Origin of the sequence: Rhizobium sp. B230/85 (genome assembly GCF_019355735.1) — a bacterium.
Lineage (GTDB): Bacteria > Pseudomonadota > Alphaproteobacteria > Rhizobiales > Rhizobiaceae > Rhizobium > Rhizobium rhododendri.
Window position 1 is genome coordinate 1893243 of sequence record NZ_CP072156.1, and the last position, 222221, is coordinate 2115463.

Here is a 222221-nt window from a genome sequence, read left to right on the forward strand (position 1 = left end):
TCGCACAGGCGATCAAGGACGAGCCGCGATTTCAGGAGGAGGCCGAGAAGGAGCCGGTGGTCGCCCGCCTGCTTGACATCGCGCAGAAGCTGGAGGGTCTCTATCGCCACGCCTCGACCCATGCCGCCGGTATCGTCATTGGCGACCGGCCGCTGTCGAAGCTGGTGCCGATGTACCGCGATCCGCGCTCCGACATGCCGGTCACCCAGTTCAACATGAAGTGGGTCGAACAGGCTGGCCTCGTCAAGTTCGACTTTCTCGGCCTCAAGACCCTGACGGTGCTGAAGACGGCAGTCGATTTTGTGAAGCTACGCGGCATCTCGGTCGACCTCGCCACCATTCCGCTTGATGACGCGGTGACCTACGAGAAGCTGGCGCGCGGCGAAACGGTCGGTATCTTCCAGGTGGAAAGCCAGGGGATGCGCAAGGCGCTGCTCGGCATGCGGCCGGACTGCATCGAGGACATCATCGCGCTTGTGGCGCTTTATCGTCCCGGCCCGATGGAAAATATCCCGACCTACAATGCCCGCAAGCACGGCGAGGAGGAGATCGAGTCGATCCACCCGATGATCGATCACCTTGTCAAGGAAACGCAGGGCGTCATCGTCTACCAGGAACAGGTGATGCAGATCGCCCAGGTCCTGTCAGGCTATTCGCTTGGCGAGGCGGATCTTTTGCGCCGCGCCATGGGCAAGAAGATCAAGGCGGAGATGGACCAGCAGCGCGTTCGCTTCGTCGAAGGTTCGATGAAGAACGGCGTCTCGAAGGTGCAGTCCGACAACATCTTCGAACTCTTGGCCAAATTCGCCAATTACGGCTTCAACAAGTCGCATGCCGCCGCCTACGCCATCGTCTCCTACCAGACGGCCTATATGAAGGCCCATTACCCGGTTGAGTTCCTAGCCGCGTCGATGACGCTGGACATGGCCAACACTGAAAAGGTCAACGATTTCCGTCAGGATGCCAAGCGCCTCGGCATCGAGGTCGTGGCGCCGTCGGTGCAGACCTCGTTCCGCCATTTCCAGACCGGGGACAGGACGATCTTCTATTCGCTGGCTGCCATCAAGGGCGTTGGCGATGCCGCCGTCGAGCACATCGTCGAGGTGCGTGGCGACAAGCCCTTTGCCAGTATTGAAGATTTCTGCCTGCGTATCGACCCGAAACAGGTCAATCGCCGCGTTCTGGAAAGCCTGCTGTATGCCGGCGCCTTCGATTGCTTCGGCATCGACCGGGCCCAGCTTCTGGCAGGCATGGAACGGCTGATCGGCTATGCCCAGCTCGCGCAGGAAAACCGCCGCAGCGGCCAGCATGACATGTTCGGCTCGAGCTCCGCCTCCGGGCCTGAAAAGATTTCCTTCCCGGCCTTCACGCCGTGGCTTGCGTCTGAACGGCTGCTGAAGGAGTTCCAGGTGCTCGGCTTCTACCTCACCGCCCATCCGCTCGATGCCTACAGCGGGGTCCTCGACAAATTACGAGTGCAGAGCTTTGCCGACTTCTCTGCCGGCATCAAGCACGGCGCCGGCAATGCGCGGCTGGCCGGCACCGTCATCGCCAAGCAGGAGCGCAAGACGCGCACCGGCAACAAGATGGGTATCTACACATTCTCGGACGCCACCGGCCAGTTCGAGGCTGTCATGTTTTCCGAACTGCTGGCCCAGTACCGCGAAATCCTTGAGGTGGGCAAATCCTTCGTGCTGACCGCCGCCGCCGAGGAGAGGCCGGAAGGTATCAGCCTGCGGCTGAATTCCGTGCAATCGCTGGAGGAAAAATCGTTGCAGATGCAGAAGGCCATGCGCGTCTTCGTGCGTGATTCAGGCCCGCTGAAGATGGTGGCCGCCCATCTGAACGCCAGGGGCGACGGCCTGGTATCCTTCATCGTCATCAAGGAAGACGGCAAGCGCGAGGTCGAAGTCGCACTGCCCAACAAATACCGCATATCTCCCGAAATCGCGGCCGCCATGCGAAGTGCACCGGGGGTCATCGACGTCGAGCTGGTTTGACAGGGTTACCCCTTCGTTGCCAGACCGCCACGCCGCGTGATGGTGATGAAATCGGTGCCGTCGCCGGTCTCCGGGCCGACGCCGGTGTCCGATATGGTCAGCGACGACCCCGTTGTCAGAAGGCCCTCGATCTTTTGCCTGACGTCGTCGGGGATGGAGATTCGGTCGAGGGCCCGGTCGGCGGCATCCAAGGCCTCCGATTGTCGCTCACTGGTAATGCCGAAGCGCTTTTTCGTATCCTTGGACAGGTCGCCCTCCAGCGTCATGCCATACCACTGCGCCTGGCCAATGGCGCGTTCCACGTCGTGGGCGGTAAAGAAATGCGTTCCGAGCGCTTCCTGTGGCTCCGCAATGGTGGCCGCTGCCTCGAGCACCGGCTTGAAGCCCTGTCGTACCATGATCGCACCGTTCGGTGGCTCGCCCTTGCCGGCTGCGGCATAGACGGCCTTCATCAGTTCCGGTCCGATCAGCCCACCTGTCGCGGGTAGGCCATGGGCACTGCGAAAATCGCGGATGGCCCGGACGGTGGCAGGACCGAGATAGCCGTCAGGAAGGCCTGCATCGAAACCGAGGGTGGATAGAAGCTGCTGCAGGTCGAGGACGTTTTCACGCAAGCCCCGCCGGGTGATCAGGATGCTCAGCGGCGCCTCGTTGCGCGGGGCAGTGAGCGCCGGTGGCGGAGGCAGCGCGGCGGTGTCGTTCATGGCCACTTCCACCGGCTCGGCGCGCAACAGAAAGCCTGACGTCGTCGGACGCAGAGACAGCTCGGAAAACATCGGGCCGCTGACCGTCGGGGCCAACGGATGAAACAGCGTCGCATGCTCGATCGGCTGGGGGACGACGGCGGCGTCATTGATGACCACGTGCACGCCGGGCTGCGTCATCGCGTAGAGCTTCTTGGCGAAGGCTTTTGGCATGCGCACGCAGCCGTGAGAGGCAGGATAGTTCGGCACAGAGCTGGATTCGTGAAGGGCGATGCCCGACCATGTCAGTCTTTGCATGAACGGCATCGGCGAATTCGAATAGATGTTGGAGCGGTGGTAGACCTCCTTTTCCAGCACCGAAAAGATGCCCGATGGCGTCGAATGTCCGGATTTTCCGGTCGACACTTTCGAGGTCGCGACCACGGTGTCGCCGTCATAGACCGATAACTGCTGCCGGTTCGTCGACACGACGATCTGAAGCACCCGAGCATCGGCCGCCTCGGCCGGATGGGTCAGTGCGGTGGCCGAAAGCAGGCCGATACCAAGAACCAGACGCGTAAACATGATGTCCACCAAAAACGCAATACTCGTGACTATGACCATAGCAAGGGAAGTTTAAGGAAGACTTGAGACCTCATCGAGTACAATTTTAGATTGTGTCGAGCGGTGATACCACTTTCATAATGGTTTAATAATAAACCTCTTGGCAACAACTCAAGAGATTGGTATTGCATCGAAAAAGCGGTATAGGTTGCTGTATGTTTCTGTCATGCGATGCACTTATACGTCTGCATGAATGACAGGTTATCGTAAATACTAATGAACCTTAAGGTAGATTAAGTGTCGTCTGCCGCCGTATATTCGGAAGGTGTCTCGGTATTAACCCGCAGTGACTTAGCCAGTTTGGAATATCTATGTCTGATAGTGATGTCGAAATGAAAATGCCGCACCAAGAGACTGCGTCGCGGATAGAAACTGTTGCTGTTATAATACCCTATTATAATGGTTCGAAATATATTCGTAGGTCGGCCGAGAGTGTGTTGGCGCAGACCGTTCCTGCGACGGAATTTGTAGTCGTCGATGACGGATCTTCACCAGAAGAAGCGGCGTTGCTTGACGAAATAGCCCAGTCCATGGGCTTTCGTGTCTTGAGAAAAGAGAATGGCGGCCAAGGGACTGCAAGAAATTACGGTGTTGCACATACGTCTTCGAGGTTCATCTGCTTTCTTGATCAGGATGACTTCTACCTGAAAACGCATATAGCAACGCTCCTCGACGCAGTTCCTCTTGACGATCCGCATTTTGGTTGGGTTTATGGCGACCTGATGGAGGCGGATGGCGAGGGCAATATCGTGCGCTCGGACATGGTCAAGCAGCATGCGTTGCACCCTAAGCGGTTCATCAATGACCTGCTTGCGAACGACATGTTCGTACTGCCGTCAGCGTCGTTGATCGAGCGCACAGCTTTCGAGGCAGTCGGCGGCTTTGATCCGCAATTTACCGGCTACGAAGATGACGACCTTTTCCTGCGTATCTTCCGTCGCGGGTACACGAATTACTTTGTCGATAAAGCCGTCACCGTCTGGTGCATCAACAGTGAGAGCACGTCGTACAGCATCAAGATGAGCCGAAGCCGGCTTCGTTATGTGAAAAAGCTCTGCTCGCAGTTTCCCGATGATGTCGACAAGAGGCGCAACTATGTGAGGGACCTCATCGCGCCGCGTTTTACGCATATGATAATTTCGGATGCCTTTACGGCCGTGGCATTTTCCAAGACGCCGCAACAGAAAAAGATGGCGGCTTACAAGGACGAACTGGTCGAAATCATGAATGGTTATGTAGAAACCATATTCGGATGTACGAAACTGAGTATCAAAAATCGTATTGCGATATGGGTGCAGTCAAAGATCATCAATCTGAAGTCGAAAAATCTTTCGTTGGCGGCGTTGTATCTTTTCCGGACGTCTAGACGGGCGAGAAATTTCATTCGTTGAAAATTGAGTGTGTCTACATCAGGCCTATCTCTATTCGCCACCAAGGCTCCCGACAATGTCTTTCGTGACCTCGACGATAAGGGATCTTAGCCAGCGGTGAGCCGGGTCTTGGCGATAGCGCACGTGCCAGGCCATTTCGACGGGAAATGTGCCGAGGTCCACGGGCGCAGGCAGGACCCGCAATCGCGGGTCCGCAGCAAGGTGGTGGCAAATGAGGCCGGGCAGGGTGGCGCAGTAGTCCGTCACGGCGATCATCTCCGGCACGGCCAGAAAGTGCGTGACGGACACGGCGACCTCGCGGTTCAAGCCCTTCTGTCCAAGCGCCTGGAAAAGACCGGCCCGCAGCCGTCCAGGCGGGATGACGTTGACATGCTTGAGGGTCTCGTACTGTTCCCTTGAGATACCGTCGCGGATGTCAGGATGTCCGGCTCTCACTACACAGGCCAGCCCATCGTCCATCAGGTGCTGGACGACCAGATTATCCGGCGGATCCACGATCCGGCCCATCACCATGTCCGTCGCACCGGATACCGCGCCGGCTTCCGTGGCATCGTTGTTGAACGGTATGAGACGCAGCCTGATGCCGGGTGCGCGTTCGCGTAGTTTCGAAACGATCGAGGGCATCAGGACAAATTCGACATAGCTGTTCGGTGCGATAGTGAAGAGCCGCTCGGCGTGCTGCGGATCGAAATCCTGCTGCCCGACGATTGCCTCGTCGATCTTGGCGAGAGCGTCGATGATGACAGGCGCTAGCTCTTCTGCCATCTGGGTCGGCCTCATGCCGTAGCGCTCCCGGATAAACAGCGGGTCGCGCAGTGTCTCGCGCAGTCGGTTAAGGGCGTTCGACAGGGCTGGCTGGGTTATGCCCAACCGCTCGGCTGCACGGGTGACATTGCGCTCCTCCATCATGACGATGAAGACCGGTAGCAGATTGAGATCATATTTCATCCAGTCATAATCGTTCATGAATATCTGAAATACAAATAATAAATTTCATAAATTCCTTGCCGGGGCGCATAGTCGCCTCATCGGAAACGACGGCGCCGCCACAAGCGGCTCGTCGAACCCGGAAGGAGGGCGTGGCGTGGTGCCGGGCCCGATTTCAAAACCCTCGATGGGATCTGTAAAATGAAAATTCTGATGGTTCTGACCTCGCATGACGAACTTGGCAACACCGGCCGCAAGACCGGTTTCTGGCTGGAGGAGTTCGCCGCTCCCTATTATGCATTCCTTGAAGCGGGTGCTGATATCACCGTCGCTTCGCCGGCTGGCGGCCAGCCGCCTCTCGATCCGAAAAGCGACGAGGAGGGCTCCCAGACGGAGCAGACCCGCCGTTTCCATAACGACCAGAAGGCCCAGGCGGTTCTCGCCTCTACCGTTAAGCTTGACTCCGTGTCGCACGAAGACTTTGACGGCGTCTTTTATCCCGGCGGCCATGGCCCCCTGTGGGATCTTGCGGAAGACAAGACCTCGATCGCGCTGATTGAAAACACTTACCGGGCCGGCAAGCCCGTCGCCCTCGTCTGCCACGCACCGGGTGTGCTGCGCCATGTGAAGGCTGCCGACGGAACACCGCTGGTGAGCGGCAAGAAGGTCACGGGCTTCAAGAACTCGGAAGAAGATGGCGTCGGCCTCACGGATGTCGTGCCTTTCCTGGTCGAGGATATGCTGAAGCAGAACGGCGGCGTCTATTCCAGCGGCGATGACTGGGCGTCCTACACGATCAAGGACGGTCTCCTGATCACCGGCCAGAATCCAGGCTCTTCCGTTGAGACGGCAGGCATCCTTGTCGCGGCACTGACTGCCGCCAAGGATGCGTAAGCGCGGTTAACAGCGTTTCCTGCAGATATTCTTCGACCAGTGGCCTGGCCTTAAAGCCCGGCCATTTTTATGGGGCAAGGAAGTCGCGGCAGTTGTGTCGTCTCCGAATTCGGCACTGCGGACCACTTCAGTCGCCTTCACTTTTCGCGTGCCGGTTCGATTTCCCATTGAGGTTGGAGACGTGAACTGCTGGTATGCCATTCATTAGTCCAGAGTTTTCGCTTTCCGATGATCACCGGAGCGGCTTATGTCGATTTCAGATGCGATCTATCGTCCCTTCTAAACCTTGATCCGGCCGCTCGATATCCCTTATCGGCCATTACCCACCAAAGGCCCCATCGCAGTTCTGCTCCACCTGATTAAGATGTTCCGCGGCGTGCTGATTGCCATGGCGCTGTGTTCGATGGTGGTCGAGGCGATCAACCTGACGATCATCTGGGGGCTCTCTGTGATTGTCGATGGCATCACTACACAGGGCGTCGCGAGCTTTGTTGATAGCCGGTCGGGGCTGCTGGTGCTGCTCGCCTTGATGATCTTCCCGGTCATGCCGATATTTTTCTACGTCACCAATATCCTGAATTCCCATACCGTCGGCATCAGCCTCCCCATCGCCATCCAGTGGCAGGGGCACATGGCGGTGGAGCGGCAGGACCTTGCTTTCTTCCACGACCTGTTTGCAGGCCAGGTCGCGTCGCGGCTCAACCAGGTTGCCTATGCCGTCCAGCAACAGATGCTGATCACCTTCCAGACCGCGCCGCGCTTCGTGTTGCAGATCTTCGGCTCCGTATTCCTGCTGCTGGCATTGTCGTGGCAACTGGCGCTTCCCGTCATTGTCTGGATTGCGCTGAACGTTGCCTTCACCATCAAGGTCGTCCCCGATTTCACGGAGCGTGCACGTCGCTCCGCCAAGCAGAACAGCCTTATCTCCGGTGCGCTGACCGACCTCTACAGCAATATCCAGATGGTCAAGCAGTTTGCCGCCGAAGACAGCGAGGCGGGCACGCTGAGGAAGATCATGTCCGAGGCGGTGCGTACGCTCCATCATGAGCAACGCATCTACCGGACGACCGAACTGGTCGTCATCAGTTTCAATATGCTGCTCTGGCTAGTGATGCTGGGGATCGGGTTTGTCGGCCTCTACGACCGCTTTGTCACCGTCGGCGATTTCGTGGCGACGGTCTATATCCTGCAGCGTCTGTCGGCGGGATCCTTCACCTTCCTGCAGATGGGCCAGCAAATCTTCAAGGCGCTCGGCACCATCAAGGACGCGATGCCTGTGATGACGACGCCGCCGACGATCACGGATATGCCCGGTGCGAAGAACCTCTCCGTGTCGCATGGGGAGATCCGCTTCGAGGGCGTCGGCTTCTCCTATGCATCCGGCAAGGCCATCATCACCGATCTCTCGCTCACGATAAGACCCGGCGAAAAGATCGGACTTGTCGGCTTCTCCGGCGCCGGCAAGACGACGTTGGTGAACCTGCTGCTTCGATTTTATGATATCACTGCCGGCACGATCCGCATCGATGGACAGGATATCCGGGAGGTCACCCAGGCGAGCCTGCGCAAGGGGATCGGCGTCATTGCCCAGGATGTAGCGCTCCTCCACCGCTCGGTTGCCGACAATATCCGCTACGGACGCCCCGACGCAGATCAAGCGGAGATCGAGGCAGCAGCACAGGCTGCACGGGCCAACGATTTCATTTCCGAGCTTGCCGATGGTGAGGGGCGCAAGGGATTGGATGCCTTTGTCGGAGATCGCGGCATCAAGCTCTCCGGCGGCCAGCGACAGCGGATTGCGATTGCACGCGTCATTCTGAAGGATGCGCCTATCCTGGTGCTCGACGAGGCGACCTCCGCCCTGGACAGCGAGTCGGAGGCGGCCATCGAGGAAAGGCTGAGCGCAGTGATGGAAGGGAAAACGGTGATTGCCATAGCCCACAGGCTCTCGACAATTGCAAGAATGGACAGGATCGTGGTGCTCGATCAGGGAAGGATCGTCGAGGAGGGCACGCCGGACGCGCTGATCGAACAGGACGGTCTGTTTGCTCGTCTGTGGAAACGCCAGACAGGTGGCTTTATGCCGGAGGAGATCGGCTAGAGAATCTCAGGCATTTCCAGACGCAACCAGCCTCGTAGTTTTGCTGGCGGCTCTGGTAAGCATCACTGAACGGGGCAGCCAGTCAGTCCTTCACGACCGCTCCCGCCTGCCGGCACCGAACGTGTACCCCGTTTCCACCGATGCATCCCCGAACTTGGCTCTGAGCTTGTCCATTGCTGCCTCGGCTGCGGCCCGCCGGGCGGCGGGTTCGTCCACAAGATCTGGCGGATCGGCGCGGCCGGCGTCGCAGAGGTCGCCAACGCCGATGCCGAGAAGGCGGAATTTCGTGCCGTCGGTCTCGGCCTCCAGCAGCCTGAGCCCGGTCCGGAAAATCCGGTCGGCCAGTTGTGTCGGGTCTTCGAGCTTGCGGTTGCGGGTGCGGCTCTTGAAATCCGCCGTCTTCAGCTTCAGCACCACGGTATGGCCGGCGATGTCGCCCTTCTTCAGGCGTCTCGACACTTTTTCGGAGAGGTTGCGCAGAACAGGCACTAGGTCGTCATATCGGGAGATATCTTCGAAAAAGGTCGTCTCTGCAGACACGCTCTTGGCGGGGTCGTTAAGATGCACCTCGCGATCGTCTATGCCGCGCGCCAGCCGGAACAGCCGCTGCCCCATGACGCCGTAGCGGCGCATCAAGGCTCCTTCGTCCATTGCCTGCAGCTGGCCGATGGTGCGGATGCCGTCGCCCTCCAGCGTCGCGGCAAATGCCTTGCCGACGCCCCAGATGGTGGTGACGGGACGTGGCGCCAGGAACTCGACTGCCTCCTGTCGGCCAATGACCGAAAAGCCGCGTGGTTTGTTGAGGTCGGAGGCGACCTTGGCGAGGAATTTGCAATAGGACAGCCCGACCGACACCGTGATGCCGATCTCGGACTGCACCCGCCTGGCAAACTTCGCCAGGATACGGGCAGGGCGATCCTGGTGCAGAAGCTGCGTGCCGGCAAGTTCGAGAAAGGCCTCATCGATGGAAAGCGGCTGCACCAGAGGCGTCAGTTCCTCCATCATCGCCCTGACCTCGCGCCCGACCCGGACATATTTCTCCATGTCCGGGCGAATGACGACCGCGTTGGGACAGGCCTCGAGCGCTTTGTACATCGGCATGGCCGAACGAACGCCGTGAATGCGGGCGACGTAGCAGCAGGTCGAGACGACGCCGCGCTTGCCGCCGCCGATGATCACAGGCTTGTCTGCAAGCTCCGGATTGTCGCGCTTTTCGACCGACGCGTAGAAGGCGTCGCAGTCGATATGCGCGAGCGTCAGGTCGTTGAGTTCGCGGTGGTAGACAAGCCTTGGACTGCCGCACGCACCGCAACGCTTCACGACCGCCGGCTGTTCGCTCAGGCAATCGCGGCAGAAGCCGGGCGTGGTATCAGGCAAGTTGGTCATGATGAGAACAAATGTTGAACATCATCACTCTATGCATTATGGTCTAGCCACTCAAGGATGAAAATCGGCGCAAGAGGTGGAGCATGTATAAGTGCCTGCAGTCCAGGACCTCAAAGCCCGATATGCGCCCGGATCAACATGTCCGCCGCAGACCAGTCCTCGACGCTGACGATCCCGGGCGAGGGCACTGGAAGGAACGGCCGGAAATCGGCATTGGCCATGAGGTTGACCAGCAGGCAATCCGGCACGGCCTGTCCGACGGAGAGCAGATTTCTCTCGATGTCGTCCAGAAACACAACCGGCTGCGGCCTGTCGCCATGCAACTGCGCGAGCACCGGCCCCTTTGGCTGCTCGGTAGCGATCATCGGGAAGTGAAGCCCGAACCTGTCGAGCACGGCGCGGCGGGTTTGCTGGTGGCGCGGCGGCATGGCCGTCAGGAAGACGATATCGGCATCTCCGGCAAGGCCGGTGAGCGTTTCGACGACGCGCTCGGCCGGCGTCTGCCACTGGTCCTGCGTCAGGAAGAAATCCTCGAGGAAGGCCGAAACGGTTTCGTCGTCCGGCACCGTCCCATCCTGGTTCGAGACGACGTTGCCGTGAATACGGAAGGAGCGCGCCAGAAGGTCGTGATCCCTGGCGCGCAAAAAGCGGGTGAACGGCGTCAGAAACTCGAGAACAACCTCGTCGATGTCGCAAACCACGAGAGGTCTGTCCCGAAGCGGCACATGTCCTATGTCAGTTGTCTCGTCCAAGATCAGTATTCCCCCGAGCCGAGGCCTGGAGCTGAGAAGTGTGCGGAAGCCGCCATGACCGCCTCTGGCGCAGTGCCTGTCGCCGCACAGAAGGCCATAAGCGATGGCTCGTGGTTCATCAGGAAATCCAAGAGACCGCCGAGAAAGCTTGGCTCGTTGACAGCATTGCGCAACTGGGCGGCCTCCATTCCGGTCAGTGCCAGGAAGCGGCCGAACATATCCGGCTCGTTCGCCAGCCATCCGAGTACAGCGATAGCGATTTCCTGCGGATCTGCGTCAGATCCTTTCGGCTTCTTGAAGTTGCTTTGCATTTCGCGGGGCAAATTACCTTTTTCTCAACCAAATGCCGCTAGCGTCACCCTAACGGATTTATCGAATCGGCTGCCGCGCGACCTTATATTTTCGCTGAGTGGATTCAAGGCCGGTGGCGAGGACACTGTATTATGCCCAAGCAAGTGATGATTGTCGAAGACAATGAGCTGAACATGAAGCTCTTTCGCGATCTCATCGAGGCGTGCGGTTACTCGACGATCCAGACCCGCAACGGCATGGAGGCGCTCGAACTCGCCCGCAAGCACCGTCCCGACCTGATCCTGATGGACATTCAGCTGCCAGAGGTTTCCGGGCTGGAAGTGACGAAATGGCTGAAGGAAGACGACGAGCTGCACGTCATTCCCGTGATTGCCGTCACTGCTTTCGCGATGAAGGGCGACGAGGAGCGTATCCGCCAGGGCGGCTGCGAAGCCTATGTCTCCAAGCCGATTTCCGTGCCGAAATTCATTGAAACAATAAAGACCTATCTGGGCGACGCCTGAGCGTTGAAAAAGACCATATGACCGCGCGAATTCTGGTTGTTGACGATATTCCGGCGAATGTGAAGCTTCTCGAAGCCAGGCTTCTGGCCGAGTATTTCGAAGTGCTGACCGCCGATAATGGCAGGGATGCGCTGGCCATCTGCGACACCACCCAGGTGGATCTCATTCTGCTCGATATCATGATGCCTGGCATGGATGGCTTTGAGGTCTGTGAGCGGCTGAAGGCAGATCCGAAGGTTGCCCATATCCCTGTTGTCATGGTGACGGCGCTCGACCAGCCGGCAGACCGTGTTCGCGGCCTCAAGGCCGGTGCCGACGACTTCCTGACAAAGCCGGTCAATGACCTCCAGCTGATTTCACGCGTCAAGAGCCTGCTGAGATTGAAGACCCTAAGTGACGAGCTGCGCTCGCGTGCCGAGACCGCACGCACGCTCGGCTTCGAGGATGGCAGGATCGGCGAGGGCAAGGGCGAGGAGATTGCGCAGGTCCTGCTGGTCGACGGCCGCGCCAATTCGCAGGAGCGCATCGTGCGCGCCTTGAAGCCGATTGCCAATGTCGTGGCCATGTCCGACGCCCAGGCAGCCTTGTTCGAAGCAGCGGAAAGCTCCTTCGAGCTGGTGATCGTCAACTCCAATTTCGACGACTATGATCCGCTGCGCCTTTGCTCGCAGTTGCGCTCGCTGGAGCGGACGCGATTTCTTCCGGTCCTGCTGATCACCGATCAGGGTGCCGACGAGATGATCGTCCGGGCACTCGAGCTCGGTGTCAACGATTACATCGTGCGTCCGGTGGATACCAACGAGCTCGTGGCGCGCTGCCTGACGCAGATCAAGCGCAAGCGCTACAATGATCGTCTGCGCGCCAGCGTCCAGGAGACCATCGAGCTTGCAGTCACTGACGCGCTGACCGGGCTGCACAACCGACGTTATCTCGACAACCACCTGGCCATTCTCTTCAAGCGATCCGTCCAGCGCGCCAGGCCGCTTTCGATCCTCATCAGTGATATCGACCGCTTCAAGGCCGTCAATGACCTCTACGGTCACGATGCCGGCGATCAGGTCCTGCGGGAATTTGCCGCCCGCGTACGCTCCACCGTCCGCGGCGCCGATCTCGCCTGCCGTTTCGGCGGTGAGGAATTCGTGGTCGTCATGCCGGATACATCGGCACCGGTCGCAGCCGCTATTGCGGAACGACTGCGTTCAGCCGTCGAAAGTACACCATTCACCCTGCGCGGCACCGGCCAGACCATCGCCATCACGGCTTCCTTCGGGATCTCATCCCGCGAGACATCGCTCGATGGGCCAGATGAACTATTGAAGCAAGCCGACCGCGCCCTCTATGAGGCGAAAAACGGTGGACGAAACCGCGTGGTCGCTGCGGCCGCCTAGGCCTGCAGCGCGTCCGGCGGTGCGAGAGGAAGTCACTGCAAGCTGTTTTGTGCGGCCATTACAAAAGTTTAATATCTGAAAAGTAGCGCTTCCGGGATTGGTTCGCAGAAGATTGATAAGTAATTATGCGTCATTTTATTTCCAAAATTGCGAGATTTCGCAATTTCAGTCAATAAGAATTTAAGATATATTGAGTTTACGACAGTAGTGCAGGATGATTTATGTCGTAATGCTGACATGCATCCATATCCATGCTGATGTCTTCGGACACAGATTTTGCAAGCAACGCCTGCTCAGTATAAAAAGATTGAGTCGTAACTGAAGGTATACTGACGTTTTGCAGTATTTTTGAGTTTAAGCCAAAAAGCGTCGCATCCCAAGCTAGTTTCAACCGCACCCTATTTAACCATAGAGTCAGTCTGACCTCTTTTGACACTGAAGACTTCTTGATTTTAACCGACTTTTAAGCGAGTTTGCCGAGGTCGAACATCGTCCAGCCGGACGGAAATACCCCATGATGCTCAGGTCCGCCGCATCACCTGGTTCGTGGGGTCGGTCGGTCGGATGCATGCCCTGCGGTTCCTCGTACCGCTTTGCATCCGTCCGACCCCTAGTGAGCGCCGCTCTTTCCCGCCGGAAGAGCGGCGTTTTCTATAATGACAGGCCACGCGAACCGCTACCGCCGATCGGAGTTCGATACATCATATTAGTGATGTATGATTTATCATGCCGCGATTTTGCGTGCAATATCGGCCAGGAAATCGGTAGATATTAAACAAACGATCGGCAGACATTAAAAAAGGCGCAACCCCTGCAGGTGCGCCTTTTAAAACCTGAAAACCATAATGATCTTACTTGATCTTGGTTTCCTTGAACTCGACGTGCTTCTTGGCAATCGGGTCGTACTTCGTCTTGTTCATCTTGTCGGTCATCGTGCGGCTGTTCTTGGTGGTGACGTAGAAGAAGCCGGTGTCGGCCGTCGACAGAAGCTTGATCTTGATTGTTGTTGCCTTGGCCATGGTCGTCCTGCCTTTAAGAAAAATGATGCCGTGGACGGCCGGTTGCGGTCCACGGCAAATTATGGCGCGAAATTACAAATCGCGCCCGAAAAGTCAACCCCTCTTCCCCAGGAAGAGCAGTCTGGCCCCGGAAAGCAACACATAAAGCCCGAAGAAACCAGCAATCGCCCAGGCAAATCCATCGGTTCCTGCTGCGTCAATAGCTGTGCCGATCGCCTGCGGGCCGGCGACCGTGCCGATTGCATAGCAAAACACGAACGCCGCATTTGCAGCGGCAAGATCGGGCCCTGTCAGCTGGGATCCGAGGTGGCTGAGGCCTACCGTATAGAGCCCGGAGACGCATCCTCCGAAGAAAAGAAGCAGGCCTGCGGTTATCATCCAGTTGCCTACCACCCATGGCAGCGCGAGCGCGCCCACCAGGCCCATGCAGGCCATGATGACCAGCAGCGGGCGCTTGTCCGTCAGTTTGTCCGATAGCAGTCCGAGCGGGATCTGGAAGACGACGTTGCCTATACCCATCATCGTCAGCAGCAAGGCGGCATGCGATTCGGTAAAGCCGGAGCGCGTCGCATAGATCGGAAACAGCGACAGGCCTCCTGCCTCGACTGCGCCAAACACGAACACCGCGGCGGTAGCCGTCGGCACCAGGAAGACATAGCGCATGAAATGCATCTCGGGCTTTTCTTCCAGCACCGGGCTTTCGTTGCGGGCAATGAAGATCGGGATGGCGGCAACGAGAATGGCGACCGCGCCGATCAGGAAGGGCAAAATACCCTCGCTGCCGACCATGGAGAAAATCAGCGGTCCCGCAGCAAATCCCAAAGAAAGAACCGTGGCGTAGAGCCCGAGCACGAAGCCGCGCCTTGCCGGGGGCGAGGCGGCGTTGATCCAGAATTCCGAAAGGATGAACAACGTGGTCGTCGCGCCGTGGAAGACCAGCCGCAGCGGGAACCACATCCAGAAGGCCGTCGCATAGTAGAAGCCGACAGCGCTGACGGCCGAGAGAAATACCGCCCACATCATTGTCGAGGCAACGCCGAAGCGGTGCGCCAGCCGTGTGGTGATGGGCGCGGCGATCATTGCCGCGATCCCTGCCATCGCTGTGTTGAGGCCGATCAGCGACGACGAGATACCGCGCTTTTCAAGGATGATGCTGAAAAGGGGCAGGCCGAGACCGATGGCAATGCCAACGGCCGAAATCGACGAGATCGCGGCGAAAAGCGAGGGCCAGTGAATTTCTTCGACATGGCCGACCTTGCCGTTCGTCGGTTCAGTCATGGTTGATCCTTAGCATGGAGCGAACGAAACGTCCGCGTCGCAGAATTGAGAAAGGCATCTTGCCGGCTAATCCAGAGCGCCACATTCCGGGGCGTCCGGTCGATCGCAGCGGCCGGAGCATGCCCGACAATGCCGGCAATGTTCAGACAAGAATTAGCCTCCATGTCAACCCATGGCCGGTGATGATGTCAGGTCCCGTGGGGAAAACACTGCCGTTTCGGCTTGTCTCGGCGTCCTGCAGCCTTACCCGGTGCCGCTGCCTTCATCGAATTCGTCCGGGCGGTCTTCGTGTCCACCGAAGCCGTGCATGCGCAGAGCCCATTGCAGCCCGATCACGCCACCCTTGATCGGCTGGATGACGGCAAGCGCCGTCAGCACGGTGATCGGCGCCCAGATGGAAAGCGTCGCCCACATCGGCAGATGGTGCATCGTGTCCGATATCATGTAGCCGCCGACGACAACGTGGCCGAGCACGAGGATGACGAGATAAGGTGGCAGGTCGTCGGAGCGGTGGTGAAACATCTCCTCGCCGCAGACAGCGCAGTTGTCCACCGGTTTCAGAAACGCCCGGAAAAGCTTTCCACGGCCGCAGTTGGGGCAACGGCTGCAGGCGCCCCGCAGGATAGCCTGGCCGAGCGGGCGCTCGGTTTTTTCAGGTCCGCCATAGCGAATGACGGGTGTCGAACCGCTTGCTGTCATTACTCCTCCTCCGGCCGCCCTCCAGCAGCTATTTCCGTCCGCGCGGTGGCCTCGTCCCCGGCTTCTTGCGCACCGGCGTGCCGCCACGTCCAGACTTGTGGAACGAACGCATGCCACGCGGCAGTTCGCGTCCCTCGCTCAGCATCTCGAAGCGCAGCGCGCCTGCCAGCGGAACCGCTTCCACAAGCTTCACCTTGACGCTGTCGCCAAGCCGGTAGCCGAGCCCGGTCCGGTCGCCGACCAGTGCCTGGTGCGCCTCGTCATAGATGTAATAGTCGTTGCCGAGCGTCGAGATCGGAATGAAACCATCGGCGCCGAATTCCGGCAGCCCGATGAAAAGGCCCGACTTGGTAACACCGCCGACGCGGCCGTCGAACTCTTCGCCCACCCTGTTGCTGAGGTGATGGGCAATCAGGCGGTCGACGGTCTCGCGCTCGGCCGCCATGGCGCGCCGCTCGAAGGTCGAGATTTCCGCTGCGATGTCGTCGAGACCGGCTTCCTGCTCCGGCGTGATGCCGCCTTCGCCAAACCCGAGCGAACCTACCAGCGCACGGTGGACGATAAGGTCGGCGTAGCGGCGGATCGGCGAGGTGAAGTGGGCGTACTTCATCAGGTTGAGGCCGAAATGGCCGATATTCTCCGGGCTATAGATCGCCTGGCTCTGGGAGCGCAGCACCATCTCGCTGACCATCGTCTGGTGCGGCGTGCCTTCTGCCTTGGCAAGGATACCGTTAAAATTGTTGGCCCGCATGTTGCCGCCCTTGGCGAGCGGAATGTCGAGCGTCGCCAGAAATGTTCTCAGGATCTCCTGCTTGGCAAGCGACGGGCCGTCATGGATGCGGAACACCAGCGGCTGCCGCTGCTTTTCCAGCGTCTCGGCAGCTGCGACGTTCGCCTGGATCATCATCTCTTCGATCAGTTTGTGCGCATCCAGCCGTGGTGGAACGACCACGCGGTCGACTGTCCCGTCCGGCTTCAGCTGGATCTTGCGTTCGGGCATGTCGAGTTCCAGCGGCTGCCTGCGGTCGCGGCCGCGTTTCATCACCCCATAGGCATGGTAGAGCGGCTTCAGGATCGGTTCCAGCAGCGGTCCTGTCTGATCGTCAGGTGTTCCGTCGATCGCTGCCTGCGCCTGCTGGTAGGAGAGCTTGGCGGCACTCTTCATCATGATGCGGTGGAAGGTGTGGCCGATCTTGCGACCCTCGCGCGAAAACACCATGCGCACGGCAATCGCCGGCCTGTCGACGCCTTCCTTCAGCGAGCAAAGATCGTTGGAGATCCGCTCCGGCAGCATCGGCACCACCCGGTCGGGGAAATAGACCGAGTTGCCGCGCTTCTGCGCCTCGCGGTCGAGCATGGAATTCGGCCTGACATACCAGGAGACGTCGGCGATTGCGACGTTGACGATGACGCCTTCGACATTGTCGGGAGAAGGGTCCAGCTCGGCATATACGGCGTCGTCGTGGTCCTTGGCGTCGGCCGGATCGATGGTGATCAATGGCACGTTGCGCCAGTCTTCGCGGCTTTTCATCGTCGCTGGCTTGGCATCGTCAGCCTCCGCCAGCACCGGCAGCGGGAATATGTAGGGGATGCCGTGAGCATGGATGGCAATCATCGAGATTGCTTTTTCCGAGCCGACGGAGCCAAGCACCGACAGGACCTTGGCGCGCGGCAGGCCAAAGCGGCCGAGACGCGCAACTTCGATCTCGACAAGGTCGCCATCCTTCGCGGTGCCGATATCCTCGGGATCGATGACCATTTCCTCGCCGCGCCGCTCCACCGGCATCAGCCGTCCGCCACCACCGGGCATCTCTCGGAAAACGCCAAGTGCAGCACTGCGGCGGCGGTCTAGAACCTTGATGATCCGTGCCGTATAGGCCGGTCCGCCGCGGTCTCCGGCCGGAAAGATCTTGGCCAGAACCCGGTCGCCCATGCCGGCCACGGGTGCCTTGCCCTTGCCGTTGCGGCCGGCGGGCGAAGACGTCTGGCGGATGGCAACGGCAGGCGCGACGCCGGCATCTTCCGGCCATTCGGCCGGGCGGCCGATCAGCTCGCCGTCCTTGTCGCGGGTGGTGATGTCGAGCACGGTCACGGGGGGAAGGGCACCGGGCCGCATCAGCGACTTGCGGTTCTTCTGCACCATGCCGTCTTCTTCGAGGTCGCGCAGCAGGTTTTTAAGCTCGACGCGCTGCTCGCCCTTCAGCCCGAAGGCTTTGGCCAGTTCGCGCTTGGAGGCTTGCTGTGGATGGTCGGCAATGAAGCGCAGAATGACTTCGCGCGGCGGCAACACACCCTGGACGATAGTGTCCCTGGCTGGCGCCGTAACATCACCCTTGACCGCGCCAGCCTTGGCGGCGCGCACGGGCTTGCCGAGACGACGTTCGACTGGCGACGGTCTGCTGCGCGGTTCTCTGCTCACTCTGCTGCCTTCTTCACTGTCTTCTTGGCGGCTAGCTTGGCCTTGGCCTTGGCTGCCGGCTTGGCGGCGGTCTTGGTCGTCTTTGCCGATGCGGCAGCGGTCTTCGTCTTCGCTGCTGCCTTCGCCTTCGGTGCGGCCTTGGCCTTGGCGGCAGCCTTCGGCTTGGCAGGCTTGCCGGCCTTTTCGACGATCAGGGCAAGCGCTTCCTCGACACTGACGCTCTGCGGATCCTTGCCCTTCGGCAACGTCGCATTGACCTTGCCCCAATTGACATAGGGCCCATACTTGCCGTCGCGCACGGTGATCTTGCCGCCACCGTCCGGATGGTCGCCAAGGTCCTTCAGCGCTGCCGGCGTGCCGCGACCGCTTGGGCCTTTGGCCTGCTTGTCGGCGAGCACCGTGACGGCGCGGTTGAGACCGACGGTGAATACGTCCTCGATGGTCTCGAGGTTGGCGTAGGAGCCGTCGTGCAGCAGGAACGGCCCGTAGCGGCCGAGACCGGACGAGATCATCTTGCCGCTTTCGGGATGCTTGCCGATATCTCGCGGCAGCGCGATCAGTGCCATCGCCTTCTCATAATCGATATCCTCGGGCTTCCAACCCTTCGGCAGCGACGAGCGCTTGGCTTCCTTGCCTTCGCCGCGTTGGATATAAGGACCGAAGCGACCGGAGCGCAGTGTCAGCTCTTCCTCGGTCACGGGATCCTTGCCGAGCGCCTTCGGCTCGCTGAGGCCGGTCGATTCCGCATCCGTGCCGCCTTCAGACGAGAGCTGGCGGGTGAAATTACAGTCCGGGTAGTTCGAGCAGCCGACGAAGGCGCCATACTTGCCGAGCTTCAGCGACAGGTTGCCGGTGCCGCAGACCTGGCAGATGCGCGGATCGCTGCCGTCTTCGCGGGTCGGGAACACCAGCGGCGCCAGCGCCTCGTTCAGCGCGTCGAGGACGTTGGTGACGCGCAGTTCCTTGGTGTCGTTGATCTGCGCGAAGAAGGCCGTCCAGAATTCGCGCAGCACGTCCTTCCAGTTCAGTTCGCCGGCGGAAATCCGGTCGAGCTTCTCTTCGAGATCGGCGGTGAAGTCGTATTCTACATAGCGGGTGAAGAAGTTTTCGAGGAAGGCGGTGACCAGCCGGCCCTTGGCCTGCGGCACCAGCTTGCGCTTGTCGATCGTCACATAGTCGCGGTCGCGCAAGGTCGCCAGCGTCGCCGCATAGGTGGACGGGCGGCCTATGCCGAGCTCTTCCATCTTCTTGATGAGGGTCGCTTCCGAATAGCGCGGTGGCGGTTCCGTGAAATGCTGCGTCGAGTTGATCTTCTGCTTGGCGAGGTTTTCGCGGGCATTGATCTCCGGCAGGCGGCCGTCTTCTTCGCCGTCGTCGCTCTGCTCGCCGTCTTCCTTCTGGTCGGTATAGGCGGCGATGAAGCCATCGAAGCGGATAACGGAGCCTACGGCACGCAGGCCGGCCTTGTCGCCGCCATTGGTCGCCAGGATCTCCACGGTCGTCCGCTCGATCTCGGCAGACGCCATCTGGCTGGCAATCGCCCGCTTCCAGATCAGGTCGTAGAGACGCAGCTGGTCGGCATCGAGCGCGCTGCGCAAGTGATCGGGAATGCGTTCGAAGTCGGTAGGACGCACGGCCTCGTGCGCTTCCTGGGCGTTCTTCGCCTTGCTCGAATAGAAACGAGCCTTTTCCGGCAGGTAGCGATTGCCGAACTGGCTGCCGATGGCGCTGCGCGCCGCATCGATAGCCTCCGGCGCCATCTGCACGCCATCGGTACGCATATAAGTAATGAGACCCACGGTCTCGCCGCCGATGTCGATGCCCTCATAAAGCCGCTGCGCGACCTGCATGGTGCGCGACGCGGAAAATCCGAGCTTGGACGAAGCGGCCTGCTGCAGCGTCGAGGTGGTGAACGGTGGCGACGGGTTGCGCTTGACTGGCTTCGCCTCGACGGTGTCGACGACATAGCTGGCGCCTTCGAGCAATGTCTTGAGATTGCCGGCCTGTTCGCCATTGGCAATCGAGCGGGCCTGCAGACGCTTGCCGTCGGCAACCGTCAGACGGGCTTCGAATTCATCGCCGCGAGGCGTTTTCAACAGCGCCGAGAGGTTCCAGTATTCTTCGGAGACAAAGCGCTCGATCTCGGATTCGCGGTCGCAGACAAGCCGCAGGGACACTGATTGGACGCGGCCGGCCGAGCGGGCGCCCGGCAGCTTGCGCCACAGCACCGGCGACAGGTTGAAGCCGACGAGATAGTCGAGAGCCCGGCGCGCCAGATAGGCGTCGACCAGCGGTCCGTCGATATCGCGCGGATTGGCCATGGCGTCGAGAACGGATTTCTTGGTGATGGCGTTGAAGACGACGCGCTGCACCTTCTTGGTGCCGATCACCTTCTTCTTGTTGAGAAGGTCGAGCACGTGCCAGGAGATCGCTTCACCTTCGCGATCAGGGTCGGTCGCGAGGATCAGGCCATCGGCCGTCTTCATGGCGTCCGTGATATCCTTCATGCGCTTGGCCGAGGCAGCATCGACTTCCCAGAGCATCTCGAAGTCCTGGTCGGGCAGAACTGAACCATCCTTGGCGGGCAGATCGCGCACGTGACCGAAAGACGCCAGGACCTTGTAGTTGGGTCCCAGATATTTGTTGATCGTCTTGGCCTTGGCAGGCGATTCTACCACTACAACATTCATGATCATTCTCTAATTAGGAGGTCGCGCTGAGGAGAAACAGGCGGGTGTCCGGGCAATCTTCACTTCCCGGCCCCTCGACATGGACAGTGAAATCGCTGCGGTCAAGAGGGACGGTGCATTTTTGCCGCCTGCAACGTGACGCAACTTTTACGAGATATTAAACGTATTGCAATTATAGATAAATGCTTTATCGTCTTTGTTATGCAGAGATAACGACAGTCCATGCAGTGATACACCCTTGCAACGGGAAGACGAAATGACGTCCAAACCTGTGAAAAATAAGGGAGGGCAGACCTCCATGGAAAGCTTTGCATTCATCCGCCAGATGTTGGGCGAGTTGCGGCAGGTGGCAGAAAGGGAACGTGCCGATCTTCTGTGCTACCTTCTGGAGATGGCCTACGTCGAGGCCGGCGACCTCCAGGCCGGCCATCGACCCCTCGCATCAATCCACCATGGCGAGCGACACTAGCCCGCCGGGGTGTCGATGCAACCGTCCGGCGAGATCGAGTTCGATCAGGACGAGATAGACCGACGCCGCCGCCAGCACCGTGTGGCGGATGATGTCGTCGATCTCGACCGGTGTCGGCCCGAGCGAATCGACGATGCGGGCGCGGTCGTTGTCATCGGGCGGCAGCAGCATCGGCTTGCCGGGATCCTCGCCAGGCTCCTCCGCCATCGGAGTCGCGAACAGGTCGATCTCCGACAGCGGCGCCAGCGCCTCGATGATATCGCCGGGGCTGGTGGCGATCATTGCGCCATCCTTCAGCAAGCCGTTCGTTCCCTGGCAGCGCGGATCGAGCGGCGAGCCGGGCACGGCAAACACCAGCCGCCCGAATTCCCCGGCTAGCCGCGCCGTGATCAGCGAGCCGGAGCGCGTTGCGGCCTCGACGACTACCAGACCCAGCGCGGCCCCAGCGATCAGTCGATTGCGACGGGGGAAGTCGCGGGCCCTCGGCTCCCAGCCGAATGGCATCTCGCTCAGCGCCATGCCATCGCCGTTCCAGATTTCATTGAGCAATCCGACGTTTTCGGGCGGGTAGGGCTGGTCCAGTCCTCCGGCCAGTGCCGCGATGGTGCCGGTCTCGATGCTGGCCCGATGGGCTGCCGTATCGATGCCGCGCGCTAGCCCCGAGATCACCGCATATCCGGCACGACCGCAGTCCCGCGCGATCATCGCAGCGAACTTGGCGCCGCTGATCGAGGCGTTGCGCGAGCCGACGACACCGACCGCGGGCTTCGTGCCGGTGGCAAGATTGCCCTTGGCCGCCAGCAATGGCGGAGCACCGTCGATCTGCCGCAGCGCCGGAGGATAGTCGGGTTCGCCGATGCCGATGAAGCGCGCTCCGAAGCGCTCGGCAATTTCCAGTTCGCGCAGGGCATCGCTTTCGCTGCAGATGCGGATAGCCCGCGTTGCGCCGCCGCGCTGCGACAATTCCGGCAGCATCGCGAGCGCGGTTTCAGCCGAGCCGAAGTGGTTGATGAGGTCGCGGAAGGTGGCAGGCCCGACATTGTCGGAGCGGATCAGCCTGAGCCAGGCAATCCGTTGTTTTTCCGTCAGCGCAATCCCAGACCGTCTTGCGCTGTCCGTGGCCATGAACCTACCCCTTGGATCCGATCTTGCTTTCCGTCCCTGCAGTCAGCCTGGCGATGTTGGCCTTGTGTTTCCACCAGCAGATGAGGCTCATCAGCGTCATCGCCGCAGCAATCTTGTCGGGTCCCACTATCCACAGCGCAACCGGAATAACAAGTGTTGCAACCAGTGCGGACAGCGACGAGTACCGGCTGAGGAAGGCGCAAGTGAGCCAGACGACCGCAAACAGCAGCACCATAACCGGCGCCAGCGCCAGCAGGATGCCGATATAGGTTGCCACACCCTTGCCGCCCCTGAAGCCGATCCAGACCGGAAAGATATGGCCGATGAACGCAGCAAAGCCCGCAAGCAGGCCGGCCTCTGCGCCAAAAAGCCGCGTGCAGACAAATGCGGCGAGGGTGCCTTTGAGGGCATCGAGCAGCATCGTTGCGACTGCGAGCTTTTTGCTGCCGGTGCGCAGCACATTGGTTGCCCCGATGCTGCCGGAGCCGATTGACCTCACATCGCCGAGCCCGGCCATGCGGGTCAACACCAGTCCAAAGGGGATGGAGCCCAGCAGATAGCCGATAGCAAGGGCTGCCAGCGCTAGCGGCACGGTGATCTGCCAGTTCATGATGTCGTTCAAATCGTCCCCCTATAGTCCGGCTTTTGCGTCCGTTTTCAGTTCAGCGAATAGACCAATGCGCCCCCCACATAGGTCGCTACCGCCCGGCCGCTGAACCGGGCATCCTCGAACGGTGTATTCTTCGAGCGCGACAGAAGCATGTCCTTGGCGACAAGCCAAGGCTCGTCGATATCGATCAGCGTGATATCGGCTTTCGCGCCCGGCTGGAGCGTGCCGGCATCGAGCCCGAAGATCTGGGCCGGTCGCGTCGACAGGGCATCGATCAGCCGCATCAGGCTGACCTGGCCGCTGTGGTGGAGGCGCAGGGCCGCGGCCAGCATGGTTTCCAGCCCGATGGCGCCGTCGGCCGCTTCAGCGAAAGGCAGCCGCTTGGTGTCGACATCCTGCGGATCGTGCGAGGAGACGATGATGTCGATCGTGCCATCGGCGAGCGCTTCGATCATCGCCATCCGGTCGTCTTCGGGTCTCAGCGGCGGATAGAGCTTGAAGAAGGTACGGTATTCGCCGATGTCGTTCTCGTTCAGCGCCAGATTGTTGATCGAGATGCCGCAGGTGACCTTGGCGCCGCGTTTCCGGGCGTTCCTGATCGCCTCGGCCGACTCAGGCACCGAAATCATCGCGGCGTGGTAGTTGCTGCGGGTCAGTGCCGCGATCCGGAGGTCGCGCTCGAGCGGGATGAGCTCTGCTTCCTTCGGAATACCCGATAGGCCGAGCCAGCTGGCAAACAGGCCTTCGTTCATGACGCCCTCTACGCCGAGATGTTCGTCGCGCGGCACGGAAGCAATGACGGCGCCGAACTCGCGGCCGTAGGTCATAACCCGGCGCAGCACCTGTGCGTCGTGGATGCTAGCATGGCCATCGGTAAAGGCCACGGCGCCGGCTTCTCGCAACAGGCCGATCTCGGTCATTTCAGTGCCGGCCAGCCCCTTGGTAAGGGCAGCGGCGGGATAGACATTCACGACCGCCTTGTCGCGCGCCGTTTTCTTGACGAATTCGACCAGCGCGATGTCGTCGATGACAGGGTCGGTGTCCGGCATCATGATGAAGGAGGTGATGCCGCCGGCTGCTGCAGCGCGGCTGGCCGAGGCGATCGTCTCGCGGTACTCGCTGCCGGGTTCGCCGACATGCACGCGGGCATCCACAAGGCCGGGCACCGCTATCAGCCCGGCGCAATCGCGCACGGTGGCGCCGGCTGGAAACGGCAGGCCATCGGCTTGCCTGCCGGATGCAACGATGACGCCGTTCTCGACGATAACGGTGCCGGTCTCGTCGAGTTGGCGCGAGGGGTCGATGATGCGGACGTTGGTGAGGACGATGGTGTTCATGCGCGCGGCCCCTGGTTCTGCGAGACAAGCAGCGTTTCCATCACGGCCATCCTCACGGCGACCCCCATTTCCACCTGTTCGGCGATGACGCTCTGCGGGCCGTCGGCCACTTCGGAGGCGATTTCGACGCCACGGTTCATCGGCCCCGGATGCATCACGAGCGCATCCTCCTTGGCGGCTTTCAGCGTCTCGGCATCGAGCCCGTAGAAATGGAAATATTCGCGCACCGAAGGCACGAAGGCGCCGGACATGCGCTCGCGCTGCAAGCGCAGCATCATCACCACGTCTGCATCCTTCAAGCCTTCCTTCATCGAGTGGCAGATTTCCACGCCCATCTCGGCCATCCCGGTCGGCAGCAGCGTCGCCGGCGCCACGACGCGCACCCGCGCGCCCATGGCATTGAGCAGGAGAATATTGGAGCGGGCGACGCGCGAATGCAGCACGTCGCCGCAGATGGCAACGATGATGCGCGACAGCTTGCCCTTGGCGCGGCGGATGGTCAGCGCGTCCAGCAGAGCCTGGGTCGGATGCTCGTGCTGGCCATCGCCAGCATTGACGACGGCACAAGATACCTTTTGCGCCAGCAGCGCTGCCGCCCCGGCGCTGGAGTGGCGGATGATCAGGACATCAGGGCGCATCGCATTCAGCGTCATCGCCGTGTCGATCAGCGTCTCGCCCTTCTTCACCGACGAATTGCCCACCGACATGTTCATCACGTCGGCGCCGAGCCGCTTGCCGGCGAGTTCGAACGACGCCTGCGTCCGCGTCGAGGCTTCAAAGAAAAGGTTGATCTGCGTCAGCCCGCGCAGCGTCGACGTCTTCTTCTCGCGCTGCCGGCTGATCTTCACCGCCTCGTCCGCCTTGTCGAGTAGATAGGTGATATCCTGCTCGGTGAGACCTTTGATGCCGATAAGGTGGCGGTGGGGGAAAAAGACCATGCGGGCGCCCTCGGATGTCGTCAGGGGCTCTATAATGAGCGCGCGGCGAGGGGGCAAGGCGGTTCGAAACGTTCAGGCCGGGCGAGGGGGCTTCGGCAACATGTTTATGGTGTTGGCTCGAACACTTTGAGCAACGGTGGATGCCCTACACAAGCGCCATCAAAATGCTGTCGCGGTAGACATTCCCGAGTTTCCAGTCCCGGCGACGGCGGCCCTCTATGACGAACCCCATCCGCTTGTAAAGGCCGATCGCAGCGTCGTTGTCATGCAGTACCGAAAGCTCGATTCGTTCTAGCTCTCTTTCTCGTGCCTTAGCCAGAGCCAGCGCAATCAGCCGCGTCCCCAGACCCAAGCCGCGGTATCCGGGAACAATTCCGATCCCGAGGCTGCCGATATGGGCATGCAGAGGGCCATCGCGCGGAGAGATGTCGCACCAACCGATCACCCTGCCATCAACGGTGGCGACCGCCTGCGGAGCTTGCCGTATGCGCATTGACTCCCACCACGATGCGTACCGATCGATGGGTGGGGCGTTCAACCGTGACAGCCAGAGACCTTCCTCCGCCACGACGGCTAGGCATCCGTGGCACGCTTCCATATCCTCATCGACGGCGCCTCGAACGTCAAGAAACATGGCGCACTCTCCCTCCTAAGTCAGATTTTCCAGATGCGGCGCTGGCGGACCAAAGCCGCGAACAGCAACTTTAGGTTCGCCAGGACGCGAAATTTAGAAGCTCGCCCTATAGGTCAACATTTTAGCCCCACTGTGTACATCGCCATGAATCTTTTCCATGGACGTTTCCACCATAGGTGACTTCGGCTAGAAGCGAATCATGACCCAAGCGCCCCGGAACGAAGACCCGTTGACCGATCTGAACCAGCCGAGCCTTTGGTCCGGCATCAATGCCTATCGTTCCGATCCGCTGATCGTCGACCTGACGGCCAATCTGCCGCGCAGCATTCGCGAAGATCTCGAGCAGATGGGGCGTTTCGTGACGTCGCATGAGGCGCAGGAACTGGCCCGGATGGCAAACCAGGGCGTGCCGCAGTTGAAGACCCATGGTCCGCGCGGCGAGCGGCTGGATATCGTCGAGTTCCATCCGGCCTGGCATGCGCTGATGCGCCGCTCGATGTCGGCGGGGCTGCATTCGTCGATCTGGGATCCGCAGGCGGATGTCGAGGCCAAGGACCAGGCGCACAAGGTACGAGCCGCGCGCTTTTACCTGACGGCGCAGCTCGAATGCGGCCATCTCTGCCCGCTGACAATGACCAGCGCCTCGGTGGCGGCGATGATGGCAGCCCCTGCGGTCCAGAAGGACTGGGCGCCAAAAATCCTGTCGCGGAAATATGATTCCACCAACAAGCCGGCCATGCAGAAATCCGCCGTCACCATCGGCATGGGCATGACGGAAAAGCAGGGCGGCACGGATGTGCGCGCCAATGTCACGTCGGCCGAGCGGGTGGGCGAGGGCATCTATCGGCTCTCCGGCCACAAATGGTTCCTGTCGGCGCCGATGAGCGACGCCTTCGTCATGCTCGCCCAGACAGGCGACGGGCTTGGCTGCTTCCTGGTGCCACGGCTGCTCGAGGACGGCTCGGCCAACGGGCTGCATTTCCAGCGCCTGAAGGACAAGATCGGCAACCGCTCGAATGCGTCCGCCGAAGTTGAATTCACCGACACGTTCGGCTTCCTGCTCGGCACTCCCGATGGCGGCGTCCGGACGATTCTCGACATGGTGACCCTGACGCGGCTCGATTGTGCGCTGGCGTCGTCGGGCATCATGCGCGCGTCGCTCGCCGAAGCGGTGCACCACGCGCGCGGTCGCAGCGTGTTCGGCAAGCCGCTGGTGAGCCAACCGATCATGACACGCGTGCTCGCAGACATGGCGCTCGACGTCGCCGGTGCGACTGCCCTTTCGTTCCGTCTGGCCGAAGCCTTCGACAAGGCCCGCGACAGCGCCGACGACGCAGCCTACGCCCGGGTGATGACCCCGGTTGCCAAATACTGGTGCTGCAAGATCGCCCCGGCGCTGATCTACGAGGCGATGGAATGCATCGGCGGCAGCGGCTATATCGAGGAACGCCCCATTGCCCGCCACTACCGCGAGGCGCCGGTCAACGCCATCTGGGAAGGCTCCGGCAATGTCATGGCGCTCGATCTTCTGCGCGTCCTCAACCGTGGTCGAGACCTGTTCGAAACGGTATTCGCCGGACTTGCCCGCGATCTCGGTCCGGCCGGCAAGAAGACCATCGCCGTGCTGCGTGCCGCCATGGCGCTCTGCGAGCGCGACGAGGGCGCTGCCCGGCTGCTGATCGAGCAGCTCGCCTTGGCTACCGCCGCCGCCGAACTCTACCGGCTCGGTGCCGGCAAAGTCGCCGATGCCTTCATCGAAACGCGTCTGGCCGGCGGCTGGCGCTCGACCTACGGCATGCTCGACAGCCGTTTCGACGCCAGCTACATCGTCGATCTGCTCTATCCACCCGCGACCTGACGGAGAGTTCGGCTCGCATCGAAACGCAAGGGGGACGTGTGGTTACGCTTCGCAGCTTTCGTCCCTCCGATATCGACAGCCTTTACGCCATCTCGCTCGCGACAGGCCATGCCGGCGGCGATGCCTGGCACCTCTACATCGATGGTCGGTTGATGGGGCATATCTACGTCGGCCCCTATGCGAAATTCAGTCCGGAAACCATGCTCGTCGCCGAGGACGAGGAGGGTGTCGGTGGCTATATCCTCGGCGTGTTCGACACGGCGGCCTTCGAGGACAGGCTTGAAGAGGACTGGTGGCCTGGTCTTCGCGCGATCTATCCGGAGCCGAGCGGCCCATCGTCGCAATGGAACGCCGACGAGCGCCGCTGCTTCATGATCCACCACCTCCGCCATACGCCCGAAAGCCTCATCCAACCCTATCCGGCGCATGTGCACATGAACCTTCTCCCACGCCTGCAGCAGCAGGGAATTGGCACAGCGCTTCTTGACCGCTGGATCACGATGGCCCGACAGGCCGGCGTCAGCGGCATCCACTTGGGAACCAACACTGCCAACCACGGTGCCTCGCGCTTCTGGCCGAAGCGCGGCTTTGCGCAATTGTCCCCGCCCGTAGCGCCGCTCTCCGAAACCACTGTGTGGTTCGGGCGTAGGCTTTGATTGCACGAAAATTAGTGTGTGACGACTTTCAGGCCGAGATGGTCCCGCATGGGATCGAAATCGCGATCGTGATGCAGAAGGCTATGGCCCTCTTCTATGCAGAACGTGCCTATGATGAGATCGATTGACTTGCGGATGGTGATGCCCTTTTCGCGCAACAGCCTTTAGTTCATCCAACGCTTTACTATGGCGGTGTTCCTTGGTGCAGCGCTATCCACAACCTTTGAAAAGCCCTGCGTTGTCGGCGAAATGACCGGCTGATAGTCACTGGCGATGACCACAGACAAAAACGATATGGCAGATTCGGTCCTTCTTCTGGAGAAGAACTCCGTTGCGCTTCTCTCCGAGCCGGTAAAGCCGCTGCGCAACCGCCTTGCAACCGAACACAATATCCTCGAATCCGCCAAGGCACTTCTTGCTGAACACGGCTTCCAGGCGTTCGGCATCAATGCCGTGGCCCGTCGCGCCGGCTGCGACAAGCAACTGATCTACCGCTATTATGGCGGGCTCGACGGTCTGGTCGAGGCCATCGGCGCCGATCTCGGTAGCTGGGTGAGGGACCGTATCCCAGACGATAGCGGTGGCATGTTCATGCTGACCTACGGCGACCTGATGGAGCGGCTGGCGCTGCTTTTCCTGGATGCACTGCGCGCCGATCCGCTGATGCGTCGCATCGTCGCCTGGGAGGTGTCGGAACAGACGGAACAGGTACGAAAACTGTCCGAGGCACGCTCCAAGGCGCTGGCCGCCTGGATCGACCGGATGCGCGGGTCGCTTGTGCCTCCCAAAGGTGTCGATGCGGTTGCCGTCAACGCCATCATTCTCGCGGCTATCCAGCATCTGGTACTCTCGGCCGCCATCGGCGGCCAATGTGCGGGATTGTCGCTGAGAAGCGAGAAGGATTGGGACAAGGCAGCGACCGGCCTGAAGCGCATCGTCCGTGCCGTCTACGGCTGAGGCAAGTTCTCCACAGGCCGTTAACCTTAACGAATGGTTTACGTTGCGGGAGGCCGGCTGACGGCACAAGGTGGCGAGATCATCAATTGTTAACCAGTGTGGCCATGACAGCAAAACCGGCTAAAGCCGCTCTATTCCTGATTTCAATGATGTTTTTCGCCGTCCTGGCTCTCAATATTGCAGTGCCTGCGGTGATTTTGGGCTCATTGGCGCTGGTGAGCGAGCTGGTCCTTTGCAGCGGAGATGGCGTCGCATATCGGGGAGAGGCCGCATGAAATGGTTTCTGCTGTTCTGGGGCGGGCCGATCTTCTTCCTCGGCAGCTGGTACTGGCTGTCCTACTACGACATCAGTTTCGGCATATTCATGTACACCCGCGAGGTTCACGACCTGACATTTCAGGTCTACGGTAAAGTCCTCGGGCTACCCCCGGAATCGATCCCACCGCTGGTGCTGCGCGCTATCATCGTCGATAGTCTCGTGGTCTTCGCGCTGATCGGCTTTCGCAAGCGCAAGCTGATTGCAGCCTGGTGGCAGGCGCGTCAGGCCTCGAGATCCGGCGATCGATTGCGGGACAGCGAAGACAGCCTGTCGAGCGCGCCCTGAAGAATAAAGCTGGCCGCTGCGGAATCGATGCGCTCGGCACGTTTTGCCCTTGAAACATCCATGGCGATCAGCTGACGTTCTGCCGCGACAGTCGACAGGCGCTCGTCCCAGAAGACGAAGGGCAGGGCGGTTTTGTCCGACATGGCCCGCACGAAAGACCGGGTCGCCTGGACCCGCGGCCCCTCCGAGCCGTCCATGTTGACCGGCAGGCCGATGATGAACGCCGCTACTTTTTCCTTCTCCGCGAACGCCAGCAGTGCTGCAGCATCGGGCGTAAACTTCACCCGCCGCAGCACCGGACGTGGCGTCGCCAGTCGTCGCCCGATATCCGACATCGACAGCCCAATGGTCTTCGTGCCGAGGTCGAGGCCTGCAATCGCCTGATTCGGCAGCAGGGTTTCCGCCAGTTCTTCGATGGTGAGGACTGTCATCGGGATATTGTCTCGTCAAAAGAAATTGAGCGGCGGATCACTGTCATTTTTTGCCTTTTGGGCTATGTCGCTAGTGTCCTTAGCATCAAGGTTCGAATTTGCATCCCTCAATTCACGGAGTTATCCCATGAAAGTCACCTGGCTCGGCCATGCCGCATTCCGCATCGAGACTTCCAAGGCAACGATCCTGATCGACCCGTTCCTGAGCTATAACCAGTCCTTCTCCGCAGCCGGCCTGACGGTTGCCGACGTGTCCAAGGGTGTCACCCATATCCTGTTGACACACGGCCACGCCGACCACGTGGGCGACACGGCAGCGATTGCCAAGGAGACCGGCGCGATCGTTCTCGCCAATGCCGATCTCGCAGCCTGGCTCGGCGGCAAAGGCGTCGAGAAGATCGAATCCGGCAACACCGGCGGCACGATCCACTTCGACGGCTTCACCGTCACCTTCACCAACGCCCTGCATTCGTCGGCCCAGCAAACGGAAGACGGCGTTTCGCACGCGCTCGGCAATCCGAACGGCCTCGTCCTGCATTTCGATGACGCGCCGACCCTCTACCACATGGGCGATACCGATATCTTCGGCGACATGGCGCTGATCAACGAATTGCACCAGCCTGAAATCGGCCTGGTGCCGATCGGCGACCGCTACACCATGGGCGGTGCTGTGGCTGCGCTTGCCTGCCAGCGCTTCTTCAACTTCAAGTCGGTGATCCCCTGCCACTACGGCACCTTCCCGATCATCGATGCGACGGCCGAAAAGTTCGTCACCGCCATGGAAGGCGCAGCCGCCAAGGTCGTCGTGCCGAAGGTCGGTGAGGCAATTTCGTTCTAAGGCGTTTAGTCGAGGATAAAGCTGCAAGACATGCCGGCACCTAGATATGCCGGCATGTCGGAATATTCATTCGTGATCGCGACCGTTAAGCCAGCGTTGGCTCGACGCGTCTGCTGGACGGGCCGGTTTGAGATGCCGAGACCGTGCCAGTACCCTGTGCCCACTGGCCCAATGCTTCGACCCGCCGCGTGAGGCGTGGATAATGCGAAAAGATATGCAGGAAGAATCCGGCCACGGATGGCACCATCCGCTCCTGCGCCTCAAACGCTGCCGTATTCAACTGGGCGTTCAAACGGGCGCTGCCGCATGCCAGCATCTGCAATGCGGTCCGGGATGCTTGAATATTATTCGCGACGACCAGGCCGACGCGGTCGCACGTCAACTCGCGTGCACGCGAATATGCCGCGCCGAGAAATGGCACGATATGAGCTGGCAGATGAAGCAGCATAGGAATTGTGTTGAGATGGCCGGCTGCGTGATGACCGAGTTCATGGCCGATCACGAAACGAACCTGCTCGTCATTGTCCGCATCGATGAGCTGCGACGTTAGCCAGATATATTTGGTCCGCCCGACGAGCGTAAGCGCCATGGCATTCATGACACCGCTGGAATTATAGACGAAGGCCGTTGGCGCTTCCATCCCGAGTTGCCTGGCACCGTCTTCGACCATCTTTTGAAGTTGTGGAAATTGCTGCTGGCTGACCATTACGTAATGGCCAATCATGTAGGCGCGCAGCAAGGCCCGGGCGACAAAGCTGACGAACCATAAAATGCCGATGTAGAACACGAAAATCAAAGCCATTCCGATATTCTTCGATGCCGCTATTAGCAGGGCTGCTGCCAACAGGAACCAGATCAGGCTGCCGATGAGCAGCATCAGCGAACCATAAAACTTCTCTTTGGGATGGCGGATTTTAGAAATTTCAAACGTCATGAGTTTTTCTCCCCACAGTGCACTATGGGAAAAAACCGTAGATTGCAGATATTGGGAAGCGATAATAAAATCTGCAAAGGCCAAAAGGTCTATGTTGTTAACACTCTTTTAATTTCCGCCACTCGTCCGGTTGATGCCGCCTTGGCAGTTGCACCCGACGGACATGGCCTTTATAGCGTGGGAAACACATCCCAGCCGGAGAATTTCATGTCCGTCGATCTTGCCATCGTCAAGCGCGTTGCGCGCCTTGCCCGCATCGCCGTTACCGAGGACGAAGCCAACCGCATGGTCGGCGAGCTCAACGGTATACTCGGTTTTGTCGAGCAGCTCTCCGAGGTTGATGTGACGGGTATCGTGCCGATGACCTCGGTCACGCCGATGGCCATGAAGAAGCGCGAAGACGCCGTAACTGACGGCAGCAAGGCTGATGACGTCGTCGCCAATGCGCCGCTCACCGACCGCAATTTCTTCCTCGTTCCGAAGGTCGTCGAATAGGCATTCGAGCCGTTCCGATCCATCCGACCGCAGCCTTTCCAGACCTGAAGTGAACCGATCATGAGCGAACTGACCAGCCTGACCATTGCCGAAGCCCGCGATAAGCTGCGTGGCAAGGAGATCACCGCGACCGAGCTTGCGACCGCCTACGTTGCGGCCATCGACGCGGCCAATGGCGCGCTGAATGCCTATATCAAGGTGACGCCCGACAAGGCTCTGGAGATGGCCAAGGCCTCGGACGCTCGTATCGCCGCTGGTTCGGCCGGTGCGCTCGAAGGCATTCCGCTCGGTATCAAGGACCTGTTCGGCACGGAAGGCGTCCACACCCAGGCCTGCAGCCACATCCTCGACGGTTTCGAGCCTCGCTACGAATCGACCGTCACCCAGAACCTCTGGAACGACGGCGCCGTCATGCTCGGCAAATTGAACATGGACGAATTCGCCATGGGCTCGTCGAACGAAAGCTCCTATTACGGCCCGGTCATCAACCCCTGGCGCGCCACGGGCTCGGACCAGCAGCTGGTTCCCGGCGGTTCCTCCGGCGGGTCTGCTGCAGCGGTTGCGGCCCATCTCTGCGCCGGCGCCACAGCCACAGACACCGGCGGGTCGATCCGCCAGCCAGCCGCCTTCACGGGCACCGTCGGCATCAAGCCGACCTATGGCCGCTGCTCGCGCTGGGGCATCGTCGCCTTCGCCTCGTCGCTCGACCAGGCCGGCCCGATTGCCCGGGACGTGCGCGATGCCGCCATCCTCCTGAAGTCGATGGCATCTGTCGACGCCAAGGACACCACATCGGTCGATCTTCCCGTCCCCGACTATGAGGCAGCGCTCGGCCAGTCGCTGAAGGGCATGAAGATCGGCATTCCACGCGAATACCGAGTCGAGGGTATGCCCGGCGAAATCGAGACCCTTTGGCAGAAGGGCATTGCCTGGCTGAAGGATGCCGGCGCCGAGATCGTCGATATCTCGCTGCCGCACACCAAATATGCGCTGCCGGCCTACTATATCGTCGCTCCGGCTGAAGCCTCGTCGAACCTTGCCCGCTATGACGGCGTACGCTACGGCCTGCGCATCGACGGCAAGGACATCCTCGACATGTACGAGAAGACCCGCGCTGCGGGCTTCGGCACCGAGGTCAAGCGCCGCATCATGATCGGCACCTATGTGTTGTCGGCCGGCTATTACGATGCCTATTACCTGCAGGCGCAAAAAGTCCGTACGCTGATCAAGCGCGACTTCGAACTTGCCTTCCATGCCGGTGTCGATGCCATCCTCACGCCAGCCACGCCGTCCTCCGCCTTCGGCATTGCCGACGAGGAACTGGCCGCTGACCCGGTCAAGATGTACCTCAACGACATCTTCACGGTGACCGTCAACATGGCTGGCCTGCCAGGCATCGCCGTCCCCGCCGGTCTTGACGCGAAGGGCCTGCCGCTTGGACTGCAGCTCATCGGCAAGCCGTTCGACGAGGAAACTCTGTTCAAGACCGCTCATGTCATCGAGCAGGCAGCCGGCAAGTTCACGCCTGCCAAGTGGTGGTAAGAGCCTGAATTGGGGTTCGCGGTCGGAGATCGCGGGCTCGATGTAACATTCGTCCGCAATGGATGAATTGAAACCCCGTCGGTATGGTGCGCTCAGCACGTGCCGGAGCTTATGGACGCCCTCGAGCATCCTGGCAAAGTGCCTTCATGTACACGCGCGCTACGACCCGTTTGACTTCCTCGGAGATCGTTATGGGCGTCGATCAATAGCCAGGAAATATTCAAACCATGGATTGGGTCCCTATATTATTCATTACGTTCAAAGTTCTGGCGCTAGGAACGGGCATGTTCTTCGCCATTAAGTGGCATCACGACCAACGGACCTCGTCCAAGCCGACCGATATGATCAAAGTCGCGCTGGAGGTCGGTTGCTATCTGCTGATGGTGGTGATCGTCTTCGCGCTGGTCTACGTCCTGTTGGGCTATCTCGATTTACTTCCTGCCGGTTTGGGTTCTGATTGAGCGGACGTAGAAGCCCGGAACCAAAGTCATCAATCCGGGCCTTGCCTCGTTGGCGGCACCAAAGGCTCTCCCGCTCAATAAGGTCTCGCTGACCAGCGGTTGTGTACAGCCACGGAAACCGTGACTGTCTCTTAGCCAGCTTCGCTGAGCATCTGGCAAAAGCTGTCATCAAATGTTTTACTGGGTCAGTAACGCGTGGGGTGCTCATGATTCACATTCGCAATGCCCATGAAGGCGAGACGGAGATCCTGACCAACATCGGGCTTCGCGCCTGGCAGAAGGCCATGGCGGCGATTGGGGACAGCGACGTCATGATGGACGGCGCGAGGGACTCCTTCTCGAATTTTACCCGCGACTCCTGGCTGACGATCACCGTTGTCGAAAATCACGGGGTTGCCTGCGGCTGGGCGGCGCGTGAAAAGCTGGACGAGAACATCACGGATTTCTGGATCGACCCTGACGAACTCAGGCAGGGACTGGGTTCGGCCCTGCTGGCGCAGATCGAGAGCGATATTGCTGCCCAGGGCTTCGACACCGCAGCGCTGCAGACCCACTCCGGCAATGCCGAGGCTATCGGCTTCTTCAAGGCGCATGGTTATACCGTCCACTGGCTGTCCGTCGTCTATTCGCCCTCCCTCGACCGGGATCTGCCGACCGTCGGCCTGTCTAAATCGCTGCTTCCGCCGGACGACGACCTTTACGGCAGCAGCTTCTGAAAGGGGTCGAGGTCTCCGCTTCCTATGAGGGCCAGCGTCCGGTCGTCGGGGATCCCGTCGAAGAAGCGATCGAGTGCCCGCTGGAAAAGCGAATCGCGCCCGCTGACAGCTGCAAAGAGCGTCATGCTCGATCGGAATTTCAGATCGTCGGGAGAACCGAGGATGGCGTGGGCAGAGCGCCCGCCGTTTGCCGTACCTCCGGCAGAGAGCATTACCTGCGCGCAGGCCGTCAGCCGCTTCCCGAGCAGCGGGTGGGAGATATAAGCCAAGGCTTCCTCCTTGGAGCGGATCGCATATCGCTGCGCCATCGAAGATGTACCAAGCCCGGCGATCTGCGGAAAGACGAACCACATCCAGTGCGAGCGCTTAGCGCCGGCCAGGAGTTCCGCCAGCGCCTGTTCGTATATGCTAGCCTGCGCCTCGACAAACCTGTCGAGGTCATGGGGGTCGGTCGAAGCGGCCATCGTCATTCTCCTGCGTGCGCGTCATCTATATTTTGGGCGCGCCGCCATTCCGGCAAGGCAATGGCCGGCGACGGGGCGCCGGCGTCGATCAATTGCCGTCTGCAGCACCCGAAAGCCTTGCACGCCAAAGCCATTTCCTTTACCTCACAGACAAGAAATCCAGCCTTTGAAGAGCATCCCATGACCCTTGTCGACGTCCGCACGCCCGATCCGAAACGCTTCATTCCCGGCGCCACAGGCGACTGGGAAGTGGTCATCGGCATGGAGGTGCATGCGCAGGTTCTCTCCAAGTCGAAGTTGTTCTCCGGCGCCTCCACCGAGTTCGGCAAACCGGCCAATTCCAACGTCTCGCTGGTCGATGCCGCCATGCCCGGGATGCTCCCCGTGATCAACGAGGAATGCGTCAAGCAGGCGGTGCGCACCGGCCTCGGCCTGAAGGCGCAGATCAACAAGCGCTCGCTGTTCGACCGCAAGAACTATTTCTATCCCGACCTGCCGCAGGGCTACCAGATCTCGCAGTTCAAGGACCCGATCGTCGGCGAAGGCCAGATCGTCATCTCGCTCGGCCCTGATCGCCAGGGCCAGTTCGAGGACATCGAGATCGGTATCGAGCGCCTTCACCTCGAGCAGGACGCCGGCAAGTCGATGCACGACCAGCACGCCACCATGTCCTATGTCGACCTCAACCGCTCCGGCGTGGCGCTGATGGAGATCGTCTCCAAGCCCGACATGCGCTCGTCCGACGAAGCCAAGGCCTACATGACCAAGCTGCGCTCGATCGTACGCTATCTCGGTACCTGCGACGGCAACATGGACGAGGGCTCGATGCGCGCCGACGTGAACGTTTCCGTGCGCAAGCCCGGCGGCGATTTCGGCACGCGCTGCGAGATCAAGAACGTCAACTCCATCCGCTTCATCGGCCAGGCCATCGAATACGAAGCCCGCCGCCAGATCGCCATTCTGGAAGATGGCGGCTCCATCGACCAGGAAACCCGGCTGTTCGATCCGGCCAAGGGTGAGACCCGCTCGATGCGCTCCAAGGAAGACGCGCACGACTACCGCTATTTCCCCGATCCGGACCTTTTGCCTCTGGAATTCGACGATGCCTTCATCGCCGAACTCGCCAAGGATCTGCCGGAGTTGCCGGATGCCAAGAAGGAGCGCTTCGTGCGCGAACTCGGCCTCTCCGTCTACGACGCGTCGGTGTTGGTCTCCGAGAAGGCGATTGCCGATTATTACGAGGCACTGGCCGCCGGCCGCGATGGCAAGATGGCCGCAAACTGGGTCATCAACGACTTGTTGGGCGCCTTGAACAGAACCGGTAAAAGCATTGAAGAGACTCCGGTTTCCGCAATCCAGCTCGGCGGTATTCTCGACCTGATCAAGTCCGAGGCCATCTCCGGCAAGATTGCCAAGGATGTCTTCGAGATCGTCCTTACCGAGGGTGGCAATCCGGCCGAGATCGTCGAGAGCCGCGGCATGCGCCAGGTGACGGATACCGGCGCCATCGAAAAGGCGGTCGATGAGATCATCGCTGCCAACCCGGATCAGGTCGCCAAAGTGCTGGCCAAGCCGACACTCGCCGGCTGGTTCGTCGGCCAGGTGATGAAGTCGACCGGCGGCAAGGCAAACCCGCAGGCCGTGCAGGCTCTGGTCAAGGCCAAGCTCGGCATCGTTGAGGAGTAGGGATGTACTTCGTGCGCACCGCCAGCGCCCGCGACCTCGACAAAGTCCGCGCGCTGCTGAACGAGACCTGGCATGCGACCTACGACAATCTCTACGGCGCAGCCAAGGTCGAGGAGATCCATGCGTCGTGGCATTCGGCTGCAGCGCTGAAAACGCGCCTGGAGAAGAAGGATTCGGAGTTTGTCGTCGCCGATGACGGCAAGGAGCTCGGCGGCATGGGTTACGCGGCCCTGTCCGAGGAGACGGCCAAGGTCGCCGTGTTGCACATGCTCTACGTCCGGCCGTCGGCGCAGCGGCAGGGTATCGGTCGCGATCTCTTCGCGGAGCTCGAGACCTGTTTTCCAGATGCCGACCGGATGCGTGTCGAGGTGGAGCCGGAAAATGCACCGGCCATTGCTTTCTACCAGAGCCTCGGCTTCGATGAAGTCGGTCGGAACAAGAATGATGGGCCGAAGCAATCCGGCTTGCCGACACTGGTGTTCGAGCGCGCGCTGACGAACCACTGATCGACAGAATGTCTCTCCGCTTTCCATCGCGTTGCTGGCTGACCCGGCATCATTTCATCCGGCGCAAGCTCGCCCCCCTCTGTCACTTCGTGACATCTCCCCCACAAGGGGGGAGATTGGCTGGAGATGCATCGCCTGTCCCAAAGGCAGTGAAGTTTCTTTTCCCTTTGGTCAGGCGACCCGGCGGTTGCGGCTGATCTCCCCCTCGTGGGGGAGATGTCGGCGTAGCCGACAGAGGGGGGGTACTCGCTGCAGTCTCGGCGAGATGAATACGATGCAGACGGTGCCATGAACCAGCCACCAGATGGCCAGCCACGAAGGTAGAACTCCATGACCAGCCTGACCATCCGCGAAGCCCGCGAGGCAGACCTGCCCGCCCTGATCGCGCTGTTTGCGGCCGACCCGCTCGGCGGCCATGGCGACACGCTGGATGCGGAAGCGTTCCCCGCTTATCTCGAAGCCTTCCGCACAATCGCAGCCTCGCCCGACCAGACCCTTTATGTCGCGGCGCGCAACGGCGAAGTCGTCGGCGCCTTCCAGACCATGTTCACCACCTCGCTCACGGGCCGGGGCGGGTCGGCAATGATCATCGAGGCGGTGCAGACGCGCGACGACATGCGCGGGCAGGGGATCGGTGCCGCGATGATCGACCACTGTATCGCGGACGCAAAGCGTCGTGGCGCAAGACTGGTGCAACTGACATCCAACGCGACCCGCAAGGATGCCCATCGCTTCTACGAGCGGCTGGGCTTCAAGCCGAGCCATCTGGGCTTCAAGATGGCGCTGAAATGACAGCCGGAGCGGCTGGAATCGCTGGACAATAACTTCTTCCGGCGGCATAAGCTTTGGATCGAATTCTGCTCCCGCCCGCGCCGTTTCGCCGGGCCTCGAGGAAAAGACAATGATGAAATTCCTGCTGCTGACCTTCACTTGGTGGAACGGTGCGACTGTCGGCACCCGGCTGGCGATCTGGCGCTTCGGCAAGCGCGTCGGCGAGGATGAGGCCGGCAACGTCTACTATGAAGGCGGCATGTCGTCCTACGGCCTGCGTAAGCGCTACGTCGTCTACAACGGCTATGCCGAAGCCTCGGCCATCCCGCCGGGCTGGCACGGCTGGATGCACCATCGCACAGACGTTCCGCCCTCGGAGGAGACCTATGTCCCCAAGGAATGGCAGAAGGCTCACAAGCAGAACCTGACGGGCACGCCGCAGGCCTATCGTCCGCCGGGTTCGCTTGCCGTTGCCGGCGAGCGCCCGCGCGTCACCGGCGATTACGATGCGTGGACGCCCGGCAACTGATCGGATCGTCCAACCCGCGCTTTGGCCACATTTGGCGTTTACGCGCTGTAAACCGGCTGCTCATCGCATGAGCTCTGCCGACCGATACCACGCTGGAGACTGGCGGATATGACGTTTTTCACGCGAGGCGCTTCTTTGCGTGCGGCGACCGCAGCGATGTTTGCCCTTGGCGCCATTGCAGTATCCGCCCCGGCCGAAGCCGCCCGTATCTCCAATCCTGTCGCAGTGTTTTCAGGCCTCGACAAGATCACAGGCCGCATCACCACATTCGACGTATACCTGAACGAAACCGTCCAATTCGGCGCCCTTCAGGTGACGCCAAAAGCCTGCTATTCGCGCGACGATGCCGAGCAGCAAAAGGTCGACGGCTTCGTCGAGGTCGACGAAATCACGCTCGACCGCCGCATCCGCCGCATCTTCACCGGCTGGATGTTCGCCGACAGCCCCGGCCTCAACGCCGTCGAACACCCGATCTACGACGTCTGGCTGAAAGAGTGCAAACAAAAGTCCGACGTCCCGCCACCGGATGCTGCGAAGACGAATTAGGGTGTGGTGTGGGTTTTTGGACAGTGTTGTTCCGCGCAGTTCGACCTATCTCCGCTCGCCTCAAGTGCACTTCCAACTACAGCCAGCCTCATTCCTGTGCTTGTCACAGGAATCCAGCCACGGCGCGTCTGCGCCGTGAGAGGAGGCTGCGTCGTGGAAGTAGTCTTTGGCCCAAGGACTTGGGCGGCTGGATTCCTGTGACAAGCACAGGAATGAGGGAGGCCGGGGATCGCGCTTTCCATCCCATTCATAGGACGGAAAAGTAAACCGCGCTGAAGTCCTCTACCAACGGCGTCTTCAGAATTTCAGATTGCGGCTTTCCATCGCCGCCTTCAACAGCACCGCATACTCGTCCTTTGGCACATCGATGGCGCCGAAGTTCTTGAGGTGCTCGGTCGTGAACTGGGTGTCCAGCAGCGTGAACCGCTTTTCCCGCAGGCGCTCCACGAGATGCACCAGGCAGATCTTCGAGGCATCCGTTCTGCGCGAAAACATGCTTTCGCCAAAAAACGCCGAGCCGAGCGAGACGCCGTACAGGCCGCCGACGAGCTGGTTGCCTTCCCAGGCTTCGACCGAATGGGTGTGGCCGACGCGGTGGAGGGCAGAGTAGAGGCTGCGGATGGTGGAGTTGATCCAGGTGGATGGCCGGCCGGTCGTGGCCTCGCCGCAGGCTGATATGACGGCGTCGAAATCGTAATCGAAGCGGATGTCGAAGGGGGATTTGCGGACCGTCTTGGCGAGACTTTTGGAGATGTGGAACCCGTCGAGCGGCAGGATACCACGCATCTCAGGCTCGACCCAGAAAATCTCCGGATCGTCTGCCGATTCGGCCATCGGAAAAAGGCCGATGGAATAGGCCCGCAGAAGGATCTCGGGGGTAAGCCCTTGCGATCTTCTGCGGGAGCCTACCATTGCTTACTCTACCGGCTTTTCAAGGTAGTGCTCCAGCCAGTGGATATCGTAATCGCCATTGGCGATATCCTGGTTGGAGACAAGATCCTGGAATAGCGGCAGGGTGGTTTTGATGCCGTCGACGACGAATTCGTCGAGTGCACGACGAAGCCGCATCATGCATTCGACGCGGGTGCGGCCGTGAACGATCAGCTTGCCGATCAGGCTGTCGTAGTAGGGCGGGATCTTGTAGCCCTGATACACCCCAGAATCGATGCGCACGCCAAGACCGCCCGGTGCATGGAAATGCGTGATCGTGCCGGGCGAGGGCACGAAGGTGCGCGCATCCTCGGCGTTGATACGGCATTCGATGGCGTGGCCCTGGAAATGCACTTCGTCCTGCGTCACCGAAAGACCGCCGCCGGAGGCGACGCGGATCTGCTCGTGGACGAGGTCGATGCCGGTGATTGCTTCCGTTACGGGATGCTCGACCTGCAGGCGGGTGTTCATTTCGATGAAATAGAACTCGCCATTTTCATAGAGAAACTCGATGGTGCCGGCGCCGCGATATTTCAGCTTCTTCATGGCATCGGCGCAGATCTGGCCGATCTTCATCCGCTGCTCGACATTGAGCGCCGGCGAATTGGCTTCTTCCCAGACCTTCTGGTGACGGCGCTGCAGCGAGCAGTCGCGCTCGCCGAGGTGGATGGCGTTGCCTTCGCCGTCGCCGAACACCTGGACTTCGATATGGCGCGGCGTCGTCAGATATTTTTCCATGTAGACGGCGTCGTTGCCAAAGGCAGCAAGCGATTCCGAGCGCGCCGTCGACCAGGCCTCGAGCACATCGTCCGGCGAGTGCGCCAGCTTCATGCCGCGTCCGCCGCCGCCGGCCGTCGCCTTGATCAGCACGGGATAGCCGATTTCGGCAGCCGTCTTGATGGCTTCGGCTTCGGTCTTCACTTCGCCGTCGGAGCCCGGCACGACCGGAATGCCGAGTTCGACAGCCGTCAGCTTGGCGGTGATCTTGTCGCCCATCAGCCGGATATGTTCGGCCGTCGGGCCGATGAAGGTGATGCCGTGGGCCTCGAGTATATCGGCGAACTTGGCGTTCTCGGACAGGAAACCGTAGCCGGGATGCACGGCATCTGCGCCGGTGATCTCGCAGGCAGCAACGATCTGGTGAATGTTGAGATAGCTATCGCGTGCCTGCGGGGGGCCGATGCAGACGCTCTCGTCAGCAAGCCGCACATGCATCGCATCGGCATCGGCCGTCGAGTGAACGGCCACGCACGGAATGCCGAGCTCCTTGCAGGCGCGCAGCACGCGAAGGGCGATCTCGCCGCGATTGGCTATGAGGATCTTGGAAATCATGGGCATGGGCCTACTACTCGATGATGACGAGAGCTTCGCCATATTCGACCGGCCGCCCGTCTTCGATGAGGATTTCTGTCACCTTGCCGGACTTCGGCGCAGGGATCTGGTTCATCGTCTTCATGGCTTCGATGATCAGCAGCGTCTGGCCTTCCTTGACCATGGCGCCGACTTCGATGAAGGCGCGGGCGCCGGGAGCGGACGCCATGTAGACCGTACCGACCATCGGCGCCAGAACGACGTTGTCGGGGTTGCGCGCAGGGGCTGCCGGAGCGGCGGCAACGGCTGCGGCAGGTGCTGCCATCTGCTGCTGCGGCGCTGTCATCATCGGCGCCTGGACATACTGCGTCGTGCCGGCGCGGGAAACGCGGATGCGCAGATCGTCCTGTTCGACCTCGATCTCCGTCAGATCGGTCTCGTTGAGGATGTTTGCGAGATTGCGGATCAGTGCCTCGTCGATACCCGGTTTGTTGTCAGCCATGGAATTTGCCCTGTGTCATTCTTGTTATTGCGTCAATTTGGTTTGGCGCGATGCGCCTCTGTCGTCTGCTAGGCGGGCCGCCGCCGCGCACCGCTTCCTTCGTGAGCCGCTTCCCGTAGCATCGGGATCCCGCTGTCGCCAGCGTCTGGCTCAGGCACGACTGACGCTGGGAGCGCCGGGCCGTTGAGGAGAAGAATGGTGTGCGTCATCATCGGTTCCGTCAAAGTCCAGGGCAACCTATAGACTCCCGAGCCTCCGGAGGAAAGCCCCCAAGGCACGGGACGCACGCGCTGCTGCGGCAGCCAGCCCTTGTCCACATCTAACAGGGGGCGATTGCGGCAATATGATGGGGGATGGGTATGTAGACCAGCCGATCAGCAGCTGGTCTTGCCGCAGGCCCGCACGCTGGCGACCTTTTCCTTCAGTGCATCGAGGCCGATGGCGCCGGAGACAGCCTCGTTGCCTATGACATAGGCCGGCGTGCCGGTAACGCCGAGGTCCGTCGCCAGCTGGTATGTGGCCTTGACGCTGTCGGTGTTCGGGTTGGCGGCCATCTCCTTGCGCAGCGCATCTTCCTTGATGCCCAGCGTGCCGGCGACCTCGATGGCGCTGTCCTCGGTGGCGCGACCTTCGCTGGAGAGCAGCGTATGGCTGAATTCGGCATATTTTGCCGGTGCTAGGCGACGGAAAGCATCGGAAACGCGCGAGGCTGCCACTGAATCCGGCCCGAGAATCGGGAATTCCTTGAGGACATAGCGGATATTCTTGTCGGCCTTCAGAAGCGCGTCGGTGTCGGCAAGCGCGTGGCGGCAATAGCCGCAATTATAGTCGAAGAACTCGACGATGGTGACATCGCCCTTATCATTGCCGATGTTGACATCGGACTTGCTGTTGAAGATTTCGTCCTTGTTGTCCGAAATCGCCTTGTTCGACTGGCTGAGGCGCTGCTCTTCCTGCTTCTTTTCGAGCGCCGCCTGCACATCCAGCATCACTTCGGGATGGCTGACGAGGTATTCCTTGATGAAGTCGCCCATCTCCTTCTTCTGCGCCTCGTCCATCGCCAGCGCTGGCTGGGAGAAGGCAAGCGACGAGAACAGGGCAACCGCCGAAAGGCTCATCAGGGTTTTCGAAAGCAGGGCCATAAAATCCTCGTCATCTGGTAACTGGGCAGGGTGTCCGGGTTCAGCTATCACCGCGTGGTTAACATCTGCCGACACAAAGCGGCAAGGTAAGGTGCTGCGGTAAAAGGTCAAACAGCTAATTTCATCAGTGCCGCACAATCGCGCCATTGTGAACACGCAAGCTTTGCGGCAATTGTCTGGCCACGCAAACAGTCGAGAAGGTGCCGAATTTGTTTTCCCTATCCAAGCGCAGCGACGTCGAGCCGTTTCACGCCATGGACGTCCTGGCCGAGGCGACGCGGCGTCGTCAGGCCGGCCATCCCGTCATTTCCATGGCTGTCGGCCAGCCATCGCACCCGACGCCAAAGGCAGCATTGGAGGCGGCCCGCAGCGCCCTGGAGCATGGCCGCATCGGTTACACCGATGCACTCGGCATGGCTGCCCTGAAGCAGGCGATATCCGGCCACTACAAGTCGCGCCACGGTCTTTCCATCGACCCCGCGCGCATCGCCATCACCACGGGCTCGTCGGCCGGCTTCAATCTGGCCTTCCTCGCGCTGTTCGACCCCGGCGATTGCGTGGCCATCGCACGCCCCGGCTATCCCGCCTACCGCAATATCCTGTCTGCCCTCGGGCTTCAGGTGATCGAGGTGCCGGTCAGCGCCGAGACAGCGTTCACGCTGACGCCCGAGAGCCTCGAGGCGGCGGCGGTCGAAAGCGGCAAGCGGCTGAAGGGCGTGCTGCTTGCCAGCCCCGCCAACCCGACAGGCACCGTCACCAGCCGGGAAGGGCTGGCGGTGCTCGCAGCCTATTGCGCTGACAACGCCATCGCCCTCATCTCGGACGAGATCTACCACGGCCTGACATTCGTCGGAGAAGAGACCAGCGCACTTGAAATCACCAATGACGCCATCGTCATCAACTCGTTCTCGAAATATTACTGCATGACCGGCTGGCGCATCGGCTGGATGGTGCTGCCGGAGCGCCTGGTGCGGCCGATCGAGCGTGTCGCCCAGAGCCTCTACATCTCGGCCCCGGAACTGTCGCAGATCGCCGCCACTGCCGCTCTCGGTGCCTCCGCCGAACTCGATGTCTACAAGGCAAGCTACGCCAGAAACCGCGACCTGCTCGCCCGCCGCCTGCCGGAGATCGGCTTTTCCATAGCCTCGCCCATGGACGGCGCCTTCTACGCCTATGTCGATGTCAGCCGCTTCACCAACGACAGCATGGGCTTTGCGCGCAAGATGCTCGCCGAGATCAACGTCGCCGCCACCCCCGGCCTGGATTTCGATCCGCTGGAAGGTTTCCGAGCGCTGCGGTTTTCCTATGCAGGCTCGAATGCCGAGATCGAGGAAGCCGTCGAGCGGCTCGCAGATTGGTTGAGATAGGCCTAGTTTTCAGAGGGTTGGCAGCATCCGCGGAATCAATCAAGCAAGCCGTTGATTCGAAGTATGAGGCAAGAACCATGTCAGCCCCGGCGTGATCTCCCCCTTGTGGGGGAGATGTCGGCTCGGCCGACAGAGGGGGTTGGATACCAACACCTCCAAATTTGCCGCGCCACCCCCCTCTGTCACCTCCGGTGACATCTCCCCCACAAGGGGGGAGATCCGGCTGCAGTGCCCCAGATCGATCCTGTGTATTCGCCATGCGCATTTGCTCAAGCGATGAAAACCATAGTGATAAAGTAAAAACAAACGGCTGGGGTCGCGCGGGCCAACACATGTGGCCAAGCTGCCGAACCGTGCGTTGAAAGGTGCTATTTATCTCGGAACTTGCGAGGCAGCTTTCTAATTTCCTGGGAGAAAGTTTGTCGGGCCTGCGTTACTCGTGTGTCAGCAAATGTCAGCATGAAAACTCACGGTGAAGGAGTGAAAGTTGGAGGCTTTAAACGGGGGCAGAGCCGGGAAGATATGGCTTGAGGGAAATACGGTCCTACGTCCGGCTGGACCATGGACCCCGACGGTTCACAGGTTCTTGCGGCATCTGCAATCGAAAGGCTTCTTGAGGGCACCAACGCCTATAGTAATCAACGACACTTACGAGGTCGTGAGCTACGTCGAGGGGCGCGTATGCGAGCATCTCGGTGATCCGGATGTCGGCTCAGAGCAGATGTTGGCCTCGGCAGGACAGCTTCTCCGGTACTTCCATTCCGCATCAGAGGGGTTCCTTGAAACTGATCGCGCGGTGCAGACGTGGTTTCTGCAGGCACAAGAGCCGGAGGAGATCGTGTGTCACGGTGACTTCGCGCCCTACAACGTGACAGCCATCGACGGAATTGCGACAGGAATCATAGATTTTGATACTGCACATCCGGGACCCGCTCTATGGGACTTGGCGTATGCAGTTTACCGGTGGGCGCCACTGTCCGATCCATCCAATCACGGCGTGGTATTTGAACTCGAAGAACAGTTTCAGCGAGCGACAATTTTCTGCGATGCTTATGGCGCGACACATGAACAAAGAGTTCAGCTTCCGGAAGTCATATGCAGACGCCTGACGGCGCTGGTAAACTTCATTCGTGCAAGCGCTGAGGCAGGCGACGGGACATTTGTGCAGAACGTTGAAGCCGGACATGCAGACTTATATCTGCGCGATATTGTTCACATCCAGAGGCGGGTGGATCAATTGATATTAGCCCTTACCCGTTAAGCGCGCTGGCAAGTTGGCGGAAGCAGAAGTACTGCGTCTGCAGCTAATTCGGTTCAAACCCCAACCAAACACACCATAAAAAAATCCGGCTGCATTGCTGCAGCCGGATTTTATTCATTGGCCTCCGAAAATCTTTCAGAAGAAGCCGCGGCGTTGCCACCAGCCGGCTTTTTTCGGCTTGCCGTCGCCGTCGGTTGCCTTGTCCGTGGCCTGGGTCGATTTGACCGCAGGCTCGGAGGAGGCGAGGTTGGACTGGCGGTTGGCGCGGGCCGGCTTCTCAGCTTCTGTCGCCGGGGATTCTGCAGGCTGGGCGTTGGAAGCTGTGGCAACCGGAGCCTCTGGCTCGATAGCCACAGGCTGAGACAGCACAGGTTCGGCGGCAACTGCAGGCTCGGCACCGGCTTCAGTTGCAGGTGCCTCGGCAGCTTCGGCCTTCGGTTTGCGACGGCTGCGGCCCTTCGGCTTGACCTGTTCCTCGGTCGCAACTTCGGCGTCGATCGCGGCAGGCTGCTCGAGAGCAGGGGCTTCGGTCGGCGCGCTGGTTGCGGCGGTCTCGTCGCCTTCGTCGGCAGACGTTGCTTCTTCGCTGTCCGTACCTTCGCCGTCGGCGATCAGGTTGCCGTTCTCGTCGCGATTGCGGCGACCGCCACGCTTGCCACGACGGCGACGCTTGCGCTTGCCCTGCTCGTCGCTCGACAGTGCCGAGACTTCGCCTTCACCCTCGACTGCGGCCTTGCCGTCTTCGCTGTCGTCCTCATCTTCGCCATCTGCGTCGTCGCTGTCGTCGCCGACAATGTCATTGCCGTCGGCATCCTGCATGACCTGGCCGTCGGCTCCGCCGTTCTTGCCCCGACGTCTGCGGCGACGCTTGCGCTTGCGGTTCGGGTCGCCCTCGGAGCGGGCCACGGCCTGTTCGACAGGAGCTGCCTTTTCCTCGATCTCTTCTTCTTCGTCCTCGTCGATCTCGACGGGAACGTCGTCGTCCTCGTCTTCCTCGATGGCAGCGAAGTTGAAAAGGGTTTCGATCTTTACCGGGTTTTCGACGGCTTCGCCGCGATCGATGGCAAAGTGCTGCGCACCGACGCTCGGGTCGCTGTCGATGATGATCGACACGCCGAAGCGGTTTTCATAATCGATGATCGTCGCCCGCTTGTGGTTGAGCAGGTAGAGCGCCGTTTCCGGCGTGCAGCGCACGGTGATGTCGTGCGTCGTGTTCTTCAGCAGGTATTCCTCGATGCCGCGCAGCACATGCAGGGCAACCGACGACTGCGAACGCACCAATCCGGTGCCGCCGCAATGCGAGCAGACCTGCGTGGTCGATTCCAGCACGGAAGCGCGGATACGCTGGCGCGACATTTCGAGAAGGCCGAAATGCGAGATGCGACCGACCTGGATGCGGGCGCGGTCGTCCTTCAGGCATTCCTTCAGCTTCTTCTCGACAGCGCGGTTGTTGCGCTTTTCTTCCATGTCGATGAAGTCGATGACGATCAGGCCGGCAAGGTCGCGCAGGCGCAGCTGGCGGGCGACTTCCTCGGCCGCTTCCAGGTTTGTCTGCAGCGCCGTTTCTTCGATCGAGTGCTCGCGGGTAGAGCGGCCCGAGTTTACGTCGATAGCGACCAGCGCTTCTGTCTGGTTGAGGATCAGGTAGCCGCCGGACTTCAGCGTCACCTGTGGCTGCAACATGCGGTCAAGCTGCGCCTCTATGCCGGAGCGCGAGAAGATCGGGTGGATATCACGGTAAGGCTGAACCACCTTGGCGTGGCTCGGCATCAGCATCTTCATGAAGTCTTTGGCTTCACGATAGCCTTCTTCGCCGGCGACGATGACTTCCGAAATGTCCTTGTTGTAGAGATCGCGGATCGAGCGCTTGATCAACGAGCCTTCTTCATAGACTAGCGTCGGCGCAGTGGAGGCGAGGGTGAGCGTCCGGACGTTCTCCCAAAGGCGCATCAGGTATTCGAAGTCGCGCTTGACTTCGACCTTGGTACGGTTGGCACCAGCCGTGCGCAGGATGACGCCCATGCCCAAAGGCACTTCGAGCATCCGGGCGATTTCCTTCAAGCGCTTGCGATCCTGCGGGTTGGTGATCTTGCGCGAGATGCCGCCACCGCGCGCGGTGTTTGGCATGAGCACCGAATAACGGCCGGCGAGCGACAGATAGGTGGTGAGTGCTGCACCCTTGTTGCCACGTTCTTCCTTGGCCACCTGCACCAGCAGGATCTGCCGACGCTTGATGACTTCCTGGATGCGGTACTGCTTGCGCGGACGGCGCGCGGCACGCTCGGGAACCTCTTCCATGGCGTCTTCGGCGCCAACGGATTCGATGATCTCTTCTTCGTGGTCGTCATCGTCGTCGTCGTCGTTGTTACGACGGCTGGACGGACGAACGTCTTCCGAAACCTCGTCGGTTTCGACCATGGCAGCCATAGAGCCGGACGAACCTTCGTCGCTGCCGTCGGATGCCGGCGCTTCGACGTCGGATGGCGTCGCATCTTCGGCGACGACCTTCTTGGCGCGGCTGCGGCGTGGCTTTGCCACCTTCTTCACAGGCGTTTCGGCTTCAGCTTCTGCAGCTGGCGCTTCAGCGCTTGCAGGCTCGGCATCGGCAACCGGCTTGGCGGAAACCTCGACAGGTGCCGGCTCGGCAGCAGCGGCGCCGGCTTCTGCAGCGACGGGCTCCTGTGCAACCACGGCATCTTCGGCAACGGGAGCGACAGGCTCCGGCGCAGCGACGATGCCGACATCCGGCTGCTCCTGCTCGGCCAGATCGAAGGCGGTCTCGACGTGTTCGACGTCGTTGTCGCGGCGATGCTCTTCAGCCTCGGCGCGCAGCAGCGCCTGACGGTCGGCAAGCGGGATCTGGTAGTAATCGGGGTGGATTTCGGCAAAGGCCAGGAAGCCGTGCCGGTTACCGCCGTAATCGACGAATGCAGCCTGCAGGGACGGCTCGACGCGGGTGACTTTGGCCAGGTAGATGTTGCCGCGAATTTGCTTCTTGTGCTCTGACTCGAAGTCGAATTCTTCTATGCGGTTCCCTCGAACCACGACAACGCGCGTCTCTTCCTCGTGAGACGCGTCGATAAGCATTTTGTCTGCCATGAAAGCTGTGCTCCTCGGCGCAGCCCCTGGGGATATGACCGGACTGTCGTTAAGACAGGCTGGATGCACTCCGCCACTGCGGCGCCGGATAATGATAGTCGCGATGGGTCTCTGCGATTGCGCAACAGCCAGACAACAGCCGGGAGAACCCGGGGCCTGTACACTTTAGAAAAAAGCTGCTGCGACAACATCCGTAACCAAGCGAGATCGACAATGCCCTAGACCCAGTTGGGTCCGATGAATTTGCCCTTCTTGAAGGGCGTTTGGTGGCTTTTCCACCGATGAAATTCCTGCACGAAGCCGGAAATTCGGGATCCAGTATCAGGATGGAAGCACTCAGACGGCGGACGATGGCCGGTTGTGGCGCCATAGATTTGGGCGGCTGCCTTTGCGGCGACTCTATCCCGTCAACACTTCTACCCTATTGTTCGTTGTATGATCTAACCGTCACAATAGCAAGGACAAAGCCAAGTGTGCCATAATAATGATGGATTCCTCGGATGAACCCATAGCTGGCGATCATTGTACGATTCGGAGCCCGGTTTGACGCTGGACGAGAGCTGCAATCAGCTGTTTTCGGCGTCTTCTCCCGCGTGGTTCATAGTGCTGCCGGATGGGCGTGTCGATCGATTTAAGGAACTGAAGCATGGCGGGGTGTATCTGGTGAGCGCAAGGCAAGGCGGCAGAATTCTGGCGGCGCTCGGCGTCATGCTGCTAACGACGATGGCGACTGTTCACGCCGCTCCGGCTACTGTGCCATCAGCTGCATCGCCGGTCACCGCTGCCTCCGCCGATCCCATCCTCGCCTATGGTGCCCGCATTGCCGGCGACGACGCCCGCACACGCGTCGTCATCGAACTCGACCGCGAGCCGTCCGTCGCCGTGCATTACCTCGCCGATCCGCCACGTGTCGTTGTCGACCTGCCTGCCACCGCTTTCGGTTTTCCGGCCAAGGATCTCGATGCCCGCGGGCTTTTCAAGGATATTCGATACGGGACGATGGACAAGGACAGTGCCCGCATCGTTCTGACCGCCATCAAGCCGGTCAAGCTGGTGGTCGCGCGGGTGCAGTCGAACGAAACCGGCAGGGGATACCGTCTGGTGCTCGACGCTGAGATGGTACCGCCGGAACAGTACGCCGAACTCGTGCGCAAGCAGACATGGACCGACGAGGATACCGCCGCCGATGTCGGCCCGGTGGTCCCCGTCGAAAACGTCAAGCCGAACGATTTCCTGATTGCGGTGGATGCCGGCCACGGTGGCATCGATGCCGGCGCCATGGCGAGCGACGGCCTGACACCCGAAAAGCAGATCACGCTCGCCTTCGCCAAGGCGCTGACAGAAAAGTTGAACGCCCAACCCGGCATCAAGGCCTTCCTCACCCGTGACAGCGATTCCTATCTCTCGCTGTCGCAGCGCGTGACGATCGCCCGACAGAACCACGCCGCCCTGTTCATATCGCTGCACGCCGACACGTTGAAGCAGAAGGATATCCGTGGCTCGACGGTCTACACCATATCAGACAAGGCGTCGGATCGGCTGGCCGCAGACGTCGCGGACCGTGAAAATTCTTCCGACAAGCTGGCTGGCAGCGAGGTCAAGGCGCCGCCGCCGGGCGTGGCCGACATCCTGACTGACCTTACCCGACGCGAGACGCAGGCCTTCTCCGTATCGCTCGCGCAGGATGTCCTGAATTCCTTCAAGGGCCAGATCGCGATGATCAACAATCCCCACCGGTATGCCGGCTTCCAGGTGCTGACGGCGCCCGACGTGCCCTCCATCCTGGTCGAACTCGGCTTCCTGTCCAACAAGGAAGACGAAAAGCTGCTGCTCGACGAAGAGTGGAGGGGCAAGCTGGTGGACCGGCTGACCGAGGCAGTTCGGCAATACAGGGCAGTGACGGTCGCAAACGGCGGTTGACTGGGATATAGTGGCTTGTCTGCCACAGGCCGGCCAGAAGGTCCGCCGCCGACTGGAGAATGAGGCGACAGAGCCCTATTTCGCTCACATTGCCGCCGTCGAACGGAACTATGGTGGAGGAGGCGGAGCAAAGGGCTTTTGTCGCCTCTGATCTCTTGCTAATAGGCTTCGCGCGTGCAAGACGCCCGGGTATGCGGATATTTTGCCCGTGCGCCGAATTTTTCTACACACACTGGTAGCGACGATATGGTCAGACTTATTGGATATTTCTTTGGCTTGGCCTGCATCGTCTTCGTCGGCGCTGCTGCGGCTGCCGCCGTCTATCTGGGCGTCGTCTCCAAGGATCTGCCGAATTACGAAGTGCTGGCCAACTACGCGCCGCCGGTGACCACCCGCATCCATGCCGGCAACGGCGCGCTGATGGCCGAATATGCCCGCGAACGCCGGCTCTTCCTGCCCATTCAGGCTATTCCCGATCGCGTCAAAGCCGCCTTCCTCTCCGCGGAAGACAAGAATTTTTACAACCACGCTGGCGTCGACATCACCGGTCTCGGCCGCGCCGTACTCGTCAACCTGCAGAATTTCGGTTCCGGTCGTCGTCCGGTGGGCGCCTCGACGATCACCCAGCAGGTGGCCAAGAACTTCCTGCTGTCGGCCGACCAGACCTTCGACCGCAAGCTGAAGGAAGCGATCCTGTCCTTCCGTATCGAGCAGGCCTACAGCAAGGACAAGATCCTCGAACTCTATCTCAACGAGATCTACTTCGGCCTCAACGCCTATGGCATCGCCTCTGCGTCGCTGACCTATTTCGACAAGCCGGTAACGGACCTGACGATTGCCGAGACTGCCTATATGGCGTCGCTCCCGAAAGGTCCTGCCAACTACAATCCTTTCCGTCATGCCGACGCCGCCATCGCCCGCCGCAACTGGGTCATCGACCGCATGGTCGAGAATGGCTATGTCAGCCAGGCCGACGGCGAGGATGCCAAGAAGCAGCCGCTGGGCGTCGTGACCCGCAGATCCGGCGGCACGGTCGTCGCGGCCGACTTCTTCTCCGAAGAAGTGCGCCGGCAGATCATCGATAAGTATGGCGACAAGCAGCTCTATGAAGGCGGTCTTTCAGTCCGCACCTCGCTCGATCCGCAGTTGCAGATCGAGGCACGCAAGGCGCTGCAGGACGGTCTGGTCGGTTATGACGAGCGTCGCGGTTATCACGGTCCGCTGAAGCAGATCTCGACAGCGACAGACTGGGGCATCGAGCTCTCCAAAATCCCAGCCTTGTCGGATGTTCCCGAATGGAAGATTGCCGTCGTGTTGGCGGTCTCGAGCGATGGTGTCGATATCGGCCTGCAGCCGGACGTCGATCCATCCGGCAAGCTGTCGACAGAGCGCAAGCGCGCCTCGATTGCAGCCGCCGATATGCGCTGGGCTTATCGTTCCGCCGAAGCCAATGGCAAGACGGCGAAAACACCGGCCGGCGTCCTGTCGCCCGGCGACGTCATCTATGTCGAGAAGCTGGCTGATTCTGCCGGCTACCGCCTCCGTCAGCCGCCGAAGGTACAGGGCGGCCTGGTGGCGATGGACCCGCATACCGGTCGCGTTCTCGCTATGGTCGGCGGCTTCTCCTACGGTCAGTCGCAGTTCAACCGCGCCACCCAGGCCATGCGCCAGCCCGGCTCGTCCTTCAAGCCGTTCGTCTACGCTGCTGCCATGGACAACGGCTATACACCGGCCTCGGTCGCGCTCGACGATCCTATTGAAATCCAGCTGTCGAACGGTACGGTCTGGCGGCCGGAAAACTACGAAGGCGAGGGCGGCGGCGCCCACACGCTCCGCTTCGGCATCGAGCACTCGCGCAACCTGATGACAGTGCGGCTGGCAAACGACATGGGCATGAACCTCGTTGCCGAATATGCCGAACGGTTCGGCATCTACGACAAGATGGCGCCTGTGCTCGCCATGTCGCTCGGCGCTGGCGAAACGACTGTGCTGCGCATGGTCTCGGCCTATTCGGTCATTGCCAACGGCGGCAAGCAGATCAAGCCGACGCTGATCGACCGTATCCAGGATCGCTACGGCAAGACCATCTTCAAGCATGAGGAGCGCGTCTGCGACGGCTGCAATGCCACGGACTGGCAGAACCAGCAGGAGCCGACCGTTGTCGATAACCGCGAACAGGTTCTCGACCCGATGACCGCCTATCAGGTGACGTCGATGCTGCAGGGCGTCATCATCCGCGGCACCGCTGCCGGAAAGATCAAGCTCAACACCGAAGTTGCCGGGAAGACTGGGACGACCAACGACCAGAAGGATGCCTGGTTCGTCGGCTACACCCCGAACCTCGTGGCTGGTCTGTATGTCGGTTACGACACACCGACCGATCTCGGTCGCGGCGTGCAGGGCGCCTCTCTGGCGGCCCCGATCTTCAACGACTTCATGCAGGCTGCCACCAAGGGCGAGCCGCCGGAGAAATTCGTCGTGCCAACCGGCATGACCATGGCATCCGTCGATCGCAAGACCGGCATGGCCGCCCAGCCCGGCGATCCCGATTCGATCGTCGAGGCATTCAAGCCCGGCACCGGACCTGCGACCTCCTACACCGTGATCGGTGCCGGAAATGCCGGTGGCGAGGTGCAGCTGGCGCCGGAAGAGATCCTGAAGACATCACCGCAGGCCAACCAGGCCGTGACATCAGGCAGTGGCGGACTTTATTAGGCGGAAATTGCTGGATTAAGCGGAAATGGCTGGCGAGGCCGGCTCCGATATACCGCCACTACGACTTGGCGGCTGCCGGCGTCTCGAACAGACCGGTCGGAAAACCGTCGAGACTGACCTGGTTCTTTTCGCGCCAGTAGTCCTCGATCCCATCCACGCCTTTGGCCTTTGCCCAGGCGTCCATCTGGGTGCGCTCTTCCCGGTATTCAAACAGTGGAACGCCATAGCCGCAGGATGTCTGGACGATATCGAAATCGAGCCACACCATCTGGCGTGCCCCAAGCGGCGCCTTGTTTTCGTATTTTTCCTGCAGAAGCTCGGCAAATTTGTCGCTATCGCGGTGAATGACGCGTCCCTTGCCGTAGAGCCTGAGGATGAGCGGCGGTCCCTCGACGGAACAGAACATCATCGTCAGCCGGTCGTTTATCCTCAGGTGGGCGGCAGTCTCGTTGCCGCTGCCGCTGCGATCGAGATACATCGCAGCATTGTTGCCGAGAATGCGGAACAGGTCTGTGCTGCGCGGCGACATGTTGACGTGGCCCGTTGGAGCGGCCGTCGCCGTGAAAAACATGTGCTGCGCTTCAATGAAGCGATGGTGATGGGGTTCTAGCGTTTCGAAAAATTTGGCCATGCCGAACTTTAGAGTTCTAATTCCAGCATGCCAAGACGATGTTTTGCGAAGAATTCATGACCAGGGCCGGTTTGACGACCGAGGTCTGGCACAGTCTATGAAATCGCCTTGATCTCGAGTTCGCCATCTCCAATGACGACGACGTCGCCGACAGCCTTGCCGAGCAGAAGGCGCGCGACAGGAGAGACGAAGGATATCGATCCGGCCTTTGGGTCCGCCTCGTCCTCGCCAACGATTCGGTATGTCTGAACCCGGCCATCGTCACGGCTGAAAGTGACGGTATTGCCAAAACCGACGGTATCGGCGTTTTCGGGGGCAGGGATCACCTGTGCCGTCCGAAGCCTGGCCGCAAGATAGCGCGTATCGCGCAGCGGGTTCGCAGTCTGCCGACGCCGTTCGTTGACCTCGTCGATCTTGCTTGCCACCTCATAAGCGGTGCGCGCCTGCTGCATCTGCAGTTCGAGCGCCTTGAGGCCCGCTTCAGTCACAAGGTTCGGGTGTGTGGAAATCGGACGATCCGGCAAAAGGGTCTCGGACGCCGTCTCGAAACTCTCTTCCTTGGTGAAGGCAACGGCCAATCTCTAACTCCATTTCAGACTTTGCGAGCACAACGCTATACGCGGAAGACAACGACCTCCACGATACGCTGTTCCACGCAAAGGCGCCAATCTTCGTGCAAGGCGGCGTCAGGCGGTGGCGGGTTCCGTGTATATTGCCGGTTTCAGGCCGATGGCGATAGCCTCGTCGACGGCGAGTGCCGCCATGGCAAGGGCAGCCTCCCGCGTTCTCGCTGCTGCGATAAAGCGACCATTATGGCAGAAGCTGGCACCTTCGACACCGGACGCCGCCTCCAGTTCGCCATTGGTGAGTCCCGCCCATGCGGCGGGCAGGTCGGCTCTCAGTTCGAAACCTTCTGCAGCGCGGCGAATGCCGGTCACGCACCAGTCCTTGTCGCGCGGGTGAACCACGAACAGCAGCTGATCGGCCCCGGCCTTGACGATAGCCGGGCGGAACGGCATGCCCATGGGCAGTTCGAGAATACGTCCATCCCCGGCATTGACGATAGCCTTGTGGACCAATGCCTCCGCACGCAATTTTGCGGCGCTGCGGGCAATCCGTGCCTCGACGAAGCTGCGGGCGATTGCCAGAGCGGCGTGAAAACAACGATCGTCGGCTTCAGGGTCTGTCTCGTCGAACACCGGTTTCAACGTTTCCAGCAGCGCCGGCAGAGTCAGCCCGGCCAGCGGCCCCGTTGGACTAAGAGCGCCATTGTCCATGAGGTCGATCGGCAGGACGAAGCTGCTGTCGAAGGAAGCATGGATAGGGTCGATGTCCGCGTCTGCAATAGCCGACGCGGCGAGGTAGTCGCGACCGTAATGCTTCCAGACCAGCCCGAACGAGCTATACGGCTGCCCATCGTCGCGCAGGGGCGCGCCGCGCTGGTGGTGATCGAAGATCTGCTGGTCCGCGTCATAGCTGCCGCCGACATCGTAAATGATCCGATCCGGATTCGGCTTGATCCACTCTGGTGACCGGCTGCGGACGATTCGCGCGGCGGGGTACAATTTGGTGAGGATGACGCTCGACAGAAGCTCGTCGGCATGAAAGCCACCGGAATGGGTGACGAGAAAATCTGGATTCATGCCGTATGTGCCCCGTGCCTGGCGGAATGCCAGCCTGTTGAACGCACCAGATAACCAATGCCGCCGGCGATCTCAACCCCGTGAAATTGCGAATAGGGCGCGATCGGTTGCGAGGAACGGCATCGCCTCCGATCCCGGGGAGCGGCTTCGACTTGACGACATCGACATATCCGTTATTCTGGATATATGGAAAATGACAATGCGATTCTGGCTTTTGCAGCCTTGGCCCAGTCGACGCGGCTCGCGACATTCCGCCTGCTCGTAAGCCACGAGCCGCACGGAGTGCCTGCTGGCGAACTGGCGCGGATGCTGGACATCCCGCAGAACACCATGTCGGCGCATTTGGCGACGCTGTCTCGCGCAGGCCTGGTGAGGAGCGAGCGCCGCAGCCGATCGATCATTTACCGCGCGGATCTGGAAGGCTTCGAGCGCCTGACCCTTTTCATGATCAAGGACTGCTGCGGCGGAGATCCCGCCCTTTGCGCGCCCCTGGTGTCCAGACTGATTCCGCGCTGTGGACAGGAAAACCCGACATGAGCGACGTTATAGTGAAGCTGCTCGATGCAATAGAGTTTTCGCTGCCGGCTGCAAAACGATCCATTCCTTCCCGTGAAATCGCCCGATGATGTCAAATTTCGAGCGCTACCTCACTGTTTGGGTTTTCCTATGCATCATCGTTGGCATCGCCCTCGGCCATCTGATGCCCGGCATCTTCCATGCCGTCGGCGCGGCTGAGATTGCAAAGGTTAATATCCCCGTCGCCATCCTCATCTGGCTGATGATTATTCCCATGCTTCCCAAGATCGACTTCGGCTCGCTGTCCAAGGTCGGCAGGTACTGGCGTGGGATCGGGGTCACCCTGTTCATCAACTGGGCTGTGAAGCCGTTTTCGATGGCGCTGCTGGGATGGCTTTTCATCGGCTGGCTTTTCCGCCCGTTTTTGCCTGCAACCCAGATCGATTCCTACATCGCAGGCCTCATCATACTGGCGGCTGCCCCATGCACTGCAATGGTCTTCGTCTGGTCCAATCTGACCAAGGGCGAACCTCACTTCACGCTGTCTCAGGTCGCTCTCAACGATGCCATCATGATCGTCGCCTTCGCGCCTATCGTCGGACTGCTCCTCGGATTATCGGCGATTACGGTACCGTGGGACACGCTGATGATATCGGTGGCGCTCTATATCCTCATCCCTGTTGCAATCGCCCAGATACTGCGCCGCAGTTTCCTTTCCAGCGGCCGGACGGCTGTCTTTGAAACCTTGATGGCGAAGCTCCAGCCGCTGTCGCTGGTCGCTCTTCTGGCGACGCTCGTGTTGCTCTTCGGCTTTCAGGGCGAGCAGATCATCGCCCAGCCTACGATCATAGCCCTGCTGGCGGTGCCGATCCTGATCCAGGTCTATTTCAATTCCGGCCTGGCTTATATCCTGAACCGCATCTCGGGAGAGCAGCATTGCGTGGCCGGCCCGTCGGCGCTGATCGGCGCCAGCAATTTCTTCGAACTTGCGGTGGCCGCTGCGATCAGCCTGTTCGGGTTCCAGTCGGGCGCGGCGCTTGCCACCGTCGTCGGCGTGCTGATCGAAGTGCCCGTGATGTTGTCCGTCGTCTGGATCGTGAACCACTCGAAGGCCTGGTACGAGCGCGGCCCTTCGGTCTCCCGCAACACCTCCACAGAGGAGCCATGACCATGGATGTCACTATCTATCATAATCCTGCCTGCGGGACCTCCCGCAATACTCTGGCGCTGATCAGGAACGCGGGTATCGAACCGACGGTGATCGAGTACCTGCAGACGCCTCCCTCGCGGACTGAACTCGTGGGGCTGCTGACCGGCGCAGGCCTGTCGCCGCGCGACGCACTGAGGGAAAAGGGCACGCCTTACGATGAACGCGGCCTCGGCAATCTGTCGCTGACGGACGAGCAGATCATCGACGCCATGTTGCAGCACCCGATCCTGATCAACCGTCCATTCGTTGTCACGCCGCTCGGAACGCGCCTCTGCCGCCCCTCGGAAGCGGTGCTGGATATCCTTCCCCATAGGCAGGTCGGCGCCTTTTCGAAGGAAGATGGTCAGCAGGTCATAGACGAAAAGGGCAATCGTCTTGTCTGAATTGCCCGCCGCAGATCTGCGCCACATCCGGATGCCCGACCTCGATGCGCTGCGGACAGACATCTCGCATCACAAGCCCCGTATTCTGTTTCTCTATGGCTCGCTTCGTGAGGTTTCCTATAGTCGGCTCCTCGCGGACGAGGCCCGTCGCCTGCTCGAGCATTTCGATTGCGAAGTCCGTATGTTCGATCCGCGCGGTCTGCCGCTTCCCGATGCGGAGCCGGCCGACCACCCGAAGGTCGTAGAACTCCGCGAACTTTCCGAATGGTCCGAGGGCCAGGTCTGGGTAAGCCCGGAGCGCCACGGCGCGATGACCGGCATCATGAAGGCTCAGATCGACTGGATCCCGATGTCCATCGGTTCGGTTCGCCCGACGCAGGGCAAGACGCTCGCCGTCATGGAAGTCTCCGGTGGCAGCCAGTCGTTCAACGCTGTCAACCAGATGCCAATCCTCGGCAGGTGGATGCGGATGATCACCATTCCGAACCAGTCCTCCGTACCGCAAGCGTTCCAGCAGTTCGACGCCGATGGCAGGATGAAGCCGTCTCCGCTTTACGATCGCGTGGTCGATGTCTGCGAGGAACTGGTCAAATTCACGCTGCTGACACGCGACGCGTCTTCCTACCTGACGGACCGCTACAGCGAGAGGCGCGAGGATGCCGGTCGACTGGAGGCGCGGACCACGTTGAAGTCGATATGAAGCGCTTCGACCTGCCGGTGGCTGCCATTCTCGGCCTGGGGGTCACGCAGATTGTCGGCTACGGCACGCTCTATTACTCGTTCGGCATTCTGGCGCCTGACATGGCAAGGGATCTCGGCGCCTCGGTGGAATGGATGTTTGGTGCCCTGTCGGCAGCGCTGCTGATCGGCGGGTTCGTCGCACCCTGGCTCGGACGATGGATAGACCGCTTCGGAGCAGGCAGGATCATGGCGATCGGTTCGTTGATAGCAGCCCTGGCGCTCGCCGCCTGCGCTCTGGCTCCCAACCGTTTCGCCTTCGCGGTGATACTGGTGTTCATCGAGGCGGCCGCTAATTTCGTCCAGTACGGAGCGGCCTTCGCGCTGCTGGTGCAGATCAACCCCAAAGTTGCACAGCGGAGCATTACTACCCTGACGCTGATCGCCGGCTTTGCCTCGACGATCTTCTGGCCCATCACCACGGCCCTGCATGCCCATCTGCCGTGGCGGGAGGTCTACGTCGTCTTTTCGCTTCTCAATCTGGCCATCTGCCTGCCGATCCACGCATGGCTTGCACTGTCTACTGCCAAGGTGCGCCGAAACGGCGCCGCCACCGCGCCAGCCCCTGTCGAAGGCGCACTCGCCGAGGGGCAGAGATTCCTCGGTTTCGCGCTGATGGTCGTTGGCTTTGCATTTCTGTCGCTGGTGAGCTCGGCCATTCTTGTGCATATGGTGCCGCTCATGGCGTCGCTGGGGCTCGGAACCATGGCCGCTCTCGTCGGCACCGTGTTCGGTCCGGCGCAGGTCGCCAGCCGCGTGATCAACATGGTCTTCGGTCGCAACCTTCATCCTTTGCGACTGGCGGCGTTGTCCGGGCTTCTCGTCTCTGTCGCCATCGTGGTGCTCGATGCGACTGCGCCTTCGACATCAGGCGCAATCGCATTTGCTGTGCTGTTTGGTTTCGGCAATGGCATATTCAGCATCGCGGCTGGGACGCTGCCGCTGTACCTGTTTGGCAGCGAAGGTTATGGCAGGCTGCAGGGAAAACTTATGTCCGCACGGCTGATTGTCGGAGCGACGGCGCCGTTCGCCTTTGCCGTATCGCTGGCATCTGCAGGGGCGGCGATCTCGCTCGGTGTTGTCGCAGCCTTTGGTGCCATTGCCACCTTCAGCTTTCTCCGGATCGGCCGGATTGCCGCAACGCCACATCGCGTTTCCGGAAAAATCGGGTGATCGTGCGCGAGCAGGTCGAACCATGAGATCGCCAAAGAGCGCTCCGGATGCAGATACCTTTCGACGGGGAAAGCAAAGTCGGCTAGAGTTCGCGAAGCACGAACTGCGTGGCGGACGCAAACTTCACGGACTATTGCGATGACGGTGACTGGTATTCTTCTGATCGTGGTGATGCTGGTCGCCGCTGTTCTCGTGTGGCTGAAGCGCGGCAAGGGCGCACAGCGCTCTGCCGTGTTCGAAACCTCGGGCCTTTCCTATTTCAAGGTATTGCTCCGGCAGCGCGGCGTCGACTTATCGCGGATCCCGGATGCGGCGCTCGCCGACATCATTCGTGCCAAGATCGCCGCAGCCAAGACCCAGGCGACCGTCGCCGGCATGACCGACGCGACGCGGTCCCGCAAGAACTGGCGGATCAATCTGGTCAAGTCGCTGGAAGCGGAAGCCACCCTGATGGTCTCGCTGATGGCGTCGGGAGCCGAGGTCGATCCTACGTCCGATGCCGCGATTGCGCTGACACGGCACGGTGTATTCAAGCCAAGAAAGCCAACCGGCCTCACCGGCATGACGCCCGAGCAGTTCCTCGACGCCACGAGACGCGGTACGCTTTACTCGGAGCTGGGCGAGCGCCGCGCCAAGCGCGAGACATCCTGAGGCGCCTCATATCGTCGAGCGTCCGGTGTGACGTCTGCCGCTGCCGACGCATACATCTCAAAAAAATCGAAAGTTACTCACGACTATGACGGCTGCCTTTTTTGCGGACTATGCGAAGGACCTGAAAGTCCTGCTCGACGAGATCGACACCGCGCCGGAGAACTTCCGCTCGTTCGATCTGCATATCGATCTCGCTCACAGGGGCCTGTTGTTCGTCTACGAGACGCGCCGCAAAATGGGGCAGACCGACAGCATCTATTACGCCCGGATGGCGAAGACCGGTGCAAGCAAACAGATATCGCAAAAGACCGCTAACGACGCAGTCAGCGGCTTCTTTCGCCACGGACAATTCCTCGCTCTGACCGGAGAATTTGCCGGTGCCGATGGCGCCGAGGGCACGACTGTCGAGGGTGATCACCCCACCTGCGCCATCGCCTTCACCTATCGCCGTACCGGCATGGAAAAAGCCATGTCGATGCGTCTGATCTTCCTCGGTTTCTCCACCGACGACGGGGCGATGGCCTATGCGACGACGGTAGCGGATACGCCGACGCTCGCCGTCTCCCGCCCGTTCCGGTCTGCTCGCGTCTGGGAATGGAAGTAGGCGCCGTCGTCCGAAGCGCCTCCGATCTCTTTTACCAGGGCACAGTCTGCCCGTCGAAATAGAAGCCGGCATTAGGGCCGGTCGCATCCTGGCTTGCCAGCCAGACGATCCCGGCCGCAGCCTGCTCCACCGTGCGATAGCCGGAGTGCCCGTTGAAATCCGTCGCGGTGTAGCCGGGATCGACTGCGTTGACATGGATGCCGCTGGCCAAAAGTTCCTTAGCGAAGGCCACGGTGACCGCGTTGAGCGCCGACTTCGAGCTGTTGTAGCCCATCGGATTGACGGCATAAAAGGGATGGGCCGGATTGGAAACCCAGCCGATCGAGCCAAGACCGCTGCTGACCATGACGATGTTGGCGCCTCCCGCCGCTGTCAGCAAGGGTATGAAGGCTTGCGTCACCCTGATCGCACCGAACACATTGGTCTCGTAGACGTCGCGGATTGCAGCGAGGGGCTGTTGGCTCGGAGGCACCGGCGGGCCACCCGAAATGCCGGCATTGTTGATCAGCACGTCGAGCTTGCGATCGGCTGCAGAGACCGTGGCGACAGCGGCAGCCACGCTCTCGTCGCTGGTAACGTCGATGGAGAGCAGCCTGACGTCATGACCCTCCGCCTGCAATTGCCGGACAGCCATCCCGCCGCGCTCAGCGTCCCTGCTGCCAAGCCAGATCCGGTAGCCGAGACGGCCGAGTTGGCGTGCCGTCTCGAAGCCTATGCTCTTGTTGGCGCCGGTGATGAGAACTGTTTTTCCACTCATGGTTCGTTTCTCCTATAACCGAGGCCCGGCCTATCGCCTGGTTCGGCATTTCTAAATACTGCGCTGTCCCGAAGCAGCTTCGGCCACCGCAACGGCATCGAACTGCGGCTCGAAAGCCTTTGGCGAATTTATAGTTTCGTTCTGTGGTGTTTGATAATCCGCCCTAATCCGGATAAGCTGATCGCCATGGCGAACAGTAGCGAACAACTATTCCTTGACGATCTTTCCATCTTTCTCGCGGTTTGCGAGACCGGCGGTTTCCGGGCTGCGGCAAAGCGGCTGGCGATGTCGCCGTCAAGCGTCAGTGAGAAGATCGCCCAGCTCGAGGCTCGCTTGGGTGTGCCTCTGCTGATCCGCACAACCCGAAGCGTGATGCCGACAGAGGCCGGGCGCGGGCTTGCCGCACGGATCACGCCGCTTTTGAGCGAGACACGTGCAGCGCTCAACGATGCAGCCAGTACGCATGGGCAAGTGAGAGGGCTGCTCAGGCTGAATGTCACCGGCGCCGTCATGGTCGATATCCTGCCGCCGCTGATCGACCGGTTTCTCGATCTGAATCCGCATGTGAGGGTCGAGATGGTGGTGGAGGACAGGCTCGTTGACGCGACGGCAGCTGGCTGCGATGCCGGCATTCGCTATGGTGAGCATCTGGCGCAGGATATGATCGCGGTGCCGATTGGCCCGCGCATCCAACGGCTCGCAGCAGCAGCCTCGCCTGACTATCTCGAGGCACGCGGCAATCCCCGGCATCCCCGCGATCTGCTCGATCACGACTGCATCCGCCTCAGGTTTTCCAGCGGGGCGCTCGTCGAGTGGGAGTTCCAGAAGGGCGAGGAAACCGTCACCGTCGATCCGCCGGGTCGGTTGATCGTCGGGGTCGAGGCTGCCGCAACCGCGATCGACTGGGCCTGCCGTGGCCGTGGTTTTATTGCGACATTCGAGAATTTCATCGATCCCTACCTCAGGTCCGGCGCTCTGGTGCCGGTGCTGCCTGAATGGTGGATGCCGTTCGAGGGGCCATGGCTCTATTTTTCCAGCCGTTTCATGCCCGCTCCCTTGCGCGCCTTCGTCGATCTAGTCGCTGCGGAACGGGCATCGCCCAGTGTTGGAGGGTTGGTGCCTCCTGGAGCCTGAAACGCATAAGTCCCGATGACGCAAGCATAACCTCTGTATCGCACGCACAATCCGAGTTGCGGAGATCGCCTCTATCGGTTCTAGTGCGGCACCTAATCCGTTCACGCGTCACGAGGTCGTCGTCATGAAGTCTCCGTTCCAGCTTGCCGCCTGTGCCGAAATGCTCTGGCGCGACCGGCCGATCGAGTGGCGGGCGAGCCGGCTGAAGGAGCTCGGCTTTGGCGTCGGTCTCTGGAACTGGCCGGAGCACGATATTGGCAAGCTGGAGGCGACGGGCGCCACCTTTACCATCATGAATGGTTACCTCGAGGGACGCCTGACCGATGACGAAGGTGCCGCCCAACTGCTGAAGACGGCGCGAGAAACGGCCAGGGTCGGCAAGCGGCTGGGCGTCCAGCGTCTTAATCTGCATGGAACGGGGCTGGGCGAGGGTGGCCTGCCGATCCGTCCTGTCGAGGTCGTCACCGGCGCCATGTGGCTGAAGGCCCGCGCCACGCTATGCCGTGTCGTCGAATTGGCTGAGGAGGAAGACGTCACCTTCAGCCTGGAAAACCTCAACCTGCTCGTCGATCACCCCGGGGTGCCCTTCGGCCGGGCAGAGGATACGTTGGCGCTTGTGGCCAGCGTCGACCATCCGCGCCTGACACTCAATCTCGACCTGTATCACGCCCAGATCGGTGAAGGTAACCTGATAGAACTTTGTCGCAAGTGCCTTCCATGGATAGGTGAAATACAGGTTGCCGATGTTCCCGGACGTCTGGAGCCTGGAACTGGCGAGGTCAACTGGAAGGGCGTCGCGCGGGCGCTGAAGGCGATGGGCTATACCGGGCCGGTCGCCATGGAAGCCTATGCATCCGGCGATCCCGAGGAAGCACTCGTGGCGTTTCGAGAGGCCTTCACCGTCTGAACCGGCGGTCTCGTACGCCGCTGTTCCAAGGCGCCTTGCCAGCCTTGTGCGGTAACCGCCGACTGCGGGCTTTACATCCGCGGCATGCCTAACTATGTCACGGGCAACATCAATCGAACCGAGAAGCGAGACCATGCGCGCCGAAATCGAGAATATTGTCGACGAAATCAAGCAGGCCATAAGCCTGCTGAGGAGGCATCTTTGACTGGGATCAGGCCGTAAGGCGACTGGACTGGTTGAATAACAAGGCAGAGGATCCAAACCTCTGGAACGATGCATCCGAGGCACAAAAGCTGATGCGCGAGCGTCAGAATCTCGAAGACAGCATCAATGGCGTCCGGCTGCTGGAACGTCAGGTCGATGACAACATCGAGATGATTGCGCTCGGCGATGAAGAGGGCGATGCCGATATCGTCAGGGAAGCCGAGGAAGGCCTGAAGGTCCTGCGCACCGAAGCGGCTCGCCGCCAGGTCGAGGCGATGCTGTCCGGCGAGGCCGACAGCAACGACACCTTCCTCGAAGTCCATTCGGGCGCCGGAGGTACCGAAAGCCAGGACTGGGCCAACATGCTCCTGCGCATGTACACCCGCTGGGCCGAACGTCAGCGCTTCAAGGTCGAATTGCTGGAAGTCCATGACGGTGAAGAAGCCGGCATCAAGTCGGCGACGCTGCTGATCAAGGGCCACAACGCCTATGGCTGGCTGAAGACCGAGTCGGGCGTCCATCGCCTGGTGCGCATTTCGCCCTACGACAGCAACGCCCGTCGGCACACCTCGTTTTCGTCGATCTGGGTCTATCCCGTCGTCGACGATTCGATCCAGATCGACATCAACGAAGGCGATTGCCGCATCGACACCTACCGCTCGTCCGGTGCCGGCGGTCAGCACGTCAACACGACGGATTCCGCCGTGCGCATCACGCACATCCCGTCCGGCATCGTGGTGCAGTGCCAGCAGGAGCGCTCGCAGCACAAGAACCGGGCGACAGCCTGGGAAATGTTGCGCGCACGCCTTTACGAAGCCGAGTTGAAGAAGCGCGAGGATGCCGCCAATGCTGAAGCGGCATCGAAATCGGATATCGGCTGGGGTCACCAGATCCGTTCCTACGTGCTGCAGCCCTACCAGCAGGTGAAAGACCTGCGCACCGGCGTTGTCAGTACCGCGCCGGACGACGTGCTCGACGGCGAGATCAGTCCGTTCATGGAAGCCGCTCTGGCGCACCGCATCAGCGGCGCAGCAGATGCCGCAGTGGACGATATTGACTGATCGTCGCTGCCGCTTCTGCCAAACAAAGACCCCCTCGCGGCTGCCTGCCTCGAGGGGGTCTTCTTTTATGGCCAGCGCTTACTCCGGCGCCTTCTCGACGACGATTTCCCCGAGTTCGTCGAGCATGACATTCCAGACATCCGCGTCGGCATCGGCATCAGCCTTGATATAGAGCGTGGCAAACAGGCCGGGTTCGCGGATGATGCCCCCGGAGTTTTCGGGCCGGATATCCGTAACGATGGCCTTCAGCGCGGTAATTTCCGGCAGTTCCGTCGTGGAGACGATCTGCGGCCCATCGTCGGTCGTGGCGACCTGCTGCAGGTAGACCTTCGATGTGCGATCTGCCTGGCGCACGGCATAGAGCTTGTAAAACCCGTGGCGCGATGGTGGCGTGATTGCGGTGGACGCATCGGTGCTTGGCAAAGTCGCGGCTGGTGCCGGCTGCACCGTGCTGGTATCCTGCCAAAAGCCTGTCGTCGTCGAGGCAATGATGCTGGCTGGCAGTACGCCGTCGTCGGCCCGCGCCTCGGAAGTCGAAACGACGCTTGCCAGCAGTGCGGCCAACAGTGGGGCGTGGAGTGCGTTTCTCAAGAGTTAGCTGCCATCAGATGTCGTCAGGGGAGTGGGCCGGTTAATCGGAAAATTGCTCGGCGAGGATACGGTCGGACCACGAGCGGTCGGGGTCGGAAAGGATGCGGGCGGTGGTGTCCTGGGTCTGGGCGATGCGGACGCTCAACACCGATTTGACCTCCGTGTTGTCGGCCACCGCATTGACGGGGCGCTTGACCGGCTCGAGGACGGTAATGTCCACCGTCACCTTGTTGGGCAGCAGCGCCCCGCGCCAGCGACGCGGACGGAAGGCGCTGACCGGCGTGATGGCGAGCAACGGCGCTTCCAGCGGCAGGATCGGGCCGTGGGCGGAGAGGTTGTAGGCGGTGGAGCCGGCCGGTGTGGTGACCATCAGGCCGTCGCAGATCAGTTCTTCCAGCCGCACATGGCCGTCGATCTCGACGCGCAGCTTGGCCGCCTGATAGGACTGACGGAACAGCGAGACCTCGTTGATAGCGAGCGCCACCGATTCGCTGCCGTCGGCATTGACTGTACGCATCTCCAGCGGATGGAAAGCATTCTCAACCGCTGCATCGATGCGTTCGTCGAGGTTCTCGACACGGTAGTCGTTCATCAGAAAGCCGACGGAGCCGCGGTTCATTCCGTAGACGCGTTTGCCGGAGTTCATTGTGTTGTGCAGCATCTGCAGCATGAAGCCATCGCCGCCGAGCGCTACCATGACATCGGCGTCCTCCTGGGGCGCCTGGCCATAGATGGCGATCAATTCTTCGCGCGCCGCCAGCGCCTCCGGTGAAGTCGAGGCCAGAAAGCAGAGGGACTGAAATGAGCGCGGCATGCAATATCCTTCGACAATCTCCGTCTACGTAAAGGATAACACCCCTGTGCGACAAGCCGTATTCGCCCACCGGCGATATCGCGGCATAGTCGAATAGCGGGCACGGCTCCGGATACAATCTTCCGGCGAGGCTGCTGGAACAGGCTCGCCATGTCGCAGCCAAGCCGTTACAGACGAACGGGCAATTGTCCTTTCAGAGACCAAAGTGCCGATGTTTTCCCTCAGGCAGCCGAGTTCGTACGAGCAATCCATCAAGAAGAGCCGGTTTCGCGCGCTCTCCGCCGCGATAGCCGATGAGGACGAGGCGAGGGCACAGCTGTCTGCTCTTGCCGATGCCGGCGCGAACCACAATTGCTGGGCCTGGCGCATCGGCCAGACCTATCGTTTCAATGACGATGGCGAGCCGGGCGGCACCGCCGGCAAGCCCATCCTGCAGGCGATAGACGGCCAGTCGTTCGACCGTGTGCTGGTCGTCGTCTCCCGCTGGTTCGGCGGCGTGCTGCTCGGAACAGGCGGGCTGATGCGCGCCTATGGCGGCACGGCCGCAGCCTGCCTCAGGGCCGCCGATCGGGTCGAGATGGTGCCAATGGTGGCTGCAACCGCATCTATCGGATTTTCCGATCTGGCTCTGGCCAAGGCGCGGCTTCTATCAATCGCCGGCCTCTCCGTCGTCGCCGAAATGTTTACTGAAGACGGTGCAGTGCTTTCCCTCAGTATTCCGGAAGGTCAGGCAGATCGGGCCGCAGCCCTCGTCGCCGACATTACGAACGGCCGCGTCCTGCTCGATTTCGGCTCTGCGGGCAATCCGGACGCTCTAGCGGGACCGGCGCCGTAGCCACGGATAGCTTGGCCATCGAGAACCTATCTGCGGCAACCGCGCCTGAACGCGCTGAAACGCATGGGCGGCGGCTTCCGTTTGCCGTCCTTATTGACTATCAGTCTGCCATCAATTGTGAGGAGTTCCCCCGTGCCGACCACTGACGATCTGCGCATTCTCGAGATCACCCCCCTGAGCCCGCCGTCCCGTGTCGTTGCGGACGTGCCATGTTCGCCTCATGCGGCCGAGACGGTCTCGGCTGCCCGCGCCGCCGTGCACCGTATCCTCACCGGCGAGGACGACCGGCTGGTGGTGGTCGTCGGCCCGTGTTCGATCCACGATCCCGTTGCCGCGCTTGATTATGCACGGCGCCTGGTCGAGGAGCGCAAGCGGCATCAGGGCGAACTCGAAATCGTCATGCGCGTCTATTTCGAAAAGCCGCGCACCACGGTAGGCTGGAAGGGCTTGATCAACGATCCCCGTCTCGACGGTAGCTTCAAGATCGAGGAGGGCCTGCGGCTTGCCCGCCAGCTGCTGGTGGATATCAACGACCTCGGCCTGCCCGCCGGCTGCGAGCTTCTCGATACCATCACGCCGCAATATATCGCCGACCTCGTCAGCTGGGGTGCTATTGGCGCGCGCACCACGGAGAGCCAGGTGCACCGCGAGCTCGCCTCCGGCATGTCCTGCCCGATCGGCTTCAAGAACGGCACCACCGGCGACATCAGGATTGCGCTGGACGCGGTGACCGCCGCCTCGCAGCCGCACCATTTTCCGGCCGTCACCAAGGATGGCCGCGCCGCCATCGCCTCGACATCCGGCAACGAGGATTGCCACCTTATCCTGCGCGGCGGCAAGGCGCCGAATTTCGACGCCGAAAGCGTTGCCGCAGCCGCAGCCGAATCGCTGAAGGCCGGCCTGCCGCCGCGCATCATGATTGATGCCAGCCACGCCAACAGCGGCAAGAACCCCGACAACCAGCCTCACGTCATCGACGCCATCGCCAGCCAGGTTGCAGCCGACGACCGGCGGATCATCGGCACGATGCTGGAAAGCAATCTCGTCGGCGGACGCCAGGAACTGGTGCCTGGAGGCAAGCTGACCTATGGCCAGAGCATCACCGACGGCTGCATAGACTGGGAAACTACTGTCTCGGTGCTGGACGTGCTGGCAAAATCGGTGATCGCCCGGCGGGGCTAGGGGCGCAGGGTTGACGCGCTTCATGAAAAAGGCGTTCAAGGCGAACGAATGCCTCAGCTAGAAGACTTTTTCCGGAAGGCTATTTCGTAGCCGCGCGTCGCGCCGGCATCGCTGGCGATCTTCTCAACCTTCCTGGCAGCGGCCTTCTCCTTGGCGGCTGCCTTTTCCATCATCTGGCCAAGGCCGGCCAGGGACTTCTTTTTCGGCGGTTCGTCGGTCATTTCCTACCTCGCTGTTGCACCCGATAGTGCTGCCAGTTCGGCAGGCGGCAGGCAATGGAAAAAAGCCATTACCGGAGCGCACAGTCGTGGGTGTCAATCCGGGAGCTTTTCCGGCTGATCGACTGCGGCATCGGCAGACGCTGCATTGTCGTTTGTCGAAACCGCACGTTCGAGCTCGGCCGCGCGCAGCCTGGCAGCACTCTGCAGAAGCTGCGCAAACGCTCCCGGTGGCACACCATCGGCCTTTAGGACCTGACCGATCAAAGGATCTGCCGCTGCTTCATGGATCGTCATATCTTCGCCCATAGTCGCGCTCCTGGTTAATATGAACTGAATCGTACCGTCCATCGGTGTCGAGATTGAGTCTGGAATTCGGGTCATCGATGCATTTAATTGAGATAACGTGCCTGGCTCAGCCAATTGAACCGCAAGTTTTTTCGAACGCCGAAGGTGCACCCAACGCCTTGGGGATGAGCCGGAACTGATCAAACACGAACGGTCGTCAACTATGATCGAAGGTCTTAGGCCAGACCCCGAACCTCACTGGCTGCTCTGCGCGGGTGCAGGTTGTGACACCGCACCGCTGGTGCCGGCACCGCCGTTGGGCGCGGGGTTGGTGTGGGAAACCTCCCGGGTCATCGCGAAGGCAGCCAGACCGACAACGAAGACCACTGCCACCGCCAGACCCCAGAATGACAGGCTTTTTCCACGTCCAGACATTGCCCGCTCCCGGCCCTGGTACGCCGTTTCGGGCACGGCAGCGGCATCGTTGTCGTTATCTACCGGCTTGGACATGACGATCGTTCCCCCAAATATTTGCCTGACAACCCGTCAAGCGCGCGCTTGTTCCGCGCAGCAGCGCCTTTGAGGAGGGATCCGTGGCCGATTGTTATTCCTGCTGGCCGTCAGGCGTTCAGGTCGAGCTGAACGGCAGCTTCCGCCACTGCCGACTTTGTCTTCTGCTTGCGCCCCAAACGCGATTTTGTCGACTTCGCAGATGTGTCGCCGCCAGCATCTTCCAGGTCAGGAATGAGCATTGCGTCGTCGGTTGGCACGAAAGCGCCGTTTCCGGCTTCGTCGGCGGCAAGGGCTGGCTTCAGCGCACGCGCCTGACGGTCTGGGGAAGGGGCGGCTGTCTGGGGGGCAAATCGAATCATCAACATGGTACTCCGCAATGTTCTCTTTATGTTCACATGCGGGAAAGCCCGAGTCAATGGACACACTCAAGATCGCGCCGATCGCGCCAAGATCGTGCCAAGATCGCGGTTGTCCGCCCGCGTCCGGCGCGATAGGTATCCACCCCCAAACTTAGGAGGGCCGTACCGGAATGGACGACAAAGTGGTAAAATTCAAACCGAAGCGCCCGGAAAAAGCGCCACGCAGACTGTCCCGCTGGCAGCGGAAGATCGTCATCACTGTCTTCATCTGCGCCGTTTTCGGCATCATCTATCTGAAGAACTGGCTGATGGGGCAGGCGTAAGGGCTGGGCAACCCCAAGACCCGACCACATGCTGTCGCACGCGGAGAAGTCGGATCTACGGAACATATCAAGAAAAAGTGGTGCCCCCGACAAGGTTCGAACTCGTGACCCCCTGATTACAAATCAGGTGCTCTACCAACTGAGCTACAAGGGCGGCAGAGGGGCAAATAGCAGATTCTCAGCGCCTGTAAAGTCAAAATCATTGCCGCCATTGATGTTTTCGCATCTGTCCCCAATCCCCCGCACTATTCACAGGGGATAGCGAACATGGACGCGGTGGATTACAGCGGAGCCAGTCTTGTCGAGGATGACAATGTCACGGTGATCAACAATCTCAAACATGGAGGGCATCCAGCTGACGAGCGAACCGGACGAGATCTAATACCTCCATGCCAAGATCAAACGGCTGGTGTTGCGCACCGAGTTTTTGAAGAAGGCCTAAGCGTCGCATTACTTTAATGGCCGGTCGCAGCGATGCGACCGTTTTCACCTCGCCTCAGCGAGTATCCCAGCGGTCAGGGCTGGCGTACGAGTTTCAGCGGCTTGCCACCATCCTCAAGCGATTTGTCGAAACTCCCGTCCGCCTTCATGTCGAAGGAGATCGACGTGCCGTCGTCGCTCATCAGTACCAGGCCGAAGCCCTCCAGCGCCCAGAGCGTCAGCTTCATATCCTTGAACTCTGCAGCGCAGTCACCGTTCGGTGACACCTTGGTTGTGCCGTCGCCGTCCTTGTCGCCCGTCAGCTTGAGCGCGCAGATAGGCTGTGTTCCCTCCGGTTTCTGGATAGCCCAGTTGCCGGCGATGCTTTCGATTGTCGGGACATGATCGATGGTACCCAGCGCGGGCAGCAGCCACATCGGTTCGCCGTCCTCGGTTTCCCAGGGTGATCCCTCGTCCTGGATGAAGTTGACCAGCGTCTTGTGGGCGGCATCGACGATCGACAGCGTGCCGTCCTCGGAAAGCGTCCATGCCGTCGCCTTGGAAAGTGCCGGTGCCGCCGTTGCGCAGGCTTCGGCGCCGGCAAGCGCGTAGCCGCCGGCAGCAGGCGTGGTAGCGAATGTCAGCAGGCATCCCTTGCTGCCGTTCTGCGGCGCTGCCAGCCAGTTGCCGGCCTGGGCCTTCAACTGGTCGGCATCCGCAGCCTCGACTGCGCTGGCAAATGTCAGCAGTGAAGCGGCACAGACCGCCAGGGCAAGGATAGGGCGCACGGCATTCTCCATCGGCTGCAGACCGTCGGGCCTGCCGATCAGGGTTTCAGGTAGGACCGCGCCGCATAGAGCGCGATGGCGGCGGCATTGGAGACGTTGAGCGACTTGATGGCGCCCGGCATGTCGAGGCGTGCGAGCACATTGACTGTCTCGCGCGTCTTCTGCCGCAGGCCCTTACCCTCGGCGCCCAACACCAGCGCAACCTTGTCGCCGGAGAACGTGCCCTCGAGCGGTGCCGGCCCGTCCGAATCAAGGCCTATCGTCGTGAAGCCGAGTTTGTGCAGTTCGCCAAGCGTGTCGGAAAGGTTCGTCACCTGGATATAGGGAATAAGCTCGAGCGCACCGGATGCGGATTTGGCAAGGACGCCCGATTCGGTCGGGCTGTGGCGCATTGTGGTGATGACGGCACCGGCGGCGAAGGCAACGGCGGAGCGCATGACGGCGCCGACATTGTGCGGATCGGTGACCTGATCCAGCACCAGCAGCAGCGGACTGTCTGTCAGCGCCGAGAGCTTACGCACAGGCAGCGGCCGGGTTTCCAGCATGACGCCCTGATGGATGGCATCCGGGCCGAGGATCTTGTCGAGGTCCTGCGGCGTGATCATCTCGACGGGGTAGGGCAACTGGTCGACGGGGCCGATATCGAGGCGCACCAGCGCGTTCTGGGTAACCGAAAGCTTCAGCAACTTGCGTTCGGGATTGTCGAGTGCAGCGCGCACGGTGTGCAGCCCGTAGAGCTGGACGAGATCGGGGGCGATCGGCGCAGGCTTCCAGTCGTCGCCGCCGGCGCGTTTGCGCTTCTGCGGCTGGGGCGTTGGAATTTCACCGCGTTCACGCTTGGCATCGCGATGGGCGCGGCGCAGCGTGGCGTAATGGGTATCCTTTTGCGAATGATCGCCGGACGTGGTTTCTGGGCCGGTAGGGCCGGGGGCTTTATCTTTGCTCATGCGGCTTTATACCCAGCGCTGCGATAAGCGCATAGTCCTTCTTTCATGTCTTGCTTTGATCGCGGGCCTTTCCGTTGGAGAGGAAATAATTTCGTCATTTTTGCACATTCCTCGTGTTGACAGACCGGAGCCGGGCGGTCATATACGCGGCGCAGTCACGGCGGCAACGTCGGGTCTGACAGACTTGGTCGCCAAGATCCGGATGGAATCTGGAGGGATGCCCGAGTGGTTAAAGGGGACGGACTGTAAATCCGTTGGCTCAGCCTACGTTGGTTCAAATCCAACTCCCTCCACCATTCCGTCATTGGATCTTGCACCCGCGGGTATAGCTCAGTGGTAGAGCAGCAGCCTTCCAAGCTGAATATGCGGGTTCGATTCCCGCTACCCGCTCCAGGGCCTTGGAAATCTAAATCACAATTCCCATCTAACGAGTTGAACCGACAAGCGCTTATCGCCCTGTCCGGAACATCCGCTGCATTCCGTCAAACGCACTGCTGTGTAGCTGGCGGCGCGCGACAATCGCCGGTCGCGGGCGAAAATCCGGCTGTGCAATTAAGTCTTGCGCTCCCGCATCGAAAGCCTTAAACGGCGGCACTAAACCGGTTCGCCGGGGTCACCAATCCTACGTTCATCAGGAAGCATTCAAATGGCAAAGAGTAAGTTTGAGCGCAACAAGCCGCACGTTAACATCGGCACGATTGGCCACGTTGACCACGGCAAGACGTCTCTGACGGCAGCGATCACCAAGTATTTCGGCGAATACAAGCGTTACGACCAGATCGACGCTGCCCCGGAAGAAAAGGCCCGCGGCATCACGATCTCGACGGCTCACGTCGAATACGAAACGCCTGCCCGTCACTATGCACACGTCGACTGCCCCGGCCACGCCGACTACGTCAAGAACATGATCACCGGTGCTGCCCAGATGGACGGCGCGATCCTGGTTTGCTCGGCTGCCGACGGCCCGATGCCCCAGACCCGCGAGCACATCCTGCTTGCCCGTCAGGTTGGCGTTCCCGCCATCGTCGTGTTCCTGAACAAGGTCGACCAGGTCGACGACGAAGAGCTGCTCGAACTCGTTGAGCTCGAAGTGCGCGAACTTCTGTCGTCCTATGACTTCCCGGGCGACGATATCCCGATCATCAAGGGTTCGGCTCTGGCCGCTCTCGAAGATTCGGACAAGAAGATCGGCGAAGACGCCATCCGCGCGCTGATGGAAGCCGTCGACTCCTACATCCCGACGCCTGAGCGTCCGATCAACCTGCCGTTCCTGCTGCCGATCGAAGACGTGTTCTCGATCTCCGGCCGTGGTACGGTTGTTACCGGTCGCGTCGAGCGCGGCATCGTCAAGGTCGGCGAAGAAGTCGAAATCGTTGGCATCCGTGCAACGACCAAGACGACGGTTACCGGCGTTGAAATGTTCCGCAAGCTGCTCGATCAGGGCCAGGCTGGCGACAACATCGGCGCGCTGATCCGCGGCGTCACCCGTGACGGCGTCGAGCGTGGCCAGATTCTCTGCAAGCCAGGTTCGGTCAAGCCACACAAGAAGTTCATGGCTGAAGCCTACATCCTGACGAAGGAAGAAGGCGGTCGTCATACTCCGTTCTTCACCAACTATCGTCCGCAGTTCTACTTCCGCACGACGGACGTGACCGGCATCGTCTCCCTGCCGGAAGGCACGGAAATGGTCATGCCTGGCGACAACGTCACCGTTGCTGTCGAACTGATCGTGCCGATCGCCATGGAAGAAAAGCTGCGCTTCGCTATCCGCGAAGGCGGCCGTACCGTCGGCGCCGGCATCGTAGCCTCGATCGTCGAGTAATAACGACCGGTCTATCGAATTGAACAAGGCCTCGCTGGCGACAGCGGGGCCTTTTCACGTCTGGAGTTTGCTGGACGTTCATGAGGAAGCCAGAGACGGTTACTGGCAGTCGATCCGGGTGACGATGCCGCCGTCCAGCGCGAATATCGCGTCCTGGGGCACATCCAGGCCCAGCGCATCCGCCTGCTCCAGGTCAGCGTAGATTCCCCGGATGACGCGTCCGGCGACGCCGTGCGAGACGATGATCTTGTTCGCGGCCGGGTGGCGTTTGACTTCCGCAAGCGCCTCCAGCAGGCGTTCCGCAAAGCCCGCGAAGCGCTCTCCGTCGGGCGAGTGGAAGAACCATTCGAAACGGCTGAGCCCGTCGAGGGCACCTGGCCATTCCATCTCGATTTCGTATGTTGTCAGTCCGTCCCAGCAGCCCATGCCGATTTCCATCAGGCGCGGATCGAATACGATCTCGTCACCAAAGCCGGCGGCGCCTGCGATGATGGCGGCCGTGTCTGCGGCGCGCCCGAGCGGGCTTGAGAAGATGGCCGTGCTGTCGGGATCGATAAGACCCCGAAGCGTCGCGCCGACACGCTCGGCCTGCTGTCTGCCGGCGCGGTGAGGCCGGAATCGACCTGGCCTGCCAGCGGCCTGCAGCATTGAATTCGGTCTGGCCGTGTCTGACGAGATAAATCATTAGAGGTTATTGGCGAGGTAGTCCGGCCGCTGTCAAGGGCGACATTGGAGCGAAGGCGCGAAGCTCATCATGCCGCTCAACAGCGCGAATGCGAATCGCATGCGCCGCCGACTTGTCCTGCCACGAAGCAGGGGGCTCAATCCTGATCGCACTCAGCTCTGTATGCGGCTGCTATCGCTTGCATCTCGTACCGCGCGTCTGAAAAATATCCGGCAAGTTTCTCGCTTCCACAGGAGGCGTAGCTGGCGTCGCTCCTTGACGTCCCACGGCAAGGCGTCGTGGTGACGGAAAAATCCAAAATCGGACTTGCCAATTTATGCCGCGCGCCGTAAAGGGAGCGCCATGCTTCCGAAGGGCATCCGGCGATATGCTGGCAGTGCCCGGAAAAAGCCTCTAGGGGTATAGCTCAGTTGGTAGAGCGGCGGTCTCCAAAACCGCAGGTCGTAGGTTCGAGCCCTGCTGCCCCTGCCATATTTTCCAAAATCATATCGACCCTTAATAGTGTCTGGCAAATTCCGGACCAGCATCGGCACATTACCCTGACATCTCGATCTCGACACTGCCGCCAGCATCCGGCGGCGCAAATATTCCGTGGGCATCTTGATCGCTATTCGATCGATCCACATCTGCTCGTCAGTATCCGCGTCAGGCATTGACCGCGACGGTCCACGCCCAATCTGCATTTCCATCGATGCGTAGGGGGTGAGGCTGTATTCTCATCTTGGAGCCAAGACCGCCGCTGTGGCGCATCCGTGTCATCAACTCATAACCGTCAGGAAAATTGGATTGAAAACGGACTATGCCTTGCCAACTGCCGGTTCCCGTATTCGGGTCATAGATCTCGAAACCGGCGGCAACGGCCCCAATGATGTCTGCGAGATCGGCTGGCAGGATGTAAGGCTCGGGGCGGATGGTCTCTGGCATGTTGGAGAAGAGCGCGGCGGCCTGATGGTCAATCCCGGCCGCCCGATCTCAGCCGCGACGATGGCAATCCATCATATCATCGACGAGGACGTCTCGGACGCGCCATTGTGGAGGGATGTCGCCGGGCGTGTGCTGAGGCCGGAGGGCGGCGTGCTGGCCTTGGCGGCCCACCGTGCGTCTTTCGAGCAGCGCTACTGCACACCGCGCCATAGCGGCGGCGCAGCATGGATATGCACCTGGAAATGCGCTCTCCGCGTCTGGCCCCACCTCGCGAGCTTCTCGAACCAGATGCTGCGCTACCAGAGGATGCCGGAGGGCCTTGTCCGCGAGCTCGGCCTGCCAGCCCATCGGGCGACACCCGATGCCTATGTTACCGCTCACCATTTGCGCGACCTGTTGAACGCAGCCCCGCTTGAGCAGCTTCTTGCCTGGAGCGTGGAGCCAGGGCTTTTGCCTCGGGTTCGCTCAGGACCCGACCGCGGCAAGGGCTGGGACCGTCTGAGCCCGGAAGCGCTGCGGGAATTTGCCAAAGACCGCGATGTCGATATCCGCTTCAGCGCCGAAACCGAATTGCGCCGCAGGGAAGGGACAGGTCCTCTGCCTATTGTTCCTCCAATAGGGCAGGGAAGGCTGTTTTGACGTACGGAGACGGTGATGATTCAAGGAGCGGAACCGCCGCAAATGGGCTGGACAAGCTTTCTTCGGGCGCATGCATCTTTTTCGCGGGAATTGCGTTGTTAGGCTTTAGATTAAACCGAAAGGCAACGACCATGGATCCGATTACCAAAACCGCCGGCGCCAAAGACAAGCTGGAGTCGCATTTGGCCGAGATGGAAGCCCGGGCGATGGATGGCGGCCCAGCGCTGCTCGATGCTCCCCGCATCGACCGCCAGGCTCGCCTGCAGGCGCTCAGGGACGAGGTTGCCGATCTGCAGGAGACGGTGGCCGGCATAAAGGCGAGGGTGGCCCGCACGCGGCAGCAAGCGGTATCCGTGGTCAAGTCGGGAGCGGAATGGGCGGATGCCAGCGCGCATGCTCAGGTCGGTTCCTACCCTTGGGCAAAGCTGGCTGGCGCCTCGGTCGCCACATTTGTCGGCACCAGGATTTTGCGCATGCTTCCCCTCGGCGGCATTCTCTCGATTGCAGCACCACTGATCATCTCCCAGATCAAGGCAAGGAACGCCAAGCGCTAAAATTAATTGCAGCGATTTCCCGCACTGCGATCCCGTTTGAAATCGTAGTGCGGGCGCGCCTCGGGCTAGGGGCTTTCACCTACAGTGGTCGCCCATGCAGACATAAAACGTTAATTATTACTCTTTGACGTTGACATCCCCGGTGGTTACGCCTATCTAGACTTCATCGATCTTTTGCTTGCTGAACTTTGGTTGCCGCGCGATTAGCACCGCGCCTGACGAACTTCCCTTTCAAAATACATCGTTATCACCGCCTGCAGTGCTTCTGGCATTGCGGTATTCTAAAAATGCTTTGAAAAGGGTTCATCATCATGACCACAGGCACAGTAAAATGGTTCAATTCCACTAAGGGCTTCGGCTTCATCCAGCCTGACAACGGCGGCGACGATGCTTTCGTCCATATCTCCGCTGTAGAGCGTGCTGGTATGCGCGAAATCGTTGAAGGCCAGAAGGTCAGCTACGACCTCGAGCGCGACAACAAGTCGGGCAAGATGTCTGCTTGCAACCTCCAGGCTGCATAATTTAAAGCTTTCTTCTTCGCCTTGACCACGGATGTACTGGCACTGCGACGAAAGAAATCTCTTTAAGGCCGGGTTTTCCCGGCCTTTTTCACGTTTTTCTAATATTGCGATAGGACCCCGTCATGGCAAATGAAACATCGAAATCCCGCGAAGAAGCCGAAATCGCGTTCGCAGGGACGCAGACCCATTTCTATGCGCGCGGCCAAGCCGCTGAAGAACTCGACGCCATGGTCGCCGACCGCGAATCCAAGACCGCGCGCTTGCGCGAAGCCCGTCTCGCCAAGGATCGCCGCGATATGATTGCCGCGACCGCAGCAAGGCTTCAGAAGCGCTCTGCGAAAGCCTGAGCTCCCCAGTATAGCAATCTGCCGTCAACGTTATCTGGAGGCTGCGAAACCGTCGCAGCCTTTTTGCGTGAGACGGAATGCGTTGCGAGCGCGGCAGTTTCGCTGTGACGATAGTTGCCGCGATCCCGTCAGCTGCAACACTCAATCGCTGACAAAAGCTTCACTCAGCATTTCATTGAAATCTGTTCTACCGCTCTGAAAATCGGTGTGATCACAAGCAAACGCCGATATCTGAATTGACAGATACCGGCGCCGATAAGGCTGACTGATTGTAGTCGGTCGGCGGCTCCGACTAGCGGGTGGCGCCCCAGATAAACGCCAATGCCGCGACGATCGAGACCGCCGTCAATGGATTGTCAGTGACTGTGGTCTTCACATCGTCAAGGATACGGTTGAAGCTGAAACCGGTTGCAACGCTGCTTGGTTCGTCCTTCCAGTCGCGGACCCTTTCGGCCTCGCGCGAATCCGCCCGTCCCTGAGGGATCCCGCTGATGGACTGCGAGACCGGGTCGGACGCCGGAAACGTGTCTTCAAGTCCCTGTTCGAGAGAATCCTTGCCGAGCACGCGCTGGACATTCTGCTCCTTGAGCAGGGACGCGACGGCTGGCGAGATAGGATCGTTCGGCATGATATTCCTCCTGGATTGTAAAAACTCCCGCACTTATTGCAGGAGCTGAGCAAAGCTCTTTTCGTCTGGTACCTTGCCGTCTGGCGTCAGGTCATTGACAGCCTTGGGGAGATCCTGTGACAGGCGGCTCAGCAGTTCCTGCTCGCTCAATCCCGTCTTTTCAGTCAGTTCCTTGATGACATCCGGTCCGAGCGCCTGCGACAGCTGCTGGTTATCGATCGGCGCGTTATCGCCGGGCGATACCCATGAGTTTGCAGCATCGCCGTGACCGTTCTGCTGGAATTGCTCCAGCAATCCGCCAAGCCCACCGCTGAGGATGCCGCCCGCAGATCCACCGCCGAGCAAGCCTCCAAGGCCGCCTTGCGTCAGACTGCCGAGCAAGCCACCGAGCCCGCCGGCCTGATCCTCGCTTTGTTGCGTGCCGGGCTGCTGGGGCGAGGGAGCCTGTCCGCTCTTGGTGAGGTTGCGCAGCACCTCCGCAATCTGGTCACGATGCTGATATCCTGCGACAGCGAGGACACCGAGGAGTGCTTTCATGGGGCCAAGGTTCATCATTCATCTCCCAATATTGATCGTAGTGAAGAATGCCGGCGACGTCGGATTGTTCCGCCTGCCAGCTGCGCCGTCGCCGCAATCTCTAGTGCGGCAACGGGCATCTCGGTTGTATCCCTGAGAGGAGCGGTCAGAACATTTCATTGCGCACGCCTTTACACGCAGTTCGCGTCCTGCCGTCGCTGCTCTAAAGCCTGTCCTCCCGGACCCAGACACTGACGTTTCCGCCGTGCGTCGGAAACTGGCCCTTTCCGTCCTCGCCGACTTCTATCCTGTCGTCTCGGTGGCCAAGGAAATCCACGAACACGCCGCCGGCATGACCGGTGCCGAGCTCCACAGTCTTTTCGCCGGCCTCGCCATTCGAGAGGACCACCACGCAGCCCGGCGCATCGGCGGTACCGTGGCGCACAAAGCCGATGCAGTTGGGATCGTCGAACAGGTCGGTCTGGCCACCGTTGGCAAAGCGCTTCCTGGCTTCCACCAGTCGCGGCAGGCATTCGATCGCCGGCATGTCGACAGACCGCTCATCGCCGTCCTTGTCATCCGTGTAGCTCGCGCCGTAGAGATCCGGATAGAAGACGCATGGTGTTCCCTGCTCACGAAGCAGGATGAGCGCGTAGGCGAGCGGCTTGAACCACGGCTCGACGGCCGCCTCGAGTGATTGCAGCGGCTGTGTATCGTGGTTGTCGACAAGAGTGACGGCGTGCTGGGGAAGGGCCGACACCAGCGATCCATCGAAGATCGTTCGCATGTCGAAATCGCCGCCCTGCTTCGACGCTTCGTGGAAGCGGTGGTGGAGTGCCACGTCGAACACCTGCAGTTGGTGATCGACTAGCTCGAGATAGCTCTTCAGGACTTCCATGTCCGGGTGCCAGTATTCGGCGACGACGAAGAGGTCGCGGCCGGCCGTCTCCCTCATGTGCCCGACCCAGTCCCGGAAGAACCAGGCCGGAATGTGCTTCGCCGCATCCAGGCGGAACCCGTCGAGCGGTAGCTGCTCGGAGACCCAGCGGCCCCAGTATTTCAGCTCCTCGTAGACGGCGTTGTTGCGAAATTCGACATTGGCACCCATCAGGTAGTCGAAGTTGCCATTTTCTTCGTCGACCTGATCGTTCCATTCGCCGTCGCCATAGTCGTTGACGAGCCGGAAGATGCCTTTTTCGTCGGGCTCCTCGATGACATCGACGCCGCTGAAGCACTTCATATCCCAGATGAACTTGGAGTGCTCTCCATTGCGGCCGGGGAAGGTGAACCGCGTGTAGGCCAGAGCCTGGAATGCCTCGTCGTCGATCTGCGTCCTGTCTTCCGCATTGACGCGGCGTACCTTGACGCTTTCCTTTTCGTCGGCGCCCATCTTGTGGTTCAGGACGACGTCGAGAATGACGCCGACACCTTTGGCTTTCAGGCTGGCAGCTGCATGTTCGAGGGCTGCCCGGTCACCGTATTTTGTGGCGACGGTGCCTTTTTGCTCGAACTCTCCGAGATCGAACAGATCGTAGGTATCGTACCCGACGGAATATCCGCCGGCGGAGCCCTTGTAGGCTGGCGGCAACCAGACGTCGGTAATGCCGATATTGGCAAGACTTTCGGCCTTTTCAGCCACCTCGTTCCAGAGCCGGCCTCCATCCGGATAATACCAGTGAAAGAACTGCATCAAGGTGCGACCGGCCATGTCTATTTATTCCTCATGAATCGACGTGCCCATAACGGTCGGTCTTCAGATCTGTTCCGCGTCCTGCCGATACAACACGCATGCCCCGTGCGGGATGCGCCCTCAGCGAGGAACCGTCTCGACATTCTTGCGATCACCGGTCAGTGACAGCGCCAACGCGGTGCAGACGGCACCCGACAGCAGGTAGGCGCCGATTGCCCATATGCCGACATGGGTCGCCAGCGCGAGCACGATCAGGGGCGCAAATGCAGCGCCCAGGAGCCAGGCTATATCGGAGGTGAATGCCGAGGCCGTGTAGCGAAACTGCGGTGCAAATCGGGTCGCAACGGCGCCAGACGATTGGCCGAAGGAAATGCCAAGCACGAAGAAACCGATGAGCAGGAAGACATTCTGGCCGGCCTGCCCGAGTGTCAGCAGGAAGGGTGCTGCAAAGGCAAATATCGCGATTAGCAGCGCTCCCAGCAGCAGCTCGCGCGGCCGGCCGATCCGGTCGGCCAGCAAGCCGGAGAGAATGATGCCGACGACGGCAAACACCGATGCGCCGACCTGCCAGAGCAGCATATCGGCAGCACCGCGCCTGTCGGTGGCCACGCTCCAGCTCAGCGGAAAGATGGTGACGAGGTAGATGGTCGCAAAAGCCGCGAGTGGCACGAAAGATCCGATCAGGATCTCGCGTCCTTGCGTGCGGATCGTCTCCAGAACCAGACGCGGCTGCAATTCGCGTTCCAGCAGCGCCTGCTCGAAGGCCGGCGTCGCAACTATGCGAAGACGCGCAAACAAGGCGACGACGTTGATGGCGAAGGCGACAAACAGCGGATAGCGCCATCCCCATGACAGGAAGTCATCGTCAGACAGGTTACCGACGAAATAGGCGAAGAGGACGGCGGCAAGAGCAAAGCCGATGGGCGCGCCGAGTTGCGGGATCATAGCGTACCATCCCCGCTGGTCTGCCGGTGCGTTCAATGCGGAGAGCGAAGCCAGGCCGTCCCATGCTCCGCCGAGTGCGATCCCCTGGATAATGCGGAACGCCGCAAGCATGACGATGACCGGCATGCCGATCTCATCGTAGCTTGGCAGGAAGGCAACAGCTGCCGTCGATCCGCCAAGCAGGAATAGAGCAATGGTGAGCTTGGTGCCGCGACCATAGTTCCTGTCCACCCACATGAAGATGAGCGATCCGAACGGGCGGGCGATGAAGGCGAGCGAAAAGACGGCGAACGAGCAGAGGATCCTGTTCGTCTCGCCGTCGATGAAGGGGAACATCAGGCGGGGAAATACCAGAACCGAGGCGATGCCGTAGACAAAGAAGTCGAAGAACTCCGACGTTCGCCCGATGATGACGCCGATGGAGACATTTGCCGGAGCGCTCGTCTCGCCGCGATGGAGGTCGCGGGCGTCTTCCTCCAATGTCGATGACTTGGGGTTGGCATGATCTTGGCTCATCGTCGTCCCTCGCTCTTGCAGTCCGATATCAAGCCGCAACGCAGGCGGGCAAAATTGGTTGCGCACCATATTGAACAATATCTCTGCTTTTCACGCCAGCGCATCATTCGGTTCTACGAATGGAAGGCATCGTCGAGTAGAGGGCTTACGTGGGCGATCTGCAACCCAAGCTCTATTTCAGAGGGAAAGCACTTGAATGTCCGCAAGGTGGCGTGCTAAAGCACCGCAGCCGAAGCCGGCAGAGAATTCTCGGGGGCAATTTTAGCCGCGCCGGGGAGATCCTGTTGTTTAGGCCTTATAGATGCCGATCTGACCAGCGCGAAGGTTTCGCTGCTTCTCGGGTCGGTTTGCTGCATCTGCGGCAAAATTCGTGAGCGACTGATTCATCTCTTGTTAAAAAGGGAATCGGTCGTTATGTAAGGGTTCAACAGACACGCGGTGCGTGGGGCTGACTCGTTCAGCTTTACGCGCCGTAATTGCGTGGGCAGTCAATGGCATCCAAATCGAATCCGCTCGTGTTTCTCCGGCAGGTCCGCTCGGAGACGGCGAAAGTTACGTGGCCTTCGCGTCGTGAAACGGTGATCTCCACCGTCATGGTGCTTGTCATGGTGGTATTCGCGGCAATGTTTTTCTTTGCTGCCGACCAGCTTATTGGCTGGATTCTTGGTTACGTGCTGCAGGCCGGCAATTAATATCGAGTGGAGATGAAGATGGCGGCACGTTGGTACATCGTCCACGCTTATTCTAATTTTGAAAAGAAGGTTGCCGAGGACATCGAGAACAAGGCGCGTCAGAAGGGTCTGTCGCACTTGTTCGAGAAGATCCTCGTGCCGACCGAAAAGGTGGTTGAAGTGCGCCGCGGCCGCAAGGTCGATGCAGAGCGCAAGTTCTTTCCGGGCTACGTCATGGTTCGAGCTAACCTGACCGACGAAGCCTATCACCTGATCAAGAATACGCCGAAGGTCACTGGCTTCCTCGGTTCCGACAACAAGCCGGTTCCGATCCCCGACAGCGAGGCTGATCGCATTCTCGGTCAGGTCCAGGAAGGTGTCGAGCGTCCAAAGGCCTCCATCTCGTTCGAGATCGGCGAGCAGGTTCGCGTCTCCGACGGTCCGTTCGCCTCTTTCAACGGCACGGTACAGGATGTCGACGAAGAGCGTTCGCGCCTCAAGGTGGAAGTCTCCATCTTCGGCCGCGCCACGCCGGTCGAACTCGAATACGCACAGGTCGAGAAGGTCTGAGTTTTCTTGAATTCACCATCCGTCATTTGCGTGACGGATGGTGTGCGGCGTTTGCCGCAAGCGCGTGGAAGGGCAGGGCTCTAGCCGAACCTGACGTCCGTACCACGCAACCGCAGCCGCCGGAGCGATCCGGCATCAACGGCCGGGCAACCGGCCAACAGTGAAAGGCAGAGAGATATGGCTAAGAAAGTTGCAGGCCAGCTCAAGCTTCAGGTCAAGGCAGGATCGGCTAACCCGTCCCCGCCAATCGGCCCGGCGCTTGGTCAGCGTGGCGTAAACATCATGGAATTCTGCAAGGCGTTCAATGCCGCCACGCAGGAAATGGAAAAGGGCATGCCGATCCCGGTCGTCATCACCTATTACCAGGACAAGTCCTTCACCTTCATCATGAAGCAGCCGCCAGTCAGCTACTTCCTGAAGAAGGAAGCAAAGATCACTTCGGGATCGAAGCTGCCAGGCAAGACCAAGGCAGGCGAAATCTCCCGTGACCAGGTTCGCAGCATCGCTACGGCGAAGATGAAGGACTTGAACGCCGCGGATATCGAAGGTGCAATGGCCATGATCGAGGGCTCCGCCCGCGCTATGGGCCTGGAAGTGGTAGGTTAAACCGATGGTTGCGAAGCGCATCAAGAAAATCCGCGTCGGCGTCGATCCGACCCAGCTCTACGCTCTCGACCTCGCCATCGGCATGGTCAAGGAACGGGCTATCGCCAAGTTCGACGAAACCGTCGAAGTCTCCATGAACCTCGGCGTCGACCCGCGTCACGCCGACCAGATGGTCCGTGGCGTCGTCAACCTGCCGAACGGCACCGGCCGTGACGTTCGCGTCGCCGTCTTCGCTCGTGGCGCAAAGGCTGACGAAGCCCGCGCTGCTGGCGCCGATGTCGTTGGCGCCGAAGACCTGGTCGAAATCGTCCAGGGCGGCAAGATCGACTTCGACCGTTGCATCGCAACGCCTGACATGATGCCGCTGGTCGGTCGTCTCGGCAAGGTCCTCGGCCCACGCGGCATGATGCCTAACCCGAAGGTCGGCACCGTGACCATGGACGTCGCTGGCGCTGTCAAGGCATCCAAGGGTGGCGCAGTCGAGTTCCGCGTCGAGAAGGCTGGCATCGTCCACGCCGGCATCGGCAAGGCCTCGTTCGAGCCGAAGGCGCTGGAAGAAAACATCCGCGCATTCGCCGACGCCGTCATCAAGGCAAAGCCGGCTGGCGCCAAGGGCATTTATGTCAAGCGCGTCGCCATCTCTTCGACCATGGGCCCAGGCGTCCGTATCGAAGTTGCTTCGGTCACCGCACCGGTCTGATAATTCGGCCGGGCGCAAGTCCGGCCATCAACAATTCCCGACCTCTCCGGAGGTTGGGATTTCCGGAGAAATCCGGAATTCCTGTCCGAGATTGCAGGTGGTTATCCCTTAATCACTGATGCCTGCATGAGACGGGTAAGACCCGAATTTGGATGAAGTTTTTGACTTCGATGAACTCGGTTCGAGCCTTGGATGCCTTGTGTTCTGCGATCCCCCGGGGTCCAGGCGCGAGGGGACAGGATCCTCAAGCGTCGCTTGGGATCTCATCGATCCCTTGAGGCAAAAGGCAACCCGGCAGGGCCGTCCTACACGGACCTGTCAACTGGAGAAAAGCAGTGGAAAAAGCGGAAAAGCGCGAATTCGTCACGGAACTGAACGGGGTCTTCCAGGCCGCCGGCTCAGTCGTCGTGGCCCACTATGCTGGTGTCACAGTCGCACAGATGAACGACTTCCGTTCGAAGATGCGCGCTGCTGGCGGCACCGTCAAAGTCGCGAAGAACCGCCTGGCCAAGATTGCTCTTCAGGGCACTGAGTCGGAAGGGATGTCTGATCTCTTCAAGGGTCAAACGCTGATCGCTTACAGCGCAGACCCGATTACGGCTCCTAAGGTACTCGTGGATTTTGCCAAGACCAATGACAAGATCATTGTTCTCGGTGGTTCCATGGGATCGACCACACTCAACGCGGACGCTGTCCGGTCGCTTGCGACCCTGCCTTCGCTTGATGAACTGCGTTCGAAGCTGCTGGCCATGATCCAGACCCCAGCTACCCGTATCGCAGGCGTCGTTGCAGCACCGGCAGCTCAGCTTGCTCGCGTGTTTGCCGCCTATGCCAAGAAGGACGAAGAAGCCGCTTGAGGCGGTTTTTCGCTGTTACATTAAACCAGATCGAACCGAATAAAAAAGGAACTATACCATGGCTGATCTCGCAAAGATCGTAGACGACCTTTCTGCTCTGACCGTTCTCGAAGCCGCTGAACTGTCGAAGCTCCTCGAAGAAAAGTGGGGCGTTTCCGCTGCTGCTCCGGTTGCTGCTGCAGCCGCTGCTGGCGGTGGCGCTGCTGCTGTCGTCGAAGAAGAAAAGACTGAGTTCGACGTCGTCCTCACGGACGTGGGCGCGAACAAGATCAACGTCATCAAGGAAGTCCGCGCAATCACAGGTCTCGGCCTGAAGGAAGCTAAGGACCTCGTTGAAGCCGCTCCTAAGGCTGTCAAGGAAGGCGTCAACAAGGCTGAAGCCGCTGACATCAAGAAGAAGCTCGAAGACGCCGGCGCTAAGGTCGACGTTAAGTAATCTTCAAACTGCGTTTGGGGGGTGGCTTCGTGCCGCCTCCCATTTGCCGTTTTTTCTGAACGCCTTACCTAAGGGCCGCATCTTCGGCTTTTCGGTAATGAGTTCTTCAAGAGGATAGTCTCCAGGCGAATACGACACGGCATCCGCGCCTGCGCATTCGAATGTGAGACGAGATTGAACCACTCATTGATAGACGGGATCGCCTGGCCAGCGGTTCCCGTCAGTTGCAGGCCCGGATGCAAGATTTTGAAGGAGCGACGATGGCTCAGACCCTTTCGTTCAACGGTCGTAGGCGCGTACGCAGATTTTTTGGTAAGATTCCTGAAGTTGCAGAGATGCCGAACCTCATTGAGGTCCAGAAGGCATCCTACGACCAGTTTTTGCTTGTTGATGAGCCCAAGGGCGGTCGCCCCGACGAGGGCCTTCAGTCGGTTTTCAAGTCGGTGTTCCCGATCACCGATTTTTCCGGCACCTCGATGCTTGAATTCGTCTCGTACGAATTCGAACCGCCGAAGTTCGACGTCGACGAATGCCGTCAGCGCGACCTGACCTACGCAGCGCCGCTCAAGGTGACGCTGCGCCTCATCGTGTTCGATATTGACGAAGATACGGGCGCGAAGTCCATCAAGGACATCAAGGAACAGTCGGTCTACATGGGCGACATGCCCCTGATGACCAATAACGGCACCTTTGTCGTCAACGGCACCGAGCGCGTCATCGTCTCGCAGATGCACCGTTCGCCAGGCGTGTTCTTCGACCATGACAAGGGCAAGAGCCATTCGTCCGGCAAGTTGCTGTTTGCTGCCCGCGTCATCCCTTACCGTGGTTCCTGGCTCGACATCGAGTTCGACGCCAAGGACATCGTCTACGCCCGTATCGACCGTCGCCGCAAGATCCCGGTAACGTCGCTGCTGATGGCGCTCGGCATGGACGGCGAAGAAATCCTCGAGACCTTCTACACCAAGTCGACCTATGAGCGCTCCGGCGACGGCTGGCGCATTCCGTTCATCGCCGAGACGCTGAAAGGCGCCAAGACGATCACCGACATGATCGACGCCGACACCGGCGAAGTCGTCGTCGAAGGCGGAAAGAAGCTGACCCCGCGCCTGCTCAAGCAGTTGACCGAGAAGGGCCTCAAGGCCCTCAAGGCGACCGACGAAGAGCTGTACGGCAACTTCCTCGCCGAAGACATCGTAAACTTCGAGACCGGCGAGATCTATCTCGAAGCCGGCGACGAACTCGACGAAAAGACGCTGCCGATCATCCTCAAGGCCGGTTTCAACGAGATCCCTGTTCTCGGTATCGACCACATCAACATCGGCGCCTACATCCGCAACACGCTCTCGGTCGACAAGAACGAGAACCGTCAGGATGCACTGTTCGATATCTACCGCGTCATGCGTCCGGGCGAGCCGCCGACAATGGACTCGGCCGAAGCCATGTTCAACTCGCTGTTCTTCGACAGCGAGCGTTACGACCTGTCGGCTGTCGGCCGCGTCAAGATGAACATGCGTCTTGACCTCGAAGTCGAGGACACTGTCCGCACGCTGCGCAAGGAAGACATCCTCGCAGTCGTCAAGATGCTGGTCGAACTGCGCGACGGCAAGGGCGAAATCGACGACATCGACAACCTCGGTAACCGCCGTGTACGTTCGGTCGGCGAATTGATGGAAAATCAGTACCGCCTCGGCCTGCTTCGCATGGAGCGCGCTATCAAGGAACGCATGTCGTCGATCGAGATCGACACCGTCATGCCGCAGGACCTGATCAACGCCAAGCCAGCCGCTGCTGCCGTCCGCGAATTCTTCGGCTCCTCGCAGCTGTCGCAGTTCATGGACCAGGTGAACCCGCTCTCGGAAATCACCCACAAGCGCCGTCTCTCGGCTCTTGGACCGGGCGGTCTGACCCGCGAGCGCGCCGGCTTCGAAGTCCGCGACGTGCATCCGACCCACTACGGTCGTATTTGCCCGATCGAGACTCCGGAAGGCCCGAACATCGGTCTGATCAACTCGCTGGCCACCTTTGCCCGCGTCAACAAGTACGGCTTCATCGAAAGCCCTTACCGTAAGATCATCGACGGCAAGGTCACCTTCGAAGTGCTTTATCTCTCCGCCATGGAAGAGGCCAAGTACTACGTTGCCCAGGCCAACGCCGAAATGAACCCCGATGGCTCGTTTGCCGAAGAGTTCGTGGTTTGCCGTCATGCCGGCGAAGTCATGCTTGCTCCGCGCGACAACATCAACTTGATGGACGTCTCGCCGAAGCAGCTGGTTTCGGTCGCTGCCGCGCTGATCCCGTTCCTGGAAAACGACGACGCCAATCGCGCTCTGATGGGCTCGAACATGCAGCGTCAGGCCGTGCCTCTGCTGCGTGCCGAAGCTCCGTTCGTCGGCACCGGCATGGAGCCGATCGTTGCCCGTGACTCCGGCGCTGCCATCGGCGCCCGTCGTGGCGGCGTGGTCGACCAGGTGGATGCGACACGTATCGTTATCCGCGCTACGGAAGGCCTCGATGCTTCGAAGTCCGGCGTAGATATCTACCGCCTGATGAAGTTCCAGCGTTCGAACCAGAACACCTGCGTCAACCAGCGTCCGCTGGTCACCGTTGGTGACGTCGTCAACCGCGGCGACATCCTGGCCGACGGTCCTTCGACCGATCTCGGCGATCTGGCGCTCGGCCGGAACGTGCTCGTCGCGTTCATGCCATGGAACGGCTACAACTACGAAGACTCGATCCTGCTTTCCGAGCGTATCGTTGCTGACGACGTGTTCACCTCCATCCACATCGAAGAATTCGAAGTGATGGCGCGCGACACCAAGCTTGGTCCGGAAGAAATCACGCGCGACATTCCTAACGTATCGGAAGAAGCGCTGAAGAACCTCGACGAAGCCGGTATCGTCTACATCGGTGCCGAAGTGACGCCGGGCGACATTCTGGTCGGCAAGATCACACCGAAGGGCGAGAGCCCGATGACGCCGGAAGAAAAGCTTCTGCGCGCCATCTTCGGCGAGAAGGCCTCCGACGTTCGCGACACATCCATGCGGATGCCTCCGGGCACCTACGGTACCGTCGTTGAAGTTCGCGTTTTCAACCGCCACGGCGTTGAAAAGGATGAACGTGCGATGGCGATCGAGCGGGAAGAAATCGAACGTCTCGCCAAGGACCGCGACGACGAACAGGCGATCCTCGACCGTAACGTCTACGGCCGCCTGATAGAAAACCTGCGCGGTCAGGTATCGGTTGCCGGTCCAAAGGGCTTCAAGAAGGGCGTCGAGCTCTCCAACGCCGTCATCTCCGAATATCCCCGCTCGCAGTGGTGGATGTTTGCAGTCGAGGACGAGCGGATCCAGGGCGAAGTCGAAGCGCTCCGTGGCCAGTACGACGAATCCAAGTCGCGCCTTGAACAGCGCTTCATGGACAAGGTCGAAAAGGTCCAGCGCGGCGACGAAATGCCTCCGGGCGTCATGAAGATGGTCAAGGTCTTCGTCGCTGTTAAGCGCAAGATCCAGCCAGGCGACAAGATGGCTGGCCGTCACGGCAACAAGGGCGTTGTTTCGCGCATCCTGCCGGTTGAGGACATGCCTTTCCTCGAAGACGGTACGCATGTCGACATCGTGCTGAACCCGCTCGGCGTTCCGTCGCGCATGAACGTTGGCCAGATCCTCGAAACACATCTGGGTTGGGCCTGCGCCGGCATGGGTCGCCAGATCGGCGATCTTCTGGAAGCCTACAAGGCAGGTGGCGATATCGCGCCGCTGCGCAAGACGATCGACGACGTCGTCGGCTCTGGTCCGAAGGGCGATGAAGTCAGGGAGTACGACGACGAGTCCGTCGTTCGCCTGGCCGATCAGTGGAAGCGCGGCGTATCGATTGCAACGCCTGTATTCGACGGTGCCCATGAAGCCGACGTCAACGACATGCTGCGTCTTGCCGGTCTCAAGGAAAGCGGCCAGTCGACGCTCTACGACGGACGTACAGGTGAACAGTTCGACCGTCAGGTGACAGTCGGCTACATCTATATGTTGAAGCTGAACCACTTGGTCGACGACAAGATCCATGCCCGTTCGATCGGTCCTTACTCGCTCGTGACCCAGCAGCCGCTGGGTGGCAAGGCGCAGTTCGGCGGTCAGCGCTTCGGGGAAATGGAAGTCTGGGCACTGGAAGCATACGGTGCGGCATACACGCTGCAGGAAATGCTGACGGTGAAGTCGGACGACGTGGCCGGGCGTACCAAGGTTTACGAAGCGATCGTCCGTGGCGACGATACCTTCGAGGCCGGTATTCCGGAAAGCTTCAACGTTCTCGTCAAGGAAATGCGTTCGCTGGGTCTGAGCGTCGAGCTGGAGAATTCCAAGCTCGAGGATCTGCAGCCAGTGCAGTTGCCGGACGCGGCCGAATAACAATCGATAAGATGCGCGCTGCCTTAGGCAGCGCGCATCGTCCCTCCGCCATCACGTTTTCGTTTGGCCTGGCAGGGACGATTCCGCCGCAATCTGCGGTTATTGTCGTTTTAAGGCGTCAGTCCGGTTCCCGGGAATTTGCCGGTACTGATCGCATTTGGGGGCGTTTCGCCCAAGAAGGAGACAGGCATGAACCAAGAGGTCATGAATCTTTTCAATCCGCAGGTGCCTGCACAGAACTTCGATTCAATTCGAATTTCCATCGCATCGCCGGAGAAGATCCTCTCCTGGTCGTACGGTGAGATCAAGAAGCCAGAAACCATCAACTATCGTACGTTCAAGCCTGAACGCGATGGTCTTTTCTGCGCGCGGATCTTCGGACCGATCAAGGACTACGAATGCTTGTGCGGCAAGTACAAGCGCATGAAGTACAAGGGCATCATCTGCGAAAAGTGCGGCGTGGAAGTGACGCTGTCGCGCGTTCGGCGCGAGCGCATGGGCCATATCGAACTGGCAGCACCCGTTGCGCACATCTGGTTCCTGAAGTCGCTGCCTTCGCGCATCTCGACGTTGCTCGACATGACGTTGAAAGACGTTGAACGCGTCCTGTACTTCGAAAACTATATCGTCACCGAGCCAGGCCTGACTGCTCTGAAAGAGCATCACATGCTCTCGGAAGAAGAGTACATGCTTGCCGTTGACGAATACGGCGAAGACCAGTTCACTGCGATGATCGGCGCCGAAGCCATCTTCGAATTGCTGGCCTCCATGGATCTCGAAAAGATCGCCGGCGATCTGCGCCAGGATCTCGCCGACACCACGTCGGACCTGAAGCAGAAGAAGCTGATGAAGCGTCTCAAGATCGTTGAGAACTTCATGGAATCCGGCAATCGTCCGGAATGGATGATCATGAAGATCGTTCCAGTGATCCCGCCGGACCTGCGTCCGCTGGTACCGCTGGACGGCGGTCGCTTTGCGACCTCCGACCTGAACGATCTGTATCGCCGCGTCATCAACCGCAACAACCGCCTGAAGCGCCTGATCGAGCTTCGTGCGCCTGGCATCATCATCCGCAACGAAAAGCGCATGCTGCAGGAATCCGTCGATGCGCTGTTCGACAACGGCCGTCGCGGTCGCGTCATCACGGGTGCAAACAAGCGTCCGTTGAAGTCGCTCTCCGACATGCTGAAGGGCAAGCAGGGCCGCTTCCGCCAGAACCTGCTCGGCAAGCGCGTCGACTATTCCGGCCGTTCGGTTATCGTTACCGGTCCGGAATTGAAGCTGCACCAGTGCGGCCTGCCGAAGAAGATGGCGCTCGAACTGTTCAAGCCATTCATCTACGCCCGTCTCGACGCCAAGGGTTACTCCTCGACCGTCAAGCAGGCGAAGAAGCTGGTCGAGAAGGAAAAGCCGGAAGTCTGGGATATCCTCGACGAGGTCATCCGCGAGCATCCGGTTCTCTTGAACCGTGCGCCGACGCTTCACCGCCTTGGCATCCAGGCATTCGAACCCATGCTGGTCGAAGGCAAGGCCATCCAGCTGCATCCGCTCGTCTGCACGGCCTTCAATGCCGACTTCGACGGCGACCAGATGGCTGTCCACGTGCCGCTCTCGCTGGAAGCCCAGCTTGAAGCACGCGTCCTGATGATGTCGACCAACAACATCCTGCACCCTGCAAACGGCGCACCGATCATCGTGCCGTCGCAGGACATGGTTCTCGGCCTCTACTATCTGTCGATCATGAACCAGAACGAGCCGGGCGAAGGCATGGCCTTCTCGGATCTCGGCGAGCTGCATCACGCCCTTGAAAACAAGGTTGTGACGCTGCACTCCAAGGTGCGTGGCCGCTTCAAGTCGATCGACGAAGAGGGCAAGCCTTACTCGAAGATCTATGAAACGACGCCTGGCCGCATGCTCATCGGCGAACTTCTGCCGAAGGCATTCAAGGTTCCTTACGAAACCTGCAACCAGGAAATGACCAAGAAGAACATCTCCAAGATGATCGACACGGTCTATCGTCACTGCGGCCAGAAGGACACGGTCATTTTCTGCGACCGTATCATGCAGCTCGGCTTCGCTCACGCCTGCCGCGCCGGCATCTCGTTCGGCAAGGACGACATGGTCATTCCGGAAACCAAGGCCAAGATCGTCGGTGACACCGAAAGCCTGGTGAAGGAATACGAACAGCAGTACAATGACGGCCTGATCACTCAGGGCGAAAAGTACAACAAGGTCGTAGACGCATGGGGCAAGGCTACCGAAAAGGTCGCTGAAGACATGATGGCCCGGATCAAGGCCGTCGAGTTCGATGAGGCTACCGGTCGCCAGAAGCCGATGAACGCGATTTACATGATGTCCCACTCCGGTGCCCGCGGTTCTCCGAACCAGATGCGCCAGCTGGGCGGCATGCGCGGCCTGATGGCCAAGCCTTCGGGCGAAATCATCGAGACGCCGATCATCTCAAACTTCAAGGAAGGCCTGACCGTTAACGAGTACTTCAACTCGACCCACGGCGCCCGCAAGGGTCTTGCAGACACCGCCCTGAAGACAGCCAACTCCGGTTACCTGACGCGCCGTCTCGTTGACGTTGCGCAGGATTGCATCGTCACGCACGTCGATTGCGGTACAGAATCGGGCCTCACCATGACCGCCATCGTCGATGCCGGTCAGGTGGTTGCTTCCATCGGTGCCCGTATCCTCGGCCGCACGGCGCTGGACGATATCGATCACCCGGTCACGGGCGAGCGCATCGTCGATGCCGGCAAGATGATCCTCGAGCCAGATGTCATCGAGATCGAAAAGGCCGGCATCCAGTCGATCCGCATTCGTTCTGCCCTGACCTGCGAAATCCAGACGGGCGTTTGCGGCGTCTGCTACGGCCGAGATCTCGCCCGTGGTACGCCGGTCAACATCGGTGAAGCTGTTGGCGTTATCGCCGCGCAGTCGATCGGTGAACCTGGCACCCAGCTGACCATGCGTACCTTCCACTTGGGCGGCACGGCTACCGTGGTCGACCAGTCGTTCCTCGAAGCGTCGTACGAAGGTACGGCGCAGCTGAAGAACCGCAACATGCTGCGCAACTCGGACGGCGTTCTCGTCGCCATGGGCCGCAACATGACGATCCAGATCCTCGACGAACGCGGTGTCGAGCGCTCCTCGCAGCGCGTCGCCTACGGTTCCAAGATCTATGTGGATGACGGTGACAAGGTTCGTCGTGGACAGCGCCTTGCAGAGTGGGACCCCTACACACGTCCGATCATGACGGAACTGGCCGGTACGGTTCAGTTCGAAGACGTCGTCGACGGTCTGTCTGTTCTGGAAGCCACCGACGAAGCGACCGGTATCACCAAGCGTCAGGTCATCGACTGGCGTTCGACCCCACGTGGTTCGGACCTCAAGCCGGCGATCGTCATCAAGGACGCCAGCGGCAATGTTGCAAAACTGCCCCGCGGTACCGATGCCCGCTTCTTCCTCTCCGTCGATGCGATCCTTTCGGTCGAGCCCGGCCAGAAAGTATCTCAAGGGGACGTTCTTGCCCGCTCGCCGCTGGAAAGCGCCAAGACCAAGGACATCACCGGCGGTCTGCCACGCGTCGCCGAATTGTTCGAAGCCCGTCGTCCGAAGGACCACGCTGTCATCGCCGAAATCGATGGCACGATCCGTCTCGGCCGCGACTACAAGAACAAGCGTCGCGTTATCATCGAGCCTGCGGAAGACGGCGTCGAGCCAGTCGAATACCTGATCCCGAAGGGCAAGCCCTTCCATCTTCAGGACGGCGACTACATCGAAAAGGGTGATTACATCCTCGACGGTAACCCGGCACCGCACGACATCCTGGCGATCAAGGGCGTCGAGGCACTTGCCTCGTACCTGGTCAACGAAATCCAGGAAGTCTATCGTCTGCAGGGCGTTGTCATCAACGACAAGCACATCGAAGTGATTGTTCGTCAGATGCTACAGAAGGTGGAAATCACCGATGCGGGCGACAGCCACTATATCGTCGGCGACAACGTCGACCGTATCGAGCTGGAAGACAACAACGACCGCTTGATCGAGGAAGGCAAGAAGCCTGCTTACGGCGATCCGGTTCTGCTCGGCATCACCAAGGCGTCGCTGCAGACGCCGTCCTTCATCTCCGCCGCGTCCTTCCAGGAAACGACGAAGGTGCTGACGGAAGCTGCAATCGCCGGCAAGACCGATGGCCTGCAGGGCCTGAAGGAAAACGTCATCGTCGGCCGCCTCATCCCGGCCGGTACCGGTGGTACCATGACGCAGATCCGCCGCATCGCCACGGCGCGCGACGAACTGATCCTCGAAGAGCGCCGCAAGGGCTCCGGATCGGCTGTCGCCACGCCGATGCTGCAGAACCTCAATGAAAAGGCCCCAGCCGCCGAGTAATCGGCGACAAGGTCCAGAAACAAAAACGCCGCCCGGAGCGATCCGGGCGGTGTTTTGCGTTTTCGTGTTCGCTTGATGACGCGGCAGAGATTGGTAGCGTTGGGGTATCAGGCCAACTCCGCCGTCATCCTCGGGCTTGTCCCGAGGATCTGCAATGACTTGAAATCGCCGGTAGATTGGATCCTCGGGACAAGCCCGAGGATGACGGACGGTGTTGATGATAAAAGAAAGGGCTGCCGGTTTGCCGGCGGCCCAATCACATAAACTTCGGCTATCTCACATGCCGAGCGCGGTACGCAACTCGGCCTTGGCCGCTTCGAATTCCGTCTTGTAGTCGTCATGGGACATGATCGTCGATGCGATGACCGTGCCGGAGATGCGGCCGGCTTCGATATCGGTGGCGTAGTGGATACCGCCAACCATGCGGTTATGGCCATATTCCCAGGCGCGGGCCATCAGCGCGGCTTTCTTTTCCGGCAGCATGTTGGAAAGCACGATCCCCATCAGGGTTCCGACCGTCGTATGGCCGGATGGGTAGGAGCCGGACTTCGACAGCGGCACGACCGGGTGCACGAGATCGCTATAGAGATGCGGGCGAGGGCGGTTCCAGACCTTCTTGGCGGGATCGGTGACAGCGCCTTCGGTTTCGACGATGCGATCGAAGAAGGCCGTGAACTTCGGCAGGTTTTCCTTGGTGAACTTCGGGCTGTCGACGACATCGGCAAAGCGCCAGACATTTTCCTCCGCGTCGGCAACGGCGCGAGCCGACTGCTCCGGTGTGCGGGTAACCTGAAGGGTCAGGATCTCGCCGAGCTCGGCCTTCATCTGGGCAGAGTCATTAGCCGGTGGCGGTGGCAGCAGCACCAGGAGGTTGACCTCAGTGGCGTCGGTAAACGGCTTGGCCTTGGCATCCCCGGCAAACGAGGGCAGGGCGATACCGATAGTGAAGGCGAGGCTGATGGCGCAGATCTTGGCAAAGTGTTGCATGGTGGCTCCCCTGATGCAGTGACACACTGCGCAGGTATCAAGGGAGTGTTTTAGCTGTGTGACAGCTTTGTTGGGGATGGTGATGGCAAGCTATCTCGATTGCGCAAGCTCATCCCCGCCAATAAGCGTTAGGTAGTTAAGCTTGTAAGAAGCGGCAGCTTGGCTTCCATGCCATATCCAAGTTTTGCAACCGCTTCCGGGATGTCGAGCCATAGGAAGCGAAAGAGAATGGGAGGCCCGCCTCCGAATGGAGATTGCTCGTAGTGCGTCCAAGTTTCGGGAAGTTCGCCGCCAAGTTCAGCATGAAAGAAGTGCCTACGATGTATGACACATTGCCCATTTTTCCAAAACTTATAGTCGTCCATTCCTAGCAACTTGAACGGATCGGCAGCCCGCAGGCCGGTTTCCTCATAGAACTCGCGTGAGGCGGCAACATCAGCCTGTTCACCATATTCTATAGTGCCGCCGGGGACCTGCAGTTCTACTTCGGGGAAATCGGGTTCGTCAAATACGAGAACCTTGCTACCCCACGTGCCGTAAATCAAGACCTTCAGGGCATTTGGCTCCATTGCATTCACCTGAACCGGATAATCGCCACTTCGCCTTCAAGCGCGCCGTTGTAGGCCGATGCGTGGGGCTCCTCGGTGGGGACCTCCGTGAGCATGCCGATCTGATCGAGATCGGCTTCGATGAAGCCTTCTTCGGAAAGGGCGTTGAGCGCCTCGCGCACGGCGGTGTCGTCGTCTGCGGCCCGCAGCATGACATGCAGTTCGACACCTTCGCCGCCATCGGTCTCGTAGCCCTTGCCGATGATGATGAAAACCATCGGGCCATCATAGTTGTTGTCGTTGTCCGGATTGGTGATCATCGGGAAGTTCCTCAGGCGAGTCGATTCGATCTTGCGAATCTAGGGTTGCTGTAGCCCTGACGTGCACGGCTGGTTGTCGATTCCTTATAGGCTTTCGATGCCATGCCAAAGTCTATCTTGTCACGGGAACCGCATTTCCCCTATAATTGGCCTCTAAAGTGCTGCTTTCCAGGGGTTTGGTGAGCGGAGCGCCAAGATAATTTTGTGTCCGGCCTTGACGAAAGGCCTTGAAGCCAGTAGTACCCGCCCCATCAGAACAGATGTGAGGCATGGCTGTTCGGAGCGACACGCTCTGGAGATCACCTCAAACAAGGTTCTAAACGCACGTTGAATACAGGTTTTCCGCACGCATGACGCCATAAAATGGCGTCCTCTGCTTTGATGTGGTCCATCCGTGAAAGCGGGTCGGGCCACGCTTTGTGCATTACCGATACGTGTGGTGCTGCCGGAAACGGCGAATGTTATGCCCGCAAGGGTGTTGAGACAAGATTTTAAGGGATGGTTGAATGCCTACCGTAAACCAGCTGATCCGCAAGCCTCGCCAGGCACAGGTAAAGCGCAATAAGGTTCCTGCACTCCAGGAAAACCCGCAGAAGCGTGGCGTTTGCACACGCGTTTACACGACGACCCCGAAGAAGCCTAACTCGGCTCTGCGTAAGGTTGCCAAGATCCGCCTGACCAATGGCTTCGAAGTCATCGGCTACATTCCTGGTGAAGGCCATAACCTTCAGGAACACTCTGTCGTCATGATCCGTGGCGGCCGCGTAAAGGATTTGCCGGGCGTTCGTTACCACATCATCCGCGGCGTTCTCGATACCCAGGGTGTCAAGAACCGCAAGCAGCGCCGTTCCAAGTATGGCGCAAAGCGTCCGAAGTAATTTCGGGTTCAGAATTTAAGGTGCTGCGCGAGGTTCTCCGCGTGATAAGGCGCCGGCAACATTTGAAGAGACAAAACTATGTCAAGACGTCACAAGGCTGAAAAGCGCGAGATCAACCCCGACCCTAAGTTCGGCGATCTGATCGTTACGAAGTTCATGAATGCGATCATGCTGCACGGCAAGAAGTCGGTCGCTGAGACGATCGTTTACGGCGCGTTCGAAAACGTACAGGGCAAGTCCAAGCAGGACCCGCTCGTCGTGTTCCACTCTGCGCTCGACAACATCGCTCCGCACGTTGAAGTCCGTTCGCGCCGCGTCGGTGGTGCGACATACCAGGTTCCTGTTGACGTGCGCCCAGAGCGCCGCCAGGCACTTGCTATCCGGTGGCTGATCACTGCTGCCCGCAAGCGTAACGAAACCACCATGGTCGACCGTCTCTCGGGCGAACTGCTGGACGCCTCCAACAACCGTGGCAGCGCCGTCAAGAAGCGCGAAGACACGCACAAGATGGCTGATGCCAACCGTGCGTTCTCGCACTATCGCTGGTAACCCCGAACGGTATCCGAAAGGCAGTCCATTATGGCTCGCGAATATAAAATCGAAGACTACCGCAATTTCGGTATCATGGCGCATATCGACGCCGGCAAGACCACGACCACCGAGCGTATCCTCTATTACACCGGTAAGTCGCACAAGATCGGCGAAGTTCACGACGGCGCAGCCACGATGGACTGGATGGAGCAGGAGCAGGAGCGTGGCATCACGATCACCTCTGCTGCTACCACGACCTACTGGAAGGGTCGCGACGGCAAGACCCGCCGCTTCAACATCATCGACACCCCCGGCCACGTCGACTTCACGATTGAAGTCGAGCGTTCGCTGCGCGTACTCGACGGTGCGATTGCTCTTCTCGATGCCAACGCCGGTGTAGAGCCGCAGACGGAGACCGTCTGGCGTCAGGCTGAGAAGTACAATGTTCCGCGGATGATCTTCTGCAACAAGATGGACAAGACCGGCGCTGATTTCTATCGCTCGGTCGAGATGATCAAGACCCGCCTGGGCGCGATCGCCGTCGTCATGCAGCTGCCAATCGGCGCCGAAAGCGATTTCATCGGTGTTATCGACCTGGTCGAGATGAACGCCCTGATCTGGCGCGACGAGTCGCTCGGCGCCCAGTGGGATGTCACCGAGATTCCGGAAGACATGAAGGCCAAGGCGCAGGAATATCGCGAAAAGATGATCGAACAGGTCGTCGATATCGATGAAGCTGCTACGGAAGCCTATCTCGAAGGCATCATGCCTGACAACGAGAAGATCCGCGAACTCGTTCGTCGCGGCACCATCGACGTCAAGTTCCATCCGATGTTCTGCGGCACGGCCTTCAAGAACAAGGGCGTTCAGCCTTTGCTCGACGCCGTTGTCGACTACCTGCCTTCGCCGCTCGACATTCCGTCGATCGCCGGCATCGACGTGAAGACCGAAGCCGAAATCGCCCGTCATCCTTCGGATGAAGAGCCGCTTTCGATGCTCGCCTTCAAGATCATGAACGACCCCTTCGTCGGTTCGCTCACCTTCGCCCGTATCTACTCCGGCAAGCTCACTAAGGGCACCGCGGTCATGAACACGGTCAAGGAAAAGCGCGAGCGCATCGGCCGCATGCTGCAGATGCACTCGAATTCCCGTGAAGACATCGAAGAAGCTTTCGCTGGCGACATCGTTGCTCTCGCCGGCCTCAAGGAAACCACGACCGGCGACACGCTCTGCGATCCGCTGCACCAGGTTATCCTCGAGCGCATGGAATTCCCCGAGCCGGTCATCCAGATCGCCATCGAGCCGAAGACCAAGGGCGACCAGGAAAAGATGGGCCTCGCGCTCAACCGCCTGGCTGCTGAAGATCCTTCTTTCCGCGTCAAGACGGATGAGGAATCGGGCCAGACGATCATTGCCGGCATGGGCGAATTGCACCTCGACATCCTCGTCGACCGCATGCGCCGCGAATTCAAGGTAGAAGCCACCGTCGGCGCGCCGCAGGTTGCCTACCGCGAAACCATCACGAAGAAGCACGAAGAAGACTACACGCACAAAAAGCAGTCCGGTGGTACCGGTCAGTTCGCGCGCGTCAAGATCGTCTTCGAACCGAACCCTGATGGCGACGAATTCAAGTTCGAATCCAAGATCGTTGGTGGCTCTATTCCGAAGGAATACATCCCAGGCGTTCAGAAGGGCATCGAAAGCGTCATGTCGTCCGGTCCGCTGGCTGGCTTCCCGATGCTGGGCGTCAAGGCAACCCTCATCGACGGTGCCTTCCATGATGTCGACTCCTCGGTCCTCGCCTTCGAAATCGCCTCCCGCGCGTGCTTCCGTGAAGCTGCAAAGAAGGCCGGTGCTCAGCTTCTCGAGCCGATGATGAAGGTCGAAGTTGTTACGCCTGAAGATTATGTCGGCGACGTTATCGGCGACTTGAACTCGCGTCGTGGCCAGATCCAGGGCCAGGAAAGCCGCGGTATCGCCGTTGTCATCAACGCCAATGTGCCGCTCGCGAACATGTTCAAGTACGTCGACAACCTGCGCTCCATGTCCCAGGGCCGTGCACAGTACACGATGACATTCGACCATTATTCGCCGGTTCCGTCGAACGTAGCCACTGAAATCCAGGCAAAGTATTCCGGTCAGAAATAACCGGAATACCAATTGACCGAAACAAGAATAATCCCGGTACGGGAAGAGATAACGGAGAGCCGAAATGGCAAAGAGTAAGTTTGAGCGCAACAAGCCGCACGTTAACATCGGCACGATTGGCCACGTTGACCACGGCAAGACGTCTCTGACGGCAGCGATCACCAAGTATTTCGGCGAATACAAGCGTTACGACCAGATCGACGCTGCACCGGAAGAAAAGGCCCGCGGCATCACGATCTCGACGGCTCACGTCGAATACGAAACGCCTGCCCGTCACTATGCCCACGTCGACTGCCCCGGCCACGCCGACTACGTCAAGAACATGATCACCGGTGCTGCCCAGATGGACGGCGCGATCCTGGTCTGCTCTGCAGCCGACGGCCCGATGCCCCAGACCCGCGAGCACATCCTGCTTGCCCGTCAGGTTGGCGTTCCCGCCATCGTCGTGTTCCTGAACAAGGTCGACCAGGTCGACGACGAAGAGCTGCTCGAACTCGTTGAGCTCGAAGTGCGCGAACTTCTGTCGTCCTACGATTTCCCGGGCGACGATATCCCGATCATCAAGGGCTCGGCTCTGGCCGCTCTCGAAGATTCGGACAAGAAGATCGGCGAAGACGCCATCCGCGCTCTGATGGAAGCTGTCGACTCCTACATCCCGACGCCTGAGCGTCCGATCAACCTGCCGTTCCTGCTGCCGATCGAAGACGTGTTCTCGATCTCCGGCCGTGGTACGGTTGTCACCGGTCGCGTCGAGCGCGGCATCGTCAAGGTTGGTGAAGAAGTCGAAATCGTCGGCATCCGCGCAACGACCAAGACGACGGTTACCGGCGTTGAAATGTTCCGCAAGCTGCTCGATCAGGGCCAGGCTGGCGACAACATCGGCGCGCTGATCCGCGGCGTAACCCGTGACGGCGTCGAGCGTGGCCAGATTCTATGCAAGCCAGGTTCGGTCAAGCCACACAAGAAGTTCATGGCTGAAGCCTACATCCTGACGAAGGAAGAAGGTGGCCGCCATACCCCTTTCTTCACCAACTATCGTCCGCAGTTCTACTTCCGCACGACGGACGTGACGGGCATCGTTTCCCTGCCTGAAGGCACGGAAATGGTCATGCCTGGCGACAACGTCACTGTTGCTGTCGAACTGATCGTGCCGATCGCCATGGAAGAAAAGCTGCGCTTCGCTATCCGCGAAGGCGGCCGTACCGTCGGCGCCGGCATCGTAGCCTCGATCGTCGAATAATAACGGACGGCTGCCGCGCAAGCGGCAGCCGATACCGTGACAATAATATGAAGCAGGGGGCCTTGGCCGCTTGCTTATGACACGGAAATGTAGCAAATGGCGCGCAGGCGCGATTTGCGCGGCGCTTCGCATGTCGAAGCGGCTTTTAAATAGAACAATAAGGTGGGCTAGGTAGCCCAAAGGCTGGATAGGGATGCCAAATGCTGGTGTCCCTCTCGATCTTTGAAACCGGTGATCCGCCTTACGTCATAAGACAAACCGCATTCTCTCGGGGGCGCGGCGATAACAGACAACAAGGATAATGTCGAATGAACGGCCAGAATATCCGCATTCGCCTCAAGGCGTTCGATCATCGGATTCTCGACGCTTCTACGCGTGAGATCGTATCGACGGCTAAGCGCACCGGTGCAAGCGTCCGGGGCCCCGTTCCACTTCCGACCCGTATCGAGAAGTTTACGGTTAACCGCTCCCCGCACATCGACAAGAAGAGCCGCGAACAGTTCGAGATGCGCACGCATAAGCGCCTGCTCGACATCGTTGACCCGACCCCCCAGACAGTAGACGCGCTGATGAAGCTCGATCTCGCTGCTGGTGTCGATGTTGAGATCAAGCTCTGAGACTTACAGTCTTCGAGCTGAGTGAGAAGGATTGAACCGATGCGTTCAGGTGTGATTGCACAGAAGGTGGGAATGACGCGCGTCTATAATGACGCAGGCGAGCATGTCCCTGTTACGGTACTGCGTATGGAGAGCTGCCAGGTGGTGGCCCAGCGTACGGTCGAAAAGAATGGCTACGTCGCTGTCCAGGTTGGTTCTGGTGTGGCCAAGGTCAAGAATACCTCGAAGTCCCTGCGTGGCCACTTTGCCGCTGCAAACGTCGAGCCGAAGACCAAGCTGCAGGAATTCCGGGTTTCGGAAGACAACCTGCTCGAAATCGGCGCCGAAATCACGGCTTCCCATTTCGCCGCTGGTCAGCTGGTCGATGTTACCGGCACCACGGTCGGTAAGGGCTTTGCCGGCGCTATCAAGCGTCACGGCTTCGGCGGTCTGCGCGCCACCCACGGCGTGTCCGTATCGCACCGTTCGCACGGTTCGACCGGTTCGCGCCAGGATCCGGGCAAGGTATTCAAGAACAAAAAGATGGCTGGCCACATGGGCCAGACGCGCGTCACGACGCAGAACCTTGTAGTGGTTTCGACCGATGAAGATCGCGGTCTTATCCTTATCAAGGGTGCCGTCCCGGGCTCCAAGGGTGCCTGGATCATCGTTCGCGACGCCGTCAAGTCAGCCGCGAAGTAAGGGAGCCGAACCAATGGAATTTAACGTCAAGACCCTCGAGGGGAAAGACGCCGGGAAGGTCTCCCTTTCTGATGCGATTTTCGGCCTCCAGCCGCGCGAGGACATCCTCGCTCGCGTCATCCGCTGGCAGCTGGCAAAGAAGCGCGCTGGCACGCACAAGTCCAAGGGCCGTGCTGAAATCTGGCGCACCGGTGCCAAGATGTACAAGCAGAAGGGTACGGGCCGCGCTCGTCACCACTCCGCACGTGCGCCTCAGTTCCGTGGCGGTGGTAAGGCTCACGGTCCGGTTGTTCGCAGCCACGAACATGATCTGCCGAAGAAGGTTCGCGCCCTCGGCCTGCGTCATGCTCTGTCGACGAAGTTCAAGGCTGAAGACATCATCGTTATCGATGACTTCATCGCAACGGAAGCCAAGACGAAGGTCCTGGCAAATACGTTCAATGCAATGGGCCTGACCAACGCGTTGCTCATCGGCGGTGCCGAGCTCGACGCCAACTTCAAGCTTGCAGCCGCAAACATCCCGAACATCGACTTTCTGCCGATCCAGGGCATCAACGTTTACGACATTCTGCGTCGCGGTAAGCTCGTGCTTTCCAAGGCCGCTGTCGAGGCTCTAGAGGAGCGCTTCAAGTGACCGATATTCGCCATTACGACGTGATCGTCTCGCCGTCGATCACCGAAAAGTCCACCATGGTTTCCGAGTATAACCAGGTTGTCTTCAACGTTGCCCTGACGGCTACCAAGCCGCAGATTAAGGCAGCCGTAGAAGCCCTGTTCGGCGTCAAGGTGACTGCTGTTAACACTCTGCGCCGCCTCGGCAAGACCAAGCGTTTTCGCGGTTTTGTCGGCAAGCAGAAAGACGTGAAGAAGGCGATCGTGACGCTGGCCGAAGGCCAGACCATCGACGTCTCCACAGGTCTGTGAGGAATTAGAAAATGGCATTGAAATCATTCAATCCGACGACCCCGAGCCAGCGTCAGCTGGTAATCGTCGACCGCTCGGCCCTCTACAAGGGCAAGCCGGTCAAGGCGCTGACGGAAGGTCTGTCGAAGAAGGGCGGCCGTAACAACACCGGTCGTATCACCGTTCGATTCCAGGGCGGCGGTCACAAGCGGACCTACCGCCTCATCGACTTCAAGCGTCGCAAGTTCGACATCGAAGGCACGGTTGAACGGATCGAATACGACCCGAACCGCTCTGCCTTCATCGCCCTCATCAACTATGCCGATGGCGAGCAGCGCTACATCATCGCACCGCAGCGCCTGGCGCCCGGTGACAAGGTCATCGCTTCCGACAAGGTCGTGGACATCAAGCCTGGCAACGCCATGCCGCTGCAGTTCATCCCGGTCGGCTCGATCATCCACAACGTTGAGATGAAGCCGGGCAAGGGCGGCCAGATCGCTCGCTCCGCCGGTGCCTATGCGCAGCTGGTCGGCCGCGATGCAGGCCTCGCTATCCTTCGCCTCAACTCCGGCGAACAGCGCCTCGTACCGGGCACCTGCCTGGCTTCGATCGGTGCCGTTTCCAACCCGGACCACGGCAACACCAACGACGGCAAGGCCGGTCGTTCCGTTTGGCGCGGCAAGCGTCCGCATGTTCGCGGCGTCGTCATGAACCCGGTCGACCATCCGCACGGCGGTGGTGAAGGCCGGACCTCCGGTGGTCGCCATCCGGTGACACCTTGGGGCAAGCCGACGAAGGGTGCGCGTACGCGCTCCAACAAGTCGACCGATAAGATGATCATGCGCTCGCGCCATCAGCGCAAGAAGTAAGAGAGGAAGTCTCCAATGGCTCGTTCAGTATGGAAAGGTCCGTTTGTTGACGGCTATCTTCTCAAGAAGGCTGAGAAGGTTCGCGAAGGTGGACGCAACGAAGTGATCAAGATGTGGAGCCGTCGCTCCACCATCATGCCGCAGTTCGTCGGTCTGGTCTTTGGTGTCTACAACGGCAGCAAGCATATCCCGGTCAATGTCAACGAAGACATGGTCGGTCACAAGTTCGGTGAGTTCGCACCCACCCGTACCTATTACGGTCACGGCGCGGACAAGAAGGCGAAGAGGAAGTAACGATGGGCAAGGCAAAAACAGAACGCCGGCTCAAGGACAACGAAGCGCAGGCAGTCGCCCGCACGCTTCGTGTCAGCCCGCAGAAACTCAACCTCGTTGCTGCGCTTATCCGCGGCATGAAGGTCGAGCGCGCCTTGGCCGAGCTTGAATTCTCGCGCAAGCGGATCTCCGGAGCGGTCAAGAAGACCCTCGAATCGGCGATCGCGAACGCTGAAAACAATCACGATCTCGACGTCGACGCTCTCGTCGTCGCCGAGGCCTACGTCGGCAAGTCGATTGTCATGAAGCGCTTCCACGCTCGTGGTCGTGGTCGTGCATCGCGCGTCGAAAAGCCCTTCGCGCATTTGACGATCGTCGTTCGCGAAGTGCAGCCAGCACAAGAGGAGGCCGCATAATGGGTCAGAAGATCAATCCAATCGGTTTCCGCCTTGGCATTAACCGCACTTGGGACAGCCGTTGGTTTGCAGACAATGCCGAATACGGCCAGTTGCTGCATGAAGACATCAAGATGCGCAAATTCGTCATGACCGAGCTGAAGCAGGCCGGCATTTCGAAGGTGGTTATCGAGCGTCCGCACAAGAAGTGCCGCGTCACGATCCACTCGGCGCGTCCGGGCCTGATCATCGGCAAGAAGGGTGCAGACATCGACAAGCTTCGCAAGAAGCTGGCCGACATGACGAACTCCGAAACGCACCTGAACATCGTCGAAGTCCGCAAGCCGGAAATCGATGCTGTCCTGGTCGCCCAGGGCATCGCTCAGCAGCTGGAACGCCGTATCGCTTTCCGCCGCGCCATGAAGCGCGCCGTTCAGTCGGCAATGCGTCTCGGTGCCGAAGGCATCAAGATCACTTGCGCCGGCCGTCTCGGTGGTGCTGAAATCGCCCGTACGGAATGGTATCGCGAAGGTCGCGTGCCGTTGCACACGCTGCGCGCCGACATCGACTACGGTACGGCTGAAGCCACCACCGCTTTCGGTATCTGCGGCATCAAGGTCTGGATCTTCAAGGGCGAAATCCTTGAGCACGACCCGATGGCATCTGAACGCCGTCAGGCCGAAGGCGACAGCCAGGGCCCAGCCAGCAGAGAAAACCGTCGCCGCGATCACGCCTAAGGGCGCTCGAGGTAGTTAATTCGGAGAATAGATTATGTTGCAGCCAAAGCGTACGAAGTACCGCAAGCAATTCAAGGGCCGCATCAAGGGCGTAGCCAAGGGCGGTTCTGATCTCGCATTCGGTGAATTCGGCCTGAAGGCCCAGGAACCGAATCGTGTCAACGCTCGTGAGATCGAGGCGGCTCGCCGCGCGATCACGCGTTTCATGAAGCGTGCCGGCCGTGTATGGATCCGGGTTTTCCCGGACGTGCCGGTCACCAAGAAGCCGACCGAAGTCCGCATGGGTAAGGGCAAGGGCGGCGTCGAATACTGGGCATGCAAGGTCAAGCCCGGTCGTATGATGTTCGAGATCGACGGTGTCAGCGAAGAAATCGCCCGTGAGGCGCTTCGTCTGGGTTCTGCCAAGCTCTCGGTCAAGACGCGCTTCGTGCAGCGCATTGCAGAGTAAGGAAGAACAGCTATGAAAGCCGCAGATGTTCGCGCGTTCACCGCCGACCAACTCAAGGAAGAGCTAGCCAAGCTGAAGAAGGAGCAGTTCAACCTGCGCTTTCAGAAGGCCACTGGCCAGCTTGAAAAAGCCTCTCGTGTGAACGAGGTCCGCAAGGACATCGCCCGCGTGAAAACCATTGCCCGCCAGAAGGCGGCAGAAGCCAAGGCCTAAAGGAAAAATAAGATGCCGAAACGCATTCTGCAGGGCGTCGTGGTCAGCGACAAGAACGAAAAGACCGTCGTGGTTCGGGTCGAGCGCCGCTTTGCGCATCCGCTCCTCCAGAAGACGGTTCGTCGTTCTAAGAAGTACAAGGCCCACGACGAGAACAACGCATACAAGACCGGCGACATGGTTTCCATCGAGGAATGCGCGCCGATCTCCAAAGACAAGACCTGGACGGTCGTTTCCGGTCAGGTTAAGTAAGAATTTGCGGCGAGGCCTTGCGTCTTGCCGTAATTTCTATATGAAGCAGCGACGGAACGCCTGAGACTCGGGCGTTCTTTTGCTTTTAGCGCACGGAAGGTCCCATTGGGGAAACCACCCTGGCAAGATCGATCCCGCGCTGGCTGAAGCTACTGCCTTGTTTTCACTCTTCCTTTTTGGAGGGGCGCAAGCGGGTAAACAATTCCATAAGCCGGGATAGGGGGCTCCGCCCAACCATTCCGGTATAACAAGAAGGCGACCTGATATGATTCAGATGCAAACAAACCTCGACGTCGCGGATAATTCCGGCGCACGTCGTGTCATGTGCATCAAGGTGCTGGGCGGTTCGAAGCGCAAGTATGCCTCGATTGGCGACATTATCGTCGTATCGATCAAGGAAGCTATTCCGCGCGGCCGCGTTAAGAAGGGTGACGTGATGAAGGCTGTGGTCGTTCGCACAGCTGCCTCGATCCGCCGTGCGGATGGAAGCGTCATTCGTTTCGATACCAATGCAGCAGTACTTATCGACAACAAGAAAGAGCCGATCGGCACACGTATCTTCGGACCGGTTCCGCGCGAACTTCGCGCTAAGAACCACATGAAGATCATCTCGCTCGCTCCTGAAGTTCTGTAAGGGGAGCGGTTAAAGATGCAAAAGATCCGCAAGGGCGACAAGGTCGTCATTCTGGCTGGTAAGGACAAGGGTCGTACCGGCGAAGTCATTCAAGTGATGCCGAAGGAAGACCGCGCAGTCGTTCGCGGCGTGAACATGGTCAAGCGCCATACACGCCAGTCGCAGTCGCAGGAAGCCGGCATCATCAACAAGGAAGCCTCGCTTCACCTGTCCAACATCGCGATTGTCGACAAGGACGGCAAGCCGACCCGCGTCGGTTTCCAGGTCGTTGATGGTAAGAAGGTCCGCGTGGCCAAGCGTTCGGGAGATGTGATCGATGGCTGAGGCTAAATACGAACCGCGCCTGAAGACGGAATACGTAACCCGTATCCGCGCAGCGCTGCAGGAACAGTTCTCCTACACCAACGAAATGATGATCCCCAAGCTGGACAAGATCGTCATCAACATGGGTGTGGGCGAGGCGACGGCTGACTCCAAGAAGCCGACGATTGCTGCTGCCGACCTGGCCGCAATCGCTGGCCAGAAGCCGGTCATCACTTTCGCGCGCAATTCCATCGCTGGCTTCAAGGTCCGCGAAAATATGCCAATCGGTGCCAAGGTCACGCTCCGTGGCGCCCGCATGTATGAGTTCGTGGATCGCCTGATCAACATCGCGCTCCCGCGCGTTCGCGACTTTCGCGGCCTGAACCCGAAGAGCTTTGACGGTCGTGGCAACTTCGCCATGGGCATCAAGGAACACATTGTGTTCCCAGAGATCAACTACGACAAGGTTGATCAGATGTGGGGCATGGACATCATCGTTTGCACGACGGCGACCAAGGACGACGAAGCGCGGGCTCTGCTCACAGAGTTCAACTTCCCGTTCCGCACGTAACCGTAACGACGAGCGTAGAAAAGGAAATCAAATATGGCGAAGACAAGCGCAGTTGAAAAGAACAAGCGCCGCCGCAATACGGTTGCTAACAGTGCCGCAAAGCGTGCCGCGCTGAAGGCAACCATCATGAACCAGTCCCTTCCGATCGAAGAGCGGTTCAAGGCTACCCTGAAGCTCGCATCGCTGCCGCGCGATGGATCCAAGACTCGCGTCCGTAACCGTTGCGAGATCACCGGTCGTCCGCGCGCCTACTACCGCAAGCTGCGCATGTCGCGTATCGCACTGCGTGAATTTGGCAATTTCGGCAAGGTGCCGGGCATTGTCAAGTCGAGCTGGTAAGGAGTAGCCCACATGACAATGACAGATCCATTGGGCGATATGCTCACACGCATCCGTAACGGTGCCTCGCGTCGCAAGTCGTCGGTTTCGACACCTGCTTCCAAGCTCCGTGCACGTGTTCTCGATGTCCTTCAGTCCGAAGGTTACATTCGTGGCTATTCCGTCGTCGATTTCGGCAACGGCAAGTCCGAGCTCAGCATCGAGCTGAAATATTATGAAGGCGCATCGGTCATCCGTGAGATCGGCCGTGTGTCTAAGCCGGGCCGCCGGGTTTATGTCTCGGTCAAGTCCATTCCGCAGGTCGCGAACGGTCTCGGCATCACTATCCTTTCTACTCCGAAGGGCGTGATGGCCGACCACCAGGCTCGTGAACAGAATGTTGGTGGCGAGGTTCTTTGCTCGGTCTTCTAAGGCTGGTCTAAAGAATTTCCCTCGAAACAGACAGGTTTGAAAAAATGTCTCGTATCGGCAAGAAGCCCGTTCAGGTGCCTGCAGGAATCACGGCCACGATTGATGGCCAAAAAGTGACTGCTAAGGGCCCCAAGGGTGAACTGTTTTTCGTCGCGAATGACGATATCGGTCTCAAGCTCGAAGATAATGCGATTGTTGTGACTCCGCTCAACGACAGCAAGAATGCTCGCTCAAAGTGGGGCATGTCCCGCACGATGGTCGAAAACATCCTGGTTGGCGTCAAGGACGGTTACGAGCGCAAGCTCGAAATCAACGGCGTTGGTTACCGCGCGGCCCTGCAGGGCAAGAACCTGCAGTTGGCGCTTGGTTTCTCCCACGACGTGATTTATGAACCGCCAGTCGGAATCACAATTGCTGTGCCGAAGCCGACGGAAATCGTCGTCACCGGTATCAACAAGCAGCAGGTCGGCCAGGTGGCCGCAGAAATCCGCGAATACCGTGGCCCCGAGCCTTACAAGGGCAAGGGCGTCAAGTATGCCGGTGAGCGGATCATCCGCAAAGAAGGCAAGAAGAAGTAAGGATCACGCGAAATGGCTAGCAGGAAAGAAGCACTTGCACGTCGTGCCAACCGCGTGCGTCGTCATCTTAAGTCGGTGGCTAACGGCCGTCCGCGCCTGTCGGTTCATCGCTCTTCGAAGAACATCTACGCCCAGGTCATCGACGATGTGGCCGGCAAGACGCTTGCGTCTGCCTCCACTCTCGACAAGGATCTGCGCGGTTCTCTGAAGACCGGTGCTGACACAGCAGCGGCAACGCTCGTCGGCAAGCTCGTTGCAGAGCGCGCCTCCAAGGCGGGCGTCAACGAGGTCGTGTTCGACCGCGGCGCCTTCATCTATCACGGTCGCATCAAGGCTCTGGCCGAAGCTGCCCGTGAAGGCGGTCTCACCTTCTAATATAAATTTCCGGCCGGTGGCGTAAAGCTCCCGGCCGGATTTCGGTCTTTTCAGACCATCACCGGACCACAGGGCAGCGAAAAGCCCGATGTGGTCTTGTTGCAGTTGCCGATTGCACCCGGAAAAGAAAAAGGAAAAGGACAATGGCACAAGAAAAAAGAGGTTCTCGCGACGATCGCCAGAACCGTGACGAGCGCGATAGCGAATTCGTCGACAAGCTGGTCGCGATCAATCGCGTTGCCAAGGTCGTCAAGGGCGGCCGTCGTTTCGGCTTTGCAGCTCTCGTCGTCGTCGGCGACCAGAAGGGCCGCGTTGGCTTCGGTCACGGCAAGGCGCGCGAAGTGCCTGAAGCTATCCGCAAGGCAACGGAAGCCGCCAAGCGCGAGCTGATCTTCGTTCCCCTGCGTGACGGCCGTACGCTGCATCACGACATCCACGGCCGTCATGGCGCCGGCAAGGTTCTGCTGCGCTCTGCCAAGGCTGGTACCGGCATCATCGCCGGTGGTCCGATGCGCGCCGTATTCGAAACGCTCGGCGTTCACGACGTCGTCGCCAAGTCGACCGGTTCGTCGAACCCATACAACATGGTTCGCGCAACGTTCGACGCTCTGAAGCAACAGATCCATCCGAAGGACATCGCAGCTCAGCGCGGCATCAAGTATGCCACTCTGCAGGCTCGTCGTATTGCCTCCGGTAATGCGTCTGAAGAATAAGGGAGTTTGACCTATGGCCAAAACGACCAAGAAGACCGAAGCAAAGACCGTAACGGTCGAGCAGATCGGTAGCCCTATTCGCCGTCCGGACGTTCAGGAAAAGACCCTGATCGGCCTCGGATTGAACAAGATGCACCGTCGCCGCACTCTGGAGGATACTCCTTCGGTTCGTGGAATGATCCGTGCTGTCCAGCATCTCGTTCGCGTCGTCGACGAGAAGTAAGCCGGAGGATTCGTTATGAAACTGAATGAAATCACCGACAACGAAGGTTCGACCCACTCCCGCAAGCGCCTCGGCCGCGGTATTGGTTCGGGCAAGGGCAAGACCGGTGGTCGCGGCGTCAAGGGGCAGAAGTCCCGTTCGGGCGTGGCGATCAACGGCTTCGAAGGCGGTCAGATGCCAATCTACCGTCGTCTGCCTAAGCGCGGCTTCAACAACATCTTCAAGTCCGACTACGTCGTCGTATCGGTTGCTCGCCTCCAGGCAGCAGTTGACGCCGGCAAGCTGGACGCGAAGACGACGATCGATGCTGTAGCTCTCAAGGCTGCCGGCGTTATCCGTCGTGTCAAGGACGGCGTCCGGATCCTGTCCGACGGCGAAATCTCGGCAAAGCTGACCCTCGAAGTCGCAGGCGCTTCCAAGTCTGCTGTCGAGAAGATCGAAAAGGCTGGCGGCTCCGTTAAGCTTTTGGCTGCCGCACCTGTCGCAGCTTCGGAATAATACAGACGAATTAATCGCCCGGGGTGCTTCACACCGGGCGATTTTGCTCCCATATGTGAGCTTCGGATCCTGAGTCGTGCGTTCGCGCGGGGAGGGCGATGACGGGACCTTCGGCTGGCATGCGCTCTTGCATCGCAGTCCACCCAATGCTCGACTTTTTAAACAATTTGATTACACATTCCGGACTCGGCCGATTTAGCCGGAATTGGTAGTGCGGAGATTTGCATGGCGTCTGCAGCGGAACAATTGGCATCCAATCTCAACTTTTCAACCTTTGCCAAGGCAGAGGATCTGAAAAAGCGGCTTTGGTTCACGCTCGGTGCGTTGCTTGTCTATCGCCTCGGCACCCATATCCCCCTTCCAGGCCTTAATCCTGCTGCCTATGCCCAGGCTTTTCAGGGCCAGGCGGGCGGCATCCTCGGCCTTTTCAACATGTTTTCCGGTGGCGCTGTCCAGCGCATGGCGATCTTCGCTCTCGGCATCATGCCCTACATTTCCGCCTCGATTATCGTACAGCTGATGACTTCGGTCGTTCCCGCGCTCGAAAACCTGAAGAAGGAAGGCGAGCAGGGCCGCAAGATCATCAACCAGTATACGCGCTACGGCACGGTGCTGCTCGGCACGCTGCAGGCCTATGGCATCGCGGTGGGGCTTGAGAGCGGTAACGGACTTGTCGTCCAGCCCGGCGTCTTCTTTATCGTCTCCACGGTCATCACGCTGCTCGGCGGCACGATGTTTCTCATGTGGCTCGGTGAACAGATCACCTCGCGCGGTATCGGCAACGGCATTTCGCTGATCATCTTCGCTGGCATCGCAGCTGGCCTGCCATCGGCCCTGGCCGGCACGCTGGAACTCGGACGCACCGGCGCACTTTCGACCGCGCTCATCCTGCTCGTCCTCGTTGTCGCCGTTGCGGTCATCGCCCTCATCGTCTTTGTCGAGCGCGCCCAGCGGCGTCTGCTGATCCAGTATCCGAAACGCCAGGTCGGCAACCGCATGTTCCAGGGCGATACCTCGCACCTGCCGCTGAAGCTCAATACATCGGGCGTCATCCCGGCGATTTTTGCCTCGTCGCTATTGCTTCTGCCAGCGACGCTCGCGGGCTTTGCCAACACCGCCGGAATGCCTGCCTGGGCAACGTCGATCGTCGCAGCACTCGGCCACGGTCGTCCGCTCTACATGGTGCTCTATGCGCTGATGATCGCCTTCTTCGCGTTCTTCTATACGGCCATCGTCTTCAATCCGAAGGACACGGCCGATAATCTCAAGAAGCACGGCGGGTTCATTCCCGGCATCCGCCCGGGTGAGCGCACGGCTGAATACATTGACTATGTGTTGACCCGCATCACTGTGGTCGGCGCCATCTACCTCGTGGTTGTCTGCATTCTGCCGGAAATCCTCGTTTCGCAGACAGGCATTCCGCTCGCCCTCGGCGGCACTTCACTCTTGATCGTCGTCAGTGTGACGCTTGACACGGTAGCGCAGATCCAGGGTCACCTGATCGCGCAGCAGTATGAAGGTCTGATCAAGAAGTCGAAGTTGCGCGGAGGAAAGCGGGGGAGATGAGACTTATCCTTTTGGGACCACCGGGCGCCGGCAAGGGTACCCAGGCTCAGCGTATAGTCGAAAAGTACGGTATCCCGCAGCTCTCCACCGGCGACATGCTGCGTGCGGCAGTCTCTGCGGGCACTGAGGTCGGCAAGCGTGCCAAGGCTGTCATGGATGCCGGCAAGCTGGTGTCCGACGAGATCGTCAACGCGATCATTTCGGAGCGTATCGACGCCGAAGACTGTGCCAAGGGTTTCATCCTGGACGGCTTTCCGCGCACTCTGGTGCAGGCCGATGCCACCGAGAAGATGCTCGCTGCCAAGGGCATGCAGCTCTCGGGTGTCGTCGAGATCAAGGTCGATGACGTCGTGCTCGCGGACCGGGTTTCCGGACGCTATACCTGCGCCAACTGCGGTGCGGGTTATCACGATACCAACCTGAAGCCGAAGGTCGAGGGTGTCTGCGATCGATGCGGTTCGACGCACTTCAAGCGCCGCCCTGACGATACGCGCGAAACCGTGGTGACGCGCATGCAGGCCTACTACAAGGAAACGGCGCCTTTGATTGGCTACTACTATGCCAAGAAAATGCTTCATTCGGTTGACGGCATGGCGGATATCGATCATGTCACAGCAGAAGTCGAAAAGATTCTCTCCAGCCTTTGAGCTTCGGAGAGTTGTTGTCGGGCAATTGCACTGCCTGACGGCGATTTCGCAAAACAATTGCGGCGCGTGATTCGGTCGGACCGGTTGGTCGGGGCGGGGATAAGCCAAAATAAACTTAGCGGAACAGTTGCCTTTTGGCAGTGATTCCGCTAAACACCGCGCCAACTCGCGACATAGCTGCGATCGGCGCGGACTTCCCTCGGGAATTCCGGGTTCGGTCGTTTTGACATGTTATCGACCTCGAATTGAACAGGCGGCCTCTACGGTCGCGTAACAGAGACCTTTGCCTGATGGCAAACGGAACGCAAGGAGAATAGGCGTGGCACGTATCGCTGGCGTCAACATCCCGACGGCAAAGCGCGTAGTAATTGCGCTGACCTATATTCACGGGATTGGACAGAAATTTGCGCAGGAAATCGTTACCAAGGTTGGTATCCCGGCTGAGCGCCGCGTTCACCAGCTGACGGATGCCGAAGTCCTGCAGATCCGCGAAACCATCGACCGCGATTACCAGGTCGAAGGCGACCTGCGTCGCGAGACGTCGATGAATATCAAGCGTCTGATGGACCTCGGCTGCTACCGCGGCCTTCGTCATCGTCGCGGCCTGCCGGTTCGCGGTCAGCGCACGCACACCAATGCCCGCACCCGCAAGGGTCCGGCAAAGGCGATTGCTGGCAAGAAGAAGTAATCACCGGGAAACCGTGTGAGGGAGGCTGGCGGTTCCGCCGGCCTCTTTTGAGTTTGGCGAAGGGCCTCAGCGCCCTGCGCCGGTGTAGCCGCTGGCATTACGGCGGTGCAGAGATCCACGAAAGGGACTATTATGGGCAAGGAAGCCGTCCGCATTCGCCGTCGCGAACGCAAGAACATCTCGTCGGGCGTTGCGCACGTCAACTCGACGTTCAACAACACGATGATCACCATCACGGATGCGCAGGGCAATGCGATTGCCTGGTCGTCTGCTGGCGCCAAGGGCTTCAAGGGCTCGCGCAAGTCGACACCGTTCGCAGCGCAGATCGCCGCTGAAGATGCTGCCAAGAAGGCGCAGGAACATGGCATGAAGTCGCTTGAAGTCGAAGTTTGCGGTCCAGGTTCGGGTCGTGAGTCGGCTCTGCGCGCGCTCCAGGCTGCCGGTTTCATGATCACGTCGATCCGCGATGTGACGCCGATCCCGCACAACGGTTGCCGCCCACGCAAGAAGCGTCGCGTATAATCATCGCCAATCACACACCGGTGAGCGCCCAAAAGGCGATTGCCGGTGCTTCTCAAGCTCGGTTGCCACGATTGGATGGTGGTAACGAACGGAAGGCAGGAATATGATTCAGAAGAATTGGCAGGAACTGATCAAGCCGAACAAGGTCGAGTTTTCCTCGGGCGGCCGCACAAAGGTCAACCTTGTCGCTGAACCGCTTGAGCGTGGCTTTGGCCTGACGCTCGGCAACGCGCTCCGTCGCGTGCTTCTGTCCTCGCTGCGCGGCGCCGCCGTCACGGCAGTACAGATCGACGGCGTACTGCATGAGTTCTCATCGATCCCGGGCGTTCGCGAAGACGTTACGGATATCGTTCTGAACATCAAGGAAATCGCCATCAAGATGGACGGCGACGATGCCAAGCGCATGGTCGTTCGCAAGCAGGGTCCAGGCGTTGTCACCGCCGGCGACATCCAGACGGTCGGCGACATCGAGATCCTCAACCCGGATCACGTCATCTGCACGCTCGACGAAGGCGCTGAAATCCGCATGGAATTCACCGTCAACAACGGCAAGGGCTATGTTCCGGCAGAGCGCAATCGTGCGGAAGACGCACCGATTGGTCTCATCCCGGTAGACAGCCTCTACTCGCCGGTCAAGAAAGTGTCCTACAAGGTGGAAAACACCCGCGAAGGCCAGGTTCTCGATTACGACAAGTTGCTGATGGCCATCGAAACGGACGGCTCGATCTCCGGTGAAGATGCAGTCGCTTTCGCGGCCCGCATCCTGCAGGACCAGCTCGGCGTTTTCGTCAACTTCGACGAACCGCAGAAGGATGTCGAAGAAGAGACAGTCACCGAACTGGCCTTCAACCCGGCTCTCCTCAAGAAGGTGGACGAACTGGAACTGTCTGTCCGCTCGGCAAACTGCCTGAAGAACGACAACATCGTCTATATCGGCGACCTCATTCAGAAGACCGAAGCCGAAATGCTTCGCACTCCGAATTTCGGCCGCAAGTCGCTGAACGAAATCAAGGAAGTTCTCGCTTCCATGGGCCTGCATCTCGGCATGGAAGTGCCTGCGTGGCCCCCAGAGAACATCGAAGATCTCGCCAAGCGCTACGAAGATCAGTACTGAGCGGCGTGAGGCAACGTGTGTCGCGGATTTCCGCCGGCACGCCGATCGCAGAGAACAATAAGTAAAGGCAGGATGACTGCCTTTCCCCGTCAAACAGCAGGCATATCGCCTGCATGTGCCAGGAAACGGCAGGCCCAAAATCAAAGGGCACCTGCGATTTAAGGAGAATAGCAATGCGCCATGGTATGGTAGGCCGCAAGCTGAATAGAACTGCAAGTCACCGCAAGGCAATGTTTGCCAACATGGCGGCTTCGCTCATCCTGCATGAGCAGATCACCACGACCTTGCCGAAGGCAAAGGAAATCCGCCCGATCGTTGAAAAGCTGGTCACGCTCGGCAAGCGCGGCGACCTGCACGCTCGTCGTCAGGCTATTTCGCAGATCCGCGACGTCGCTGTCGTATCGAAGCTCTTCGATGCCATCGCTACCCGTTACGCCACCCGCAACGGCGGCTACCTTCGCATCATGAAGGCTGGCTTCCGCATGGGTGACAACGCCGCCATGGCCGTCGTCGAGTTCGTCGACCGCGACATCGCTGCCAAGGGCGCCGGCGACAAGGCTCGCGTTGCAGCCGAAGAAGCTGCCGAAGCTGCTGCCGCTTAAGCGGTAAAAGCCTCACCAATCAACAGGCCGGACGAGCAATCGTCCGGCTTTTTTGATTTCTTGCGGGTGTATGATGAGAAGGGAGGGCTATTCCGGTATGTGGATATCTTCCCTGATATGCCTGAGATAGACAACGATGGTGAACGTCATGATGACGACGAGCGACCATGAACTCCATATGCCAATGTTGACAGCGGACCACTCGCCGAGTTGGCTCGGATAACGCCATATCCCGAAGAAGGTGCTGAAATTTTCGAAAAGCCAGATGAAGAAGCCGATCAGGGCAAAAGCCAACAGCAGGGGCATCCGCCGGTCCCGATCATACGGGCGGAACGTGACTGAAGTCCGCGAATAAAGTCCAATCGTACACGCGGCAATGTACCAGCGATAGTCGGCGATGTAGTGGTGTGTGAAGAAGTTCAGGTAAATTGCCAGCGAGAGCACCGCTGCCATCCAGTATGGCGGATGATGCCTGACGCGTAGGGCGAGGAGGCGCCACGCCTGTATTACGTAACTGCCTACGGCAGCGTACATGAATCCGGAAAACAATGGCACGCCGAACAGCTTGCTATAGGCAAAGTCCGGATATGCCCATGAATGGATGCTGCTCGATGTTTTGAAGACCTCGAGAGCGAAACCGATAACGTGAAAGAAGCAGATCGCCTTCAACTCATCGATGCTTTCCAGTTTGGTAGCGACCATCCAGAACTGGATGGACAAGGCAACCAGCAGCAGCACGTCATATCGGGGAATATGAAAAATGCCGCCGCGCGGGACTGTGAAGATGGCGAGGAAAAAGAGGCCAGCAAAGAGACATGCACGTGCTTCCTTAATACCAAAATAGACGAGTTCTATGAGAAAGCGCTTGGTTCCCGTCAGATGCGGCGCTGCACGTATTTCGATTAGATGCCTGTCGATGGCCGGAAGCAGTCTTCGGAGGGGCAAGGCGTTTGAATTCCTGAAATTAACTCGATGGCTGTGAGCTGTTTCCGCAAATACGGTGACCGGCAGACCAGCATGCGGCTGGGCTGTCGGCTTGCCAAATCGAAATGTGAGCTATAGGTGCGACGAACCCATTAACATCGCGGTGGAGCGGCCGAAGTGCTCGCATTTTTTCGAGGTCGCTCACCAGGGAGCAGGGCAGCCCGTCTTGCAATGGCAATTGCCATCATTGCTGCAGGTCTGGCGTTGCGGCGATATGGCTATGGGCTTAACCTTCCGTTCGTGGTCGTGAAGTATGGCGGCTCGGCACTGTGGGGCGCGATGGTCTATTTCCTAATCGCAGTGCTTGCACCAAACTCGAGACGGGCAAGCATTGCCTGCGCGGCGATGGTGATCTCCGCCGCCGTCGAGTTGTTCAGACTCTACCATACGCCGCCTATTGATGCGTTCAGGTTGACTGCTGGCGGTGCCCTGCTTCTCGGACGCGTGTTTTCCCTAAGCAATATAATTGCCTACGGCATCGGCATCGTCGCCGCATCTGCGTTCGACAGATTTCTGGCAGCCCGCAGTCCTATCTTGCCAAAGTAGAGAAGCCTCTGCTGCCTCAGGCAGCCACCGCCCTTTGCCGCGTTCCGCGTCTTCGTTGCATCATGATTGGCCGGTAGGACCTGTAGAGGATCATTGCGATCAGGAGGCCGATATAGATGTACTGCTCGAGCGACAGCACCTTGGTGGATAGTGCGAAGTGGAGAGCGCCACAGACGGCGATGATGTAGACGAGCCGGTGCAGCCAGATCCAGTTCTTGCCCATCTGCCGTATCGAGTACCTGTTCGAGGTCACGGCCAGCGCGGTCAGCATCACCAGCCCTGCCATGCCGAACATGATGAAGGGTCGCTTCAGAATGTCGCCGACGATGGCATCGAGCATCAGCGCTTGGTCGAGGATGGTGTAGACCAGAAAATGCATCACGACATAATAGAAGCAGAGCAGCCCCAGGGCGCGGCGGTAGCGCAGCCAGTTCCAGCCGACGAGGTCGCGGAGCGGGGTAATCGCGAGCGTTAGGATCAGGAAGCGGATAGCCCAGAGGCCGAGGAAAAGCTCGAAGGTCTTGGTTGGATCGGCGCCAAGATTGCCGGTGGCGCCGAGGTAGAATGCGTAGGCGGCGGGAAGAAGTCCGACGACGTAAAGCAGCCAGACGGAGGCTGGCTGGAAGCGTTTCGGAAGCGCGAGCGACAGGGCCATTAGTAGTTCGCCTTCAGATCCATGCCGGTGTAGAGGCTCGCCACCTGGTCGGCATAGCCGTTGAAGGGCAGGGTGGGGTGGCGGCTGGAGGAGAAGAAGCCGCCTTCGCCAATCCTGCGCTCGGTCGCCTGGCTCCAGCGGGGGTGATCGACCGCCGGGTTGACGTTGGCATAAAAACCGTATTCGCCGGGGTTGGAGACCTGCCAGGTATTCATCGGCTGATTATCGGTGAGCGTGATACGGACGATCGACTTGATGCCCTTGAAGCCATATTTCCACGGAACCACCAGGCGTATCGGCGCACCGTTCTGGTTGGGCAGCGTCTCGCCATAGAGCCCGACGGCAAGCAGCGCCAGCGGGTTGCGCGCTTCGTCCAGCCGCAGTCCTTCGACATAGGGCCAGTTCAGGGACTGGAAGCTGCCGGATTGGCCGGGCATCTCGGACGGCCGGACGATGGTCTCGAAGGCGACATATTTCGCGCTGCCCAGCGGCTCCACCATGTCGAGCAGCTTGGATAGCTGGAAGCCGTCCCATGGGATGACCATGGACCATGCCTCGACGCAGCGCATCCGGTACACACGCTCTTCTGGAGGAAAGGCCTTGATCAGCGCGTCGATATCGAAGGTCTGCGGCTTGCCCACCATGCCATCGACGGTGATCGTCCACGGGCGCGGCTTGAATTTGCCGGAGTTGGCGGCGGGATCGGCCTTGTCCGTGCCGAATTCGTAGAAGTTGTTGTAGGTCGTGACATCCTTCTTCGGCGTCAGCTTTTCATCGACCTTGTAGTCGGTCTTCGACGCTGCCAGCGCTTCCGCCATGGCTGTTGTGCCACCGGCAATCGACAGGCCGGCGCCTGCTGCTGTCGCCAGGAAGGCGCGGCGGCCTAGATAAGTCTGGCGAGGCGTGATCTCGGAGGCGGCAATCTTGGGCGGTTGGTAGGTGGCCATGGGTAAAATCCTCGATGAGATGACGGTATCGATGGTGATACGCAGAAATACCGACGTAAGTTACAAATAGGCCCGCATTTTTTTGTGAAAAGAAGCCAATTTATTGTGTTCGGCCTAAATGTTGAGGTGTCATCGGCAAACGTCATGCATCTGTTCGATATTTTGGTCGCGGCCTCGTCCGGGAATGATCGGGATCGTCGATGGCGAGGATATTGCGCGGGGGCCATACCCTTGCAGCGTACCGGATTCGGCTTACCTGATAGTGACAGTCCGCACCGATTGATTTACGACAATTCTAAAAAGCAGGGGCTTGCCGGTCCGTCTGGCGGAATAGGTCTGCCGCAAGCAATGCCCGTAACTGCAGGACGTCGAGGATAACACCATGCCAGCCTACCGTTCGAGAACCACCACCCACGGCCGCAACATGGCCGGTGCCCGCGGCCTGTGGCGCGCAACAGGTATGAAGGATAGCGATTTCGGCAAGCCGATCATTGCCGTCGTCAACTCCTTCACGCAGTTCGTGCCCGGCCACGTGCACCTGAAGGATCTTGGCCAGCTGGTGGCGCGCGAGATCGAGGCGGCCGGCGGCGTCGCCAAGGAATTCAACACCATTGCCGTCGACGACGGCATCGCCATGGGCCATGACGGCATGCTTTATTCGCTGCCATCGCGTGAGCTGATCGCCGACAGCGTCGAATACATGGTCAACGCCCATTGCGCCGATGCCATGGTCTGCATTTCGAATTGCGACAAGATCACCCCGGGCATGCTGATGGCTTCGCTCCGCCTCAACATCCCGACCGTCTTCGTCTCCGGCGGCCCGATGGAAGCCGGCAAGGTCACCATGCACGGCAAGACCGTGTCGCTCGACCTCGTCGATGCGATGGTGGCTGCAGCCGACGACAAGATCAGCGACGAAGACGTCGCCGTCATCGAGCGCTCGGCCTGTCCGACCTGCGGCTCGTGCTCGGGCATGTTCACCGCCAACTCGATGAACTGCCTGACGGAAGCGCTCGGTCTCTCGTTGCCGGGCAATGGCTCGACGTTGGCCACCCATTCAGACCGCAAGGAGCTGTTTCTGGAAGCCGGCCGTCGTATCGTCGATCTCGCCAAGCGCTACTACGAGAAGGACGATGTCACGGCACTGCCGCGCACCATCGCCTCCAAGGGCGCCTTCGAGAACGCCATGGCGCTCGACATCGCCATGGGCGGATCTACCAACACGGTCCTTCACATCCTGGCCGCAGCCCACGAGGGCGAGGTCGACTTCACGATGGACGACATCGACCGCCTGTCTCGCAGGGTGCCTTGCCTGTCGAAGGTGGCACCGGCCAAATCCGACGTCCACATGGAAGATGTCCATCGTGCCGGCGGCATCATGGCAATCCTCGGCGAGCTGGAACGCGCCGGCCTGCTGAATTCCGACCTGCCGACCATCCACGCGCCGACGCTCGGCGATGCGATCGCACAATGGGATATCGCCGTCACCGCCAACCCGGCAGCACTGAAGCTGTTCAGTGCGGCTCCGGGTGGCGTGCCGACGCAGGTAGCCTTCAGCCAGAGTTCGCGCTGGGACGACCTCGACGTCGACCGTGAAAAGGGTGTCATCCGCAGCGCCGAGCATCCGTTCTCCAAGGATGGCGGACTGGCTGTTCTCAAGGGCAATCTCGCCGTAGACGGATGCATCGTCAAAACGGCAGGCGTCGATGAAAGCATTCTGAAGTTCTCCGGCCCGGCCCGCGTCTTCGAAAGCCAGGATTCGTCGGTCAAGGCGATCCTTGCCAACGAGGTCAAGGCCGGCGATGTCGTTGTCATCCGTTACGAAGGTCCGAAGGGCGGTCCTGGCATGCAAGAGATGCTCTACCCAACCAGCTATCTGAAGTCGAAAGGTCTGGGCAAAGCCTGCGCTCTCATCACCGATGGTCGTTTTTCGGGCGGCACGTCCGGCCTGTCTATCGGTCATGCGTCGCCGGAAGCTGCCAATGGCGGTACGATTGGCCTGGTGCGCGAAGGCGACATGATCGACATCGATATCCCGAACCGCTCCATCAGCCTGCGCGTCAGCGACGAGGAGCTCGCAGCCCGCCGCGCCCAGCAGGATGCACAGGGCTGGTTCCCGGTCGAGAAGCGCAAGCGCAACGTCACGACGGCGCTCAAGGCCTATGCCGCCTTTGCCACAAGCGCCGACAAGGGCGCGGTGCGCGATCTCAGCGGCCGTTAGATAAACAATTGGCCGCAGTTTTCACCGCGGCCGACATTCTTCTAGAGAAGCCCTTGCCATCGAAAACCTGGTAGGGGCTTTTTTATTCAAGGTGTTACCGCAGCAGTGACCGTGCCGGTCAGTTCGGACGGGCGAGGTTCTTGTAGGCGACATCCAGCTGCTTCAGGCGGTCCTCGTAAGAGGTCTTCAAGCATGCCGCATCTGCGCCGCAGGCCTGGCGCTTCTTCAGCCAGGCGCTCTGTTCGTCCTGCAGCGTGCCGCGCGATCCCATGGCGAGAAGGCCGGAGATCAGCTCGAAGGTCGTGGCCATCTTGACGTCGGCATCGTTCAGGCTGCGGGTGTCGCAGATCATTTTCTCGTCCGGCTGAAGCGTCTTGCCGTCGCAATCGAAGCTGGCGGCCTTTGCCGAGCCTAGCGGCGACAGGATCGGCAGCAAGCCGACAAGGGCTGCGCAAACTAGGTTGGCAGACCGGCGGCGGGTGGTGAATGTCAGAGGCGAATGATCCATCTTTTGATTCCGATTTCAGAAAGTTATGGCGCTTGGTTGATGATGCACTTCCGCTCGAGAATCAGCCAGATTTGCACACTGCTGTACTCCTAACCCATTCCGGACCGTTTTGTTCAAACCGCGTACGCGCAAAGCCTCCGGCTGGCTTGAAGTTCCATGATTGCGCCCTCTTTCCTTTCTAGCGTTCGCGGTTACAACGTTGCTTCCACAGACACTTTATAAAGGGTTCCCCATGCAAGGTTTGCTCAAACGCGCTGCGATCCCTATGCTCGCGCTCGTCGTCACGCTTCCCGCCCCGGTCTACGCCGAGACGGCCAAGGCCGTGCCGGAAAACAAGATGGAAATGCAGCTTTCCTTCTCGCCGCTGGTCAAGCAGACGGCTGGCTCGGTCGTCAATGTCTACGCGGAACGCGTCGTGCACCAGCAGTCTCCTTTCGCCGGGGATCCCTTCTTCCAGCAGTTCTTCGGCCAGCGCATGCCGAACCGCACGGAAAAGCAGACCTCGCTGGGCTCCGGCGTCATCGTCGAGGCGAACGGCACGATCATCACCAACAACCACGTGGTCGATGGCGCCGACGACATCAAGATAGCGCTTTCAGATGGCCGCGAATTCCCCTGCAAGGTGGTCCTAAAGGATGACCGGGTCGATCTCGCCGTGCTGAAGATCGACACGAAAGAGCAGTTGCCGATGCTGCCGATCGGCAATTCCGATACGCTCGAGGTCGGCGACCTCGTGCTTGCCATCGGCAACCCCTTCGGCGTGGGCCAGACGGTAACCAGCGGTATCGTTTCGGCGCTTGCCCGCAACCAGGTGAAGAACGAGGTCGGGTTTTTCATCCAGACTGACGCTGCGATCAACCCCGGCAATTCCGGTGGGGCGCTGATGAACATGAAAGGCGAACTCATCGGCCTCAACACGGCGATCTTCTCGCAGAGCGGCGGGTCGAACGGCATTGGCTTCGCCATTCCCGCCAATCTCGTGCGCGTCTTCCTCGCCGCCGCCGATCGCGGTGACAAGAGTTTCGAGCGTCCTTACATCGGTGCCACCTTTGAGCCGGTGACCTCAGAAGTTGCCGATGCGCTTGGCCTGAAGCGGGTTCGCGGAGCCCTGATCACCAAGGTCACCGACAACGGTCCCGCCGCCAAGGCCGGTCTCAAGGCTGGCGAAGTCGTCACCGCCCTCAACGGCGTATCCGTCGAGCATCCCGATGCTCTTGGCTACCGTCTGACAACCGCCGGCCTCGGCGCGACGGTATCGCTGACCGTGCTCGACAACGGCAATGAGCGGGAAGCGAAAATGACGCTGGCAAGCGCTCCCGAAACGCAGCCGCGCGAGGAGAAGCTGATTACCGGCAGCAATCCATTCTCCGGTGCGACAGTGGCCAACCTGTCGCCGCGCGTGGCGGATGAGTTGCACATGCCGACCGATACGGCCGCAGGCGTCGTTGTCGAAAAGCTGAAGGATGATTCCGCCGCTGCGCGTCTCGGCTTCCAGCCGAAGGACATCATTATCTCCGTCAATGGCACGCCCATTACCAATACCAAGAGCCTCGCAGCAATTGCTGCCAGCGAACCCGATATCTGGCGCGTGGAAATCGAGCGGGACGGTCAGCGCATCCGGCAATTCTTCCGATGAGCAACGACCTGTTTGCGCCGCAGATCCCGGCATCGGTCGCCAGCAAGCGACCGTTGGCGGACCGTCTGCGGCCGCAGACGCTGGCAGACGTCACGGGCCAGCAGCACCTCACTGGCGAGGACGGCGTGCTGCGGCGGATGATCGAGAGCGGTTCGCTCGGATCGATGATTTTCTGGGGCCCGCCCGGTACCGGCAAGACCACCGTGGCGCGGCTGCTGTCAGGCGAGGCAGGTCTCGCATTCGAGCAGATCTCGGCGATCTTCTCCGGCGTTGCAGACCTCAAGAAGATGTTCGAGACCGCCCGTATGCGGCGCATGGACGGCCGCCAGACATTGCTGTTCGTCGACGAAATTCACCGCTTCAATCGCGCCCAGCAGGACAGCTTTCTGCCCGTCATGGAGGACGGCACCGTCATTCTGGTCGGTGCGACGACAGAAAACCCGTCCTTCGAACTGAACGCCGCTCTGCTGTCTCGCGCCCGCGTGTTGACGTTCCGCGCCCATGACGAGGACAGTCTGCGTGAACTGCTGCAGCGTGCCGAGCGGGTGGAGGCAAAGCCGCTGCCGTTGACCGACGACGCTCGTGACAGTTTGCTCCGGATGGCAGATGGCGACGGTCGTGCGGTGCTGACGCTTGCCGAGGAGGTCTGGCGGGCGGCGCGGGCGGATGAGGTATTCGACACCGCGGCCCTGACAGAAATCGTCCAGCGGAGGGCGCCTGTCTACGACAAGGCGCAGGATGGGCACTACAATCTGATTTCAGCGCTGCACAAGTCGGTGCGTGGGTCGGACCCGGATGCGGCGCTCTATTACCTGGCACGGATGTTCGATGCCGGTGAGGATCCGCTCTATCTCGGACGACGCCTCGTGCGCATGGCGGTCGAGGATATCGGGCTTGCCGATCCGCAGGCTCTGGTCATCTGCAACGCAGCCAAGGACGCCTACGACTATCTGGGCTCGCCCGAGGGCGAACTGGCTTTCGCGCAGGCCTGCGTCTATCTGGCAACCGCACCGAAATCGAACGCGGTCTATACGGCTTTCAAGGCGGCGACGCGGGCAGCCAAGGAGAATGGTTCGCTGCTGCCGCCCAAGCATATCCTCAACGCCCCCACCAAGCTGATGCGCGGCGAGGGATATGGCGACGGCTATCGCTACGATCACGACGAGCCGGATGCTTTTTCAGGCCAGGATTACTTTCCCGAGAAACTCGGACGTCAGAAATTCTACGATCCACCCGAGCGGGGTTTTGAGCGCGATATCAAGAAGCGTCTGGAATGGTGGGCAAAGCTTCGCAAGGAGCGGGCCGGCGAGTGAACCGGGCGCCGTCCTCTACCCCGCTGCAGCCCTCTGAATGCGCGGCGCTAACGCCTTCTCGATGAGCTTGACGCTCGATTCGGCGAGGCCTTTGTGGCCCTCCATATCGACCACCAGATGCCAGTGGCCGGTCTCGGGAACGGTGAGGCGGATCGGTGACTTCTTGGCGACGCCACCGACGAACTGATGCTTGAGCGTCTCCTTGAAACGCTGGAAATTTCCACCCGTCATCAGCCTGACATTGGCGACCGCAGAGAGGGTGATTTCAATCGTTGTCTCTGCGCGCTGGTCGCCCAGATCGTAATGGGTGTAACGGAAGGCTGGCTTTGGCATCTCGGTCATCTCATGTCGCGTCCGACACCAAAATATCCACCAGGTGGTTAAGGAAGAATGGAGTCGGACGCGTTTCGGACCTATCAACGCAACTTAGTGGCTAGTGAAGGACTTGATTTCCAACCCGTCGAAGCCGAGCACGATATTTTCGGGCAACTGGCAGACTTCGGCAGGATTGCGGTCACATTCCTCGCGGGCAAAGTGAAGCGCTGCAGTCTCGTTGGCGAAGAGACCGCCGATACGTCCGAGGCGGTCCTGCACGATCCAGCCGCCGTGACCGTCGCGCCCGACCAGGAAGCGGGCAGCGGACGAAGCGGCAAGCGAGCCGGTCGAGCGATGTTGGAGCGGTTCGGCTTCGTCGCGTTGGGTATTGGAGCGGGGCATTGATATTCCTTTCAGGCAGTTTTGTCTGGCATCGGCCGGTATTCTACCGGCGCTGCGTCACGGTTATGAATGTATGCCGGCAGGCATAGGGTTTCCATTTCGGGCGACAGCTCGGAATATTAAAATCTCATATCCTCATGGACCGGCCCTGGAGGTCGGGGACGACAGTGCAGGGCTTGTGCTCCAGGCCATGGAGCAGGGTCAACGCGTCGCGGATGGCAGTCTCCGTCTCGGGCTCGACCGAGACCAGCGGCAAGCGTACCGCCGTGCTGACAGGCCTGCCGTCCAGCTGCATCGCCTGTTTGACCGTCGCGGGGATACTTTCGGCAGCAAGCGCCCGCCACAGCGGAAGCAAGCGCTGCTGCAGGCTGAGAGAGGCCGCGAGGTTACCGGCGGCGGCTTGGTGCTGGAGAGCCGCGCTCATCTGCGGCGCGACGTTGGCAGCGTCAGAAAAGCAACCGGCACCGCCTGTCATTGCAAACGCGAGGGCTACAGCGTCATTGCTGGTATAGAGACCTACACGTCGCGGCAGCAACTCCGTCCACGCGCCGAGGCGGCCGATGTCTCCGCCACCGTCGCAGATGCCTATGACGCTGCCGATTTCGCCGAGCCTTTCGATCGTAACCGGCGCGAGGTCGATCCCTGCATGGGCTGGCCTGTTATCGATGATCAAAGGCAGATCGATGGCGTCGGCAATGCTTTCGAAATGGGCAAGGATGCCCCGCTGCGTGGGCTTGGAATAATAGGGGACGGTTATCAGCGCGGCAGACGCACCGGCGTTGCGGGCCTGCCGGGTCGCGGCGATCGTCTTGGCGGTACAGTTGCTGCCTGTCGCTGCAATGACCGGCACCTTGGCCGCTGCCGTCTCCACGCAGATCGCAATAACGGTCTGCCGTTCGTGATCCGACAGCACGGGACCTTCTCCGGCGAGGCCACAAACAGCAAGACCGTCGATGCCGCTGGCGATCTGCCAGGACACATGGTCCATCAACGCGTTGCTGTCGATGGCATCATCGCGAAAGGGGGTGATGAGCGATGTGATCGCGCCACCGATGCTCCGCTTGCGGGCGGCGCTGTCGAGGTAAATCGTTCTCATGGGAATGGCTGCTCACAGATAGGAAAACAGGATAGCGATCTCGACGCTGCCGAGCACGATGCCGAAGACAAGCATGATCATTGCCGTGCGGCGCGCCCGCAGGCGACGGCGGTTGGTCTGGCTCATGAGCAGGCAAGCCGATCTGGTTCGGCAGGGTCAGGCCGCTTGGGCCAGGTGGCGTAGGGCATGGTTCACCTCTGCAATCGATGCAGTGATGGTAATGCCGGGCTTCATAGGAAAGCCATACGAGCCCGAGCGGCCGAGAATAAAGACTTCATAAAAATAGAGGTCGTGCGTGGCGACTGAGCTCAGACTAAAGCGCGGCGATTTTCGCGGTCGAGCTGTGTGACCAGAGCGAGGATCGCCTCGGATGTCGGCGTCGGCACGCCTGAAAGGCGACCGCACGATACGACCATGCCGACGAGCGGCGTGATCTCCAGCGGCTTGCCGGCCAGCAGGTCCTGCAGCATGGATGTGCGGACATCGCCGATCCTCTTCGACTGCTCGAGCCGTTGCTCGACCGACATCGTGAAACTCGCGCCGAGCGCTTCGCCCACCGCCTTGACCTCCGTCATCACCTGCGAAACCATGTTGGCGAGCGCCGGGTCGGCCATGATGTCCGACATCCTCGCCCTCGTCAGTGCGCTGATCGGGTTGAAGGCCGCATTGCCCATCAGCTTGCTCCAGATCTCGTTGCGGATCAGGGGCGTCGTGCTGACATTGAGGCCGCCGGATGTCAGGAGGTGGGTAATCGCCTCGAGGTCGGCGGTGTTTTCGCCTGAGGGTTCGCCAAGCACGAAGCGACCGTCGTTGCTCAGATGGATTTCTCCGGGCGCTGTGACTTCGGCGCCCTGGTAGGCAACGCAGCCAATCACCCGGTCGGGGCCAATCGAGCGCCACAGGACACCGCCGATGTCCAGTTCCTCGAACTGAGTCTCCGCATGCTTGCTCTGGGTGTCCCGATGAAAATACCACCAGGGTATCCCGTTCAGAACCATGACAACGCGGGTGGTGGCGTGCAGGAGGGAACTGATGCCAGTTGCTGCCGCGCCGAGTTGATGACCCTTCAGGCCGGTGATGATCAGATCCTGCGGGGGTAATGTGCTGGTATCGTCCGTGGCAGTCACGTGGACTGTCAGCGGTTCCGTTGCTCCCGCCGTCCAGAGCTTGAGCCCGTGCTGCCGGATGGCGTCGAGATGACCGCCGCGCGCTACGACGGATACAGTGACGTCCGCAAGGGCTCCGCTGGCCAGCCGCGTAGCGATGGCGCCTCCGAGCGCGCCGGCGCCAAAAATGCAGATTGTCTTGATCGATGACGAGGGCATTGCAATCTCCGCGATCTCAGATGGACGTTTCGTATTGACAGCGCTCGCCGTGGCACCGATGCGCCAGACCCCGGACCTTTCGGCAAGGAGCCTGGCGCAACAATCAGGTTCAGACTGCGCCGCCGTGCAGGCCGCCAAGCAGCCACAAGACGATCAGGACGAGCAACACCAGGCCCAGCACGCCGCCGAGGCCACGTCCGCCGTAACGACCATGGGCATAATAACCGCCACCGCCACCCAACAACAAAACCAGAATTACGATGATCAGAATCGTTCCCACGGTGATCACTCCCTTGCTTAGCATCCCGACAAATCACAACAAAGCCAATGCTTTGAGAGGTCCGGTATGATCGGCCATATAGAACTGCAAAGCCGTTAGTCCATGGAGCCCTGCGACAATTCGACAATCTTGACATGCCGGCTTGGCCAGAGACGAACGTTGCTGTTGCATGGTTTGTCTACGGCTGGATGGCGATGCCGGCCTCGATAGCGGCCTCGATAAATGCCTTGCGGGCGTCCTCGTCGGTGCGTTTGCCTTGCCGCACCTCGGCGCATATCAGTAGCGCCCGGTCGAGCGCTGGACCGTCCTCCTGTGGCCAATCCTCGATCATTGCCCAGGATGCTGCCTGTGTTGTGGCGATAGTCACAAAGGTTTCCGGACCTTCGAGCGCCAGGGTAACCGGCTGTTTCCAGGGGGTGTCCATATTGCCGACCTTTTTTCATGATAGTTGCCGAAGGATCTTTCATAGGCGGTTTTGGGAGCCTATGCGAGCGCCTGATGGCAAATCTGAAGAATACAGCAGGTGCCGATGGTTAGTCGACTTTGCGGATTCAGACTGAGAGGCAGGTGATAGAGGACTTGAACGCGCTAATGAGGTCAGCGGTGTGCCACCAGGACCAATCCGGTCTCACGGGGTCTGGTCGGGTGACAACGGCGCAGGCACGCCCTCCCGGATGTGCGCGGAGAACCCGGGCGACAGTCCGTCGGCCTTGGCCTTTTCGTCAATATGAGACAATCGTTTCAGCTCTTCGAGCGGCAAACGCGTATCGAGCGCCTTCTGGTCGTAGGCATAATCCGGGACATAACCGTTGACGACAAGACGCCAGTCGAAGGGCAGGGCGTCGCCCACAGCCCGCACCATCTGGATGACTGCCGTGGTGCAGTTGGTCGTCAGCGAGTTGTAGAATTTCGGCTTTTCGGCAAGCGCGTTGGCGTCGGCCACATAGGCCAGCAGCAGTGCCCGTGCTCCGGCCGGGGAGATATTCATCCGATAGAGCTGCACATCCTCGCCGCGCACGTTCGAGCGCACGCCGACCACGTCGCGCTCGTCGGCGGCGATGATCACCAGCGGATTGCTCTTGAACAGGTCGGCGACGGGGGAGAAAGCTCCACCCTTTCGGCGCCTGACCTCGATCGACCAAGCCAGCTGCCGCCCATCGGCAAACCCGAAGCTGACAATCATGTGGGCCATCACCGGCCCCGACCAGTAGGACATGAACAGGTCGACCGTCCTGACCGTACCGAGATCGTAGCTTCTGCTCTCCCAGTGCGGGGTGAAATCCGTGTCGCTCCGCCAGTCGAACGCCCGCACGTCGCTGAGTGTTAGCTGGTTACCCTCGATCCTGCCCGTCACCTGACGCGCCACATCAGGCGCCCAGTCTACTGTGGACGGGGGCGTGATCGTTGTCCACCAGGCAATAACAAGCACGGAGGCTACCGCGAATGCCGAAAGACATGAGGCTCGTCTGCGGCCGAACAGGCCAACGACCGTAGCAAGCCCGCCCAAGGCAAAGATACCGGCACAGACGGCGCGCCATACCTCTGGCAAGGGCAGGCGATACCAGAGGGCCAGCGACGCCCATGCTGCGACGGCGACGACGAGCAGGATAAGCCCGAACAAAAGCAGGGCGCGGCCGATAGTCTTCAACGGTTTATTCCTCGCTACCGACGGGGTTTTCGCTGAGGAAAGTGGCGCCGATGTGGAGTTCGGCAACAGGGTGCGCAGGAAGATATCGCCGCCGGCCATATTAATCCGGCCACTTGGTTCCGACCGGGCGAATTCGATGGGCGCCGGAGGTCGCTATTGCAAGCTTGCTGCGGATTGCGCCCATTGCATCGCGGCATTGGCCATCGTCGCCATATGTTCTGCAGCGGAAGGGCCGGAAATCGTCTTGCGCGGCTTCAGGTCATGATCGCCGTCATCGAGCCAGAGTAACGCGATGCTGTCCGACAGGTCATAGTGCAAAACCTCGTCGCGGCTACCCAGAAGATCGCGCGTCCCCTGGCAGATCAGCGTCGGCGTACGCAACTGCCGCAGATGAGCCGTCCGCAGGTTTTCCGGCTTGCCCGGCGGGTGGAAGGGGTAGCCCAGGCAAAGGAGGCCGATGATTGCCTTGTCGTCATGGAGTTCGTCGGCGATCATGCTGGCGACCCGTCCACCCATCGATTTTCCGCCGATGATCAGCCGACCGTGAGCCCCGAGTGCCGTCACCGCCGCGCGATATTCCTCCATCAGCATCTCCGCCTTAGGCGGCGGCCTGCGCACGCCTGAAATGCGTCGTGCTGCCATGTAGGCGAACTCGAAGCGGGCGACCCGGAAGCCAGCTGTCGCCAACGCATCCGATGCCGCCGACATCGAGCCCGAATCCATCGGTCCGCTGGCACCGTGGGCGAGAAGTATGGTGTAGGGAGCGTCGGCAGCGCCGGATAACAGGAATTCCGGGATGAAAACTGACGTCATGAGGCACCTCGGCTGGTTACAGGGACGATATGCCTTACGGTAGACAGAAGTTTTATGTCCACCACCACGAAAAAAGGCCCTCGCTCGAACGAGCGAAGGCCTTCTTGAACCAACGGTTCGAAGCCGTGCCTCGGCTCCGGCCAGCGCGTTGATATTACTTGGCGAGACGCAGGTTGAGCTGTGCAACGCCGGCTGCAACGTTCAGGCCGGTGCTAGTTTCGCCGCTGAGTGGCTGCAGGCCGAAGTTCTTGGAAGAACCGCCGACCAAAGCGTTTGCGCCAAGACCGATGCCGACCGAGGCGCCGGCGGAAGCGCCGACATAGTTGCCTGCCAGCGCGCCTTCACCGGTGCGGGTCGGGTTGACGTTGTAGACGAGCCAGCTCAGGTAGGCCTTGCCGGTGACACCGATATCGATGCCGAGCTTGCCGATCGAGCCGACATAATGTTCGGCCTTGCCGTTGCGCTGCTTGAATTCGCAGCTGACAGCCTTGCTCGATCCGAGAATCATGCCGACGCCACCGGCGACCGTGCAGGAAAGCGTGCCAAGCCGCTCCTTCGGCTGGGTGGCGACAACGCCGGTGCCCTTGTGCCTTGGCGCAGCGTCCGCAACGGAGGCGAATGCAACGGCGGCAGTGGCGGCGATGATGACAAGATTTTTCATGGGTAGGTCCTCAGTGATTGATGCCCCAAGAACGCAGCAGATCGAAGAAGGTTCAATCGTTTGCGTGGCGAGATGCTGGCGTTGCCGATCTAGCCGGTCAGTTCGCCCGTCACGAACTGCGCCCGCCCCATGCCGAACGACCAGTCTTCGTCGCTGTTTTCGATGATTGAGATCATGACATCAGATGAGGCGATGCCACAGCTATCGTGAAGCGCCTTTGCCATAAGTTCGTAGAAATTGAGTTTTTCCTCCCGGCTTCGAGGACGCGTGACCACCTCGATCAGGATAAACTTCTCCGACCTTTGAATATCGAGCCCCGTATCGAGTGCCTTCAGATGCGATGGTTCGTATTCGTTCAACAATTGATAGCGATCCCGCTCCGGCACGTTGAACGCCGTTACCACCGTATGGTGGATCGTATCGAGAAGTTGGCTCGTCTCTGCGGGGGAACGGCCTCTGACGACGTTGATTTTAATGAGTGGCATCGTTTCAATCCATTTTCTGTAGCGGGTTGGCTGCCGCTATAGATGCGCTCGAGGTCAGAGACTTCCAGACCGCCTCTCATCCGATTTTGCCCCACTCGATATTTTGGATACGCGTCCAGCGAGAACGCGCCGGCCCTCATGAACCCGGAGCGCCCAGCCGCAGGGGGCGTGTTCCGAGCCTTGCGCCGGTGACGGCATCGATGGCGATTGGCTCGATTTCATGGCCTGACTCGACGTCGATGTAGCGTGCGAGTTCTCCGTCGCAATGTCGGTGTGCCCATGCGCCGATCATCATCAGGACGGGCAGGAAGTCGCGACCGGCTTCGGTGAGGACGTATTCCTCCCGGGGTGGGCGCTCGGAGTAGAGCCGTTTCTCAAGCAGCCCGTCTTCGGTCAGCGCCTTCAGGCGCTTGGTCAACATGGTCGGAACGATGCCGAGGCTTTTACGAAACTGGTCGAAACGCGTCAAACCGGCGTGGGCGTCCCGCAGGACGAGAATACTCCAGGCATCTCCGATTGCCTCAAGGCTTCGAGCGACCGGGCATTGCAGCGGTGTAGGACTTTGCAGCGGTGTAGGACTTTTCATTTCGTATCTTTTCGATAGTGACAGAGTATCAAAAAGATAGTAACATGCTTCCAGACCTTTATCCACTCCCTTGGAAAGCTGATGAGATGACAAACAGAAATAACAGCGTCGCGCTGGTGACAGGCGCTTCCTCAGGCATCGGTCTGGTGACGGCACAGGCGTTGGCAAAGGCCGGCTACCGGGTCTTCGGAACCAGCCGCAAGCCTGTCGCGAGCACTGCGGTCATCACCATGCTTGTCTGCGACGTCACGGATGAGGCGTCCGTGCAGGCCGCCATCGCTGCCGTTCTGGATCAGGCAGGCCGTATCGATCTGGTCGTCAACAATGCGGGCGTCGGTCTTCTCGGTGGCGCAGAAGAATCGTCCATTGCGCAGGCCCAGCGGCTGTTCGATGTGAATGTCTTCGGCGTCGCCCGTGTCGTCAACGCCGTGTTGCCAGTGATGCGCCAGCAGAAGAGCGGCCGGATCATCAACATGAGCTCGATCCTCGGCCTCATTCCATCGCCCTTCAATGCCTTTTACGCCTCGACCAAGCACGCGATCGAAGGCTATTCGGAATCGCTCGACCATGAAGTGCGCACATTTGGTATCCGCGTCGTCCTCGTCCAGCCCGGCGTGACGCGCACCTCGTTCGAGGAAAACCTGACGCGCGCCGACCGTCCGCTTTCAGCCTATGCCTCCGAGCGCGATCGAAGCGAAAAGCTCATGCGCAGATGGGTGGAAACCGGCGATGCACCTGAGGTGGTTGCAGACGTCGTCGTCAAGGCAGCCATGGCAGAAAGGCCGAAGCTGCGCTACTCCGCCGGCAAGCAGTCCACCCAGGCCCGCTCGCTCCGCCGTTTCATGCCCGAGCGCCTGGTCGACCGCATCCTGCGCAAAGTCAACGGACTGCCTGCTTGAGGGCAGGTCGGTACGGAATGGGGCGCATCGGCAGTGACGCCGACATGTATCAATAAGGCATCCTGCCAAAGGACGTTTTAGACCTCCAATTGAAAATGGGCGGCTGTTGCCAGCGCGCCCATTTTTATTGTCAGCTCGGTTTATTGCCGAGTGGGAAGACTACTCCTCCGATCAAGAGCAACCGCTGGTCGCGCCGCAGGTGTCGCACTTTTCGCAGGTGCCGTTGCGGACCATCGTGAAGTTCTGGCATTCGCCGCACATGCTGCCGGTGTAGCCCTGCATGATCGAGCGGGTGCGGCGTTCGGCTTCCAGCTTCTTGGCATCGGCCTTCGCGGTTGCCGCTGCATCGGCTGCTTCGTCCGAGAACAATGCAGTGTTTTCTTCCGCCATTTCTTCAGCCAGCTCCTTGGCGCGTTCGTCGTATTCGCGCTTGAAGGAGACGACTTCCGATGTCGAGATCGCGGCGATCGTTTCGAGCTTGCGCACCGCGCTGCCTGAGAATGCCGTGATCGTGGCGCCGCCGGACGATGCCTTGGCAGGGGCCGCGGTGGCAGCCCCCTTCGGCTCGTTGGTCTTGCCGACCAGCGTCGGCTTGTAACCACGCGTCAAACCCTTCGAGACGACATCGGCCTTGCCTTCCGAAACACCGCGACCGAGCGAGGTGTTGTTGAAGTCCGAAGTGTCGACATGGGCAAGGTCATGACGGCCGAGGTAGGAGACGGCAAGTTCGCGGAACACATAGTCGAGGATCGACGTGGCGTTCTTGATGGCGTCGTTGCCCTGGACGATGCCGGCCGGCTCGAACTTGGTGAAGGTGAAGGCGTCGACATACTCTTCCAGAGGTACGCCGTACTGCAGGCCGAGCGACACCGAGATGGCGAAGTTGTTGATCAGCGCGCGCAGTGCCGAGCCTTCCTTGTTCATGTCGAGGAAGATTTCGCCAAGGCGGCCGTCGTCGTATTCACCGGTGCGCAGGAACAGCGTATGACCGCCGATCTTGGCCTTCTGTGTGTAGCCCTTGCGGCGGCCGGGCAGCTTTTCCTGCTCGCGGCTGACGCGCTCGATCACCCGTTCGATGATCTTCTCCGTGATGGTGACGGCTTGGGCCGCCGCCGGCTGCTGCAGCAGTTCCTCCAGCGCATCTTCGTTGTCGTCGTCGTCGATCAGCGATGCATTCAGCGGCTGCGAAAGCTTGGAGCCGTCGCGATAGAGCGCGTTGGCCTTCAGGCCGAGCTTCCAGGACAGCATGTAGGCGTTCTTGCAATCCTCGACGGTCGCGTCGTTGGCCATGTTGATGGTCTTCGAGATGGCGCCCGAGATGAAGGGTTGTGCGGCCGCCATCATCCGGATGTGGCTGTCGACCGACAGGTAGCGCTTGCCGATCTTGCCGCAGGCATTGGCGCAATCGAACACGGCCAGGTGCTGGTCCTTGAGGAAGGGTGCGCCTTCCAGCGTCATCGCCCCGCAGATGTGGATGTTGGCAGCCTCGATCTCCTTCTTGGAGTAGCCGAGGTGGTCGAGCAGGTTGAAGCCCATGTCGGCCATCTGCGCGTCTGTGACGCCCAGCGTGTCGCGCATGAAGTCGGCACCCAGCGTCCACTGGTTGAACACGAACTTGATGTCGAACGCAGATTTCAGCGCGCCGTTGACGGCTTCGATCTTGTCGTCGGTAAAGCCCTTGGCGCGCAAGCTACCGGGGTTGACGGCCGGTGCCTGATTCAGGTTGCCATGGCCGACGGCATAGGCTTCCATCTCGGCCAGCTGGCTCTCGGAATAGCCGAGCGCCCGCAGCGCTTCCGGTACGGCACGGTTGATGATCTTGAAGTAGCCGCCACCGGCGAGCTTCTTGAATTTCACCAGCGCGAAGTCCGGCTCGATGCCGGTCGTATCGCAATCCATGACGAGGCCGATGGTGCCTGTCGGCGCGATGACGGTGGCCTGGGCGTTGCGGTAACCGTGCTGTTCGCCGAGCGCCAGTGCCTTGTCCCAGGCAGCCTTGGCATGGACGACCAGATCCTGATCAGGGTTTTCGGAGTGGATGAGGGCGACCGGGTTGATCGACAGCCCCTCATAGCCCGTTGTCTCGCCATAGGCAGCGCGGCGATGGTTGCGGATGACGCGCAGCATCGATTCGCGGTTCGGCTTGAACATCGGGAACGGCCCGAGCTCGGAAGCCATTTCCGCCGAGGTGGCATAGGAGACGCCGGTCATGATAGCCGTCAGCGAGCCGGCAATGGCACGCGCGTCGTCGCTGTCATAGGGAATGCCCGACGACATCAGCAGGCCGCCGATGTTGGCGTAGCCGAGACCGATAGTGCGGTACTGATAGGAGCGCTCGGCGATCTGGCGGGACGGGAACTGCGCCATCATTACCGAGATTTCGAGAACCACGGTCCACAGGCGGACAGCATGTTCGTAATCGGCGATGTTGATGCGCTTGGTGGTGGCATCCTTGAACTGCAGCAGGTTCAGCGAGGCGAGGTTGCAGGCGGTGTCGTCGAGGAACATGTATTCCGAGCACGGATTGGAGGCGCGGATCGGGCCTTCAGCCGGCGAGGTGTGCCAGTCGTTCATCGTCGTGTTGAAATGCAGGCCCGGATCGGCAGACGCCCAGGCGGCGTAGGAAATCGTTTCCCACAGGTCGCGGGCCTTCAGCGTCTTCATCACGCGGCCGTCCTTGCGGGCAGTCAGGTTCCAGTCGCCATCCTGTTCGACAGCGCGCAGGAAGTCGTCCTTGATGGAGACCGAGTTGTTGGAATTCTGGCCGGACACCGTGAGGTAGGCTTCCGAATCCCAGTCGGTGTCGTAGGTCTTGAACTTGAGGTCGGTATAGCCCTGGCGGGCAAACTGGATGACGCGCTGGACATAGTTTTCCGGCACCTGGTCCTGCTTGGCAGCACGGATCTGGCGCTTCAGCGCGACGTTCTTCATCGGGTCGAACGGGTCGTCCTTGCCGCCTTCGAGGCAGGCCTTCATGATCGCTGTCAGGTGACGGGCAACGACCTTGGAGCCGGTGACGAGGGCCGCAACCTTCTGCTCCTCCTTGACCTTCCAGTTGATGTATTCCTCGATATCCGGATGGTCGATGTCGACCACCACCATCTTGGCAGCCCGGCGCGTCGTGCCGCCAGACTTGATGGCGCCGGCAGCCCGGTCACCGATCTTGAGGAACGACATCAGGCCCGACGAACGTCCGCCGCCCGACAGCTTTTCGCCTTCGCCGCGCAGATAGGAGAAGTTGGAGCCGGTGCCGGAGCCGTACTTGAAGAGACGGGCTTCGCGAACCCAGAGGTCCATGATGCCGCCTTCGTTGACGAGATCGTCCTCGACCGACTGGATGAAGCAGGCATGCGGCTGCGGATGCTCATAGGCCGACTTCGACTTGGTGAGCTTGGCGGTGAAGGGGTCGACGTAATAGTGACCCTGGCCGGGGCCGTCGATGCCATAGGCCCAGTGCATGCCGGTGTTGAACCACTGTGGCGAATTCGGTGCGACGCGCTGAGTGGCGAGCATGTAGGCGAGCTCGTCGCGGAAGGCGAGCGCATCGTCTTCCGACGAGAAATAGCCGCCCTTCCAGCCCCAGTAGGTCCAGGTGCCGGCAAGGCGATCGAAGACCTGGCGGGCATCGATTTCGGAACCGGTCTGTTCGTCCTTCGGCAGACCCTTCAGAGCAGCCTCATCGGGAACAGAGCGCCAGAGAAAGGAAGGAACATCGTTTTCCTCGACCTTCTTCAGGCGCGTGGGCACGCCCGCCTTGCGGAAATACTTCTGTGCCAGGATATCGGCAGCGACCTGGCTGAACTGGGCAGGCACATCGATGTTCTCGAGGCGGAAGACGATCGACCCGTCCGGATTCTTGATCTCGCTGATTGCCTTGCGGAATTCGACCTCCGCGTAAGCACTCTGACCGGGCTTGGTGAAACGTCTTTCGATGCGCATCTGGGTCTACCTCTTTTGGGGTGCGCCCAACCTTGAAAGGGGGCGCGAATATGGTCTTCCGGCATCGCGTTTCATCGCGCCGCCAGTGTTCATCCCGTATCGTACAGAAGTCGTCATCCGGAGATGCGCTTCTGTATCTTGTGGAGATTGTGGCTGCAAACACTAAATATAGTATTAAACAGACAATTTATCCAGTCCCGTGTGTTGCCCGGCAGCGCTTTTCGCAATCATCGGAACTGCCCTCGAGAAGACGCCTGTCATGGGCGTCCAGCGCGATTTGAAACTCGATTTTTGAAAAGGAACCGGCCTCGTTACAATATCCGGTCCGTCACCGCCTTAACGTGGTCTCATTAAGTTTGAAACGTGCCGGATCGTCAAGGGCTGGTTTTTAATGTTCGGCTAACCACAATATCTTGTGGGTGAGCCTGTGGAAACTGGGGGAAACGAGAAAGCCCCGTAAAGTCAGACGCTTGCGCGGCGACCTTGCTATCCGGCTATCGATAACGGCTTGCGCCGCCTGCCATATGGGCCGAAAAAACGACAAGATTTCCATCGTTGCAGAAAGGTCACTCGGTAACGTGCCAAGGGCCGGTAACGGCAGCGATTCGCGTGCCAAAATGCCAACAATTGCCGAGGCTTGGAGGCATAGGGATAATCGGTCGTGTGAAGAGTGGGCGGCGGCAGGGCCACTCTGGGCATGCAGCCACCGGGCAGTCATTCCGGTGGCTTGATTCGTGGGAGACGGCCTTGCCAGATCAGCCGCGCGTGCCCTTGGCGATCGGCTCCTGGTAGCTGAACCCCATGTCCCAGGGAAAATAGATCCAGGTGTCCTGGCTGACCTCGGTGATGAAGGTGTCGATCACCGGAACGCCCTTGGGCTTGGCATAGACGCAGGCGAAATGCGCGTTCGGCAGCATGGCGCGGACCTCGGCGGCCGTCTTGCCGGTATCGGTCAGGTCGTCGACGACAAGCACGCCTTCGCCGCCTTTTTCCAGCAGCGCTGGCGTGATGCCCTTCAGCACGGCCATTTCACCCTGGGTGACGTAATCGTGGTACGAGGCGATGCAGACCGTCTCGATCAACCGGATGTTGAGTTCGCGTGAAATGATGGCCGCCGGCACGAGGCCGCCGCGCGTAATGCAGACGATAGCGTGGAACTCACGGTCGAGACCGGCAAGCCGCCAGGCGAGCGCCCTTGCATCGCGGTGAAACTGGTCCCAGGAAACGGGAAAGGCTTTATCGGGGAGGGACATGGATCTTGGCTCCGGCAGGCACGGGGATGACGACGCGCCGGGGATCACCGACGACCGCAGGCAGAGTTTCCGTCACCGCCGGGCTAGGCCCGGTCCCGAAACGCAATTCGCGCAGCGAAAGCGACTGCGCGAAAAAGGTCCCGGAGAGGATTTCTGCTTTTGGTCGTCGTTATTAGCGGGATTTGCCGCCAAAACGCAAGAGCAGGCGGTATCGGCCTCAGCGCGACAGCAGGGTCAGCGCCGTCATCGATTTCAGCATGGTCTTGGTCGTCCCGCCGAACAGCATCTCCCACAGCCGCGATTGGGTGTATGCGCCCATCACCAGCAGGTCGATGCTATCTTCCGCCAGCCGCTTCTCGATGATCTGCGAAGCAGACTTGTCGCCGCTTTCGGTGGTCGTCAGCGTCGCCTTTACGCCCCGCCGCACAAGCGCTGCCGAAATATCGGCGCCGGTTGCCGGCGCCTTGCTGCGGTTGTCGGCCGGATCGATGGAGAGGATCTCGACAGAGTCCGCAGCTTCCAGGAAGGGCATCGCATCGAAGGTGGCGCGGGCTGCTTCCTTCGAGCCGTTCCACGCGATCAGCACGCGCCTGATCGGGTTCGGAGCCTTGAGGATATAGGGTACCATCAGCACCGGGCGGCCGCTTTCGAACAGGAAGCTTTCCACATCTACATGTCCGTCGGAAGGATGGGCCGGGTCCGGCTGGACCGCGATGATCAGGTCGGCGCTGCGGGCCGTTTCGATGATGGGCTGTGAATCATAGCCTGCCGAACTGGCAAAGCTGCGCCATTCGAACGACCCGCCGCTGGCCGTTGCCTTGGCATGAAACAGCTGCTCGATAGTCACTGCCTCGGTACGGGCCATGTCCTGCAGCGCCTGTACTGCAATCGGGTCCGGGATCTCCATCGGCGCCACCATCGGTACCGGCGAAACGATCTCGGCGTGGAGGCCAATGACATGGCTGTTGTTGCCAGCCGCCAGCGAGAACGCAATATCGGAAGCGATGCCGGCATTTTGCGGCACGTCCAGAATAGTGACGATGGTTCTAAAGGCCATGGGATCTCCTTGGGTCATGAATGGACGTTGCCGTCATGTGGCGGTTTCCGCCGCATGACGAAATTGCGCCCTAAGCCTCTGCCGAATGGTTTTCCTCGACCTTTGCCTTGCGGATGGTCTCGATCATCTGTCTTACTTCTTCGGCAGCAGCCTGCATCGCCGCCTCGGTGCGCGCCCGCACAACGATCTCCGTCGAAAAACTCTGCCCGAGATAGCGGGGGTATGAGCCTATGCTGGTTTCCGGATGAGCCTTCTGGATAGCGCCGAGCGGTGTGCCGATATCGCCTTCTCCGAACGGGCAGGCAACTGCCGTCGACAGCATCGGCGTGCCCGTGCGCAGGGTCGGAATGACATTGTCCAGCATGGCCTGGAACACCTGCGGCACGCCGGCCATCACATGCACGTTGCCAATGGTAAAGCCGGGTGCGGTCGAGACCGGGTTGGCGATATGAGTTGCGCCGACGGGCATGCGCGCCATGCGCTGGCGGGCCTCGGTGAAAGGCATGTCACGGCGCTCGTACATGTCAGCCATCAACTTCATGGCTTCGGCATCATGCTCGCAGGGAACGCCAAAAGCCTTGGATATAGCATCGGCGGTGATGTCGTCGTGGGTCGGGCCGATGCCGCCGGAGGTGAAAACGTAGTCGTAGGTGCCGCGCAGCGCATTCAATGCCGCAACGATCGCGTCTTCCTCGTCGGAGACGATGCGAACCTCCTTGAGGTCGATGCCCGAGAGCAGCAGGATGTCGGCGAGGTGGCCGATATTCTTGTCTTTTGTCCGGCCGGACAAAAGCTCGTCGCCGATGGCGAGCATCGCGGCGGTGATGATCTGGTCTGTCATAGCAGTCTTTGCCTTCTCTCAACGGTTCCGGCGAAACTTACAGCAAAACGCGCCGTCGGGAAGACCCGGATTCGATCGCAAAAAATGAACGCCAAGGAAAATCGTTCAATATAAATGAACAGTCCGTATCTGGGACCCTATCTGGAACGGAGCCCGCCGTTGGGCTAACTGTCGATCATCAGCACAGGGATGCTGCGAGGCACGATATATGCTGTTGGAATTCATCAAACGCATTCTCTCCGGTTCGCCGTCTGCGGCGCCGTCAACACTCCCAGCAAAGGAAGAGAAGAAAATGGCCAAGGTCCTGGTTCTATATCATTCCACATATGGTCACATCGAAGCGATGGCTTACGCAGTCGCCGAAGGCGCAAAGTCGGCCGGTGCCGAAGTTGTCGTCAAGCGCGTGCCGGAGCTGGTGTCCGACGAAGTCGCCAAGGCATCGCACTACAAGATGGACCAGGCAGCGCCGATCGCCACCGCCGATGAACTTGCCGAATACGACGCAATCATCGTTGGCGCCGGCACCCGCTTCGGCACCGTCGCTTCGCAGATGCGCAACTTCTGGGATCAGACCGGCGGCCTGTGGTTTGGCGGCAAGCTGGTCGGCAAGGTCGGCTCGGCCTTCACGTCGTCCGCCAGCCAGCACGGCGGACAGGAGTCCACCATTCTCGGCTTCCTGCCGACCTTCCTGCATCACGGCATGGCTGTCGTCGGTCTTCCCTACAGCTTCGCCGGCCAGCTCGGCACCGAAGAAGTCAAGGGCGGCTCGCCTTACGGCGCAACGACGATCACCAACGGCGACGGCTCGCGCATGCCTTCTGAAATCGAACTCGAAGGTGCAAGGTTCCAGGGCGCCCACGTGGCAAAGATTGCCGCCAAGCTCGCCTGATTTTCGCTCGTGAATAACTGGAAAGCGCGGCCGTGAGGTCGCGCTTTTTGCATGAAATACAGATGCGTTAAGAAGATCAGATGGTGCGGACGACGGGGGTCGAACCCGTACAGCCAAGGCCGAGGGATTTTAAGTCCCTTGCGTCTACCAGTTTCGCCACGTCCGCCTGCCTTTCAAATCAACGAGTTTGACGATTCCGTCAACCCGGCGATCTCAGATATCGCTACGCAGGAGGAGCTACTGGCTCGTCTTCTGCTCCCGGACGGCTCATCAGCCGGCGACCAGAAGGTCCGGCGTCCATCGCGCCCGGATGCGGTTGAAGGCGTAGCCCATCGCCACGCCGGCAATCGCTCCACCACCCTTGACGATGGCGTCGTGCAACCGAGCATGGCGGGTTGGCGAAAACTCCTGCAGGAACTCGAAGCCGAGTGCGCCTGCGACCAGAAGAACTCCGATCGATTTCCAGTGGCGTGGGTAGGCCAGCACGAAAACAAGACCGGCAAGCGCATAGGCGCCGGCTCGGTCGATATTGACCGTCGTCAGCGTATGCGGCCTGAGGTCAATCGGCGAAACAGTGGAGAAGAGAATAAAGGCGAGCACGAACCATGCCGCGCCCTTCAGGAGGATTCGTGTCATCATACCGTCATAATAGGCAGGCTCACGGCGGAATAAAGGCTTGGCATCCACACGCCAAAAGGGGCGGTCTAAAAAAGACGAAGCCCGCCAACCCGGATACACCAGGCGCGTAGCGGGCCTCTAACCATCATCATGATGGCTTGCCGTATAGAGTGCACCGCGCGAGTAGATGTCAATCCAAAGAAATGAGGGGTTGAGCCTTGTCGTCTGCGACGATTCTTTCGCAAGAGACACTATGAAGCGGTTCATTACCGAAAAATCGGAGTTTGCCTAGCCTCAGACAAACAAGAGACTTTATCTCGACAGCCGGCCTGTGTCATAGCCAGACGCTTGAAACAACGAAGGACGTTCAGATTTTGAACACACGGGATGTCGACAGCGCACAGGAAGCCATGCGGGAGATTTTCCCCGCGACGCCGCTGCAATTCAACGAGCATCTCTCCGCCCGCTACGGTGCCGATATCTGGCTGAAGCGCGAAGACCTGACGCCGGTGCGATCCTACAAGATCCGCGGCGCGTTCAACTTCTTCCGCAAGCAGATGGCAGCCGGCGGTACCGGGAAAGTCTTCGTCTGCGCATCGGCCGGTAACCACGCGCAAGGGTTTGCCTTCGTGTGCCGCCATTTCGGCGTGCCCGGCGTGGTTTTCATGCCGGTGACAACGCCGCAGCAGAAGATCGAGAAGACCCGCATATTCGGCGGCGAATTCATCACCATCAAACTCTTCGGCGACTTCTTCGACCAGTGCTACCAGGCTGCCCGCGATTACGTCTCGGCCAATGACGGCTTCATGGTGCCGCCATTCGACCATGCTGATATCATCGAAGGTCAGGCGACGGTGGCGGCCGAAATCGCGGCGCAATTGCCGGAGGACGTGCTGCCGGATCTGGTCGTCATGCCGGTCGGCGGCGGCGGACTGGCTGCCGGTATTACCGGCTATTTCAGCGATGTCCTGCCACCGTCGGCGTTCCGCTTTGTAGAGCCGGCGGGCGCTCCCAGCCTGCGTCGCTCGATAGAGGCTGGAAGCCTGCTGACATTGCCGAAGGTCGATAATTTCGTCGACGGGGCGGCGGTTGCCCGCATTGGCGATCTGAATTTTGAAGCATTGCGAGCTTTCCCCGCCGATCAGGTGATGCTGATGCCGGAGAATGCCATCTGCGTGACGATCATCGATATGCTGAATGTCGAAGGCGTCGTGCTCGAACCGGCGGGCGCGCTGGCAATCACCGCACTCGAGGCGATGGATCGCGACGCCATCCGTGGCAAGACCATCGTTGCCGTCGTGTCCGGTGGCAACTTCGATTTCGAGCGGCTGCCCGACGTCAAGGAGCGCGCCATGCGCCATGCGGGCCTAAAGAAGTACTTCATTCTGCGGCTGGCCCAGCGGCCGGGCGCGCTGCGCGATTTTCTCAATCTCCTCGGCCCTGACGACGACATCGCCCGCTTCGAATACCTGAAGAAGAGCGCCCGTAATTTCGGCTCTATCCTGATCGGTATAGAGGTGAAGAATGCGGACAGTTTCGGGGTGCTGCGGCAGAATTTCGAGAATGCCGGACTTGGCTACGAAGACATCACCGACAATGAGATCCTTGCAAACCTGATCATATGACTATCTGCGCTTTCAGGCTGCGGTCAACCAAGAGGCAAACAATGGCGTCCTTCTTCTCATCCATCCTGTCGATGTTCACCGGTGCCGGCGGGCCCAAGGCCGACGCCACAAAGGCGGGGGCGCCAGCCGCCACGCAGACTTATCAGGACTGCCAGATTTTCGCAGTGCCCCAGCGGGAAGGTAGCCAGTTTCGTCTGGCCGGTCGCATCGAAAAGCAGGTGAACGGCGAAATCCTGGTGCGCAACTTCATCCGCGCGGACGTCTTCAGTTCGGTCGATGACGCGGTCGAGACCACCTTCCGCAAGGCACAGCAGATCATCGATCAGCATGGCCCATCATTGTTTGCCGATGGCGACCCAAACCGGCAAGTCTGAGTCGCTAGGCTATTTCACCAGTGGCGGATGTGAAGCTTGCTCGTACGCGATCTGCTAAAACAATATTTTACGTTATTGACAAGAAGGCGCGGGACCCGGCGCGAATCGGCTCCCTCAGCAGCATTTCTGCGAGTTTTGCACTTAAGCACCGCGTGTCGCTACTCTCTCTTCTTGCTTAGCACCGCGCAGCGTTAACATCGTTGCGTCAAAATACCGGATTCGACTGTAATAGACTTGGCGGAACCTCAGTCGTCCTATATTTCAAACTTAAACGGTCGTTGTGCAAAAGCACGTTTAAGAGGCGAAAGCGGACAATGCGATGAGGGAGCTTAACCTGGCTTTGTTCGTGCTCGAGGCCGTCGCCTATTTTACGATCATGGTGACGCTCCTGCATTTGCGGCACCGCATCGGGCTCGGCGTCTTCTTGACGGCGCTCGGCGTCATGCACTTCATGGAAACCTACCTGGCAGCCGTCTTCTATGTCGAACTGCCTTTCGGCGTTGTCTCTCCCGGCTCCTCGGTGTTTTTCGCCGGCAAGCTGATGATGATCCTGATGCTCTATATGCAGGAGGATGCGGCGATCGTTCGCCAGCCGATCTACGGGCTCTTCCTCGGCAATTTGCTCACGGTGACGATAGCCTGGGCGGTGCAATTTCAGATTCCCGCCGTACTATCGCCGGGCCGCGGCACGGATTTCGCTTTTCTTCGGGAGATGGGCTGGCTGATGATCTGGGGCACGGCGCTGCTCTACATCGACGCCATCGGCATCATCCTGCTCTATGAGAAGCTGGGCCGTTTCATACAGCGCTGGGTCGTGCTGCGCTTCATGATCGCGGGCTTCGTGCTGCTGACGTTCGACCAGATCGGCTTCTTTGCGGCCCTGCATTATTTTGCCGGCGTGCCGATGACTGCCTTCTGGAGCGGCTGGATCGGCAAGCTTCTCGCGGTCCTGATCTATTCGGGGCTTTTCGCGCTTTATCAGCGCGGCATACGACGACATCTGGCGACCACCGCGCATCGCTCGGTACTCGACGTGTTCCACGACCTGACGTTTCGCGAGCGCTACGACGATCTCGTCTCTCGCAGCGGCCGCGATCTGCTGACGGGTACGTTCGATCGCAACCGCATGGAGGTCGAAGGGCCGCAGATACTGCGCGATAGCCAGAAACGTAACGAAACCATGACGCTGCTGCTGATCGACGCCGACGAATTCAAGGCGGTCAACGACCAGTTCGGCCATCTCGAGGGCGATGGCGTTCTGAAGGCGGTCGCCGCCGCAATCTCGAACGCATTGCGCCCGACCGACCGGCTGTTCCGGTTCGGCGGCGAGGAATTCGTGGTGCTCTGCACGCGGACCAACCACGCCGAAGCACTGCTTCTGGCCGAGCATCTGCGATGGCAGGTGGCGGAAACCATCCGCAACCCAGGGGGCAAGCCCATCACCATCAGCATCGGCGTTGCAACGTCCGGGGACGATGCCGCAAGCTTCAACGGTCTGCTGGCAATCGCCGACGACCGGCTTTACATGGCCAAGAACGACGGCCGCAATCGGGTCGTCGGCCGCGCCGGCTGGAAGCCGCTGGGCTGACGCCGGCGTTGCGCTGGGTGTTCCGACGGGCACCATCGGTACCCGTCGCATAAGCTGGCCGCGATCAGAGAATCAAACGGAACGTATGGAAACCGTCGGCGCCGTCGCCGACATCCTCGACGTGGACGCTTTTGAGGTCGGCGATATAGGTCTTCGCCTTCGGCGCGCTGTCGAACACGACGGTGGTGCCCGGCATCGGCTTGAAGGTCCAGTTGCCATCGGCGCTCGGGTTGATGGTACCCTGATCGTGGATATAGCGGACGATGACGTCGCGATTTGTATCAGGAGCCTGATAGACCACCTTGTCCGTGGCAATATCCGGAAACTTGCCGCCGCCGCCAGCCCTGTAGTTGTTTGTGACCACCAGGAATTTCATCGCAGGATCAATCGGTTTTCCGTCGAACTGCAGGTTTTGGATGCGATTGGAATCGGCATTCACCAGCTTGCCGTCGTCATCGAACCGACGCTTCTGCGAAAGGTCGATCTGATAGGTGACGCCGTCTATGACGTCGAAATTGAACGACGGGAAGGACTGGTTCAGCAGCGGTGCATCTTTTGCGCCGGGTGTGATCTGGTTGAACATCGATGCCGACATCTCCAGCCAGTTCTTGACCTGCGCTCCGTTGATGACCACGGCCTGCACTGTGTTCGGATAGAGGTAGAGGTCGGCGACGTTCTTGATGGCGATCGGACCTGCGGCAACGTCGGTGTAGTAGTCCGGGCCGTTGCGGCCACCGCATTTGAACGGCGCCGCGGCAGAGAGAACAGGCAGATCCTTGTACTGCGTCTCCTTCAGCATGTCCTTGATGTACCAGCTTTGCGCCTTGGAGACGATCTGGACCGAGGGGTCGTCGGCCACCAGCGCGAAATAGGAATAGAGCGGTGCTGCCGTCTTGCCGACCGGCGTGCGGACATAGGCGAGGGTTGCCTCGTGCTCGGCTTTCGCTGCCTCGACCACTTCCTTCTTGTCGCCGACATCGGCGATAACCTTCTTCTTTTCGTCGCGGTGATAGATCGGCCGGGCTTCGCATGTGAAGTCGACGATCTTCCAGTCCTTGCCGTCCTTTTCCAGCAACAGGTCGATAAGGCCGAGGTGGGAACCCCAGAAGCCCCCCATGACTGCAGGCTTGCCTTGCAGCGTGCCCTTGACGGGGTCGGCGCCCTTGATCCCATCCCACGTTTTCGGGCCGGGGAAGACCAGATGCTGGTGGCCCGTGAAGACCGCATCGATGCCTTCGACTGCCGCGACATAGAGCGATGCATTTTCCATCCGGTCGGTTGGTGCAGCGCCATCGATGCCGGAATGCGACAGGGCGATGATGATATCGGCGCCCTGTTCCTTCATGACGGGTACCCATGCCCTCGCGGCCTCGACGATATCGCGGGTCTGCGCCTTGCCCTCGAGGTTCTTGATATCCCAGAGCATGATCTGTGGCGGCACGAAACCGATGAAGCCGATCTTGATCGGCGTCTCCTTGCCGGCGCCATCCTTGATGGTCTTGTCGAGGATCAGGTAGGGCTTGAAGAACAGGTCGTCCTTCTTCGGGTCGCTGGCCAGTTGCCCCCTGGTGAGGTTGGCGCAGACGAAGGGGAAGTTGGCGCCGCCCAGAACCTTGAACATGAAGTCGAGGCCGTAGTTGAATTCGTGGTTGCCGAGCGTGCCGACATCGTAATTGAGCGTGTTCATCGCCTTGATGACGGGGTGGACGTCGCCGTCCTTCATGCCGTGCTGATAGGCCATGTAGTCGCCCATCGGATTGCCCTGCAGAACGTCGCCATTATCCACGAGAATTGAATTGGTCGCTTCGGCGCGTATGGAATCGATGATCGTTGCCGTCCGCGTCAGCCCCATCGTCTCGTTCGGCTTGTCGGCGTAGTAGTCATAGGGGAAGACGTTGACGTGAATATCCGTGGTTTCCATCAGCCGCAGATGGGCCTGATTGCCGGCTGCGCGCGCCGAAAAGGGGTGCAGCATCACAAGTGCTGCAGACGCACCGAGACCGCCCAGCAACGAGCGGCGGGACATGGAAAAATCGAAACTCGCAGGCATGGCTTTCTCCTCAGCATTCATCGACGTCCCCCGACGCCGGGCGAGACTAGGATGATTTATCGAGGAGTGCACCCGTTAAGTGACAGGTAGATGGCACCAGTCCGGCAAGCGGTCAGCGTTTCAGAACCGGGGTGATATCCTTGTGGAAAAATCGGAAATAGGAGCTGACCTGCGCCGCCGCATTGGAACTGCGGTTGAATTCGACGCCAATGCGGCCATTGCGCATCCAGCGGACCGTCCCCTCGATGGTGCCGATTTCTTCGCAGTCGATGCGGACCTTGCTGCCGGCCGCTCCGAGGAAGGCGCCGCTCAGATCGAGAGCCAGGCCCGTGGGCGAAAGATCGACGATGCGTCCTTCGGTTTCACGATTGAGATATCTGACGCTGCCGACCAGGCGCGCATGGCGCCGAACCTGGCTGCGCACCTTCATACCGAGCATATTGGGTTCGTTCTGCATTGTCATCCTGCCTCCAGTTAAGGATTAGCCGACAGACGTTGATAATGAGTCTATGCCAAGCTTAAGTTTCGAAGCGTGGTAATCCGGTTAAAGACCGACATTCGGCCTGTCGATTACCTCTCGCAGTGCGAAGCTCGAATTGATCTTGACCACGTGCGGCAAGGCGGAAATCCAGTCGCGGTGGATGCGCTCGTAGTCCTCCAGATCGCGTGCTGCGACCCGCAGGATATAGTCGTACTCGCCCGACATCAGATAGCAAACAAGCACGTTGGGACAGAGTTTCACCGCCGTTTCGAACTCGGTCAGTGTTTTGGCGAACTGGCCGGACAACGAGATATGGACAACGGCGATCATCCGGTAGTCCAGCGCCTTGTGCGACAGGCGCGTGTGGTAGCCGCCGATGGTGCCGTTCTTTTCGAGAATATCGACGCGGCGCGAACAGGCTGATGGCGAAAGACCAGCCTTGACGGCAAGCTCGGCATTGGTGATCCGAGCATTCTGCTGCAGAGCTCTCAAAATGGCACGATCGATGGCATCGAGCTCGGACATTCGAATTTCCTTCGATATTTGACCATAAAACGCAATTATCGTCGAAAAGCGGCAGTTATGCAAACCGTCTTTGCAAGGACATTGCGTCGCCGAAATGGTTCACTCAAGCATCACGATCCGCAAAAGCGGACGGCTATTAAGAGGAACGAACATGCGCATCGGCTGCCCGAAGGAAATCAAGAACCACGAATACCGCGTAGGCCTGACGCCTGCCGCCGTGCGCGATTACGTCGCCCACGGCCACCAGGTCTGGATCGAGACCAAGGCGGGGGCCGGCATCGGTGCCGACGACCACGCCTATGCAGCGGCCGGTGCCAAGATTGTCGGCTCGGCCAAGGAAATTTTCGAGGGCTGCGACATGATCGTCAAGGTCAAGGAGCCGCAGCCGCAGGAATGGGCGCAGCTGCGCGAAGGCCAGATCCTCTATACCTATCTCCATCTTGCTCCGGATCCGGAGCAGACAAAGGGCCTGCTGGCTTCCGGCGTCACCGCCATTGCCTATGAGACTGTGACCGACGACCGTGGCGGCCTGCCATTGCTTGCACCGATGTCGGAAGTCGCCGGACGCCTGTCGATCCAGGCTGGAGCGACGGCATTGCAGAAGGCCAATGGCGGTCTCGGCGTCCTCCTCGGCGGCGTCCCGGGCGTGCTGCCGGGCAAGGTCACCGTTATCGGCGGCGGTGTCGTCGGGCTGCACGCTGCCCGCATGGCCGTCGGCCTAGGTGCAGACGTCACCATCCTCGATCGCTCCCTGCCGCGCCTGCGCCAGCTCGATGACCTCTTTGCCGGTCGCGTCCATACCCGCTATTCCAGCATCCAGGCGCTGGAGGACGAAGTCTTCTCCGCCGACCTGGTCATCGGTGCCGTGCTTATCCCTGGTGCTGCTGCGCCAAAACTCGTGACCCGGGACATGCTGACCGGCATGAAGAAGGGTGCCGTCATCGTCGATGTCGCCATCGACCAGGGCGGTTGCTTCGAGACCTCCCATGCAACGACGCATTCCGATCCGACCTACGTCGTCGAAGGCGTCGTGCATTATTGCGTCGCCAACATGCCCGGCGCCGTGCCCGTGACATCCGCCCATGCGCTGAACAACGCCACGCTTCACCATGGCCTAGCGCTTGCCGATCGTGGCCTCCGCGCCATCGCCGAAGATCGCCATCTGCGCAACGGTCTCAACGTCCACAAGGGCCGCATCGTCAATGCAGCGGTGGCCGAAGCACTCGGCTATGAAGCCGTTGCGCCGGACAGCATCCTGAACGTCGCCTGACCGCAGGGCTAACTGTCAGATGAAGGCGCCGGGCTCCCCGTGGACCGGCGCCTTTTGCTTGTCTATGCGGCACTGGTAGCAGTTGTTGCGCGCCGATCGGACGTGGACATAAGCTATTTCCGGCCGCTCCAGCAGTGTTTCGGCATAGGCGGGAATGTCGCCGGTGGCCGTGACGGCGCCGGTGCCGTAGACGATGCGATTGCTGTCGTTGTATCCCCGCACGATGAAGTCGCGGGTGCCGGACAGAACGGGCGGCAGGACCTCCTCTGCCGCATAGCGCTGGCAAGGTACCTTGTGCAGAAAGACCGGGCCGGTTTCGGCGTACGGCTGCAGCGCCGGAAAGGGCCGATAGGCAAAGACCAGCAATTCATCCCCGGCGTTGATATTGCGAAGGCAATGCCGGCAGGGATTGCCTGGGCCATCGGAGACCGTGGTTTCCGGCAGCCTCCCGTAGGCATCGGTGGCTCCGTTCCAGAGAGCTTCGGCATCGGTGTGGGGCATGGCGGCGAAACGAATGTTGGACATGACAGATCTCCCTTTGAGGTCGTCATGACGGCTCCCATCAGCGCGAAACCACCCGTTTCTTGCCGTTCGTTTTCATAGCGCTATTTTTCGACTAAAAGGGAGTTTCAGCATGCCGAACATCGATCTCGACTATCTCGCCAGGCAGAATGACAAGATACTCGAAGAACTTAGCGCATTGCGGCGAGAGGTTGCCGACCTCAGGGCCACAGCCGGACAATCGCTCGAAATAGACCGGCGCACAGATCCGCGCCGGCCAAGCGGCCTGTCACGCTAGCCTCAGCCGCGCTTGATGATCTCGAGCAACTCGTCGTCCGTCAGCGGCGTGACGGTGCCCTGCGCCGTCGATACCGGTGAGAAACCGAACATCTGGTAAAGCTGCAGTGCGCGCGGATGGTCGAGATTGTTGGTGGTTACCACGATCTTCTGCGGGTTCGAAAGCCACAGGGCATAGAGAGCCTGCAGCAGAAACCACTTGCCGATGCCGAGCCCCAGCGCGTGCTCTATCAGCCCGAAGTGACTAAGCTCGATCGTGTCCTCGTCGACGCGAAAATGTTCGAAGAAGCCGGCCGGCGCGCCGTTGACGTAGAGGACGCTGACGTCGTTGCGCTCGTCGTGGAGCACGGTTGTCAGTTCCTCGTCGCTCATTCTCATCCGGTCCACCCACTGCCATCGGGCACCGACCTGCCGGTAGAGATAGCGGTAGAACGGCAGCGGGATCTTCGGCGCCCGCATGACGGCAGCCTGGATATTGATCGGGATCGCCAGGCTGGTCTTCGGCGGCGCAGTCATTTCCAGTCGGGTGATCTGGACCGGTATCTGTGCGAGGGATGTTTCAGTCATGTTCAAGCCTTGCCGGTGGCGATGGGTGTGTCCTGCCGGCTTCCCCATTCCGTCCAGGAGCCGTCATAGAGCCGGTTGTCGCTGTGATCGAGTGATTCCAGCGCCAGCGTGATGATTGCCGCAGTGATACCCGAACCGCAACTGGTGACGACCGGCTTGGAAAGATCGATGCCGGCAGCTTCGATGGTCTGCTTCAGTTCGGACAGCGTCTTCAGCTTGCCGCCGGTCGAAAAGGAGCCGGAAGGCAGGCTCCGGGCACCCGGCATGTGGCCGGAGCGCATGCCGGCGCGGGGTTCGGGTTCCTCGGCTGCGAACCGGCCGGCGCTGCGCGCATCGGCAATCTGCATGGCGCCGCTGGAGACGATATCGCGCATGTCCTCGAAGCCGACCACGCGCTTGTCGTCGAATACATGGATGAAGGTTGCGGGCTGCGGATCCGGCGCCGTCGTTTCCAGGGGACGGCCCTCGGCCTTCCAGCCATCGAGGCCGCCATCCAGAACTACGACGTTGCTAGCGCCCATGATGCGGAACAACCACCAGACGCGCGGTGCCGAAAAGATACCGGGACCGTCATAGACGACGATCCGGTCGGTTGCCGATATCCCGAGCTTGCCGACCTGTTCGGCGAAATAGTCCGGGGAGGGCACCATGTGCGGCAGGTCTGTGGAGTGATCGGCGATCTTGTCATGGTCGAAACGAACGGCGCCCGGAATATGGCCGGCGGCGTATTCGGCCTCCGCGTCCCGCTTCTGCGCCGGAAGATAGAACGCGGCGTCGACCACCTTCAGGTCCGGAGCGCCAAGCTGCTGTTGCAGCCAGTCGGCCGATACGACAAAACGGCTTTGGTCGACACTCATGCTGATCTCCATGCTGTTCAGGCTTCTTGCCCGGGCGTTCCGAAGCGGATGCGAAAGCGCCGGTTTTCCTTGCCCTTTTTTTCGATCTTGGCGATGAAGATCGCGCCGACCTCCTGCGTCTCCGACACATGTGTGCCGCCGCAGGGCTGGCTGTCAACGGACGAACTTTCGCCGATGCAGACGAGACTGACCCGGCCAAGTCCTATCGGAGGCCGAACGTTCTTGGACTTGACGATGCCCGGATTGGCTGCAAGCTCTTCGTCGGTAATCCATTGCAGGGTGATTGGGTGATTTTCGTTGACGAGCGTCATGAGCTTCGCCGTCACATCGTCCTTGTCGATGGCCTCGCTCATGTCGAAGTCGACGCGGCTCTCGTCTTCGCCGACGGCAGCGCCTGTGATCGGGTAGGGGCAGACGACGGACAGGAGATGGCAGGCGGTGTGCATCCGCATCAGCCGGTAGCGGCGCGGCCAGTCGATGTGCAGAACCACTGTCTCGCCGACGGAAGGCACGGCCTCGCCTTTGAGCGGTGTGTGCAGGATAATGTCCTTGGTCGCGCCATGGCGGGCCTGGCCAAGCATGATCCTTGAGCCGTCGCTGCGTTCCAGAAATCCGGTATCGCCGGGCTGACCGCCCGATGTTGCATAAAAGCAGGTCCGGTCGACCTCGATGCTGCCGTCCTCGTGCACTGCAGTCACCGTCGCCTCGACGGTCGACAGATAGAAATCGTCACGGAAGAGCGCCTCGACTGTCATCGGCAATCACGCGACCCGTTCATAGGGAACGGAAATCTGCGGGGACGCCGTCAGCCAATCCGGCACAGGCAGGCCCTTTGATTTCAGGAAGTCCGGGTTGAAGAGCTTGGACTGGTAGCGGTTGCCATAGTCGCAGAGGATGGTGACGATGGTGTGCCCGGGGCCGAGATCCTTCGCCATCCGCATCGCGCCGGCTATGTTGATCGCTGAGGAGCCGCCGAGGCATAGCCCCTCATGTGCTGCAAGGTCGAAGACAATCGGCAATGCGTCGGCATCAGAGATCCGGTAGGCAAAATCAGGCTTGAAGCCCTCGAGATTGGCTGTGATGCGCCCCTGGCCGATACCTTCGGTGATCGACGATCCCTCGGATTTCAGCGTACCATGGGCATAGAACTCATAGAGCGATGCACCTTCGGGATCGGCAAGCCCGATCTTGATGCCCTTGTTGAAGCCATGCAGCCCCATCGCCGTTCCGGCCAGCGTGCCGCCGGAACCGACCGCGCAGATGAAGCCGTCGACCTTGCCATGCGTATCATCCCAGATTTCGCGCGCCGTCGTCTCGATGTGCGCCTGGCGGTTGGCGAGGTTGTCGAACTGGTTCGCCCAGATGGCGCCGTTCGGCTCGGTCTTTGCCAGTTGTTCTGCGAGCCGGCCGGAAACTTTGACGTAATTATTGGGGTTTTTGTAAGGGGCGGCTGGCACCTCGACCAGTTCCGCACCGAGCAGCCTCAGCGCGTCCTTCTTCTCCTGGCTCTGCGTTTCCGGGATGACGATGACGGTGCGATAGCCCAGCGCCTTGGCGACGAGCGTGAGGCCGATGCCGGTGTTGCCGGCCGTGCCCTCGACGATGACGCCTCCAGGCCGCAGTAGTCCCTTTTTCTCGGCATCGCGGATGATGTAGAGCGCCGCACGATCCTTGACGGACTGGCCAGGGTTCAGGAATTCCGCCTTGCCATAGATCGTCGAGCCGGTCGCCTCTGAGGCGCCCTTCAGCTTGATAAGAGGTGTGTGGCCGATCGCTTCGAGGACGGAGGGGTAAACGCTCATGGGATCTGCCTTCTGTTTGATCCTATTGTAAGAACGGTCTTTTCTCTCCACAAGGCGGCATTGGCAAGAAATACCGTTCTCATAGGGCGGCCGGTGCGATAAAATTCATTGGCTCCAAGCAATAAGTCTGCCTTGGTGATCTGTCGATTGACTTTTGGCGTAAGCGTCAGCAGAAAAGTTCGAGCGGGTGAACGGTCTTGGTCGGAACGAATATGGTGGGCAATCAGATCGATACTTTCGACGCGCTTATGGCGCATTATGTTGCCGGCTCGCTTCCGGAACCTGCCCGCATTCTTGTTGCTGCCCATCTCGAGATGCAGCCCATCAATCGTTTAATCGTCCATGATCTGGAAGCACTTGCAGGCGAGGCTCTGGAACAAATGCCTGCCGCAGATCCCGGTGACAGGAACGCCCGGCTTGCTGCAATTTTCGCGTCGCCGGCCTCGTCGGAACCGGCGCCACGACCGGTCGAAAGATCAGGTGACGGCGGGTTGCCACAGACGCTGCGCGATTTCATCGGTTACGATCTTGCGGATATCCCGTGGCGCAGCAAGTTGCCGGGCTTCAAGAAATACGGCCTTGGCGAAATCGATGGCTGCAAGGTGAACCTGATGTGGATCCGAGCCGGCAGGAAGCTGCCGACCCACACCCATGAGGGCGCCGAGTTGACGCTGGTGCTGGAGGGTGCATTCTCGGATGCGCGCGGCCGCTACGGGCCGGGCGAGATATCGATCGCCGACGACAGCATCGTACACCGGCCGGTCGCCGAAAACGACCGGCCCTGCATTGCCTTTTCGGTGCTCGAGGCGCCGATAAAATTCAAGGGGCCGCTGACGCGTCTCGTTGGCGACCTGCTCGGCTGAAAGCAGCCACAATAGCGTGCTATCGGCAGCGACAAACTGCTGGACAGGAACTTTCTGACATCGCCTGGTGTTGAACCGGACCCGCCGAGGAGCAAACGAGATGCGTGACTATGTCGCCCGACCCGATCATGGGATCGTCTGGATTTCCGGAGCCAGCTCGGGCATTGGACGGGCGCTCGCGCTCAAGCTGGCGGGTGAGGGGTACCGGGTCGCCGTGACCGCCCGCAACCATGACAAGCTGCTCGAACTCCAGTTGGAGGCGGCAGGACTTGCCGGCAGCATCATCGTTCTCGATGGCGACGTTACCAGTGCCGAGGACATGGAACACACAGTCGCCGCCATAGAGTACCAGCACGGCACCCTGGCCATGGCGATCTTCAATGCCGGCGTCTATCTGCCCGTGGACGGTGCGCATCTGAAACACGAGGACTTCGAGCGAAGCTTCGCCGTTAATTTGTCCGGCGTGGTCAATTGTTTGATCCCCGCAGTCCGTCACATGAAGACGAAGGGGCAGGGCCAGATTGCTATCGTCTCCTCTGTGACCGGCTACGGAGGGCTGCCGACAAGTGCTGCCTATGGAGCCACCAAAGCGGCGCTCATCAACATGGCTGAAAGCCTGAAATTCGATCTCGATAAACTCGGCATCCGAATCCAGGTCATCAATCCGGGCTTCGTCGATACCGAAGCCACAAAGAACAACCAGTTCCCTATGCCGTCGCTGGTGACCGCCCAGGTCGCTGCGGATGAGATCGCCGCAGGCCTGAAGTCGCTCTCCTTCGAGATCAGCTTTCCGAAGAGTTTTACGCTAAGGCTGAAGCTGCTGAAATTCCTGCCCTACAATCTCTATTTCAAGGCCATCAACCGGTTTACCGGATGGCCCGAGCGGGCGGTGGAGTCTCCGCGCGATCCCTCTCCGCATCCAGCCGAGTAGCGGCTGGCCTGCTGCCATCGATACGGGAGCGCAATATCTTGTGCGCTGCCTCGTCGAGCGGAAAATTCCACATCAGCGCCACCGCGACGAGTTTCAGCACGATGGGTATCCACGCATAGGCGATGGCCAGCGTCCAGAGAGCCTGCGGCCGGTTGCCGGCACCGGCCGCTGCATCGAAGCCGAAGGCGGACAGCAGTGGAAAGATCAGCCCCACACCCGCCGCCAGCGACAGCTTGGTGGCCAGACCCCAGGCGGCAAAATAGAGGCCGCCGCGCTGCGAGCCGGATTGGGCAGTGTCGACATCGATGACATCGGCCTGGATCGCCGGCGGCAGCGACAGGTCGAAGCCCAGCATGAGGCCGGTGACGACGCAGATGGCTCCAAAACCATAGAGCGAACCGGAAGGCAGCAGCGGCGCTGCGACGAAGGCGGCACAGGCAACGATCATCGCAATGCACCAGGCGCGATGCTTGCCGAAGCGTCTGGCAGCCAGCGTCGCCAGCGGAACACCGGCGATGCCGAACAGGAAATAGATAAACAGCAGCGGCCCGCGCGATTGCGGCAGCCCAAGCCGGTCCGATACAAAATAGAGAAAGAGTGTCGCGGGGATCCCGTTGGCAAAGCCGTTGATGAAATAGGCGATCAGCAGGCGGACGAACGGCTTGTTTGCCGCCAGAAATCCGAGGCTCTGCCGAAGCGCCACCCTGGCAACGCTATGCTCGCGCGGTTCCGGCACGAAAATCACGGCCATCAGGCCCGAGACCGGCAAGCTGATCGCGACGATGATGCCGAGCACGGCCAGTCCGGAAATCGCAGCGCCGCGCTCCATGCCGATGGCGAATGGCACGACGATGGCAATCAGCACCCCGATCAGGGAGATGCCCTCGCGAAGGCTGGTGAGCGATGTGCGCCCACTGTAGTCGTCGATCAGCTCCGCGCCCCATGCCGAATAGGGCACCATCGCCATCGTATAGCCGAGAGACAGCACTACGCCCCAGACGCTAAGCCACAGAAGCGTCACACCCGGTGGCGGCGAATAGAGCATCAGCGCGGCAAGCGAGGCGATGGGTACCGAAAGCGAAAAAAGCAGGCGACGTCGGCCGAAGCGAGGTCGGAAGCGATCCGCGACCACGCCGACCAGCGGATCGGATACGGCATCGAATATCCTCACCAGCAGCAGCACGAAGCCGACGCCGGCAAGGGGGAGGCCTATGGTTTCGGTGTAGTAGGTTGGCACCACCGCATAGAGCGGCAGGCCGAGCGCTGCGAGTGGCGCTGCCGGCAGCGCGTATGCCAGAAGCCGCCACCAGCCGATCGGTCGCTCACCGCTCGACTGAGGTGAACGAAGTCCGTCCGCGTCACGCCCTGGCAAAAACCACCTGGCGCACGTCGATATTGCGCGAGAGGAAGCCCGCCTCGCAGTAGAACAGGTAGAAGTCCCAGAGCCGCTTGAAACGGTCATCGAACCCAAGCGGCTTCACCCGCTCCCAGGCGGCCCAGAAGCGGTCGCGCCATTCAGCCAGCGTCCGGGCGTAGTCGAGCCCGAAACCGAAATCCTTGACCATCGACAGGTCTACCTTCCGGCTCAGCGCCAGGAGATGTTCCGGCGTCGGGAGCATGCCGCCGGGAAAGACGTATTTCTGGATGAAGTCCGGATTGGCCTTGTACTTCGCAAAGGCCTCCGGCTTGATCGTGATGATCTGCAGGCCAGCCTGGCCACCTGGCTTCAGGCAGTCCTTCAGCTTGGTGAAATAGGTCGACCAGTATTTCTCGCCGACCGCCTCGAACATTTCGATCGAGATAATCTTGTCGTAGACACCGGTTTCGTCGCGATAGTCCTGGAAGCGGAAATCGACGCGGTCGCTGAGGCCAGCCTTGCGGATACGCTCTTCGGCGAAGACCAGCTGTTCGCGGCTGATGGTCAGGCCAGTAACGCGGCACCCCATTTCCCGCGCGGCGAATTCGGCAAACCCGCCCCAGCCGCAGCCGATCTCCAGCACATGGTCGCCCGGCTTGATGCCGGTGGCCTCTGCCAAGGCCCGGTATTTCGCATTCTGGGCCGACTGCAGGTCGTTGGCGCCGGTCGAATAGAGCGCGGAGGAATAGGTCATGCTCGGATCGAGCCACGCTTTGTAGAAGTCGTTGCCGAGATCGTAATGCGCCGAAATATTGCGCTTGGATCCGGCCTTGCTGTTGCCGCGCATCCAGTGGCGGATCTTTTCGACGACCTGCATGATGCCGCCGGTGCCGTTGGCATACTGGTCGGCTGCTTCGCCGTTGATCAGGAAAAGCTGCAGGAAGGACACGATGTCGGGGCTGTCCCAATCGCCGTCCATATAAGTCTCCGCGACGCCAATCGTGCCCGTAAGCAGCGCCCGGTAGGCAAGCTTCCAGTTGCGCAGCGTCACGGCAGCCTTGGGACCCTCCATCTTGCCGACAACGACCACCTTGCGGCCGTCCGGCATCTGGATGGCGAGCGAACCGGTCTGCATCTGCAGTAGCCCGCGAAGGGCAAGTCGCGCCTTAAACGGCAATCCCTTGGAGACGCGCGCGATGTTGTCGTGCGTCAGAATCTCGGCGCCCTCGGCGAATTTCGTCCAGTCCTGCCTGTCAGTCATCGATGCTCCGGTAGCAATTGGCTTGGCTCCTGCACCTATATGATGTGCGACCGGGACTTGCCAGTCCTTGGCATCTATTGTCGGGGAATCCCAAGTCATTCTGCGGCCTCCAGGGTTATGCGCTGCGGCTTGATGCTGACGGGAGGCGGAGCCTTTGGCTTGGGGATGTATTTAGCCCCCTTGAGCCATAGCTTCAGTGCCTCCCAGTGAATGCCGGCGACGATCTTCATGGTCAGGAACGGGATGCGGACGGTCAGCGCGAGAAGCGTCGCTGTTGCCATTGTCTGCCGACGTCCGGTGAATGTGGCCGCCAGCAACGGACCCTCGGCATCGGTTTCGAGGATACGCCAGCGAATTTCATCGCCCGGCGGGAGCATGCGGAAATGATAGCGCATCTCCATCGGGATGAAGGGCGAAACGTGAAAAATCTTGTCGCAGCTCTGGCGCAGTCCACTCTCGGTCATCTCGCCGTCGCTGACCGGGCACACATAGGTGTGCCGCTCGCCGAACGTGTTGCGGACCTCGTAGATGGCAGCCATCAGGCGCTCGTCGGCGTCGTAGGCGTAATAGACGGAAATTGGATTGAAGACGTAGCCAAGGATGCGCGGGTAGCAGACGAGCACGATGCGGGCGGCCCGTTCTGCAAGACCAGCGTCAGCCAGCAGTCCGTCGGCATAGGCGCGTAGCGTGGCACTGTCCCCGCAGTGGTCTTTCTCATGGAAAGCCACCAGGTTTCTCTTGTTCACGGAAAACAGCGCTGACAATCTGTCCGCCTCGATAAGGCGGTCGAGGTCGACGAACAGCGAGAACACCCGGTACTGGAAGCGGTGTCCGAACGGCTTCATGCGCTGGTGCATCACCTCGCCGGTATAGAGCGCAGCGGGCGCAAGAGGCACGGGACCGTTGCGCTCGAGGTTGACACCGCCCTTGTGCAAAGGCTTCCTCATACCAGGACTTCAAGTTCTTGCTTGGCACGGACGGCAGTCTGCCTCGGGGCGCGCCACGGGATGACGCCGCCGAGCGCCTCGGCTGCCGCGAGACCGGAGGTCAGGCCGTCTTCATGGAAGCCGTATCCAGTCCAAGCGCCGGCGAAATGGCTGTGGTTCCGCCCTTGGATGCTGGCAAGCCGCAGTTGTGCGTCCATGCTGCCGCCGTTGAATTGCGGGTGGTCGTAGGAATACTCGGCAAACACCTTCGACGGATCGAGTTCGCGGTCCGGGTTGAGGGTGACGAACAGCGGATGGTCGTCACGGATGCCTTGCAGCCGGTTCATCCAGTAGCTGACAGCGCAGCCATTTTCGCCTTCGCCTGCGCTGGAACGGAGATAGTTCCAGGATGCCCAGACCTTCCGACGCTTCGGCATCAGGGCGAGGTCGCGGTGGAGCACGACACGGTTAGGGCCGTAGGGGATAGCGCCGAGCAAGCGTCGTTCTTCGGGTGTTGCGTCCTTCAGCATCGCCAGGGTCTGGTTGCTGTGGGCGGCAAAAATCACCTTGTCGTAGATCGCCTCGCGACCATGCTCGTCGGTGATCAACACGTGATCGTCGCGGCGCTGGACGGCGCGGATGCCGCATGACAGCTTCAGTCGGTCGCCGAGCGGTGACAGAAGCTTTTCCAGATAGTTGCGGCTTCCCCCGGTGACCGTGCGCCACTGGTGCTGCTTGAGGTAGATCAGGCGGTGATTGTCGAAGAAATTGACGAAATGCTCGGCGGGGAAGTCGAGCATCTGCGCTGCCGGTGTCGACCAGATGGCGGCCGCCATGGGGATCAGGTAGTTGTTGGTGAAGCCCGGCGAAAAACCGCGCCAGTCGAGATAGTCGCCGATCGACCGTTCGGCCAGATGGCCGGCAGCGCGGTCCGTAAGGCAGGTCTTGTTGAAGCGCATGATCTCGCGCACCATCCACAGAAAGGAGGGACGCAGCAGGTTGCGTTTCTGGGCGAACAGCGTCCCCAGATTATCGCCACTCCATTCCATCCTGCCGCGGTCGAGCGACAGCGCAAAGCTCATGTTGCTGGCATGGGTTTTGACACCCAGTTCGGAAAATAACGCCGTCAGGTTCGGATAGTTCTGCTCGTTGTAGACGATGAACCCGGTGTCGACGGAAATCGGCGTGCCGTCATAGTCGATGTCGACCGTTGCTGTGTGCCCGCCCGCCCGATCCGCCTTCTCGTAGAGCGTGACATCGTGCACCGGGTGAAGCGCCCAGGCGGCGGAGGTGCCGGAAACGCCGGAGCCGATTACCGCGATTTTCATGCGGTGGGCGCCGTTGTGTCCGGGGTCTGCAAACAGGGCGTTCATGCGGCGTCCTTTACTGCACTATAGGCTTTCAGCGCCCGGTCACGGGCCTTTGCGTGGTCGACGATCGGGTTGGGGTAGGTCTTGCCGAGAGCGATGCCCGCCTTGTCGAGCACCGATGCCGGTGCCTCGAACGGCCGGTGAATGTACTTGTTGCCGAGTTCGGCCAGTTCCGGAACGAACTCGCGGACATACGTCCCATCGGGATCGAATTTCTCGCCCTGCAGAATGGGGTTGAAAATACGAAAGAACGGCGAGGCGTCAGCCCCGGACCCTGCGACCCACTGCCAGCTGGCAGCATTGCTGGCGGGATCGGCGTCGACGAGCGTGTCGCGGAACCACTCCTCGCCCTGACGCCAGTCGATCAGCAGGTCCTTGATCAGGAACGAGGCGACGATCATACGGACGCGATTGTGCATCCAGCCATGCTTCCACAACTGGCGCATGCCGGCGTCGACGATGGGATAACCCGTGCGCCCTTGCGTCCAGTCCTCGAACAGATCCGTTTCCGTCCTCCATTCGAAGGCGTCGAAACGCTTGTTCCAGTTGGCGGAGGGAAGGGCCGGGAAGTGGAACAGGAGATGATAGGAAAAGTCGCGCCAGGCCAGTTCCTTGCGGAAATGGATGACGTCGTCCTGCGGCGTGCTCTTCGGCAGGTTGCGCGTCGCATACCAGATGCGGGCCGGCGATATCTCGCCGAGTGCCAGATGCGGAGAAAGCATCGAGGTCGCGGGCTTGGCCGGGAAATCACGATCCGCTTTGTAACCGGTCAGCGCCTCGTCGACGAAGTCGTCGAGCCGCGCGCGCGCCGACGCCTCGCCTGGCACCCAGACGTCGGAGAACGAGAGCGCCCAGTTCGGCTTTGTCGGCAGCAGCTTCCAGTCCGACAATGGCTCGCTGTCCGGCCACGCTTCAGGGGCTGTGATTTTCTTCGGTGCATCCAGCGGCTCCGGCGGCTCGCCACGGCCCTCGAGCGCCCGCCAGAACGGCGTATAAACGCGGTAGGGTGTGCCTCCGCCGGTCATCAGCTTCGAAGGCTCATGCAGCAGCTGGCCGGCGAAGCTGGTGGCCTCGATGCCGCGCTCGTTAAGTTGCCGCTTGATCTCGGTATCGACGGCGATACCGGCAGGGTCGTAGCGGCGGTTCCAGACTACGCCGGTCGCGCCCGAGGTTTCGATAAGCCTGGAGAGCACGGAAAGCGCCTCGCCGCTTGCAAATATCAGGTCGCTGCCAAGGTTGCGGAGAGACGCCTGAAGCGCGGTCAGCGAGTGGTGGAGCCACCAGCGCTGTGCGGCGCCGAGCGGTCCCGTGCCTTCTTTATCGGGTTCGCGTATATAAAGGGGAATGATCGGCCGGCCTTTTTCGCGGGCGGCATGCAGCGCGAGGTTGTCGTCGAGCCGGAGGTCCTTTCGGAACCAAAGGATGGTGCATCCGCTCGCCTTCGTCACTGCTGTCATCCCCCTTTTTCCTTCTGATTGAAGTCTGTTACGCATCTACGTTGTTGTCGGATCAAAGGTTTCAAGGCTTGCGGCGAAAACCCGCGCAGCCCTGTCCTCGGCGCCGGATGCCGCCGTGAAAGCAAGCGAAATGCATTGACGCATCAGATTCTCCGAGGGCTGTCACCGTTCTGTTATGCAACGTGGTTAGCTCTCCGGCCATATCGGCAAGGAGTGTAGCATGGCAGAAATCCGCATCGAACAGGTCCGCAAGGCCTATGGCAGCAACAAGGTTGTTCACGGCGTGGATCTGAATTTTCGTTCCGGTGAGTTTGTCGTCATCCTCGGGCCGTCCGGTTGCGGCAAGTCGACCCTGCTCAGGATGATCGCAGGCCTTGAGGATATCACCAGCGGCGAGATCGTCATCGACGACGTCGTGGTCAATCAGCTGGAGCCCCGCGAGCGCGGCTGCGCCATGGTGTTCCAGAACTATGCGCTCTATCCGCACATGAATGTCGCAGCCAACATGGGCTACGCGCTCAAGGTTTCCGGCGTGCCGAAAGAGGAACGCGACCGCCGCATCAAGGAGACGGCGCGCATCGTCGGCCTCGAGGATTTTCTCGACCGCAAGCCGGGCGAACTATCCGGCGGCCAGCGCCAGCGCGTCGCCATGGGTCGCGCCATCATCCGCGAGCCGAAAGTCTTCCTGTTCGACGAACCGCTGTCCAACCTCGATGCCAAGCTGCGCGTCCAGATGCGCGTCGAGATCCGCCGCCTGCACAAGCGCCTGTCGGCCACCTCCGTGTTCGTCACCCATGACCAGGTCGAGGCGATGACGCTCGCCGACAAGCTGGTGGTGATGTACAAAGGCAAGGTCGAGCAGGTCGGCACGCCCCTGGAAGTCTATAACAAGCCGCGCACCCGTTTCGTCGGCTCCTTCATCGGTTCACCCGCGATGAACTTTCTCGAGGGCTCGTTCGCCGCAGACGGCACGCACTTCATCTTCGACGGCATTCCGATCCCGGTCGATCCGGCCATCGGCAGGGCCAATGCCGGGCGCGCTGCAGCACTCGGCATTCGTCCTGAGCACGCCTACATGGTTCCGGTGGGGACGCCAGGCAGCATCCCGGCGACTGTCGATTTCGTCGAGGAGCTCGGCGCCGGTCGCGTCATCCACTCCGACATCAACGGCTCGAACTTCGCGCTCAGCATTTCCGACCATATCACCAGCGAAACCGGCCAGGAGATTGCACTCCACCTGCCTGCCGAGCACATCCACCTGTTCTCCAACGAAACCGACCTGCGCCTCGACCTGCCGGAAACGGCACCGGTGCGGAAGCTGGAACTGGTCTCCTAAACAGTCCTCGAAATTCGATCCTCCCCCAATGCCGCCGGTTCCCCCCGGCGGCATTTTTGCGCCTGGCCCCATGGCCAAACGAAAATGGCGGGCCGAGGCCCGCCATGAGATGAATGCGAATGGTGGACCTCGGCTATTTTTCTGTCGAGACCAGCCCGCGCACGAACCAGCGCTGCATGAGCACCACAACGACCAGCGGCGGTAGCATGACGATCAGCGTGCCGGCCATGGCAATATGCCATTCCGGAATACCCCCGATATTGGGAATCAGCTGCTTCAACTCGGTGACCGCGGTCTGGTAGCCCGGATCCGTTGTGACCAGCAATGGCCACAGATACTGGTTCCATGCGTAGAGGAACATGATCGTGCCGAGCGCTGCCATGTTCGTGCGAGATAGCGGCAACAGGATATCGATGAAGAATCGCAACGGCCCCGCACCGTCCATACGGGCAGCCTCCGTCAGTTCGTCGGGCATCGTCAGGAAGAACTGGCGATAGAGGAACGTCCCAGTGGCCGTGGCGATTAATGGAAGGATAAGGCCCGGGTAGGTATTCAGAAGCCCGAAGTTCATCGACAGTTGCACGCCTGAAAAACGCTCTATCAGCCAGCTGATGCCGGTGACGTCTAGTATTGCCTGGTAAGGCGCCAGCACGTTGGCAGCGACCGCGTAGGTCGGCACGATGCGCACTTCGAGCGGCAGCATCAGGGTGATGAAGATCGCCCAGAAAATCAGGTTGCGACCGGGGTAGCGGAAGTAGACCAGCGAGAAGGCCGTCAGTGCCGAGATGATCACCTTGCCGGCCGCAACGCCAACGGCAAGGATCAGGCTGTTCAGGAGCTTCGGTCCGAGATTTGCTGTGACCCAGGCTGTTTTCAGATTGAGGAAGAGGTCAGAACCCGGGATCAGCGACATCGGCACCTGGTTGACGTCATGCAGATTGTGCGAAGCGGCAATGATGATGATCACGAAGGGAAGGGCGGCAATCAGAAAGCCGATGAAAAGGACCACATGGTTGAATATGTCCAGAAGGGGGGTACGTTCGACCATGATCGCCTCAACGGTAATGTACGCGCCGCTCGATGAAGCGGAACTGGAAAATGGTAAGCAGAACGATCAGGACCATCAGGATGATGCTCTGGGCAGCTGCACCGGAGAAGTCGAGGCCTTTGAAGCCGTCGGAGTAGATCTTGTAGACCATGAGATTTGTCGCATTGGCGGGTCCGCCGGATGTCATGATATCGACGATGCCGAATGAATCCTGGAAGCTCTCGGTAATATTGATGACCAGCAGGAAGAAGATCGTCGGCGTGATCAGCGGGAACTGTATGTCCTTGAACCTCCGCAGCACACTCGATCCGTCCATCGCCGCAGCTTCGATCAGCGAGCGCGGAATGCCCTGGAATGCGGCCAGGAAGAAGATGAAGTTATAGCCGATATATTTCCACGAAAATGCGATGATGACCGAAGCCATCGCATCGGCGCCGTTGAGGCCCGGGTCCCAGATCCCTGGCCACCATTGGTTGACGACGGCGACGATGCCGGCCTGTGGTGCCAGAATGAACCGGAAGCCGAGCGCAAGCGCCGGGGCTGCGATGCCATAGGGCCAGATCAGCACGACGCGATAGAACTTCGAGCCTCGAAGCTGGCGATCGGTGAGCGCTGCCAGAAGCAGGCCGATCGACATCGCGGCTGTCGTGCTGATCGCCGCAAAGACCATGCTGCGGGTGACGGAGTTCCAGTAGTCGGCATTGCTGAGAAGCGCTTTGAAATTATCGAAGCCGACCCACGTATTGCCGCCGCCCCAGGGTTGCTGGAGGGTGAGGGACCAGAACACGGCCTGTCCGGCTGGCCAGTAGAAAAAGGTAAAGATCAGGAGGATCTGCGGCACGGCAAACATGATGCCGATGGTGTTTCTGTTGAATGTCGTGCGTTTTTCCATTGCTTCTTCCGGCAGGCGGCTATCGGACGAGGACGTCCGTTGCAAATGACGAGACGCCGCCCAACCGGTTTCGGATGGACGGCGCTGTTGCTTTCAGGGTCGATCAGGGAAGGGTCTTGCCCTTGTAGGTCTGTTCGAAGCGCTCGAGATTGGCGTTGCCGTTCTTCACAAGCGTATCGATACCCTCCTGGACGCCGATCTTGTTGGAAAAGATCGCCTGCATCTGGTTGCCGAATTCAGCGCGGATCTGCGTGAAGTTGCCGAGGCGGATGCCGCGGGTGATCGGTGTGGGCGTCGATGCCGTCAGGCTGGCGATAGCGACTTCGCGACCCTTGTAGGGAGCCTTTTCGTAGAAGCCGGTCGACTTCATGTAATCGAAGCCCGACTTGGTGACGGGGATATAGCCGGTGTTGGTCGACCAGAAGAGAGCGGTCTTCGGATCGTGGACGAAGTTGAGGAAGGCGGCAGCGGCCTTGTACTCATCCTTCGACTTGCCCTGCAGAACCCAGAGCGAAGCGCCGCCGACGAGCGAATTCTTGCGCTCGGTACCGGCGTAGACCGGAAGCTCGGCCACATCCCAGGCCATCCCGGCCTTCTGTGTCTTGCCGACCGTACCGTGGTCGCCGACAGAGGTCATGATCATCTGGCAATCGCCGGAAGCGAAGGCCTGGACCATGTCCTGGCCCTGTTCCTTGGCTTTGATCTTCACGAGGCCCTGATCGTACCAGCTCTTGAGGTCGGTCACGTACTTTACGAACTTCGTCTTGTTCACCATCAGACGGGCGTTGAGACCGTCATAACCGTTGTTTTCGGTGGCGATCGGCTGGTTGTGGATAGCAGAGAACTGCTCCATCAGCTGCCAGCTCTCGTTGTTCGAGATGTTGATAGCCATCGGGCATTCATAGCCTGCGGTCTTCAGCGCCTTCATGTCGTCGGCGGCTTCTTCCCAGGTCTTCGGCGCTTCCGTCTTGCCGATTTTGGCAAAGGAGTCCTTGTTCCAGTAGAGGAGGGCAGTCGAGGAGTTGAACGGGAAGGACAGCAACTCGCCCTTGGACGTCGCGTAGTAGTCGGCGATGCCCGGGAAATAGTCTTTCCAGTCGATCTTGTAGCCGTTTTCTTCCATCAGCTTGCCGGCCGGGTAATAGGCACCGGACAGCATCATCGTTGCCGTGCCGGCATCGTAAACCTGGACGATGGCTGGCTGCTTTCCGGCGCGGAAGGCAGCAATGGTGTTCTGCAGCGTGGCGTCGTAGTTGCCCTGGCTGGTGCAGGCGACTTCGTAGTCCTTCTGCGACTCGTTGAAGTTCTTGCACATCTGCTGGACGACGCGTTCTAAGTCGCCCGACAGGCCGAACCAGAAGTCGAACTTGACCGGCGCAGCGGCAGCCGGCAGAGCGAGCGACAGGCTGATCGCCGCAGCGCCAGCAGCCGTCAGGCAGCGCTTCACGCCCGGCAGACCCATATAATGATTGAGTTTGAACATAATCCCTATTTCCTTTTGATCGACAAGGCTGCAGGCCCCACGCAGCCCTTGGCAGCGGCTTTATAGACACGCTGTGTGACAGTTTATTGCGGGCAGATGTTGCGGCGCGAAATGGTTCTGGACAGGCTGTGACGCACCGTCGGAGAGATGATCGAAGGCGACCGGCAAGCACCGAAAATGACAAGACATGATCGGGTGCGCGGCCTCCGCTGCCAGCCACTGACCCTCAGCGCTCTGTCACGCACGTTTTCGTGATCCCTTGAATAAGAAGGAACCCTTTGTAACTCTTTGCCGTTATGGGGTTGTGAATTCCAAATGAGGTCCAAAATGCGCAATTTTATTCTTGCTTCCGCAGTTGCACTGGCTGCAACCCTTTCGGCGGGCGTAGCTGCTCGTGCTGACAACATGTCCATGCGTCACAACATGCACGGCATGCACCAGAAGCATTGCATGATGAAGACGGTAAAGCACCGCGACCGCCACGGTCACATGGTCGTCAAGAAGATGCGCGTTTGCCGCTAAACGGCCGGCCAGTCGTTTTGATGGAAACCCGGTTGACGAAGTCAGCCGGGTTTTTTTACGGGATGGGATGTGGTCCGTGACAGGATGCACGATCCGCATTAGGATAGCCCACTAGCATTTTAGGGAAAACCGACATGATGAATGTCCGCCAGATCGCCACCGCCGCAGTCTTTGGGGCGTCCACTTTATTCATGACCGTCTCGCCTGCGGCTTCCATGCCGCTTTCGCATGTCGCATCGGTGCAGACCGGCACCGCTGAGGTCATTGAGGTCAGGAACCGAAGTCATCATCATGATCACCACCGGCGCGACCACCGCTTCCACGGCCGTGACGATTACTATGACAATAACGACCAGAGCGGCGTCCTCTTCAAATCGTTCGTAACCGGGACATTGTTTCACGCCCGCTAGTCAAAAGCGTAGTGCTATTTGATAAGCCTAAGGGCCTGGATCTTCGATCTTGCCCCGCCTGTTTCCGTACCGACGCCAACCTTTCGGAAAGGGTTGGCTGGGATAATGCCGCTCGCTAGTGAAGGAGCGGACAATGGCACAAAGGCGCAGCACGCGAAAACCAGCCCGCAGGACGGCCAAAAAGAAAAGCGGCGGCGGCGGAAGCATTCTGCCATGGTTGGCCGTTGCGACAGTGCTGGCGATTGTCGGATACGATCACTGGCAGTCCATCAAGCCTGAATTGACGACCCTGGCAAAGGGCACCGTTGCTGCACCCGTGATAGCCGCCCTCCCGTCACCGGCTGCCAGGCCGCAGGCCCCGACTGTTCGTGCCGTGGACAACAGCCCGGTTCCGCCAGCGCCCATTCCCGTCGCCATGCCCGTTCCGACACCGAGCCCGCAGCCGGCCTCCGCCTTGACTGCGACATCCGTCTCGGAAAGCTTCGGTCTTTGCGGCCAGGGCACGCATATCAACTGCGTCTTCGACGGCAGCACGTTCTGGGTCCGCGGCACGAGGATCCGGATCGCCGATATCGACACACCGACGCTCGGCCCCTCGCGTTGCGTCGAGGAAGAGCGGCGCGCCAATATCGCCAAGCTGCGTCTTCTCTCCTTGCTCAACGCCGGCCCGTTTACGCTCCAGCCGGCATCGTCGACAACTGAGCCTGCGGGCACAACGCAGCGTCGCGTCCTGCGCGCCGGCCAGTCCTTCGGGGATACTTTGGTGCGCGAGGGCCTCGCCCACCGTCGGATGGACCGCCCTGTTTCCTTGTGCGCCTGACCTCCATCTGGTGGGCACACATTATCCACAGAGATCGCGCGGGCCCTCTATTCCTGTGCACGTCCTGCCTGTTCAGGTAGCTGTCAGGAAACTCACCTAAGTGCCGCCGCTTTTGTGGGGTCTAGGGCAGTACCGATTCCGGGCGGCTTGCAGAAGTCGTCCCTGTCTTTCCATCTGGAGAAGATTTATTGACCGATCATGCCGGCGGGGGCGGGCGCCATTCATTCCGTCCACGAATAGGCAGCGTCACGCTTTGCCTGTTGACGAGCCTCTACATCGTCCTTTTCACCAACTACACATTCTGGACGCGGGCTCACACCTACCTCTCGAGCGATCCTATCGCCTTCGTGGCTTTCGTCGTCGGCGTCTGCGCGCTGATATCGGCCGTGATGATCATTCCCTCGGCAAAGTACCTGATCAAGCCGGCGCTGGTCTTCTTCGTCCTGATAGCATCGGTATCGTCCTGGTTCACCGACCAGTTCGGAACGATCATTGATCGCGAGATGATCCGCAATGCGGCGGTGACGACCACAGCCGAGGCGGGGCACCTGATCACGGTAGGCTTTGCCACCCACGTGATCCTGACCGGCATCCTGCCGTCGCTTTTCATCATCTGGGTGCGGGTCCTTCATCGCCCGTTTCTCAGCAAGCTCGGCTATAATCTCGCAGTCATTGCCCCATGCCTTGCCATATTCGTGGTAGCCGGCCTTAGCTTTTCGCGCACCTACGCCGCCGTCGGCCGCAAGAACCCGGATCTCGTCCTGACGCTCAACCCCTTCGTGCCGATCGTCAGCGCCGTCAAATATCTAGTCGGCACGGAACGAGACCGTAACATTGTTGCCGCCCCCATCGGCACGGACGCGCACCGGACTGCGCCGGGCCAGAAGCCACGGGTCACGATCATCGTCGCCGGCGAGACGGCGAGGGCGCAGAATTTCTCGCTCGGAGGCTACGGACGCGATACCAATCCGGAATTGAAGAAGCAGGATATCGTCTATTTCCCCAACACGACGAGTTGCGGCACCGCGACGGCGACCTCGATCCCGTGCATGTTTTCCATCTACTCCCGCGCCGAGTACAGCCACCGCAAGGGACTGGAAACCCAGAACCTGCTGGATGTGCTTTCCTATGCCAAGGTCAACGTCACTTGGCTGGACAACGACACCGGCGCTTATGGCGTCGCTGACCGCGTGCCCTACACCTTCCTGCCGAAGGCGGCCGATCCGCGCTTCTGCAAGGACGGCGAATGCCTCGATGCCATCCTCCTCGACAAGCTCGACGACTACCTCGCCAACGCCAAGCAGGACAGCGTTCTGGTTCTCCACCAGCTGGGAAGCCATGGCCCGGCCTACTACCTGCGCTACCCTGAGAATTTCAGGCGCTTCACTCCGGATTGCCGCGCTGCCGAGTTCGGAAGCTGCAAGCCCGAAGAGATCGTCAACGCCTATGACAATTCCATCCTCTATACCGACCACATCGTCTCGGAGGTCATCAACAGGCTGAAGGCGCATCAAGGCAACGTGGCGGGCGCGATGATCTACATCTCCGACCATGGGGAATCACTTGGCGAAAACGGCCTCTATCTCCATGGCGCACCCTATGTCATCGCCCCGGCGGAGCAGACGCGTGTGCCATTTCTTGTCTGGCTGGCCGGCGACCTGCAGGCGTCTGCCGGCTTCGACATGGCCTGCCTTTCGGCCAGGGCAGGGGCGTCCTACTCCCACGACAACTTTTTTCACAGCGTGCTCGGCCTGATGGACATCGGCACCAAGGTCTATGACCCCGCCCTCGACATCTTCGCTAGCTGCCGGAAAAAGGTGGCTGGGGCTTCAAGTCCGGGATAGCGGCGGCGCAGCCACAAAGGGCCAGCGCGGGCGCGTCGCAGCCTTCGCCTTTTTGCTTGAAAACAGAGGGATTCGCGGTTAAGCAAAAGCCCAATGCTCCAGCCGCCGGCAGTGTTTGCGATTTCGTCTGCGGAACATGGACAGCAACGGCGGGAAATCCGCTCTTTCGGAGGCGAGCAGCGATGTCTGCAAAGATCTATCGTCCGGCGAAGACCGCCATGCAATCCGGCAAGGCCAAGACCCACAGCTGGGTCCTGGAGTTTGACCAGGAGAGCCCGCGAAAGATCGATCCGATCATGGGCTACACCTCGTCTGACGACATGCGCCAGCAACTGAAGCTTTCATTTGAAAGCCAGGAGCAGGCCGAGGCCTACGCAACCCGCAACGGCATCGAGTATCGGGTAATCCCGCCGAAGGAAACCGTCCGCCAGACCGTTTCCTACACCGACAACTTTCGCTTCAATCGCAACCAGCCCTGGACACACTGATCCATCAGGCTCCGTTCGCCACGCTGCCAACTCAATGCAGCAAAAACATCCGGCCCCTTAGCTCAGCTGGATAGAGCACCTGCCTTCTAAGCAGGTGGTCGCTGGTTCGAATCCAGCAGGGGTCACCACTTTTTTCAGAATATCAGAATCCTAATGCCGCGTGACAGCCGCCGTAATCGGAGCCGCCTCTGGCAACGTCAGGCTGGCGACGGCGAGTTGCAGCAGTTGGCTGACGGGGTGGTTGTTGGCGCTTTCAGCGGCGTTCCGGGCGGTCTGGCACAGCCGCAAAAGTGCGGTGGACGGACAGTCGGGTGTTGCATTGCTCACTGGGAATATCATGCCGGCGTATTGGGATGGGGTGCCCGCGGGATCGCGGAAGCATTGGCCGTATGCAATCACCCGCGTCGTTTTCCCGTCGCCGTCGATGACCCGGTAGGTTTGCTGATAGGGGCTGCCGCTGATGATTGCCTCGTGGATCGCTCTCGCGACGGCACCTCGATCCTCCACGTGCACCTTTTCGATGAACCGCTCTATCGGCAGGCCACGTCTGACGCGATCGGCTGGCAGGTCGAATAGTTGAGCGACGCTGGCGCTGGCCATGACTGTATTCGTCGCGAGGTTCCAGGAGTAAGTTCCCGCTTCGCGGGTAGTCGGTCCCCTGGATGGTTCGAAATACAGTCTGCTCATCATGCCCCCGATACTGCAGCTCCAAGAATCAATATCCTGGGTACAATTTATGGGCGAAGTTTCGCGATATACAAGACGTTCGAATATTCTAATTTAAATAATGTCAAATTTAGCATTTTGTAGGAGGGCATTCGAACGTCGTGGGCAGCGGTGGTCCGCCTTCGAACACTGGAATGCTAGGGCGCCAATCCTCAGATAACGATGACGCCTTTGTGCTTGGCCTTGTCTTCCGGCTCGACGTGGATGGTCGTGATGGCGCCCGACACGGCTTGCTTCAGGGCGGCCTCGATCCTGTCGCAAATCGTATGGGCGTCGCCGACGGTCATTGCGGTCGGGACGACAAGGTGGAAGTCGATGAATGTGACGCGGCCGGCATGCCGTGTCCGCAGAGCGTGCGCCTCGAGAGCATCGCTGGCATTGGCGGAAATCACCCCGCGGATCAGCGCAAGTTCTTCGGGCGGGGCGGCTTCGTCAAGCAGGCCGCTGGCGCTTTCGCGGATGACGCCCCATCCGCTCCACAGCACGTGCAGCGCCACCAGCGCGGCAATGATCGCATCGAGCTGGATGATGCCGGTGAAGATTACCAGCGCCACGCCGATGAGCACGCCGAGCGAGGTGACGACATCGGCCATCAGATGCTTGCCATCGGCGACCAGGGAGGCCGACCGGTGGAGCTTTCCCTGGTTTATGAGGACGGTGCTCCAGCCGATGTTGAGGATCGTGGCGGCGGTGCTGACGATCATGCCGGTCCAGGGTGCATCTATCGGCTTCGGGGCGATGAAGCCATGATAGGCTTCGTTGAGAATGGCAATGGCGGCGCCGACAATCATTGTGCCGACTACTACGGCAGAGAGATATTCAGCCTTGTGGTGACCGTAGGGATGCTGCTCGTCCGGCGGCACCGCGGCTGCCTTGATAGCGAAGATGACGGCCATCGCGGTGACGACGTTGATGATGCTCTCCAGCGCGTCGGAGAACAGCGCGACGCTGCCAGTGATCCAGAACGCAGCATATTTAATGGCCAGCACGACGATGCTGACAACGAAACTGCCGAGTGCGATTTTCAGTGACCGGTCCATCAATTCCTACTCCGCCGGCAGCGCAATCCGGTCGTTGAGGTGACCGGTGCCCTGACAAAAGACGGAAAGCTCTATGAAAAACAACGGAAGATGCACTGCGCGCTGATGCGCGAGCGTCATACTGTGTTCCTGAAAAGCAATCCCCTAAGCCGAGAGATAAGAAAAGCGCCATCGGCTGTCAAGCCGCTAAAATGGCTTTTATCTAGTAATAAGAATGACTTGCAGGTAGATTGTGCGAATGGGAATGAGTTGCATTAAGCATACGGCAACTCATGCCCCCTCTGGGGTGCGTGGCGTCATACTCTATCGAGGCTTTGTCGGGACGGGCGCTGCTTCCAGCGCCCTCCACATTCAGAACGAGATCATGTCGATCGTCGTCAATGTCGTCTTGGCGGCGACGCCCGGGGCGTGTGTCATGTGCCACGCGACATATTGCTCGGCGTAGAGTTCGGTCGACGACATAGCGTCGACAGGCAGGATGATGTTCATGCCGTGAAATGCAGCGTCGCTCGCGGTCGCAAGCACGGCTCCCTCGGATGCCGTACCGGTGACGATGACGCTCTTTATCCCCTTGGCTGCCAGGATCTTATCGAGGTCGGTATTGACGAACTTGTCCGGGCCGGATTTGACGATTGCCTCGCCATCCCGAGGCGCGAGAACGGTGGCAATGTCGGCTTTGGTGCCGGCGCCTGCGAGACTGTAGACCACAAGCATCCCCTTGGCGCGCGCCTCGGACAACAGCTTGGCAACTTTTGGAAGCGACTCCAGGCACCGGGGCTTGGTCTTGCTGTTGCATGGCCCCTTGGTCGGATCCTGCGCGCCATTGAAATCTAGAAGCAGCAACGCTGTCGTTGGCAGATCGACCTTGACCGGCTTGAGTTCGGGTGGAGCCGGTACCTTCACCTCTTTCCAGGTATCGATGATGGTCTGCGCCGACGCTGCACCGGATAGGGCGACGTTACAGGCCAGCGCCGCAGCGATCATGGCAAGGGTTGCGGTTTTACGTAATGTCTTCGATTTCGTCATTTACTTCTCCCGGAGCGGTTATCGCCGCTACTTTGACCAAGGATGAGGGGAATGTAACGAAAACTATACGTGAACGGGCTATCTGTGGACTTTATCGAGTGGCATAAGAGACCAGCTTGCTGCAAAGTTGAACGGTAATGTTAGGCTCGGGCGTTCGAAAGAATCGCCGGCAGTAAAACATCAGTTGTCTTCGGCACATTTGATCGCCATATGCGTTGCCTCACCATCAACTTCGATGAATAGGGCTCTGAAGGGCCGGAGATACGATGACAGCCGTGCCGCGCGATACTTCCGCACCTGCCAAGGGCCTGCCGAGCATCCTGTTTCCGATGATCGGTTCCATCGGTGTCGTCTATGGTGATATCGGCACCAGCCCGCTCTACGCCTTCCGTGAGGCACTGCGCCCCTTTGTCGACGACGGCGTGACACGCGGCGAGATCCTCGGCCTCGTGTCGCTGATGCTCTGGACGCTGACCGTCATCGTGACGTTCAAATATGTTCTTTTCTTGCTGCGCGCCGACAATGACGGCGAGGGCGGCACGCTCTCCCTGCTTGCTCTGCTCGCGAAGAAATCGAGCCGCTACAAGAATGGCCTGCTGTTTGCAGCGCTAATCGGCACCGCCCTGTTCATCGGCGACGCGATGATTACGCCAGCTCTGTCGGTGCTGTCTGCCGTCGAGGGGCTGAAGCTTGTGACGCCGGTTTTCTCGACCTATGTGGTACCGATCGCCGTCGTCATCATGATCTTGCTGTTTGCCATCCAGTCGCGCGGCACGGCCACAGTCTCGCGCTTTTTCGGTCCCATCACTCTTCTCTGGTTCCTGGTGATAGCCCTCGGTGGCCTGTCGCATATCATCGAGTCCCCCTCCATTCTGACCGCGCTCAACCCGATCCATGCCGTCCGCTTCATCGCCCATGCCGGGACGGTGGGGCTTGTCGTGCTCGGCGCCGTGTTCCTTACGGTGACGGGTGCTGAAGCGCTCTACGCCGATCTCGGACATTTCGGCCGCAAGCCGATCCAGGCTGCCTGGTTTTTCGTGGTCTTTCCGTCGCTGGCATTGAATTATCTCGGGCAGGGCGCATTGGTTCTGCATGACCGCGCTGCGGCCGCCAATCCGTTCTTCCTGATGTTTCCGGACTGGGCGCTGCTGCCGGTCGTCATCCTCGCCACCTGCGCAACAATCATTGCCAGCCAGGCTGTCATCACCGGCGCTTTCTCGCTAGCCCGCCAGGCAATCCACCTGGGCCTGCTTCCGCGCCTTGAAATCTGCTTTACATCGGAAACCAACACCGGGCAGATCTACCTGCCGACCGTCAACGCCATCCTGCTGATCGGCGTGCTCGGGTTGATCTTCCTGTTCAGGAGTTCGGATTCTCTCGCCACCGCCTACGGCATCTCGGTGACCGGCGCCATGGTGGTGACGACCATCCTCTCCATCCAGTTCGTGCGTCTTTTTTGGAAATGGTCGCTGGCAACGGCACTTGCCGTCCTGCTGCCGCTGCTGGCGCTCGAATGCATCTTCCTCGCCGCAAACCTGCTGAAGATCACCGAAGGCGGCTACATTCCCGTGCTGATCGCCGGTGCACTCATCGTGATGATGTGGACCTGGCGAAAGGGCACCGGCCTGTTGAAGCTGAAGGCCGCCCGCAACGACGTGCCGCTGATGCAATTCATCGGGTCTATCGAGCGCAAGAGCAACCACGCGCCCGTCTCCGTGCCCGGCACCGCCGTGTTTCTCACCAGCTTTCCGGATCTGACACCGAACGTGCTGCTCCATAACCTGAAGCACAACCACGCACTTCACAACCAGAACATCATCCTGACGATCAAGACCATCCCTCGACCGATGGTCCCGGAAGGCGAGCGCTACATCATTGAATCGCTGTCGAAGCGGTTCATGAAGATGGAATTGCGCTTCGGTTTCATGGAGACGCAGGATGTGTCGAAGGCCCTTAGCCTCTGTCGCAAGGATGGCTTCAAGTTCGACATCATGACGACCTCTTTCTACATTGGTCGCCGCAAGCTGGTGGGCAGCCCGACCTCCGGCATGCCGCTGTGGCAGGACCGGTTGTTCATTCGCATGGCGGGCCTCGCTATCGATCCTTCCGATCACTTTCACCTGCCCAATAACCGCGTGGTCGAGATCGGCGAGCAGGTCATCATCTAGGACCTGCCCGTCAGATAATGTGGCATATCGAGGAAGCAGAAATTGCTGCTTCTTTCGCTCCCGAAACGGTGACATGGTTGTATTGACACAATGCAACTTCGCTCGACCCCGGGAGGATCTTCTGCCCATGCCGTTTGCCAAAATGTTTTACCGTCTTTGGAAAATGGCAGTGGTGGTCGCCATGCTGTTGCTGGCGGGTACGCTGGCGCATGCCCAGCAGGCCGCCCCCGTGGCTGCTGGCCAGCAGAAGATCGACCAGCTGATCAAGTTACTCGACGATCCCGAGGTTCGCGCTCTGCTCGCGCAGAGACCCTCCGCCACTGCGACTGCGATGATGCCCAACATGTCTGCCTCCGCACTGACGACGCTGCTCAACGGCGTCCAGGGCCACCTTCTCGCGGTCAGGGAGGCAATTCCGCTGGTTCCCGGCGAATTCTCCCGGGCCGGGACGACGATCATGGCGGGGATCGACAACCGGAGCGCAACGCACGTCTTTTTGCTGTTCCTGCTGCTGGTGGCGCTTGGACTTGCTGCCGAGTTCGGTTTCAGTCTTCTGGTCGGCCACCTCCACGCCGGACGTTCCGCCATCCCCGGAAATGCGACACCTGTACGGAGCATCCACACGCTCGGCCGCCACCTGTTTGGCGAACTGGCGCCTCTGGTGATCTTCGCCATCGCCAGCGTGGGCATGTTCCTGATGGTGACCTGGCCGCCACTGCTGCTGGACCTGATCGTGCCGACCCTGCTGGGATTGATCGCCGCCCGTCTGGTGATACGTCTCTGCCGAGTAGTGTTGGTGCCCTCAGCCGCGAAGTCCGAGACGCCACAGGCCCGCCTTATCCCGATGGACGACGCAGCGGCGCGGTTCTGGTTCTCGCGCGTCGTCGTGTTCACACTGACATTCTTCGTGGGGTGGGCGGCGGAAGGCATCATGGGCGCGCTCGGCTTTCTTCCACCGGTGCGGGCTGCCGTCGGATATGCTATTGGCGTCGGGCTGCTGGCCATTGCCATCGAGATCGTCTGGCGCCGGCCGCGACCGATCGATCGTCCGCGCCACCAAGGGATATTCCACTGGCTGGCGACATTCTGGCTTTGCGTCATCTGGGCGCTATGGGTGGCAGGGCTGGATGTGATGATGCTGCTCTGTACCTACGTTATCGTGATCCCTGCAGCGCTGCGGATATCGTCCGGGGTCGTTCGAAGCGCCTTTGCGGCGCAAGGAGGACCGGGAGGGGCGGATAGCCCCGTCTATCAGGTCTTGGTCGAGCGCGGCCTGCGGGCCACGATCATCGCAGTAGCCATTCTGTGGCTCACCATGATCGTCAGCCTGCAAACAAGCGCGATGGTGGAAAATGCGCAAGTCGCGGGCATCATTCGCGGCGCCCTGACGGGCATCGTCATCCTTTTGGCGGCCGATATCGTCTGGCAGATCGCCAAGGCGCTGATCAACCACCGTCTCGCCCTTGCGCGTGCCCACGAAGGCAATGACGCCGAAGTTGCCCGCAGTGGCCGGCTGCTAACGCTACTTCCCATCTTTCGAAACTTCCTCGCGATGCTCATCATCGCCATTTCCGCCATGATGGTTCTCTCGGCACTCGGCATCGAGGTCGGGCCGCTCATCGCTGGCGCCGGTATCTTCGGGGTTGCAATCGGCTTTGGATCGCAGACACTGGTGAAGGATATCATCAGCGGCATTTTCTACATGACGGACGACGCATTCCGGGTCGGAGAATACATCCAGAGCGGCACCTACAAGGGTACAGTCGAATCATTCAGCCTGCGGTCGGTCAGGCTACGCCATCACCGCGGCCCGATCTTCACGGTGCCGTTCGGTGTGCTCGGGGCGGTCGAAAACATGTCGCGCGACTGGGTCATCGACAAATTCCTTATCTCGGTCAGCTACGAGACCGATGTCGTCTTGGTGAAAAAGCTGGTGAAAGGTATAGGCGCGGAACTGCTGGAAGATCCGGAACTGGGGCCGAAGATCATCGAAACCCTCAAGATGAAGGGTGTCGAGCAGTTCGGGGACTACGGTATTAACCTGAGCTTCGCGGTCATGGCAAAGCCCGGCGAGCAGTCGATGATCCGGCGTCGTGCATTGGCGCTGATCCGCGAGGCCTTTACTGCCAACGGCATCGAATTTGCCTCGCCGACAGTCCGTGTCGGCAATGACGAGCGAGCAGCTGAGGCGGTTGCCGCACTGACCTCGAACAACAATGCTCTCGCCCAGAAGAAGCTTGCGGGCGAGGCGGCGCAGTAGGCGGACGTGCGTCAAAACAGCATCCACCCGATATGAAAAAGGCCCGGCGTCGCACAGAACGACACCGGGCCTTTTAATTGGGACGTGTGGACGATCAGTGCAGGATCTGGCTGAGGAACAGCTTGGTGCGCTCATGCTGCGGATTGTCGAAGAATTCGGCGGGCGAGTTCTGCTCGACGATCTGTCCCTGGTCCATGAAGATGACCCGGTTCGCAACCTGGCGGGCAAAGCCCATTTCGTGGGTGACGCAAAGCATCGTCATGCCTTCTTCGGCAAGACCGACCATGGTGTCAAGCACCTCCTTGATCATTTCCGGATCGAGTGCCGACGTCGGTTCGTCGAACAGCATGATTTTCGGGTTCATGCAGAGCGAACGGGCGATGGCGACGCGTTGCTGCTGTCCACCCGAGAGCTGGCCCGGATACTTGTTGGCCTGGTCAGGGATCTTGACGCGGGTGAGGAAGTGCATCGCAACTTCCTCGGCCTGCTTCTTCGGCATCTTGCGCACCCAGATCGGCGCCAGCGTGCAGTTCTCGAGGATCGTCAGGTGCGGGAACAGGTTGAAGTGCTGGAACACCATGCCGACTTCGCGGCGCACTTCATCGATCTTCTTCAGGTCGTTGGTAAGCTCGACGCCATCGACCAGGATATTGCCCTTCTGGTGCTCTTCCAGCCGGTTGATGCAACGGATCATCGTCGACTTGCCGGAGCCAGACGGGCCGGCGATGACGATGCGTTCGCCTCGCATGACCTTCAGGTTGATATCGCGCAGCACGTGGAAATCGCCGTACCACTTGTTCATGTTGATGATTTCGACCGCGACGTCGGTCGTCGAGACTTCCAGTTTTTTCAATTGAGCTTCAGCCATGATCTATTCCCTCGATCTTATTTCCTGTGGCCAGTGTCTAGGTGGCGTTCCATGAAGTACGAATATCGCGACATGCCGAAGCAGAACAGCCAGAAAACGAAGCCGGCAAATATCAGCCCCGTCAGCGGTGTCACCGGTGTCAGCCATCGGGAGTCGCCGAAGCTGGCTTTGACGATGCCCAGAAGGTCGTACATGTTGATGATCGACACCAGCGAGGTGTCCTTGAACATCCCGATGAATGTGTTGACGATGCCCGGAACGACCAGCTTGATCGCCTGCGGCATGATGATGAAGGTCATCTTCTGGAAGTAGTTCAGGCCTAACGAGTCCGCACCTTCATACTGTCCTCTGGGGATAGCCTGCAGGCCCCCACGAATGACTTCCGCCATGTACGCCGAAGCAAAGATCGACACGCCGACGAGCGCCCGCAGGAATTTGTCGATATTCGTACCGGGAGTCAGGAACAGAGGCAGCAGCACGCTGGCCATGAACAGCACGGTAATCAGCGGTACGCCACGCACCAGTTCGATGAAGCCGATGCAGGCACCCCGAAGGATCGGCATGTCCGATCGCCGCCCGAGGGCAAGCACGATCCCGAAAGGCAGCGATACGACGATGCCGACGAAGGACAGGATCAGCGTCACCATCAGGCCGCCCCAGAGGGACGTCTCGACATGGGTCAGGCCGAACGAACCGCCGAGAAGCAGGATATACGCGAGGATCGGCAAGCCCACCAGCAGAAGAGCCGCATTCCAGCCCTTGCGCGGTGCAGACGGTATCAGGAATGGGACCAGCAGTGCCACGAACAGCACGGCGATCAGGATCGGCCGCCAAATCTGGTCACGGGGATAGGAGCCGACCATGAAGGCCGTGAACCAGTCGCCGACATAGGCCCAGCAGGCGCCGCTCCAGCCATCCGGCTGGATGCCGCCCTGGCTGACGGTGGCGCAAAATGTCCTGTCTTTACCGACCCACACGGCGTTGATGAACAGGAATTCCACGACCGAAAGCAGGAACCAGACGGCAATGACTGCGACCACGACGCTGAGGATGGCGTCCTTGGGCGTAGCGAAGAGATTGTGCTTGGCCCAGCCACGAACGGTCTTGTCACTCAGCGGTGCCGCTTCCGGGGCAATGAGTTTCTCTCGAAGAAAAGCGATCTGAACGGCCATCTTAGCGCTCCACCAATGCCATACGGGCGTTGAACCAGTTCATGAACAGCGACGTGATCAGGCTCAGCGAAACATAGATCGCCATCCAGATGCCGATGATCTCGATCGAGTGGCCGGACTGGTTGAGGATCGTCCCTCCCACGGCCACCAAGTCCGCATACCCGATGGCGACGGCCAGCGACGAGTTCTTCGTCAGGTTCAGGTATTGCGATGTCAGCGGTGGAATGATGATCCGCAATGCCTGTGGCAGGACGACAAGCCGCGTCGTCAGGCCGGGGCGGATCCCCAGCGCATGTGCTGCTTCCGATTGCCCCTTTGAAACGCCGCGGATGCCGGAGCGTACGATTTCGGCGATGAATGCGGCGGTGTAGAACGACAGGGCCATGTAGAGCGACAGGAATTCGGGTCCGACCACCGTGCCGCCGTTCATGTTGAACTTGCCGAGCACTGGGATATCGAACGTCACGGGGAAACCTGCGATGGCGAAGGCCAGTAGCGGAAGGCCGATGATCAAGGCGAGATTGACGAGAAGAACCGGCGGACGCTTCCCAGTTGCCAGCTGACGCTTGTTGGCCCAGCGGGTGTAGATGATGGCGCCGATAATGCCCACGGCACAGGCGACCGGGACAGTCCATATGCCGGCGCCGAAGATCGGCGCGGGCATGTATACGCCGCGATTGCTGACATAGACGGACAACGGCAGAGACATGGCCTTCTTGACATCCGGCAGCAGAGACAGCACGCCCTTGTACCAGAAGAAGATGACCAGAAGCGGCGGAATGTTGCGGAAGATCTCGACGTAGACCGTCGATAGTTTGGCGATCAGCCAGTTGTGCGACAGGCGACCCATGCCGACCAGCAATCCGATGATCGTTGCGGTCACGATCCCGCAGGCGGCCACGATGAGCGTGTTGATCAGGCCGAGGGTGAGGGCACGCAGATAGGTCGAGTCACTCGAATACTGGATCGGCGTCTGCGCGATATCGAAGCCGGCACGGCCGTTCAGGAAGGTGAGGCTCGCCCTCATGTTAGCTTTTTCAAGGTTCTGCGCGGCATTCGAGCTCGCGTACCAGACCAGCCAGACAATGAAGATTACGGTCAGCGCCTGGTAGATAAATTGGCGCAGTTTCGGGTTGTAAAGCAAAGAGTGCCACGAACGACGGCTGCCGTTCCCCTCTGCGGCTGCAACGGCCATGCATTATCCCCTTATATCCACTCGCCCTTTCTGGGCGTTATAGTTCAACTGCGGGAACCAAGCATGGGCTCCCGCAGCGTGGTCAGTCGGTTATTAGCGGATCGGCGGCGAGTACTGCAGGCCGCCCTTGTTCCAGAGAGCGTTGAGGCCACGCTTGATCTTCAGCGGGCTGCCTTCGCCGACGTTGCGCTCGAACACTTCGCCGTAGTTGCCGACGAGCTTGACGATGTTGTAGGCCCACTTCTCGTCAAGTCCGAGATCCTTGCCGATCGTCTCGTCCTTCTCCTGGCCGAGGAAACGCTTGATGTCCGGATTTTCGGACTTCGTCATTTCATCGACATTTGCCTGCGTGATGCCGAACTCTTCAGCCGAAACCATGGCGTAGTGGGCAAAGGAAACCACGTCGAACCACTTGGAGTCGTTCTGGCGAACGGCCGGGCCGAGCGGCTCCTTAGAGATGATTTCCGGAAGGACGATGTTGTCGTCGGGATTGGCGAGCGACAGGCGGATCGAGTACAGGCCCGACTGGTCGGTCGTGTAGACGTCGCAACGGCCGGACGAGTAGGCGGCGTCGACTTCTTCCTGCTTTTCGAACACGACAGGCTTGTATTCGAGCTTGTTGGCCTTGAAGTAGTCGGCGAGGTTGAGTTCGGTCGTCGTGCCGGACTGGACGCAGACGGCAGCGCCGGAAAGTTCCAGAGCAGATTTCACGCCGATTGCCTTGTGGACCATAAAGCCCTGGCCGTCATAGTAGTTGACCGCACGGAAATCGAAGCCGAGCTGGCTGTCACGGCTGGCGCTCCAGGTCGTGTTGCGGGCAAGAATGTCGATTTCGCCTGACTGAAGCGCCGGGAAACGATCCTTCGCCGAAAGCGGGGTGTACTTGACCTTGGAAACGTCGCCGAAGACGGCGGCTGCAACTGCCTTGCAGAGGTCGACGTCGAGACCGGACCATTTGCCAGACGAATCCTGCGCGCCGAAGCCAGCCAGGTTCGAGCCGTTGACACCGCACTGCACAAAGCCCTTCTTCTTGACATCGTCAAGCGTGCCAGCGTGCGAATAGGATGCACCAAGGACGAAGATCGCCGCGCCGACCGCACCTGTCAGAATCTTGCTGCTCATTGTTTTCCCAACCTTTGTTGTTCTCTTGTTATATTTGAACCTCTTCACGCGTTGGCACAACTTTTCGTTGGTGACGTTGGTTTGCCCCCCGGCGTGAGTGCCGACATCACAATCGCAAATTCGGTCACGGTCAACCCTCGGTCACGATAAACATGATTTCCGAAAGTGTTTTCTCGGTTTTTGACCGGACAATGAGCGCATGCATAATGAATGGGCTTGGGCTGCAAATTAAATAGTCAGGTCTTCGCTGCGATTACAAAGGGCAGGTTGCGTTGGCCTGCCGGACCGGCTTGCCCGCGAGGCTTGACGACACCGTGTTCGCCAGCCACAAGTCAAGCTTTCCGATAGGCCCGAGGCAGTTATTAAGATGATCGAAAACAAGAGTTTCCTGCAAAACGCCGGCATCAATACCCGCTTGTCGCATGCTGGGCCGAAGCCTTCCGACTACTATGGTTTCGTCAACCCGCCGGTTGTCCACGCATCGACCGTCCTGTTTCCCAACGCCCGTGCGATGGAGACCCGCGAGCAGAAGTATACCTATGGCACGCGCGGCACGCCGACGACGGATGCGCTCTGCGAGGCAATCAATGAGCTCGAGGGCTCTGCAGGGACCATTATCGTGCCCTCCGGTCTTGCTGCCATTACTGTGCCGTTTCTGGCGTTCCTTTCGGCCGGAGACCACGCCCTGATCGTCGATTCCGTCTATACCCCAACCCGCAACTTCTGCGAGACGATGCTGAAGCGCCTGGGCGTGGCGGTCGATTACTACGACCCGCTCGTCGGCGCCGGTATCGAGCAGTTGATCAAGCCGAATACCAGGCTGGTGCACACGGAAGCGCCGGGCTCAAACACCTTCGAGATGCAGGATATCTCGGCGATTGCAGCCGTTGCCCACAAGCATGGTTGCGTCGTGACGATGGACAATACCTGGGCCACGCCACTCTATTTCAAGCCCCTCGACCATGGCGTCGATATCTCGATCCACGCCGCGACCAAGTATCCCGCTGGGCATTCGGATGTGCTCATGGGCACCGTCTCGGCGAATGCAGCCCATTGGCAGCAGCTACACGACGCCCGGATCGCGCTTGGCATCTGCGGCGCCCCTGACGATGCCTACCAGGTGCTGCGCGGGCTTAGAACGATGGGCATCCGCCTCGAGCGGCACCAGCAGAGCGCGCTGGCGCTCGCAGAATGGCTGGAGAGCCGTGACGATGTCGCGCGCGTGCTGCATCCAGCGCTGCCGAGCTTTCCGGGCCACGATCTCTGGAAGCGCGACTTTACGGGTTCGAGCGGCATCTTCTCGATCGTGCTTGCCGTCGACACGCCGGACATGTTCCGGGCCAAGGCGCATGCCTTCCTCGACGCCCTGTCGATCTTCGGGCTCGGCTATTCCTGGGGCGGGTTCGAAAGCCTTGCCGTTCACGTCAATCTCAGTGACCGGCGGATATGCAAGGCACCCAAGGAGGGTCCGGTGCTGCGTCTGCAGATCGGGCTCGAGGATGTTGCCGACGTCAAGGCCGACATCGAGAGAGGCCTTGCTGCGGCAGCGGCCGTCTGATCAGCCGATGGCGCGGTAGTCGAAGATCCAGTCGAGGTCCGCCGCAAGGGTTTGCGGCGGGCGCAGCGACAGTACAAGGTCACGTCCAAGCCGGATCGGTCCTCGCGCATGGTAGGCAAAGCGGTTGAAGGCGGCGCGTTTGCGCAGCCGGGCAATCCGCGGCTCGCGTCTGGCCTCGAAGGCGACCAGCGCTTCCGGCAACGGCTGACGGCTGACTGCACCGGCAAGCTCGAAGGCATCCTCGATCGCCATGGCAGCCCCCTGCGCTGCAAACGGCATCATTGCATGCGCGGCATCGCCGATCAGCACCGTGTCGAGGCCGTTGTGCCAGCGTCCCGCGCCAACCTCGTAGAGCGGCCAGACGGTGGGATCCGCCTGCCGATCGAGCAGATCAGACAGCTCGGTGTTCCAGCCGGAAAAATGCTGGCGCAGCAGCGTGCGCTGGGCAGCGCTTGCCGAATGGCTCCAGTCGTGGCCGACGCTGCCGCCGGCGCAGATCGCCACGAAGTTGAAGGCTGACGCCTCCTTCAGCGGATAGCAGACGAGATGTGCGGCGGGGCCCAGATAGGCGGTCACGCTGCTACGATCGAGAATCGCCGGCGCGTCGGCCTCGGGGACCATGAAGCGCCAGGCGATGTTGCCGGAAAACTTCGGGTTGCCGCTGCCAGCCACGCTGCTGCGCACCTTGGACCAGACACCATCGGCGCCAACGATCAGCTCCGGCTTCCGTCCGCCTGGCCACAGGGCATCCGGTGTTGAGGCATCGAAGCCTGCGCCGAAATGCAGACGACAGAGCGGACTGGCTTGCACGGCCCGCAACAGGACGCCTTGCAGGGTCGCGCGGTGCAGGGCGCCGTAGGGTGCATCCCAGCGGACGCGCGCAAAGGCACCGCTGGGCACGGCAGCGATCTGGCGTAGCGAGCGTCCGGAAACGAGGCGGATGGCCTCCGGCTCAAGCCACAAGTCGGCGAGCTCGTCGAGCAGGCCGAGTTCATCGAGGATCCGCGATGCGTTCGGCGATATCTGCAGGCCGGCGCCGACTTCTGTCAGCGTCTCGGCCCTTTCGAAAATTTCTGATTCGATCCCGTGCCGGGCAAAAGATAGGGCTGTGGTCAGCCCTGCGATACCGGCACCGATGATCGCGACAGTCTTCAAGAGCATTGGAGCGTCCGCTCCCGGCGGTTCAAGCGGCCCTGAACTCGAAGACACAGCCGGTCGGATTGGTCTGATCGGCTTTCAGCGAGGGGTTAAAGCGATAGAGGGTCGAGCAATAGGAGCAGACTTTTTCGTTATCGTCGCCCATGTCGATGAAGATATGCGGATGGTCGAAGGGGGAGGAAGCGCCGGTGCACATGAACTCCTTGACGCCGATCTCGATCACCCGATGGCCGCCGTCGTTCTGGAAATGCGGAATATTATGGCCGGCCATGCGGATCTCCAAAAGCTTCTGATAAGTGGCGCGACCTTATAATCGTTCGACCGGGTTGTGTAGTGCGAAACGCAAGGCGACGTGACAGATTTTGTGCCTCACCAGATTTTGTGCAGGGCAGGGTTCACCGGGCGGCGTCGATAATTTAGGAAGGGCGTCGACACAGGAACGATACGATGAACCTCAACGCCCCCGATTTCTCCACTTTCCGCCATGATGACCTGGAGTTGGCCTATTTTGACGAGGGTGACCGCCAGGCTCCCCCGGTCCTGCTGATACACGGCTTCGCTTCGACTGCCGCAGTCAACTGGGTTTATCCCGGCTGGCTAAAGACGCTGGGCGAGGCGGGCTACCGGGTCATTGCTCTCGACAATCGCGGCCATGGCGCCAGCGGCAAGCCACATGAGCCGGACGCCTATCGCCCTTGGGTGATGGCGGAAGATGCATCGGCACTTCTCGATCATCTCGACATCGCGCGTGCCCATGTGATGGGCTATTCGATGGGCGCCCGTATTTCCAGCTTCCTGGCGCTCGCCCGGCCTGAGAGGGTTCGCTCGCTGGTGCTCGGCGGCCTCGGGATCGGCATGACGGATGGCGTCGGCGACTGGGATCCGATTGCCGATGCGCTTCTGGCACCGTCGCTGGAGACCGTGGAGCATGCCCGAGGCCGCATGTTCCGCAGCTTTGCCGACCAGACGAAAAGCGACCGCGTTGCGCTGGCCGCATGCATTCGCGGTTCCCGAGATCTCATCAGCCGGGACGACATGGGAACGATTGCCGCACCGACCCTGATCGGTGTCGGCACCAAGGACGACATCGCCGGTTCGCCGCAGGAACTCGCAGCGCTGATGCAGCATGCGCAAGCCCTCGATATACCGGGTCGCGACCATATGCTTGCCGTCGGCGACCGCGTCTTCAAGGCGGCGGTCCTGGAATTCTACCAGCGCGTGGCGCTGGAAGATGGCGGCAGCCGGCCGGGTGGCGAGGTCTCGGCCTAGGTCCAGCAAATCCATTCCAAAGATAGAGCCTGCCTCACCCATTTATATTGCTCTGATCTTGCTCTATATAACGATCTTCCAATACGGAAAGAGGACGCGACCCATGGTAGCGACATCGGATATTCGCCATATCGACAGCGTCAAGACGGTCGACCCCATCTGGGACAGCATGCGTGACGAAGCGCGGGCTGCGGCTGAACGGGATCCTGTGCTGGCCGCTTTCCTCTATTCGACCGTGGTCAATCACCGGTCGCTCGAGGAATGCGTGATCTACCGGATCTGCGAGCGCCTCGATCATCCTGATATCCAGGCGATCCTCTTGCGCCAGACGTTCGACGAGATGCTGACGGATTGGCCGGAATGGGGAGCAATCCTGCGCGTTGATATCCAGGCGTTCTACGACCGCGATCCGGCCTGCCTCCGCTTCATGGAGCCGGTGCTCTATTTCAAGGGGTTCCAGGCGATCCAGACACATCGGCTCGCCCACTGGCTGCTCAATCGCGGCCGACGGGATTTTGCGCTCTACCTCCAGAGCCGTGCGTCGAGCGTTTTCCAGACCGACATCAATCCGGCCGCGCGTCTCGGCAAGGGCATCTTCCTCGACCATGCCACGGGCCTCGTCGTCGGCGAGACGGCGGTCATCGGCGATAACGTCTCCATCCTCCACGGCGTCACCCTTGGCGGCACGGGCAAGGAAGGCAGCGATCGTCACCCGAAGATCGGCAACGGCGTGCTCATCGGCGCCGGCGCGAAGATCCTCGGCAATATCGCCATCGGCCATTGCTCGCGGATCGCGGCAGGCTCCGTGGTGCTGAAGGCAGTACCGCCGAACACCACCGTCGCCGGTGTGCCGGCCAAGGTCGTTGGAACCGCCGGTTGCTCCGAGCCATCGCGCATTATGGACCAGATTATCGGCGCCGGAATCTGACCGAGCCGCCATGCTCGCGGCGGTAAGGCGGCTGAGGGCCGCCTTTGTCTTTACATCGCCGCTTTTCCCATGCAACAACCCGCCCCCAATCTACGGTTACGGAGATCAATCGTGAAGCCAGACGAAATCAAGAAGCTCGACGCCTATTTCAAACGCAGCCTCAACCCGCTGATGGCGGTCAAGGCGCGTCCTCGCAAGGACGATTCGGCCGAAGTCTACCTGGGCGATGAATTCCTGGGTCTCGTCTATGTCGACGACGAAGATGGCGATCGTTCCTACAATTTCTCGATGGCCATCCTCGAGGTCGATCTTTGATCTAAGATGCCAACCGGCCGCTTCGGCGGCTGGTACAGGACCCTGAGGGATCAAGTGGAGCGGGCGTCAGCGCCGCGATCATTGACCCGTCGTACAACTCAAGGTGATGCGCAAAATCGTCGAAACGGTTGACTATTTGTGCAGTGCACCTAAATTTTCTTCAATCGACTACGGTTGGAGGACCCTATGCTGAACGACAACCAGAACGCTGCGCCCGACACCGACGCCATCGACGAGGCGCTTAAGAACTACACCCAGGCCGCCTTGAGCGTGCAGGCCATTGCCGCAGAGGCGGCGGGCTATTCCAAGAAATCATTCGAGGACGCAGTGTCGCATGTTGGCACGCTGTCGAGTGTGACAAGCCTCGATGCTGCCTTGGAGCTTCAGAGCAATTTCGCGAAATCCTACTACGAGGGCTTTGTCGCCGAGGCGGCGAAGATCGGTGAGATGTACGCCGGTCTTGCCAAGTCGGTATACGACCCCGCCCGGAAAGCTGCTGCCAGATCAAGTGGTAACGCCGGGGATTCGGCCAATGGAGCCGCCTGATTGCGGCGACGTAAGACGGCCGCCAAGCCTATTCAGAAGACCGGTCGTGCAACGCGCGCCGGTCTCTTGCATTTTTGTTCGGGCGCCATCGCTGTTTTCGGGCGATTTTTAGGGTGTGGCCCTGTTTGAAGACGAATTGTGATTGCAGTGTTGAGTGGGGGGCTTAAAATCCCGCCAATATGAACTAAGTTAGGGTTTCGGATATTCGGCCGGTGATTTGCAATTGAACGATGCCCGCCGAGTGCTTTGAGGAATGAACGACTATGATCGCCAAGCCGATCCGGATGCAGAAGGATAGCGAAAGGAACGGGGGCAACGGTAATCGCGAGACCTCGGTCATTACGCGGACGAAAGCCAAGACGAAGAAGCCCAATCTATACCGCGTGCTGATACTGAATGACGACTACACACCAATGGAATTCGTGATCCACATTCTGGAGCGTTTCTTCCAGAAGGACCGCGAGGGAGCCACCCGTATTATGCTGCTCGTTCATAATCACGGTGTGGGCGAATGTGGAATATTTACATATGAAGTGGCGGAGACCAAGGTAAGCCAAGTGATGGACTTCGCTCGGCAGCACCAGCACCCGCTACAATGTGTTATGGAAAAGAAGTGAGGATCTGACGTGCCAACATTTTCGCCTAGTCTCGAGAAGGCACTGCATCAGGCACTGACATACGCGAACGAGCGGCATCATGAATATGCCACACTCGAACATCTGCTGTTGGCGTTGGTAGACGACGCAGATGCAGCGGCAGTCATGGGCGCCTGTAATGTCGACCTCGATTCGCTTCGCAAGACGCTGATCGAATATGTGGACAACGAACTATCGAACCTGATCACCGGATATGACGAGGACTCCAAGCCGACATCCGGCTTCCAGCGCGTCATCCAGCGGGCCGTGATCCATGTGCAGTCTTCGGGCCGCGAAGAAGTGACGGGCGCCAATGTTCTCGTCGCCATCTTCGCCGAGCGCGAAAGCCATGCCGCATACTTCCTGCAGGAGCAGGAGATGACCCGCTACGACGCGGTGAACTACATCTCGCACGGTATCGGCAAGCGCCCGGGCTCCTCCCAGGTCCGGTCTCCGCGCGGCGTCGACGATGGCGATGCCGAAAGCAAGCCGACATCGCGCGGCGAGCAGGAAGAAGGCGGACCCAAGAAGGCGCAGGACGCCCTCAAGGCCTATTGCGTCAACCTCAACGAGAAGGCCAAGACCGGCAAGATCGATCCGCTGATCGGCCGCCACTCCGAGGTCAACCGGACCATCCAGGTCCTGTGCCGCCGCTCCAAGAATAACCCGCTCTATGTGGGCGACCCTGGCGTCGGCAAGACCGCCATCGCCGAAGGTCTGGCCAAGCGCATCGTCGAGGGCAAGGTTCCCGAAGCGCTGCAGGATGCGACGATCTTCTCGCTCGACATGGGCACGCTGCTCGCCGGCACCCGCTATCGCGGTGACTTCGAAGAGCGCCTCAAGCAGGTCGTCAAGGAACTCGAGGAATATCCGGGCTCCGTGCTGTTCATCGACGAGATCCATACCGTCATCGGCGCCGGTGCCACGTCCGGCGGCGCGATGGATGCATCGAACCTGCTGAAGCCGGCCTTGTCTTCCGGTGCGATCCGTTGCATCGGCTCGACGACCTACAAGGAATACCGTCAGTTCTTCGAAAAGGACCGGGCACTCGTGCGCCGCTTCCAGAAGATCGACGTCGTCGAACCGTCGATCGAGGATGCCATCGAAATCATGAAGGGCCTGAAGCCCTATTTCGAAGAGTACCACCATCTGCGTTACTCCAACGAGGCGATCAAGTCGGCCGTCGAACTGTCGGCCCGCTACCTGTCCGACCGCAAGCTGCCGGACAAGGCGATCGACGTCATCGACGAAACGGGTGCAGCCCAGATGCTGCTGCCGCCGTCCAAGCGTCGCAAGCTGATCACCGAGAAAGAAATCGAAGCGACGATCGCGACGATGGCGCGCATTCCGCCGAAGTCGGTCTCCAAGGACGACGAGATGGTTCTCGCCAACCTGGAAAAGGAACTGCGCTCGGTCGTCTACGGTCAGGATCCGGCCATCGAGGCCCTGTCGACGGCAATCAAGCTCGCCCGTGCAGGTCTGCGGGAACCCGACAAGCCAATCGGCTCCTACGTCTTCTCGGGCCCGACAGGCGTCGGCAAGACCGAGGTCGCCAAGCAACTTGCCTCGTCGCTCGGCGTCGAACTGCTGCGCTTCGATATGTCGGAGTACATGGAGCGTCACACGGTCTCGCGGCTGCTCGGCGCACCTCCCGGCTATGTCGGCTTTGACCAGGGCGGTCTGTTGACCGATGGCGTCGACCAGCATCCGCATTGCGTCGTGCTGCTCGATGAAATCGAGAAGGCCCATCCGGACATCTTCAACATCCTGTTGCAGGTCATGGATCACGGCTCTCTGACGGACCACAACGGCAAGAAGATCGACTTCCGCAACGTCATCCTGATCATGACGACGAATGCGGGTGCGTCTGAAATGGCCAAGGCTGCCATGGGCTTCGGCTCGGCAAAGCGGACGGGCGAAGACGAGGAAGCGCTGAACAGGCTCTTCACGCCGGAATTCCGCAACCGCCTCGATGCGATCATTCCGTTCGCAGCGCTGCCGAACAAGGTCATCTACAAGGTGGTTCAGAAGTTCATCATGCAGCTGGAAGCCCAGCTGTCCGAACGCAACATCACCTTCGACCTGCACGACGATGCCACCAATTGGCTGGCTGAAAACGGCTATGATGAGAAAATGGGTGCCCGTCCGCTCGGACGCGTCATCCAGGAGAACATCAAGAAGCCATTGGCCAACGAGATCCTCTTCGGCAAGCTGAAGAAGGGTGGCGTGGTCAATGTCACGGTCGGCCCGAAGGAAGACGGCAAGCCAGGCATCCTGCTCGAATGCATCGCCGAGACGGCCCGTATCAAGCCGAAGCCTGAAGCCGAGGTCGTCGATCCTACGATCGAGGTCGAAGACGGCGATGTAGTGATTGCCGAAAACGTCGAGAATGCCGACATCGCAACCGGCCCCAAGCCTGCACCCAAAAAGGTGAAGGCCACAGTTGGCGGCGACGAAGACGCCAAACCGGCCCGCAAGAGCTCGACGGTGCCGAAGGTGCCACGCAAGAAGTAACGACTATCCAAGAAAATGCCGGGTCAAAAGCCCGGCATTTTTTATGGTGGGAGAGCGGTCGATGCATGCCCCTTGTTGAACTGCGACAGCAGAACATGCACAGGCGTCCACGCGTCAGCTACCTACGTGCCACTCGTCCTACCACATTGACACACCGACAGCCATTAACTCGCATTGATCAACGGTCCGCACCAATCGTCAGGACATCGCCTCAATTATCTTGCGCGCGTTTTCGGCCAGCACTGCGCCATCCTCCATCTTGCCGGAATGCGGCTTGAGTGCTGCTCCCTCGTGGCGCGGGACGATGTGGAAGTGGAGGTGAAAGACGGTCTGCCCGGCGGATGGCTCGTTGAACTGGAGGACGGAGACGCCGTCGGCGTCGAACGCCTGCCTGACGGCATTTGCGACCTTTTGAACCACCACAATCAGATGCGACAGCGCCTCGGGCGAGGCGTCGAGCAGGTTGCGGGACGGCTGCTTGGGGATAACCAGCGTCCTGCGGCATGACATCCATCAGCGCCAGACTGAAATCGTCCTCGTACACCTTGTGACACGGGATCTCGCCACGCAGGATTTTTGCAAAGATGTTGCTGCTGTCGTAGATTGCGGCCATCGAAAGTTCCTCCTTGAATTCGGGGCGATCTTTGCTTCGCTATGCGCAACAGCCACGAAAATGTGTCCGGATTTTTATTTGGTGATCACAGTCAACGCAACCTTGTAGGGCGGTTAAATCAGTGAAATGTCCCTGAGAGTGGCGATCGCCGAGGACGTTTCCCATCTTGAAACAGTGGCTATCGTCGCTATTGCTGGATCGTTGGTCGGGGCTGTGCCAAGGCGTCGGGTGATCTCGTCCGTTAGCGCAGCGACGTCCGCCGACCCAACGTAGAGGCAGGCATGGCCTCCAGGCAAAAAAGATTTCAGCATCGCCGTGAACGACCCGTCACTGGCGAGAGCATCATAGGCATAGGCGATCATTTCGGAGCCCAGCGCGTCGCCGCCTTCCCAGCCCTGAATGATCTTGGTTCCGCCGCCAAGCGGCTCAAGCAGAGGTCGCAGTGTGTCGATGGTGCTGGCGGGGACGTGCTGCCAGCCGAGTTTTTCGGCCTTTCTTCCCGCATCGGTAGGAAGGGGCGCGGTGCAGAGGTCGAGCACATCGCTGGCGGCGGCTTTGATCGGTTCTTCCGCCAACGCCGGCAGTGCCAGAAGGAGGATCAGCGGCGGAACTGCGCGCCACCCAAGCGATCGTCTGCTGACCATGCTGATGCCTCCAAAGACCTAGCTAATCCTGCCGCTCGCCCTTTCGGAAGGGGCTGTGCTCGGCGAGGATCTCGCCCATTTGCTCCACTTCCTGCCGCTCGCGCTCGAGATAGTCACCGACGGCCCGACGGAGGCCGGGATGGGCGATGAAATGTGCCGAGTGGGTGGTGACGGGCAGGTAGCCGCGCGCCAGCTTGTGCTCTCCCTGTGCTCCCGCTTCGACCCGCTGCAGCCCCTTGGCAAGCGCGAAATCGATGGCCTGGTGGTAGCAGACCTCGAAATGCAGGAAGGGGTGATCCTCGATGCAGCCCCAATGGCGGCCGTAGAGCGCATCGCCGCCGATGAAGTTGATGGCGCCGGCAACATAACGGCCGTCGCGCTTGGCCATGATCAGCAGGATGTCGTGGGCCATCCGTTCGCCGATCAGCGAGTAGAATTTGCGGGTGAGGTAGGGTCGGCCCCATTTGCGGCTGCCGGTGTCCATGTAGAAGGTAAAGAACTGATCCCAGATATCCTCTGTGAGGTCCTTGCCGGTCAGCCAGTCGATGGTGATGCCGCCTTCGAGCGCCGCCCGCCGTTCTTTCTTCAGCCCCTTGCGCTTGCGCGAGGCGAGCGTTTCGAGAAACGCATCGTGGTTTGCATAGCCATTGTTGATGAAGTGAAACTGCTGGTCGGTGCGGTGAAGGTAGCCATCCGTCTCGAACAGTTCCACCTCGGCTTTCGGCAGGAACGTGATGTGTGCCGACGAAATACCGATCTGCCGCGTGACTTCCTTGAGGCCTTCGGCCAATGCCGGCTGCAGCATGTCGCGATCATGGCCTTCGGCCACCAGCAGCCGTGGCCCGGTTGCCGGCGTAAAGGGCACCGCGCATTGCAGCTTGGGATAATATGAACCGCCGGCCCGCTCAAAAGCGTCGGCCCAACCCTGGTCGAAGACGTATTCGCCCTGGCTATGGTTTTTCAGATATCCGGCGACGGCGCCGAGCAAGGTGCCATCGGGTTTTTCCAGCAAAAGATGGTGCCCGAGCCAGCCCGTCCTCTCGGTCGCCGACCCGGATTCCTCCAGTGACGATAGATAGGCATGCGATACGAAGGGATTGTAGGGCAGGATGCTGCCGGACCGCGCGGCCCCGGCAAGCCGGGACCAACTCTCCGGAGAGATGGATTTGAACGACTGTTCGGCGCGAAAGATCAGTTCATCTGTCATGGATGAGGATAGGGCTTTCCCTGGGGTCGAAACCTTCGAATGTCATCTGGTCGGCGTTGGCGAGCGTCCGCTTGATTCCCGCCTCGTCGCGCACGGTCCAGGTGATGACCGGTATGCCGCGCTGGCGCTGCGCCGTCACGAAATCGTTTGGCAGGTCGCCGTGAAAATACGAGATGAAGTCTAGACCCAGTTGCATGGCTTCGTCATGGGCAAAAAACGTCTCAGGCTTGAAACCGTCGGCGGTGAGGCCAACCGGGTAGGGCGGCTTCAGCGCCTTCAGATCCTTGAGCAGCCAGTGATCGAAGCTCATCAGCGCGACATGGCCCTTGTAACCTTCGAGAACCTCGAGCACGGTCTCGGCGAAGCCTGCATCTTCGCCCGCCTTGCCTTTCAGTTCGAGTACCAGCGGCACCTTTCCGTCGCAGAGCTGCAGCAGCTGTTTGAGCGTTGGGATGCGGTCTTTGGTGCCTCCGACCGAAAGCAGGCCGAGTTCCTGCGAACTGCGGTCGCGCAGTGCGCCCGGCAGGTTGCAGAGCCGCTGCAGGTCGTCGTCGTGGAAGACCACCGGGACGCCGTCGGCGGCGTAGTGCAGGTCGCACTCGATCGCAAACCCGGCCTCGATAGCACGGGAGAATGCCGAAAGCGTATTCTCCCAGACAGTCTTGTTCATGTCGTGATAGCCGCGATGGGCAACCGGTTGCGCGGTGAGCCAGGCGATCTCGCTCATTCGCCGATTTCCATGATGGCATCGATCTCGACGGCGGCGTTGAACGGCAAGGCAGCCATGCCGACGGCTGCGCGGGCATGCTTGCCGGCATCGCCTAGGACGGTTGCCAGCAGGTTGGAGGCGCCATTGATGACCAGGTGCTGCTCGCCGAACTCAGGCACCGAGGCGACAAAGCCGTTGAGCTTGATCAGCCGCTTGATACGGCCGAGATCGCCGCCGAGGGCAGCACTCGCCTGCGACAGGATATTGATGGCGCAAAGCTCCGCCGCCCGCTGACCGGTGGCGACATCGACGTTTCGGCCGAGATGACCGGTGATGGCGACCTTGCCGTTTTCCATCGGCAACTGGCCCGATATCGTAAGCATGTTGCCGCTGATGACGTAGGGAACATAGTTGGCGGCTGGCGCTGCCGCCTGGGGCAGGGTGATGCCCAGCTGGCTCAGGCGGGCATTGATCTCGTCGGACATTTTCGTCTCCCGTTTGTTGTAACTTCGTCAAAAATCCGTCATCAAGGCTCAATCCGCGCAATGTGGGGGCGCTTGCCTTTGTTTAACCGAAAGCGTTCTTATAACATCGTGTGCGAGTCCAACAGGAGATAATGCATGTTCCGTTCGAGTCTTGCCGCGGTTCTCCTTGGCAGTACAGGCGCTCTTTGCCTGTCTTTTGCAACGGCGCAGGCAGCCGGTCCGAGCGGGCTGGTGGCCCATCGTGCGATCTACGATCTCGAACTCAAGGATGCCACGGATCGCTCCGGTATCGCCGGCATGTACGGTCGCATGGTCTATGAATTCACCGGTTCTGACTGCTCCGGCTTCACCACCAATTTCCGGTTCGTGACCCAGATCGATACCGGCGACGCGACCCGCATGAGCGACCAGCAGACGACGACCTTCGAGGACCTGACCAAGCGGATTTTCAAGTTCGAGACCAAGTCGTTTACCGACGACGCACTGGACAAGGATGTCCGTGGCGCTGCTGCCGACAGCGCCAAAGGCGTCAAGGTCGATCTGGCGCAGCCGTCTGCCAAGCAGATCGATCTGGCCGAGAGCCGCTTCCCGACCGAGCATATGCTGGACATCATCCACAACGCCAAGCTCGGCAAGACCTTCTTTGAGGCCCACGTGTTCGACGGGTCGGACGATGGCGATCGATCGCTGGCCGCAACCACCGTGGTCGGCAAGGCGGAAACGCCAAAGGCTGGCGATACCACGGACGCCGACAAGGCGGGTGCCTTTGCCAAGACGCCGTTCTGGCCTGTGACGGTCGCATACTTCAACGAGAAGGCCCATGGAGACGCCACGCCCGTCTACCGCATGTCATTCAAGCTCTACGAAAACGGCATCACCCGCGACCTGACGATGGACTATGGCGATTTCGTTTTGACGGGAAAGCTGACCAAGCTCGAAATGCTGGACGCCAAAGCCTGCAAGTAGGCCTTTGGCATGCGAGGTCCTGGGCTAGCGTAATTTTAACGACACTGCTTGCCTTTCTGCTCTGGGAAGAGTATGGGCAACTCATTCCACACGTGAGGCAAGGGATTGTCCGGGAGAAATCCGGACCGTTCCACCCGGTGGTATCTTCCTAGAAGATGCTGTTCGCCTTGCGGAGGTTCAACCGGATAAGGAGTAACCCAGGCATGGCATTGCCCGATTTTTCTATGCGCCAGCTTCTCGAAGCCGGCGTTCACTTCGGCCACCAGACACACCGCTGGAACCCGAAGATGAAGCCATATATCTTTGGCGACCGCAGCAACATCCACATCATCGACCTTCAGCAGACCGTTCCTTTGCTCACCCGCGCCCTGCAGGTTGTCAGCGACACCGTTGCCCGTGGCGGCCGCGTCCTGTTCGTCGGCACCAAGCGCCAGGCGTCTGAAATCATCGCTGACAGCGCGAAGCGTTCTGCTCAGTATTACGTTAACTCGCGTTGGCTCGGCGGCATGATGACGAACTGGAAGACCATCTCCAATTCGATCCAGCGCCTTCGCAAGCTCGACGAAATCCTCAACGGCGACGCCCAGGGCTTCACCAAGAAGGAACGCCTCAACCTTGAGCGTGAACGCGAAAAGCTGGACAAGGCTCTCGGCGGTATCCGCGACATGGGTGGCACACCTGACCTGATGTTCATCATCGACACCAACAAGGAAAAGATTGCCATCGACGAAGCAAAGCGTCTCGGCATCCCGGTTGTTGCGATCATCGACTCGAACTGCGATCCGGATCAGATCGATTATCCGATCCCGGGCAACGACGACGCCTCGCGCGCCATCTCGCTCTATTGCGAACTGATCTCGCGCGCTGCCATCGACGGCATCGCCCGTCAGCAGGGCTCGTCCGGCCGCGATCTCGGCGCTGCTTTCGAAGCACCGCTCGAGCCGACCCTGGAAGAAGAAGTTGCTCCTGCTCCGCAGGCTTGATTGACCGAGCGGCAGGCGGATGAAAATCTGCCTGGCCGCGACTGAAATTCAGATAAGGCCGTTGGTGACTTGAGCAAGTTTCAGCGGCCTTACCTGTTTCAGGCGAAGGCATTCGGCGTAGATCCACCGATATGCTATCGTTTGAAAATCATTCCGTGTGGCGCGCTTTCATAACGCTGTCATGCATAGGGGTACATTTCGTCCCTCAAACCGGGTGCCGCGCCGGCTGATGCCGTCAGCGCACCATACCAACCGACAAGAGGCAAATAATGGCTGAAATCACGGCTGCACTGGTAAAGGAACTGCGCGAAAAGAGCGGCGCAGGCATGATGGACTGCAAGAAGGCACTCACCGAGACCGCCGGCGACATGGAAGCCGCGATCGACTGGCTGCGCGCCAAGGGGATCTCCAAGGCTGACAAGAAGTCTGGCCGCACGGCTGCCGAAGGCCTCATCGGCGTTGCCAGCGCCGGCACATCGGCCGTTGTCGTCGAAGTCAACTCCGAAACCGACTTCGTTGCTCGTAACGATGCCTTCCAGGGTATCGTCCGCAACATCGCCAAGGTTGCCCTGACGACCGACGGTTCGGTCGAAGCCGTTGCCGCTGCGACCTATCCGGATTCTGAGAAGTCCGTCGCCGACACCATCAAGGATGCTATCGGCACGATCGGCGAGAACATGAACCTGCGTCGCACGGTTCTGCTGTCGGTCAAGTCGGGCGTCGTCTCGACCTACATCCACAATGCAGTCTCCGACGGCCTCGGCAAGCTCGGCGTTCTCGTTGCGCTGGAATCGACCGGTGACAAGGATGCGCTGAATGCCATCGGTCGCCAGGTTGCCATGCACATCGCTGCCACGGCACCGCTCGCCCTGCGTCCTGAAGACGTCGATACTGCTGTTGCCGAACGCGAACGCAACGTGTTCATCGAACAGGCTCGCGAATCCGGCAAGCCGGAAGCCATCATCGAAAAGATGGTCGATGGCCGCATGCGCAAGTTCTTCGAGGAAGTCGCTCTTCTGTCGCAGGCTTTCGTCATCAACCCTGACCTGACGGTCGGCGCTGCCATCAAGGAAGCCGAAAAGGCAGTCGGCGCGCCGATCGAGATCACCGGCATGGCACGCCTGCTGCTCGGCGATGGCGTCGAGAAGGAAGAGACTGACTTCGCAGCTGAAGTCGCTGCCGTCGCCAAGGGCTGATCGTCGGTCTGCTTACTGCGGGAAAACCAGAGGGCATCGCGTGACAACGCGATGCCCTTCGTGTATCCGGCTTTTTACGATCAATCTTAGGAGCAACCATGTCCGAGCCGATTTACAAGCGCGTCTTGCTGAAGGCGTCTGGTGAAGCTCTGATGGGGACCCAGGGCTTTGGCATCGATGTCGAAGTTGCCGACCGGATTGCCTCAGACATTGCCGAAGCCCGCCACATGGGCGTCGAAGTCGGCGTGGTTGTAGGCGGCGGAAACATCTTTCGCGGCGTCGCGGTGGCCTCCAAAGGCGGCGACCGCGTCACCGGCGACCACATGGGTATGCTGGGAACCGTCATCAACGCGCTGGCGCTGGCGACTTCCTTGCGCAAGCTTGGAATCGACACGGTGGTGCTGTCGGCCATCGCCATGCCTGAAATCTGCGAGAGCTTTTCGCAGCGCGCCACGCTCTATCATCTGTCGCTCGGCCGCGTCGTGATTTTTGCTGGCGGCACCGGCAACCCGTTCTTCACCACCGATTCGGCTGCTGCCTTGCGCGCCGCGGAAATGGGCGCCCAGGCCATCTTCAAGGGCACGCAGGTCGACGGCATCTATTCGGCCGATCCGAAGAAGGTGCCGGACGCTACCCGTTTCGAACATCTGACCCACAGCCAGGTGCTGGAAAAGGGTCTGGCCGTGATGGATGTCGCCGCCGTCGCACTGGCGCGCGAGAATTCCATCCCGATCATCGTATTTTCTATCCATGAAAAGGGCGGTTTCGCCCAGATCCTGACCGGCGGCGGCTACAAGACCGTCGTATCCGACAACTGACAATCTCATGGCGTCGTGGATCGACGCCGCATTGACGACGGGAGTAAAGACATGAGTGGCAACACCGACCTCAACGAAATCAAGCGCCGCATGGACGGCGCGATTTCCGCCTTCAAGGGCGACATCGCCTCGCTGCGCACCGGCCGTGCGTCGGCAAACATCCTCGATCCGGTAACGGTCGATGCCTACGGTTCGCGCGTGCCGCTGAACCAGGTCGCCAACATCACCATTCCGGAACCCCGCATGCTCTCAGTCTCTGTCTGGGACAAGTCCATGGTGAGCGCCGTCGATCGCGCCATTCGCGAATCCAACCTCGGCCTGAACCCGATCATGGATGGCCAGAACCTGCGCATTCCGCTGCCGGAACTCAACGAGGAGCGTCGCCGCTCGCTGGTCAAGGTTGCCCACGAATATGCCGAGAAGGCCAAGGTTGCGATTCGCAACGTCCGCCGCGATGGCATGGATGGCCTGAAGAAGGCCGAAAAGGACGGGGCTCTCGGCCAGGACGAAACCCGCGCCAAATCGGACCGCGTGCAGAAGATGACGGATGACTCGATTTCCGACATCGACCGCTTGCTCATCGATAAGGAAAAGGAAATCATGCAGGTTTAGGTCTGCACGAACCAGCGTCCTGCCGTCGAACGAACTGGATACCCATGTCAGAGTCTAGCCTTATGATAGTCCCCGAGCACGTCGCCATCATCATGGACGGCAACGGCCGCTGGGCCAGTGCGCGCGGCCTGCCGCGCACCATGGGGCATCGCAAGGGCGTCGATGCAGTCCGCGAGACCGTTCGCGCTGCTGGCGATGTTGGTATCAAGTACCTGACGCTGTTCGCGTTTTCTTCGGAAAACTGGCGCCGTCCAGAGGCCGAAGTCACCGACCTGCTTGGGCTTCTGAAGGCATTCATCCGTCGCGACCTCAGCGAGTTGCACCGGCAGAATGTCCGCATCCGCGTCATCGGCGATCGCCAGAACCTGCGGGGCGACATCCTGCCGCTGTTGATCGAAGCCGAAGAGACAACCAAGAACAACACAGCGCTGACGCTGGTCATCGCCTTCAATTACGGCTCCCGCGACGAAATCGCCCGCGCCATTGTCAGTCTTGCCAAGGATGTCGAGGCGGGACGCTTGCGGCCGCAGGATATTACGCCGGCACTGATCGACGGGCGGCTGGATACGGCCGGAATTCCCGACCCGGACCTCATCATCCGCACCAGCGGCGAGGAGCGGCTCTCCAACTTCCTGCTCTGGCAGGCTGCCTATTCTGAGTTCATGTTTGTGCCGGACTACTGGCCGGATTTCAGCCGCGCCCTGTTCCTGTCCGCACTCGAGCGCTATGCCGCTCGTGATCGCCGCTTCGGGGCCCTGTCGGCCAAGCCGACCGCCGCCGTGGGTCTCTAAATGAGCCGCGAACTCAGGCTTCGAATTATATCGGGCGTCGTCATGGCAGTCGTGGTCCTGTTGGCCACCTGGCACGGCGGCTCGGTGTTCCGGCTGCTGGCATCGGTCATAGGGCTCCTCATCTACTACGAGTGGTCGACCATCACCGGCCTGCGGGATCGCGACTTTCCGGGAGCTGCCCTAGGCTGGCTCGCGGTCGTCGTCATTGTCATCGCCACGCTGGCGCGAGAATCGGTCTATGCGGTCGGCGCGCTGCTGCTTTTCACGGTCCTCGGCATGGGCCTCGTTGCGGCCCGAAAAAAAAGCTGGTGGTTGCCGGTCGGCATCGTCTACGCGGGCCTGACGGTCATCGCCATGTCGGAAATCCGCGACGACGACTTCCTCGGCTTCGTATTGATGCTGTTCATTTTTGCGACTGTCTGGGCAACCGACATCCTTGCCTACTTCGTCGGCCGCGCGCTGCGTGGGCCGAAGCTTGCGCCGCGCATTTCCCCCGGCAAGACGTGGTCCGGAGCCGCAGGCGGCACTCTTGCGGCTGTGATCATAGGCCCGGCAGTCGTCTGGTGCTTCTTCCCCGGCACAGGGCTCCGGGTGGTACTGGTGGCTCTCCTGCTGTCGGTCTGCAGCCAGGCTGGCGACCTCTTCGAGTCCTTCATCAAGCGTCGTTTCGGCGTCAAGGACTCCGGCCATCTCATTCCCGGACATGGTGGCGTGATGGATCGTGCCGACGGCCTCGTTTTCGCTTGTTTTGCAGGCTTCTTGTTGGCTATCGTGCTGTCGTTGATGGCGGGAGGCGAGATGTCGTCCTTGGGCGGCGTATTGCTGGGTGTCTGAAATCAAAACATACAGGATCCGTTCATGGGCAGCATAATGAGCATCGTCAGCTTCCTCGTAGGCTACATCCTGCCCTTCGTGCTGGTGCTATCGCTGCTGGTGTTCGTCCATGAGATGGGCCACTACCTTGTCGGCCGATGGTCCGGCATCCGCATCCTGGCATTCTCCGTCGGGTTCGGCCCGGAGATTGCGGGCTACACGGACAGCCACGGCACCCGCTGGAAACTCTCGGCAATCCCGCTCGGCGGCTATGTGAAATTCTTCGGTGACCAGGACGCCTCCAGCAAGCCGGACATCGATGCGGTCTACGCCATGAGCGAGGCCGAACGTGCCCAGTCATTCGTCGGTGCCGCGCTCTGGAAGCGTGCCGCCACGGTGGCAGCGGGTCCCATTGCCAATTTTATTCTGGCGATTGCCATCTTCTCCGTCCTGTTTGCCATATACGGCCGCCAGGTTGCCGACCCTGTGGTAGCGGAGGTCAAGCCGGATAGCGCGGCCGCCCAGGCGGGGATCGAACCAGGCGACCTCCTTGTGGCAATTGACGGCGACAAGGTGACGACATTCGACGACGTTCGCCGCTACGTCAGCATCCGCCCGGGCCGCAACATTGTCGTGACCGTCGAGCGGCGTGGCGAAAAACGCGATTTTCCGATGGTTCCGCTTTCGACCGTCATGACCGACCAGTTCGGCAACAAGATGGAAGTCGGCATCATCGGCATCGTCACCAACCAGGAGATGGGCCATTTCCGCAAGGAAAGCTTCACACCGCTCGGCGCAGTGGCCGAAGGTGTCAGGCAGACCGGGCACATCGTCACCGGAACGTTCGAATATATCGGCAATCTTCTTGGCGGCTACATGAAGGCGGATCAGCTCGGTGGCCCCATCCGTGTCGCCCAGGCCTCCGGCCAGATGGCGTCGCTGGGTATTGCAGCCGTGCTACAGTTGGCTGCCGTTCTGTCGGTTTCCATTGGGTTGTTGAACCTAATGCCTGTACCGGTACTTGATGGCGGCCACCTGATGTTCTATGCGATTGAGGCGGTAAGGGGAAAACCGCTTGGGGCCGGCGCGCAGGATGTCGCTTTCCGCATCGGTTTGTTCATGGTGTTGTCGTTGATGGTTTTCGCAACCTGGAACGATATAAGCGCCCTGATTGGATGAGGGCAGGACAGCGGAAATAATGCTTTATTTACGATGTTTCAAAGCTGTAGTGGCGAATGAGACACGTTTCCAAATGAAGTAAACAGAAATTAACCCGCGCGCTTGCTTGTAGGCTAAAAGCGGGTAAAACGACACACGTGGCCGGAATCGAGTTTGCTCGACATCAGGAACGACTGAGAAAAGGTAAGAAGTACATGAAGGCTGGTTCAAAGTTTTTGAACGCAGTATCGGCGGTTGCGCTGTCTGCTGGTATTGTTGCTTCGGGCGCAGGTGTCCTTACCCTTGCATCCGCCTCTGTCGCGGAAGCAGCTGTCATCCAGAAGGTCGACGTTCGCGGGGCATCCCGCTCTGGCGCGGACGCTGTTCGCGACAACATAACGATCAAGCCCGGTGTTAGTTTCACCAGTTCCGACGTCGATGACTCCGTAAAGCAGCTTTACGCAACGGGTTACTTCTCCGACGTCCACATCAATGTTTCCGGCGGCACGCTCGTCGTTTCCGTCAAGGAAAACCAGATCGTCAACGCGGTGGTTTTCAACGGCAATCGCAAGATCAAGGATGACAAGCTGCAGGGCGTCGTCAAGACGCATGCTTCGGGTCCTTTCGATCAGAACATCGTCAATGACGATATCAAGACCATCAAAGAAGCCTACGCAGTCATCGGCCGCAACGAAGTGACCGTGACGACGCAGGTCGTCAACGTTGCTCCCGGCCGCGTCAACATCGCTTTTGTGGTCAACGAAGGCGACCGTACGAAGATCGACAAGATCAACTTCACGGGTAACCAGGCCTATGGTGATGGTCGCCTTGCGTCAGTTATCGCGACGAAGAAGACCAACTTCTTGTCGTTCCTGACCCGCAAGGACGTCTACAGCGCCGACAAGCAGCATGCCGACGAAGACACGCTGCGCCAGTTCTATTACAATCACGGCTATGCCGACTTCCGCATCGTTTCCTCGGACGCGACGCTGGACGAGCAGACAAACGCCTACACCATGAACTTTGCCGTCGAGGAAGGTCCACGTTACACCTTCGGCGACATCTCAGTCGTGTCGACGGTCGACGGCGTGAATGCGGATGAACTCAAGGGCCTGATCTCCACGTCTACCGGCGAAGTCTACAACGCCAAGAACATCCAGAAGTCGATCGAGGCGATCTCCAAGCGCGTTGCTGCTGCTGGATATCCCTTTGCCCGTGTTACGCCGCGTGGTACGCGCAACTTCCAGAACAACACGATCGCTGTCGAATATCTGGTTGACCAGGGCGAACGCGCCTATGTCGAGCGCATCGAAATCCGCGGCAACACCCGCACCCGCGACTACGTCATCCGTCGCGAATTCGACCTGAACGAAGGCGATGCGTTCAATCAGGAAATGATCACCCGCGCCAAGCGTCGCCTCGATGCTCTCGGTTACTTCACGAGCGTCAACATCACGACGGCACCGGGCAGCGCGCCTGACCGCGTCGTTATCGTCGTCAACGTGATCGACCAGTCGACCGGTTCGTTCGGCGTCGGTGCAGGCTACTCTGTCGGCAACAACGGCGGGATCCTGCTCGAAGCCTCCGTCGAGGAAAAGAACTTCCTCGGTCGCGGCCAGTACATCCGCATCGCTGCGGGCGCCGGCACAGAAGGCTCGCGCACCTACAACATCTCGTTCACCGAGCCCTATTTCCTCGGCTACCGTCTGGCCGCTGGTTTCGACATCTTCAAGAACCAGACGTCGAGCGACGATTACTACGACTACAGCGAAGCCGGCTTCTCGCTCCGCGTGACCGCGCCGATCACCGAAGACCTGGCCACGACCCTTCGCTACAACTACAAGCACATCGATTACAAGGGTACCAACGACTGGGAAGATCACCTGTCGAACACCTACCAGAACCTCATCAACGACGGTCCGTGGACCCAGTCGTCGGTGTCGCAGACATTCACCTACAACACGCTCGACGATCAGAACCTTCCTCGCGACGGTATCATCGCCAAGCTGACGCATGAGTTTGCAGGCCTCGGCGGCGACTCGAACTTCTACAAGATCAGCGGCAAGGCGCGCTTCGTGAAGACGCTGAGCGACGAAGCCGACATCATCGGATCTCTGACGCTCGGTGCCGGCTACGTGCTGCCTACGAACGGCAAGCTGAACGTATTCGACCAGTTCCAAATCGGCGGTCGTGAAATTCGCGGCTTCGAGAACACGGGTATCGGCCCACGTACTTCGAATGGCGACAAGGACCCGTTGGGCGGCACGACATACTTCACGGCTTCTGCTGAAGCCAGCGTTCCAATGCCCGGCGTCCCACAGGACATCGGCCTGCGCGCTGCAGCCTTTGCCGACGCTGGTACCCTCACGGGTAACAAGGTCGATACCTCTGGCGATAGCGTCAACAGCGATAGCTCGATCCGTGCATCGCTCGGCCTCGGCATCATCTGGGCCTCGCCCTTCGGTGTGCTGCGCGTCGACTATGCGCAGCCTGTCATGAAGCAGAGTTACGACAAGGTTCAGCAGTTCCGGTTTGGCATTGCCAACCAGTTCTGATATCGGCAGGCCCAGACCCACGGGTTAGAATACCGTCCTGGAGCTGTTGTTTATGGAACATAACCGTTTTTTCCCGCCCCATGCTGGGGTCAGCCTTCGGGAGCTGGCCAATCATCTTGGGGCGGTTGTTGCCGATGAGAAGTTTTCAGACCGTGTCGTTCGTTCTGTAGCCCCCGTATACCGGGCAGCTGAAGGCGACGTTTGCTATATTCTTTCCCGCAAGAATATGGATGAATTGAAGACCTGCAAAGCCTCCGCCATCATCTGCGATGCGTCGATGCAGTCGATAATTCCGCCACACGTGCCGATCATACTATCCTCAAAGCCCCATGCTGCCTTCGCGATTGCCGGCGCCTTGCTGCATCCTGCCGCAATGCGCGCTGTAACCGTCGGAACAGCTAAGAGCGGCATATCACCTGCCGCGTTTGTCGACCCCACGGCACGGCTCGAGGCCGACGTGCTGGTCGAACCGATGGCGGTTATCGGGGCAGATGCCGAGATCGGCGCGGGGACGCAGATTGGCGCAGGTGCCATTATCGGCGCTGGCGTCAAGATTGGCCGGAATTGCTCGATCAGTGCTGGGGCCAGCGTTCTTTGTGCCTATGTCGGCAACAACGTCATCATTCATAACGGTGCGCGCATCGGGCAGGATGGTTTCGGCTATGCGCCAGGTCCGGCGGGCATGCTGAAGATCGTCCAGGTCGGACGCGTCATCATCCAGGATCACGTCGAGATCGGCGCCAACACGACGATCGACCGGGGCACGATGGACGACACCGTCATCGGCGAAGGAACGAAGATCGACAATCAGGCGCAGATCGGCCACAACGTCCGCATAGGGCGCCACACAGCGATTGTCAGCCAAGTCGGCATCGCAGGCAGCGCTCGCATCGGCGACGGCGTACAGATTGGCGGACAGGCCGGGGTTGCCGGTCACATCCATGTCGGAGACGGTGCGCAACTTGCTGCAGGTAGCGGCGTTATATTCGATCTGGCGCCTGGTGGTCGCTACGGCGGCGTTCCGGCGCGGCCGATCAAGGATTTTCTAAGGGAGATGGCGGAGACCATGGCTAAGATTGGAAGCCGCAAGAAGGCACGGGATGGCAAGGATGACTGATCACCCCGGGACCGAGCTCGGATCGGCCGATATCCTCGAGATCATGAAATTGTTGCCGCACCGCTATCCGTTTCTCCTCGTTGACAAGATCATCGAGATCGATGGCGACAACTCCGCAATTGGGATCAAGAACGTCACCGCCAACGAACCGCATTTCACTGGGCATTTTCCGGATCAGCCGATCATGCCTGGCGTCCTGCTGATCGAAGGCATGGCGCAGACAGCCGGCGCTATCTGCGCCCGTAAGGAAGGCCAGAGCGGTAGCCTCGTCTACTTCATGACCATCGATAATGCGCGCTTCCGCAAGCCGGTCGTGCCTGGCGACCGCGTTGAGTTTCACGTTGCGAAACAGCGCCAGCGTGGCAATATCTGGAAGTTTCATTGTGATGCAAAAGTTGACGGCACCAAGGTTGCTGAGGCCGATATCGGCGCGATGATCGTGCGCAAGGAAGAATCATGAGCGGCATAGCAAAGAGCGCCACTATCCACCCGATGGCCATCGTCGAAGATGGCGCCGTGCTGGGCGAGGGCGTCTCTATCGGGCCTTTCTGCTTCGTCGGACACAAGGTCGTGCTGGGTGACAATGTCCAGCTTTTGAACAATGCTGTTGTCACCGGCCGCACGACCCTCGGCAAAGGCTGCAAAATTTTTCCCATGGCGGTCGTCGGCGGTGATCCGCAGAGTGTCCATCACGGCGGCGAGGACACCAGCCTGACGGTTGGCGACAACTGCACGATCCGCGAGGGCGTGACGATGAATGCCGGCACCGCTGAATTTGGCGGCGAGACGATCGTCGGCAACAACAACCTGTTTCTCGCCAACTCGCACGTCGCCCATGATTGCCGGGTCGGCAACAACGTGATCATGTCCAACAACGTCATGCTTGCCGGCCATGTGGTGATCGGCGACCGCGCCATCCTGGGCGGAGGCTGTGCCGTGCACCAGTTTACCCGCATCGGCCGCCAGGCGTTCATCGGTGGTCTCTCGGCGGTCAATTACGATGTCATCCCCTACGGCATGCTGAACGGAAACCCGGGGATATTGGGCGGCCTTAACGTTGTCGGCATGACGCGTGCGGGTATCGAGCGGCCGATCATTCATATGGTCCGTCGCGCCTTCAAGGCGGTGTTCGAGGGCGAAGGTTCGATCCGCGAAAATGCGGCTGCAATCCGCACCGAGTTTGCCGACTGCGCCGAGGTGATGGAAATCCTCGACTTTATCGCCGCTGATAGCGATCGCGCCCTTTCGTCGCCGCATCGCGGCAACAAGAACTGACGTGAACGATAGCGGGAACGACGACAAGGGCCGCCTGGCGATCATCGCCGGCAGCGGCTTTCTGCCAGCCTACCTCGCCGAGGCCGCCCGACAGGCAGGCGAAAACCCGGTCATCGTCGTATTGAAGGACGAGGTTCTCCGCGACTGGAGCGACTACGACCACGCGCTGCTCGGCGTCGGTGACTTCAAGGGATTCGAGGCGCTTTTCGATCGTTACGATGTGCGCCGTATCGTGATGTCGGGCAGCGTTGCCCGACGCCCGGAATGGCGCGAGATACGGCCAACCTGGCAATCGTTGGTCAGAATGCCGGGCGTCGTCAAAACGCTGCTGTCCGGCGGCGACGATACCGTGCTGAAGATGGTGATCGGCCTGCTCGAGGTCAAAGGTCGCAAGGTCATCGGCGCGCACGACATCGCACCGGATCTGCTTGCGACAACCGGCACGCTCGGCAGCCACGCGCCGTCCGAGGATGACATGCGAGACATCAAACAAGCAGCCAGGGCCGCCGATGCACTCGGCATGCTGGACGTCGGACAGGGCGCCGTCAGCGTCGGCGGACGCATCGTCGCGCTCGAAGGCGTCGAGGGGACGGACCAGATGATCGAGCGCGTCGCAGGCCTTCGGGCAGCCGGCCGCATATCGCACCGGCGCCGGGGCGTGCTGGTGAAGCTCTGTAAGCCGCAGCAGGACCTGCGCGCCGATCTGCCCTCCATCGGCGTATCGACCATCCTCAACGCCAAGGCAGCTGGCCTCGGTGGCGTTGCTGTCGAGGCCGGGCGTGCGCTGATACTGGAGCGTAAGGCGACGATCGACGCTGCCAATGAGGCCGGCCTGTTTTTGTTCGGTATCGATCGCGGCCTGACTGCCGGAGGCATCCAGTGAACACTTCGCCCCTGAAGGTCGCCATCATTGCCGGGGAAGTCTCCGGCGATCTGCTGGGCGCCGATCTCGTTGCCGCCCTGCGCCTGCAGACGACGCGACCGCTCGAGCTCGTAGGCGTCGGTGGCGATGGACTGGAGGCGCAAGGACTAAAGTCGCTTTACGATTTCTCCGAACTGTCGCTGATGGGGTTCACCCAGGTGATCGCCAAGTTGCCGCGGCTGATTGCCCTTATCGGCGAAACGGCAAAGGCCGTCATCGCCGCAAGGCCGGATATCCTCGTCATCATCGACAGCCCGGATTTTACCCACCGGGTGGCCAAGCGGGTCCGCAAGGCGCTGCCCGACCTGCCGATCGTCCAATATGTTTGCCCGAGCGTCTGGGCCTGGAAAGAATATCGTGCCACAGCGATGCTCGCTTACGTCGATCACGTCCTGGCTGTCCTGCCGTTCGAGCCGGAAGTCATGAAACGTCTCGGCGGCCCGCCGACGACCTACGTCGGTCACCGCCTGGTGACAGATACCGGTCTGGTCTACGCGCGCCGGCAGCGCGCCGCCCGTCCGCCGCTCGACGCGAACGACACGCGGACCATAATATTATTACCCGGCTCAAGGTCTTCCGAAATAAATAACCTGATGCCGTTCTTTCGCCAGACTGTTGATGAACTTAGCCGGCGTAATAAAAGCATGCGATTCGTCATGCCGACAGTTGCCCGGCGCGAAGATTTGGTTCGTAAGCTGGTCGCCGACTGGGAGATCAAGCCCGAGATCGTCATCGGTACTGCCGCCAAGTGGCAGGCCTTCGCGTCAGCCGACGCAGCGATGGCAGCGTCGGGGACGGTGATTCTGGAACTCGGCTTGACCGGTGTGCCGGTCATTTCGACGTACAGCACGGATTTTATCGTCAAGCTGCTGCACAAGCGGATAAAGACCTGGACCGCTGCGCTGCCCAACCTGGTTGCCGATTATGTCATCGTGCCGGAGCAGATCAACGAGATGTTGCTGCCGGGCCTGTTGGCCCGCTGGCTCGAGCGCCTGTCGAGCGACACCCAGCAGCGGCGCGCGATGATCGAGGGTTTCGACCTCGTTTGGGACCGGATGCAGACGGAGACACCGCCCGGAGAAAAGGCAGCATCCATTGTGCTCGAACTTCTGGACAACAAAAAACCCGCCCATTCCTGAGCGGGTTTTTTTATAAAGTCTAAGGCGTTTAGCGGCCGTCGACCGGTGTGTAATCGCGCTTCGGTTCGCCGGTGTAGAGCTGGCGAGGACGGCCGATGCGCTGCTGCGGATCTTCGATCATCTCGTTCCACTGGGCAATCCAGCCGACGGTACGCGCGAGTGCGAACAGCACGGTGAACATTTCCGTGGGGAAACCGAGTGCCCGCAGGGTGATGCCCGAATAGAAGTCGACGTTGGGATACAGCTTCTTTTCGATGAAGTAAGGGTCGTTCAGAGCAATCTTTTCGAGCTCCAAAGCAACCTGCATTAGCGGATCGCCGGCATTGCCGGTTGCTTCCAGCACTTCGTACATCGTCTTCTGCATGATCTTGGCGCGCGGATCGTAGTTCTTGTAGACGCGGTGACCAAAACCCATGAGGCGGAAAGGATCGTTCTTGTCCTTGGCGCGGGCGATGTACTCAGGGATGCGATCGACGGTGCCGATTTCCTGCAGCATCATCAGTGCAGCTTCGTTGGCGCCGCCATGGGCCGGGCCCCAGAGGCAGGCGATGCCGGCCGCGATACAGGCAAATGGGTTTGCGCCCGAAGAGCCGGCAAGACGGACCGTCGATGTCGAGGCGTTCTGCTCGTGATCGGCGTGCAGGATGAAGATGCGGTCCATCGCACGGGCAAGAACCGGATTGACTTCGAATTCTTCGCAAGGAACCGCAAAACACATGCGCAAAAAATTCGACGCATAGTCGAGATCGTTCTTCGGATACACGAAAGGCTGGCCGATATGATACTTGTACGCCATCGCGGCAAGCGTCGGCATCTTTGCAATCATCCGGAGGCTCGCCACCATGCGCTGGTGCGGATCCGTGATATCGGTTGAATCATGATAGAAGGCCGACAGCGCACCAACGCAACCGCACATCACAGCCATGGGATGTGCATCGCGGCGGAAGCCTGTGAAGAAGCGCGTCATCTGTTCATGCACCATGGTGTGGTGAACGACGCGGTCGTCGAAATCCTTCTTCTGCGCAGCCGTCGGCAGTTCGCCGTAGAGAAGCAGGTAGCAGACTTCCAGGAAGTCACCCTTTTCGGCCAGCTGCTCGATAGGGTAGCCGCGATGCAGCAGAACGCCTTCGTCACCATCGATATAGGTGATCTTGGATTCGCACGATGCGGTCGAGGTGAAGCCGGGGTCGTAAGTGAAGGAAGCGGTATTCTTGTAGAGTGCGCCAATGTCGAGGACGCTCGGACCGATGGTACCGGCCTTCACCGGCAGATCGACAGTCTTATCACCCCAGGTCAGTTTCGCGCTTTGTTCCGTCATGAGAGCCTCCAAGATTTGGCGGGTTGGTGCCTTAAAAAAGCACCAAAGGGTTAAGCGTCTAAAGATTAGCTATATGATCCAGAGGCTAATGCCAAGTTACCCTGACCGGTATTTGTGCATCGCGGTATCAACTTTTGGGCAGCGCCTCCGCCATGACTGCGATGCCTTTAAAGCCCGATCTGCGGCATTCCAGAAGCGACGTTCCCGCGGGACGCATTTCAATCGATTTCAGTTGAATTGTTCGAGCAAAGGTTGCAAAAATACCCTGGGCTTGAAGATTGCGAGCGGGGCTGACTGGCGAATGGCAGAGTTGGACGCGCGCGAGAGGCAAGGTCATCGCCAGGTATTTCTCGGCCTCGCCGAGCGTTCGCGCGCTACTGTCAACGCCGTTGCCAAGCTTGGACGGATGCCTGCCCGCACGCAACACGCCGTGCCGTGGCCGAAGCGCGCTGCCCTTTCGCTCAACGGGTGGCGAATCGCAACCGCGGGGATGATTGCCGAAGAGGCCGCCCACGGTCGCGCAATGCTGTTTGCGCCCGTCTACATCGGCTGCGGAGCCATAATCTGGTTCGAGCTTCCGGGCAATCCGCCGGTGACGGGCATTGCGGCGGTCTTCCTGGTGCTCGCCGCCGTCTGCCTCCTGAAACACAATCTGAGCCCAACGTTGCGGCATCTGGCGTTCGCAGCGGCGCTGGGCCTGCTCGGCATGCTTCTCGCTGAATGGGAGACATGGCGAGCGTCGACGATCATGCTGGACTCGCCCGTGACTACCACCATCACCGGTCAGGTTCAGCGCCGCGAAGTGGACGACAAAGGGCGGTGGCGCTACGTGCTGGATCTGCTGGCGACAGACGCGCCTGTCGTTCGGCGGCCACCGGAGCAGATATCCCTTCTCGTGCGCGGCCAGGATGTACCGTTCGAACTCGGAGATGTGGTTGAGGGCAGGGCCCGGTTGAGCCCGCCAGCCGGCCCGGCGCTGCCCGGCCTCCACGATTTTGCCTTCACTGCCTATTTCGAAGGCACCGGTGCCAACGGTTTCTTCTACGGTACGCCGCAACTGATGATGGCCAGCGTCGACGACACCAGCGAGCGAACGACGCTCCAAAGGACCGACCGCTGGCTGACTGGGCTGCGCGGCCATATCGGCGACCGAATCCGCTCGATCCTGCCCGGCGACACCGGCGCCTTCGCGGCTTCGCTGGTCAACGACGAACGTCGGGCGATTTCGCCTGAAACGACGGATGCCCTAAGAGTGTCCGGCCTCGCTCATATCATTGCCATCTCGGGACTGAATATGGCTTTGTCGGCCGGTATCTTCTATGTCGGCCTCCGGCATGCACTGAGCCTGTTTCCCGGATTGGCGCAGGCTTTTCCGACCAAGAAAATTGCAGCCGTCGGTGCGCTGATCACCGTCACCGCCTATTATTTCATTTCCGGCTTCGGTGTATCGGCCGAACGGGCCTTCATCATGATGGCGATCATGCTGGTCGCGGTGCTGTTCGACAGACCATCCTTCAGCCTGCGCAATGTCGCCCTTTCGGCTATCGCCATTCTAGTGCTCTCGCCGTCGCAGATCCTCGGCCCGAGTTTCCAGATGTCCTATGCGGCGACCATCGCCCTTGTATCCGGCTATTCGCTATGGAAGCGACGTCCGCCCCGCGAGCGGCGGTTTGCTGCTTTCCGGGCACCGATGCCGGTGCGGGCGGTCAGCCGCTTCTTCACCGGCATCGCCATGACGTCGTTCATCGGCGGCGCGTCGACGGCAATCTTCTCGATCGAACACTTTCACCGGCTGGCGACCTATGGCCTCGTTGCCAATCTCGCCGCCATGCCGGTGGTGTCATTCATCGTCATGCCGGTCGGCATGCTTGCCATGCTGATGATGCCCTTCGGCCTCGACGGCGTGTTCTGGCTTGTCACCGGTTGGGGACTTGATATCGTCATGGTCATCGCAAAGACGGTGGCTGCATGGGGCGGCAATGTGCCCTTCGCGCGCCTGCCTAGCGGACTTTTCCCGACCATCATTGCCGGCTTCATGCTGATGACGGTGCTGCGAACGCCCATGCGCCATGCCGGCGCGTTGCTGATTGCGGCCTCGGTGACTTTTGCCGCCTTCCAACCGTCTCTCCAGAAATCGGAACTGCTGATTTCGGAGGATGGCGAACTGGTCGCCATGTTCCGGCAGGGGAGACTCGAGCGCAATCGTGAGCGCCCCCCGGATTTCATCTATCAGCAATGGCAGCGAGCCCTGCCGGTGTCAGAGGATACGCCGCCGCAAATGCTGCCGCCGGACAACTCGACCCCGCCCCATTCCGTTCGTGGCCGCCCCTCGACCCGTATGGATGCGGAGCATCAGGCCACATTGCGATCAGCAATGGAAACTGCTCTGGACAATGCGGTCGACGGCGGGTTTGCCTGCCATGGTCGCGATTGGTGCGTTGCCATGCTCGAGACGGGCGCGATGCTGGTGACTATCTCCGATGCGGCTTATCTGGGGCCGGCCTGCGATACCGCCGACATTGTCATCACGCCGGTCAAACTTCGCCTTGATCTCTGTCGGTCCGGTGCAGTGCTCTACACCGGCGCATCGCTACGCAAAACAGGTTCCATCGAGGTCAACTTGATATCTCCTGAGCCAAAGTTCATCACCGCGTTCAGCGCCCTTGACCGTCCATGGGAGAGGCATCGAGCCTATGACTGGCGAAAGCCGGCCTTCACCGGTACCGATGCCACGTCACCGGTCAGTGATACCGGCGGATAAGTCCGACAAGTCGCCCCTGGATCTTTACCCTGTCCGGGCCGAAGATGCGGGTCTCGTAAGCCGGATTGGCTGCCTCGAGTGCAATGGAGGCACCCTTGCGCCTAAAGCGCTTGAGCGTTGCTTCCTCGTCATCGACGAGGGCGACAATAATGTCGCCGGGGCTCGCCGTACTGGCATTGCGGATGATGACCGTATCGCCGTCGAAGATGCCGGCCTCGATCATCGAATCGCCTCGCACTTCGAGCGCGTAATGCTCGCCGGCGCCGACCATATCGGCGGGGACCATGATGTCGTGGGTGTTGTTCTGGATCGCGGCGATGGGAACACCGGCGGCGATGCGGCCCATGACCGGCAGCGAGACGGAGCCGCTGCGGTCGTCGACTGCGGGCTTTGTCGGCGCTGCGGCGACCGCCGGCGTCTTGCCAAGGCTGCCTTCGATGACGCTCGGCGAAAAGCCGCGCCGTGGCTGCGCATTCGGGTTATAGGCCTCGGGAAGCTTGATGACCTCGATGGCACGCGCCCGGTTCGGCAGGCGGCGAATGAAGCCGCGTTCCTCCAGTGCCGTGATCAGCCTATGGATACCTGATTTCGACGCCAGATCCAGCGCGTCCTTCATTTCATCGAAAGAAGGCGGCACGCCGGACTCTTTCATTCGTTCGTGAATGAAGAGAAGCAGTTCCTGTTGCTTGCGCGTCAACATCGTTTTTCGTGCTCCAAGTGCGAAACAAAGCCAGAACGGACACTATATGTTCCATATGTGTTCCGCAAGTGACTAAATCTTTGTGAACGCCGTTGGAATAATCGCATTTTTGGAAGATCATGTCGCGCTGCCGTCGCTGACGGCTTCGCAGGGTGGAGACAAACCATGACAGCAGCCTATCCAATCGACCATCTGGTCCTGCCGACCTGCGATATAGCCTCTGCGCGCCAGCGGCTGAGCAAGCTTGGCTTCACTGTCGCTGCCGATGCACGGCATCCCTTTGGTACTGAAAATGCTTGCGTTTTCTTCGCCGACAAGACCTATCTCGAGCCACTCGGCATTGCCAGTCTCTCGGAGTGCGAGGCGTCGGCGCTGGCCGGCAATGTCTTCGTCGCGCGCGACCAGGCTTTCCGGTTTCGCGTCGGCGACGATGGTTTTTCCTCCATTGCCTTCGCAACCGGCAATGCTGAAAGCGACCAGCAGCGCTTTCGCGACCGCGGGGTCTCGGCCGGCAAGATCCTCGAGTTCGAAAGGCCGATGCGCATGCCGGACGGGTCCGAATCGATTGCCGGCTTTCGCCTTGCTTTCGCCGCAGATTTGCGTGCCCCGGATTTCTTCGTTTTCACCTGCGAGCGCATTAATGCGATGCCGACGGATCGCAGCGCGCTGGAGAGGCATCCGAACGGCGTTCTCGGCATTTCGCGCATTGTGCTGTCCTGCGCCAGCCCGGAGGCGTTTTCCGGGCTCATCAGCCAAGTTGGCAATGGTGCCGCAATCGCTCCGCATTCCTTTGGCATCACAGCATCGGCAGCCAATGTGGAAATCGACATCTTGAGCGGCGAGGGGATGGAGGCCTTCTATGAGGCGGCGCCATCCGGTGAAGATGCGGGCCTGCGGGGGCGGGCAATCGTCTTTGCGGTTCGCGATCTTTCCGTGACAGAAGCGCATTTGGCTGGTAACGGCGTGACCTACACACGCAAGAGCAACACTATTCTGGTGAAGGCCGCTCCCGGGCAGGGGGCATTGTTTGCCTTCGAGGAGACAGCATGAGCCATTCGACAAATTCGGACGTGGTCGCCGGCGAAGGCCCCGGCAAGGTCACTTTCTCCAACAGCAAGCGCCTCTCGCTGATTGCCGGTCCCTGCCAGATGGAGAGCCGCGATCATGCCTTCACGATAGCCGGCAAGCTCAAGGAACTCTGCGCCTCGCTTGGCATCGGGCTCGTCTACAAGTCGTCCTTCGACAAGGCCAACCGCACATCCCTGTCCGCCCAGCGTGGCCTTGGGCTGGAAGCGGCTCTGGAGATCTTCGGCGAGCTGAAGAAGGAATACGGTTTCCCGGTGCTCACCGACATCCACACGGAGGAGCAGTGCGCCCTTGTCGCCAAGACCGTGGATGTCCTGCAGATCCCGGCCTTCCTGTCACGCCAGACCGATCTTCTGGTCGCTGCCGCCAGGACCGGCCGCATCATCAACGTCAAGAAGGGTCAGTTCCTCGCCCCCTGGGACATGAAGAACGTGCTGGCCAAGCTTAACGACAGCGGTAACCCGAACATCCTGCTCTGTGAACGCGGCGCATCCTTCGGCTACAACACGCTGGTCTCCGACATGCGCTCGCTGCCGATCATGGCGGCGATGGGCGCTCCGGTGATCTTCGATGCTACCCACTCCGTGCAGCAGCCCGGCGGCCAGGGCGGGTCCTCCGGGGGCCAGCGCGAATTCGTGGAAACCCTTGCCCGCGCGGCCGTTGCCGTCGGCGTCGCCGGCGTGTTTATCGAAACCCACGAGGACCCCGACCATGCGCCGTCCGATGGCCCCAACATGGTGCATCTGAAAGATATGCCGAAGCTGCTCGAAAAGCTGCTGGCATTCGACGCCATCGCCAAGGCCTAGCATCTGCGGGAGCGTTCAACAGGCTGACATGATCTTGGTTTAGTCGGCTATGACGTTCCCTCATTCGAAGCGCGTGATGGCATTGTAATTGTCACGCCTTCGATTTAGAGATTTCAATCGATTATAACCAGCGAGCAGGAACCAGCCATGACCGCAATCACCGACATTATCGCCCGCGAGATTCTCGACAGCCGCGGCAACCCGACTGTCGAAGTCGACGTATATCTGGAAGACGGCAGCATGGGTCGCGCCGCAGTCCCGTCGGGCGCCTCGACAGGTGCCCACGAGGCAGTCGAATTGCGCGATGGTGGCTCGCGTTACCACGGCAAGGGCGTCGAAAAGGCTGTAGAAGCCGTCGATACCGAGATTTTTGAGGCCATCGGCGGTCTCGATGCTGAAAACCAGATCCAGATCGACAACCTGATGATCGAGCTGGATGGCACGGCCAACAAGTCCCGCCTCGGCGCCAACGCCATCCTCGGCGTATCGCTCGCCGTCGCCAAGGCCGCCGCCCAGAGCGCCGACCTGCCGCTCTATCGCTATGTCGGCGGCGCCTATGCCAGCCTTCTGCCTGTGCCGATGATGAACATCATCAACGGCGGTGCCCATGCCGACAACCCGATCGACTTCCAGGAATTCATGATTCTCCCCGTCGGTGCAGAAACCTTCTCCGATGCCGTCCGCATGGGCTCCGAAGTTTTTCACGTGCTGAAGAAGGAACTGTCGGCCCAGGGTCACAACACCAATGTCGGCGACGAAGGCGGTTTCGCACCGGGCCTGAAAAGCGCGCCGGAAGCCCTGGACTTCATCATGAAGTCGATCGAGAAGGCCGGCTATCGTCCCGGCGAAGACATCTACCTCGGCCTCGATTGTGCTGCGACAGAGTTCTTCAAGGACGGCAAGTACGTTCTCGAAGGCGAAGGTCGCACGCTGGAGCCGGGCGCCATGGCTGAATACCTTGCCGAACTCGCTGCCAAGTACCCGATCCTGTCGATCGAAGACGGCATGTCCGAAGACGATTGGGAAGGCTGGAAGACGCTGACAGAGCTGGCCGGCAAGACCACCCAGCTGGTCGGCGACGATCTGTTCGTTACCAATTCCTCGCGCCTTCGCGACGGTATCAAGATGGGCGTTGCCAACTCGATCCTCGTCAAGGTCAACCAGATCGGCACGCTGACCGAAACGCTCGACGCCGTCGAAACGGCCCACAAGGCCGGCTATACAGCCGTCATGTCGCACCGCTCTGGCGAAACCGAGGATTCGACGATTGCCGATCTCGCGGTCGCCACCAACTGCGGTCAGATCAAGACCGGCTCGCTGTCGCGCTCGGACCGTCTTGCCAAGTACAACCAGCTGATCCGCATCGAGGAAATGCTCGGTCCGCAGGCCCGCTACGCCGGCACGTCCATCCTGCGCGGCTGATACCAGACGCATTCGCTTTTCTACCAACCGCGCCTTCGGGCGCGGTTTTTTAGTCGATTTCGCAACACGGTCAACGGACGGTTAATCTCTGCCGTCTAGTGTCGCTCACACGGGTACAGCGTATGGGCAAACGGCATGTGGACAAAATATCATAAGAAGAAGCGGCTTGGTCACCTGGTGCTTCCAGCCATCACCGTCGCCTTCGTATCCTATTTCGGCTACCACTGCGTCCATGGCGATTACGGCCTGCGGGCGACCGAAGTATTCGAGCAACAGCGACTGGCCCGCTCCAAGGATCTGGCCGATCTCGTTGCCAAGCGACAGCACCTCGAAAAGGAGGTTGCCCTGCTCAGCGACGGATCGCTCGACAAGGACATGCTTGATGAAAAGGCCCGTTACCAGCTCGATTATTCCAAGGCCGACGAAATCGTCATCTTCAACAAATAGCGCGATTAACTGAATTTCAGTTAATCGGAGATTTTATTTATTTTTCAGTGACTTATATCGAATACTAGCCATGCGTTTATGGCATTGCTGCATCTGTTAATCTTCCCTATGTTACGCGTCACCATTGATCGATGCTTATCACACAGGGGAGGGTTGAATGGCGCCGAAAATCGCGTCCGTTTCCAACCGGAAAACGTCCAAGTCAGCACGTGTTGAAACCAACGGCGGTCCTATAGCCGATTTCGATCGCGACGAAGAGCTGAAAGCCTACCGCGAAATGCTGCTCATCCGGCGCTTCGAGGAAAAGGCCGGACAGTTGTACGGCATGGGGTTCATCGGCGGATTCTGTCACCTCTACATCGGCCAGGAAGCTGTCGTCGTCGGCATGCAGATGGCCCAGAAGGAAGGCGATCAGGTCATTACGGCCTATCGCGACCACGGCCACATGCTCGCTTGCGGCATGGAAGCGCGTGGTGTCATGGCCGAGCTGACTGGTCGCAGCAGCGGCTATTCGCACGGCAAGGGCGGCTCGATGCACATGTTCTCGAAAGAGAAGCATTTCTACGGCGGTCACGGTATCGTCGGTGCGCAGGTTTCGCTCGGCACCGGGCTCGCTTTCGCCAACAAATACCGTGGTAATGACAGCGTCTCGGTCGCCTATTTCGGCGACGGTGCGGCCAACCAGGGCCAGGTCTACGAGAGCTTCAACATGGCTGCTCTCTGGAAGCTGCCGATCGTCTATATCATCGAGAACAACCACTACGCCATGGGCACGTCCTCTGCCCGCGCGACGGCGCAGTCCAACTACTCGCTGCGCGGTTCGGGCTTCGGCATTCCCGGCATGCAGGTCGATGGCATGGATGTGCGCGCTGTCAAGGCGGCAGCCGACGAGGCGCTCCAGCATTGCCGTTCCGGCAAGGGCCCGATCATTCTCGAAATGCTGACCTACCGCTATCGCGGCCATTCGATGTCCGACCCGGCGAAGTATCGCTCCAAGGACGAAGTGCAGAAGATGCGCTCAGAACATGATCCGATCGAGCAGGTGCGCTTGCGCCTGGTCGGAAAAGGCTGGGCATCCGAAGACGATCTGAAGGCGATCGACAAGGATGTTCGCGATATCGTTGCCGACAGTGCCGATTTCGCCCAGTCCGAGCCGGAGCCGGATGCATCCGCGCTCTACACAGACATTCTGCTCTGATCGGGGAGGGAACACATGCCTATCGATATCCTGATGCCCGCCCTCTCTCCGACGATGGAAGAAGGCACACTGTCCAAATGGCTGAAGAAGGAAGGTGACAAGGTCACTTCCGGCGACGTCATTGCCGAAATCGAAACCGACAAGGCGACGATGGAAGTCGAAGCCGTCGACGAAGGCACGATCGGCAAGCTCCTGGTCGCCGAAGGCACCCAGGGCGTGAAGGTCAACGCCAAAATCGCGATCCTGCTTGCCGAGGGCGAAAGCGCCGACGCCATGAACGCTGGTGCGGACACCGAAAAGGCTGCAGCCCCCAAGGCCGATGCCGATACGCCGGCTGCGGCCAGCAACGACGCCGGCGGCAAGGCCCGCCAATCCGCCGATGAGCCGACGGCCCGCGCCGACAGCAAGGTGCCGGCCCAGCCAAAGGCTCATATCGCTGCCGATCCGGACATCCCGGCCGGCACCGAAATGGTCTCGACGACCGTACGCGACGCACTCCGCGACGCCATGGCCGAAGAAATGCGCGCTGACGATAACGTCTTTGTCATGGGCGAGGAAGTGGCCGAGTACCAGGGCGCGTACAAGGTGACGCAAGGGCTGCTGCAGGAATTCGGCGCCCGCCGCGTTATCGATACCCCGATCACCGAGCACGGCTTTGCCGGTATCGGCGTCGGTGCCGCCATGTCCGGTCTGAAGCCGATCGTCGAGTTCATGACGTTCAACTTCGCCATGCAGGCCATCGACCAGATCATCAACTCGGCTGCCAAGACGCTCTATATGTCCGGCGGCCAGATGGGTGCGCCGATCGTCTTCCGTGGCCCGAATGGTGCGGCTGCCCGCGTCGGTGCCCAGCATAGCCAGGATTATTCTGCCTGGTACAGCCAGATCCCTGGCCTCAAGGTCGTCATGCCGTACACGGCAGCCGACGCCAAGGGCCTGCTGAAGGCTGCGATTCGCGATCCGAACCCGGTGGTCTTCCTCGAGAACGAAATCCTCTATGGCCAGCATTTCGACGTGCCGAAGATGGATAACTTCGTTCTGCCGATCGGCAAGGCCCGTATCCACCGCACCGGCAAGGATGTGACGATCGTCTCGTTCGGCATCGGCATGACCTACGCGGTCAAGGCTGTCGCCGAACTCGAACAGCTCGGCATCGACGTCGAGCTGATCGATCTGCGCACGCTGCGTCCCATGGACCTGCCGACCGTCATCGAATCGGTGAAGAAGACCGGTCGCCTGGTCACCGTCGAGGAAGGCTATCCGCAGAACTCGGTCGGCACCGAAATCGCCACCCGCGTCATGCAGCAGGCTTTCGACTATCTCGATGCGCCGATCCTGACGATCGCCGGCAAGGACGTTCCGATGCCCTACGCCGCCAATCTCGAAAAGCTGGCCCTTCCGAACGTCGGCGAAGTCGTCGATGCGGTGAAAGCCGTCTGCTACAAATAAGGGGAAGGTCTTTCGATGCCTATCAACATCACCATGCCCGCCCTGTCGCCGACCATGGAAGAGGGTACGCTCTCCAAGTGGCTGGTCAAGGAAGGCGATCAGGTCAAGTC

The 222221-nt window shown here is 60.1% G+C and carries 227 protein-coding genes, 6 tRNA genes and 2 pseudogenes (2 of these 235 cut by a window edge); 137 read left to right on the top strand and 98 right to left on the bottom strand.

Annotated features, from left to right (window positions below):
• Nucleotides 1-2000, top strand: the 3' portion of a protein-coding gene (gene dnaE / locus J5289_RS09150; protein ID WP_209206579.1) for a DNA polymerase III subunit alpha. Its footprint begins 1495 nt before the window's first position; the window shows 2000 of its 3495 coding nt (coding positions 1496-3495); its start codon lies off the left edge, out of view; its stop codon occupies nucleotides 1998-2000.
• A 5-nt stretch (nucleotides 2001-2005) separates the two neighbouring features.
• Here the strand turns inward: dnaE and J5289_RS09155 are convergent, their stop codons facing one another.
• On the bottom strand, nucleotides 2006-3268 hold the full coding sequence (locus tag J5289_RS09155) for a L,D-transpeptidase family protein (RefSeq protein WP_209183529.1): 1263 nt from the start codon (nucleotides 3266-3268) through the stop codon (nucleotides 2006-2008).
• Between the two features lie 350 nt (nucleotides 3269-3618).
• On the opposite strand from J5289_RS09155, the gene J5289_RS09160 reads away from it, so the two are divergent.
• Nucleotides 3619-4698 carry a glycosyltransferase family 2 protein gene (locus J5289_RS09160; RefSeq protein ID WP_209183531.1) on the top strand — a complete coding sequence of 360 codons (1080 nt, stop codon included), beginning with the start codon at nucleotides 3619-3621 and terminating at the stop codon, nucleotides 4696-4698.
• A gap of 30 nt (nucleotides 4699-4728) precedes the next feature.
• On the opposite strand, the gene J5289_RS09165 is transcribed toward J5289_RS09160, so the two are convergent.
• On the bottom strand, nucleotides 4729-5646 hold the full coding sequence (locus J5289_RS09165; RefSeq protein WP_209184099.1) for a LysR substrate-binding domain-containing protein: 918 nt from the start codon (nucleotides 5644-5646) through the stop codon (nucleotides 4729-4731).
• Between the two features lie 180 nt (nucleotides 5647-5826).
• Here J5289_RS09165 and J5289_RS09170 point away from each other — a divergent pair, with 180 nt between their 5' ends.
• Both J5289_RS09170 and J5289_RS09175 read left to right on the top strand, forming a co-directional pair.
• A complete protein-coding gene (locus J5289_RS09170; RefSeq protein ID WP_209183533.1) occupies nucleotides 5827-6519 on the top strand; it encodes a type 1 glutamine amidotransferase domain-containing protein in 693 nt (230 codons plus the stop codon).
• 286 nt (nucleotides 6520-6805) lie between these two features.
• Nucleotides 6806-8620, top strand: coding sequence for an ABC transporter ATP-binding protein (locus J5289_RS09175; protein WP_247750661.1), 1815 nt, complete (start codon nucleotides 6806-6808; stop codon nucleotides 8618-8620).
• A gap of 90 nt (nucleotides 8621-8710) precedes the next feature.
• Here the strand turns inward: J5289_RS09175 and J5289_RS09180 are convergent, their stop codons facing one another.
• The 3 genes from J5289_RS09180 to J5289_RS09190 all read right to left on the bottom strand — a co-directional run bounded on the left by J5289_RS09180 (nucleotide 8711) and on the right by J5289_RS09190 (nucleotide 11069).
• Nucleotides 8711-10006, bottom strand: coding sequence for a DNA polymerase IV (locus tag J5289_RS09180; RefSeq protein ID WP_209183541.1), 1296 nt, complete (start codon nucleotides 10004-10006; stop codon nucleotides 8711-8713).
• A 110-nt stretch (nucleotides 10007-10116) separates the two neighbouring features.
• Nucleotides 10117-10758, bottom strand: coding sequence for a hypothetical protein (locus J5289_RS09185; protein ID WP_142829025.1), 642 nt, complete (start codon nucleotides 10756-10758; stop codon nucleotides 10117-10119).
• Between the two features lie 2 nt (nucleotides 10759-10760).
• Nucleotides 10761-11069: a DUF3572 domain-containing protein gene (locus J5289_RS09190; protein ID WP_142829023.1), complete on the bottom strand. Its 309-nt coding sequence runs from the start codon at nucleotides 11067-11069 to the stop codon at nucleotides 10761-10763.
• Nucleotides 11070-11201: 132 nt separating this feature from the next.
• Between J5289_RS09190 and J5289_RS09195 the strand changes: the two genes are divergently transcribed.
• Together J5289_RS09195 and J5289_RS09200 are read left to right on the top strand one after the other, a co-directional pair.
• The gene (locus J5289_RS09195; protein WP_111220600.1) at nucleotides 11202-11573 is read left to right on the top strand and encodes a response regulator; all 372 of its coding nucleotides are present in this window, start codon (nucleotides 11202-11204) and stop codon (nucleotides 11571-11573) included.
• Nucleotides 11574-11590: 17 nt separating this feature from the next.
• Nucleotides 11591-12961 carry a PleD family two-component system response regulator gene (locus tag J5289_RS09200; RefSeq protein ID WP_142829021.1) on the top strand — a complete coding sequence of 457 codons (1371 nt, stop codon included), beginning with the start codon at nucleotides 11591-11593 and terminating at the stop codon, nucleotides 12959-12961.
• Between the two features lie 851 nt (nucleotides 12962-13812).
• On the opposite strand, the gene rpmG is transcribed toward J5289_RS09200, so the two are convergent.
• The 5 genes from rpmG to topA all read right to left on the bottom strand — a co-directional run bounded on the left by rpmG (nucleotide 13813) and on the right by topA (nucleotide 21066).
• Nucleotides 13813-13980, bottom strand: coding sequence for a 50S ribosomal protein L33 (rpmG, locus tag J5289_RS09205; protein WP_111220602.1), 168 nt, complete (start codon nucleotides 13978-13980; stop codon nucleotides 13813-13815).
• Between the two features lie 93 nt (nucleotides 13981-14073).
• Nucleotides 14074-15258 carry an MFS transporter gene (locus tag J5289_RS09210; protein ID WP_209183543.1) on the bottom strand — a complete coding sequence of 395 codons (1185 nt, stop codon included), beginning with the start codon at nucleotides 15256-15258 and terminating at the stop codon, nucleotides 14074-14076.
• A 243-nt stretch (nucleotides 15259-15501) separates the two neighbouring features.
• Entirely contained in the window at nucleotides 15502-15957 is a 456-nt protein-coding gene (locus tag J5289_RS09215; RefSeq protein WP_209183546.1) for a DUF983 domain-containing protein, read from the bottom strand.
• A 28-nt stretch (nucleotides 15958-15985) separates the two neighbouring features.
• The gene (gene rnr / locus J5289_RS09220) at nucleotides 15986-18376 is read right to left on the bottom strand and encodes a ribonuclease R (protein WP_209183548.1); all 2391 of its coding nucleotides are present in this window, start codon (nucleotides 18374-18376) and stop codon (nucleotides 15986-15988) included.
• On the bottom strand, nucleotides 18373-21066 hold the full coding sequence (topA, locus tag J5289_RS09225) for a type I DNA topoisomerase (RefSeq protein WP_209183550.1): 2694 nt from the start codon (nucleotides 21064-21066) through the stop codon (nucleotides 18373-18375). Before topA ends, rnr begins: the two co-directional genes overlap by 4 nt.
• A 256-nt stretch (nucleotides 21067-21322) precedes the next feature.
• On the opposite strand from topA, the gene J5289_RS09230 reads away from it, so the two are divergent.
• Nucleotides 21323-21535 carry a hypothetical protein gene (locus J5289_RS09230; RefSeq protein WP_209206578.1) on the top strand — a complete coding sequence of 71 codons (213 nt, stop codon included), beginning with the start codon at nucleotides 21323-21325 and terminating at the stop codon, nucleotides 21533-21535.
• On the opposite strand, the gene dprA is transcribed toward J5289_RS09230, so the two are convergent.
• The 5 genes from dprA to J5289_RS09255 all read right to left on the bottom strand — a co-directional run bounded on the left by dprA (nucleotide 21509) and on the right by J5289_RS09255 (nucleotide 26179).
• On the bottom strand, nucleotides 21509-22660 hold the full coding sequence (gene dprA / locus J5289_RS09235; RefSeq protein ID WP_209183554.1) for a DNA-processing protein DprA: 1152 nt from the start codon (nucleotides 22658-22660) through the stop codon (nucleotides 21509-21511). The two genes, J5289_RS09230 and dprA, sit on opposite strands and share 27 nt — an antisense overlap.
• A gap of 4 nt (nucleotides 22661-22664) precedes the next feature.
• Nucleotides 22665-23270 carry a glycerol-3-phosphate 1-O-acyltransferase PlsY gene (plsY, locus tag J5289_RS09240; protein WP_142829064.1) on the bottom strand — a complete coding sequence of 202 codons (606 nt, stop codon included), beginning with the start codon at nucleotides 23268-23270 and terminating at the stop codon, nucleotides 22665-22667.
• 47 nt (nucleotides 23271-23317) lie between these two features.
• Nucleotides 23318-24607, bottom strand: a complete 1290-nt coding sequence (locus J5289_RS09245; RefSeq protein WP_209183556.1) for a dihydroorotase — start codon at nucleotides 24605-24607, stop codon at nucleotides 23318-23320.
• Nucleotides 24604-25545 carry an aspartate carbamoyltransferase catalytic subunit gene (locus J5289_RS09250; RefSeq protein ID WP_209183558.1) on the bottom strand — a complete coding sequence of 314 codons (942 nt, stop codon included), beginning with the start codon at nucleotides 25543-25545 and terminating at the stop codon, nucleotides 24604-24606. The genes J5289_RS09245 and J5289_RS09250 overlap by 4 nt, the downstream gene beginning before the upstream one ends.
• A gap of 145 nt (nucleotides 25546-25690) precedes the next feature.
• Nucleotides 25691-26179 (bottom strand): GNAT family N-acetyltransferase, encoded by a 489-nt coding sequence (locus J5289_RS09255; protein WP_209183560.1) that lies wholly within the window; start codon nucleotides 26177-26179, stop codon nucleotides 25691-25693.
• A 199-nt stretch (nucleotides 26180-26378) separates the two neighbouring features.
• Here J5289_RS09255 and J5289_RS09260 point away from each other — a divergent pair, with 199 nt between their 5' ends.
• Both J5289_RS09260 and J5289_RS09265 read left to right on the top strand, forming a co-directional pair.
• Complete coding sequence (locus J5289_RS09260) at nucleotides 26379-28037, top strand: acyl-CoA dehydrogenase family protein (protein WP_209183561.1); 1659 nt, start codon at nucleotides 26379-26381, stop codon at nucleotides 28035-28037.
• A 38-nt stretch (nucleotides 28038-28075) separates the two neighbouring features.
• Nucleotides 28076-28693: a GNAT family N-acetyltransferase gene (locus tag J5289_RS09265; protein ID WP_209183562.1), complete on the top strand. Its 618-nt coding sequence runs from the start codon at nucleotides 28076-28078 to the stop codon at nucleotides 28691-28693.
• 11 nt (nucleotides 28694-28704) lie between these two features.
• Here the strand turns inward: J5289_RS09265 and J5289_RS29190 are convergent.
• Nucleotides 28705-28857: pseudogene (locus J5289_RS29190) on the bottom strand (PIN domain nuclease); the annotation flags it as partial.
• A gap of 130 nt (nucleotides 28858-28987) precedes the next feature.
• Here J5289_RS29190 and J5289_RS09270 point away from each other — a divergent pair.
• The 3 genes from J5289_RS09270 to J5289_RS09280 all read left to right on the top strand — a co-directional run bounded on the left by J5289_RS09270 (nucleotide 28988) and on the right by J5289_RS09280 (nucleotide 30254).
• On the top strand, nucleotides 28988-29650 hold the full coding sequence (locus J5289_RS09270) for a TetR/AcrR family transcriptional regulator (protein WP_209183563.1): 663 nt from the start codon (nucleotides 28988-28990) through the stop codon (nucleotides 29648-29650).
• 104 nt (nucleotides 29651-29754) lie between these two features.
• A complete protein-coding gene (locus J5289_RS09275; protein ID WP_209183564.1) occupies nucleotides 29755-29925 on the top strand; it encodes a hypothetical protein in 171 nt (56 codons plus the stop codon).
• On the top strand, nucleotides 29922-30254 hold the full coding sequence (locus tag J5289_RS09280) for a DUF6105 family protein (RefSeq protein WP_142829001.1): 333 nt from the start codon (nucleotides 29922-29924) through the stop codon (nucleotides 30252-30254). Before J5289_RS09275 ends, J5289_RS09280 begins: the two co-directional genes overlap by 4 nt.
• On the opposite strand, the gene ruvX is transcribed toward J5289_RS09280, so the two are convergent.
• The gene (gene ruvX / locus J5289_RS09285; protein ID WP_209183565.1) at nucleotides 30191-30685 is read right to left on the bottom strand and encodes a Holliday junction resolvase RuvX; all 495 of its coding nucleotides are present in this window, start codon (nucleotides 30683-30685) and stop codon (nucleotides 30191-30193) included. The two genes, J5289_RS09280 and ruvX, sit on opposite strands and share 64 nt — an antisense overlap.
• Before the next feature lie 127 nt (nucleotides 30686-30812).
• Here ruvX and J5289_RS09290 point away from each other — a divergent pair, with 127 nt between their 5' ends.
• Entirely contained in the window at nucleotides 30813-31523 is a 711-nt protein-coding gene (locus tag J5289_RS09290) for a metal-dependent hydrolase (RefSeq protein WP_209183566.1), read from the top strand.
• Between the two features lie 85 nt (nucleotides 31524-31608).
• On the opposite strand, the gene J5289_RS09295 is transcribed toward J5289_RS09290, so the two are convergent.
• Nucleotides 31609-32457: a M48 family metallopeptidase gene (locus tag J5289_RS09295; RefSeq protein ID WP_209183567.1), complete on the bottom strand. Its 849-nt coding sequence runs from the start codon at nucleotides 32455-32457 to the stop codon at nucleotides 31609-31611.
• 207 nt (nucleotides 32458-32664) lie between these two features.
• Between J5289_RS09295 and gatC the strand changes: the two genes are divergently transcribed.
• The 4 genes from gatC to J5289_RS09315 all read left to right on the top strand — a co-directional run bounded on the left by gatC (nucleotide 32665) and on the right by J5289_RS09315 (nucleotide 35671).
• Nucleotides 32665-32952: an Asp-tRNA(Asn)/Glu-tRNA(Gln) amidotransferase subunit GatC gene (gene gatC, locus J5289_RS09300; RefSeq protein ID WP_209183568.1), complete on the top strand. Its 288-nt coding sequence runs from the start codon at nucleotides 32665-32667 to the stop codon at nucleotides 32950-32952.
• A 60-nt stretch (nucleotides 32953-33012) separates the two neighbouring features.
• On the top strand, nucleotides 33013-34494 hold the full coding sequence (gene gatA, locus J5289_RS09305) for an Asp-tRNA(Asn)/Glu-tRNA(Gln) amidotransferase subunit GatA (protein ID WP_209183569.1): 1482 nt from the start codon (nucleotides 33013-33015) through the stop codon (nucleotides 34492-34494).
• A gap of 284 nt (nucleotides 34495-34778) precedes the next feature.
• Entirely contained in the window at nucleotides 34779-34955 is a 177-nt protein-coding gene (locus J5289_RS09310) for a hypothetical protein (RefSeq protein ID WP_209184143.1), read from the top strand.
• Between the two features lie 206 nt (nucleotides 34956-35161).
• On the top strand, nucleotides 35162-35671 hold the full coding sequence (locus J5289_RS09315; RefSeq protein ID WP_209183570.1) for an N-acetyltransferase: 510 nt from the start codon (nucleotides 35162-35164) through the stop codon (nucleotides 35669-35671).
• Here the strand turns inward: J5289_RS09315 and J5289_RS09320 are convergent.
• Nucleotides 35653-36135 (bottom strand): DUF1810 domain-containing protein, encoded by a 483-nt coding sequence (locus tag J5289_RS09320; RefSeq protein WP_209183571.1) that lies wholly within the window; start codon nucleotides 36133-36135, stop codon nucleotides 35653-35655. The genes J5289_RS09315 and J5289_RS09320 overlap by 19 nt on opposite strands.
• A 180-nt stretch (nucleotides 36136-36315) precedes the next feature.
• Here J5289_RS09320 and gatB point away from each other — a divergent pair, with 180 nt between their 5' ends.
• From gatB to J5289_RS09345, 5 genes are all read left to right on the top strand, one after another.
• Nucleotides 36316-37821 (top strand): Asp-tRNA(Asn)/Glu-tRNA(Gln) amidotransferase subunit GatB, encoded by a 1506-nt coding sequence (gene gatB / locus J5289_RS09325; protein ID WP_209183572.1) that lies wholly within the window; start codon nucleotides 36316-36318, stop codon nucleotides 37819-37821.
• A 2-nt stretch (nucleotides 37822-37823) separates the two neighbouring features.
• Nucleotides 37824-38327 carry a GNAT family N-acetyltransferase gene (locus tag J5289_RS09330; protein WP_209183573.1) on the top strand — a complete coding sequence of 168 codons (504 nt, stop codon included), beginning with the start codon at nucleotides 37824-37826 and terminating at the stop codon, nucleotides 38325-38327.
• A 330-nt stretch (nucleotides 38328-38657) separates the two neighbouring features.
• Nucleotides 38658-39119 carry a GNAT family N-acetyltransferase gene (locus tag J5289_RS09335; protein WP_209183574.1) on the top strand — a complete coding sequence of 154 codons (462 nt, stop codon included), beginning with the start codon at nucleotides 38658-38660 and terminating at the stop codon, nucleotides 39117-39119.
• 109 nt (nucleotides 39120-39228) lie between these two features.
• Nucleotides 39229-39627: an NADH:ubiquinone oxidoreductase subunit NDUFA12 gene (locus J5289_RS09340; protein WP_142828981.1), complete on the top strand. Its 399-nt coding sequence runs from the start codon at nucleotides 39229-39231 to the stop codon at nucleotides 39625-39627.
• A 108-nt stretch (nucleotides 39628-39735) separates the two neighbouring features.
• Nucleotides 39736-40173 (top strand): DUF2155 domain-containing protein, encoded by a 438-nt coding sequence (locus J5289_RS09345; RefSeq protein ID WP_142828979.1) that lies wholly within the window; start codon nucleotides 39736-39738, stop codon nucleotides 40171-40173.
• A gap of 297 nt (nucleotides 40174-40470) precedes the next feature.
• On the opposite strand, the gene aat is transcribed toward J5289_RS09345, so the two are convergent.
• From aat to J5289_RS09365, 4 genes are all read right to left on the bottom strand, one after another.
• Entirely contained in the window at nucleotides 40471-41085 is a 615-nt protein-coding gene (aat, locus tag J5289_RS09350; RefSeq protein ID WP_209183575.1) for a leucyl/phenylalanyl-tRNA--protein transferase, read from the bottom strand.
• 3 nt (nucleotides 41086-41088) lie between these two features.
• Nucleotides 41089-42441 (bottom strand): acetyl-CoA carboxylase biotin carboxylase subunit, encoded by a 1353-nt coding sequence (gene accC, locus J5289_RS09355; protein ID WP_209183576.1) that lies wholly within the window; start codon nucleotides 42439-42441, stop codon nucleotides 41089-41091.
• A gap of 7 nt (nucleotides 42442-42448) precedes the next feature.
• Complete coding sequence (gene accB / locus J5289_RS09360; RefSeq protein ID WP_209183577.1) at nucleotides 42449-42916, bottom strand: acetyl-CoA carboxylase biotin carboxyl carrier protein; 468 nt, start codon at nucleotides 42914-42916, stop codon at nucleotides 42449-42451.
• A gap of 374 nt (nucleotides 42917-43290) precedes the next feature.
• Nucleotides 43291-44058 carry a DsbA family protein gene (locus tag J5289_RS09365; protein ID WP_209183578.1) on the bottom strand — a complete coding sequence of 256 codons (768 nt, stop codon included), beginning with the start codon at nucleotides 44056-44058 and terminating at the stop codon, nucleotides 43291-43293.
• A 209-nt stretch (nucleotides 44059-44267) separates the two neighbouring features.
• Here J5289_RS09365 and J5289_RS09370 point away from each other — a divergent pair, with 209 nt between their 5' ends.
• Both J5289_RS09370 and J5289_RS09375 read left to right on the top strand, forming a co-directional pair.
• Nucleotides 44268-45425 carry a pyridoxal phosphate-dependent aminotransferase gene (locus tag J5289_RS09370; protein WP_209183579.1) on the top strand — a complete coding sequence of 386 codons (1158 nt, stop codon included), beginning with the start codon at nucleotides 44268-44270 and terminating at the stop codon, nucleotides 45423-45425.
• A gap of 487 nt (nucleotides 45426-45912) precedes the next feature.
• The gene (locus J5289_RS09375; protein ID WP_209183580.1) at nucleotides 45913-46686 is read left to right on the top strand and encodes a phosphotransferase enzyme family protein; all 774 of its coding nucleotides are present in this window, start codon (nucleotides 45913-45915) and stop codon (nucleotides 46684-46686) included.
• A gap of 135 nt (nucleotides 46687-46821) precedes the next feature.
• On the opposite strand, the gene J5289_RS09380 is transcribed toward J5289_RS09375, so the two are convergent.
• On the bottom strand, nucleotides 46822-49785 hold the full coding sequence (locus J5289_RS09380) for a ribonuclease E/G (RefSeq protein WP_209187392.1): 2964 nt from the start codon (nucleotides 49783-49785) through the stop codon (nucleotides 46822-46824).
• 723 nt (nucleotides 49786-50508) lie between these two features.
• Here J5289_RS09380 and J5289_RS09385 point away from each other — a divergent pair.
• Together J5289_RS09385 and J5289_RS09390 are read left to right on the top strand one after the other, a co-directional pair.
• Complete coding sequence (locus J5289_RS09385) at nucleotides 50509-51705, top strand: N-acetylmuramoyl-L-alanine amidase (protein WP_247749071.1); 1197 nt, start codon at nucleotides 50509-50511, stop codon at nucleotides 51703-51705.
• A 246-nt stretch (nucleotides 51706-51951) separates the two neighbouring features.
• On the top strand, nucleotides 51952-54420 hold the full coding sequence (locus J5289_RS09390; RefSeq protein WP_142828924.1) for a penicillin-binding protein 1A: 2469 nt from the start codon (nucleotides 51952-51954) through the stop codon (nucleotides 54418-54420).
• A gap of 58 nt (nucleotides 54421-54478) precedes the next feature.
• Here the strand turns inward: J5289_RS09390 and J5289_RS09395 are convergent, their stop codons facing one another.
• The 3 genes from J5289_RS09395 to J5289_RS09405 form a co-directional block, all read right to left on the bottom strand.
• A complete protein-coding gene (locus J5289_RS09395) occupies nucleotides 54479-55051 on the bottom strand; it encodes a pyridoxamine 5'-phosphate oxidase family protein (RefSeq protein ID WP_209183582.1) in 573 nt (190 codons plus the stop codon).
• Nucleotides 55052-55146: 95 nt separating this feature from the next.
• Nucleotides 55147-55629: a transcription elongation factor GreA gene (gene greA / locus J5289_RS09400; protein ID WP_209187393.1), complete on the bottom strand. Its 483-nt coding sequence runs from the start codon at nucleotides 55627-55629 to the stop codon at nucleotides 55147-55149.
• A gap of 108 nt (nucleotides 55630-55737) precedes the next feature.
• The gene (locus tag J5289_RS09405; protein ID WP_209183584.1) at nucleotides 55738-56694 is read right to left on the bottom strand and encodes an MYG1 family protein; all 957 of its coding nucleotides are present in this window, start codon (nucleotides 56692-56694) and stop codon (nucleotides 55738-55740) included.
• 186 nt (nucleotides 56695-56880) lie between these two features.
• Between J5289_RS09405 and J5289_RS09410 the strand changes: the two genes are divergently transcribed.
• The 7 genes from J5289_RS09410 to J5289_RS09440 all read left to right on the top strand — a co-directional run bounded on the left by J5289_RS09410 (nucleotide 56881) and on the right by J5289_RS09440 (nucleotide 61969).
• Entirely contained in the window at nucleotides 56881-57231 is a 351-nt protein-coding gene (locus J5289_RS09410; RefSeq protein ID WP_142828916.1) for a helix-turn-helix transcriptional regulator, read from the top strand.
• A gap of 88 nt (nucleotides 57232-57319) precedes the next feature.
• Entirely contained in the window at nucleotides 57320-58378 is a 1059-nt protein-coding gene (arsB, locus tag J5289_RS09415) for an ACR3 family arsenite efflux transporter (protein WP_209184102.1), read from the top strand.
• The gene (gene arsC, locus J5289_RS09420; RefSeq protein ID WP_209206577.1) at nucleotides 58375-58803 is read left to right on the top strand and encodes an arsenate reductase (glutaredoxin); all 429 of its coding nucleotides are present in this window, start codon (nucleotides 58375-58377) and stop codon (nucleotides 58801-58803) included. Before arsB ends, arsC begins: the two co-directional genes overlap by 4 nt.
• Nucleotides 58804-58834: 31 nt before the next feature.
• The gene (gene arsH / locus J5289_RS09425; protein ID WP_247750664.1) at nucleotides 58835-59503 is read left to right on the top strand and encodes an arsenical resistance protein ArsH; all 669 of its coding nucleotides are present in this window, start codon (nucleotides 58835-58837) and stop codon (nucleotides 59501-59503) included.
• Nucleotides 59500-60714 (top strand): arsenite efflux MFS transporter ArsK, encoded by a 1215-nt coding sequence (arsK, locus tag J5289_RS09430; protein ID WP_209206575.1) that lies wholly within the window; start codon nucleotides 59500-59502, stop codon nucleotides 60712-60714. The genes arsH and arsK overlap by 4 nt, the downstream gene beginning before the upstream one ends.
• Nucleotides 60715-60852: 138 nt before the next feature.
• Nucleotides 60853-61365 (top strand): hypothetical protein, encoded by a 513-nt coding sequence (locus J5289_RS09435; RefSeq protein ID WP_209183585.1) that lies wholly within the window; start codon nucleotides 60853-60855, stop codon nucleotides 61363-61365.
• 85 nt (nucleotides 61366-61450) lie between these two features.
• On the top strand, nucleotides 61451-61969 hold the full coding sequence (locus tag J5289_RS09440) for a hypothetical protein (RefSeq protein ID WP_209183586.1): 519 nt from the start codon (nucleotides 61451-61453) through the stop codon (nucleotides 61967-61969).
• A 31-nt stretch (nucleotides 61970-62000) separates the two neighbouring features.
• Here J5289_RS09440 and J5289_RS09445 read toward each other — a convergent pair whose 3' ends face one another.
• A complete protein-coding gene (locus J5289_RS09445) occupies nucleotides 62001-62726 on the bottom strand; it encodes an SDR family oxidoreductase (protein WP_209183587.1) in 726 nt (241 codons plus the stop codon).
• Nucleotides 62727-62912: 186 nt separating this feature from the next.
• On the opposite strand from J5289_RS09445, the gene J5289_RS09450 reads away from it, so the two are divergent.
• From J5289_RS09450 to prfB, 3 genes are all read left to right on the top strand, one after another.
• The gene (locus J5289_RS09450; protein WP_209183588.1) at nucleotides 62913-63860 is read left to right on the top strand and encodes a LysR family transcriptional regulator; all 948 of its coding nucleotides are present in this window, start codon (nucleotides 62913-62915) and stop codon (nucleotides 63858-63860) included.
• 124 nt (nucleotides 63861-63984) lie between these two features.
• Entirely contained in the window at nucleotides 63985-64767 is a 783-nt protein-coding gene (locus J5289_RS09455) for a TIM barrel protein (protein WP_209187395.1), read from the top strand.
• A 133-nt stretch (nucleotides 64768-64900) separates the two neighbouring features.
• Nucleotides 64901-66032, top strand: a protein-coding gene (gene prfB, locus J5289_RS09460) for a peptide chain release factor 2 (RefSeq protein WP_209183590.1) whose coding sequence is annotated in 2 segments (ribosomal slippage) — nucleotides 64901-64969 and nucleotides 64971-66032 — 1131 coding nt in all. Because the reading frame shifts where the segments join, the coding sequence is not laid out codon by codon here.
• Nucleotides 66033-66110: 78 nt separating this feature from the next.
• Here prfB and J5289_RS09465 read toward each other — a convergent pair.
• Nucleotides 66111-66623, bottom strand: a complete 513-nt coding sequence (locus J5289_RS09465; protein WP_247749031.1) for a hypothetical protein — start codon at nucleotides 66621-66623, stop codon at nucleotides 66111-66113.
• A gap of 40 nt (nucleotides 66624-66663) precedes the next feature.
• The gene (locus J5289_RS09470; protein ID WP_142822257.1) at nucleotides 66664-67437 is read right to left on the bottom strand and encodes an NAD kinase; all 774 of its coding nucleotides are present in this window, start codon (nucleotides 67435-67437) and stop codon (nucleotides 66664-66666) included.
• 211 nt (nucleotides 67438-67648) lie between these two features.
• On the opposite strand from J5289_RS09470, the gene J5289_RS09475 reads away from it, so the two are divergent.
• Together J5289_RS09475 and J5289_RS09480 are read left to right on the top strand one after the other, a co-directional pair.
• Nucleotides 67649-68272, top strand: a complete 624-nt coding sequence (locus tag J5289_RS09475) for a YigZ family protein (protein WP_209184104.1) — start codon at nucleotides 67649-67651, stop codon at nucleotides 68270-68272.
• Between the two features lie 132 nt (nucleotides 68273-68404).
• Nucleotides 68405-69454 (top strand): 3-deoxy-7-phosphoheptulonate synthase, encoded by a 1050-nt coding sequence (locus J5289_RS09480; protein WP_257623363.1) that lies wholly within the window; start codon nucleotides 68405-68407, stop codon nucleotides 69452-69454.
• Between the two features lie 53 nt (nucleotides 69455-69507).
• Here J5289_RS09480 and J5289_RS09485 read toward each other — a convergent pair whose 3' ends face one another.
• From J5289_RS09485 to J5289_RS09500, 4 genes are all read right to left on the bottom strand, one after another.
• Nucleotides 69508-69675, bottom strand: a complete 168-nt coding sequence (locus J5289_RS09485) for a hypothetical protein (protein ID WP_209183592.1) — start codon at nucleotides 69673-69675, stop codon at nucleotides 69508-69510.
• A 93-nt stretch (nucleotides 69676-69768) separates the two neighbouring features.
• Complete coding sequence (locus J5289_RS09490; RefSeq protein WP_209183593.1) at nucleotides 69769-69981, bottom strand: hypothetical protein; 213 nt, start codon at nucleotides 69979-69981, stop codon at nucleotides 69769-69771.
• A gap of 234 nt (nucleotides 69982-70215) precedes the next feature.
• Nucleotides 70216-70470, bottom strand: coding sequence for a hypothetical protein (locus tag J5289_RS09495; protein WP_209183594.1), 255 nt, complete (start codon nucleotides 70468-70470; stop codon nucleotides 70216-70218).
• 110 nt (nucleotides 70471-70580) lie between these two features.
• The gene (locus J5289_RS09500; protein ID WP_209183595.1) at nucleotides 70581-70832 is read right to left on the bottom strand and encodes a hypothetical protein; all 252 of its coding nucleotides are present in this window, start codon (nucleotides 70830-70832) and stop codon (nucleotides 70581-70583) included.
• A 170-nt stretch (nucleotides 70833-71002) separates the two neighbouring features.
• Here J5289_RS09500 and J5289_RS09505 point away from each other — a divergent pair, with 170 nt between their 5' ends.
• On the top strand, nucleotides 71003-71155 hold the full coding sequence (locus tag J5289_RS09505) for a hypothetical protein (RefSeq protein ID WP_209183596.1): 153 nt from the start codon (nucleotides 71003-71005) through the stop codon (nucleotides 71153-71155).
• A gap of 78 nt (nucleotides 71156-71233) precedes the next feature.
• Here the strand turns inward: J5289_RS09505 and J5289_RS09510 are convergent.
• From J5289_RS09510 to J5289_RS09520, 3 genes are all read right to left on the bottom strand, one after another.
• Nucleotides 71234-71309 (bottom strand) — tRNA-Thr (locus J5289_RS09510).
• A gap of 361 nt (nucleotides 71310-71670) precedes the next feature.
• The gene (locus tag J5289_RS09515) at nucleotides 71671-72363 is read right to left on the bottom strand and encodes an AprI/Inh family metalloprotease inhibitor (RefSeq protein WP_209183597.1); all 693 of its coding nucleotides are present in this window, start codon (nucleotides 72361-72363) and stop codon (nucleotides 71671-71673) included.
• 38 nt (nucleotides 72364-72401) lie between these two features.
• The gene (locus J5289_RS09520) at nucleotides 72402-73310 is read right to left on the bottom strand and encodes an RNA methyltransferase (RefSeq protein ID WP_209183598.1); all 909 of its coding nucleotides are present in this window, start codon (nucleotides 73308-73310) and stop codon (nucleotides 72402-72404) included.
• A 211-nt stretch (nucleotides 73311-73521) separates the two neighbouring features.
• On the opposite strand from J5289_RS09520, the gene J5289_RS09525 reads away from it, so the two are divergent.
• The 3 genes from J5289_RS09525 (at nucleotide 73522) to tuf (J5289_RS09535) (ending at nucleotide 75132) form a co-directional block, all read left to right on the top strand.
• Nucleotides 73522-73606, top strand: a tRNA-Tyr gene (locus J5289_RS09525).
• Between the two features lie 23 nt (nucleotides 73607-73629).
• Nucleotides 73630-73703, top strand: a tRNA-Gly gene (locus J5289_RS09530).
• A gap of 253 nt (nucleotides 73704-73956) precedes the next feature.
• Nucleotides 73957-75132: an elongation factor Tu gene (gene tuf, locus J5289_RS09535; RefSeq protein ID WP_142822264.1), complete on the top strand. Its 1176-nt coding sequence runs from the start codon at nucleotides 73957-73959 to the stop codon at nucleotides 75130-75132.
• Nucleotides 75133-75231: 99 nt separating this feature from the next.
• On the opposite strand, the gene J5289_RS09540 is transcribed toward tuf (J5289_RS09535), so the two are convergent.
• Entirely contained in the window at nucleotides 75232-75780 is a 549-nt protein-coding gene (locus tag J5289_RS09540; protein WP_247749753.1) for a histidine phosphatase family protein, read from the bottom strand.
• Between the two features lie 432 nt (nucleotides 75781-76212).
• Between J5289_RS09540 and J5289_RS09545 the strand changes: the two genes are divergently transcribed.
• From J5289_RS09545 to J5289_RS09565, 5 genes are all read left to right on the top strand, one after another.
• Nucleotides 76213-76288 (top strand) — tRNA-Trp (locus tag J5289_RS09545).
• A 315-nt stretch (nucleotides 76289-76603) separates the two neighbouring features.
• Nucleotides 76604-77380: a 3'-5' exonuclease gene (locus tag J5289_RS09550; RefSeq protein WP_247749085.1), complete on the top strand. Its 777-nt coding sequence runs from the start codon at nucleotides 76604-76606 to the stop codon at nucleotides 77378-77380.
• A 131-nt stretch (nucleotides 77381-77511) separates the two neighbouring features.
• On the top strand, nucleotides 77512-77934 hold the full coding sequence (locus J5289_RS09555) for a hypothetical protein (protein WP_209206574.1): 423 nt from the start codon (nucleotides 77512-77514) through the stop codon (nucleotides 77932-77934).
• A 311-nt stretch (nucleotides 77935-78245) separates the two neighbouring features.
• Nucleotides 78246-78455 carry a cold-shock protein gene (locus J5289_RS09560; RefSeq protein ID WP_111220660.1) on the top strand — a complete coding sequence of 70 codons (210 nt, stop codon included), beginning with the start codon at nucleotides 78246-78248 and terminating at the stop codon, nucleotides 78453-78455.
• A gap of 122 nt (nucleotides 78456-78577) precedes the next feature.
• Nucleotides 78578-78802, top strand: coding sequence for a hypothetical protein (locus tag J5289_RS09565; RefSeq protein WP_111220661.1), 225 nt, complete (start codon nucleotides 78578-78580; stop codon nucleotides 78800-78802).
• A 292-nt stretch (nucleotides 78803-79094) separates the two neighbouring features.
• On the opposite strand, the gene J5289_RS09570 is transcribed toward J5289_RS09565, so the two are convergent.
• The 4 genes from J5289_RS09570 to J5289_RS09585 all read right to left on the bottom strand — a co-directional run bounded on the left by J5289_RS09570 (nucleotide 79095) and on the right by J5289_RS09585 (nucleotide 83097).
• Complete coding sequence (locus J5289_RS09570; protein ID WP_209183061.1) at nucleotides 79095-79430, bottom strand: hypothetical protein; 336 nt, start codon at nucleotides 79428-79430, stop codon at nucleotides 79095-79097.
• Between the two features lie 33 nt (nucleotides 79431-79463).
• Nucleotides 79464-79967 (bottom strand): YidB family protein, encoded by a 504-nt coding sequence (locus tag J5289_RS09575; RefSeq protein WP_257625336.1) that lies wholly within the window; start codon nucleotides 79965-79967, stop codon nucleotides 79464-79466.
• A 202-nt stretch (nucleotides 79968-80169) separates the two neighbouring features.
• On the bottom strand, nucleotides 80170-81654 hold the full coding sequence (gene amyA / locus J5289_RS09580; RefSeq protein WP_209183063.1) for an alpha-amylase: 1485 nt from the start codon (nucleotides 81652-81654) through the stop codon (nucleotides 80170-80172).
• A 102-nt stretch (nucleotides 81655-81756) separates the two neighbouring features.
• Nucleotides 81757-83097 carry an MFS transporter gene (locus tag J5289_RS09585; RefSeq protein WP_209183064.1) on the bottom strand — a complete coding sequence of 447 codons (1341 nt, stop codon included), beginning with the start codon at nucleotides 83095-83097 and terminating at the stop codon, nucleotides 81757-81759.
• Between the two features lie 491 nt (nucleotides 83098-83588).
• Between J5289_RS09585 and secE the strand changes: the two genes are divergently transcribed.
• The 8 genes from secE to rpoC all read left to right on the top strand — a co-directional run bounded on the left by secE (nucleotide 83589) and on the right by rpoC (nucleotide 95735).
• Nucleotides 83589-83789: a preprotein translocase subunit SecE gene (gene secE / locus J5289_RS09590; RefSeq protein WP_111220666.1), complete on the top strand. Its 201-nt coding sequence runs from the start codon at nucleotides 83589-83591 to the stop codon at nucleotides 83787-83789.
• Nucleotides 83790-83807: 18 nt separating this feature from the next.
• Nucleotides 83808-84338: a transcription termination/antitermination protein NusG gene (gene nusG, locus J5289_RS09595; RefSeq protein ID WP_142822272.1), complete on the top strand. Its 531-nt coding sequence runs from the start codon at nucleotides 83808-83810 to the stop codon at nucleotides 84336-84338.
• Nucleotides 84339-84515: 177 nt separating this feature from the next.
• Nucleotides 84516-84944, top strand: a complete 429-nt coding sequence (gene rplK / locus J5289_RS09600) for a 50S ribosomal protein L11 (protein ID WP_111220668.1) — start codon at nucleotides 84516-84518, stop codon at nucleotides 84942-84944.
• 4 nt (nucleotides 84945-84948) lie between these two features.
• Nucleotides 84949-85644: a 50S ribosomal protein L1 gene (rplA, locus tag J5289_RS09605; protein ID WP_142822273.1), complete on the top strand. Its 696-nt coding sequence runs from the start codon at nucleotides 84949-84951 to the stop codon at nucleotides 85642-85644.
• A gap of 335 nt (nucleotides 85645-85979) precedes the next feature.
• Complete coding sequence (gene rplJ / locus J5289_RS09610; protein WP_142822274.1) at nucleotides 85980-86501, top strand: 50S ribosomal protein L10; 522 nt, start codon at nucleotides 85980-85982, stop codon at nucleotides 86499-86501.
• Between the two features lie 58 nt (nucleotides 86502-86559).
• Nucleotides 86560-86937, top strand: coding sequence for a 50S ribosomal protein L7/L12 (gene rplL / locus J5289_RS09615; protein WP_142822275.1), 378 nt, complete (start codon nucleotides 86560-86562; stop codon nucleotides 86935-86937).
• A gap of 260 nt (nucleotides 86938-87197) precedes the next feature.
• Nucleotides 87198-91337: a DNA-directed RNA polymerase subunit beta gene (gene rpoB, locus J5289_RS09620; protein WP_142822276.1), complete on the top strand. Its 4140-nt coding sequence runs from the start codon at nucleotides 87198-87200 to the stop codon at nucleotides 91335-91337.
• A gap of 189 nt (nucleotides 91338-91526) precedes the next feature.
• Entirely contained in the window at nucleotides 91527-95735 is a 4209-nt protein-coding gene (gene rpoC / locus J5289_RS09625; protein WP_142822277.1) for a DNA-directed RNA polymerase subunit beta', read from the top strand.
• Between the two features lie 276 nt (nucleotides 95736-96011).
• Here the strand turns inward: rpoC and J5289_RS09630 are convergent, their stop codons facing one another.
• The 3 genes from J5289_RS09630 to J5289_RS09640 form a co-directional block, all read right to left on the bottom strand.
• Nucleotides 96012-96722, bottom strand: coding sequence for a phosphatase PAP2 family protein (locus J5289_RS09630; RefSeq protein WP_209183065.1), 711 nt, complete (start codon nucleotides 96720-96722; stop codon nucleotides 96012-96014).
• A gap of 128 nt (nucleotides 96723-96850) precedes the next feature.
• Nucleotides 96851-97291, bottom strand: coding sequence for an NUDIX domain-containing protein (locus tag J5289_RS09635; RefSeq protein ID WP_209183066.1), 441 nt, complete (start codon nucleotides 97289-97291; stop codon nucleotides 96851-96853).
• 5 nt (nucleotides 97292-97296) lie between these two features.
• Nucleotides 97297-97590, bottom strand: a complete 294-nt coding sequence (locus J5289_RS09640; protein WP_111220675.1) for a transcriptional regulator — start codon at nucleotides 97588-97590, stop codon at nucleotides 97297-97299.
• A gap of 506 nt (nucleotides 97591-98096) precedes the next feature.
• Here J5289_RS09640 and rpsL point away from each other — a divergent pair.
• The 31 genes from rpsL (at nucleotide 98097) to rplQ (ending at nucleotide 117559) form a co-directional block, all read left to right on the top strand.
• The gene (gene rpsL, locus J5289_RS09645) at nucleotides 98097-98468 is read left to right on the top strand and encodes a 30S ribosomal protein S12 (RefSeq protein WP_003507760.1); all 372 of its coding nucleotides are present in this window, start codon (nucleotides 98097-98099) and stop codon (nucleotides 98466-98468) included.
• 78 nt (nucleotides 98469-98546) lie between these two features.
• Entirely contained in the window at nucleotides 98547-99017 is a 471-nt protein-coding gene (gene rpsG / locus J5289_RS09650) for a 30S ribosomal protein S7 (RefSeq protein WP_111220676.1), read from the top strand.
• A 30-nt stretch (nucleotides 99018-99047) separates the two neighbouring features.
• A complete protein-coding gene (fusA, locus tag J5289_RS09655) occupies nucleotides 99048-101147 on the top strand; it encodes an elongation factor G (protein WP_142822281.1) in 2100 nt (699 codons plus the stop codon).
• A 64-nt stretch (nucleotides 101148-101211) separates the two neighbouring features.
• Entirely contained in the window at nucleotides 101212-102387 is a 1176-nt protein-coding gene (tuf, locus tag J5289_RS09660; RefSeq protein WP_142822264.1) for an elongation factor Tu, read from the top strand.
• A 308-nt stretch (nucleotides 102388-102695) separates the two neighbouring features.
• A complete protein-coding gene (rpsJ, locus tag J5289_RS09665) occupies nucleotides 102696-103004 on the top strand; it encodes a 30S ribosomal protein S10 (RefSeq protein WP_003547547.1) in 309 nt (102 codons plus the stop codon).
• 39 nt (nucleotides 103005-103043) lie between these two features.
• Entirely contained in the window at nucleotides 103044-103685 is a 642-nt protein-coding gene (gene rplC, locus J5289_RS09670) for a 50S ribosomal protein L3 (protein WP_142822282.1), read from the top strand.
• A 13-nt stretch (nucleotides 103686-103698) separates the two neighbouring features.
• A complete protein-coding gene (gene rplD / locus J5289_RS09675; RefSeq protein WP_142822283.1) occupies nucleotides 103699-104319 on the top strand; it encodes a 50S ribosomal protein L4 in 621 nt (206 codons plus the stop codon).
• Nucleotides 104316-104609: a 50S ribosomal protein L23 gene (locus J5289_RS09680; RefSeq protein WP_111220680.1), complete on the top strand. Its 294-nt coding sequence runs from the start codon at nucleotides 104316-104318 to the stop codon at nucleotides 104607-104609. The genes rplD and J5289_RS09680 overlap by 4 nt, the downstream gene beginning before the upstream one ends.
• An 11-nt stretch (nucleotides 104610-104620) precedes the next feature.
• Nucleotides 104621-105457, top strand: coding sequence for a 50S ribosomal protein L2 (gene rplB, locus J5289_RS09685; RefSeq protein WP_142822284.1), 837 nt, complete (start codon nucleotides 104621-104623; stop codon nucleotides 105455-105457).
• Nucleotides 105458-105472: 15 nt separating this feature from the next.
• Nucleotides 105473-105751 carry a 30S ribosomal protein S19 gene (rpsS, locus tag J5289_RS09690; RefSeq protein ID WP_111220682.1) on the top strand — a complete coding sequence of 93 codons (279 nt, stop codon included), beginning with the start codon at nucleotides 105473-105475 and terminating at the stop codon, nucleotides 105749-105751.
• A gap of 2 nt (nucleotides 105752-105753) precedes the next feature.
• Nucleotides 105754-106146, top strand: a complete 393-nt coding sequence (gene rplV, locus J5289_RS09695; RefSeq protein ID WP_111220683.1) for a 50S ribosomal protein L22 — start codon at nucleotides 105754-105756, stop codon at nucleotides 106144-106146.
• Nucleotides 106146-106862 carry a 30S ribosomal protein S3 gene (gene rpsC, locus J5289_RS09700; RefSeq protein WP_111220684.1) on the top strand — a complete coding sequence of 239 codons (717 nt, stop codon included), beginning with the start codon at nucleotides 106146-106148 and terminating at the stop codon, nucleotides 106860-106862. Before rplV ends, rpsC begins: the two co-directional genes overlap by 1 nt.
• Nucleotides 106863-106896: 34 nt before the next feature.
• Nucleotides 106897-107310: a 50S ribosomal protein L16 gene (rplP, locus tag J5289_RS09705; protein WP_111158089.1), complete on the top strand. Its 414-nt coding sequence runs from the start codon at nucleotides 106897-106899 to the stop codon at nucleotides 107308-107310.
• A 12-nt stretch (nucleotides 107311-107322) separates the two neighbouring features.
• Entirely contained in the window at nucleotides 107323-107523 is a 201-nt protein-coding gene (gene rpmC, locus J5289_RS09710) for a 50S ribosomal protein L29 (protein WP_111220685.1), read from the top strand.
• 12 nt (nucleotides 107524-107535) lie between these two features.
• Nucleotides 107536-107775 carry a 30S ribosomal protein S17 gene (rpsQ, locus tag J5289_RS09715; protein WP_142822285.1) on the top strand — a complete coding sequence of 80 codons (240 nt, stop codon included), beginning with the start codon at nucleotides 107536-107538 and terminating at the stop codon, nucleotides 107773-107775.
• A 265-nt stretch (nucleotides 107776-108040) separates the two neighbouring features.
• Nucleotides 108041-108409, top strand: a complete 369-nt coding sequence (rplN, locus tag J5289_RS09720) for a 50S ribosomal protein L14 (RefSeq protein WP_111158087.1) — start codon at nucleotides 108041-108043, stop codon at nucleotides 108407-108409.
• Between the two features lie 15 nt (nucleotides 108410-108424).
• Nucleotides 108425-108733, top strand: coding sequence for a 50S ribosomal protein L24 (gene rplX, locus J5289_RS09725; protein WP_111220688.1), 309 nt, complete (start codon nucleotides 108425-108427; stop codon nucleotides 108731-108733).
• Nucleotides 108726-109283, top strand: a complete 558-nt coding sequence (gene rplE / locus J5289_RS09730; RefSeq protein WP_142822286.1) for a 50S ribosomal protein L5 — start codon at nucleotides 108726-108728, stop codon at nucleotides 109281-109283. The genes rplX and rplE overlap by 8 nt, the downstream gene beginning before the upstream one ends.
• A 33-nt stretch (nucleotides 109284-109316) precedes the next feature.
• Nucleotides 109317-109622, top strand: a complete 306-nt coding sequence (rpsN, locus tag J5289_RS09735) for a 30S ribosomal protein S14 (protein WP_111220690.1) — start codon at nucleotides 109317-109319, stop codon at nucleotides 109620-109622.
• Between the two features lie 12 nt (nucleotides 109623-109634).
• Nucleotides 109635-110033 carry a 30S ribosomal protein S8 gene (rpsH, locus tag J5289_RS09740; protein WP_003547562.1) on the top strand — a complete coding sequence of 133 codons (399 nt, stop codon included), beginning with the start codon at nucleotides 109635-109637 and terminating at the stop codon, nucleotides 110031-110033.
• 44 nt (nucleotides 110034-110077) lie between these two features.
• Nucleotides 110078-110611, top strand: coding sequence for a 50S ribosomal protein L6 (gene rplF, locus J5289_RS09745; RefSeq protein ID WP_111220691.1), 534 nt, complete (start codon nucleotides 110078-110080; stop codon nucleotides 110609-110611).
• A gap of 12 nt (nucleotides 110612-110623) precedes the next feature.
• Complete coding sequence (gene rplR, locus J5289_RS09750) at nucleotides 110624-110986, top strand: 50S ribosomal protein L18 (RefSeq protein ID WP_142822287.1); 363 nt, start codon at nucleotides 110624-110626, stop codon at nucleotides 110984-110986.
• Nucleotides 110987-111129: 143 nt separating this feature from the next.
• A complete protein-coding gene (rpsE, locus tag J5289_RS09755; protein ID WP_111220693.1) occupies nucleotides 111130-111699 on the top strand; it encodes a 30S ribosomal protein S5 in 570 nt (189 codons plus the stop codon).
• A 13-nt stretch (nucleotides 111700-111712) separates the two neighbouring features.
• Entirely contained in the window at nucleotides 111713-111922 is a 210-nt protein-coding gene (gene rpmD, locus J5289_RS09760) for a 50S ribosomal protein L30 (RefSeq protein WP_142822288.1), read from the top strand.
• Nucleotides 111923-111937: 15 nt separating this feature from the next.
• Nucleotides 111938-112420, top strand: coding sequence for a 50S ribosomal protein L15 (gene rplO, locus J5289_RS09765; RefSeq protein ID WP_209206573.1), 483 nt, complete (start codon nucleotides 111938-111940; stop codon nucleotides 112418-112420).
• Nucleotides 112421-112645: 225 nt separating this feature from the next.
• On the top strand, nucleotides 112646-113986 hold the full coding sequence (secY, locus tag J5289_RS09770) for a preprotein translocase subunit SecY (protein WP_209183600.1): 1341 nt from the start codon (nucleotides 112646-112648) through the stop codon (nucleotides 113984-113986).
• A complete protein-coding gene (locus tag J5289_RS09775) occupies nucleotides 113983-114633 on the top strand; it encodes an adenylate kinase (protein WP_111220697.1) in 651 nt (216 codons plus the stop codon). Before secY ends, J5289_RS09775 begins: the two co-directional genes overlap by 4 nt.
• 319 nt (nucleotides 114634-114952) lie before the next feature.
• On the top strand, nucleotides 114953-115321 hold the full coding sequence (gene rpsM, locus J5289_RS09780) for a 30S ribosomal protein S13 (RefSeq protein WP_142822290.1): 369 nt from the start codon (nucleotides 114953-114955) through the stop codon (nucleotides 115319-115321).
• A gap of 132 nt (nucleotides 115322-115453) precedes the next feature.
• Nucleotides 115454-115843: a 30S ribosomal protein S11 gene (gene rpsK, locus J5289_RS09785; RefSeq protein ID WP_111220699.1), complete on the top strand. Its 390-nt coding sequence runs from the start codon at nucleotides 115454-115456 to the stop codon at nucleotides 115841-115843.
• A 103-nt stretch (nucleotides 115844-115946) separates the two neighbouring features.
• A complete protein-coding gene (locus tag J5289_RS09790; RefSeq protein WP_111220700.1) occupies nucleotides 115947-116957 on the top strand; it encodes a DNA-directed RNA polymerase subunit alpha in 1011 nt (336 codons plus the stop codon).
• Nucleotides 116958-117130: 173 nt separating this feature from the next.
• On the top strand, nucleotides 117131-117559 hold the full coding sequence (gene rplQ, locus J5289_RS09795; protein WP_111220701.1) for a 50S ribosomal protein L17: 429 nt from the start codon (nucleotides 117131-117133) through the stop codon (nucleotides 117557-117559).
• 87 nt (nucleotides 117560-117646) lie between these two features.
• Here rplQ and J5289_RS09800 read toward each other — a convergent pair whose 3' ends face one another.
• Nucleotides 117647-118489 carry a DUF817 domain-containing protein gene (locus J5289_RS09800; RefSeq protein ID WP_209184105.1) on the bottom strand — a complete coding sequence of 281 codons (843 nt, stop codon included), beginning with the start codon at nucleotides 118487-118489 and terminating at the stop codon, nucleotides 117647-117649.
• A gap of 225 nt (nucleotides 118490-118714) precedes the next feature.
• On the opposite strand from J5289_RS09800, the gene J5289_RS09805 reads away from it, so the two are divergent.
• Complete coding sequence (locus J5289_RS09805; RefSeq protein ID WP_209183601.1) at nucleotides 118715-119089, top strand: DUF2809 domain-containing protein; 375 nt, start codon at nucleotides 118715-118717, stop codon at nucleotides 119087-119089.
• 16 nt (nucleotides 119090-119105) lie between these two features.
• Here the strand turns inward: J5289_RS09805 and msrQ are convergent, their stop codons facing one another.
• Both msrQ and msrP read right to left on the bottom strand, forming a co-directional pair.
• The gene (gene msrQ, locus J5289_RS09810) at nucleotides 119106-119744 is read right to left on the bottom strand and encodes a protein-methionine-sulfoxide reductase heme-binding subunit MsrQ (protein ID WP_209183602.1); all 639 of its coding nucleotides are present in this window, start codon (nucleotides 119742-119744) and stop codon (nucleotides 119106-119108) included.
• On the bottom strand, nucleotides 119744-120691 hold the full coding sequence (gene msrP, locus J5289_RS09815) for a protein-methionine-sulfoxide reductase catalytic subunit MsrP (RefSeq protein ID WP_209187444.1): 948 nt from the start codon (nucleotides 120689-120691) through the stop codon (nucleotides 119744-119746). Before msrP ends, msrQ begins: the two co-directional genes overlap by 1 nt.
• A 382-nt stretch (nucleotides 120692-121073) precedes the next feature.
• Here msrP and ilvD point away from each other — a divergent pair, with 382 nt between their 5' ends.
• Complete coding sequence (ilvD, locus tag J5289_RS09820) at nucleotides 121074-122912, top strand: dihydroxy-acid dehydratase (protein ID WP_209183604.1); 1839 nt, start codon at nucleotides 121074-121076, stop codon at nucleotides 122910-122912.
• A gap of 118 nt (nucleotides 122913-123030) precedes the next feature.
• Here ilvD and J5289_RS09825 read toward each other — a convergent pair whose 3' ends face one another.
• Complete coding sequence (locus tag J5289_RS09825; RefSeq protein WP_209183605.1) at nucleotides 123031-123420, bottom strand: lysozyme inhibitor LprI family protein; 390 nt, start codon at nucleotides 123418-123420, stop codon at nucleotides 123031-123033.
• Between the two features lie 232 nt (nucleotides 123421-123652).
• On the opposite strand from J5289_RS09825, the gene J5289_RS09830 reads away from it, so the two are divergent.
• Nucleotides 123653-125056 carry a DegQ family serine endoprotease gene (locus tag J5289_RS09830; protein WP_209183606.1) on the top strand — a complete coding sequence of 468 codons (1404 nt, stop codon included), beginning with the start codon at nucleotides 123653-123655 and terminating at the stop codon, nucleotides 125054-125056.
• On the top strand, nucleotides 125053-126369 hold the full coding sequence (locus J5289_RS09835) for a replication-associated recombination protein A (RefSeq protein ID WP_209183607.1): 1317 nt from the start codon (nucleotides 125053-125055) through the stop codon (nucleotides 126367-126369). Before J5289_RS09830 ends, J5289_RS09835 begins: the two co-directional genes overlap by 4 nt.
• Before the next feature lie 15 nt (nucleotides 126370-126384).
• On the opposite strand, the gene J5289_RS09840 is transcribed toward J5289_RS09835, so the two are convergent.
• The 11 genes from J5289_RS09840 to J5289_RS09890 all read right to left on the bottom strand — a co-directional run bounded on the left by J5289_RS09840 (nucleotide 126385) and on the right by J5289_RS09890 (nucleotide 133980).
• On the bottom strand, nucleotides 126385-126702 hold the full coding sequence (locus tag J5289_RS09840; protein ID WP_142823567.1) for a DUF1883 domain-containing protein: 318 nt from the start codon (nucleotides 126700-126702) through the stop codon (nucleotides 126385-126387).
• Between the two features lie 93 nt (nucleotides 126703-126795).
• A complete protein-coding gene (locus tag J5289_RS09845; RefSeq protein WP_209183608.1) occupies nucleotides 126796-127086 on the bottom strand; it encodes a hypothetical protein in 291 nt (96 codons plus the stop codon).
• Between the two features lie 127 nt (nucleotides 127087-127213).
• Entirely contained in the window at nucleotides 127214-128182 is a 969-nt protein-coding gene (gene dapA / locus J5289_RS09850) for a 4-hydroxy-tetrahydrodipicolinate synthase (protein ID WP_209183609.1), read from the bottom strand.
• 308 nt (nucleotides 128183-128490) lie between these two features.
• Nucleotides 128491-129507, bottom strand: coding sequence for a ketopantoate reductase family protein (locus J5289_RS09855; RefSeq protein ID WP_209206572.1), 1017 nt, complete (start codon nucleotides 129505-129507; stop codon nucleotides 128491-128493).
• 109 nt (nucleotides 129508-129616) lie between these two features.
• Nucleotides 129617-129787, bottom strand: coding sequence for a DUF3309 family protein (locus J5289_RS09860; RefSeq protein ID WP_142823568.1), 171 nt, complete (start codon nucleotides 129785-129787; stop codon nucleotides 129617-129619).
• Nucleotides 129788-129965: 178 nt separating this feature from the next.
• Complete coding sequence (locus J5289_RS09865) at nucleotides 129966-130211, bottom strand: DUF982 domain-containing protein (protein ID WP_209183611.1); 246 nt, start codon at nucleotides 130209-130211, stop codon at nucleotides 129966-129968.
• 204 nt (nucleotides 130212-130415) lie between these two features.
• The gene (locus J5289_RS09870) at nucleotides 130416-131435 is read right to left on the bottom strand and encodes a DUF4105 domain-containing protein (protein WP_247749087.1); all 1020 of its coding nucleotides are present in this window, start codon (nucleotides 131433-131435) and stop codon (nucleotides 130416-130418) included.
• A 153-nt stretch (nucleotides 131436-131588) separates the two neighbouring features.
• Entirely contained in the window at nucleotides 131589-132248 is a 660-nt protein-coding gene (locus J5289_RS09875) for an alpha/beta family hydrolase (RefSeq protein ID WP_209183613.1), read from the bottom strand.
• Between the two features lie 154 nt (nucleotides 132249-132402).
• A complete protein-coding gene (locus J5289_RS09880; RefSeq protein WP_111220714.1) occupies nucleotides 132403-132909 on the bottom strand; it encodes a DUF992 domain-containing protein in 507 nt (168 codons plus the stop codon).
• A gap of 89 nt (nucleotides 132910-132998) precedes the next feature.
• On the bottom strand, nucleotides 132999-133394 hold the full coding sequence (locus J5289_RS09885) for a tautomerase family protein (RefSeq protein WP_209183615.1): 396 nt from the start codon (nucleotides 133392-133394) through the stop codon (nucleotides 132999-133001).
• A gap of 136 nt (nucleotides 133395-133530) precedes the next feature.
• On the bottom strand, nucleotides 133531-133980 hold the full coding sequence (locus J5289_RS09890) for a helix-turn-helix domain-containing protein (protein ID WP_209183616.1): 450 nt from the start codon (nucleotides 133978-133980) through the stop codon (nucleotides 133531-133533).
• 86 nt (nucleotides 133981-134066) lie between these two features.
• Here J5289_RS09890 and J5289_RS09895 point away from each other — a divergent pair, with 86 nt between their 5' ends.
• Nucleotides 134067-134879, top strand: coding sequence for an oxidoreductase (locus J5289_RS09895; RefSeq protein WP_209183617.1), 813 nt, complete (start codon nucleotides 134067-134069; stop codon nucleotides 134877-134879).
• Between the two features lie 171 nt (nucleotides 134880-135050).
• On the opposite strand, the gene J5289_RS09900 is transcribed toward J5289_RS09895, so the two are convergent.
• The 4 genes from J5289_RS09900 to J5289_RS09915 form a co-directional block, all read right to left on the bottom strand.
• Nucleotides 135051-138818: a vitamin B12-dependent ribonucleotide reductase gene (locus tag J5289_RS09900; RefSeq protein ID WP_209183618.1), complete on the bottom strand. Its 3768-nt coding sequence runs from the start codon at nucleotides 138816-138818 to the stop codon at nucleotides 135051-135053.
• 755 nt (nucleotides 138819-139573) lie between these two features.
• Nucleotides 139574-140071 (bottom strand): xanthine phosphoribosyltransferase, encoded by a 498-nt coding sequence (gene gpt, locus J5289_RS09905; protein WP_142822306.1) that lies wholly within the window; start codon nucleotides 140069-140071, stop codon nucleotides 139574-139576.
• Nucleotides 140072-140288: 217 nt separating this feature from the next.
• Nucleotides 140289-141128, bottom strand: a complete 840-nt coding sequence (locus tag J5289_RS09910; protein WP_209183619.1) for a universal stress protein — start codon at nucleotides 141126-141128, stop codon at nucleotides 140289-140291.
• A 70-nt stretch (nucleotides 141129-141198) separates the two neighbouring features.
• Nucleotides 141199-141969 (bottom strand): competence/damage-inducible protein A, encoded by a 771-nt coding sequence (locus J5289_RS09915; RefSeq protein ID WP_209183620.1) that lies wholly within the window; start codon nucleotides 141967-141969, stop codon nucleotides 141199-141201.
• A gap of 292 nt (nucleotides 141970-142261) precedes the next feature.
• Between J5289_RS09915 and wrbA the strand changes: the two genes are divergently transcribed.
• Nucleotides 142262-142858 (top strand): NAD(P)H:quinone oxidoreductase type IV, encoded by a 597-nt coding sequence (gene wrbA / locus J5289_RS09920; RefSeq protein ID WP_111220820.1) that lies wholly within the window; start codon nucleotides 142262-142264, stop codon nucleotides 142856-142858.
• 81 nt (nucleotides 142859-142939) lie between these two features.
• On the opposite strand, the gene J5289_RS09925 is transcribed toward wrbA, so the two are convergent.
• Nucleotides 142940-143024 (bottom strand) — tRNA-Leu (locus tag J5289_RS09925).
• 104 nt (nucleotides 143025-143128) lie between these two features.
• Nucleotides 143129-143497, bottom strand: a complete 369-nt coding sequence (locus J5289_RS09930) for a VanZ family protein (RefSeq protein WP_142822446.1) — start codon at nucleotides 143495-143497, stop codon at nucleotides 143129-143131.
• Nucleotides 143498-143886: 389 nt separating this feature from the next.
• Here J5289_RS09930 and ilvA point away from each other — a divergent pair, with 389 nt between their 5' ends.
• The 3 genes from ilvA to J5289_RS09945 all read left to right on the top strand — a co-directional run bounded on the left by ilvA (nucleotide 143887) and on the right by J5289_RS09945 (nucleotide 147063).
• Nucleotides 143887-145101, top strand: a complete 1215-nt coding sequence (ilvA, locus tag J5289_RS09935) for a threonine ammonia-lyase (RefSeq protein ID WP_374108582.1) — start codon at nucleotides 143887-143889, stop codon at nucleotides 145099-145101.
• Nucleotides 145102-145142: 41 nt separating this feature from the next.
• The gene (locus J5289_RS09940; protein ID WP_209183622.1) at nucleotides 145143-145475 is read left to right on the top strand and encodes an HlyU family transcriptional regulator; all 333 of its coding nucleotides are present in this window, start codon (nucleotides 145143-145145) and stop codon (nucleotides 145473-145475) included.
• Nucleotides 145476-145794: 319 nt separating this feature from the next.
• Nucleotides 145795-147063, top strand: coding sequence for a diguanylate cyclase (locus tag J5289_RS09945; RefSeq protein WP_209183623.1), 1269 nt, complete (start codon nucleotides 145795-145797; stop codon nucleotides 147061-147063).
• A gap of 64 nt (nucleotides 147064-147127) precedes the next feature.
• Here the strand turns inward: J5289_RS09945 and J5289_RS09950 are convergent, their stop codons facing one another.
• From J5289_RS09950 to J5289_RS09960, 3 genes are all read right to left on the bottom strand, one after another.
• A complete protein-coding gene (locus tag J5289_RS09950; protein ID WP_209183624.1) occupies nucleotides 147128-149113 on the bottom strand; it encodes a bifunctional 2',3'-cyclic-nucleotide 2'-phosphodiesterase/3'-nucleotidase in 1986 nt (661 codons plus the stop codon).
• A gap of 112 nt (nucleotides 149114-149225) precedes the next feature.
• Complete coding sequence (locus tag J5289_RS09955; protein WP_111220727.1) at nucleotides 149226-149576, bottom strand: PilZ domain-containing protein; 351 nt, start codon at nucleotides 149574-149576, stop codon at nucleotides 149226-149228.
• A gap of 81 nt (nucleotides 149577-149657) precedes the next feature.
• Nucleotides 149658-150119 (bottom strand): Lrp/AsnC family transcriptional regulator, encoded by a 462-nt coding sequence (locus J5289_RS09960; protein ID WP_209183625.1) that lies wholly within the window; start codon nucleotides 150117-150119, stop codon nucleotides 149658-149660.
• Between the two features lie 151 nt (nucleotides 150120-150270).
• On the opposite strand from J5289_RS09960, the gene ald reads away from it, so the two are divergent.
• On the top strand, nucleotides 150271-151389 hold the full coding sequence (gene ald / locus J5289_RS09965) for an alanine dehydrogenase (protein ID WP_209183626.1): 1119 nt from the start codon (nucleotides 150271-150273) through the stop codon (nucleotides 151387-151389).
• A gap of 15 nt (nucleotides 151390-151404) precedes the next feature.
• Here ald and J5289_RS09970 read toward each other — a convergent pair whose 3' ends face one another.
• Nucleotides 151405-151914: a DUF1203 domain-containing protein gene (locus J5289_RS09970; protein WP_209183627.1), complete on the bottom strand. Its 510-nt coding sequence runs from the start codon at nucleotides 151912-151914 to the stop codon at nucleotides 151405-151407.
• Between the two features lie 109 nt (nucleotides 151915-152023).
• Between J5289_RS09970 and J5289_RS09975 the strand changes: the two genes are divergently transcribed.
• Nucleotides 152024-152188 (top strand): hypothetical protein, encoded by a 165-nt coding sequence (locus tag J5289_RS09975; protein WP_209183628.1) that lies wholly within the window; start codon nucleotides 152024-152026, stop codon nucleotides 152186-152188.
• A 2-nt stretch (nucleotides 152189-152190) separates the two neighbouring features.
• On the opposite strand, the gene J5289_RS09980 is transcribed toward J5289_RS09975, so the two are convergent.
• From J5289_RS09980 to J5289_RS09995, 4 genes are read right to left on the bottom strand one after another with little or no spacing between them, the layout of a single operon-like run.
• Nucleotides 152191-152754, bottom strand: coding sequence for a GNAT family N-acetyltransferase (locus J5289_RS09980; protein ID WP_209183629.1), 564 nt, complete (start codon nucleotides 152752-152754; stop codon nucleotides 152191-152193).
• Nucleotides 152755-152756: 2 nt separating this feature from the next.
• The gene (gene sseA / locus J5289_RS09985; RefSeq protein WP_209183630.1) at nucleotides 152757-153611 is read right to left on the bottom strand and encodes a 3-mercaptopyruvate sulfurtransferase; all 855 of its coding nucleotides are present in this window, start codon (nucleotides 153609-153611) and stop codon (nucleotides 152757-152759) included.
• Nucleotides 153612-153628: 17 nt separating this feature from the next.
• Nucleotides 153629-154366: an alanyl-tRNA editing protein gene (locus tag J5289_RS09990; protein ID WP_209184106.1), complete on the bottom strand. Its 738-nt coding sequence runs from the start codon at nucleotides 154364-154366 to the stop codon at nucleotides 153629-153631.
• A 6-nt stretch (nucleotides 154367-154372) separates the two neighbouring features.
• Entirely contained in the window at nucleotides 154373-155413 is a 1041-nt protein-coding gene (locus J5289_RS09995) for a cysteine synthase A (RefSeq protein ID WP_209183631.1), read from the bottom strand.
• Nucleotides 155414-155625: 212 nt separating this feature from the next.
• On the opposite strand from J5289_RS09995, the gene J5289_RS10000 reads away from it, so the two are divergent.
• Together J5289_RS10000 and J5289_RS10005 are read left to right on the top strand one after the other, a co-directional pair.
• Complete coding sequence (locus J5289_RS10000; RefSeq protein WP_209183632.1) at nucleotides 155626-156276, top strand: ChrR family anti-sigma-E factor; 651 nt, start codon at nucleotides 155626-155628, stop codon at nucleotides 156274-156276.
• A 100-nt stretch (nucleotides 156277-156376) separates the two neighbouring features.
• Nucleotides 156377-157207 (top strand): SDR family NAD(P)-dependent oxidoreductase, encoded by an 831-nt coding sequence (locus tag J5289_RS10005; protein WP_209183633.1) that lies wholly within the window; start codon nucleotides 156377-156379, stop codon nucleotides 157205-157207.
• Here J5289_RS10005 and J5289_RS10010 read toward each other — a convergent pair.
• From J5289_RS10010 to J5289_RS10030, 5 genes are all read right to left on the bottom strand, one after another.
• Nucleotides 157143-158579, bottom strand: a complete 1437-nt coding sequence (locus J5289_RS10010) for an MFS transporter (RefSeq protein WP_247749088.1) — start codon at nucleotides 158577-158579, stop codon at nucleotides 157143-157145. The two genes, J5289_RS10005 and J5289_RS10010, sit on opposite strands and share 65 nt — an antisense overlap.
• Nucleotides 158566-159825 (bottom strand): cyclopropane-fatty-acyl-phospholipid synthase family protein, encoded by a 1260-nt coding sequence (locus J5289_RS10015; RefSeq protein WP_209183634.1) that lies wholly within the window; start codon nucleotides 159823-159825, stop codon nucleotides 158566-158568. Before J5289_RS10015 ends, J5289_RS10010 begins: the two co-directional genes overlap by 14 nt.
• 95 nt (nucleotides 159826-159920) lie before the next feature.
• Entirely contained in the window at nucleotides 159921-160772 is an 852-nt protein-coding gene (locus J5289_RS10020) for a DUF1365 domain-containing protein (RefSeq protein ID WP_209206571.1), read from the bottom strand.
• Nucleotides 160769-162124 carry an NAD(P)/FAD-dependent oxidoreductase gene (locus tag J5289_RS10025; RefSeq protein ID WP_209183636.1) on the bottom strand — a complete coding sequence of 452 codons (1356 nt, stop codon included), beginning with the start codon at nucleotides 162122-162124 and terminating at the stop codon, nucleotides 160769-160771. Before J5289_RS10025 ends, J5289_RS10020 begins: the two co-directional genes overlap by 4 nt.
• The gene (locus J5289_RS10030; protein ID WP_209206570.1) at nucleotides 162121-163578 is read right to left on the bottom strand and encodes a deoxyribodipyrimidine photo-lyase; all 1458 of its coding nucleotides are present in this window, start codon (nucleotides 163576-163578) and stop codon (nucleotides 162121-162123) included. The genes J5289_RS10025 and J5289_RS10030 overlap by 4 nt, the downstream gene beginning before the upstream one ends.
• A 220-nt stretch (nucleotides 163579-163798) precedes the next feature.
• Between J5289_RS10030 and J5289_RS10035 the strand changes: the two genes are divergently transcribed.
• Nucleotides 163799-164914 carry a sn-glycerol-3-phosphate import ATP-binding protein UgpC gene (locus tag J5289_RS10035; protein ID WP_142822476.1) on the top strand — a complete coding sequence of 372 codons (1116 nt, stop codon included), beginning with the start codon at nucleotides 163799-163801 and terminating at the stop codon, nucleotides 164912-164914.
• A 133-nt stretch (nucleotides 164915-165047) separates the two neighbouring features.
• Here the strand turns inward: J5289_RS10035 and J5289_RS10040 are convergent, their stop codons facing one another.
• From J5289_RS10040 to J5289_RS10050, 3 genes are all read right to left on the bottom strand, one after another.
• Nucleotides 165048-165962: an ABC transporter permease subunit gene (locus J5289_RS10040; RefSeq protein ID WP_209183638.1), complete on the bottom strand. Its 915-nt coding sequence runs from the start codon at nucleotides 165960-165962 to the stop codon at nucleotides 165048-165050.
• Nucleotides 165963-165969: 7 nt separating this feature from the next.
• Nucleotides 165970-166854 (bottom strand): carbohydrate ABC transporter permease, encoded by an 885-nt coding sequence (locus J5289_RS10045; protein WP_209187448.1) that lies wholly within the window; start codon nucleotides 166852-166854, stop codon nucleotides 165970-165972.
• 103 nt (nucleotides 166855-166957) lie between these two features.
• The gene (locus J5289_RS10050; RefSeq protein ID WP_209184108.1) at nucleotides 166958-168316 is read right to left on the bottom strand and encodes an extracellular solute-binding protein; all 1359 of its coding nucleotides are present in this window, start codon (nucleotides 168314-168316) and stop codon (nucleotides 166958-166960) included.
• Nucleotides 168317-168664: 348 nt separating this feature from the next.
• Here J5289_RS10050 and J5289_RS10055 point away from each other — a divergent pair, with 348 nt between their 5' ends.
• From J5289_RS10055 to J5289_RS10080, 6 genes are all read left to right on the top strand, one after another.
• The gene (locus tag J5289_RS10055) at nucleotides 168665-168859 is read left to right on the top strand and encodes a hypothetical protein (RefSeq protein WP_209183640.1); all 195 of its coding nucleotides are present in this window, start codon (nucleotides 168665-168667) and stop codon (nucleotides 168857-168859) included.
• Nucleotides 168860-168993: 134 nt separating this feature from the next.
• Complete coding sequence (locus J5289_RS10060) at nucleotides 168994-169269, top strand: hypothetical protein (RefSeq protein WP_209187449.1); 276 nt, start codon at nucleotides 168994-168996, stop codon at nucleotides 169267-169269.
• A 133-nt stretch (nucleotides 169270-169402) separates the two neighbouring features.
• On the top strand, nucleotides 169403-170089 hold the full coding sequence (locus J5289_RS10065) for a thermonuclease family protein (protein WP_209183642.1): 687 nt from the start codon (nucleotides 169403-169405) through the stop codon (nucleotides 170087-170089).
• Between the two features lie 188 nt (nucleotides 170090-170277).
• Complete coding sequence (locus J5289_RS10070) at nucleotides 170278-171933, top strand: phosphoethanolamine transferase (RefSeq protein ID WP_209183643.1); 1656 nt, start codon at nucleotides 170278-170280, stop codon at nucleotides 171931-171933.
• 182 nt (nucleotides 171934-172115) lie between these two features.
• On the top strand, nucleotides 172116-172421 hold the full coding sequence (locus J5289_RS10075; RefSeq protein WP_111215474.1) for an ETC complex I subunit: 306 nt from the start codon (nucleotides 172116-172118) through the stop codon (nucleotides 172419-172421).
• 51 nt (nucleotides 172422-172472) lie between these two features.
• Nucleotides 172473-172549, top strand: a tRNA-Arg gene (locus tag J5289_RS10080).
• Between the two features lie 22 nt (nucleotides 172550-172571).
• On the opposite strand, the gene J5289_RS10085 is transcribed toward J5289_RS10080, so the two are convergent.
• From J5289_RS10085 to J5289_RS10095, 3 genes are all read right to left on the bottom strand, one after another.
• Complete coding sequence (locus J5289_RS10085) at nucleotides 172572-173021, bottom strand: PAS domain-containing protein (RefSeq protein ID WP_209183644.1); 450 nt, start codon at nucleotides 173019-173021, stop codon at nucleotides 172572-172574.
• Between the two features lie 278 nt (nucleotides 173022-173299).
• Nucleotides 173300-174187, bottom strand: coding sequence for a cation diffusion facilitator family transporter (locus J5289_RS10090; RefSeq protein WP_209184109.1), 888 nt, complete (start codon nucleotides 174185-174187; stop codon nucleotides 173300-173302).
• Nucleotides 174188-174538: 351 nt separating this feature from the next.
• Nucleotides 174539-175213 carry a cysteine hydrolase family protein gene (locus J5289_RS10095; protein ID WP_209183645.1) on the bottom strand — a complete coding sequence of 225 codons (675 nt, stop codon included), beginning with the start codon at nucleotides 175211-175213 and terminating at the stop codon, nucleotides 174539-174541.
• 266 nt (nucleotides 175214-175479) lie between these two features.
• Here J5289_RS10095 and J5289_RS10100 point away from each other — a divergent pair, with 266 nt between their 5' ends.
• Nucleotides 175480-177381 carry a potassium transporter Kup gene (locus J5289_RS10100; RefSeq protein ID WP_209183646.1) on the top strand — a complete coding sequence of 634 codons (1902 nt, stop codon included), beginning with the start codon at nucleotides 175480-175482 and terminating at the stop codon, nucleotides 177379-177381.
• Between the two features lie 127 nt (nucleotides 177382-177508).
• Nucleotides 177509-179641 (top strand): mechanosensitive ion channel family protein, encoded by a 2133-nt coding sequence (locus J5289_RS10105; RefSeq protein ID WP_247750660.1) that lies wholly within the window; start codon nucleotides 177509-177511, stop codon nucleotides 179639-179641.
• Between the two features lie 94 nt (nucleotides 179642-179735).
• Here the strand turns inward: J5289_RS10105 and J5289_RS10110 are convergent, their stop codons facing one another.
• From J5289_RS10110 to J5289_RS10125, 4 genes are all read right to left on the bottom strand, one after another.
• Nucleotides 179736-180509 (bottom strand): amino acid ABC transporter ATP-binding protein, encoded by a 774-nt coding sequence (locus tag J5289_RS10110; protein ID WP_142822501.1) that lies wholly within the window; start codon nucleotides 180507-180509, stop codon nucleotides 179736-179738.
• Between the two features lie 17 nt (nucleotides 180510-180526).
• Nucleotides 180527-181681: an amino acid ABC transporter permease gene (locus J5289_RS10115; protein WP_142822503.1), complete on the bottom strand. Its 1155-nt coding sequence runs from the start codon at nucleotides 181679-181681 to the stop codon at nucleotides 180527-180529.
• A gap of 1 nt (nucleotide 181682) precedes the next feature.
• A complete protein-coding gene (locus J5289_RS10120) occupies nucleotides 181683-182876 on the bottom strand; it encodes an amino acid ABC transporter permease (protein ID WP_209183648.1) in 1194 nt (397 codons plus the stop codon).
• 93 nt (nucleotides 182877-182969) lie between these two features.
• The gene (locus J5289_RS10125) at nucleotides 182970-183998 is read right to left on the bottom strand and encodes an amino acid ABC transporter substrate-binding protein (protein WP_142822506.1); all 1029 of its coding nucleotides are present in this window, start codon (nucleotides 183996-183998) and stop codon (nucleotides 182970-182972) included.
• Between the two features lie 367 nt (nucleotides 183999-184365).
• Between J5289_RS10125 and J5289_RS10130 the strand changes: the two genes are divergently transcribed.
• Nucleotides 184366-185556, top strand: a complete 1191-nt coding sequence (locus J5289_RS10130) for a cystathionine beta-lyase (RefSeq protein WP_209183649.1) — start codon at nucleotides 184366-184368, stop codon at nucleotides 185554-185556.
• On the opposite strand, the gene J5289_RS10135 is transcribed toward J5289_RS10130, so the two are convergent.
• The gene (locus tag J5289_RS10135) at nucleotides 185557-186717 is read right to left on the bottom strand and encodes an FAD-dependent monooxygenase (protein WP_209183650.1); all 1161 of its coding nucleotides are present in this window, start codon (nucleotides 186715-186717) and stop codon (nucleotides 185557-185559) included. It lies immediately after the preceding gene.
• A 22-nt stretch (nucleotides 186718-186739) separates the two neighbouring features.
• On the bottom strand, nucleotides 186740-186985 hold the full coding sequence (locus tag J5289_RS10140; protein ID WP_209183651.1) for a zinc-finger domain-containing protein: 246 nt from the start codon (nucleotides 186983-186985) through the stop codon (nucleotides 186740-186742).
• A 176-nt stretch (nucleotides 186986-187161) separates the two neighbouring features.
• On the opposite strand from J5289_RS10140, the gene J5289_RS10145 reads away from it, so the two are divergent.
• From J5289_RS10145 to clpA, 6 genes are all read left to right on the top strand, one after another.
• Nucleotides 187162-187983 (top strand): alpha/beta fold hydrolase, encoded by an 822-nt coding sequence (locus tag J5289_RS10145; protein ID WP_209187452.1) that lies wholly within the window; start codon nucleotides 187162-187164, stop codon nucleotides 187981-187983.
• Between the two features lie 103 nt (nucleotides 187984-188086).
• Complete coding sequence (gene cysE / locus J5289_RS10150) at nucleotides 188087-188911, top strand: serine O-acetyltransferase (protein WP_209183653.1); 825 nt, start codon at nucleotides 188087-188089, stop codon at nucleotides 188909-188911.
• A 111-nt stretch (nucleotides 188912-189022) separates the two neighbouring features.
• Nucleotides 189023-189226, top strand: a complete 204-nt coding sequence (locus J5289_RS10155; protein WP_111215499.1) for a DUF3126 family protein — start codon at nucleotides 189023-189025, stop codon at nucleotides 189224-189226.
• A 186-nt stretch (nucleotides 189227-189412) separates the two neighbouring features.
• Entirely contained in the window at nucleotides 189413-189772 is a 360-nt protein-coding gene (locus J5289_RS10160; protein WP_209183654.1) for a phasin family protein, read from the top strand.
• A 263-nt stretch (nucleotides 189773-190035) separates the two neighbouring features.
• The gene (clpS, locus tag J5289_RS10165) at nucleotides 190036-190389 is read left to right on the top strand and encodes an ATP-dependent Clp protease adapter ClpS (protein WP_111215503.1); all 354 of its coding nucleotides are present in this window, start codon (nucleotides 190036-190038) and stop codon (nucleotides 190387-190389) included.
• A gap of 9 nt (nucleotides 190390-190398) precedes the next feature.
• Nucleotides 190399-192921 (top strand): ATP-dependent Clp protease ATP-binding subunit ClpA, encoded by a 2523-nt coding sequence (clpA, locus tag J5289_RS10170; protein ID WP_209183655.1) that lies wholly within the window; start codon nucleotides 190399-190401, stop codon nucleotides 192919-192921.
• Between the two features lie 198 nt (nucleotides 192922-193119).
• Here the strand turns inward: clpA and J5289_RS10175 are convergent.
• The 5 genes and pseudogenes from J5289_RS10175 to J5289_RS10195 form a co-directional block, all read right to left on the bottom strand.
• Nucleotides 193120-193534 (bottom strand): annotated as a pseudogene (locus tag J5289_RS10175) (HIT family protein).
• A gap of 113 nt (nucleotides 193535-193647) precedes the next feature.
• Nucleotides 193648-194178 carry a hypothetical protein gene (locus J5289_RS10180; RefSeq protein WP_209183657.1) on the bottom strand — a complete coding sequence of 177 codons (531 nt, stop codon included), beginning with the start codon at nucleotides 194176-194178 and terminating at the stop codon, nucleotides 193648-193650.
• A gap of 22 nt (nucleotides 194179-194200) precedes the next feature.
• Nucleotides 194201-195385, bottom strand: coding sequence for a GNAT family N-acetyltransferase (locus tag J5289_RS10185; protein WP_209206569.1), 1185 nt, complete (start codon nucleotides 195383-195385; stop codon nucleotides 194201-194203).
• A complete protein-coding gene (locus J5289_RS10190) occupies nucleotides 195375-196112 on the bottom strand; it encodes a glycerophosphodiester phosphodiesterase (protein WP_142822524.1) in 738 nt (245 codons plus the stop codon). The genes J5289_RS10185 and J5289_RS10190 overlap by 11 nt, the downstream gene beginning before the upstream one ends.
• A complete protein-coding gene (locus J5289_RS10195) occupies nucleotides 196109-196579 on the bottom strand; it encodes a RidA family protein (RefSeq protein ID WP_209183659.1) in 471 nt (156 codons plus the stop codon). The genes J5289_RS10190 and J5289_RS10195 overlap by 4 nt, the downstream gene beginning before the upstream one ends.
• A 135-nt stretch (nucleotides 196580-196714) precedes the next feature.
• On the opposite strand from J5289_RS10195, the gene J5289_RS10200 reads away from it, so the two are divergent.
• The 14 genes from J5289_RS10200 (at nucleotide 196715) to lpxB (ending at nucleotide 210924) form a co-directional block, all read left to right on the top strand.
• On the top strand, nucleotides 196715-197545 hold the full coding sequence (locus tag J5289_RS10200) for a cell envelope integrity EipB family protein (RefSeq protein ID WP_142822527.1): 831 nt from the start codon (nucleotides 196715-196717) through the stop codon (nucleotides 197543-197545).
• A gap of 203 nt (nucleotides 197546-197748) precedes the next feature.
• The gene (gene rpsB / locus J5289_RS10205; RefSeq protein ID WP_209206568.1) at nucleotides 197749-198528 is read left to right on the top strand and encodes a 30S ribosomal protein S2; all 780 of its coding nucleotides are present in this window, start codon (nucleotides 197749-197751) and stop codon (nucleotides 198526-198528) included.
• 269 nt (nucleotides 198529-198797) lie between these two features.
• Nucleotides 198798-199724 (top strand): translation elongation factor Ts, encoded by a 927-nt coding sequence (gene tsf / locus J5289_RS10210; RefSeq protein WP_209183660.1) that lies wholly within the window; start codon nucleotides 198798-198800, stop codon nucleotides 199722-199724.
• A 98-nt stretch (nucleotides 199725-199822) separates the two neighbouring features.
• Nucleotides 199823-200542 carry a UMP kinase gene (gene pyrH, locus J5289_RS10215; protein WP_209183661.1) on the top strand — a complete coding sequence of 240 codons (720 nt, stop codon included), beginning with the start codon at nucleotides 199823-199825 and terminating at the stop codon, nucleotides 200540-200542.
• A 51-nt stretch (nucleotides 200543-200593) separates the two neighbouring features.
• Complete coding sequence (gene frr, locus J5289_RS10220; protein WP_142822532.1) at nucleotides 200594-201154, top strand: ribosome recycling factor; 561 nt, start codon at nucleotides 200594-200596, stop codon at nucleotides 201152-201154.
• Nucleotides 201155-201198: 44 nt separating this feature from the next.
• Entirely contained in the window at nucleotides 201199-201945 is a 747-nt protein-coding gene (locus J5289_RS10225; protein WP_111215521.1) for an isoprenyl transferase, read from the top strand.
• The gene (locus J5289_RS10230) at nucleotides 201946-202779 is read left to right on the top strand and encodes a phosphatidate cytidylyltransferase (protein ID WP_209183662.1); all 834 of its coding nucleotides are present in this window, start codon (nucleotides 201946-201948) and stop codon (nucleotides 202777-202779) included. It begins immediately after the preceding gene.
• A 24-nt stretch (nucleotides 202780-202803) separates the two neighbouring features.
• Complete coding sequence (rseP, locus tag J5289_RS10235) at nucleotides 202804-203937, top strand: RIP metalloprotease RseP (RefSeq protein ID WP_202617104.1); 1134 nt, start codon at nucleotides 202804-202806, stop codon at nucleotides 203935-203937.
• A 194-nt stretch (nucleotides 203938-204131) separates the two neighbouring features.
• A complete protein-coding gene (gene bamA / locus J5289_RS10240) occupies nucleotides 204132-206471 on the top strand; it encodes an outer membrane protein assembly factor BamA (protein ID WP_142822538.1) in 2340 nt (779 codons plus the stop codon).
• Nucleotides 206472-206523: 52 nt separating this feature from the next.
• Entirely contained in the window at nucleotides 206524-207588 is a 1065-nt protein-coding gene (gene lpxD, locus J5289_RS10245) for a UDP-3-O-(3-hydroxymyristoyl)glucosamine N-acyltransferase (RefSeq protein ID WP_209183663.1), read from the top strand.
• Complete coding sequence (gene fabZ / locus J5289_RS10250) at nucleotides 207581-208048, top strand: 3-hydroxyacyl-ACP dehydratase FabZ (protein ID WP_209183664.1); 468 nt, start codon at nucleotides 207581-207583, stop codon at nucleotides 208046-208048. Before lpxD ends, fabZ begins: the two co-directional genes overlap by 8 nt.
• Nucleotides 208045-208863, top strand: coding sequence for an acyl-ACP--UDP-N-acetylglucosamine O-acyltransferase (gene lpxA / locus J5289_RS10255; RefSeq protein WP_209183665.1), 819 nt, complete (start codon nucleotides 208045-208047; stop codon nucleotides 208861-208863). The genes fabZ and lpxA overlap by 4 nt, the downstream gene beginning before the upstream one ends.
• A 1-nt stretch (nucleotide 208864) precedes the next feature.
• Entirely contained in the window at nucleotides 208865-209746 is an 882-nt protein-coding gene (locus J5289_RS10260; protein ID WP_209183666.1) for an LpxI family protein, read from the top strand.
• Nucleotides 209743-210924, top strand: coding sequence for a lipid-A-disaccharide synthase (lpxB, locus tag J5289_RS10265; RefSeq protein ID WP_209183667.1), 1182 nt, complete (start codon nucleotides 209743-209745; stop codon nucleotides 210922-210924). Before J5289_RS10260 ends, lpxB begins: the two co-directional genes overlap by 4 nt.
• 28 nt (nucleotides 210925-210952) lie before the next feature.
• Here lpxB and gltA read toward each other — a convergent pair whose 3' ends face one another.
• Nucleotides 210953-212242 carry a citrate synthase gene (gene gltA, locus J5289_RS10270; protein ID WP_142822549.1) on the bottom strand — a complete coding sequence of 430 codons (1290 nt, stop codon included), beginning with the start codon at nucleotides 212240-212242 and terminating at the stop codon, nucleotides 210953-210955.
• A 301-nt stretch (nucleotides 212243-212543) separates the two neighbouring features.
• Between gltA and J5289_RS10275 the strand changes: the two genes are divergently transcribed.
• The gene (locus tag J5289_RS10275; protein WP_209206567.1) at nucleotides 212544-215003 is read left to right on the top strand and encodes a ComEC/Rec2 family competence protein; all 2460 of its coding nucleotides are present in this window, start codon (nucleotides 212544-212546) and stop codon (nucleotides 215001-215003) included.
• On the opposite strand, the gene lexA is transcribed toward J5289_RS10275, so the two are convergent.
• Entirely contained in the window at nucleotides 214984-215703 is a 720-nt protein-coding gene (gene lexA / locus J5289_RS10280; RefSeq protein ID WP_142822553.1) for a transcriptional repressor LexA, read from the bottom strand. The two genes, J5289_RS10275 and lexA, sit on opposite strands and share 20 nt — an antisense overlap.
• A 165-nt stretch (nucleotides 215704-215868) precedes the next feature.
• Between lexA and J5289_RS10285 the strand changes: the two genes are divergently transcribed.
• The 7 genes from J5289_RS10285 to J5289_RS10315 all read left to right on the top strand — a co-directional run.
• Nucleotides 215869-216753: a VOC family protein gene (locus tag J5289_RS10285; protein WP_209183669.1), complete on the top strand. Its 885-nt coding sequence runs from the start codon at nucleotides 215869-215871 to the stop codon at nucleotides 216751-216753.
• Entirely contained in the window at nucleotides 216750-217595 is an 846-nt protein-coding gene (gene kdsA / locus J5289_RS10290; protein ID WP_209183670.1) for a 3-deoxy-8-phosphooctulonate synthase, read from the top strand. Before J5289_RS10285 ends, kdsA begins: the two co-directional genes overlap by 4 nt.
• A gap of 147 nt (nucleotides 217596-217742) precedes the next feature.
• The gene (gene eno / locus J5289_RS10295) at nucleotides 217743-219017 is read left to right on the top strand and encodes a phosphopyruvate hydratase (protein WP_142822558.1); all 1275 of its coding nucleotides are present in this window, start codon (nucleotides 217743-217745) and stop codon (nucleotides 219015-219017) included.
• Nucleotides 219018-219152: 135 nt separating this feature from the next.
• Complete coding sequence (locus tag J5289_RS10300; protein ID WP_111215546.1) at nucleotides 219153-219464, top strand: septum formation initiator family protein; 312 nt, start codon at nucleotides 219153-219155, stop codon at nucleotides 219462-219464.
• A gap of 157 nt (nucleotides 219465-219621) precedes the next feature.
• Complete coding sequence (pdhA, locus tag J5289_RS10305) at nucleotides 219622-220662, top strand: pyruvate dehydrogenase (acetyl-transferring) E1 component subunit alpha (protein WP_142822560.1); 1041 nt, start codon at nucleotides 219622-219624, stop codon at nucleotides 220660-220662.
• A gap of 15 nt (nucleotides 220663-220677) precedes the next feature.
• Nucleotides 220678-222111, top strand: coding sequence for a pyruvate dehydrogenase complex E1 component subunit beta (locus tag J5289_RS10310; RefSeq protein ID WP_209183671.1), 1434 nt, complete (start codon nucleotides 220678-220680; stop codon nucleotides 222109-222111).
• A gap of 15 nt (nucleotides 222112-222126) precedes the next feature.
• On the top strand, nucleotides 222127-222221 hold the beginning of the coding sequence (locus J5289_RS10315; protein WP_209183672.1) for a pyruvate dehydrogenase complex dihydrolipoamide acetyltransferase. It continues 1255 nt past the right edge of the window; only the first 95 of its 1350 coding nucleotides appear in the window; its start codon is at nucleotides 222127-222129; its stop codon lies beyond the right edge, outside the window.

What these genes read in the sequence shown, in the direction of transcription:
- J5289_RS09155 (WP_209183529.1), bottom strand. Translation starts at nt 3,268, where the DNA reads ATGTTTACGCGTCTGGTTCTTGGTATCGGCCTGCTTTCGGCCACCGCA.
- J5289_RS09160 (WP_209183531.1), top strand. Translation starts at nt 3,619, where the DNA reads ATGTCTGATAGTGATGTCGAAATGAAAATGCCGCACCAAGAGACTGCG.
- J5289_RS09165 (WP_209184099.1), bottom strand. Translation starts at nt 5,646, where the DNA reads ATGAAATATGATCTCAATCTGCTACCGGTCTTCATCGTCATGATGGAG.
- J5289_RS09170 (WP_209183533.1), top strand. Translation starts at nt 5,827, where the DNA reads ATGAAAATTCTGATGGTTCTGACCTCGCATGACGAACTTGGCAACACC.
- J5289_RS09180 (WP_209183541.1), bottom strand. Translation starts at nt 10,006, where the DNA reads ATGACCAACTTGCCTGATACCACGCCCGGCTTCTGCCGCGATTGCCTG.
- J5289_RS09190 (WP_142829023.1), bottom strand. Translation starts at nt 11,069, where the DNA reads ATGCAAAGCAACTTCAAGAAGCCGAAAGGATCTGACGCAGATCCGCAG.
- J5289_RS09195 (WP_111220600.1), top strand. Translation starts at nt 11,202, where the DNA reads ATGCCCAAGCAAGTGATGATTGTCGAAGACAATGAGCTGAACATGAAG.
- J5289_RS09200 (WP_142829021.1), top strand. Translation starts at nt 11,591, where the DNA reads ATGACCGCGCGAATTCTGGTTGTTGACGATATTCCGGCGAATGTGAAG.
- rpmG (WP_111220602.1), bottom strand. Translation starts at nt 13,980, where the DNA reads ATGGCCAAGGCAACAACAATCAAGATCAAGCTTCTGTCGACGGCCGAC.
- J5289_RS09210 (WP_209183543.1), bottom strand. Translation starts at nt 15,258, where the DNA reads ATGACTGAACCGACGAACGGCAAGGTCGGCCATGTCGAAGAAATTCAC.
- J5289_RS09215 (WP_209183546.1), bottom strand. Translation starts at nt 15,957, where the DNA reads ATGACAGCAAGCGGTTCGACACCCGTCATTCGCTATGGCGGACCTGAA.
- topA (WP_209183550.1), bottom strand. Translation starts at nt 21,066, where the DNA reads ATGAATGTTGTAGTGGTAGAATCGCCTGCCAAGGCCAAGACGATCAAC.
- J5289_RS09230 (WP_209206578.1), top strand. Translation starts at nt 21,323, where the DNA reads ATGACGTCCAAACCTGTGAAAAATAAGGGAGGGCAGACCTCCATGGAA.
- dprA (WP_209183554.1), bottom strand. Translation starts at nt 22,660, where the DNA reads ATGGCCACGGACAGCGCAAGACGGTCTGGGATTGCGCTGACGGAAAAA.
- plsY (WP_142829064.1), bottom strand. Translation starts at nt 23,270, where the DNA reads ATGAACTGGCAGATCACCGTGCCGCTAGCGCTGGCAGCCCTTGCTATC.
- J5289_RS09245 (WP_209183556.1), bottom strand. Translation starts at nt 24,607, where the DNA reads ATGAACACCATCGTCCTCACCAACGTCCGCATCATCGACCCCTCGCGC.
- J5289_RS09250 (WP_209183558.1), bottom strand. Translation starts at nt 25,545, where the DNA reads ATGGTCTTTTTCCCCCACCGCCACCTTATCGGCATCAAAGGTCTCACC.
- J5289_RS09255 (WP_209183560.1), bottom strand. Translation starts at nt 26,179, where the DNA reads ATGTTTCTTGACGTTCGAGGCGCCGTCGATGAGGATATGGAAGCGTGC.
- J5289_RS09260 (WP_209183561.1), top strand. Translation starts at nt 26,379, where the DNA reads ATGACCCAAGCGCCCCGGAACGAAGACCCGTTGACCGATCTGAACCAG.
- J5289_RS09270 (WP_209183563.1), top strand. Translation starts at nt 28,988, where the DNA reads ATGGCAGATTCGGTCCTTCTTCTGGAGAAGAACTCCGTTGCGCTTCTC.
- J5289_RS09275 (WP_209183564.1), top strand. Translation starts at nt 29,755, where the DNA reads ATGACAGCAAAACCGGCTAAAGCCGCTCTATTCCTGATTTCAATGATG.
- J5289_RS09280 (WP_142829001.1), top strand. Translation starts at nt 29,922, where the DNA reads ATGAAATGGTTTCTGCTGTTCTGGGGCGGGCCGATCTTCTTCCTCGGC.
- ruvX (WP_209183565.1), bottom strand. Translation starts at nt 30,685, where the DNA reads ATGACAGTCCTCACCATCGAAGAACTGGCGGAAACCCTGCTGCCGAAT.
- J5289_RS09290 (WP_209183566.1), top strand. Translation starts at nt 30,813, where the DNA reads ATGAAAGTCACCTGGCTCGGCCATGCCGCATTCCGCATCGAGACTTCC.
- J5289_RS09295 (WP_209183567.1), bottom strand. Translation starts at nt 32,457, where the DNA reads ATGACGTTTGAAATTTCTAAAATCCGCCATCCCAAAGAGAAGTTTTAT.
- gatC (WP_209183568.1), top strand. Translation starts at nt 32,665, where the DNA reads ATGTCCGTCGATCTTGCCATCGTCAAGCGCGTTGCGCGCCTTGCCCGC.
- gatA (WP_209183569.1), top strand. Translation starts at nt 33,013, where the DNA reads ATGAGCGAACTGACCAGCCTGACCATTGCCGAAGCCCGCGATAAGCTG.
- J5289_RS09310 (WP_209184143.1), top strand. Translation starts at nt 34,779, where the DNA reads ATGTTCTTCGCCATTAAGTGGCATCACGACCAACGGACCTCGTCCAAG.
- J5289_RS09315 (WP_209183570.1), top strand. Translation starts at nt 35,162, where the DNA reads ATGATTCACATTCGCAATGCCCATGAAGGCGAGACGGAGATCCTGACC.
- J5289_RS09320 (WP_209183571.1), bottom strand. Translation starts at nt 36,135, where the DNA reads ATGGCCGCTTCGACCGACCCCCATGACCTCGACAGGTTTGTCGAGGCG.
- gatB (WP_209183572.1), top strand. Translation starts at nt 36,316, where the DNA reads ATGACCCTTGTCGACGTCCGCACGCCCGATCCGAAACGCTTCATTCCC.
- J5289_RS09330 (WP_209183573.1), top strand. Translation starts at nt 37,824, where the DNA reads ATGTACTTCGTGCGCACCGCCAGCGCCCGCGACCTCGACAAAGTCCGC.
- J5289_RS09335 (WP_209183574.1), top strand. Translation starts at nt 38,658, where the DNA reads ATGACCAGCCTGACCATCCGCGAAGCCCGCGAGGCAGACCTGCCCGCC.
- J5289_RS09340 (WP_142828981.1), top strand. Translation starts at nt 39,229, where the DNA reads ATGATGAAATTCCTGCTGCTGACCTTCACTTGGTGGAACGGTGCGACT.
- J5289_RS09345 (WP_142828979.1), top strand. Translation starts at nt 39,736, where the DNA reads ATGACGTTTTTCACGCGAGGCGCTTCTTTGCGTGCGGCGACCGCAGCG.
- aat (WP_209183575.1), bottom strand. Translation starts at nt 41,085, where the DNA reads ATGGTAGGCTCCCGCAGAAGATCGCAAGGGCTTACCCCCGAGATCCTT.
- accC (WP_209183576.1), bottom strand. Translation starts at nt 42,441, where the DNA reads ATGCCCATGATTTCCAAGATCCTCATAGCCAATCGCGGCGAGATCGCC.
- accB (WP_209183577.1), bottom strand. Translation starts at nt 42,916, where the DNA reads ATGGCTGACAACAAACCGGGTATCGACGAGGCACTGATCCGCAATCTC.
- J5289_RS09365 (WP_209183578.1), bottom strand. Translation starts at nt 44,058, where the DNA reads ATGGCCCTGCTTTCGAAAACCCTGATGAGCCTTTCGGCGGTTGCCCTG.
- J5289_RS09380 (WP_209187392.1), bottom strand. Translation starts at nt 49,785, where the DNA reads ATGGCAGACAAAATGCTTATCGACGCGTCTCACGAGGAAGAGACGCGC.
- J5289_RS09385 (WP_247749071.1), top strand. Translation starts at nt 50,509, where the DNA reads ATGGCGACTGTTCACGCCGCTCCGGCTACTGTGCCATCAGCTGCATCG.
- J5289_RS09390 (WP_142828924.1), top strand. Translation starts at nt 51,952, where the DNA reads ATGGTCAGACTTATTGGATATTTCTTTGGCTTGGCCTGCATCGTCTTC.
- J5289_RS09395 (WP_209183582.1), bottom strand. Translation starts at nt 55,051, where the DNA reads ATGGCCAAATTTTTCGAAACGCTAGAACCCCATCACCATCGCTTCATT.
- J5289_RS09405 (WP_209183584.1), bottom strand. Translation starts at nt 56,694, where the DNA reads ATGAATCCAGATTTTCTCGTCACCCATTCCGGTGGCTTTCATGCCGAC.
- J5289_RS09410 (WP_142828916.1), top strand. Translation starts at nt 56,881, where the DNA reads ATGGAAAATGACAATGCGATTCTGGCTTTTGCAGCCTTGGCCCAGTCG.
- arsB (WP_209184102.1), top strand. Translation starts at nt 57,320, where the DNA reads ATGTCAAATTTCGAGCGCTACCTCACTGTTTGGGTTTTCCTATGCATC.
- arsC (WP_209206577.1), top strand. Translation starts at nt 58,375, where the DNA reads ATGACCATGGATGTCACTATCTATCATAATCCTGCCTGCGGGACCTCC.
- arsH (WP_247750664.1), top strand. Translation starts at nt 58,835, where the DNA reads ATGCCCGACCTCGATGCGCTGCGGACAGACATCTCGCATCACAAGCCC.
- arsK (WP_209206575.1), top strand. Translation starts at nt 59,500, where the DNA reads ATGAAGCGCTTCGACCTGCCGGTGGCTGCCATTCTCGGCCTGGGGGTC.
- J5289_RS09435 (WP_209183585.1), top strand. Translation starts at nt 60,853, where the DNA reads ATGACGGTGACTGGTATTCTTCTGATCGTGGTGATGCTGGTCGCCGCT.
- J5289_RS09440 (WP_209183586.1), top strand. Translation starts at nt 61,451, where the DNA reads ATGACGGCTGCCTTTTTTGCGGACTATGCGAAGGACCTGAAAGTCCTG.
- J5289_RS09445 (WP_209183587.1), bottom strand. Translation starts at nt 62,726, where the DNA reads ATGAGTGGAAAAACAGTTCTCATCACCGGCGCCAACAAGAGCATAGGC.
- J5289_RS09450 (WP_209183588.1), top strand. Translation starts at nt 62,913, where the DNA reads ATGGCGAACAGTAGCGAACAACTATTCCTTGACGATCTTTCCATCTTT.
- J5289_RS09455 (WP_209187395.1), top strand. Translation starts at nt 63,985, where the DNA reads ATGAAGTCTCCGTTCCAGCTTGCCGCCTGTGCCGAAATGCTCTGGCGC.
- J5289_RS09470 (WP_142822257.1), bottom strand. Translation starts at nt 67,437, where the DNA reads ATGCCGCGCTCATTTCAGTCCCTCTGCTTTCTGGCCTCGACTTCACCG.
- J5289_RS09475 (WP_209184104.1), top strand. Translation starts at nt 67,649, where the DNA reads ATGTTTTCCCTCAGGCAGCCGAGTTCGTACGAGCAATCCATCAAGAAG.
- J5289_RS09485 (WP_209183592.1), bottom strand. Translation starts at nt 69,675, where the DNA reads ATGACCGACGAACCGCCGAAAAAGAAGTCCCTGGCCGGCCTTGGCCAG.
- J5289_RS09490 (WP_209183593.1), bottom strand. Translation starts at nt 69,981, where the DNA reads ATGGGCGAAGATATGACGATCCATGAAGCAGCGGCAGATCCTTTGATC.
- J5289_RS09495 (WP_209183594.1), bottom strand. Translation starts at nt 70,470, where the DNA reads ATGTCCAAGCCGGTAGATAACGACAACGATGCCGCTGCCGTGCCCGAA.
- J5289_RS09500 (WP_209183595.1), bottom strand. Translation starts at nt 70,832, where the DNA reads ATGATTCGATTTGCCCCCCAGACAGCCGCCCCTTCCCCAGACCGTCAG.
- J5289_RS09505 (WP_209183596.1), top strand. Translation starts at nt 71,003, where the DNA reads ATGGACGACAAAGTGGTAAAATTCAAACCGAAGCGCCCGGAAAAAGCG.
- J5289_RS09520 (WP_209183598.1), bottom strand. Translation starts at nt 73,310, where the DNA reads ATGAGCAAAGATAAAGCCCCCGGCCCTACCGGCCCAGAAACCACGTCC.
- tuf (WP_142822264.1), top strand. Translation starts at nt 73,957, where the DNA reads ATGGCAAAGAGTAAGTTTGAGCGCAACAAGCCGCACGTTAACATCGGC.
- J5289_RS09540 (WP_247749753.1), bottom strand. Translation starts at nt 75,780, where the DNA reads ATGCTGCAGGCCGCTGGCAGGCCAGGTCGATTCCGGCCTCACCGCGCC.
- J5289_RS09555 (WP_209206574.1), top strand. Translation starts at nt 77,512, where the DNA reads ATGGATCCGATTACCAAAACCGCCGGCGCCAAAGACAAGCTGGAGTCG.
- J5289_RS09560 (WP_111220660.1), top strand. Translation starts at nt 78,246, where the DNA reads ATGACCACAGGCACAGTAAAATGGTTCAATTCCACTAAGGGCTTCGGC.
- J5289_RS09565 (WP_111220661.1), top strand. Translation starts at nt 78,578, where the DNA reads ATGGCAAATGAAACATCGAAATCCCGCGAAGAAGCCGAAATCGCGTTC.
- J5289_RS09570 (WP_209183061.1), bottom strand. Translation starts at nt 79,430, where the DNA reads ATGCCGAACGATCCTATCTCGCCAGCCGTCGCGTCCCTGCTCAAGGAG.
- J5289_RS09575 (WP_257625336.1), bottom strand. Translation starts at nt 79,967, where the DNA reads ATGAAAGCACTCCTCGGTGTCCTCGCTGTCGCAGGATATCAGCATCGT.
- amyA (WP_209183063.1), bottom strand. Translation starts at nt 81,654, where the DNA reads ATGGCCGGTCGCACCTTGATGCAGTTCTTTCACTGGTATTATCCGGAT.
- J5289_RS09585 (WP_209183064.1), bottom strand. Translation starts at nt 83,097, where the DNA reads ATGAGCCAAGATCATGCCAACCCCAAGTCATCGACATTGGAGGAAGAC.
- secE (WP_111220666.1), top strand. Translation starts at nt 83,589, where the DNA reads ATGGCATCCAAATCGAATCCGCTCGTGTTTCTCCGGCAGGTCCGCTCG.
- nusG (WP_142822272.1), top strand. Translation starts at nt 83,808, where the DNA reads ATGGCGGCACGTTGGTACATCGTCCACGCTTATTCTAATTTTGAAAAG.
- rplK (WP_111220668.1), top strand. Translation starts at nt 84,516, where the DNA reads ATGGCTAAGAAAGTTGCAGGCCAGCTCAAGCTTCAGGTCAAGGCAGGA.
- rplA (WP_142822273.1), top strand. Translation starts at nt 84,949, where the DNA reads ATGGTTGCGAAGCGCATCAAGAAAATCCGCGTCGGCGTCGATCCGACC.
- rplL (WP_142822275.1), top strand. Translation starts at nt 86,560, where the DNA reads ATGGCTGATCTCGCAAAGATCGTAGACGACCTTTCTGCTCTGACCGTT.
- rpoB (WP_142822276.1), top strand. Translation starts at nt 87,198, where the DNA reads ATGGCTCAGACCCTTTCGTTCAACGGTCGTAGGCGCGTACGCAGATTT.
- rpoC (WP_142822277.1), top strand. Translation starts at nt 91,527, where the DNA reads ATGAACCAAGAGGTCATGAATCTTTTCAATCCGCAGGTGCCTGCACAG.
- J5289_RS09630 (WP_209183065.1), bottom strand. Translation starts at nt 96,722, where the DNA reads ATGCAACACTTTGCCAAGATCTGCGCCATCAGCCTCGCCTTCACTATC.
- J5289_RS09635 (WP_209183066.1), bottom strand. Translation starts at nt 97,291, where the DNA reads ATGGAGCCAAATGCCCTGAAGGTCTTGATTTACGGCACGTGGGGTAGC.
- J5289_RS09640 (WP_111220675.1), bottom strand. Translation starts at nt 97,590, where the DNA reads ATGATCACCAATCCGGACAACGACAACAACTATGATGGCCCGATGGTT.
- rpsL (WP_003507760.1), top strand. Translation starts at nt 98,097, where the DNA reads ATGCCTACCGTAAACCAGCTGATCCGCAAGCCTCGCCAGGCACAGGTA.
- rpsG (WP_111220676.1), top strand. Translation starts at nt 98,547, where the DNA reads ATGTCAAGACGTCACAAGGCTGAAAAGCGCGAGATCAACCCCGACCCT.
- fusA (WP_142822281.1), top strand. Translation starts at nt 99,048, where the DNA reads ATGGCTCGCGAATATAAAATCGAAGACTACCGCAATTTCGGTATCATG.
- tuf (WP_142822264.1), top strand. Translation starts at nt 101,212, where the DNA reads ATGGCAAAGAGTAAGTTTGAGCGCAACAAGCCGCACGTTAACATCGGC.
- rpsJ (WP_003547547.1), top strand. Translation starts at nt 102,696, where the DNA reads ATGAACGGCCAGAATATCCGCATTCGCCTCAAGGCGTTCGATCATCGG.
- rplC (WP_142822282.1), top strand. Translation starts at nt 103,044, where the DNA reads ATGCGTTCAGGTGTGATTGCACAGAAGGTGGGAATGACGCGCGTCTAT.
- rplD (WP_142822283.1), top strand. Translation starts at nt 103,699, where the DNA reads ATGGAATTTAACGTCAAGACCCTCGAGGGGAAAGACGCCGGGAAGGTC.
- rplB (WP_142822284.1), top strand. Translation starts at nt 104,621, where the DNA reads ATGGCATTGAAATCATTCAATCCGACGACCCCGAGCCAGCGTCAGCTG.
- rpsS (WP_111220682.1), top strand. Translation starts at nt 105,473, where the DNA reads ATGGCTCGTTCAGTATGGAAAGGTCCGTTTGTTGACGGCTATCTTCTC.
- rplV (WP_111220683.1), top strand. Translation starts at nt 105,754, where the DNA reads ATGGGCAAGGCAAAAACAGAACGCCGGCTCAAGGACAACGAAGCGCAG.
- rpsC (WP_111220684.1), top strand. Translation starts at nt 106,146, where the DNA reads ATGGGTCAGAAGATCAATCCAATCGGTTTCCGCCTTGGCATTAACCGC.
- rplP (WP_111158089.1), top strand. Translation starts at nt 106,897, where the DNA reads ATGTTGCAGCCAAAGCGTACGAAGTACCGCAAGCAATTCAAGGGCCGC.
- rpmC (WP_111220685.1), top strand. Translation starts at nt 107,323, where the DNA reads ATGAAAGCCGCAGATGTTCGCGCGTTCACCGCCGACCAACTCAAGGAA.
- rpsQ (WP_142822285.1), top strand. Translation starts at nt 107,536, where the DNA reads ATGCCGAAACGCATTCTGCAGGGCGTCGTGGTCAGCGACAAGAACGAA.
- rplN (WP_111158087.1), top strand. Translation starts at nt 108,041, where the DNA reads ATGATTCAGATGCAAACAAACCTCGACGTCGCGGATAATTCCGGCGCA.
- rplX (WP_111220688.1), top strand. Translation starts at nt 108,425, where the DNA reads ATGCAAAAGATCCGCAAGGGCGACAAGGTCGTCATTCTGGCTGGTAAG.
- rplE (WP_142822286.1), top strand. Translation starts at nt 108,726, where the DNA reads ATGGCTGAGGCTAAATACGAACCGCGCCTGAAGACGGAATACGTAACC.
- rpsN (WP_111220690.1), top strand. Translation starts at nt 109,317, where the DNA reads ATGGCGAAGACAAGCGCAGTTGAAAAGAACAAGCGCCGCCGCAATACG.
- rpsH (WP_003547562.1), top strand. Translation starts at nt 109,635, where the DNA reads ATGACAATGACAGATCCATTGGGCGATATGCTCACACGCATCCGTAAC.
- rplF (WP_111220691.1), top strand. Translation starts at nt 110,078, where the DNA reads ATGTCTCGTATCGGCAAGAAGCCCGTTCAGGTGCCTGCAGGAATCACG.
- rplR (WP_142822287.1), top strand. Translation starts at nt 110,624, where the DNA reads ATGGCTAGCAGGAAAGAAGCACTTGCACGTCGTGCCAACCGCGTGCGT.
- rpsE (WP_111220693.1), top strand. Translation starts at nt 111,130, where the DNA reads ATGGCACAAGAAAAAAGAGGTTCTCGCGACGATCGCCAGAACCGTGAC.
- rpmD (WP_142822288.1), top strand. Translation starts at nt 111,713, where the DNA reads ATGGCCAAAACGACCAAGAAGACCGAAGCAAAGACCGTAACGGTCGAG.
- rplO (WP_209206573.1), top strand. Translation starts at nt 111,938, where the DNA reads ATGAAACTGAATGAAATCACCGACAACGAAGGTTCGACCCACTCCCGC.
- secY (WP_209183600.1), top strand. Translation starts at nt 112,646, where the DNA reads ATGGCGTCTGCAGCGGAACAATTGGCATCCAATCTCAACTTTTCAACC.
- J5289_RS09775 (WP_111220697.1), top strand. Translation starts at nt 113,983, where the DNA reads ATGAGACTTATCCTTTTGGGACCACCGGGCGCCGGCAAGGGTACCCAG.
- rpsK (WP_111220699.1), top strand. Translation starts at nt 115,454, where the DNA reads ATGGGCAAGGAAGCCGTCCGCATTCGCCGTCGCGAACGCAAGAACATC.
- J5289_RS09790 (WP_111220700.1), top strand. Translation starts at nt 115,947, where the DNA reads ATGATTCAGAAGAATTGGCAGGAACTGATCAAGCCGAACAAGGTCGAG.
- rplQ (WP_111220701.1), top strand. Translation starts at nt 117,131, where the DNA reads ATGCGCCATGGTATGGTAGGCCGCAAGCTGAATAGAACTGCAAGTCAC.
- J5289_RS09805 (WP_209183601.1), top strand. Translation starts at nt 118,715, where the DNA reads ATGGCAATTGCCATCATTGCTGCAGGTCTGGCGTTGCGGCGATATGGC.
- msrQ (WP_209183602.1), bottom strand. Translation starts at nt 119,744, where the DNA reads ATGGCCCTGTCGCTCGCGCTTCCGAAACGCTTCCAGCCAGCCTCCGTC.
- msrP (WP_209187444.1), bottom strand. Translation starts at nt 120,691, where the DNA reads ATGGCCACCTACCAACCGCCCAAGATTGCCGCCTCCGAGATCACGCCT.
- ilvD (WP_209183604.1), top strand. Translation starts at nt 121,074, where the DNA reads ATGCCAGCCTACCGTTCGAGAACCACCACCCACGGCCGCAACATGGCC.
- J5289_RS09825 (WP_209183605.1), bottom strand. Translation starts at nt 123,420, where the DNA reads ATGGATCATTCGCCTCTGACATTCACCACCCGCCGCCGGTCTGCCAAC.
- J5289_RS09830 (WP_209183606.1), top strand. Translation starts at nt 123,653, where the DNA reads ATGCAAGGTTTGCTCAAACGCGCTGCGATCCCTATGCTCGCGCTCGTC.
- J5289_RS09835 (WP_209183607.1), top strand. Translation starts at nt 125,053, where the DNA reads ATGAGCAACGACCTGTTTGCGCCGCAGATCCCGGCATCGGTCGCCAGC.
- J5289_RS09840 (WP_142823567.1), bottom strand. Translation starts at nt 126,702, where the DNA reads ATGCCAAAGCCAGCCTTCCGTTACACCCATTACGATCTGGGCGACCAG.
- J5289_RS09845 (WP_209183608.1), bottom strand. Translation starts at nt 127,086, where the DNA reads ATGCCCCGCTCCAATACCCAACGCGACGAAGCCGAACCGCTCCAACAT.
- dapA (WP_209183609.1), bottom strand. Translation starts at nt 128,182, where the DNA reads ATGAGAACGATTTACCTCGACAGCGCCGCCCGCAAGCGGAGCATCGGT.
- J5289_RS09855 (WP_209206572.1), bottom strand. Translation starts at nt 129,507, where the DNA reads ATGCCCTCGTCATCGATCAAGACAATCTGCATTTTTGGCGCCGGCGCG.
- J5289_RS09865 (WP_209183611.1), bottom strand. Translation starts at nt 130,211, where the DNA reads ATGGACACCCCCTGGAAACAGCCGGTTACCCTGGCGCTCGAAGGTCCG.
- J5289_RS09875 (WP_209183613.1), bottom strand. Translation starts at nt 132,248, where the DNA reads ATGACGTCAGTTTTCATCCCGGAATTCCTGTTATCCGGCGCTGCCGAC.
- J5289_RS09880 (WP_111220714.1), bottom strand. Translation starts at nt 132,909, where the DNA reads ATGAAAAATCTTGTCATCATCGCCGCCACTGCCGCCGTTGCATTCGCC.
- J5289_RS09885 (WP_209183615.1), bottom strand. Translation starts at nt 133,394, where the DNA reads ATGCCACTCATTAAAATCAACGTCGTCAGAGGCCGTTCCCCCGCAGAG.
- J5289_RS09890 (WP_209183616.1), bottom strand. Translation starts at nt 133,980, where the DNA reads ATGAAAAGTCCTACACCGCTGCAAAGTCCTACACCGCTGCAATGCCCG.
- J5289_RS09895 (WP_209183617.1), top strand. Translation starts at nt 134,067, where the DNA reads ATGACAAACAGAAATAACAGCGTCGCGCTGGTGACAGGCGCTTCCTCA.
- J5289_RS09900 (WP_209183618.1), bottom strand. Translation starts at nt 138,818, where the DNA reads ATGCGCATCGAAAGACGTTTCACCAAGCCCGGTCAGAGTGCTTACGCG.
- gpt (WP_142822306.1), bottom strand. Translation starts at nt 140,071, where the DNA reads ATGTCCCTCCCCGATAAAGCCTTTCCCGTTTCCTGGGACCAGTTTCAC.
- J5289_RS09910 (WP_209183619.1), bottom strand. Translation starts at nt 141,128, where the DNA reads ATGGCCTTTAGAACCATCGTCACTATTCTGGACGTGCCGCAAAATGCC.
- J5289_RS09915 (WP_209183620.1), bottom strand. Translation starts at nt 141,969, where the DNA reads ATGACAGACCAGATCATCACCGCCGCGATGCTCGCCATCGGCGACGAG.
- wrbA (WP_111220820.1), top strand. Translation starts at nt 142,262, where the DNA reads ATGGCCAAGGTCCTGGTTCTATATCATTCCACATATGGTCACATCGAA.
- J5289_RS09930 (WP_142822446.1), bottom strand. Translation starts at nt 143,497, where the DNA reads ATGATGACACGAATCCTCCTGAAGGGCGCGGCATGGTTCGTGCTCGCC.
- ilvA (WP_374108582.1), top strand. Translation starts at nt 143,887, where the DNA reads ATGCGGGAGATTTTCCCCGCGACGCCGCTGCAATTCAACGAGCATCTC.
- J5289_RS09940 (WP_209183622.1), top strand. Translation starts at nt 145,143, where the DNA reads ATGGCGTCCTTCTTCTCATCCATCCTGTCGATGTTCACCGGTGCCGGC.
- J5289_RS09945 (WP_209183623.1), top strand. Translation starts at nt 145,795, where the DNA reads ATGAGGGAGCTTAACCTGGCTTTGTTCGTGCTCGAGGCCGTCGCCTAT.
- J5289_RS09950 (WP_209183624.1), bottom strand. Translation starts at nt 149,113, where the DNA reads ATGCCTGCGAGTTTCGATTTTTCCATGTCCCGCCGCTCGTTGCTGGGC.
- J5289_RS09955 (WP_111220727.1), bottom strand. Translation starts at nt 149,576, where the DNA reads ATGACAATGCAGAACGAACCCAATATGCTCGGTATGAAGGTGCGCAGC.
- J5289_RS09960 (WP_209183625.1), bottom strand. Translation starts at nt 150,119, where the DNA reads ATGTCCGAGCTCGATGCCATCGATCGTGCCATTTTGAGAGCTCTGCAG.
- ald (WP_209183626.1), top strand. Translation starts at nt 150,271, where the DNA reads ATGCGCATCGGCTGCCCGAAGGAAATCAAGAACCACGAATACCGCGTA.
- J5289_RS09970 (WP_209183627.1), bottom strand. Translation starts at nt 151,914, where the DNA reads ATGTCCAACATTCGTTTCGCCGCCATGCCCCACACCGATGCCGAAGCT.
- J5289_RS09975 (WP_209183628.1), top strand. Translation starts at nt 152,024, where the DNA reads ATGCCGAACATCGATCTCGACTATCTCGCCAGGCAGAATGACAAGATA.
- J5289_RS09980 (WP_209183629.1), bottom strand. Translation starts at nt 152,754, where the DNA reads ATGACTGAAACATCCCTCGCACAGATACCGGTCCAGATCACCCGACTG.
- sseA (WP_209183630.1), bottom strand. Translation starts at nt 153,611, where the DNA reads ATGAGTGTCGACCAAAGCCGTTTTGTCGTATCGGCCGACTGGCTGCAA.
- J5289_RS09990 (WP_209184106.1), bottom strand. Translation starts at nt 154,366, where the DNA reads ATGACAGTCGAGGCGCTCTTCCGTGACGATTTCTATCTGTCGACCGTC.
- J5289_RS09995 (WP_209183631.1), bottom strand. Translation starts at nt 155,413, where the DNA reads ATGAGCGTTTACCCCTCCGTCCTCGAAGCGATCGGCCACACACCTCTT.
- J5289_RS10000 (WP_209183632.1), top strand. Translation starts at nt 155,626, where the DNA reads ATGGTGGGCAATCAGATCGATACTTTCGACGCGCTTATGGCGCATTAT.
- J5289_RS10005 (WP_209183633.1), top strand. Translation starts at nt 156,377, where the DNA reads ATGCGTGACTATGTCGCCCGACCCGATCATGGGATCGTCTGGATTTCC.
- J5289_RS10015 (WP_209183634.1), bottom strand. Translation starts at nt 159,825, where the DNA reads ATGACTGACAGGCAGGACTGGACGAAATTCGCCGAGGGCGCCGAGATT.
- J5289_RS10020 (WP_209206571.1), bottom strand. Translation starts at nt 160,772, where the DNA reads ATGAGGAAGCCTTTGCACAAGGGCGGTGTCAACCTCGAGCGCAACGGT.
- J5289_RS10025 (WP_209183636.1), bottom strand. Translation starts at nt 162,124, where the DNA reads ATGAACGCCCTGTTTGCAGACCCCGGACACAACGGCGCCCACCGCATG.
- J5289_RS10030 (WP_209206570.1), bottom strand. Translation starts at nt 163,578, where the DNA reads ATGACAGCAGTGACGAAGGCGAGCGGATGCACCATCCTTTGGTTCCGA.
- J5289_RS10035 (WP_142822476.1), top strand. Translation starts at nt 163,799, where the DNA reads ATGGCAGAAATCCGCATCGAACAGGTCCGCAAGGCCTATGGCAGCAAC.
- J5289_RS10040 (WP_209183638.1), bottom strand. Translation starts at nt 165,962, where the DNA reads ATGGTCGAACGTACCCCCCTTCTGGACATATTCAACCATGTGGTCCTT.
- J5289_RS10045 (WP_209187448.1), bottom strand. Translation starts at nt 166,854, where the DNA reads ATGGAAAAACGCACGACATTCAACAGAAACACCATCGGCATCATGTTT.
- J5289_RS10050 (WP_209184108.1), bottom strand. Translation starts at nt 168,316, where the DNA reads ATGGGTCTGCCGGGCGTGAAGCGCTGCCTGACGGCTGCTGGCGCTGCG.
- J5289_RS10055 (WP_209183640.1), top strand. Translation starts at nt 168,665, where the DNA reads ATGCGCAATTTTATTCTTGCTTCCGCAGTTGCACTGGCTGCAACCCTT.
- J5289_RS10060 (WP_209187449.1), top strand. Translation starts at nt 168,994, where the DNA reads ATGATGAATGTCCGCCAGATCGCCACCGCCGCAGTCTTTGGGGCGTCC.
- J5289_RS10065 (WP_209183642.1), top strand. Translation starts at nt 169,403, where the DNA reads ATGGCACAAAGGCGCAGCACGCGAAAACCAGCCCGCAGGACGGCCAAA.
- J5289_RS10075 (WP_111215474.1), top strand. Translation starts at nt 172,116, where the DNA reads ATGTCTGCAAAGATCTATCGTCCGGCGAAGACCGCCATGCAATCCGGC.
- J5289_RS10085 (WP_209183644.1), bottom strand. Translation starts at nt 173,021, where the DNA reads ATGGCCAGCGCCAGCGTCGCTCAACTATTCGACCTGCCAGCCGATCGC.
- J5289_RS10090 (WP_209184109.1), bottom strand. Translation starts at nt 174,187, where the DNA reads ATGGACCGGTCACTGAAAATCGCACTCGGCAGTTTCGTTGTCAGCATC.
- J5289_RS10095 (WP_209183645.1), bottom strand. Translation starts at nt 175,213, where the DNA reads ATGACGAAATCGAAGACATTACGTAAAACCGCAACCCTTGCCATGATC.
- J5289_RS10100 (WP_209183646.1), top strand. Translation starts at nt 175,480, where the DNA reads ATGACAGCCGTGCCGCGCGATACTTCCGCACCTGCCAAGGGCCTGCCG.
- J5289_RS10105 (WP_247750660.1), top strand. Translation starts at nt 177,509, where the DNA reads ATGCCGTTTGCCAAAATGTTTTACCGTCTTTGGAAAATGGCAGTGGTG.
- J5289_RS10110 (WP_142822501.1), bottom strand. Translation starts at nt 180,509, where the DNA reads ATGGCTGAAGCTCAATTGAAAAAACTGGAAGTCTCGACGACCGACGTC.
- J5289_RS10115 (WP_142822503.1), bottom strand. Translation starts at nt 181,681, where the DNA reads ATGGCCGTTCAGATCGCTTTTCTTCGAGAGAAACTCATTGCCCCGGAA.
- J5289_RS10120 (WP_209183648.1), bottom strand. Translation starts at nt 182,876, where the DNA reads ATGGCCGTTGCAGCCGCAGAGGGGAACGGCAGCCGTCGTTCGTGGCAC.
- J5289_RS10125 (WP_142822506.1), bottom strand. Translation starts at nt 183,998, where the DNA reads ATGAGCAGCAAGATTCTGACAGGTGCGGTCGGCGCGGCGATCTTCGTC.
- J5289_RS10130 (WP_209183649.1), top strand. Translation starts at nt 184,366, where the DNA reads ATGATCGAAAACAAGAGTTTCCTGCAAAACGCCGGCATCAATACCCGC.
- J5289_RS10135 (WP_209183650.1), bottom strand. Translation starts at nt 186,717, where the DNA reads ATGCTCTTGAAGACTGTCGCGATCATCGGTGCCGGTATCGCAGGGCTG.
- J5289_RS10140 (WP_209183651.1), bottom strand. Translation starts at nt 186,985, where the DNA reads ATGGCCGGCCATAATATTCCGCATTTCCAGAACGACGGCGGCCATCGG.
- J5289_RS10145 (WP_209187452.1), top strand. Translation starts at nt 187,162, where the DNA reads ATGAACCTCAACGCCCCCGATTTCTCCACTTTCCGCCATGATGACCTG.
- cysE (WP_209183653.1), top strand. Translation starts at nt 188,087, where the DNA reads ATGGTAGCGACATCGGATATTCGCCATATCGACAGCGTCAAGACGGTC.
- J5289_RS10160 (WP_209183654.1), top strand. Translation starts at nt 189,413, where the DNA reads ATGCTGAACGACAACCAGAACGCTGCGCCCGACACCGACGCCATCGAC.
- clpS (WP_111215503.1), top strand. Translation starts at nt 190,036, where the DNA reads ATGATCGCCAAGCCGATCCGGATGCAGAAGGATAGCGAAAGGAACGGG.
- J5289_RS10180 (WP_209183657.1), bottom strand. Translation starts at nt 194,178, where the DNA reads ATGGTCAGCAGACGATCGCTTGGGTGGCGCGCAGTTCCGCCGCTGATC.
- J5289_RS10185 (WP_209206569.1), bottom strand. Translation starts at nt 195,385, where the DNA reads ATGACAGATGAACTGATCTTTCGCGCCGAACAGTCGTTCAAATCCATC.
- J5289_RS10190 (WP_142822524.1), bottom strand. Translation starts at nt 196,112, where the DNA reads ATGAGCGAGATCGCCTGGCTCACCGCGCAACCGGTTGCCCATCGCGGC.
- J5289_RS10195 (WP_209183659.1), bottom strand. Translation starts at nt 196,579, where the DNA reads ATGTCCGACGAGATCAATGCCCGCCTGAGCCAGCTGGGCATCACCCTG.
- J5289_RS10200 (WP_142822527.1), top strand. Translation starts at nt 196,715, where the DNA reads ATGTTCCGTTCGAGTCTTGCCGCGGTTCTCCTTGGCAGTACAGGCGCT.
- rpsB (WP_209206568.1), top strand. Translation starts at nt 197,749, where the DNA reads ATGGCATTGCCCGATTTTTCTATGCGCCAGCTTCTCGAAGCCGGCGTT.
- tsf (WP_209183660.1), top strand. Translation starts at nt 198,798, where the DNA reads ATGGCTGAAATCACGGCTGCACTGGTAAAGGAACTGCGCGAAAAGAGC.
- pyrH (WP_209183661.1), top strand. Translation starts at nt 199,823, where the DNA reads ATGTCCGAGCCGATTTACAAGCGCGTCTTGCTGAAGGCGTCTGGTGAA.
- frr (WP_142822532.1), top strand. Translation starts at nt 200,594, where the DNA reads ATGAGTGGCAACACCGACCTCAACGAAATCAAGCGCCGCATGGACGGC.
- J5289_RS10225 (WP_111215521.1), top strand. Translation starts at nt 201,199, where the DNA reads ATGTCAGAGTCTAGCCTTATGATAGTCCCCGAGCACGTCGCCATCATC.
- J5289_RS10230 (WP_209183662.1), top strand. Translation starts at nt 201,946, where the DNA reads ATGAGCCGCGAACTCAGGCTTCGAATTATATCGGGCGTCGTCATGGCA.
- rseP (WP_202617104.1), top strand. Translation starts at nt 202,804, where the DNA reads ATGGGCAGCATAATGAGCATCGTCAGCTTCCTCGTAGGCTACATCCTG.
- bamA (WP_142822538.1), top strand. Translation starts at nt 204,132, where the DNA reads ATGAAGGCTGGTTCAAAGTTTTTGAACGCAGTATCGGCGGTTGCGCTG.
- lpxD (WP_209183663.1), top strand. Translation starts at nt 206,524, where the DNA reads ATGGAACATAACCGTTTTTTCCCGCCCCATGCTGGGGTCAGCCTTCGG.
- fabZ (WP_209183664.1), top strand. Translation starts at nt 207,581, where the DNA reads ATGACTGATCACCCCGGGACCGAGCTCGGATCGGCCGATATCCTCGAG.
- lpxA (WP_209183665.1), top strand. Translation starts at nt 208,045, where the DNA reads ATGAGCGGCATAGCAAAGAGCGCCACTATCCACCCGATGGCCATCGTC.
- gltA (WP_142822549.1), bottom strand. Translation starts at nt 212,242, where the DNA reads ATGACGGAACAAAGCGCGAAACTGACCTGGGGTGATAAGACTGTCGAT.
- J5289_RS10275 (WP_209206567.1), top strand. Translation starts at nt 212,544, where the DNA reads ATGGCAGAGTTGGACGCGCGCGAGAGGCAAGGTCATCGCCAGGTATTT.
- lexA (WP_142822553.1), bottom strand. Translation starts at nt 215,703, where the DNA reads ATGTTGACGCGCAAGCAACAGGAACTGCTTCTCTTCATTCACGAACGA.
- J5289_RS10285 (WP_209183669.1), top strand. Translation starts at nt 215,869, where the DNA reads ATGACAGCAGCCTATCCAATCGACCATCTGGTCCTGCCGACCTGCGAT.
- kdsA (WP_209183670.1), top strand. Translation starts at nt 216,750, where the DNA reads ATGAGCCATTCGACAAATTCGGACGTGGTCGCCGGCGAAGGCCCCGGC.
- eno (WP_142822558.1), top strand. Translation starts at nt 217,743, where the DNA reads ATGACCGCAATCACCGACATTATCGCCCGCGAGATTCTCGACAGCCGC.
- J5289_RS10300 (WP_111215546.1), top strand. Translation starts at nt 219,153, where the DNA reads ATGTGGACAAAATATCATAAGAAGAAGCGGCTTGGTCACCTGGTGCTT.
- pdhA (WP_142822560.1), top strand. Translation starts at nt 219,622, where the DNA reads ATGGCGCCGAAAATCGCGTCCGTTTCCAACCGGAAAACGTCCAAGTCA.
- J5289_RS10310 (WP_209183671.1), top strand. Translation starts at nt 220,678, where the DNA reads ATGCCTATCGATATCCTGATGCCCGCCCTCTCTCCGACGATGGAAGAA.